Source organism: Paralteromonas sediminis, assembly GCF_003820355.1.
Taxonomy (GTDB): domain Bacteria; phylum Pseudomonadota; class Gammaproteobacteria; order Enterobacterales; family Alteromonadaceae; genus Alteromonas_F; species Alteromonas_F sediminis.
Genome location: NZ_RPOK01000005.1, coordinates 1 through 230,686, shown reverse-complemented (window position 1 = coordinate 230,686; position 230,686 = coordinate 1). Strand labels below are relative to the sequence as shown.

At 45.8% G+C, this 230,686-nt stretch carries 210 protein-coding genes and 2 tRNA genes (1 of these 212 cut by a window edge); 118 read left to right on the top strand and 94 right to left on the bottom strand.

Features of this window, described 5'->3' with window-relative positions:
- The 7 genes in view from fabG to DRW07_RS15985 are tightly spaced (at most 35 nt apart) and all read right to left on the bottom strand, a layout consistent with a single transcriptional unit that may run on beyond the window.
- A protein-coding gene (gene fabG, locus DRW07_RS16015; RefSeq protein WP_124028958.1) for a 3-oxoacyl-ACP reductase FabG crosses the window boundary here: on the bottom strand, nt 1–441 show its 5' portion. Its footprint begins 291 nt before the window's first position; 441 of the gene's 732 nt are visible here — the first part of the coding sequence; its start codon is at nt 439–441; its stop codon lies beyond the left edge, outside the window.
- Nucleotides 442–476: 35 nt separating this feature from the next.
- Nucleotides 477–2,774, bottom strand: coding sequence for an MMPL family transporter (locus DRW07_RS16010; RefSeq protein WP_124028957.1), 2,298 nt, complete (start codon nt 2,772–2,774; stop codon nt 477–479).
- Nucleotides 2,775–2,784: 10 nt separating this feature from the next.
- Nucleotides 2,785–3,456, bottom strand: coding sequence for an outer membrane lipoprotein carrier protein LolA (locus DRW07_RS16005; RefSeq protein WP_124028956.1), 672 nt, complete (start codon nt 3,454–3,456; stop codon nt 2,785–2,787).
- 1 nt (nt 3,457) lies between these two features.
- Nucleotides 3,458–3,880 (bottom strand): acyl-CoA thioesterase, encoded by a 423-nt coding sequence (locus DRW07_RS16000; RefSeq protein WP_124028955.1) that lies wholly within the window; start codon nt 3,878–3,880, stop codon nt 3,458–3,460.
- Nucleotides 3,881–3,887: 7 nt separating this feature from the next.
- Complete coding sequence (locus tag DRW07_RS15995) at nt 3,888–4,145, bottom strand: acyl carrier protein (RefSeq protein WP_124028954.1); 258 nt, start codon at nt 4,143–4,145, stop codon at nt 3,888–3,890.
- A gap of 22 nt (nt 4,146–4,167) precedes the next feature.
- Nucleotides 4,168–4,965, bottom strand: a complete 798-nt coding sequence (locus DRW07_RS15990; protein WP_124028953.1) for a lysophospholipid acyltransferase family protein — start codon at nt 4,963–4,965, stop codon at nt 4,168–4,170.
- Between the two features lie 19 nt (nt 4,966–4,984).
- Nucleotides 4,985–5,923 (bottom strand): chorismate transformation FkbO/Hyg5 family protein, encoded by a 939-nt coding sequence (locus DRW07_RS15985; RefSeq protein ID WP_124028952.1) that lies wholly within the window; start codon nt 5,921–5,923, stop codon nt 4,985–4,987.
- 220 nt (nt 5,924–6,143) lie between these two features.
- Here DRW07_RS15985 and DRW07_RS15980 point away from each other — a divergent pair, with 220 nt between their 5' ends.
- From DRW07_RS15980 to DRW07_RS15970, 3 genes are all read left to right on the top strand, one after another.
- On the top strand, nt 6,144–6,407 hold the full coding sequence (locus DRW07_RS15980; RefSeq protein WP_124028951.1) for a phosphopantetheine-binding protein: 264 nt from the start codon (nt 6,144–6,146) through the stop codon (nt 6,405–6,407).
- Nucleotides 6,408–6,636: 229 nt separating this feature from the next.
- On the top strand, nt 6,637–7,764 hold the full coding sequence (locus DRW07_RS15975) for an AMP-binding protein (RefSeq protein ID WP_165870526.1): 1,128 nt from the start codon (nt 6,637–6,639) through the stop codon (nt 7,762–7,764).
- 113 nt (nt 7,765–7,877) lie between these two features.
- Nucleotides 7,878–8,504 (top strand): TetR/AcrR family transcriptional regulator, encoded by a 627-nt coding sequence (locus tag DRW07_RS15970; RefSeq protein WP_124028949.1) that lies wholly within the window; start codon nt 7,878–7,880, stop codon nt 8,502–8,504.
- On the opposite strand, the gene DRW07_RS15965 is transcribed toward DRW07_RS15970, so the two are convergent.
- A complete protein-coding gene (locus DRW07_RS15965) occupies nt 8,501–9,403 on the bottom strand; it encodes a hypothetical protein (RefSeq protein ID WP_124028948.1) in 903 nt (300 codons plus the stop codon). The two genes, DRW07_RS15970 and DRW07_RS15965, sit on opposite strands and share 4 nt — an antisense overlap.
- Before the next feature lie 157 nt (nt 9,404–9,560).
- Here DRW07_RS15965 and DRW07_RS15960 point away from each other — a divergent pair, with 157 nt between their 5' ends.
- Nucleotides 9,561–10,193, top strand: a complete 633-nt coding sequence (locus tag DRW07_RS15960; RefSeq protein WP_124028947.1) for a DUF3299 domain-containing protein — start codon at nt 9,561–9,563, stop codon at nt 10,191–10,193.
- A gap of 5 nt (nt 10,194–10,198) precedes the next feature.
- On the opposite strand, the gene DRW07_RS15955 is transcribed toward DRW07_RS15960, so the two are convergent.
- The 14 genes from DRW07_RS15955 to DRW07_RS15890 form a co-directional block, all read right to left on the bottom strand.
- On the bottom strand, nt 10,199–11,557 hold the full coding sequence (locus DRW07_RS15955; RefSeq protein WP_124028946.1) for an alkaline phosphatase PhoX: 1,359 nt from the start codon (nt 11,555–11,557) through the stop codon (nt 10,199–10,201).
- A gap of 203 nt (nt 11,558–11,760) precedes the next feature.
- Nucleotides 11,761–12,273 carry a DUF6702 family protein gene (locus DRW07_RS15950; RefSeq protein ID WP_124028945.1) on the bottom strand — a complete coding sequence of 171 codons (513 nt, stop codon included), beginning with the start codon at nt 12,271–12,273 and terminating at the stop codon, nt 11,761–11,763.
- Nucleotides 12,273–14,726, bottom strand: a complete 2,454-nt coding sequence (locus DRW07_RS15945; protein ID WP_124028944.1) for a M1 family metallopeptidase — start codon at nt 14,724–14,726, stop codon at nt 12,273–12,275. Before DRW07_RS15945 ends, DRW07_RS15950 begins: the two co-directional genes overlap by 1 nt.
- Before the next feature lie 195 nt (nt 14,727–14,921).
- Nucleotides 14,922–15,359 (bottom strand): DUF2177 family protein, encoded by a 438-nt coding sequence (locus tag DRW07_RS15940; RefSeq protein ID WP_124028943.1) that lies wholly within the window; start codon nt 15,357–15,359, stop codon nt 14,922–14,924.
- A gap of 76 nt (nt 15,360–15,435) precedes the next feature.
- Nucleotides 15,436–16,059, bottom strand: coding sequence for a 3-isopropylmalate dehydratase small subunit (leuD, locus tag DRW07_RS15935; RefSeq protein ID WP_124028942.1), 624 nt, complete (start codon nt 16,057–16,059; stop codon nt 15,436–15,438).
- A 5-nt stretch (nt 16,060–16,064) separates the two neighbouring features.
- The gene (gene leuC / locus DRW07_RS15930) at nt 16,065–17,462 is read right to left on the bottom strand and encodes a 3-isopropylmalate dehydratase large subunit (RefSeq protein ID WP_124028941.1); all 1,398 of its coding nucleotides are present in this window, start codon (nt 17,460–17,462) and stop codon (nt 16,065–16,067) included.
- Nucleotides 17,455–18,078: an isochorismatase family protein gene (locus DRW07_RS15925; protein ID WP_124028940.1), complete on the bottom strand. Its 624-nt coding sequence runs from the start codon at nt 18,076–18,078 to the stop codon at nt 17,455–17,457. The genes leuC and DRW07_RS15925 overlap by 8 nt, the downstream gene beginning before the upstream one ends.
- A 14-nt stretch (nt 18,079–18,092) precedes the next feature.
- Nucleotides 18,093–19,946, bottom strand: a complete 1,854-nt coding sequence (locus tag DRW07_RS15920; protein WP_124028939.1) for a hydantoinase B/oxoprolinase family protein — start codon at nt 19,944–19,946, stop codon at nt 18,093–18,095.
- 12 nt (nt 19,947–19,958) lie between these two features.
- Nucleotides 19,959–22,016 (bottom strand): hydantoinase/oxoprolinase family protein, encoded by a 2,058-nt coding sequence (locus tag DRW07_RS15915; RefSeq protein ID WP_124028938.1) that lies wholly within the window; start codon nt 22,014–22,016, stop codon nt 19,959–19,961.
- 12 nt (nt 22,017–22,028) lie between these two features.
- Complete coding sequence (locus DRW07_RS15910) at nt 22,029–22,946, bottom strand: hydroxymethylglutaryl-CoA lyase (protein WP_124028937.1); 918 nt, start codon at nt 22,944–22,946, stop codon at nt 22,029–22,031.
- Complete coding sequence (locus DRW07_RS15905) at nt 22,943–24,142, bottom strand: CaiB/BaiF CoA transferase family protein (RefSeq protein WP_124028936.1); 1,200 nt, start codon at nt 24,140–24,142, stop codon at nt 22,943–22,945. The genes DRW07_RS15910 and DRW07_RS15905 overlap by 4 nt, the downstream gene beginning before the upstream one ends.
- 87 nt (nt 24,143–24,229) lie before the next feature.
- Nucleotides 24,230–26,803: a TonB-dependent receptor gene (locus tag DRW07_RS15900; RefSeq protein ID WP_124028935.1), complete on the bottom strand. Its 2,574-nt coding sequence runs from the start codon at nt 26,801–26,803 to the stop codon at nt 24,230–24,232.
- A gap of 14 nt (nt 26,804–26,817) precedes the next feature.
- Nucleotides 26,818–28,722 carry a sigma 54-interacting transcriptional regulator gene (locus DRW07_RS15895; protein WP_124028934.1) on the bottom strand — a complete coding sequence of 635 codons (1,905 nt, stop codon included), beginning with the start codon at nt 28,720–28,722 and terminating at the stop codon, nt 26,818–26,820.
- Between the two features lie 165 nt (nt 28,723–28,887).
- Nucleotides 28,888–29,286, bottom strand: a complete 399-nt coding sequence (locus DRW07_RS15890) for a VOC family protein (protein WP_124028933.1) — start codon at nt 29,284–29,286, stop codon at nt 28,888–28,890.
- A gap of 107 nt (nt 29,287–29,393) precedes the next feature.
- Here DRW07_RS15890 and DRW07_RS15885 point away from each other — a divergent pair, with 107 nt between their 5' ends.
- Both DRW07_RS15885 and DRW07_RS15880 read left to right on the top strand, forming a co-directional pair.
- Nucleotides 29,394–31,028 (top strand): S41 family peptidase, encoded by a 1,635-nt coding sequence (locus tag DRW07_RS15885; protein WP_124028932.1) that lies wholly within the window; start codon nt 29,394–29,396, stop codon nt 31,026–31,028.
- A complete protein-coding gene (locus DRW07_RS15880) occupies nt 31,029–31,493 on the top strand; it encodes a YaiI/YqxD family protein (RefSeq protein WP_276310723.1) in 465 nt (154 codons plus the stop codon).
- Here DRW07_RS15880 and DRW07_RS15875 read toward each other — a convergent pair.
- The 6 genes from DRW07_RS15875 to DRW07_RS15850 are packed head-to-tail and all read right to left on the bottom strand — an operon-like array spanning nt 31,485 to nt 38,071.
- A complete protein-coding gene (locus DRW07_RS15875; RefSeq protein ID WP_124028931.1) occupies nt 31,485–33,449 on the bottom strand; it encodes a class I adenylate cyclase in 1,965 nt (654 codons plus the stop codon). The two genes, DRW07_RS15880 and DRW07_RS15875, sit on opposite strands and share 9 nt — an antisense overlap.
- Before the next feature lie 4 nt (nt 33,450–33,453).
- The gene (locus DRW07_RS15870; protein WP_124028930.1) at nt 33,454–34,629 is read right to left on the bottom strand and encodes a heme biosynthesis HemY N-terminal domain-containing protein; all 1,176 of its coding nucleotides are present in this window, start codon (nt 34,627–34,629) and stop codon (nt 33,454–33,456) included.
- Nucleotides 34,626–35,732, bottom strand: a complete 1,107-nt coding sequence (locus DRW07_RS15865; protein ID WP_124028929.1) for a uroporphyrinogen-III C-methyltransferase — start codon at nt 35,730–35,732, stop codon at nt 34,626–34,628. Before DRW07_RS15865 ends, DRW07_RS15870 begins: the two co-directional genes overlap by 4 nt.
- Nucleotides 35,719–36,447, bottom strand: a complete 729-nt coding sequence (locus DRW07_RS15860; protein WP_124028928.1) for a uroporphyrinogen-III synthase — start codon at nt 36,445–36,447, stop codon at nt 35,719–35,721. The genes DRW07_RS15865 and DRW07_RS15860 overlap by 14 nt, the downstream gene beginning before the upstream one ends.
- A gap of 14 nt (nt 36,448–36,461) precedes the next feature.
- On the bottom strand, nt 36,462–37,382 hold the full coding sequence (gene hemC, locus DRW07_RS15855; protein ID WP_124028927.1) for a hydroxymethylbilane synthase: 921 nt from the start codon (nt 37,380–37,382) through the stop codon (nt 36,462–36,464).
- On the bottom strand, nt 37,382–38,071 hold the full coding sequence (locus DRW07_RS15850) for an alpha/beta hydrolase (protein ID WP_124028926.1): 690 nt from the start codon (nt 38,069–38,071) through the stop codon (nt 37,382–37,384). Before DRW07_RS15850 ends, hemC begins: the two co-directional genes overlap by 1 nt.
- Nucleotides 38,072–38,154: 83 nt before the next feature.
- On the opposite strand from DRW07_RS15850, the gene gmk reads away from it, so the two are divergent.
- The 10 genes from gmk to DRW07_RS15800 all read left to right on the top strand — a co-directional run bounded on the left by gmk (nt 38,155) and on the right by DRW07_RS15800 (nt 47,840).
- A complete protein-coding gene (gene gmk, locus DRW07_RS15845) occupies nt 38,155–38,799 on the top strand; it encodes a guanylate kinase (protein WP_124028925.1) in 645 nt (214 codons plus the stop codon).
- Between the two features lie 74 nt (nt 38,800–38,873).
- Complete coding sequence (rpoZ, locus tag DRW07_RS15840) at nt 38,874–39,143, top strand: DNA-directed RNA polymerase subunit omega (protein WP_124028924.1); 270 nt, start codon at nt 38,874–38,876, stop codon at nt 39,141–39,143.
- Nucleotides 39,144–39,252: 109 nt separating this feature from the next.
- Nucleotides 39,253–41,364, top strand: a complete 2,112-nt coding sequence (gene spoT, locus DRW07_RS15835) for a bifunctional GTP diphosphokinase/guanosine-3',5'-bis pyrophosphate 3'-pyrophosphohydrolase (RefSeq protein WP_124028923.1) — start codon at nt 39,253–39,255, stop codon at nt 41,362–41,364.
- Nucleotides 41,365–41,393: 29 nt separating this feature from the next.
- Nucleotides 41,394–41,780 carry a RidA family protein gene (locus tag DRW07_RS15830; RefSeq protein ID WP_124028922.1) on the top strand — a complete coding sequence of 129 codons (387 nt, stop codon included), beginning with the start codon at nt 41,394–41,396 and terminating at the stop codon, nt 41,778–41,780.
- Between the two features lie 3 nt (nt 41,781–41,783).
- Complete coding sequence (trmH, locus tag DRW07_RS15825; protein WP_124029021.1) at nt 41,784–42,461, top strand: tRNA (guanosine(18)-2'-O)-methyltransferase TrmH; 678 nt, start codon at nt 41,784–41,786, stop codon at nt 42,459–42,461.
- Between the two features lie 61 nt (nt 42,462–42,522).
- Nucleotides 42,523–43,152 (top strand): peroxiredoxin-like family protein, encoded by a 630-nt coding sequence (locus DRW07_RS15820; protein WP_124028921.1) that lies wholly within the window; start codon nt 42,523–42,525, stop codon nt 43,150–43,152.
- A 66-nt stretch (nt 43,153–43,218) separates the two neighbouring features.
- Nucleotides 43,219–45,306, top strand: a complete 2,088-nt coding sequence (gene recG, locus DRW07_RS15815) for an ATP-dependent DNA helicase RecG (protein ID WP_124028920.1) — start codon at nt 43,219–43,221, stop codon at nt 45,304–45,306.
- 3 nt (nt 45,307–45,309) lie between these two features.
- The gene (locus tag DRW07_RS15810) at nt 45,310–46,107 is read left to right on the top strand and encodes a class I SAM-dependent methyltransferase (protein ID WP_124028919.1); all 798 of its coding nucleotides are present in this window, start codon (nt 45,310–45,312) and stop codon (nt 46,105–46,107) included.
- Nucleotides 46,100–46,573 (top strand): peroxiredoxin, encoded by a 474-nt coding sequence (locus tag DRW07_RS15805; protein ID WP_124028918.1) that lies wholly within the window; start codon nt 46,100–46,102, stop codon nt 46,571–46,573. Before DRW07_RS15810 ends, DRW07_RS15805 begins: the two co-directional genes overlap by 8 nt.
- 79 nt (nt 46,574–46,652) lie before the next feature.
- A complete protein-coding gene (locus DRW07_RS15800) occupies nt 46,653–47,840 on the top strand; it encodes a BaiN/RdsA family NAD(P)/FAD-dependent oxidoreductase (protein WP_377923176.1) in 1,188 nt (395 codons plus the stop codon).
- Between the two features lie 6 nt (nt 47,841–47,846).
- On the opposite strand, the gene DRW07_RS15795 is transcribed toward DRW07_RS15800, so the two are convergent.
- Together DRW07_RS15795 and DRW07_RS15790 are read right to left on the bottom strand one after the other, a co-directional pair.
- Nucleotides 47,847–50,210 carry an ATP-binding protein gene (locus DRW07_RS15795; protein WP_124028916.1) on the bottom strand — a complete coding sequence of 788 codons (2,364 nt, stop codon included), beginning with the start codon at nt 50,208–50,210 and terminating at the stop codon, nt 47,847–47,849.
- 80 nt (nt 50,211–50,290) lie between these two features.
- On the bottom strand, nt 50,291–51,322 hold the full coding sequence (locus DRW07_RS15790; protein WP_124028915.1) for an AraC family transcriptional regulator: 1,032 nt from the start codon (nt 51,320–51,322) through the stop codon (nt 50,291–50,293).
- Nucleotides 51,323–51,459: 137 nt separating this feature from the next.
- On the opposite strand from DRW07_RS15790, the gene DRW07_RS15785 reads away from it, so the two are divergent.
- Both DRW07_RS15785 and DRW07_RS15780 read left to right on the top strand, forming a co-directional pair.
- Nucleotides 51,460–53,859, top strand: coding sequence for a TonB-dependent receptor (locus tag DRW07_RS15785; protein ID WP_124028914.1), 2,400 nt, complete (start codon nt 51,460–51,462; stop codon nt 53,857–53,859).
- Nucleotides 53,860–53,873: 14 nt separating this feature from the next.
- The gene (locus DRW07_RS15780) at nt 53,874–55,445 is read left to right on the top strand and encodes an AMP-binding protein (protein ID WP_124028913.1); all 1,572 of its coding nucleotides are present in this window, start codon (nt 53,874–53,876) and stop codon (nt 55,443–55,445) included.
- Between the two features lie 80 nt (nt 55,446–55,525).
- Here the strand turns inward: DRW07_RS15780 and DRW07_RS15775 are convergent, their stop codons facing one another.
- From DRW07_RS15775 to DRW07_RS15765, 3 genes are all read right to left on the bottom strand, one after another.
- Nucleotides 55,526–55,972, bottom strand: coding sequence for a DUF3300 domain-containing protein (locus DRW07_RS15775; RefSeq protein WP_124028912.1), 447 nt, complete (start codon nt 55,970–55,972; stop codon nt 55,526–55,528).
- A gap of 70 nt (nt 55,973–56,042) precedes the next feature.
- A complete protein-coding gene (ribA, locus tag DRW07_RS15770; protein ID WP_124028911.1) occupies nt 56,043–56,654 on the bottom strand; it encodes a GTP cyclohydrolase II in 612 nt (203 codons plus the stop codon).
- A gap of 80 nt (nt 56,655–56,734) precedes the next feature.
- Nucleotides 56,735–59,503 carry an EAL domain-containing protein gene (locus DRW07_RS15765; RefSeq protein WP_165870525.1) on the bottom strand — a complete coding sequence of 923 codons (2,769 nt, stop codon included), beginning with the start codon at nt 59,501–59,503 and terminating at the stop codon, nt 56,735–56,737.
- 260 nt (nt 59,504–59,763) lie between these two features.
- Between DRW07_RS15765 and DRW07_RS15760 the strand changes: the two genes are divergently transcribed.
- Entirely contained in the window at nt 59,764–60,435 is a 672-nt protein-coding gene (locus tag DRW07_RS15760) for a glutathione S-transferase family protein (protein WP_124028909.1), read from the top strand.
- Here the strand turns inward: DRW07_RS15760 and recQ are convergent.
- A complete protein-coding gene (gene recQ, locus DRW07_RS15755; protein WP_124028908.1) occupies nt 60,417–62,228 on the bottom strand; it encodes a DNA helicase RecQ in 1,812 nt (603 codons plus the stop codon). The two genes, DRW07_RS15760 and recQ, sit on opposite strands and share 19 nt — an antisense overlap.
- Nucleotides 62,229–62,361: 133 nt before the next feature.
- Here recQ and rarD point away from each other — a divergent pair, with 133 nt between their 5' ends.
- Nucleotides 62,362–63,261 carry an EamA family transporter RarD gene (gene rarD / locus DRW07_RS15750; protein WP_124028907.1) on the top strand — a complete coding sequence of 300 codons (900 nt, stop codon included), beginning with the start codon at nt 62,362–62,364 and terminating at the stop codon, nt 63,259–63,261.
- On the opposite strand, the gene DRW07_RS15745 is transcribed toward rarD, so the two are convergent.
- Nucleotides 63,243–64,487, bottom strand: coding sequence for a GGDEF domain-containing response regulator (locus DRW07_RS15745; RefSeq protein ID WP_124028906.1), 1,245 nt, complete (start codon nt 64,485–64,487; stop codon nt 63,243–63,245). The two genes, rarD and DRW07_RS15745, sit on opposite strands and share 19 nt — an antisense overlap.
- Before the next feature lie 16 nt (nt 64,488–64,503).
- Nucleotides 64,504–66,675 (bottom strand): DNA helicase II, encoded by a 2,172-nt coding sequence (gene uvrD / locus DRW07_RS15740; protein WP_124028905.1) that lies wholly within the window; start codon nt 66,673–66,675, stop codon nt 64,504–64,506.
- 174 nt (nt 66,676–66,849) lie between these two features.
- Between uvrD and cysE the strand changes: the two genes are divergently transcribed.
- Nucleotides 66,850–67,647, top strand: coding sequence for a serine O-acetyltransferase (gene cysE, locus DRW07_RS15735; RefSeq protein ID WP_205665412.1), 798 nt, complete (start codon nt 66,850–66,852; stop codon nt 67,645–67,647).
- Here cysE and DRW07_RS15730 read toward each other — a convergent pair.
- From DRW07_RS15730 to DRW07_RS15700, 8 genes are read right to left on the bottom strand one after another with little or no spacing between them, the layout of a single operon-like run.
- Entirely contained in the window at nt 67,644–68,363 is a 720-nt protein-coding gene (locus DRW07_RS15730; RefSeq protein WP_124028904.1) for an HAD-IA family hydrolase, read from the bottom strand. The genes cysE and DRW07_RS15730 overlap by 4 nt on opposite strands.
- Entirely contained in the window at nt 68,363–69,244 is an 882-nt protein-coding gene (gene xerC / locus DRW07_RS15725; protein WP_124028903.1) for a tyrosine recombinase XerC, read from the bottom strand. Before xerC ends, DRW07_RS15730 begins: the two co-directional genes overlap by 1 nt.
- On the bottom strand, nt 69,244–69,942 hold the full coding sequence (locus DRW07_RS15720) for a DUF484 family protein (protein ID WP_124028902.1): 699 nt from the start codon (nt 69,940–69,942) through the stop codon (nt 69,244–69,246). The genes xerC and DRW07_RS15720 overlap by 1 nt, the downstream gene beginning before the upstream one ends.
- Nucleotides 69,939–70,769 (bottom strand): diaminopimelate epimerase, encoded by an 831-nt coding sequence (dapF, locus tag DRW07_RS15715; RefSeq protein ID WP_124028901.1) that lies wholly within the window; start codon nt 70,767–70,769, stop codon nt 69,939–69,941. Before dapF ends, DRW07_RS15720 begins: the two co-directional genes overlap by 4 nt.
- Before the next feature lie 17 nt (nt 70,770–70,786).
- Nucleotides 70,787–72,037, bottom strand: a complete 1,251-nt coding sequence (gene lysA / locus DRW07_RS15710) for a diaminopimelate decarboxylase (RefSeq protein WP_124028900.1) — start codon at nt 72,035–72,037, stop codon at nt 70,787–70,789.
- A complete protein-coding gene (gene lptM, locus DRW07_RS18625; protein ID WP_377923175.1) occupies nt 72,038–72,184 on the bottom strand; it encodes an LPS translocon maturation chaperone LptM in 147 nt (48 codons plus the stop codon).
- 52 nt (nt 72,185–72,236) lie between these two features.
- Nucleotides 72,237–73,304: an MJ1255/VC2487 family glycosyltransferase gene (locus tag DRW07_RS15705; protein WP_124028899.1), complete on the bottom strand. Its 1,068-nt coding sequence runs from the start codon at nt 73,302–73,304 to the stop codon at nt 72,237–72,239.
- 1 nt (nt 73,305) lies between these two features.
- Nucleotides 73,306–73,818, bottom strand: a complete 513-nt coding sequence (locus DRW07_RS15700; RefSeq protein WP_124029019.1) for a phosphatase PAP2 family protein — start codon at nt 73,816–73,818, stop codon at nt 73,306–73,308.
- 173 nt (nt 73,819–73,991) lie between these two features.
- Between DRW07_RS15700 and rraA the strand changes: the two genes are divergently transcribed.
- A complete protein-coding gene (rraA, locus tag DRW07_RS15695; protein WP_124028898.1) occupies nt 73,992–74,477 on the top strand; it encodes a ribonuclease E activity regulator RraA in 486 nt (161 codons plus the stop codon).
- A gap of 1 nt (nt 74,478) precedes the next feature.
- Here the strand turns inward: rraA and DRW07_RS15690 are convergent, their stop codons facing one another.
- The gene (locus tag DRW07_RS15690) at nt 74,479–75,108 is read right to left on the bottom strand and encodes a flavin prenyltransferase UbiX (protein WP_124028897.1); all 630 of its coding nucleotides are present in this window, start codon (nt 75,106–75,108) and stop codon (nt 74,479–74,481) included.
- Entirely contained in the window at nt 75,105–76,445 is a 1,341-nt protein-coding gene (mpl, locus tag DRW07_RS15685) for a UDP-N-acetylmuramate:L-alanyl-gamma-D-glutamyl-meso-diaminopimelate ligase (RefSeq protein WP_124028896.1), read from the bottom strand. Before mpl ends, DRW07_RS15690 begins: the two co-directional genes overlap by 4 nt.
- A gap of 142 nt (nt 76,446–76,587) precedes the next feature.
- Between mpl and DRW07_RS15680 the strand changes: the two genes are divergently transcribed.
- The 4 genes from DRW07_RS15680 to DRW07_RS15665 all read left to right on the top strand — a co-directional run bounded on the left by DRW07_RS15680 (nt 76,588) and on the right by DRW07_RS15665 (nt 80,415).
- Nucleotides 76,588–77,553, top strand: a complete 966-nt coding sequence (locus DRW07_RS15680; protein ID WP_124028895.1) for a class 1 fructose-bisphosphatase — start codon at nt 76,588–76,590, stop codon at nt 77,551–77,553.
- Between the two features lie 89 nt (nt 77,554–77,642).
- Nucleotides 77,643–78,179, top strand: a complete 537-nt coding sequence (gene ppa / locus DRW07_RS15675) for an inorganic diphosphatase (protein ID WP_124028894.1) — start codon at nt 77,643–77,645, stop codon at nt 78,177–78,179.
- A 56-nt stretch (nt 78,180–78,235) separates the two neighbouring features.
- Nucleotides 78,236–78,724: a DUF3299 domain-containing protein gene (locus tag DRW07_RS15670; RefSeq protein WP_124028893.1), complete on the top strand. Its 489-nt coding sequence runs from the start codon at nt 78,236–78,238 to the stop codon at nt 78,722–78,724.
- A 71-nt stretch (nt 78,725–78,795) separates the two neighbouring features.
- Nucleotides 78,796–80,415, top strand: coding sequence for a methyl-accepting chemotaxis protein (locus DRW07_RS15665; RefSeq protein ID WP_124028892.1), 1,620 nt, complete (start codon nt 78,796–78,798; stop codon nt 80,413–80,415).
- 1 nt (nt 80,416) lies between these two features.
- Here the strand turns inward: DRW07_RS15665 and DRW07_RS15660 are convergent, their stop codons facing one another.
- The 3 genes from DRW07_RS15660 to uvrA form a co-directional block, all read right to left on the bottom strand.
- Nucleotides 80,417–82,240 (bottom strand): response regulator, encoded by a 1,824-nt coding sequence (locus DRW07_RS15660; protein ID WP_124028891.1) that lies wholly within the window; start codon nt 82,238–82,240, stop codon nt 80,417–80,419.
- A gap of 254 nt (nt 82,241–82,494) precedes the next feature.
- Nucleotides 82,495–82,884, bottom strand: a complete 390-nt coding sequence (locus DRW07_RS15655) for an acyl-CoA thioesterase (protein ID WP_124028890.1) — start codon at nt 82,882–82,884, stop codon at nt 82,495–82,497.
- Nucleotides 82,885–82,900: 16 nt separating this feature from the next.
- Nucleotides 82,901–85,732 (bottom strand): excinuclease ABC subunit UvrA, encoded by a 2,832-nt coding sequence (uvrA, locus tag DRW07_RS15650; RefSeq protein WP_124028889.1) that lies wholly within the window; start codon nt 85,730–85,732, stop codon nt 82,901–82,903.
- Between the two features lie 141 nt (nt 85,733–85,873).
- Here uvrA and DRW07_RS15645 point away from each other — a divergent pair, with 141 nt between their 5' ends.
- From DRW07_RS15645 to tldD, 28 genes are all read left to right on the top strand, one after another.
- The gene (locus DRW07_RS15645) at nt 85,874–87,211 is read left to right on the top strand and encodes an MFS transporter (RefSeq protein ID WP_124028888.1); all 1,338 of its coding nucleotides are present in this window, start codon (nt 85,874–85,876) and stop codon (nt 87,209–87,211) included.
- Nucleotides 87,212–87,310: 99 nt separating this feature from the next.
- Nucleotides 87,311–87,859: a single-stranded DNA-binding protein gene (ssb, locus tag DRW07_RS15640; RefSeq protein ID WP_124028887.1), complete on the top strand. Its 549-nt coding sequence runs from the start codon at nt 87,311–87,313 to the stop codon at nt 87,857–87,859.
- A gap of 142 nt (nt 87,860–88,001) precedes the next feature.
- Nucleotides 88,002–88,853 carry a pirin family protein gene (locus DRW07_RS15635; RefSeq protein ID WP_124028886.1) on the top strand — a complete coding sequence of 284 codons (852 nt, stop codon included), beginning with the start codon at nt 88,002–88,004 and terminating at the stop codon, nt 88,851–88,853.
- 104 nt (nt 88,854–88,957) lie between these two features.
- Nucleotides 88,958–89,893: a type IV pilus biogenesis protein PilM gene (locus tag DRW07_RS15630; protein ID WP_124028885.1), complete on the top strand. Its 936-nt coding sequence runs from the start codon at nt 88,958–88,960 to the stop codon at nt 89,891–89,893.
- On the top strand, nt 89,890–90,498 hold the full coding sequence (locus DRW07_RS15625; protein ID WP_124028884.1) for a PilN domain-containing protein: 609 nt from the start codon (nt 89,890–89,892) through the stop codon (nt 90,496–90,498). The genes DRW07_RS15630 and DRW07_RS15625 overlap by 4 nt, the downstream gene beginning before the upstream one ends.
- A complete protein-coding gene (pilO, locus tag DRW07_RS15620; protein ID WP_124028883.1) occupies nt 90,498–91,145 on the top strand; it encodes a type 4a pilus biogenesis protein PilO in 648 nt (215 codons plus the stop codon). Before DRW07_RS15625 ends, pilO begins: the two co-directional genes overlap by 1 nt.
- Nucleotides 91,138–91,479, top strand: coding sequence for a hypothetical protein (locus DRW07_RS15615; RefSeq protein WP_124028882.1), 342 nt, complete (start codon nt 91,138–91,140; stop codon nt 91,477–91,479). The genes pilO and DRW07_RS15615 overlap by 8 nt, the downstream gene beginning before the upstream one ends.
- A gap of 1 nt (nt 91,480) precedes the next feature.
- The gene (gene mshL / locus DRW07_RS15610) at nt 91,481–93,145 is read left to right on the top strand and encodes a pilus (MSHA type) biogenesis protein MshL (RefSeq protein ID WP_124028881.1); all 1,665 of its coding nucleotides are present in this window, start codon (nt 91,481–91,483) and stop codon (nt 93,143–93,145) included.
- A 4-nt stretch (nt 93,146–93,149) separates the two neighbouring features.
- On the top strand, nt 93,150–94,055 hold the full coding sequence (locus DRW07_RS15605; protein ID WP_124028880.1) for an ExeA family protein: 906 nt from the start codon (nt 93,150–93,152) through the stop codon (nt 94,053–94,055).
- Nucleotides 94,052–95,110: a tetratricopeptide repeat protein gene (locus DRW07_RS15600; protein WP_124028879.1), complete on the top strand. Its 1,059-nt coding sequence runs from the start codon at nt 94,052–94,054 to the stop codon at nt 95,108–95,110. Before DRW07_RS15605 ends, DRW07_RS15600 begins: the two co-directional genes overlap by 4 nt.
- A gap of 3 nt (nt 95,111–95,113) precedes the next feature.
- The gene (locus tag DRW07_RS15595; RefSeq protein WP_124028878.1) at nt 95,114–96,877 is read left to right on the top strand and encodes a GspE/PulE family protein; all 1,764 of its coding nucleotides are present in this window, start codon (nt 95,114–95,116) and stop codon (nt 96,875–96,877) included.
- Nucleotides 96,864–98,084, top strand: a complete 1,221-nt coding sequence (locus tag DRW07_RS15590) for a type II secretion system F family protein (protein WP_124028877.1) — start codon at nt 96,864–96,866, stop codon at nt 98,082–98,084. Before DRW07_RS15595 ends, DRW07_RS15590 begins: the two co-directional genes overlap by 14 nt.
- Before the next feature lie 22 nt (nt 98,085–98,106).
- Complete coding sequence (locus DRW07_RS15585; RefSeq protein ID WP_124028876.1) at nt 98,107–98,616, top strand: hypothetical protein; 510 nt, start codon at nt 98,107–98,109, stop codon at nt 98,614–98,616.
- A 23-nt stretch (nt 98,617–98,639) separates the two neighbouring features.
- Nucleotides 98,640–99,236, top strand: a complete 597-nt coding sequence (locus DRW07_RS15580) for a prepilin-type N-terminal cleavage/methylation domain-containing protein (protein ID WP_124028875.1) — start codon at nt 98,640–98,642, stop codon at nt 99,234–99,236.
- A 72-nt stretch (nt 99,237–99,308) separates the two neighbouring features.
- Nucleotides 99,309–99,845, top strand: a complete 537-nt coding sequence (locus DRW07_RS18550; RefSeq protein WP_124028874.1) for a prepilin-type N-terminal cleavage/methylation domain-containing protein — start codon at nt 99,309–99,311, stop codon at nt 99,843–99,845.
- A 40-nt stretch (nt 99,846–99,885) separates the two neighbouring features.
- A complete protein-coding gene (locus DRW07_RS18545; RefSeq protein ID WP_165870524.1) occupies nt 99,886–100,431 on the top strand; it encodes a prepilin-type N-terminal cleavage/methylation domain-containing protein in 546 nt (181 codons plus the stop codon).
- Nucleotides 100,418–100,987, top strand: coding sequence for a type IV pilus modification PilV family protein (locus DRW07_RS15565; RefSeq protein ID WP_124028872.1), 570 nt, complete (start codon nt 100,418–100,420; stop codon nt 100,985–100,987). The genes DRW07_RS18545 and DRW07_RS15565 overlap by 14 nt, the downstream gene beginning before the upstream one ends.
- Complete coding sequence (locus DRW07_RS15560) at nt 100,987–101,820, top strand: prepilin-type N-terminal cleavage/methylation domain-containing protein (RefSeq protein WP_124028871.1); 834 nt, start codon at nt 100,987–100,989, stop codon at nt 101,818–101,820. The genes DRW07_RS15565 and DRW07_RS15560 overlap by 1 nt, the downstream gene beginning before the upstream one ends.
- A 43-nt stretch (nt 101,821–101,863) precedes the next feature.
- Nucleotides 101,864–102,265 (top strand): hypothetical protein, encoded by a 402-nt coding sequence (locus DRW07_RS15555; protein ID WP_124028870.1) that lies wholly within the window; start codon nt 101,864–101,866, stop codon nt 102,263–102,265.
- A 5-nt stretch (nt 102,266–102,270) separates the two neighbouring features.
- Nucleotides 102,271–105,252 carry a DUF6701 domain-containing protein gene (locus DRW07_RS15550; RefSeq protein ID WP_124028869.1) on the top strand — a complete coding sequence of 994 codons (2,982 nt, stop codon included), beginning with the start codon at nt 102,271–102,273 and terminating at the stop codon, nt 105,250–105,252.
- Between the two features lie 97 nt (nt 105,253–105,349).
- A complete protein-coding gene (locus tag DRW07_RS15545) occupies nt 105,350–106,393 on the top strand; it encodes a rod shape-determining protein (protein WP_124028868.1) in 1,044 nt (347 codons plus the stop codon).
- Nucleotides 106,394–106,405: 12 nt separating this feature from the next.
- Nucleotides 106,406–107,227: a rod shape-determining protein MreC gene (gene mreC, locus DRW07_RS15540; protein ID WP_124028867.1), complete on the top strand. Its 822-nt coding sequence runs from the start codon at nt 106,406–106,408 to the stop codon at nt 107,225–107,227.
- A complete protein-coding gene (mreD, locus tag DRW07_RS15535) occupies nt 107,227–107,703 on the top strand; it encodes a rod shape-determining protein MreD (RefSeq protein WP_124029018.1) in 477 nt (158 codons plus the stop codon). Before mreC ends, mreD begins: the two co-directional genes overlap by 1 nt.
- Nucleotides 107,700–108,287 (top strand): Maf family protein, encoded by a 588-nt coding sequence (locus tag DRW07_RS15530; RefSeq protein ID WP_124028866.1) that lies wholly within the window; start codon nt 107,700–107,702, stop codon nt 108,285–108,287. Before mreD ends, DRW07_RS15530 begins: the two co-directional genes overlap by 4 nt.
- On the top strand, nt 108,284–109,750 hold the full coding sequence (rng, locus tag DRW07_RS15525; RefSeq protein WP_124028865.1) for a ribonuclease G: 1,467 nt from the start codon (nt 108,284–108,286) through the stop codon (nt 109,748–109,750). Before DRW07_RS15530 ends, rng begins: the two co-directional genes overlap by 4 nt.
- 5 nt (nt 109,751–109,755) lie before the next feature.
- The gene (locus DRW07_RS15520) at nt 109,756–113,601 is read left to right on the top strand and encodes a YhdP family protein (RefSeq protein ID WP_240630689.1); all 3,846 of its coding nucleotides are present in this window, start codon (nt 109,756–109,758) and stop codon (nt 113,599–113,601) included.
- Nucleotides 113,594–114,421, top strand: a complete 828-nt coding sequence (locus tag DRW07_RS15515; protein WP_124028863.1) for a carbon-nitrogen hydrolase family protein — start codon at nt 113,594–113,596, stop codon at nt 114,419–114,421. The genes DRW07_RS15520 and DRW07_RS15515 overlap by 8 nt, the downstream gene beginning before the upstream one ends.
- Nucleotides 114,405–115,847, top strand: coding sequence for a metalloprotease TldD (gene tldD, locus DRW07_RS15510; RefSeq protein WP_124028862.1), 1,443 nt, complete (start codon nt 114,405–114,407; stop codon nt 115,845–115,847). The genes DRW07_RS15515 and tldD overlap by 17 nt, the downstream gene beginning before the upstream one ends.
- 7 nt (nt 115,848–115,854) lie before the next feature.
- Here tldD and yjgA read toward each other — a convergent pair whose 3' ends face one another.
- Nucleotides 115,855–116,361: a ribosome biogenesis factor YjgA gene (yjgA, locus tag DRW07_RS15505; RefSeq protein WP_124028861.1), complete on the bottom strand. Its 507-nt coding sequence runs from the start codon at nt 116,359–116,361 to the stop codon at nt 115,855–115,857.
- Nucleotides 116,362–116,457: 96 nt separating this feature from the next.
- Between yjgA and pmbA the strand changes: the two genes are divergently transcribed.
- The gene (gene pmbA / locus DRW07_RS15500; protein ID WP_124028860.1) at nt 116,458–117,789 is read left to right on the top strand and encodes a metalloprotease PmbA; all 1,332 of its coding nucleotides are present in this window, start codon (nt 116,458–116,460) and stop codon (nt 117,787–117,789) included.
- Nucleotides 117,790–117,853: 64 nt separating this feature from the next.
- Here pmbA and arcA read toward each other — a convergent pair whose 3' ends face one another.
- The 5 genes from arcA to trmB all read right to left on the bottom strand — a co-directional run bounded on the left by arcA (nt 117,854) and on the right by trmB (nt 123,652).
- Nucleotides 117,854–118,561: a two-component system response regulator ArcA gene (arcA, locus tag DRW07_RS15495; RefSeq protein WP_124028859.1), complete on the bottom strand. Its 708-nt coding sequence runs from the start codon at nt 118,559–118,561 to the stop codon at nt 117,854–117,856.
- Nucleotides 118,562–118,728: 167 nt separating this feature from the next.
- Nucleotides 118,729–120,351, bottom strand: coding sequence for an ATP-binding protein (locus DRW07_RS15490; protein ID WP_377923174.1), 1,623 nt, complete (start codon nt 120,349–120,351; stop codon nt 118,729–118,731).
- A 59-nt stretch (nt 120,352–120,410) separates the two neighbouring features.
- Nucleotides 120,411–121,844, bottom strand: coding sequence for a glycogen synthase GlgA (gene glgA, locus DRW07_RS15485; RefSeq protein ID WP_124028857.1), 1,434 nt, complete (start codon nt 121,842–121,844; stop codon nt 120,411–120,413).
- Nucleotides 121,845–121,856: 12 nt separating this feature from the next.
- Nucleotides 121,857–122,933, bottom strand: a complete 1,077-nt coding sequence (locus DRW07_RS15480) for a methyltransferase (protein ID WP_165870523.1) — start codon at nt 122,931–122,933, stop codon at nt 121,857–121,859.
- Between the two features lie 2 nt (nt 122,934–122,935).
- Nucleotides 122,936–123,652 carry a tRNA (guanosine(46)-N7)-methyltransferase TrmB gene (gene trmB, locus DRW07_RS15475; RefSeq protein ID WP_124028855.1) on the bottom strand — a complete coding sequence of 239 codons (717 nt, stop codon included), beginning with the start codon at nt 123,650–123,652 and terminating at the stop codon, nt 122,936–122,938.
- A 125-nt stretch (nt 123,653–123,777) separates the two neighbouring features.
- Between trmB and mutY the strand changes: the two genes are divergently transcribed.
- From mutY to DRW07_RS15460, 3 genes are all read left to right on the top strand, one after another.
- Nucleotides 123,778–124,815, top strand: a complete 1,038-nt coding sequence (gene mutY, locus DRW07_RS15470) for an A/G-specific adenine glycosylase (protein WP_124028854.1) — start codon at nt 123,778–123,780, stop codon at nt 124,813–124,815.
- 18 nt (nt 124,816–124,833) lie between these two features.
- Complete coding sequence (locus tag DRW07_RS15465) at nt 124,834–125,106, top strand: oxidative damage protection protein (RefSeq protein WP_124028853.1); 273 nt, start codon at nt 124,834–124,836, stop codon at nt 125,104–125,106.
- Nucleotides 125,107–125,379: 273 nt separating this feature from the next.
- A tRNA-Phe gene (locus DRW07_RS15460) sits at nt 125,380–125,455 on the top strand.
- A gap of 135 nt (nt 125,456–125,590) precedes the next feature.
- Here the strand turns inward: DRW07_RS15460 and DRW07_RS15455 are convergent.
- The 7 genes from DRW07_RS15455 to DRW07_RS15425 all read right to left on the bottom strand — a co-directional run bounded on the left by DRW07_RS15455 (nt 125,591) and on the right by DRW07_RS15425 (nt 135,096).
- Complete coding sequence (locus DRW07_RS15455) at nt 125,591–126,430, bottom strand: abortive infection family protein (RefSeq protein WP_124028852.1); 840 nt, start codon at nt 126,428–126,430, stop codon at nt 125,591–125,593.
- A 55-nt stretch (nt 126,431–126,485) separates the two neighbouring features.
- Nucleotides 126,486–129,794: a type I restriction endonuclease subunit R gene (locus tag DRW07_RS15450; protein WP_165870535.1), complete on the bottom strand. Its 3,309-nt coding sequence runs from the start codon at nt 129,792–129,794 to the stop codon at nt 126,486–126,488.
- 5 nt (nt 129,795–129,799) lie between these two features.
- Nucleotides 129,800–131,137, bottom strand: a complete 1,338-nt coding sequence (locus DRW07_RS15445) for a restriction endonuclease subunit S (RefSeq protein ID WP_124028850.1) — start codon at nt 131,135–131,137, stop codon at nt 129,800–129,802.
- The gene (locus tag DRW07_RS15440) at nt 131,127–132,779 is read right to left on the bottom strand and encodes a class I SAM-dependent DNA methyltransferase (protein WP_124028849.1); all 1,653 of its coding nucleotides are present in this window, start codon (nt 132,777–132,779) and stop codon (nt 131,127–131,129) included. The genes DRW07_RS15445 and DRW07_RS15440 overlap by 11 nt, the downstream gene beginning before the upstream one ends.
- Nucleotides 132,780–132,811: 32 nt before the next feature.
- Complete coding sequence (locus DRW07_RS15435; RefSeq protein ID WP_124028848.1) at nt 132,812–133,384, bottom strand: DUF6933 domain-containing protein; 573 nt, start codon at nt 133,382–133,384, stop codon at nt 132,812–132,814.
- The gene (locus tag DRW07_RS15430; protein WP_124028847.1) at nt 133,381–134,274 is read right to left on the bottom strand and encodes a WYL domain-containing protein; all 894 of its coding nucleotides are present in this window, start codon (nt 134,272–134,274) and stop codon (nt 133,381–133,383) included. The genes DRW07_RS15435 and DRW07_RS15430 overlap by 4 nt, the downstream gene beginning before the upstream one ends.
- Nucleotides 134,275–134,346: 72 nt before the next feature.
- Complete coding sequence (locus DRW07_RS15425; protein ID WP_124028846.1) at nt 134,347–135,096, bottom strand: hypothetical protein; 750 nt, start codon at nt 135,094–135,096, stop codon at nt 134,347–134,349.
- Nucleotides 135,097–135,378: 282 nt separating this feature from the next.
- Between DRW07_RS15425 and DRW07_RS15420 the strand changes: the two genes are divergently transcribed.
- Both DRW07_RS15420 and DRW07_RS15415 read left to right on the top strand, forming a co-directional pair.
- On the top strand, nt 135,379–135,765 hold the full coding sequence (locus tag DRW07_RS15420) for a helix-turn-helix domain-containing protein (protein WP_165870522.1): 387 nt from the start codon (nt 135,379–135,381) through the stop codon (nt 135,763–135,765).
- Nucleotide 135,766: 1 nt separating this feature from the next.
- Entirely contained in the window at nt 135,767–135,973 is a 207-nt protein-coding gene (locus DRW07_RS15415) for a hypothetical protein (protein WP_124028844.1), read from the top strand.
- 30 nt (nt 135,974–136,003) lie between these two features.
- Here the strand turns inward: DRW07_RS15415 and DRW07_RS15410 are convergent, their stop codons facing one another.
- From DRW07_RS15410 to DRW07_RS15385, 6 genes are all read right to left on the bottom strand, one after another.
- Nucleotides 136,004–136,408 carry a DUF2787 family protein gene (locus tag DRW07_RS15410; RefSeq protein WP_124028843.1) on the bottom strand — a complete coding sequence of 135 codons (405 nt, stop codon included), beginning with the start codon at nt 136,406–136,408 and terminating at the stop codon, nt 136,004–136,006.
- 175 nt (nt 136,409–136,583) lie between these two features.
- Nucleotides 136,584–137,021 carry a DUF6641 family protein gene (locus DRW07_RS15405; protein WP_124028842.1) on the bottom strand — a complete coding sequence of 146 codons (438 nt, stop codon included), beginning with the start codon at nt 137,019–137,021 and terminating at the stop codon, nt 136,584–136,586.
- A 22-nt stretch (nt 137,022–137,043) separates the two neighbouring features.
- A complete protein-coding gene (locus DRW07_RS15400; protein WP_124028841.1) occupies nt 137,044–139,056 on the bottom strand; it encodes an AAA family ATPase in 2,013 nt (670 codons plus the stop codon).
- Nucleotides 139,053–140,036 carry a tyrosine-type recombinase/integrase gene (locus tag DRW07_RS15395; protein WP_240630680.1) on the bottom strand — a complete coding sequence of 328 codons (984 nt, stop codon included), beginning with the start codon at nt 140,034–140,036 and terminating at the stop codon, nt 139,053–139,055. Before DRW07_RS15395 ends, DRW07_RS15400 begins: the two co-directional genes overlap by 4 nt.
- A gap of 54 nt (nt 140,037–140,090) precedes the next feature.
- Nucleotides 140,091–141,047 carry a hypothetical protein gene (locus DRW07_RS15390; protein WP_124028840.1) on the bottom strand — a complete coding sequence of 319 codons (957 nt, stop codon included), beginning with the start codon at nt 141,045–141,047 and terminating at the stop codon, nt 140,091–140,093.
- On the bottom strand, nt 141,040–141,765 hold the full coding sequence (locus DRW07_RS15385; RefSeq protein WP_124028839.1) for a hypothetical protein: 726 nt from the start codon (nt 141,763–141,765) through the stop codon (nt 141,040–141,042). The genes DRW07_RS15390 and DRW07_RS15385 overlap by 8 nt, the downstream gene beginning before the upstream one ends.
- A 193-nt stretch (nt 141,766–141,958) precedes the next feature.
- Here DRW07_RS15385 and DRW07_RS15380 point away from each other — a divergent pair, with 193 nt between their 5' ends.
- The 3 genes from DRW07_RS15380 to DRW07_RS15370 all read left to right on the top strand — a co-directional run bounded on the left by DRW07_RS15380 (nt 141,959) and on the right by DRW07_RS15370 (nt 144,654).
- Nucleotides 141,959–142,336 (top strand): hypothetical protein, encoded by a 378-nt coding sequence (locus DRW07_RS15380; RefSeq protein ID WP_124028838.1) that lies wholly within the window; start codon nt 141,959–141,961, stop codon nt 142,334–142,336.
- Between the two features lie 85 nt (nt 142,337–142,421).
- On the top strand, nt 142,422–143,519 hold the full coding sequence (locus tag DRW07_RS15375; protein WP_124028837.1) for a hypothetical protein: 1,098 nt from the start codon (nt 142,422–142,424) through the stop codon (nt 143,517–143,519).
- A gap of 250 nt (nt 143,520–143,769) precedes the next feature.
- Nucleotides 143,770–144,654 carry a type I restriction enzyme HsdR N-terminal domain-containing protein gene (locus DRW07_RS15370; RefSeq protein WP_124028836.1) on the top strand — a complete coding sequence of 295 codons (885 nt, stop codon included), beginning with the start codon at nt 143,770–143,772 and terminating at the stop codon, nt 144,652–144,654.
- Between the two features lie 462 nt (nt 144,655–145,116).
- Here DRW07_RS15370 and DRW07_RS15365 read toward each other — a convergent pair whose 3' ends face one another.
- From DRW07_RS15365 to DRW07_RS15345, 5 genes are all read right to left on the bottom strand, one after another.
- Nucleotides 145,117–146,028 (bottom strand): hypothetical protein, encoded by a 912-nt coding sequence (locus DRW07_RS15365; protein WP_124028835.1) that lies wholly within the window; start codon nt 146,026–146,028, stop codon nt 145,117–145,119.
- A 21-nt stretch (nt 146,029–146,049) separates the two neighbouring features.
- Complete coding sequence (locus tag DRW07_RS15360; protein ID WP_124028834.1) at nt 146,050–146,661, bottom strand: hypothetical protein; 612 nt, start codon at nt 146,659–146,661, stop codon at nt 146,050–146,052.
- Nucleotides 146,662–146,663: 2 nt separating this feature from the next.
- Entirely contained in the window at nt 146,664–147,551 is an 888-nt protein-coding gene (locus DRW07_RS15355) for a TIGR04255 family protein (RefSeq protein ID WP_124028833.1), read from the bottom strand.
- A gap of 144 nt (nt 147,552–147,695) precedes the next feature.
- Nucleotides 147,696–148,985, bottom strand: coding sequence for a tyrosine-type recombinase/integrase (locus DRW07_RS15350; protein ID WP_124028832.1), 1,290 nt, complete (start codon nt 148,983–148,985; stop codon nt 147,696–147,698).
- A 157-nt stretch (nt 148,986–149,142) separates the two neighbouring features.
- A complete protein-coding gene (locus DRW07_RS15345; RefSeq protein WP_124028831.1) occupies nt 149,143–150,177 on the bottom strand; it encodes a serine hydrolase domain-containing protein in 1,035 nt (344 codons plus the stop codon).
- A gap of 116 nt (nt 150,178–150,293) precedes the next feature.
- Between DRW07_RS15345 and DRW07_RS15340 the strand changes: the two genes are divergently transcribed.
- From DRW07_RS15340 to DRW07_RS18540, 3 genes are all read left to right on the top strand, one after another.
- Nucleotides 150,294–150,854, top strand: coding sequence for a phosphoribosyltransferase (locus DRW07_RS15340; protein ID WP_124028830.1), 561 nt, complete (start codon nt 150,294–150,296; stop codon nt 150,852–150,854).
- Between the two features lie 95 nt (nt 150,855–150,949).
- A complete protein-coding gene (locus DRW07_RS15335; RefSeq protein WP_124028829.1) occupies nt 150,950–152,749 on the top strand; it encodes a tetratricopeptide repeat-containing diguanylate cyclase in 1,800 nt (599 codons plus the stop codon).
- An 85-nt stretch (nt 152,750–152,834) separates the two neighbouring features.
- Nucleotides 152,835–153,335, top strand: coding sequence for a prepilin-type N-terminal cleavage/methylation domain-containing protein (locus DRW07_RS18540; RefSeq protein WP_124028828.1), 501 nt, complete (start codon nt 152,835–152,837; stop codon nt 153,333–153,335).
- 6 nt (nt 153,336–153,341) lie between these two features.
- On the opposite strand, the gene DRW07_RS15325 is transcribed toward DRW07_RS18540, so the two are convergent.
- Complete coding sequence (locus DRW07_RS15325; RefSeq protein WP_124028827.1) at nt 153,342–154,568, bottom strand: DUF418 domain-containing protein; 1,227 nt, start codon at nt 154,566–154,568, stop codon at nt 153,342–153,344.
- A 180-nt stretch (nt 154,569–154,748) separates the two neighbouring features.
- Between DRW07_RS15325 and DRW07_RS15320 the strand changes: the two genes are divergently transcribed.
- Nucleotides 154,749–155,657, top strand: a complete 909-nt coding sequence (locus DRW07_RS15320; RefSeq protein WP_124028826.1) for a GGDEF domain-containing response regulator — start codon at nt 154,749–154,751, stop codon at nt 155,655–155,657.
- Nucleotides 155,658–155,745: 88 nt separating this feature from the next.
- Nucleotides 155,746–158,064 (top strand): carbohydrate binding family 9 domain-containing protein, encoded by a 2,319-nt coding sequence (locus tag DRW07_RS15315; protein WP_124028825.1) that lies wholly within the window; start codon nt 155,746–155,748, stop codon nt 158,062–158,064.
- 2 nt (nt 158,065–158,066) lie between these two features.
- Here DRW07_RS15315 and DRW07_RS15310 read toward each other — a convergent pair whose 3' ends face one another.
- Nucleotides 158,067–158,528, bottom strand: coding sequence for a cupin domain-containing protein (locus DRW07_RS15310; protein ID WP_124028824.1), 462 nt, complete (start codon nt 158,526–158,528; stop codon nt 158,067–158,069).
- Nucleotides 158,529–158,639: 111 nt separating this feature from the next.
- Here DRW07_RS15310 and DRW07_RS15305 point away from each other — a divergent pair, with 111 nt between their 5' ends.
- From DRW07_RS15305 to DRW07_RS15285, 5 genes are all read left to right on the top strand, one after another.
- Nucleotides 158,640–159,518, top strand: a complete 879-nt coding sequence (locus DRW07_RS15305; protein WP_338067773.1) for a DMT family transporter — start codon at nt 158,640–158,642, stop codon at nt 159,516–159,518.
- 149 nt (nt 159,519–159,667) lie between these two features.
- On the top strand, nt 159,668–160,060 hold the full coding sequence (gene rpsF, locus DRW07_RS15300; protein ID WP_124028823.1) for a 30S ribosomal protein S6: 393 nt from the start codon (nt 159,668–159,670) through the stop codon (nt 160,058–160,060).
- An 11-nt stretch (nt 160,061–160,071) separates the two neighbouring features.
- On the top strand, nt 160,072–160,299 hold the full coding sequence (gene rpsR, locus DRW07_RS15295) for a 30S ribosomal protein S18 (RefSeq protein WP_100643580.1): 228 nt from the start codon (nt 160,072–160,074) through the stop codon (nt 160,297–160,299).
- A gap of 20 nt (nt 160,300–160,319) precedes the next feature.
- Nucleotides 160,320–160,772, top strand: a complete 453-nt coding sequence (rplI, locus tag DRW07_RS15290) for a 50S ribosomal protein L9 (RefSeq protein ID WP_124028822.1) — start codon at nt 160,320–160,322, stop codon at nt 160,770–160,772.
- A gap of 171 nt (nt 160,773–160,943) precedes the next feature.
- Nucleotides 160,944–162,176, top strand: coding sequence for a methyl-accepting chemotaxis protein (locus tag DRW07_RS15285; RefSeq protein WP_124028821.1), 1,233 nt, complete (start codon nt 160,944–160,946; stop codon nt 162,174–162,176).
- Between the two features lie 2 nt (nt 162,177–162,178).
- Here DRW07_RS15285 and DRW07_RS15280 read toward each other — a convergent pair whose 3' ends face one another.
- From DRW07_RS15280 to DRW07_RS15270, 3 genes are all read right to left on the bottom strand, one after another.
- Nucleotides 162,179–163,075: an HDOD domain-containing protein gene (locus tag DRW07_RS15280; RefSeq protein ID WP_124028820.1), complete on the bottom strand. Its 897-nt coding sequence runs from the start codon at nt 163,073–163,075 to the stop codon at nt 162,179–162,181.
- A 210-nt stretch (nt 163,076–163,285) separates the two neighbouring features.
- On the bottom strand, nt 163,286–163,942 hold the full coding sequence (locus DRW07_RS15275; RefSeq protein ID WP_124028819.1) for a DUF1707 domain-containing protein: 657 nt from the start codon (nt 163,940–163,942) through the stop codon (nt 163,286–163,288).
- An 89-nt stretch (nt 163,943–164,031) separates the two neighbouring features.
- Nucleotides 164,032–164,676 carry an MOSC domain-containing protein gene (locus DRW07_RS15270; RefSeq protein WP_124028818.1) on the bottom strand — a complete coding sequence of 215 codons (645 nt, stop codon included), beginning with the start codon at nt 164,674–164,676 and terminating at the stop codon, nt 164,032–164,034.
- Nucleotides 164,677–164,769: 93 nt separating this feature from the next.
- Here DRW07_RS15270 and DRW07_RS15265 point away from each other — a divergent pair, with 93 nt between their 5' ends.
- The 4 genes from DRW07_RS15265 to dnaB all read left to right on the top strand — a co-directional run bounded on the left by DRW07_RS15265 (nt 164,770) and on the right by dnaB (nt 168,330).
- On the top strand, nt 164,770–165,342 hold the full coding sequence (locus DRW07_RS15265) for an RNA polymerase sigma factor (RefSeq protein ID WP_124028817.1): 573 nt from the start codon (nt 164,770–164,772) through the stop codon (nt 165,340–165,342).
- On the top strand, nt 165,335–165,844 hold the full coding sequence (locus tag DRW07_RS15260) for a hypothetical protein (RefSeq protein ID WP_124028816.1): 510 nt from the start codon (nt 165,335–165,337) through the stop codon (nt 165,842–165,844). Before DRW07_RS15265 ends, DRW07_RS15260 begins: the two co-directional genes overlap by 8 nt.
- A gap of 16 nt (nt 165,845–165,860) precedes the next feature.
- Nucleotides 165,861–166,826: a DUF4097 family beta strand repeat-containing protein gene (locus DRW07_RS15255; protein ID WP_124028815.1), complete on the top strand. Its 966-nt coding sequence runs from the start codon at nt 165,861–165,863 to the stop codon at nt 166,824–166,826.
- Nucleotides 166,827–166,923: 97 nt separating this feature from the next.
- On the top strand, nt 166,924–168,330 hold the full coding sequence (gene dnaB / locus DRW07_RS15250) for a replicative DNA helicase (protein WP_124028814.1): 1,407 nt from the start codon (nt 166,924–166,926) through the stop codon (nt 168,328–168,330).
- A gap of 47 nt (nt 168,331–168,377) precedes the next feature.
- Here the strand turns inward: dnaB and DRW07_RS15245 are convergent, their stop codons facing one another.
- The 3 genes from DRW07_RS15245 to DRW07_RS15235 are packed head-to-tail and all read right to left on the bottom strand — an operon-like array spanning nt 168,378 to nt 170,485.
- Nucleotides 168,378–169,505: an OmpA family protein gene (locus DRW07_RS15245; protein ID WP_124028813.1), complete on the bottom strand. Its 1,128-nt coding sequence runs from the start codon at nt 169,503–169,505 to the stop codon at nt 168,378–168,380.
- A 44-nt stretch (nt 169,506–169,549) separates the two neighbouring features.
- A complete protein-coding gene (locus DRW07_RS15240; protein WP_124028812.1) occupies nt 169,550–170,014 on the bottom strand; it encodes a chemotaxis protein CheX in 465 nt (154 codons plus the stop codon).
- 21 nt (nt 170,015–170,035) lie between these two features.
- On the bottom strand, nt 170,036–170,485 hold the full coding sequence (locus DRW07_RS15235) for a transcriptional repressor (RefSeq protein ID WP_124028811.1): 450 nt from the start codon (nt 170,483–170,485) through the stop codon (nt 170,036–170,038).
- Between the two features lie 138 nt (nt 170,486–170,623).
- Between DRW07_RS15235 and nudC the strand changes: the two genes are divergently transcribed.
- A complete protein-coding gene (gene nudC, locus DRW07_RS15230; RefSeq protein ID WP_124028810.1) occupies nt 170,624–171,445 on the top strand; it encodes an NAD(+) diphosphatase in 822 nt (273 codons plus the stop codon).
- Between the two features lie 148 nt (nt 171,446–171,593).
- Nucleotides 171,594–172,658, top strand: coding sequence for a uroporphyrinogen decarboxylase (gene hemE, locus DRW07_RS15225; protein WP_124028809.1), 1,065 nt, complete (start codon nt 171,594–171,596; stop codon nt 172,656–172,658).
- On the opposite strand, the gene queG is transcribed toward hemE, so the two are convergent.
- Nucleotides 172,655–173,794, bottom strand: coding sequence for a tRNA epoxyqueuosine(34) reductase QueG (queG, locus tag DRW07_RS15220; RefSeq protein WP_124028808.1), 1,140 nt, complete (start codon nt 173,792–173,794; stop codon nt 172,655–172,657). The two genes, hemE and queG, sit on opposite strands and share 4 nt — an antisense overlap.
- Nucleotides 173,795–173,800: 6 nt before the next feature.
- Between queG and DRW07_RS15215 the strand changes: the two genes are divergently transcribed.
- From DRW07_RS15215 to DRW07_RS15150, 14 genes are all read left to right on the top strand, one after another.
- Nucleotides 173,801–175,306, top strand: coding sequence for an NAD(P)H-hydrate dehydratase (locus DRW07_RS15215; protein WP_124028807.1), 1,506 nt, complete (start codon nt 173,801–173,803; stop codon nt 175,304–175,306).
- Between the two features lie 18 nt (nt 175,307–175,324).
- On the top strand, nt 175,325–175,813 hold the full coding sequence (gene tsaE / locus DRW07_RS15210; RefSeq protein ID WP_124028806.1) for a tRNA (adenosine(37)-N6)-threonylcarbamoyltransferase complex ATPase subunit type 1 TsaE: 489 nt from the start codon (nt 175,325–175,327) through the stop codon (nt 175,811–175,813).
- Between the two features lie 16 nt (nt 175,814–175,829).
- Entirely contained in the window at nt 175,830–177,158 is a 1,329-nt protein-coding gene (locus DRW07_RS15205; protein WP_124028805.1) for an N-acetylmuramoyl-L-alanine amidase, read from the top strand.
- Nucleotides 177,159–177,192: 34 nt separating this feature from the next.
- The gene (mutL, locus tag DRW07_RS15200) at nt 177,193–178,881 is read left to right on the top strand and encodes a DNA mismatch repair endonuclease MutL (RefSeq protein ID WP_124028804.1); all 1,689 of its coding nucleotides are present in this window, start codon (nt 177,193–177,195) and stop codon (nt 178,879–178,881) included.
- Nucleotides 178,878–179,801 carry a tRNA (adenosine(37)-N6)-dimethylallyltransferase MiaA gene (gene miaA / locus DRW07_RS15195; protein ID WP_124028803.1) on the top strand — a complete coding sequence of 308 codons (924 nt, stop codon included), beginning with the start codon at nt 178,878–178,880 and terminating at the stop codon, nt 179,799–179,801. The genes mutL and miaA overlap by 4 nt, the downstream gene beginning before the upstream one ends.
- Before the next feature lie 94 nt (nt 179,802–179,895).
- Nucleotides 179,896–180,144, top strand: a complete 249-nt coding sequence (hfq, locus tag DRW07_RS15190) for an RNA chaperone Hfq (RefSeq protein WP_124028802.1) — start codon at nt 179,896–179,898, stop codon at nt 180,142–180,144.
- A 21-nt stretch (nt 180,145–180,165) separates the two neighbouring features.
- The gene (gene hflX, locus DRW07_RS15185; RefSeq protein WP_124028801.1) at nt 180,166–181,455 is read left to right on the top strand and encodes a ribosome rescue GTPase HflX; all 1,290 of its coding nucleotides are present in this window, start codon (nt 180,166–180,168) and stop codon (nt 181,453–181,455) included.
- Nucleotides 181,456–181,556: 101 nt separating this feature from the next.
- Complete coding sequence (gene hflK, locus DRW07_RS15180; RefSeq protein WP_124028800.1) at nt 181,557–182,705, top strand: FtsH protease activity modulator HflK; 1,149 nt, start codon at nt 181,557–181,559, stop codon at nt 182,703–182,705.
- A 3-nt stretch (nt 182,706–182,708) separates the two neighbouring features.
- A complete protein-coding gene (hflC, locus tag DRW07_RS15175) occupies nt 182,709–183,593 on the top strand; it encodes a protease modulator HflC (protein WP_124028799.1) in 885 nt (294 codons plus the stop codon).
- A 163-nt stretch (nt 183,594–183,756) separates the two neighbouring features.
- A complete protein-coding gene (locus DRW07_RS15170) occupies nt 183,757–185,358 on the top strand; it encodes an AbgT family transporter (protein WP_124028798.1) in 1,602 nt (533 codons plus the stop codon).
- A 69-nt stretch (nt 185,359–185,427) separates the two neighbouring features.
- The gene (hemH, locus tag DRW07_RS15165) at nt 185,428–186,501 is read left to right on the top strand and encodes a ferrochelatase (RefSeq protein ID WP_124028797.1); all 1,074 of its coding nucleotides are present in this window, start codon (nt 185,428–185,430) and stop codon (nt 186,499–186,501) included.
- 3 nt (nt 186,502–186,504) lie between these two features.
- Nucleotides 186,505–186,930: a DUF4112 domain-containing protein gene (locus DRW07_RS15160; protein ID WP_124028796.1), complete on the top strand. Its 426-nt coding sequence runs from the start codon at nt 186,505–186,507 to the stop codon at nt 186,928–186,930.
- 55 nt (nt 186,931–186,985) lie between these two features.
- Entirely contained in the window at nt 186,986–188,626 is a 1,641-nt protein-coding gene (locus DRW07_RS15155; RefSeq protein ID WP_124028795.1) for an acetolactate synthase large subunit, read from the top strand.
- A 9-nt stretch (nt 188,627–188,635) separates the two neighbouring features.
- Nucleotides 188,636–190,069 carry an aldehyde dehydrogenase family protein gene (locus DRW07_RS15150; RefSeq protein ID WP_124028794.1) on the top strand — a complete coding sequence of 478 codons (1,434 nt, stop codon included), beginning with the start codon at nt 188,636–188,638 and terminating at the stop codon, nt 190,067–190,069.
- On the opposite strand, the gene DRW07_RS15145 is transcribed toward DRW07_RS15150, so the two are convergent.
- Nucleotides 190,060–190,431, bottom strand: a complete 372-nt coding sequence (locus tag DRW07_RS15145) for a DUF2237 family protein (RefSeq protein ID WP_124028793.1) — start codon at nt 190,429–190,431, stop codon at nt 190,060–190,062. The genes DRW07_RS15150 and DRW07_RS15145 overlap by 10 nt on opposite strands.
- 107 nt (nt 190,432–190,538) lie before the next feature.
- Between DRW07_RS15145 and ubiG the strand changes: the two genes are divergently transcribed.
- Nucleotides 190,539–191,306, top strand: coding sequence for a bifunctional 2-polyprenyl-6-hydroxyphenol methylase/3-demethylubiquinol 3-O-methyltransferase UbiG (ubiG, locus tag DRW07_RS15140; RefSeq protein WP_124028792.1), 768 nt, complete (start codon nt 190,539–190,541; stop codon nt 191,304–191,306).
- A gap of 11 nt (nt 191,307–191,317) precedes the next feature.
- Here the strand turns inward: ubiG and DRW07_RS15135 are convergent, their stop codons facing one another.
- Complete coding sequence (locus DRW07_RS15135; RefSeq protein ID WP_124028791.1) at nt 191,318–191,755, bottom strand: hypothetical protein; 438 nt, start codon at nt 191,753–191,755, stop codon at nt 191,318–191,320.
- A 290-nt stretch (nt 191,756–192,045) separates the two neighbouring features.
- Between DRW07_RS15135 and DRW07_RS15130 the strand changes: the two genes are divergently transcribed.
- Nucleotides 192,046–193,098, top strand: coding sequence for a hypothetical protein (locus DRW07_RS15130; protein ID WP_124028790.1), 1,053 nt, complete (start codon nt 192,046–192,048; stop codon nt 193,096–193,098).
- 133 nt (nt 193,099–193,231) lie between these two features.
- On the opposite strand, the gene DRW07_RS15125 is transcribed toward DRW07_RS15130, so the two are convergent.
- The 4 genes from DRW07_RS15125 to DRW07_RS15110 all read right to left on the bottom strand — a co-directional run bounded on the left by DRW07_RS15125 (nt 193,232) and on the right by DRW07_RS15110 (nt 196,296).
- Nucleotides 193,232–193,543: a TraR/DksA family transcriptional regulator gene (locus tag DRW07_RS15125; protein ID WP_124028789.1), complete on the bottom strand. Its 312-nt coding sequence runs from the start codon at nt 193,541–193,543 to the stop codon at nt 193,232–193,234.
- 103 nt (nt 193,544–193,646) lie between these two features.
- The gene (locus tag DRW07_RS15120; protein ID WP_124028788.1) at nt 193,647–195,095 is read right to left on the bottom strand and encodes a cisplatin damage response ATP-dependent DNA ligase; all 1,449 of its coding nucleotides are present in this window, start codon (nt 195,093–195,095) and stop codon (nt 193,647–193,649) included.
- Complete coding sequence (locus tag DRW07_RS15115) at nt 195,095–196,120, bottom strand: ligase-associated DNA damage response exonuclease (RefSeq protein WP_124028787.1); 1,026 nt, start codon at nt 196,118–196,120, stop codon at nt 195,095–195,097. Before DRW07_RS15115 ends, DRW07_RS15120 begins: the two co-directional genes overlap by 1 nt.
- 2 nt (nt 196,121–196,122) lie before the next feature.
- On the bottom strand, nt 196,123–196,296 hold the full coding sequence (locus tag DRW07_RS15110) for a DUF1328 family protein (protein WP_205665411.1): 174 nt from the start codon (nt 196,294–196,296) through the stop codon (nt 196,123–196,125).
- Between the two features lie 100 nt (nt 196,297–196,396).
- On the opposite strand from DRW07_RS15110, the gene DRW07_RS15105 reads away from it, so the two are divergent.
- Both DRW07_RS15105 and pdeM read left to right on the top strand, forming a co-directional pair.
- Complete coding sequence (locus tag DRW07_RS15105) at nt 196,397–198,886, top strand: ligase-associated DNA damage response DEXH box helicase (RefSeq protein ID WP_124028786.1); 2,490 nt, start codon at nt 196,397–196,399, stop codon at nt 198,884–198,886.
- On the top strand, nt 198,876–199,589 hold the full coding sequence (pdeM, locus tag DRW07_RS15100; protein WP_124028785.1) for a ligase-associated DNA damage response endonuclease PdeM: 714 nt from the start codon (nt 198,876–198,878) through the stop codon (nt 199,587–199,589). Before DRW07_RS15105 ends, pdeM begins: the two co-directional genes overlap by 11 nt.
- On the opposite strand, the gene DRW07_RS15095 is transcribed toward pdeM, so the two are convergent.
- Genes DRW07_RS15095 through folM form a run of 3 tightly spaced genes read right to left on the bottom strand, consistent with a single transcriptional unit; the run spans nt 199,570 to nt 202,206 of the window.
- Complete coding sequence (locus tag DRW07_RS15095; protein ID WP_124028784.1) at nt 199,570–200,463, bottom strand: carbon-nitrogen hydrolase; 894 nt, start codon at nt 200,461–200,463, stop codon at nt 199,570–199,572. The two genes, pdeM and DRW07_RS15095, sit on opposite strands and share 20 nt — an antisense overlap.
- On the bottom strand, nt 200,453–201,502 hold the full coding sequence (locus tag DRW07_RS15090) for an agmatine deiminase family protein (RefSeq protein WP_124028783.1): 1,050 nt from the start codon (nt 201,500–201,502) through the stop codon (nt 200,453–200,455). Before DRW07_RS15090 ends, DRW07_RS15095 begins: the two co-directional genes overlap by 11 nt.
- Nucleotides 201,499–202,206: a dihydromonapterin reductase gene (gene folM / locus DRW07_RS15085; RefSeq protein WP_124028782.1), complete on the bottom strand. Its 708-nt coding sequence runs from the start codon at nt 202,204–202,206 to the stop codon at nt 201,499–201,501. Before folM ends, DRW07_RS15090 begins: the two co-directional genes overlap by 4 nt.
- Nucleotides 202,207–202,323: 117 nt before the next feature.
- On the opposite strand from folM, the gene folE reads away from it, so the two are divergent.
- Nucleotides 202,324–203,010 carry a GTP cyclohydrolase I FolE gene (gene folE / locus DRW07_RS15080; protein ID WP_124028781.1) on the top strand — a complete coding sequence of 229 codons (687 nt, stop codon included), beginning with the start codon at nt 202,324–202,326 and terminating at the stop codon, nt 203,008–203,010.
- 10 nt (nt 203,011–203,020) lie between these two features.
- On the opposite strand, the gene DRW07_RS15075 is transcribed toward folE, so the two are convergent.
- Together DRW07_RS15075 and DRW07_RS15070 are read right to left on the bottom strand one after the other, a co-directional pair.
- On the bottom strand, nt 203,021–203,263 hold the full coding sequence (locus tag DRW07_RS15075) for a hypothetical protein (RefSeq protein ID WP_124028780.1): 243 nt from the start codon (nt 203,261–203,263) through the stop codon (nt 203,021–203,023).
- 65 nt (nt 203,264–203,328) lie between these two features.
- Nucleotides 203,329–204,261 (bottom strand): aldo/keto reductase, encoded by a 933-nt coding sequence (locus DRW07_RS15070; RefSeq protein ID WP_124028779.1) that lies wholly within the window; start codon nt 204,259–204,261, stop codon nt 203,329–203,331.
- A gap of 45 nt (nt 204,262–204,306) precedes the next feature.
- Here DRW07_RS15070 and DRW07_RS15065 point away from each other — a divergent pair, with 45 nt between their 5' ends.
- Nucleotides 204,307–204,837: a lipocalin family protein gene (locus DRW07_RS15065; protein ID WP_124028778.1), complete on the top strand. Its 531-nt coding sequence runs from the start codon at nt 204,307–204,309 to the stop codon at nt 204,835–204,837.
- Nucleotides 204,838–204,975: 138 nt separating this feature from the next.
- On the top strand, nt 204,976–205,476 hold the full coding sequence (locus DRW07_RS15060; RefSeq protein ID WP_124028777.1) for a DinB family protein: 501 nt from the start codon (nt 204,976–204,978) through the stop codon (nt 205,474–205,476).
- Between the two features lie 8 nt (nt 205,477–205,484).
- Here the strand turns inward: DRW07_RS15060 and DRW07_RS15055 are convergent, their stop codons facing one another.
- A complete protein-coding gene (locus DRW07_RS15055) occupies nt 205,485–207,125 on the bottom strand; it encodes a lysophospholipid acyltransferase family protein (RefSeq protein ID WP_240630678.1) in 1,641 nt (546 codons plus the stop codon).
- Nucleotides 207,126–207,379: 254 nt separating this feature from the next.
- Here DRW07_RS15055 and pyrC point away from each other — a divergent pair, with 254 nt between their 5' ends.
- The 18 genes from pyrC to DRW07_RS14965 all read left to right on the top strand — a co-directional run.
- Complete coding sequence (gene pyrC / locus DRW07_RS15050; protein ID WP_124028775.1) at nt 207,380–208,411, top strand: dihydroorotase; 1,032 nt, start codon at nt 207,380–207,382, stop codon at nt 208,409–208,411.
- 19 nt (nt 208,412–208,430) lie between these two features.
- Nucleotides 208,431–209,777: a DEAD/DEAH box helicase gene (locus tag DRW07_RS15045; protein ID WP_124028774.1), complete on the top strand. Its 1,347-nt coding sequence runs from the start codon at nt 208,431–208,433 to the stop codon at nt 209,775–209,777.
- Nucleotides 209,778–209,868: 91 nt separating this feature from the next.
- The gene (locus tag DRW07_RS15040; protein WP_338067772.1) at nt 209,869–210,279 is read left to right on the top strand and encodes an MAPEG family protein; all 411 of its coding nucleotides are present in this window, start codon (nt 209,869–209,871) and stop codon (nt 210,277–210,279) included.
- 18 nt (nt 210,280–210,297) lie between these two features.
- Complete coding sequence (locus DRW07_RS15035) at nt 210,298–212,136, top strand: ABC transporter ATP-binding protein (RefSeq protein ID WP_124028773.1); 1,839 nt, start codon at nt 210,298–210,300, stop codon at nt 212,134–212,136.
- Between the two features lie 161 nt (nt 212,137–212,297).
- Nucleotides 212,298–212,374 (top strand) — tRNA-Trp (locus tag DRW07_RS15030).
- Between the two features lie 33 nt (nt 212,375–212,407).
- Nucleotides 212,408–212,785, top strand: a complete 378-nt coding sequence (secE, locus tag DRW07_RS15025; RefSeq protein ID WP_124028772.1) for a preprotein translocase subunit SecE — start codon at nt 212,408–212,410, stop codon at nt 212,783–212,785.
- A 3-nt stretch (nt 212,786–212,788) separates the two neighbouring features.
- The gene (gene nusG, locus DRW07_RS15020) at nt 212,789–213,322 is read left to right on the top strand and encodes a transcription termination/antitermination protein NusG (RefSeq protein WP_124028771.1); all 534 of its coding nucleotides are present in this window, start codon (nt 212,789–212,791) and stop codon (nt 213,320–213,322) included.
- A gap of 296 nt (nt 213,323–213,618) precedes the next feature.
- The gene (locus DRW07_RS15015; RefSeq protein WP_124028770.1) at nt 213,619–216,171 is read left to right on the top strand and encodes a hybrid sensor histidine kinase/response regulator; all 2,553 of its coding nucleotides are present in this window, start codon (nt 213,619–213,621) and stop codon (nt 216,169–216,171) included.
- A gap of 205 nt (nt 216,172–216,376) precedes the next feature.
- On the top strand, nt 216,377–216,805 hold the full coding sequence (gene rplK / locus DRW07_RS15010) for a 50S ribosomal protein L11 (RefSeq protein WP_124028769.1): 429 nt from the start codon (nt 216,377–216,379) through the stop codon (nt 216,803–216,805).
- 4 nt (nt 216,806–216,809) lie between these two features.
- The gene (gene rplA, locus DRW07_RS15005) at nt 216,810–217,505 is read left to right on the top strand and encodes a 50S ribosomal protein L1 (protein ID WP_124028768.1); all 696 of its coding nucleotides are present in this window, start codon (nt 216,810–216,812) and stop codon (nt 217,503–217,505) included.
- A 268-nt stretch (nt 217,506–217,773) separates the two neighbouring features.
- Nucleotides 217,774–218,292: a 50S ribosomal protein L10 gene (rplJ, locus tag DRW07_RS15000; protein WP_124028767.1), complete on the top strand. Its 519-nt coding sequence runs from the start codon at nt 217,774–217,776 to the stop codon at nt 218,290–218,292.
- Nucleotides 218,293–218,349: 57 nt separating this feature from the next.
- On the top strand, nt 218,350–218,727 hold the full coding sequence (gene rplL, locus DRW07_RS14995) for a 50S ribosomal protein L7/L12 (protein WP_124028766.1): 378 nt from the start codon (nt 218,350–218,352) through the stop codon (nt 218,725–218,727).
- 282 nt (nt 218,728–219,009) lie between these two features.
- Nucleotides 219,010–223,038 carry a DNA-directed RNA polymerase subunit beta gene (gene rpoB / locus DRW07_RS14990; protein ID WP_124028765.1) on the top strand — a complete coding sequence of 1,343 codons (4,029 nt, stop codon included), beginning with the start codon at nt 219,010–219,012 and terminating at the stop codon, nt 223,036–223,038.
- An 85-nt stretch (nt 223,039–223,123) separates the two neighbouring features.
- Nucleotides 223,124–227,299 (top strand): DNA-directed RNA polymerase subunit beta', encoded by a 4,176-nt coding sequence (gene rpoC, locus DRW07_RS14985; protein WP_124028764.1) that lies wholly within the window; start codon nt 223,124–223,126, stop codon nt 227,297–227,299.
- Nucleotides 227,300–227,456: 157 nt separating this feature from the next.
- A complete protein-coding gene (rpsL, locus tag DRW07_RS14980; protein WP_071980814.1) occupies nt 227,457–227,831 on the top strand; it encodes a 30S ribosomal protein S12 in 375 nt (124 codons plus the stop codon).
- A 77-nt stretch (nt 227,832–227,908) separates the two neighbouring features.
- Complete coding sequence (gene rpsG, locus DRW07_RS14975; RefSeq protein WP_124028763.1) at nt 227,909–228,379, top strand: 30S ribosomal protein S7; 471 nt, start codon at nt 227,909–227,911, stop codon at nt 228,377–228,379.
- A gap of 30 nt (nt 228,380–228,409) precedes the next feature.
- The gene (fusA, locus tag DRW07_RS14970) at nt 228,410–230,512 is read left to right on the top strand and encodes an elongation factor G (protein ID WP_124028762.1); all 2,103 of its coding nucleotides are present in this window, start codon (nt 228,410–228,412) and stop codon (nt 230,510–230,512) included.
- Between the two features lie 54 nt (nt 230,513–230,566).
- A partial coding sequence (locus tag DRW07_RS14965) for a GTP-binding protein (RefSeq protein ID WP_229531346.1) occupies nt 230,567–230,686 on the top strand: 120 nt, incomplete at its 3' end.

The following is a 230,686-nucleotide window of genomic DNA, read 5'->3' as shown; positions in this document are numbered from 1 at the left end:
AGTTAAACCTGAAACGGAAGACAATGTGACTATTCTGCCACCCTTTCTCAGACGAATCATTGGCATTATGGTGGGGTGCAATACGTTGTAAAAGCTATCTAAATTGGTATGCACTACGCTTTCCCACTCTTCTGAGCTCATAGCGGGAAATGCATTGTCTTTGGTAATGCCCGCATTGCATACGACTCCCCAATAGGCACCATTGGCCTCGATATCTGCCTCAATGGTGGCTTTGGTTCGTTCTCTGTCTGTAATATCAAACTGGATACCTGTAGCTTTCCCTCCTGCTTCAGAGATAGCCGCTATGATTGCTTCTGCACTTTCCTTACCATTTCTATAATGTACTGCAATATCGTAACCTTGTTCTGCCAACAACAAGGCTACGGCCTTGCCGATGCCTCCGCTGGCTCCGGTAACTAATATGCGTTTTACATCTGACATCTTTCGCTTTCCCTTTATGTGTTCTACAAAAATTTCTATGCGTCTTTTGTATGATTAAACAGGCTGATAGCGGCAACGAAATTAATACTATTGCCTATCAGGATTGTGCTGCCAAAGGCAGAAATGGCTGGCATATCACTAAAAGCTAACAGTCCAAAGGAGAGTAAACTGGTCATCGCTGAGAGCAAAATAGCTTGTTGAGTAACGTCGGCTTTTTCGACCATTTCTCTGGCAAAAATAAGGTAATCCATACCCAGGCCAAGTACTAAGAACAGTGCCATTATATGGAAGATGGTAATCGGTTGTTGCAAAGCAACCAATGCCGCAATAGCCAATGCACTTGCGCAAATGGGGATCAATAACAAAGCTACGGCAGAGGTTTTGCGGTAAGTTACAAGAAGCATGACGGCCAGAAGCACATAGGCAAGCAGGAGCATATGAAGCCCCTTTTCTCGCTGATCCGCCAACGCTTCAATGGCACTGCCTAATGCATTTGAATATTCAATATTATCCAGACCCTCGCTTGCCTGACTCAGCGTGTTTAAGTCACTACCCTTTTTTAGCAGTACAAAGCTATAGATGGTATTGTTATATTCAACCCAAAGGGGCGGTAATGCGGGCAAAGACTGACGTAAGTTGTCAAAGTTGAGCCGTTTTTCACGCGCTGCTAACCATGCATTTCTCGGTGCTTCCGCCATTCTGGGATCCATACCCAGTCGCTCATAAAAACGCGCTAGCACGCCGTCTTCTTGGTAGAGCTTCTCTTGCAATTTGTGGTTTGCTATTTGCTCTTCACTTGAGGGCAGCCAGTCCAACACACTGGTGAGATACTGGCGAGATTCTCCGACACTTTGATAAAATCGTTTTAATGTACTGTATACATCCGCTTCAGCTTTTCCGTGGACGATAAAGTACCTTCCTGGTTCGTAAACTTGTGCCAAGGCAGCCACTTCTTGCTCATTGTTAAGCAATTGTTCCGACACCATAAAGAAACGTCGCGGATCGTCATTAATGTCTACGTCAGTAGTGTAGAGCCAAACCGTGGCGGCAATACTTATGCCCAAGCCGACAGCGACAAACCCGATTTGTTTTGTGGCAAAGAGACGTCTTACGCCAGCCACGACTGACATCAGAAGCGTTTGACGTGCTGTGATAGGACGCTTGGCGATAAATGGCCCTAAAACCATAACGCTCATCCAAGCTAACAAGAGACCCGAACAAGAAAACAGCGCTACCTTTTGCAGTAAGACCAGGTCAGAAAGTGCGAGCGCACCATAGCCGATGAGTGACGTTAGCATGCTTAAAAACATTGCCCTGTGAAGCGTGCTTTTCGACTTGTCACGAGTAGGTTGTGATAGGTGTTGTTTGTCGTTGACTAAAAAGTGATAAAAGTAATGCAAAGAGTAGTCCACCACTATGCCGATAAGACTGGCACCAAACACAATGGTAAAAATGTGAATACCACCAAAAACCATAGTGTTCACAAAAATGCCGAAACTGACACCAATAACAATAGAGGTGATAGAGAGCGTCAAAGGAAGCAGTGAACGGAATACCAGTAGCATGAGCACCAATATGCCCAGTACGGAGCCAATGGCGATGAGCTGAATATCACCTTTGGCCGACTGCGCTGAGTCAACGGCAAAAAAGAACATGCCAGATTGTAAAATAGTAACTGAATAGGCACTTTCTACTGAGCGCTTTACTTCGTTGATACGCTCGTACAGATTTTCCTGCGCTGCTAACCCTTCGACAGGTGTATTAATGAGAACTGTGATGGTATTGAATTTAAGTTGTGCATGTTGACTATCATCATTAATTGAGAAGTCCTGAACGTGTTGCAGAACAAAGTCAGAATACCAACCTAGAGGATCCTCTTCGAAAGGCACTAGTCTGACTCCATTTCCTATCTGATAGAGTTTTTGCTGGGCTTGGCGTGCTAATTCTTCCGCACTTTTATTGAGTAATCGTTCTTTCTGCTGCGAGGTTAGCAATGCATATTTGTATGGAGCGAGTGCCTGCAGGTAATCTTGAGCTTGGGTATCAGCCATGATCAGGCTAAGTTCTGGTATAGCGCTGTAGTCTTTTTTCAGTGCTGAGGTGGCTTGTGCTAGCGTTTTTTCGTCTTCTGCTTTTATGACGACAATGAAACGTTGGCTGATGTCTTTAAGTAAGGTGTCTTTCGCAACTGTTACACCTTGGTCTGCTTCGGACTCTGGATTCAGATCTTGCAGGCTTGTGTCTATCTGTATACGTTCAGGATGAGCTGCAATGATAACAATCATTAGTAGTATCGCCGCCACAAAGAACAGGCGCATCAATGTTGTGACCATATAAGCCGTCCTATCGATTGTAATAGCCAGGAGACCGCATTAATCGACACCACTGCAATGGCCTGGGGTAAAGCTCAAGACATTGTTCTACGGCGGCCTGACGATCTTCAATCTCATATTCGAGGATATCACTTATTACTATATGAGTGACTTGGTTAGTAGCGTCACTGATTTCGATATCAAGCTGGACACTATTTGCCGAATCTGACAAGAGGCGTTTGTTAACTTTGATGTGCTTGAGCCCTCGTTTCATAAAGTCGCTCTTCGGCACCAGTAGCGTGCCTTGGTTCTCCTGTAGCGCTGACACTGAAAACTCATTTTCAAAGTATTCGGCATCGCCTTTTAACAGTCTGAGAAAAAACTGGGACATCACATAGCGAGTGGTGCTAGGCATCTCTTCAATCTTTCCTTGCTCATCAACGCGGTAGTTCATTCTCGCGTTGGCGTAAAGTAGTGCCTCAGGAAACGGGGTTATCGTATTCCATACAAGCCCAAAATTGCAGGAAAAATAAAAATCCCCTTCAGATTGAAGAGGAAAGCTAATACCTTCAATGTGCTTATTTTGAGTAAAAGTTCCGGAAAAGTGGCAGCTAGTAGGGAAAATTTGAGCGAGTTGTGTACTTTCTGCTTGGCTTATAAAAGGCAGGCTCAACATCCATAATAAAACTGCACTTCTTAGCATCTTAGCTTCCTTTTTCTTTAAGCCAGTGAGTAATTTTATCTATTAAAAACGGGGGAGACTCGAACTGGGTTATTTGTTCAGGCATGGCAATAGCAAACTGCGTAGTGGTCGCTTTTGTGTATACCTCGTTAGTGTCTAGATCCCTAATCTCGTACTTTATTTTTAGCCGATTTTCCCACTCAACAAAAGCGGCATTGATCTTTATTTTTTGTTTAAACAGCAGTGGTTTTATGTACTTTATTTGTATGTCAACAACAGGAAAGAAAAAGCCTTTTTCTTCCATAACTTGATAGGGGCAACCAGCCTCTTCTAACAATGCACAGCGTGCAATTTCAATGTATTTAGGATAGTTGCCATGCCATACAACTCGATAAGCGTCTACATCAAAAAAGGGCACTTCATAGACTGTTGTTGCACATTTCATTGGAGAATTATTTAGCCTCAGCAGATAATTCAGCAAATGCAGTAATCACATCCTGAACAGTTCTTACTTCATTAAACTTTTCAGATGAAATATCTACATCTATTGTTTTTTTAAGGTCAATGAGCAAATCCACAGCGTCTATGCTGTCGATGTCTAAATCCTCATAGAGCTTAGCCTCGGGCACGATTGCCTCTTCGTCTAATTCAAATAGTTCAACTAAAATTTCTCTAATTTGACTTAGGATTTTCTCTTCTTGTTCCGTCATAATCTACGTTCGCTGAGTTGTTTTAATGCTTATAGGGTGGGGTATGGGTGTTATTCGCCATCCAATTTTCGTAATAGTGCTCTAAGTAGCGTGTGAGTTCTCTGTATTGCAGTGTTCTTGGTTTAGTGATGTCTACACATTCCTCTAAAACGAGTGGTGGTGCAGAAACCAGCAGAAACTCAGGACCTCCGTCAGGAATGTTATACCATTTATCACCTTTTTTTAAGGCACTCGGCTGACATTTTATCAGAACAGGTATAATGGGCGCCTCTGCTGCAATAGCCACATTCGATGCGCCTCTTTTGAAACGGATCTTTTCGTCATTATCGACCCGTGTACCTTCAGGAAATATCAATACATTTTCACCAGCATTTACTTTCGCCGCCGCTAAAGGTACAGCGTCGAGCGCGTTATTCGGAATGAATCCAGCTAAGCGAACCAATGCGCGGGTAAAGACATTAGAAAACATCCCGGCCTTAACAATGCAGTTGAGGTTCTTGTTTGCAGCAAAAAGCAGAACAACATCAATTAATGAGGGGTGATTAGCAATAATCAGGTGACCCGGATTTGCTTTTAGCAGGCTATCGAGCTTGAAGGTATAACGGATTAAACCAAACCCGCGCATAACATTGATAAACGCTAAACAGCCCTTGTGAATATGCCAACGAATCCACGCTTGTTTAGTTGTAGCACGCACGCCAGGTATCACACTGATAACACGCGCGAATAACCCTAAAAAAATAGCGCCTAAACCAAATAGCGAATAACTAATGGCTGCGGCGACAACCTGCGCTACTTTGGCTGGCTGAATTCGCGTCACAACATTAACTCATTGGTGGCTATTTGCAGAAACATTCAATTTCTACTAACAAGTCGCGCCGGCAAATATCTGCGAGCGTTATCACTATGTCGGCTCGGGGATAGCGCGCTTCTAACCAGCGTTTAGTAAACGCCCAATCTTCAGCATGACGCAAGTACACTTTTAATGTGCGAAGCGAGCATTGATAAGGGTTCGCCGTTTCAAGTAGATGCTCGATATTATCAATAGTTACATCAAGCTGTTTTTCCAATGACCCTTCTGCGACGGTTTCGTGGCCAATAATACTGGCCGTGCCCGATATAAATAGGAAGCGATTATCAATAAGTTCCAACGCGGTCGCCCGTGTGAAAGAGGGGCTGCTAATGCCGTATTGACGAGGGTACTTGAAGGCGTCGACCTGCTTATTATTGCGTTGATGCTCAGGTGATGAAGCACTGGCAAATACATAAATCACAGCGCCTTTAGTGTGATGTCCCAATGCCGACGCCGAAGGGTACTGTTCAGGTTTTACACCCAAGTATTCAAAAGCCTGTAACCTGCCTGTGCAGAAACGTTTATAGGTTTCCTCATCGCCGTCGCCTGTATTGATATTCGGAAGGTAATTCCAACAGCGAAATGGATGAGGAAAACCATGTGTCTTTAGCACCGAAAACAGCGACACATAAGCCTTGAATACCGATTCCTCTATGTTTGTGCACTCTGCCTCTGTTAGCCAGCGTGCGACACAGATCAGGTCGGATGTTTTAGACCACTGGCATTGCTCACTGGTGCCTCGGCTGACCGCTTTATCTACCGTCCAGACCTCACTGATGCTGTTTTCTTCAATACCTTCTATTCCTGAAAGTATTGTGCCTTCTTCACTGGGCATGCAGTCACGCGTTAGCGGCAATACGGCAAGATTGTTTTTCTGTAAGAGTAGGGAGTCTGGCGTTTTGTGTGAAAAGTGTTGGGTAAGCATTTTAATTATATAACTATTGCTGTTTGTCCATGTATAACTGGCATGAGCTCAATGAGAGGGACAGCTATAAGTGCAGGTGTCCATTGACGTAAAAGCCAACGTGAGTACGGTCTCACGCTACCTGCCTAGCACAAAATGTTGGGTTTTAATTTATCGGTATATTATACTAGCTCGCGAAAAAACAAAGCAACTATCATTTAGATTTAGGGTTAAAGAAGTAATGGCGCAACAAACGGAAGCAGAATTAAAGATGGCAAACCTCTTGGTAGAGGCGCTAAATCTTGAAGACATTGAAGCTGAGGAAATTGGTCCGGAAGAGCAACTGTTTGGTGATGGCCTGGGTTTAGACTCTATTGATGCATTGGAGATCGCTGTTGCAATCTCCCAGGAATACGGCGTAAAACTTAAAGCCGAAAGTGAATCTACGCGAGAAGCTTTTGCAACGTTAAGAAGTTTGACCGAGTACGTCGCGAAACAGCAATAATACATCCTCAATGTTACCAACAAGTCCGCTTATTACACGGGACTCAAATGCAAGCATTGCCTGCTTAACAAGACCGCTTGGTAATTTTGGCATAGAGGCAGGAGAGGTTGATACCGTTACATTCCTGTCTCATGTGAGGGCTGTAGCCTCGTGCCTGCCAGCGCAAAGCTATGCAATAAACCTTTGCGGAAATCGCTATTTGTTTCTTGTCAGTTTGTGCGCTGCGATCGTGAAGGGGCAAACGAACCTGCTTCCTCCCAATCGCAATGTGGCTACACAAGCAGCATTAGCTGAAACCTATCCTGAGAGTTACGTCATTCACGATGGCCAAGAGGTCGATCCACGTTTACCAAACATTAATGTTTTAAACTTGTCATTGCAGTTGGATCACGATGATGCACTTGACGTACCGCAAATTAATAACGCTCACTTGGCATGCATTTGTTTTACGTCGGGATCGACAGGGAATGCCAAGCCGGTGCTTAAGTATTGGCAGACATTTACACAAAGTACCAGTATAAACGCGCAATACATGTTGCCAGACACATCAGATACCCTGTATCAGTTGGCAACAATGCCTGCGCAACATATGTGGGGGCTGGAAACATCAATCTTACTCCCTATGTTTCACAATGTTTGTCTCTGTGACGCACAGCCATTATTCCCGCAAGATATCTTAGATGCTTTATCCCAGTTACCTGAACCCAGGATGCTTGTGTCAACGCCTGTACATATGCGTGCGTTGACCAGTGACAGCGCGACCAAACCAAACCTCGACATAGCGCTTTGTGCTACATCGCCACTCACCCAATCTCTGGCTGTACAAATAGAAGCACAGTTCAACTGTCAGCTTCGCGAGGTTTATGGCTGTAGTGAGGTTGGTTCAATGGCTGTTCGACAAACCGCTGAGCAGGAAGCGTGGCGTCGATTTAACGGCTTACACTTCGCAATAACGGATGATGAAACCTTGGTGAGTGCTGAGCACCTTCCGCAGTCAGTCGTGTTACAAGACAAAATTATTGCCAAAGATGAAACGCACTTTATGCTTGCGGGTAGAGCATCTGATCTTGTCAAAGTTGCCGGAAAACGCGGATCTCTATTCGAGATTAATCAACATTTATTGCGTTTTGAGGGGCTAGTAGACGGTATTGTTCTGGACCGTGGTGCCAGCCGTTTGCACGCGATAGTCGCACTTAAAAAAGGTTATGATAAGTCTCAGCTCGTAGCATACTTGAGGCACTATTTGGACAGTGCTTTTGTTCCTCGCCCCATTTATGTTGTTGACGCACTTCCCAGAGAGAGTAACGGCAAGCTTTCAAAGCGCAAAGTCGATGAATTGTTCGCGTCTTTAAAATAATCAGCTTTATGCATGTTTAATCCAAACGGTAACGTTGTGATTTGCCCCACATAAGCATACTATATATTAATATCATACTACCTGGTCTACTATTTGTCGGGAGCAACAGGGCCATGAAGCAAGCAGTACGTGCTGGACGTCCTAAAAGTAGAGAAAAGCGAGAAGCCATCTTACGAGCATCCGTCGAACTTTTTCTCAAACACGGGGTGAAAGAAACCTCCATGGATGAGGTTGCCAGGCTATCTGGCGTGTCAAAACAAACTATTTACTCGCATTACAAAAACAAAGATTCATTGTTTTTGGCAGTGATCGCCTTTAAATGCGAAGAGCACATGATCAGTCTTGATGAGCTTTCCGATCATCAAGGAGGGTTAGAAAGCACACTCTCTCATATCGGTAGAAAGTTTTTGGCTCTCTTTCAAGACGAAGAGGTGATCGCAATGTACTCTATTATTATTGCTGAAGCGCGCAACTCTCCGCGTGTTGCTGAGCTATTTTATGAAGCCGGGCCACTGGCCAGTTTGCATTCTGTGGCTGGTATTATCCACAAACTGTCAGATAAGAGTTTGAGTATGGAATCGGCACGCTTGTTAGCGATGGATTTTTATAGCTTTTTGAAAGGAAGCTGGCACATGCGAAGCCTGATGAACCTCGATTTTAGGCTTAATGAAACCGCGCGACAAAAACACGTAGACGCCGTCGTCGCCAAGACTATGTGCTTGTTGCACCATCACTATTAATCATGCTTTCCCTGAAAGGGAGTAGCGGGGACTAACGCCTTTTCAGACCAGCCTTCTATTGATAAATCATCCTGAGTCAGCCCTCGATTGACATCAAACCCAGTGTACCACCACTCATGGGCATCGATGCTAATGGGGCCGACGACACGTTCAAAAAAGTGGGTGGGAAGGACTAGCCCATCAATATCATGGAAGTGTAAGTAGTGCGTGTCGACGTGCGCTCCCTTGGTTTTTTCGAAACCGTCTAGAGTGATATGTAGTCGGTGAGTTAACTTCGTTTCTTTGTCTACCCAAAGTGTTATGTAATCACTTTTAGACAGCCCTATGCCTGGCACCATTTCGCCATTTATTCGATAGTAGTGCCTTCCTTTGGATGTCTCGTCTGCAAGGCGCTGCCATTCACTTACGCGGTTAGCCAGTGCCAATGGGCCAAGTGAAAAAAGAAAAAACGCATCTGATGTCAGCGCTGCTGCGCCAAGTGTAATGTCACTGGTTTCTCTTGCATCGTTATAAGAAACCTGAATGCTCTCAGTTGTTCTTAATACCTGTTTGGAGCCTGCTGTTCCACTATACCTAACAGCATAGAGACGAGGCGACAAAACCAAGCGTTCCTCTGAGCGTTGTCGATACTCGCTGTCTGTCACTTCGGGTTGAATTTTGGTGATTAAATAGTGCCATTCGCCGTCTATTGCAACATTGAGATCATGCAGATTGGCAACTCGCTCACCACCATGTTGGGCATAAGTAGCAGTAAAAATGTCGTTACCAGAACGACCATCCTGCGCGAGGGAAATGGCCTGCTCAAATCTGGGAGAGGTTTTTGCGCAGCTCAACAGGACCAATGAGGCGCCAAGAACAGCCAAATATCTTGCTTTTTTGATTATGCTACCTACTGCCATCAGTTAAGCTAAGCCCCATATTATTTACACTCTGTGTCTACAGAGCACTTGGTTTTAGTTTTTTATCAGTACGAGATGAAGAATAGAAAGGATTAGCGAAACCAAGTACGTCAATATTGGTCGACCTCCTAGTGCTTTTCCATTTACTATTGAAGCCATGAAAAACACATCGCTTTACTTGTTGGTAATAATAATAGCCCTGCTATTGGGGGCAGCATCTGTCGCGGTATACAAAGAGTTCGCGTCTAGTTCAGTCTATCAAACGCAGAACCTATCTTTGGCTTCTGAATACAATTCATCTAGTGTGACTACTATCGCTTGGTCTGCGTTATTACCAGTTAGCGAAAGAGATCTGCTCAGGAAATACCAAATTGACCAGATGCTACCGCTAAATGAGCAAATATTAACGTCGTTGCAGGCGGCAAATGATACTGATTACAAAGCGGCGCTTACGTCGAATCAAACGGTATCAACGTTTGTAGACAAGGCAGTTCGGATATCAGGTTTTATCGTACCCATTGACGTTAACCAGCAACAAGGGGTGACCCGTTTTTTTCTGGTTCCGTATTACGGTGCTTGCTTACATTATCCGCCTCCACCCCCTAACCAGGTGATTCACGTAACCACGGATACCGGGTTTGCCGAATTCGACCTCAATCAGGCCTACACGCTGTCCGGCTTTTTGCGCCTAGGGCTGTTTGAAGACCCACTGGGTACTGCCGCGTACGCATTTGATTTAGTGCAAATCACACCGTACAGCGGCGAACCCGATGATGTTAGACAACACTAGTTCAATCAGGACCAGTGCCATGGCCCCTTTATAGCTAATGTGGTTGTGGGTGAGTAAAGGTTTACAAACATGATGCTGCCATCGGGTGAAAAGCATGCGCCGGCAGGTTCTGTTTGTATGCGAACTCGGGCAAAATCATAAATTTCACCGGCAGGTGTTACACCTTTGAGGAAATTATTTACGGTATCACTGTATTGATCTTCACATACAATCATGTGTCCGTTGGGTGTCACTACAATATTGTCACCGTAGTTATAAGTCTTCTCGTCTGGGCTCTCTACCAGCAAACTTAGCAAGCCGGGATCTGTGCTTTCTTGGTCAGTGCCTTCAAATTGCGAGGGTCTGTATTGCATGATTTGCCCAAGCTTCTGCTTTCCTCCATTGGTACAGCAGAAATAGAGCGTATCGGTAGCCCAGTGTACGCCTTCTCCGCGGGCAAACAAGGCGGCGCCTTGGTCAAAACCGCGTTTGCGCAAGTCATCTTGCGGGCTCTCTACATTATCCAAGTCTATCCAAGCTGCTGGCATTGGCGACTGAAGTGCCATGTGAGCAGCATTCCAGTTTCGCGTGTCATATTGTGGCTTGTCTAATATAGCCAAAGCCTGAAGTTTGCCGCCTTGGTCCAGTTTACCTGGTACCGATGGAATGAAACGGTAAAAAAGGCTGTCGCCCCTGTCTTCAGTAAGATAAACAATGCCTGTTTTAGGGTCGATACATGCTGCTTCATGGTTGAAACGTCCCATGGCTTTGAGTGGCTTGGCGTCAACCATTGAAGTAGCATTTGATGGGATTTCAAACACATACCCATGTGCCTGATTAGTCTGGGAAGTATCTTTGAGCACCGATTCTTCACAAGTTAGCCAGCTTCCCCAGGGCGTAACACCGCCGGCACAGTTTCTAACAGTACCCACCAAGGACATGAACTCATTCTCTACTTTTCCGGTCTGCATGTTGTAAACCAGATTACTGGTTCCGCCTGGCAGCACATGGCCGTTCGTATCTTGTGCATAAGCCAGAGTCATTTGGGTTTGGGAGAGTTCTGCCAAGTTACCTTGTTTGGGTGACAGCTCATGGTTTCTTATCAGAACCACGCGAGCGTCATCTTTGTAAAAACAGCCCATTCCATCAGCTCTATCGGGAACAGGTAAACCGTCACTCATACTGTCGTTTAAACGGGAAATGACCTGGTATGAAAAACCTTTGGGTAGATCGAGTAAGCCATTTGGGTCGGGTACTAATTCACCATAACCAAACAGTTTATTGGAAGCCGGTGTTTTATGTTTACTGGGGCCTGCCAGTACATTTTTAGCCAAGCCTCCAAATGCTAACCCAACCATGAGTTGATTAAACTGTCGCCGTTCCATATTTATTTACCCTGTTGTTGTTTTCATGATGGCACCACACCGAAAGAACGGCGCTCGTATCATAGTAAACCCAAAAATTATTAACGTTATATGATAATGAACTTAATAAAGCGAGTGTAAACGAACATCAAGCAAAATAAAGAGTAGGAAAAAGAAAGACGTATTAGATAAAAGGCAAGATTTAACCCTTGCCTTTAGTGTTTTTAATCAAGTGATATCGCAATACTGTGCTTGGGTTCTTCAAGGGTAAATACCAGAGTTCTTACCTCAGAACCAATTTCAACATTGACGGTATTGACCTGTGATGGCCAGATTTCCTGTAATGCGGAGTAATGTATTTGCCACTGTGCGTTTACCGGATTGAGCAGCTCCTGGTAAACCCAAAAGTGTCTGCCATCAAGCTCATGACCAACAGAAATAAGGGGGATTTGCTCACCACTGTCCAATGCTATTGAAAAGTGCTTTTGCACGTACTTAGCAAATTCAAGTTGCGTCTCATCCGATGAATAAATATCTGCGTCTTTGTTGAGCACGCGTTTAACCGCGTGCTCTGCATCGTGCAAACTAAACCGGTGAACCACTTCAAACGACTGGGTATTTGTGTTGTAACTGATAGTCGTAATAGCGGCTTTTTGTTGATGCGCCAGCGCACCCGTGCTCAAGCCACAAAAGAGGGCAAGAGCACTGACAAACCTAACAAGATTATGCTTTATCATTATTTTTGATATTTCTTCGGTTCGTATTCCTTCAGCTCAGCTTTGCTGCCTTGCATGATGTCCTTGTATTCGAGACCCGTACGTTTTTTACTCTTATACGATTCCAAACGTGAAGGAATGATTTGACGCGGGTAATGGTTGTTATCCACATTCACATCAGCCGTTTCCCAGCGAGGATCCACCGTGACTTGCTTTAACACTTTGTTTTTGTCTGTCACAATGAGCTTTTGTACATGCTTAGGTGTGCGTCGCCAAATTTCAGCCGGAATACGCATTTCTTCACTGGTGCCATCTTCATAATCAAGCTGCAAGATAATCGGCATTACCAAGCCTCCGCGATTACTGAATTCAAGCACATAGTAGTTTTTATCTTCTTCTAACGCGCGCTCAAGGGCCTTTCTTTCCCAGGGTTTGAGCTCGCTGAGGAATTTGTTGTATGCGTTTCTGTCTTCATTAGTAACGGTAAATCTGTCATTTTCGTCATGAAAATCTGCCAGATCAGGGAAGCGGTCAATCCATAGCGTTTTCCCCTCAGCTTTATTTCTTTCATCCGTCAACGACAAAGGTTTGTCTGCTTCAGCTTGACGTTGGCGGGCCAAGTCGATATCTGGATTATGGGTATCAAGTCTTAGTTGAGAAATGCGATCAATAGAGATGTCTACATGGTCTGTCGAGTAAAACCATCCACGCCAAAACCAGTCAAGGTCTACACCTGAGGCTTCTTCCATGGTTCTAAAAAAGTCAGACGGCGTAGGGCGTTTGTACTTCCAGCGCTGTGAATATTCGCGAAAGGCAAAATCAAACAGCTCGCGACCCAATATGGTCTCACGCAATATGTTAAGCGCGGCTGCCGGTTTTGTGTAAGCATTAGGACCGAGTTTCAGTACGCTGTCAGACTGAGTCATAATTGGTACTTGTACATTGCTCTTCATGTAATCAACTATGTCTCGTGGCTCTACACCCCATGGAATGGAAGGGTCCCACTCGCGGCCTGCTACACCGTCTAGGAAGCTATTCAAACCTTCATCCATCCAAGTCCATTGGCGTTCGTCTGAATTGACGATCATAGGGAAATAAATATGACCTATTTCATGAATGACAACACCAATTAAAAAGCGCTTTTCAGCGAGCGTATAAGTTCGTGAGCCGTCTTCTTGAAGTGTGGTTCTAGGGCCATTGAAGGTAATCATGGGATATTCCATACCGCCAACTGGGCCGTTTACAGACTGGGCCGTGGGGTAGGGGTAATCAAATGAGAAGCGCGAATAAACTTCCATGGTGTGAATAACAGACTCCGTGGAGTACTTTTTCCAAAGGTCGCCACCTTCTTTAGGATAAAATGACATGGCCATCACCAAGGGCTGCTCTTCGCCACCCTGTTGATAACCGCGCGCATCCCACATGAACTTACGCGAGCTTGCCCAAGCAAAATCACGCACGTTTTCAGCTACAAAACGCCACGTTTTTTCTTTGTCCGTACCGTCTTTTTCATTTTCCAGCGCTTCCTCTGCTGTCACGATGAATACAGGTCTTTCTGCCGTTTCGGCTTTTTTAAGACGATCACGCTGTGTTTTGGTTAGCACCTGTTCAGGGTTGTCCAGCTCGCCTGTAGACGACACGACATGGTCGGCCGGTACGGTAATTTCAACCTCGTAATCGCCAAATTCCAGGGTGAATTCGCCACGACCGATAAACTCTTTGTTCGTCCAAGCTTCGTAATCTGTGTAAGCCGCCAAACGGGGAAACCATTGGGCTAGCAAGAAAATATCATTGCCACCTTCATTGGCATCGTCAGGGAAGTGCTCATAGCCTGCGCGCGCTGAAACCGCATCTTCTTCAACAATATTGAAGGCAAAATCAATGTGAAACTCAGTGTGTGCACCGGGCGCGAGAGGTTGTGGCAGATCAATACGCATTAGGGTGCCCACAACGGTGAACTTCAAAGGCGTGCCGTCTACGGCGGATACCGCTAACGTGTCGTAGCCCAATACATTGTCTTCAACAAAGTGTTGACGTCGCAGTGCCGCCAAACTGATTTTTGCTGGCGCATCGCCGCCCGCTGACTGTGTAGACGGCCCTCTGCTGCCAATGCCGCCAAAGGTTGTTGTGAGCGCCGACATAGAGTCTTCGCGAAATTTGTTTTGGTCCAGCTGAACCCACAAATACTTGAGTGTGTCAGGGGAATTATTTTTATAGGTGACTTGCTGAGAGGCTTCTAAGCGACGCTTTTCTTCTACCAAGCGAACCTGAATTTTATAATCGACTTTTTGTTGCCAATACGCGTGGCCAGGCTCTCCGGCAGCGTTTCGATAAACGTTGGGCGTCGGAAGTACTTCGTCGAGTTGTCGGAATTTATCTTCAAAGTCGCCTTTCGTTTGTTGTATGCCAGCATAACTGACTGCGCTGAGCAATAATGCCGTAACGCCAATTAGATGTGAGATTGAACGGTACATTAAAGACCTTCTATTTTTGTTGTTGGGATAAACAGAGTGCTTTCTTATTTTTGTTGTTTTACTGCTTTATGAGGAAAATATTCGTCAGAGGTAAGCTGTGAAAACATCCGTTTTTTTCGAAGCGGTTACTATCCTAAATTTACGCGCATGATGTCAAATAAACACGCACCAAAATACATGTTTTTAGGCAATAAATCATTCCAAAGCCTCTTTTCTGAGCATTTGGAAGCCTACCCAGCCAGCCATGGCACTTACGCTTGAAATCACCACGCCCCAGGTCCAGTCCACTGCCATAATGAAAAAGGAGAAACCTTCAATGATACTGTAGTTAGTTAAGTTGTACGCACCGTAACTGGCCAGGCCGAGTAAGGCGCCATCGATACCTGCATAATAAATGGGTTTGTCACGGTTAGCGACAACAGACAATACAAACAACACAAAGCTGTACATCAGATAAAAAATGACCCAAGGCCAGGTAATAAATTGTGCACGCAGTAGGCCCTGCATCTCATCTTGATACCAGTCGGTGGCAAACCAGCCAAGCCAGAACGCGTCCATAATCCCGAAACACAGTAAAATGGCTAAACAGGACGCAATGATGTTTGATGCATAGCGAATAATATTTGCGAGCATAATCTTTATAACGAAACAGCTGATTGTCTGGCGTCAAATACTGACCTAAAACACGACAAAATACCAATGGCAAACATTAGGTAAGCCAATCTGCCTGGTTGCTCTCAAAATCAGAAATCATGGCTTCTTTGACCAGTGTTTTGCCAATTTTATCCCAGCCATGCAGCAGGTTTTCCTTATGGTGAGGCGCGATGTCGAAGTGCGCAAGCGTATGTCTTTTTGTTGTCGGCACCGACCAGCTAACGGTTTGCTCATCCAGGTCGATGTTCACCTGCAAATTCGGGTCTTGTTTGCAGGCGTCTTTCAAATCGTTAAGCAAGGGTGCGGTTAATGTCACAGGTAAAATTTGATTATTTAGACAATTGGCGTGGAAGATGTCGGCAAAACTATCGGCAATAATCGCTTTAAAGCCATAGTCTGCAATGGCCCATGGGGCATGCTCACGACTAGAACCGCAGCCAAAATTCTGCCCGGTCACCAATATTTTCGCATTGTGACTTGCTGCCTGATTGAGAACAAAATCGTGGTTGGGTGAATGGATATCACCGTTGAGATAACGCCAGTCAAATAACAAATAGTCGCCGTAACCCTTACGAGTGATGCGATTTAAAAACTGTTTGGGAAGCAACTGGTCAGTATCGATATTGTCGTGTTCAAGAAAAACAACAGACGAGGTTAAGTTTACAAAGGGCGTTGTCATGAGATTTACTCCAATGCGGATATATCAACAAAGTGTCCGTGTATAGCTGCGGCAGCAGCCATCTTCGGGCTCACCAAGTGCGTTAGGGCACCGCGCCCTTGTCGGCCAATAAAATTACGATTGCTGGTTGACGCGCACCTATCCCCTTCACTTAATGTGTCGTCATTCATGCCCAAGCACATAGAACACCCTGGCAAGCGCCATTCAAAACCTGCTGCTGTAAACACCTTATCTAACCCGAGAGATTCCGCCTGTTTTTTCACTTGTGAGGAACCGGGGACCACGATGGCAGTGACGTGTTCAGCAACAGACTTCCCTTTAATAAAGTTAGCGGCGTCTTGTAGGTCATTGATTCGACTGTTTGTGCAAGACCCTATAAATACATGAGACACGGGAAGGTTAACCAGTCGTTGCTCAGGTTCAAGTTGCATATAGTCAAACGCGGCCTGTGCTGATGTTTGCATGGTTATGTCAGTAAATGAGGCTGGCGAGGGGAGTTTATCCGCAATACCAACGACTTGAGCAGGATTAGTTCCCCAGGTGACCTGGGGTGAAATGGCGTCTGCATCAATTCGCACTTCGCGATCAAAAAGCGCGTCGGCATCAGACTTGAGCGTTTGCCAGTCTTGCATTGCGCTGACCCAGGATTTGCCTTTTGGTGCGAACGGTTTCCCTTCAAGGTAGGCGAATGTTGTCTCATCAGGGGCGATAAGCCCAGCTTTAGCGCCTGCTTCTATGCTCATATTGCATACTGTCATGCGTTCTTCCATGCTCATGTCGCGAATCACATCACCAGCATATTCAATGACATGTCCGGTGGCACCGGCATGGCCAATCTGGCCAATAATATACAGAATGATATCTTTTGCCGTGACATGTGGGCGACGTGTTCCTGATACCGTAATACGCATATTTTTGGCTTTACTCTGGCGCAGAGTTTGCGTGGCCAGCACGTGCTCAACTTCTGATGTGCCTATGCCAAACGCCAGTGTACCCATGGCGCCATGGGTTGCGGTATGACTGTCGCCACAGACAACCGTCATACCCGGCCAAATCATCCCTTGCTCTGGACCCATGACGTGCACTATCCCTTGTCGCTCGTCACCTACAGGGTAAAGCACGATATCGTTGTCCACGCAGTTTTTAACCAAGGTACGTAACTGAAGTGCATTGGTTTCACCACAAGCATCCAGAGACAGCGAGCGGGTGGAGATACTGTGATCCATGGTCGCGATGGTTTTGTCTGGTCGCCTGACTTTTCTGCCTTTTTCTTTTAGGCCATCAAACGCCTGCGGAGACGTAACTTCGTGAATGAGATGGCGATCGATGTACAGCAGCTGATCGCCATCCACATCCCCAACCAGGTGGCGTTGCCATAATTTATCATAAAGCGTTTTAGACATAATCTGCGTCACTTAATTCTGCACTGGGCGCAAGGTATTCCACCACTTCCTGCGTCGATTTCACGGAGGCATATTTGGCTGCCATATCGTGCAAGTTTGCCTTATGCGCCTCAAGGTTTCTGTCCTCACAAGCATCTTCGACAACCCAAACCGGATAGTTGTGGTGAAGACCATCAACGACGGTTGCGCGGACACAGCCGCTGGTGGTGAGGCCGGTTACTATGATGCTGTCGACCTGTTGTTCGTCCAACCAGGCTTTTAGATGAGTACCAAAAAAACCACTGGGACCAGTTTTATCAAAGACGGGCTCATTAGAGAGTGGCTCTAATCGCGGGTCCACATCAACCCAATGCGTGCCCCGCTGTAAAAGGTTTAGGTCGGGTAAGTGAGCACGAAAGACAGAGGCTTCCGAGTCATTGTCGTACACAACACTGGTAAAGCACACAGGCAGTGGCGCAAGACGGAAAGCATCAAGCAAACGCTGGTTCGTTTCTATGGTTGCCGCCGAAGCCCCACCTAGAGGTGAATCATGTTGGGTAAAACCATTCGTCATGTCGACGATAATCAATGCGGGCCGTTGGCCAAACGCTACACTACCTGTTGCTAAGTCACTCATTTACCGACCTTCTTTTATCTAAACGCAGGTGCCTCGGGTGGTGCTAGATGCGTCTCTTCTAAGCACCGCTGTTTGATCTCTTCGATGCTTCCGCCGAAATCAAACAGGGAGACATCACCGCGTGCTGCCTTCATTGTTGCGCGTAGTTCTGCGGTGGCAGCATCATTCACACTGCCGTTACTGACCACTACACCGTAGCGTTTTGCGCCTTCTTCTGAGACTAATCCGCGTTGTATATCAGCAAGTACTAGCTCAGGTTCCCGTTCTAGTGGATCGCCCCAACCGCCGCCACCCCATGTATCAAAGTAGAGCAAATCGCCCTTTTTCACTTCAATACCATCACATTTAGCAGGCAAGAAGGTTTCAGTGCCATCAGCTCGTACCAGTTTCTTGCTAGAGCGCATGCCCGGAGTACCACCGTTAACTCCCCATGGATAGGTCATCCAGCGCTCATCGTGGATAGCAATAGTACCGTCGCACAAGAAGCGATAAGCCACACTTAAGCCATTGCCGCCGCGATGCAGACCAGCGCCTCCTGAGTCGACTATTGTCTCGTACTGTTCAATACGTAACGGGAAGTAGGCTTCTACAAATTCGTTTGGTACATTGGTAAACCCAGGCCACAGGGAGTGTCCATCAGGTCCGTCACCCGCCGGTCGACCGGGGATGCCACCAAACCCAATCTGAAACAATTGGAACCATTCGCCGTTGTCGTCATAACCGGAGTAAAACAAATGAGGTGAGTCTGAGAACCCGGCTGCATTCATTGCCTCTGGCGCGCTTTGACCTAGTAGTCCGCCCATTACGTCAAAGATACGCCCCAAGGCATGGGTGCGGCCAGACAGTGCGGCGGGGAACTTAGGCTTGAGCAAACATCCTTCGGGTATGCGCACGTCTACCAGATCATAAAAGCCATCGTTGAAAAGAATCTGCGGGTCTATCAGGTTAATAGTGAACGACCCAAAAAACATTTTGAACATGTCCTCGTTCAAGTAAAAGTTGATCGAGCTTTTTGCTTGAGGATCCGTGCCATCAAAATCAAAGATGGCACGACCGTTTTCTCGCCATAACTTACAGCGAATTTTGTAAGGACCCATGCCCACACCGTCGTCGCACAGGTAATCTTCGAATACCCTAGGCTCTTCAGGCACAATCATGTTGATAATAGCTTGCATGGCAACGTGATTGCGCTCAAGCATGATTTCCATCGTAGAGTAAAAGATGTCGTCTCCAAAACGTTCTGCAATCTCCTGACAGCGCTTAGCTGCTGTTTTACAAGCGGCGACCAGCGCATTCAGGTCGAATCGGTTCCATTGAGGAGTTCGCACATTGTGCAAAATGAGTTCTAACACATCGCTTTGCAACTCGCCTTTTTTATACAATTTGGTGGGTGGAATGCGTATGCCTTCTTGAAAAATCGTCTCTGCTTTGATGGGGATAGAACCCGGTACCATGCCACCGTTATCTGACATATGTCCAAACATGGCAGACCAGGCGATATGCCGGCCTTCTTTAAAAATAGGTACCAGTACAATCCAATCTGGCAAGTGCGACACGGCGGCATTTGTCATGTAAGGGTCATTGGTCAGGATTATATCACCCTCTTCCAGCTCTCCTTCATAAGCATCCATAAACCCGTGTATAAAAGAGCCAAACTGACCCACCACCATTTTGCCGTCTTTATTGGCAATCATTGGAAAGCAATCACCTTGCTCTCTAATACCTGGGCTCATTGCTGTTCTGAACAGCACAGCGTCCATTTCTTCGCGAGCATTTTTCAACGCGTTTTCAATGATGTCGACAGTAACGGTATCAACCTCAACCCGATTGAGAGGTGAGGCGTTGGATTGAATTATCTTTTCATTCATGATGCTGTCCTCTTAAGCAGGTTGAATAAGCAAGTTGCCAACGGTATCTACTTCGGCAATATAACCAGGTAGCACAACGCTAGTTGAATCCATTTCGCCAACAATGGCAGGACCGTCTACTTTCATTCCGCTTTGCAATCTGCCGCGGTCATAGATTGGGGTGTCGTGCCAGTTACCCTCGTAGTAAATGCGGCTCTGTGCAATCACACAGTCCTGCGCTGTATTTCCTTTTTCGCCGGGTTTTTGAATGGGAATGGTTCGGCCCACCGCAGTAGCGATGGCACGAATCATCACAATTTCGTGACCCTCTTCTAAAGCGAACGTAAACAGCTGAGTATGCTCTTGGTCGAACTGACGCTTGAGTACATTGAGCCCTTCATTGGCAAGCTCTTGCTCTGTGAACTCAATCGAAAGCTGGAATGCCTGGCCGGTATAACGCACATCTGCCTGGTAGGTAATGGTTTGGTCAGCAATGGAAATACCGTCATTTTCGAGCGTAGATGACGCCCGCTGACGTAACTCTGCCAGTGAATCTGCCAGCTCTTCGGAGCTGGTTTCAGCCAGCAGCTTTACAAACGTACGAGAGGCTTCATCTCTTACTTCTGTTGTGGCGTCACCGTAGGCGCATAAAACCCCTGGGCCCGGTGGAATAATAGCTGGCCAAGCATCGGTGAGTTTGCCAAGTGCGTTAGCATGCAAGGGGCCTGCGCCACCAAATCCAACCAGTGCAAATTCTCTTGGGTCAAAGCCTTGCTCAACAGACACCAATCTGAGTGCCCCAAACATGGCTTCATTGGCAATCTTTATAATACCTTCGGCAGCCTCTTCGACAGTCAGTCCCATTACATCCGCTACCGATTTGACTGCTTTGACTGCTGCGTCGCGGTTAATTGCCATCTTACCACCTAGCTGCACATCAGCAGGTAAATAACCCAGAACGACATTAGCATCGCACACAGTAGGCAGCTCACCGCCTTTCATATATGCTGCTGGGCCTGGCTCAGCACCCGCCGACTCGGGACCTACACGGAGTGCTTTGGTTAGTTCAGGAACAAACGCAATGGAGCCGCCACCGGCGCCAACGGTTCTTACATCAACTGACGGTGCTCTTACGGTTACATCTCCCACCCGCGTTTCACGGCGTACACGTGCTTTTGCACCTTGAATTAAGGCAACGTCGGTGGACGTGCCGCCCATGTCAAAGGTGAGGATATTGTCAAATCCGGCTTGCTGACAAAAATGAATGGCGCCGGCAACGCCCCCTGCAGGACCAGACATAAGAAGGTTCACCGGGCTTTCTGCGGCTGCGCGTGCTGAAGCTAAACCGCCATCAGAACGCAAAATAGACAAGTGAACATTGTCTCCCATTCGCTCTTCCAGCGCGCCGCTTAAGTTGTCGATGTAACGGGCTACTTCAGGTCTAACGTAACTGTTTACTACTGTGGTTTCCGTGCGCTCGTATTCCTGCATTTCCGGTACCACATCGGAAGAGATGGAAATCGGCATGTCTGGAAATACCTGCTTAGCGATATCTCGCGCGGCACGTTCGTGTTCGCCATTTACATACGCGTTGATAAAGCTGATAGTCAGTGCCTCAAAGCCGCCTTTTGCTTTTAGTGCCTCAAGTGTCTCTTTTAGTGCCGTAACATCAAGTGGACTTGAAATCGTACCGTTGGCATCAATTCTCTCATCAGCTTCTACCGTTAACTCTAGTGGCGCGAGTAAGGGCTTTTTCACATAACTCACCCATCCTCCTAAGCCGCCAGGACAAAAAGAACGAGCGACTTGCAGCACTTGTTTATAGCCTTTTGTTGTGACAAGTGCGACTTTTGCACCCTTACCTGTCAATACTGCGTTGGTGGCTACAGTGGTGCCATGCATCACGCGGTGAATCTCAGTGGCATCTATACCAGACTCTTGGCATATGCGGTCGATACCGTTTAATACTCCTATTGAGGAGTCTTGTGGGGTTGAGGGAACCTTTGCGGTGTGTGTTTCACCGGTCTTCTCATTGATTAACAAGAGGTCTGTAAAGGTTCCGCCAACGTCTACACCTAAGCGATAACTCATGTTGTTCTCCGACTAATTTGTGGCGACGCTCGCCAAGTTCTTTTCCAACCAGCGTTTACTACGCCCGCCCTGTGCAGTGCCTGTGAGTGTGATGGCCAGGTCTGCTGCACTGATTAATTTTTCTAAATCGATACCCGTACGAAAGCCCATTTGCTCAACCAATAGGGTCACATCTTCCGTGGCCACATTGCCACTTGCACCGGGTGCAAATGGGCAGCCGCCTAGACCTGCAATGGATGCATCAAACTCTCTGACACCTTGTTCGATGGCGGCATACACATTGGCGAGACCCATGGCCCGAGTGTCGTGAAAGTGGCAAGCGAGTTTTTCACTGCCCCATTCAGTCACCAATTTATTCATAAACACCGCAACCTGATCAGGTGATGCTGCACCTATGGTGTCTGCAATTATCAGTTTGTTGGCACCTGCTTCGAGCAATTGAGCCCCAAGAGAAAGCAAACTGTCTAACGACATCTGTCCCTCGAAGGGACAAGCCCATGCTGTGGCCAGATAGGCCTGAACACACTGGTTTTCGGCTTTTGCCTGAGCGAGTATGTTCATGCTCTGCTGCATGATGTCGTCTGTTGTTCTGCGTATATTCTTCTCGTTCATCGTGTTAGACGTGGCAATGACTAGTGACATCACCGGTGCGCCGGCATCTCGCCCTAGCTCATACCCTTTCTGATTGGGGATCAGCATAGAGTAATGACTGGCATTAGCGGGCAGTGTACTGAGAAGTTCAGTACTGCCTGCCATAGCTGGTACGGCTTTAGGTGAAACAATCGCTCCAACTTCAATGGCAGGTAGCTGTGCATCAATGAGTGCATTTATTAACGATGAGCGCTCTTCAATTGAGAGTACCTTGGGCTGATTTTGTAGCCCGTCTCTCGGACCTACATCGTTGATAACAATGTGCTGAGGCGAAGTCACTTAACCGCCCCCTTGTCACGTAATGCCGCGATCTCCGTCTCTGACATGTTGAGCAGTCGCGCAAGCACGGTATCTGTGTGTTCACCTAATGCGGGTGCGGCTGAAAAGCTGTCTTCATTGGTTCTAGATAACTTAATGGGGTTGCCCGGGCCCTTGGTGGTGCTACCGTCTGGATGTTGTAAATCGACGACCATGTTTCTATACAAGACTTGTTCATCAGACAGCGCTTGGGAAAAAGTATTAACCGGTGCGCAAGGTATGCGTGCGGCTTCGAGTTTTTCTATCCAATAAGCTGATGGCTTGGCGCTGAGCACTTCGTTCAGCGTTGAGTTAATGAAGTCCTGCGCTGCCCAACGACCGGGCTGGGTGTCGTATTTGTCGTCATCAAATGCAGCAACGTTGACAACCTGTTTCAAGTTCTGCCAGAAATTATCGGTGATCACTGCAATGACGATAAAGCCATCACTGGTAGTAAATGTGTTGTAAGGCACGTGAACAAAATGAGAATTTCCAATTGGGAATGGGTCTTTGCCAGAAAGGAAATACATGGTTGCCATGTAGTTGAGCAAAGAAATTTGGCAGTCCAGCATGGAAATGTCGACGTCTTGGCCTACCCCACTGGTAGCACGTTCCACCAATGCTGCCTGAATGCCCATCACAGCAAACATACCGCCGCCCAAATCTCCAATGGGAATACCGGCCCGCACCGGGTGGTCCGGATCAGTTCCGGTTATACTCATGCCGCCACCGGTTGCCTGGGCAACCTGATCAAAAGCCGGTCGCTTGTACTTGGGACCATCGCTGCCAAAGCCTGTGATTGAACAGGTAATAATGCGAGGATTACGGGCCTTAAGCGATTCATAATCTATGCCCAATCGCTTAGGCACACCAGCACCAAAGTTGTTCACTACTACGTCAGCAGTTTCAACAAGCTGATAAAAAACTTCACGACCTTGTTCAGATTTAAGATCGATACACACACTCTGTTTGTTGCGGTTTAAGGTGATGAAATACGCCCCCATTCCGCCCAGTGAATTCTCGGGGTCTGTGGCTAGTAGCTTACGCGTACCTTCACCTTGTAGAGGCTCGACTTTAATGGTCTCTGCACCTAAGTCGGCCAGTATCATACCGCAGTAGGGTCCCGACAACATGTGCGTTAAGTCGAGCACCCGGACCCCTGCTAATGGTTTGTTCATGTCAAACTCCGATTAAACGTTTGAACCGCACTGAGGCGAAGAAGGCTTGCTGCCTCCTCCCCTCAGCGCCACATTGCGTAGTTACAATTAGAACCTGTAAGTCACATCCATGCCGTAAGAGCGCAGGGCCGATGGGTGGATAAAGGAGCCGCCAAACTCTGGCGCTGGTATCACTTCTTGCAGGTATTGCTCATCAGTCAGGTTTTTCGCCCAAATACCCACTTCCCAATTTTCAGAATCCAGTGAAATACGCGTATTGACGGTGCTATAACTGTCTCTTTTTGCGTTACTGAAATCTTGTGAATGGGGACCCGGTGGAATATTGGGCGAAACAGCGCCAAAGAAGTCCCAAATAGTGGGAGTTTGCTCACCTTGTAAGGTATGGAAGTTAGTTTCACCCACATACTGGTAGTCGAGGCGCCAGTTAAGTAGCCAATCGGCGGAAACTTCGTAATCCCACATAAATCCAAGCGTGAATGACCGGTCAGGTGTTTGTGGCGCTTCGTTACCCACGGTCAGTGGTCGGTTGCGGTTTTCCTCTATTTCACTATCAATTAAACCCAGGCCGCCAAAGAGTTTAAGATCGTCAGTCGCCTGATAAGTAAAATCGAGTTCAAAGCCTTGAATGGAAAGCTCGTCAATTGTGGTTACCGCACGCAATAATCCGAAAGGCCCTGCAAAGAATTCGAAGAACTGGTTATCTTCGACTTGCGTGTCGAATAGAGCGGCATTGAGTTTCAGTTTTCCATCCATCCAAGTGGACTTCATACCAAGCTCTAACGCGGTCGTGACCTCTTTATCATATTCATCCGTTACTTGAAGTTGAGCATCAACAAAGTCTCCTGGATTACCTGTTCCGAGTGAATTAAACCAAAAATCCAAGGTTGCTTCTGTACCAATGGAGTTGAAGCCCCCACTTCTAAAGCCGACACCATAACTGGCATACCAATTGACATTGTCACTGGCTTCATAGCTGAGTGTCGCTTTGGGCTGAAGCTGACTAAAGCTTCGGCTGCGGTCAGGTATACCGGCTGGCGTTACACCAAATGCAGGGTTTATTGGACCCTGTGCATTCCCGTTTAGGCCAGAAGCGTTTACATTCGGCACATTGTTGCTGACGTCGCGCTCTTCGCGGTCAAAACGCAGCGCAAAAGCAAATTCCCATGCCTCGTTAATGTCGTATTCAAGTTGACCAAATGCAGAATAGACCGAGGTTTCAAAGGTATCACTGAAGAGCAAGTCTGTAGGATTAGGGCCCGTTGGTGGCACATAGGCTTGCTGCAGGAACCCGGCACCTGTGTCGGCACCATAGGCAACAACGACATCGCGTTCAATCTCTACGAAATAAAGACCGGCAATCCAGCGGAGATCAGCATCAAGGTCGTCTGAAGTGAAGCGTAGCTCACCGCTGAAGTCAGATTGACTGCGTTCCTGAAACTGATAGCCATCACACGCAGTTGGGGTGTAGGGGCCGTACACACCTTGGAATTCAATGCCCGGCGGGAACACCCCGAAAGGCGCAAAAAAGTTGCCAAATAAATCAGTGCGGTCTGCGCCACCTATGGCGGTGGGTGCATTATTGAGCGTTGCCCGATCTGTCTGACACTGAGGCGTTAATTCATAACCATAGAACGACGCGCTGGTGCCGTCTGACAGCAATGTCTCTTCTAAGTCGTTATAGGCTACTACCGCAGTAACGTCATAGCCCTCTAGGTCCCAATCTGCTTTTAGCGAAAGTTCGGTAGTTTCTTGATTGTTTTCACCTGGCACATTAAACGCAAAGATGAAGTCATGGTCGTTGACGTCTTTAAAGAATGCCGGTTCTTGGAAAATGGTTTCAAACGTAGGCAACGCGAACACGGCGTTGAAGTTAATTGCGCCACCTTGAACGTCGCTGTATGCGGCTCTAAAGTCTAACTTCAGGTCGTCTGTGGCTTCCCAAATAACACGGCTTTTCATAGAAAAATCTTCTAAGTAGTCAACCACATCATCTTCGCCAGTAAAGTCATTAGTGTAGTGCCCGTCGAAGTTAGATGTACTAACAACTAGTCTGCCAAATGCATTGTCTGACAGTGCGCCAGTGATCATACCGTTCGCTTTCATGTAACCTTCGTTACCAATACCTACTTCAAAACGCCCTTCGGTAATGTCTGAGGGTTCTTTGGTAGTAACCAATATTGCACCCGCAACCGCATTGCGGCCGTATAAGGCGCCTTGTGGCCCTTTGAGCACTTCGATTTGTGCAACATCTAACAACTCTTCGTTAAAACTGTTGGGGTTGGTCATTAACACACCGTCAACGACGTAAGCAAAGGTAGATTCTGCGTCACGGGTTGAAATAATGCCGCGAATATTGACCTGGGTATCGCCCACATTAGCGGCGTCTACAATACTCACGTTAGGGATAAGACCGATGAAGTCAGAGGGACGTTCTACTCCAGCTGCTGCTAAATCGCGTTCACCCAGTGCCGTTGTGGCGATAGGCACTTCTTGAATACTTTCAGGCCGCTTTCGCGAGATACTGATTATCTCTACGGCGGCTTCATCATTTGCGTCAGGCGACGATGCTGCTTCCTGAGCGTGTAAAGTAAAAGGTATGGCTGTAGCCACAAGCGCCACCGCTACGGCGCAAGCTACTTGGGTTTTACGTGTTAACAACATAGGTTGTCTCCAAGTCAGTCTTTATAGTTCAGTTTTTTAAGTCGCCGCCACAAAGTAGTGGGACTTATCCCTAAGTGAGCCGCTACTTTGCGGCGATCGCCATTTAGTTGCTGCATGGCTTGTATAATGAGTTGCGATTCTTGTGTCTGAATAGTGCCTGTGCTGTCATGCGCTGGCGTTATCTGTGTAAATTCGGGCACGATATGACGTAACACTTCACTCAAACGTTGCGGGTTCGATGTGGTTTTTAACCAGGCGACGACACGCTCAAGGATGTTTTCCAATTCTCTGATATTGCCCGGCCATGGGTAATCGAGCAGAAACGGATGAAGCGTTTCAAATGCATCTTCAGGATTGCTCTGAACATCGTATGACTGGCAAAGCGACGTCAACTTGGTGATAGCGATACTTTCGATATCATCTGGACGGTAGCGAAGTGCTGGCACATTAATTTTAAAAACATTGAGGCGATAGAAGAGGTCGCTGCGAAACTCGCCAGACGCGACTAAGTCTTCCAGCGGTCTGTTTGACGCTGCAACAAGTTTCAGTTCAATATCAATTTCTGCGTTAGCGCCTAGTGGGCGATAGCGACGTTCTTGGATAAAACGCAGTAACTTCGTTTGCTGCAGAGGATGCAGCTCACTGATTTCATCAAGAAATAACACGCCGTCTCTTGCAGATTCAATGAGGCCCTTTCTTCCGCCTCGTTTGGAGCCCGTATAAGCGCCTTCATGATAACCAAACAATTCGCCTTCAAATAAGTCGGCGGGAATGGCGCCGCAGTTTACTGCTACAAATTGTCCTTTGGCATAGGGTCCATGCTGATGGATCCTGCGAGCGACGACTTCTTTTCCCGTGCCGGACTCGCCATATACGAGTACGTTCCCTGGTGAGGCTGAGAAAGCGTCTATTTGCGCGATGACCTCATGCATTGAGGGTGAACTGTAAACCAGGTTCGCTTCTTTTTGTTGATCGGTAATGATTGGCGACGTCTTAGATGCAACCTGTTTAGCATGGAATTGCACTACAAAATGTTTACTACCCAAAAGGTCTACTTGATCGCAGTGAAACCACCACTCTTTTCCACCAAATTGGCATTCGCCGTCACCATCAATGCAGTGCTGAGGCGCTAGTCCGATAATGTCCTGAAGCGACAAAGAAAGCGGAGACTGAATGCCCAATGCTTGTTTAGCGGCTTTATTTAATGTGCAGGAGGCGCCTTGGCTATCGGACAAAATAATGGGGGTTTTGGATTTATTAAGCAGCCAATGGGTCAATGCATTAGCTTCACCCTGCTTGGCGTTTTGCAGTCCCTCCTCGATGGCCTGTTCTAACGTTCTTCTGCAAGAGGCCTCGGAGTAAACTAAAAAAGAAGGGAGATCAAACTGATTGGCAAGACCACAAACCAAACTGGCACCAATAATCGCTTCAGGCTGCTGACGCCTGATGATATGAAATTTTTCTCTGGCCTGATCGGAAGTATGGTAAACATGCTGCTCAACGTCGACCCCTAGTTCCTTTGCCAGCAAAGGCAAAATTCGGCTTTTATGATCAAAGCTAATCGTGTCGACTTTTTGTGCAACTTTGGCGGCGCGCTCCAGTGCATCAGCCCAGTCGTCGTCACTTATCTCTAATGACACTACCGGCAGTGACAACACTGAGCGCAAGTAGGCGGCATTTGCACCAGCACTGACGATGACATGCGGCGCATATTTATCAATTAAGGGTTTTACTTCTGAAGCACTTCCCACGATGGCGTCATGAAGATGAAATTGTGCTTGATTGGTATAATAGCGAATAGCACGGCTCATTAATTGACTGAAATCTTTGTGTCCAAAGATCAACACGCGTATCAAAGGGCGAGTGTGTTCACTCTGAGAAAGTAAATCCATGGACACCTCGCTGCTGTGTACGTTCATCAATAACCTCCCACAGCACAAGGTGTGCCATATTGGTGTAAAAAATAGGCAGTGTAGGTAACGCAAGGCCTAGAAAGGAGAATGCTTGCTAACACTTGTAACAACTTTATTACATGGATTTGTTAACAGTAGTTCAAAATGAAATCACAATATTTCAAAATGAAATTATATTGTTGTTTCACAGAGCTGAATGATGGCACCTAGATCATCGGGACTGGTAAGGTCTTGTACTATCCAGTTTTCAAGGCCTTGGCGGCGAGGTGAAGCCGTATTAATACCGAAGTTTTTTAAGGCAGATAAAGTGGTATCAATATTGGGCGTACTGAAAGAAATTAAAAACAATCCCGGTCCTTTTTCCTTAAGTATTCTGGCCGGTTCGCCCAATTCGCTGGTGGGAGAGACCAAGACCAGATAACACTCTCCTAATTTGTAAGTGGCCGTTTTTACATAGCGTTCAGGAAGACAACTCAACTCGGGTTCGATACCAAGTAATGAAGTCATATAGGTTGTGCAGTTGGTTAAGTCCCGCACTAAAAAATTGACGTGGTGAATACGGTTTATCATGTTACTCACTTGAGTTGAGGGCTTGGATCATATTTAATGCAAGCGTTTCGCCAATTTGTCATGTGCATGCAAAGCACATTTGTGATTTTTACAAAAGGAAAACAACGATGACAGGAAGACAAAAAGGTTTATTAGCTTTAGCTCCGGCACTGCTCGTGCTGGGTTTAGCGGGATGTGGTGGAGGCGGCGGAGGCAGCGCGTCCACGCCGACGCCACCAACACCAACGCCTCCTCCGCCGCCGCCACCTGATCCGGATCCTCAGCCTACCTGGGTCCAAGGTGAGTTTGCTGCGCAAACCGAATTTAAAGATCGCTGTGCTACACCTCGCACGGGGACCAACCCTTTCACAAACCAGCCTTATCCGGATGTCGAAGGCAGTGAGTTAGAGGAAAAAATGTGGCTTCGCTCATTTACTTATGACACATATTTATGGTTTGACGAGGTACCTGACAACGATCCTAATGACTTTGAAGTGCTGCCGTACTTTGATCAGTTGAAAACGACAGAACTGACGGCTTCAGGCAAACCAAAAGATAATTTCCACTTCTATCAGGATACCGCTGAATATCTTGAAAGAACGCAAGGCGGCGTGAGTTCTGGCTATGGTATTGCTTGGGAGTTTATTCGTACTACTCCTCCTCGAGTACTGACGGTTCGCTACACCGAACCGGGTTCTCCAGCAGATGTTGCTGGAATTAGCCGTGGTGAAAGTGTGGTTGAAGTTAATGGCGCTGACTTTGTAAATTCAAACAGCCAAGCGGATATTGACCTTATCAATGCGGCTCTGTTTCCTTCACAAGACGGTGAGACTTATACCTTTGTACTGGAAAATCCTGAGGGTGAGAGAACCACGTATGAAATCACATCTGGTGAAGTGGTTATAAGCCCAGTACAAAACACCCAAGTACTTGATACTGCCCAAGGCAAAGTGGGGTATTTCCAGTTTAATACCTTTATTCCCAAAGCGCAGGAAGGGTTAATCGCAGCATTTAACAGCTTTGTTGATGAAAACATTACCGACCTTGTTATTGATTTGCGCTACAACGGTGGCGGTCGCGTAGCCTTGTCTTCGCAGCTTGCGTATATGGTGGCGGGCCCGGTACAGACCAACGGTCTGTTGTTTGAGCGCAATGTTACCAACGGAAAGCTTCAAGGTAATGAAACGCCTTTCTACAGTCGGGAAATCGACTATGAGCAAGGTTTCCTACTCAATACTGAGCTTCCGAGCCCGTCGCTAACGCGCGTCTATGTACTGACAACAGACAGTACCTGCTCCGCGAGTGAATCTCTGATTAATGGCTTGAGAGGGATTGATGTCGAGGTGGTTCAAATTGGTGGCACTACGTGCGGCAAACCTTTTGGCTTTGTACCTGAGGACAACTGCGGTATCACCTATTTTACTATCCAGGTTCAGGGTCAGAATGACAAAGGCTTTGGTGACTTCCAAGAAGGCTTTTCGGCATTTGAAGACCCAAATCCAAACTTCCAAGACCAGCTTCCGGGTTGTGTTGTTGAGGATGACTTGACCAAGCCGCTAGGCGACCCCTCAGAAGCCATGTTGTCAGCAGCGCTTGGACACATGGTCTCGGGTGAATGTCCTGCCGTCCGTGTGGGCAAATCGTCTTCCGCACAGCAGGCTCAGCTTACTAACGGTGAATCTGGCTTATCGATTAAGCAGCCAAATGTTATGCTTGATGCCATTATCAATGATGTGCACGACAACATTGTGGATCCGCAATAAGTGACAGAGTCGCAAACGAAGACTATTTGGGTAGACGCTGATGCCTGCCCAAATATGATTAAAGAGGTCTTATTTAAGGCCTCTACGCGGACTAAAGTACCGCTCATCCTAGTGGCGAATCATGCCATTAGGGTGCCTCCAATCAGATGGATAACCACATTGCAGGTCAGCAAGGGTTTTGATGTAGCAGACGACGAGATTGTTCAACGCGTGGTCAGTGGTGATTTAGTTATCACCAGCGATATTCCACTTGCCGATGAAGTACTGACGAAAGGGGCGTCGGTTATCTCTCCGCGAGGTGAAGAGTTAACCAAAAATAACATCAGATCTAGGCTCAATATTCGCGATTTCATGGACACGATGCGAAGCTCTGGTGTTCAAACGGGTGGACCACCTGCACTGAATAATAATGACAAACAATTGTTTGCCAATGCGTTAGACCGCTGGCTTCAGCGATCACATTAATTCAAACGGAAGGTCAGTTTTTTCTAAAAAGTGGTCAATGAGACGTTTTTTGTGGGTGTATTCTGGCACCACTAGGTAACGTTGTGGCATCACGTCTTGGTCGACCATTTCTGAGGTAAGCCGTTTTAGGGCTGCCTGCCCGTATTCCACAAAACGTTCTCCCCAACTGGTGGAATAGACAATGGCAATCTCATCAACCTCAGCTTTCAGTCTCGACGATTCATAGTTTGCAACAGCAAGACAGGCTTCAATTTTGCGCTTTTTAAGCAATTGCTCTCTAGGGATGGCATTTACCTTTAGCGGCGGGAATAAGGTAGAGATGCAAAGAGTAAGCTGTTTAAGATCAACCTCTGTTACGGGATCGGCCTCATAATCGAGCAAAATGTTTGTTTCGCGATCGATAATCTTGTTGATAACCGCCCAGGCAATTAGGGGCACGGTAGAATTATCAGAACGAATGAGGTACGCCTTGGCCTCTTGTTTGGGGGTAGTAAGGTGTTCGCCCGAATACAATAACCACTGACGTCCTGCTTTGCTTCGGATGGTTTTTATGGTGACGGTGGAACAATACAACTCATTGCCAAAACTGCTGCGTAAGAAATCTATTTTGTGGGCAGATTTGGCGTAAAACGTACTGAGCCGTCTGCCTAGCACTGTCATGTCTTCTTTACTCACAGACTGTCGATGTCGCTTAAACTTCTCCGACATGCGTCTGTAGCATTTTATTAAAAAGCTATGGATGCGTCTGCTCAGTGCCACCTGTTCGGAAAAGGTCCAAGTATCTATATTGTCAAGCCGCGTGATTTTTTCTTCTGACCAGCCCCATCGCATGACATAGGCTGACATGATCCTGTGTTTAAAATTCGCGCTGCGCAGGTCAACGGGATCACTCAACCGGCTTTGACATTTAATGTAGAAACACTCCTGCAGCAGGTCGACAATACTGTCATTGCCTACTTGCTCATAGTGCTCAATTAAGTGGTCAAACATAAGGGCATATGGGTCGACAGGCTCTATGCGCTTTGCACTCTCATCGGTATGGTGAACGCGTTTTTTTAAAATGTTGCACAGAGGCTGTTGGGTACCGAGGTTTTCCAAAAACACTTCCAACTTCGCCATTTTCAACACAGATTTAAACGGCGAGTCCATGGCTTTGCTTAATTGCCAAATCGCAGCCCCAAAAAGTTCGTTGGGATCCATTTTATGCAGATTACCCAAATCCATCACCCAACTGGGGTCAGGAGACACACCTTGCTTAAGTTGGTGATAGGTTGCTTCGTATTCTTCATCAGAAGCATTGTCTGCCGTTAACCACCAAAATGGCGCTTTACCGGCCACAACAATGTTGGTGGAATAAAACTCGGCTTTTAACACCACCGCTTGCGCTGACCCAGCACTTTCTCCGTCGGCGATGCCAAAATCGTTATTTCTTACACTTTTTATATCTGATATGAAAAAGTGCACTTCTAGGCCAAAACTATTCATGGCCCATTGTTCAATCTTGGTTGCTTTTTGTTGCAGTAAATTCAGTTCTCTTTCACTAAACCAGGCGCTGTCGATGCATAACCAGTAATCAAAATCTGACCCATGTTCTTGTGCAATGGTACCGACACTGCCCATTAACAACACGGACTCGATACACCGTTTTTTGGGCCATATTCGCTTGACGAATTCCGGGATGTCACCATGATGGGGGAACAATTGCCCCAAAGAAGTAACAATGTCAGGCCTAAGTGTAAAGTTGTGTAGGCCGTACGGAACGTCCTTTGATTCAACATAGCCAGGCAGGCTGGACTCATTCACATGCAAAAGAAACGGAATAACGTGAAAAAGCGGCTTATGTTGATCGGGCAACAAGCTGACACAGCGCTCTATACGCGCTTTGTTGTAACGAAGCACGCGCAAAAGGCGTATGGCCAGGTTTTGCTGTGTAGTAGTACTCTCGACCGTTTCCATTATGTCACTGTGTCAGGTTTGCCACCCTACGCATGGCTTGCATCGCTTCATTATAGGCCTGCTTCTGTTCATAGATGTCAGCCAATAACATAAGATCTTCTTTGGTTTCATTAAGTGTAATGGCTTTCGCCAGTGCACGTTCACTGAGCGCCATGTCATTGCAATAATAGGCGACATGCCCCAAGGTTGCATAAAGGCTGGGGTCTTCAGGTGAGCGTTTTATCGCAGACTCCAGCAATCCAACCGTAGGAGCGGGGTTTGGCAGTCGTAGTTTTCGCACAACCTTAAGTAGTGACGAAGGTAAATCACGGCCTTTATACCATGACACTAAATATTGTTGTGCAACTTCGTGCATGCCCTGGCTGATAAGTTGAGCAAAAAACGCTTCCTGGTAAGCGGGGTTTTTCTTTTCATGTCTGGGTAACTGTTCCCAGTGCAACTTAAGCTGATTTGCACCTTGTTTACTGGCTATTTCACTAAACTGCACCGCCGCTATGTCAGTAGTAACCTGCTCAAACTCTGCTCCCAAGGGTTTTTTCCATTTGGGCAATTGTTGACTAAGAGTATCCCACTGCTGAGTTTTGGCCAGTGCCGCCGCACGAATTTTTAGTACATCGGCTTCTTTATCGTCAGTGTACGCATCTATGCATAACAGTGCCTTTTCGGGTTCATTGTTTTGCAAGTGAAATCGGGCCATAAGAACGGCAGTTGTTCTGATACACCGTTTATCACCGCTGTGTTTTGCCTGTTCGAACCAGTAGTTGGCTTTGTCAGGGTCATTAGCCTGCAAGGCCAATTGGCCTAAGGCTACTTGGTGAAAACCGTGATAGCCGGTGTCTTTTACTTTTTTAAATGCTTGTTTGGCCGCGTCTTCATTGCCCAACGTTAAAGCATACAGACCATTAAAAAACGCTGCTTCTTTAGCCCGCCCTGAGCGGCCGCCTAGCCAGTTACGAACTTTCCCCGCTGACCGCGTGCCCACAAAAAGCACTTTAAATGCCAAATAGGCCACCATAAACGCCACTATCAACATAAACACCGAAGCAAACACCGTTGATTCTAGTGTCCAGTTACCCATGGCAATCAATACATAGCCCTTGTCATCTACTATTATGGGCGCTAATAAGACTGCTGCCAGTAGCAGCGCAAGAATAAAAAGAACCCGCCCTAGATATCTCATAAGGCCTGACTTCCCTGACGCGAGTTTGCCATGCGTTTTAATGCACTTTCCAATGCCTGTTGCGAGTTCAATGCTTCTGGCAAGGCTTTTTCCACGTTATTGGATTGCAGATTAGCCAGAGCTGATAAAAACTGCGTGACCTGGTGAGCCTCCATATCAAAATGCTCAACCAAAGCCGCCACTGCCTGTTGCAAAGATTGCTGATACAGGGTGACTTGATGTTTCAATGCCGCTGATTGAGCCTGCATAAGACTGAGCTTAACCCGTTCTTTAGCTAAAAACATTTGTGCAGACGACATGATAGGCTCAACAGGTGCATGTCGCGGCGTCACCTTAATCCAGCCTTCTTTAAAGGCATGCCATACCTTCGCCAAATTTTGTCGCCACTCAGAGATATCTTCAGATACACCTTCGGCGTCGGGTAAGGTCGATTCAGGTAACTGCAGAGTATTAAGTGGCAAATTGTCTACTGTAGAAATTAGCCCTGATAACGACAAGGCAATGGACGTTGTTGAAACCGGGTTAATTTGCTCCAATCGCTGAATATCAGCGGCAATGCTATTGCGCACAGGAAACAATGCCGGATTGGCTGTTTCTGCAATGCGCTTATCAGCTTGCTGAAGCAATAAAATGGCCGTTCGATGATCACCTTCCAACCATAACTTTCTACCTGCCATACGCGTCAGGTACTCCGCCTCAGCCACTAACCATTGCGCAGTACTCGCGTTGTCCAGTGCCGCAATTTGTGCTTGTAACTGAGCAATACTTTGAGCCTGTTGTTGGAGCGTGCTTTGTACATTAGCTACCGCGTTATCTGCTGTCTGTTGTGACTGCAACAGGGTTTGTTGCTCAGCGCTAAGCATGGCCTGGCTATCTTTGAGTGCTTCGACAGTCACATTAGCAACTTGTTGCGTTTCCACTTTTTGCACCAAAGCTTGATAGTGTGATGCCCAGAACCAGTAACCTGCAAAGGCAACTACGCCCACCGCTAATAGGTTTACGGCAAGTATTGTCCACAGTAATGCACGTGAACGTGGCTTAGCGTGAACAGGGTTGTTAGGCGCCGCGTCAGATTGGGCGGGTAATAATTCAGGTTCTGTCATGTCCGACCTCTCCTTTGCTTTGCATCCATCCTAATAGATGCGCGTCTGTTGCGCCATCGCTAGAATAAAAATCTTGTATTCCCATACTGCGTCCGTACTCACAAATACGTTGGCTCACGCCTACCCACATCTTGTTTTTCAAAGTGTGGAGGCCAATTTCATCTATGGTGGCATCGAGTAAAGCTTGGCTGGTGACAAAAATACCTTGTGCCTGATGCCAGTCTATCGGTTGTGAGCATATACCGGGATTGAGCAACTGTCGTTGATAGATGTCAAACTCGTGTACTATGGCACCTCTTTTTTGTAGCGTTTGTTTGATTAAAGCGCGCCCGCCTTGTCCTTTCACAAGTGCAAAGTGCTGTCCTGTCACGTGTTGCAATTCCGGCATTGAAAGCAAACCCTCAGATGTTTGAATCTCAGGCGTTTTGCATGTCAAGCCGGTCTCTTTCATAAGTTTTTCTGTTGCGCTCCCAATACACATACACAGTGACGTTTCACCCAACTTGGTTTGTTGCAGTCGCACAGCGGCTTCTGTGCTGGTTACAATAAGTGTAATCGGCTTTTGGGTATTCGATAGTGTTGTTTCTAGTTCAGCAAGCGCGCCTGTTGCGTCGACGATATCAATGGGGGCGAAGCCAGCTACCTCAATACCGTGAGCCTTAAAAAAGGACACAGAGCCAGCCATTTTCGGCTTGGGCCTGACAATCACCCACATAGCTATCCACCCAATTATTGATGAAGCGAAGAGAGTATATCGCCTGCGCCCAGAGACAGTAACTGTGTCGCAACGTCATCGCCTACTGCAATGGGGTCCTCGCCGCTGGCGTGTGCCTTGAGCAACGTTTTCCCATCTGGCGTGCCTACTCGACCCCTGAGAGTAATCGCGTTGCCGTCAAGCTGGGCAAAGCTGGCGATAGGAACCTGACAACCGCCCTCTAACTTCGCATTCATTGCACGTTCTGTTAACACGCATTTAGCCGTAGGCGCATGGTTTAGCGTAGCCAGCACTGCTTGCAATTCGTGTGCGTCGTCGCGGCACTCTATGCCTACTGCACCTTGCCCCACAGCAGGTAAACTTAAAGTGTCATCGAGCTGCTGGGTAATGCGCTCAGCCATGCCCAACCGAATTAAACCGGCTGCCGCCAGTATAATCGCATCGTAATCGCCATTGTCGAGCTTGGCGAGTCGAGTGTTAACATTGCCGCGCAAATCCCTGATGTCTAAATCGGGGCGCTTGTGTTTTATTTGGCACTGACGGCGCAAACTTGACGTGCCAACAATAGCACCCTCTGGTAGGTCATCCAATGAAGCAAAGCGCGAAGATACAAACGCGTCAAAAGGGTTCTCGCGTTCGCAAATGGCGTATAAACCAAACCCTTCCGGGAATTGCACGGGCACGTCTTTCATTGAATGCACGGCGATATCTGCGCGGTCTTCTTGCATAGCCACCTCCAATTCCTTGATAAAGAGTCCTTTACCGCCAATTTTAGCAAGAGGAGTATCGAGGATTTTGTCGCCCTGAGTGCTCATAGGTATAAGCTCTACGGCAATGTGCGGATGGGCCTGTTCTATTGCCGATTTCACATATTCTGCTTGCCACAATGCTAATGCGCTTTTTCTTGTTGCGATGCGAATTACGTTTATTGTCATTACTCCGCACTCTCTTGTGGCGTTAAAACGTCAATAATAAACTGCCTGATTTGCTGAAGCTCCTCAAAGCACACGTTGTGCTGCATAGGGTAAACGTGCCAGTCGACATTAAAGCCATTTTCTTGCAGTGTCTTGCAAGCGGCATTTCCCAAAAATACGGGCACCACGTCATCGTGCTGGCCATGGGCCATTAAAATGGGCGTTGACTTGTTAGTGTCTGTCGCTTCTTCACGCAGGGAGTCGGGTTCACACATATAGGTCGACAGCGCCATGATACCAGCCAGTTTTTCCTTTATTCTGGCTGCCATGTGAAGGGCGATCACGCCGCCCTGTGAAAAGCCTGCAAGAATGATTTTCTCTGGTGGGATGCCTTTCGCTATTTCTGCAGATAATAACTGATAGACAGCGCCGGCCGACTCTTCTACGCCGGCTCTGTCTGCACGGTGATTGAAGTCCATTGTCACTATGTCATACCAGGCCCGCATGCGCATGCCTGCATTGATAGTTACAGAACGTTCTGGTGCATGAGGAAAGACAAACCTGATAGGCAGAGATTCAGGTAGCTTAAGCTCAGGTACGATAGGGGCAAAGCCATGGCCGGAATCGCCTAGTCCATGCAGCCAGATAACGGTTGCTACAGGGGACTGTTCTGGGTTTATCTCAACAAATTCAAGAGGGTTCGCTGTCATAACGGTATTAATGCTCCTAATTGAAGGCATTATGCTATCATCGAAGTCAGAGATAATCAGCTATACAAAAGAAATCATTCACTATGTCTCATTTACTTGGCAACCTTTTTATATTGTCAGCGCCCTCTGGTGCAGGTAAATCTAGCCTTATCAAAGCGTTACTGGAAAAGTATCAATCTGACAGTTGCCCCATGCAGGTATCAGTGTCTCACACTACTCGCGCGCCTCGCCCAGGCGAAGTTGATGGTCAGCACTATCATTTTGTTGATCGGGAAAAATTCGAGTCGCTTATTGACGCTAAGGCCTTTTTTGAGTGGGCAGAAGTGTTTGGTAACTACTATGGCACATCAAGGGTCACCATTGAAGATACCTTATCGAAAGGCATTGATGTGTTTCTGGATATTGACTGGCAAGGAGCCCGTCAGGTCAAGCAGCAATTGCCCGAAGCCAGGGGCATATTTATATTGCCCCCTTCAACTGCCGTATTGCATGAACGACTAAAAGGTCGTGGGCAAGACTCAGACGAGGTGATTGAGACCCGTATGCAAAAAGCAGTAGATGAAATGTCACACTATGATGAAGCGGATTTTGTGTTGATCAATGATAATTTTGACGACACGTTAGAACAGTTATATGCCATCGTAAATGCTGCGCGATGTGAGCAGCGCAATCAACAGCACAGGCATGCTGGCCTTATCGCAGATTTGTTGGATAAAAAATCGTCATAATGCTGGTGAGCGTGGTCAAGATCCCTTATACTACGCCGCTATTTTGTTGTTAGTAGTTCAAAGCCGGAGAAAATATGGCACGTGTAACCGTTGAAGATGCCGTTGATAAAGTAGGTAACCGTTTCGATCTAGTCCTAGTGGCAGCCCGTCGCGCTCGTCAATTGGCGACCGAAGGAAAAGACCCTAAAGTGGATATGGGCAACGATAAGCCAACTGTGACTGCACTTCGTGAAATTGAGCAGGGTTTGGTAACGGCTGATTCTATTGAACAAGAAGAAATTCGCGATCAACAGCAGCAAGAGCAGGCAAGCTTTGTGTCTGTGGCAAATATATTGTCAGAATAACGCTACACCCTCTATTGCGGCATTATTCAATGCCGCATGCATTATCCGTTGGCTTTGTCTCTCATATCCTCGTATTCTATTGTTATATAAACCATAACGTTAAGACACTGTGTATCTCTTTGAAGGACTAAAACAAAAAATCTCTGCCTATCTACCTGACGCTAAGGTTGCATTGGTGCAGGAAGCTTATGTTTTGGCAAAAGATGCCCACGACGGACAAATGCGTTCCTCTGGCGACCCTTACATTACTCATCCTGTGGCGGTGGCAAGTATTTTGGCCGACATGCATATGGACTATGAAACGCTCATGGCCGCCTTGCTGCACGATGTCATTGAAGATACTCACTATGAGCAGAATGATTTGGCCGAGGCCTTTGGTGACACTGTTGCTGAGTTAGTGGAGGGTGTCAGTAAACTGGACAAAATTGCGTTTTCTTCCAAACAAGAAGCGCAGGCAGAAAACTTCAGAAAAATGATGATGGCCATGGTTCAGGATATTCGCGTTATCCTGATAAAACTGGCCGATCGCACGCACAACATGCGCACATTAGGGGCTTTGAGACCTGATAAACGCAGACGTATCGCCCTAGAAACATTGGAAATCTATGCACCCTTAGCGCATAGGTTGGGTATACATGACATTAAAAATGAACTTGAAGACTTGGGTTTTCAGGCCATGTACCCTATGCGATACCGCGCGCTAAAGTCTGCTGTCAAACAAGCACGGGGTAACCGCAAAGAAATTATTGATAACATCATGGGCGAACTGGTTAGCCGTCTTGAAGAGGTGGGTATAGAAGCAGACGTAACCGGTCGGGAAAAACATCTGTATTCCATTTACCGCAAGATGCGCAATAAAGAGTTGTCATTTGACCAGGTAATGGATATCTACGCGTTTCGAATTATTGTTGAATCTATCGACAGCTGCTATCGCTCATTGGGTGCCATGCACGGCCTATACAAACCCATTGAGAACCGGTTTAAAGACTATATTGCCATTCCCAGAACTAACGGCTACCAATCATTGCATACCTCATTAATTGGTCCTCATGGTATACCTGTAGAGGTGCAAATACGCACCGCTGCTATGGATCAAATGGCAGACAAGGGGGTTGCTGCGCATTGGCTATACAAAGAGCAAACCGAGACAGATACTACCGCTCAGCTTAGAGCCAGAAAGTGGATGCAGTCTCTGCTGGAGTTACAACAAAGCGCCAGCTCGTCTTTTGAATTTATCGAAAGTGTGAAAACCGATTTATTCCCTGATGAAATATATGTTTTCACGCCCGATGGCCGTATTATCGAGCTTCCCATGGGCGCGACGGCTGTCGACTTTGCCTATGCTGTACACAGTGACGTTGGCAACACCTGTGTCGGAGTAAGGGTGGAGCGTAGAAACTTTAGTTTAAGTCAGCCACTGGATAACGGCCAGACTGTAGAAATCATTACTTCGCCCAGAGCTAAGCCCAATGCGAACTGGCTAAACTTTGTGGTCACAGCGCGTGCACGAACAAATATTCGCCAATACCTGAAAAAACAGCAGTCAGAAGAAGCCATAAACCTTGGCAATCGGTTACTGCGGCATGCACTGGGTACAGCAAAGCTTGATGAAATCCCTGAATCTGAAAAGTTGCGAGTGGTTAAAGAAACCAAACACGAAAGTTTCGAAGACCTTCTGACCGATATTGGTTTGGGTAACGAGCTCAGTGCGATTATTGCCCGAAGATTACTCGGAGAGGCCACAGAGCTTACTGAGCGCAAAGGCAATGTTGCAATTCGAGGGACCGAAGGCTTATTGGTCACGTACTCGCGCTGTTGTCATCCGATTCCAGATGATGAAATTGTGTCCGTTCTCAGTCCTGGTCGTGGCATGGCCATACACCAAATTGGTTGCAGTAATATTCGCAAGCTGGCTAAAGAAGAGCCGCACAGGGTGTTGCCAATGCAGTGGGATGCATCACCGCAAGGTGAATTTAAAGCTTCTGTACGCATTGAGCTTATTAATCATCAAGGCACACTGGCCACTCTTACTAATACCATTGCGGGTACAGACTCAAACATAGTGAGTCTGCAAACAGAAGAAAAAGAAAGCAATATCTATTTTATCGACATAGAGCTCACCACGCACAATCGCGTTCATCTGGCCAATATCATGCGGAAGATTCGCACCATGCCAGAAGTGCAACGGGTATCCCGCCACAGCAAATCGCGACAACACTAATTCAAGCCAAGTTCAATTGGAGATCATTCATGGCAAAATCGATTATTCACACTGATCGTGCTCCTGCAGCGATTGGTACTTACAGCCAGGCAGTTAAAGCTGGCACAACTGTTTATCTTTCAGGTCAAATTCCACTTGTTGCCGACACCATGTCGTTAGTTAGTGAGGACTTCGCTAAGCAAACTCACCAGGTATTTGAAAATTTAAAGGCAGTCTGTGAGGCCGCGGGTGGCTCTATGAATGACCTGGTTAAAGTGAATATCTACTTATTAGATTTGTCGCACTTTGCCACTGTGAACGAGATTATGGCAACCTACTTTACTCAGCCCTATCCGGCACGTGCAGCGATTGGTGTAAGTGAACTGCCAAAAGGCTCACAGGTTGAAATAGACGGTGTGATGGAGCTACCTGAGTAAATGATGTCTCCTGAGCGCAACAAGCGCATTGTTTCGATGCTGGACAAACGTCAGGTTGACCTGACGGTGTGCCTTGAAAACGTCCATAAACCCCACAATATGTCTGCAGTAGTGCGTACTTGTGATGCGGTGGGTGTGCATTACATCCACGCTGTTTGGGAAGACAAATACCGCCTGCGCGGCGGCACAGCCATGGGCAGTGACCAATGGGTAAATTGCGCCCAGCACGACACGATTGAAGCGGCAGTTAGCAGCTTTAAGCAGCAAAATATGCAAGTACTGGTTACACATCTATCTGACAACGCGGTTGATTTTAGAGACATTGATTACACCAAGCCTACGGCGATTTTACTTGGTCAGGAAAAATATGGCGCTACGGAAGAAGCCATAGCCTGTGCCGATCAGGACATCGTCATTCCCATGGTTGGCATGGTGCAGTCGCTGAACGTATCAGTGGCGGCCGCACTGGTATTATATGAAGCGCAAAGGCAAAGGCAGTTGGCGGGCATGTACGACACCCCTGTATTGGAAGAGCAGGAAAGACAGCGAATCCTGTTTGAGGGTGGGTATCCTCGCCTGGCGCATTTATGCCGACAAAAACATCTCTATTACCCACGTATTGATGAAGAAGGGCAGATTGATGCAGACGATGCGTGGTGGGAAGCAGTCAGAAAAGCATAAAACATGAAATAAAGTCTCCATTTTCCAGGTCTTATCCGACAATTCGCAAATGGAGCCTTTAATGAAAACTCGCTATCTATCTTACTTTTTACTTTCTTTGAGTTTGTTTACTGCAACCTCATGGGCGCTGGATCGAACCCAGCTCGCCCAATCTGCTGATGCTGTTACGCCTCTGCTCGATGGGCAGTCTATACCAAACGTTACCGTAGCTTTGGCTGACGGTAGCCCAGTGAGTTTGCGCGGGTTGGCTATGCAAAAACCGTCAATTGTGTTGTTTTATCGGGGTGGCTGGTGTCCATACTGCAGCCGTCAACTTGCAGGGTTAAAGAATATAGAGTCTCAATTGGTTGAGTTAGGCTATCAGGTCCTCGCGGTATCGCCAGAGTCACCGGCGAAACTGCAAGAGCAGAAACTCCAGACTGAGTTTGCCGTAACATTAATTTCAGATAGCGCTTTGTCTGCTATTAAAGGTTTTGGCGTCGGATTTAAAGTAGATGACGAGACGGTTCAGAAATACACCGGTTTTGGTATCAGTCTGACTAAAGACGAGAGCGGTGCGTCTGTCTTACCCGCACCCTCCATATTTATCATTGATACTATGGGTGTTGTGCGCTTTAGCTACGTTAATCCCGATTTTAAAGCCCGACCGTCTGAGCAACTGATTCTCGCCGCGGCAACTGCCCTCAAGTAACACTCGCAATTGTGCGCAGGTTTGATATAACTTGCGCATCATGTCTTTTTTCACAGTTACAACGCATTGCAACAAGCCGGATTAACGGTTCTTAAAACCGCTTCTATCACACAACTAAAAGGTGTTGGCAGTAAGGTCGCTGAGCGCTTGGCCAAGTTGAACTTGTTTACTATTCAGGACCTATTGTTTCACCTGCCATTGCGTTATGAAGATCGCACACGGGTTTACCCGTTGCGGGATTGTCGGGCGGGCATGCATGTCACCATTCAAGGCGAAGTGGTTAACGCAAACATACAATACGGTAAAAAGCGTATGTTGGTAGTGAAACTCCAAGACGCGGCGGACCAGATCACAGTGCGCTTCTTTCATTTTGGCAAGTTACAGCGGGAAGCTATGACGCCAGGTAATACCTTACGATGCTTTGGTGAAATAAAGCTGGGTAAAGTCGGATTAGAAATGATGCACCCTGAGTTTACTTTGTTAGAGGATTCCAACAGCCCAGTCGAAGACACGTTAACGCCTGTGTATCCAACAACAGAAGGCATTAGGCAAGGCACGTTGCGTGCATTAACTGAAGAGGCGCTTACTCGTCTTGCTAACTCAACCCTGACTGATTTGCTACCTGATGGCATTTATCAGGGACAAATGGCGCTTCATGAGGCAATAAAAACCGTGCATCGTCCACCGCCTGACAGCGACGTGATACAGTTAGAGCAGGGGCAGCACCCCGCACAACAACGGCTGATCATTGAGGAATTGGCAGCACAACATTTAAGCATGCTCAAGGTACGACAAATGAGTCAACAACAAGCAGGCTTTCCGTTGACCGGTACGGGTAAGTTGACGGCAGACTTTCTTCGCGGGTTACCGTTTTCACCTACTGGCGCTCAACAACGGGTTAATGAAGAAATCCGTCAGGATTTAACCAAACCGTTTCCTATGATGAGGTTGGTACAGGGCGACGTGGGCTCAGGCAAAACACTGGTAGCGGCTATAGCCGCGCTTTCTACCATTGAAGCTGGGTATCAAGTAGCTCTGATGGCACCTACAGAACTGTTGGCCGAGCAGCATGCTAATAACTTTCGGGCTTGGTTTGAACCACTCGGTATTGAGGTGGGTTGGTTGGCTGGCAAACTCAAAGGTAGCGCGCGAAAGCAGGTTTTAGAAAAATTACAGGCGGGTGAAATAACCATGCTGGTGGGCACCCATGCTATTTTTCAGGAACAGGTCAGCTATCAAAATCTAGCACTAGTTATCGTGGATGAACAACATCGATTTGGGGTGCATCAACGACTCGCTTTAAGGGAAAAAGGCGAGCAGCAAGGACGTTTCCCTCACCAACTTATTATGACCGCAACACCGATACCTCGTACCCTGGCCATGACGGCGTATGCTGACCTTGAAACGTCGATAATCGATGAGCTACCTCCAGGCCGGACACCAGTAAAAACCGTTGTGTTGCCTGATTCAAGGCGATCAGAAATTGTCGAACGTGTGCGTCAAGCCTGCAAAGGGCAAGGTAGGCAGGCTTATTGGGTGTGCACACTCATAGAAGAATCAGAATTCTTGCAGTGTCAGGCAGCGGAAGATACCGCCACAGTGCTTAGAACAGCGTTACCAGATTGTCGAATTGGCTTGGTTCACGGGCGTCTGAAACCCGCAGAAAAACAGGCGATCATGGATGAATTTAAGCGTGGAGATTTAGACTTGCTAGTGGCTACTACTGTGATTGAGGTGGGTGTTGATGTGCCCAACGCCAGCTTAATGATCATAGAAAATCCGGAGCGTTTAGGACTTGCCCAGCTCCATCAGTTGCGAGGTCGTGTAGGCCGAGGGGCGATAGAAAGTCACTGTGTGTTGATGTATCAGAGTCCATTATCTAAAACCGCCACGAAGAGATTGGGTGTTTTACGCGACTCAAACGACGGTTTTTTTATCGCGCAGCAGGATCTTGAGATCCGAGGTCCCGGAGAATTAATGGGAACACGGCAAACTGGTCTGGCGGAATTGCGAATCGCTGATTTAAGCCGGGATCAGCACCTTATTCCACTCGCACAATCTGTGGCGCAGACACTGTTCACTGACTATCCGGAAAAGGCCGAAGCGGCTATACAGCGTTGGATTGGTGTTAAGGCACAATATGGGCAGGCTTAATTGATGAATAACTTTACAGGTCTTTTCATCGCGCAGGACTGTTCATCTGAGCAGCAGCAATATGCCAACGATCTCAGTCAGCGGTATTGTTTTGATGTTCTGAAAAACTATCCAAATCAAGGGCTAGTGCTGGTTTGTGATGCAAATGGACTGGGGTTAATGAATGCGGGTGAGAAAAAGCAGTCTCCAGTTAAAGCAGAGTTCACAAGTCCAGAACTTCATTATCGCCTACAAAAAAGCACGGCTAAGTCAGAATCCATCGTAAAGGCTATTGGAAATAAAGGGCAACCATGGACCGTGTTAGATGCTACACCCGGGCTCGGTAGAGACGCCTCTGTGCTCGCCCATTTTGGTTGCGTTGTGGTTATGGTGGAACGGTCTCCTGTGGTGGCAGCACTATTGGAAGATGGCCTGATTCAGCTCAAGTCGCGGCAACCTGAGTTGGCAGAAAAAATGACCCTGATCCATGGTAACAGCGTAACTACCATGCTGACATGGCGTGAACAACAGGGGGCGAATCAAGCGCCAGATGCTGTGTATTTAGACCCTATGTTTCCACATCGAAAAAAGTCAGCGCTGGTTAAAAAAGAAATGCAGCTTTTTCAGCAACTACTGGGGCACGACGAAGATGCAGATTCTCTGCTAATGCCAGCCTTGGCATTGGCTAAGAAGCGGGTGGTAGTAAAGCGGCCCAACAGTGCCGCTGTGCTCAATGCGCATACACCCACTATGAGCGTTACTATGAAAAAACACAGATTTGATGTGTACATAAACCATCAAACAGGAGAAAAGAATGATTAAAGTAGGCAGTGCACTACCTGACGCCACATTTAGCGTGTTGGCCAATGGTGAAATGACCAATCCCACCACTCAGGATTTATTTGCTGGCAAACGTGTTGCTGTGTTTGCAGTTCCAGGTGCGTTTACCCCTACCTGTTCGGCGGCTCACTTGCCGGGATATGTAGCTCTGGCTGATAAGATAAAGGCTAAGGGGATCGACAGTATTATCTGCGTTTCTGTAAATGATGCGTTTGTGATGGATGCATGGGGTAAGGCCTCTAATGCCGAAGCCATTGATATGTTGGCTGACGGTGACGGCAGCTTTTCTAAAGCTATCGGATTGGATATGGATACGGCGGGTTTTGGTGGTGTGCGTTCTCAACGTTATTCCATGGTAGTCGATAATGGCGTTGTAACGCATTTGAATGTTGAAGCGCCCGGCAAATTTGAAGTCAGTGATGCCGAAACCTTGCTAACGAGTCTATAAACCTTTTTTTCGCAGCGCTCGTCCTGAGCGCTGCAATCCCTGTATACTCTGTTTTGAAATTCCAACTCAAAAAAATAAGATGAGCGTGATAGAGCGTGATGTAATTGTTATAGGTGCTGGCGCAGCTGGCCTTTTTTGTGCGGCTGAGGCGGGTAAACGCGGGCGACGTGTCGAAGTACTCGACAATGCAAAAAAAGTTGGCAGAAAAATCCTCATATCTGGCGGTGGTCGTTGCAACTTCACGAATATGTATGCCAGCCCAGCAAATTTCTTGAGTCAAAACCCACATTTTTGTAAATCAGCGCTGAGTCGATATACCCAGTGGGATTTCATTGCACTCGTGGAAAAATACGGCATTCCTTACCACGAAAAAACGCTCGGACAGCTCTTTTGTGATAATTCAGCCAAAGATATCGTCGCTATGCTGTTGGCTGAGTGTGAGCAGTCAAATGTTGTGGTCACAACGCGCACAGAGATTTTACGCGTTGAAAAAAGCGGTACAGGCTACCACGTTGAGACATCAAAAGGCTTGTACCATTGTGAATCTCTGGTTATTGCCAGTGGCGGATTGAGTATGCCTAAGTTGGGTGCGACGCCGTTTGGCTATCAGCTTGCCACTCAGTTTGGCTTGTCTATTGAGCCGACTCGAGCTGCCCTAGTGCCCTTTACACTGCACGACCACGACAAAGCCGTGTTAGCTGAAATTAGCGGTGTGTCGGTAGATGTTTATGCGAGCTGCAATGACACAGGTTTTCGCGAACAAATGCTGTTTACCCACAGAGGTCTTAGCGGTCCATCCATCTTGCAGATATCCTCTTTTTGGGAGCCGGGCAATACTCTTCAAATAAACCTAATCCCTGACAGTGACGCACATTCACTTGTCGCCGAATGGCGAATCAAGAATAGAGAGTCTTTATTATCTACTTGTTTAAGCGAGTTTTTTCCAAAGAGACTGACCAGTGCATTAATGCAAATTAACCAGTGGGAAAATAAGCCTGTTAAACAATACACTTCAAACGAGCTTGCTTGTATTGCAGACTCGTTGAACGAGTGGCAACTCAAACCCAATGGTACTGAGGGCTATAGAACAGCGGAAGTGACGCTTGGTGGGGTAAGTACTGGGCAGCTGTCTTCTAAAACTATGATGGCAAAAGACGTAAACGGACTGTACTTTATTGGCGAGGTGGTAGACGTTACCGGCTGGTTGGGGGGCTACAACTTTCAATGGGCCTGGAGCAGTGGCTGGGCGGCAGGGCAGGTAGTGTAAACCGATTCAGCCTATACAACGCTTTAACACGGAGGCCAGTTTATGCATTTCTATGGGTTTGCCTAAATGATCAGTAAAGCCTGAATTTTTATAATGGGTAATATCCTCCGTCATCACATTTGCCGTCAGTGCAACAATAGGTAGATGAGAGTATTTTTGTAAAATGCGTTGGCAAGCTTCTACGCCGTCCATTTTGGGCATCTGTATGTCCATCAGAATTAAGTCTGGTTTGAATGTGTCACATTTGGTTACGGCTTCTACCCCATTATTAGCGATTAGCAGTTGGGCACCAGTGAGTTCAAGCATGGCACTGATGACCATTTGATTAATGTCATTGTCCTCGGCAATTAGGATACGTTTATCGGCCAAGTCTAAATGCTCTAATGCAGATTTACCGTCATCTTCCTGTGGGTTTATCTCTTCCGAACGCTTAAGCGGTAGGCAAATAGCTATTTGCGTTCCTTGTCCTTCACGACTGGACGCGTTTACGCTTCCTCCCATCAGTGACACCAGCGATTGTGTGATCGCCATGCCTAAACCTGTGCCGCCGTACTCTCTTGTAGTTGTGTTGTCGGCTTGTTCAAAGCGAGAAAAGAGGCGTTCTAGGGCTGATTTATCCATGCCAATGCCAGTATCGGTAACCTCAATAGATAAACCCGCACCATTGTCGAGCTCAGTGATGATGATGCTCACAACGCCCTGTTCGGTAAATTTAATAGCATTGGATGTTAAATTTAACAGGATTTGTCCTATCCTAACGGGGTCGCCAATCCACAGGTCATGCTGTAAATCAACTTTCACATTCAGCGCGATCCCTTTTTGTTTGGCGACTGGAAGCATGTCCGATGATATTGCTTCCACGACTTTAGAGATACTCATTGTAATGTATTCGATTTCTAATTTATTGGCTTCAATCTTTGAGTAATCTAAGATGTCATTGATAATAGTGAGTAAGTTTTTACACGAGTAGCGGGCTTTATCGAGATAGTCTCGCCCTGTTTCACTTAACACTTCAGAGCCGAGTAACTGTAGCGTGCCGTAAATCCCATTCATGGGGGTACGGATTTCATGACTCATATTGGCTAAAAAATCGCTCTTAGCTTCATTGGCCCGTTGCGCTTCGTACATTGCAAGCTTTATTTGCTCTTCTTGTTTTATTCGCATTGTAATGTCGCGAATCAGTCCAACAAAAAACAGCTGCTGATTTTCGCGATAGGTATTAATGGTAAGCTCGATTGGAAAGGTTTCTCCGCTCGCCTTGCAGCCCAATAGCTGCCTTCTTTGGCCAATAATTTTAGCTTTGCCTTTGCCTTTGTCTTTGTATTCTTTTAAGTAGGTGGGATGTTTGCTAGCAATGTCAGATGGCATCAATAACTCGATGGGCTTTCCGATAAGCTCGTTAGCTTTATAATTAAAGAGGGATTCAGCGGCCGGTGTAAACAGAGCGATTAGCCCCTTATCATCAATAACAATGACTGCATCCGTTAGACAAGATAACAAGGCATTGCGCTTCTGCTCTGATATATCGAATTCTTTTTTACTTGACTCTAATTCCCCCTGTTTTTGTTTGACTTGTTTGTCCAAGCTTATTTTCGCATTGTGTGTTCTCAACTGAGCAATCGAATCACTTGATATAGCAAACCACAAAGCCACGGCATAGGCTAAAAATCGCAATATGTGCCAGCCCCACCAAGTGATATCCCACAACCGAGATTGCTCAAACATAATGGCAGCAAAGCCAAACATGGCGCAATGCAGAACAAATAGCAGGTCGTCGGTTTGTCTGTAGCGTAAAAAGGTTAACAAAAGTTTAATAGCAGCAATTAATAAAAAAATACCGCCCGTAACATTCAAAAATACGGCGACATTGGTGAAGCCCTGTTCATTTGCCATGGTGGGGAGTTCAGAGGCAAATACAATGGACAGCACAGAAAAAACGAGCGATGCAAAAAATACTTGAAGCGGCCAATGAGGGCCTATCCAACTGGTCCATCGTTTAGGCATTAAGAGCAAGCAAAACAGTATACCGCCTACAAAGGTAGCTGTTGAATGCAACCACACAAATAAGGCTCCTGGGTGCACTAAAGAATGCATGCCATCTATCACGCCCATGCCCACCATGGCACCTGCAATAGGCAGATTAAATCGGGTGCCTTCTCCTTTTTGTTCAAGGGCAGTTAAAAGGTAGGCAACATAAAAGGCAATAAATGAGCCGGCTATCTCAAGTCCACTGTGTACGGGAACGTTTTCCCAGCGCCAATCGTGAAGATGTTCCTTTCCCAGGTAAAGCGCCAAAAAGTGAATCGCAGCACTCGCTGCGATTACACCAATGATGACGCTTCGTGTTACTGGGTTTTTGACTTGCTCCATAAGAAGACCCTAGGTGGTATCTTCTTTAAATGTAGTAAAGAGTTTTTCAATTGCTATGCGTTATCAATGATTTGTTCGCTTCACTCGCCACTCAACTTGCGAAATTGCGATGGCTGCATGCCTGACCATCGTTTAAATGCCCGTCGAAAGTTCGCTGGATCGGTAAAGCCTATTGCGGCACCAATATCATCGACGGTTAACTGAGTTTCAGTGAGATATTGTTTGGCCAGTTTCTGTTTGATGTTGGTAGAAATCTCACTGAAGGTGACGTTGTATTCGGCGAGTTTACGACGCAGTGTTCTCTCTGTGGTGCAAAGCGTTTTCGCTAGCATCTCTAATGTCGCATCGCGATGAATGTTTTCTGATACCCATTTATACACTGTAAATAAAAAGTCATTTTCTGAGAGGTAATCTCGTATTTGTTGTTCGCAGTCTTTTAACAAAATCGGTACCACAAGGGGATTGTTTTGGGGCAACTTGGTCGCTACTTTTTCATGAGAAAAAAGTAAAAAGTCTTCGGCCTGCTCAAACCTCACCGGGCAACCAAAGTAGGCTTCGTAAAAAGCAGGGTTAGCGGGTTTTGGCACACTCATGTGCACTTCACAAGGTGAAAATTGCCGGTTGTCGACCACATCCCGAATCAGGCTGAGGTTTACCGCCGCATGAAATTCTAGGTTGAAGTGTTGGAGGAGAGGTTGGTCAAAAACGCTGTGACAGCAAAATTTGTAGTAGCCATCTTTAGCGGGAGCAAATGACAATTCGGTGGTGCGAGTGACGATATCGTGATAGCCAATGGCAAACTCCATTGCTGACCTCAAGTCCTCTTTACACAGTAGCACACACCCAAACAAACCGTAGTATTTAACGCGGATCATACTTCCCAGTGTGATCGCAAGGTTCTCAATTGGCAATTGTGCTAATTTTTCAAACACCTCCTTTACCAATGAAAACGGAACCCTTTCTTCCATAGCGACAAGGCGCTGGTTTTCCAGATGAGTCTTTGGAAATACGGTGGATAGATCGATGTTTAGCTCTCGCATCGATTCAGCGATAAAAATGAGTTTTTGTGAACTTACAATGGCCGGCTCACATTTTTTCGCTGCTATGTCCATTTTTACTCCCACTTTACCCCTCCTGCTGCCACATTGTCCGCTAATGACAGGGTAAATGTCCAGCAAGGATATAATAAAAATTTACGAATTTATTACGCTATTAACAAATCATTAGCAAAATAATAAGTGAGACACTCATGAACAACCCTAAACTCACGCTCACCGCTTTGGCGATCTGTTCCGCACTGAGCAATTCTGTTTTGGCACAAGAGAGCCAAGAAGAAACTGCCCAAACCAATCAAGAAAAGCCCTCCATTGCACTGGAGGTGATACAAGTTACTGCGCAAAGACGCGTAGAGAATATTCAGGATGTACCCATTTCTGTTCAGGCAATGTCGAGTGAACAGTTAGAGCGAGTGTCAATAGATAAAATTGACGATTTGCAGCTCTATATTCCAAACCTTTCTATGACCGAAACCGGACTCAGTACGCAAACCTTTATTCGCGGGGTTGGCTCGGGCAATAACCAAGGCTTTGAACAATCCGTTGTTCAGTTTATCGACGGTGTTTCTTATGCCAGGCAACAGCTTACAAGGGCGCCTTTTTTTGATATGGAAAGAGCCGAAGTGTTGCGAGGCCCGCAAAGTATATTGTTCGGTAAAAACGCCATCGGTGGCGCGCTTAATTTCACAACAGCAGCAGTGGAAGAGGACAATACAGGCAAACTCTTCTTGCAAGTGGGAGAGCATGGTATTCAAGAGGTTCAGGGTGTTGCTAACCTCGCGCTGGTTGAAGGCAAGCTGTACGGGCGCTTGTCTATCAGAAATTATCAGGAAGATGGTTACATTGAAAATACAACGTTAGACCGTGATGAACCCAACAGAGATGACCAGACGGTGCGGGCAAAACTGAAGTATTTGGTTAACGAAGATTGGACGATCAATTTCAAGTATGAACGAAATGACTTCGAAACCAATGGTCGTCATATTGAAATTCTTCAGGATGAAGGCAGTCCAGGTAATCCGTTTGGCGCGACACTTGGCGCTGGCTTTGGGCTGACCGAAGCGATCCGAGAAACAAATCTGGATTACTCAAGACAAGCCAACGGCGATTCCAGTACCAATGAAGTGAACAATTTTGTTGTGGAGGTGACGGGCATGGTGGGTGACCTGGAGTTTGAATCCAGAACCGCAACCCTCGATTATGAATTTAATGACATTTGTGACTGTGACTACATCGGCGCAAACATCTTTACTGTGCCTATGGAAGAAAAGTATGACCAATTCAGCCAAGAGTTCAGAGTGGCCTCTGATCCAAACCAAAAGGTAGCCTGGCAGGCGGGACTCTTTTATCAAACCAGTGAACTGGACTTTTATGACGCCATTCGTGTTCCTGTAGGCCAAGTCGGTCAACCTAATCTTTCCGTACTGCCTACCGCAGTAACAGCAGTAACAGGGAGTGCTGCTCAAGGTGCAGCGCTATCTGGTATCTCGGGTGCCCGAGACTTTACTCAAGATACGGACTCATTCAGTGTTTTCGGCCAACTGGTGTATGAAGTAACAGACAAACTTAATATGTCGGTGGGTGCTCGATGGAGCAAAGAGGATAAAGACGGTAGCAGACAGCTAAACGTGTATACCATTGATACCCGCGACGTGGCGCCCAATCCGCTTTCTGCTCTGGTGTTGTTGGGTTTATTTGGTATTGAAACCGAGCAATCAACGGGCCATAACTTATCAGGTTCTCGCTCTGAAACGGCGTTTGATCCAAGCATTAATTTCCAATATAAGGCATCTAAAGATGTCATGTATTACGCCGGCTGGTCGAAGGGTTCAAAATCAGGCGGTTATGATGCCCGAGCCAATGTTGTGTCGTCTTTTGAGTTTGATGCTGAGGAAGCATCGGCATTTGAAGTGGGATACAAGAGTACATTCTGGGATGGGCGGGCGCGCTTTAATGCGGCTATTTATTATACTGATTTTGATGATCTACAAGTGAGCCAATTCGACGGTACACTTGGCTTTGTGGTTGGTAACGCCACATCAAAAATGCAAGGAATAGAAATAGACGGTTCCTTCGCGGTAACAGAAGACTTTACGTTGTCATATTCTGCTGCTTATCTTGACCAGGAGTTCACTGATTACAAAGACGGCAACTGCTTCTATCGTCAGCAATTCGATGCAAATGCAGATTTAGCAGCTCGCTATAACCCTGCTACTGGACTTTGCGACTACACCGGGTTGTCAGGGCAATACACCCCAACCATTACTGCTAACCTGAATGCAGACTACTACATAACCTTGTCTGACAGCATGGACCTGCGCATCAATGTGAACTACAACTACACGGGCGGCCAAAATGTGCATCAAAACCTCGATCCCAATTTTGACGAAGACGCGATAGGTAGACTGGATGCAAACATAGCGCTGCAATTTGACACGTGGAGCGTTGAAATACTTGGCCGCAATATCACTGATGAAGACTATATCATGTACGCGGGCAACTCCCCGCTGTCAGGAACCTTCGGCGCTGATACGATTTATGGCTTCATTGCGCCACCGTCAACCTGGTCTTTACGTGCCAAATTCGAGTTTTAACTGAGGAGATTACCATGCAAAGTGAGACTGTTTGTACTAGCAGCTTGTTAGGCGATTTCTTTGAGCAGACCATGGCAAAGCACAGTGAAAAGCCTGCTTACCGCTGCGGCCAGCATACGGTGACATTCAGTGAGATGGAGATATCTTCCAGGCAGTTTGCTAATTGGTTGCAAACATTGCCTGGGCTAAGTCAAGGCGACAGAGTAGCTGTGCAGCTACCTAATATTATCCAATATCCAATTACTGCTTACGGTGTACTAAGAGCGGGTATGGTATTGGTGAATACGAATCCCTTGTATACGCCACGAGAAATGCAGCACCAGTTCGTTGACTCTCAAACAAAGGTGGTAGTTCTTCTGAGAAGCAAGCTTTCAGATCTTGCTTCCTTTATCGCGGATACGCAGATAGAGCATGTTGTCGTCGTAGACCCCGGTGATCTTCTCTCTGAACCTGAGCGCGTAGAAGAGTCCAACCAAGTACTTCTGCACAGTATTCTGGCTACTCAGCCAAAAGAGAGTGTGTTGGCACCGGTTAACCAGCACAAAGATGACGTAGCAATTATCCAATATACTGGTGGTACAACAGGGGTGTCTAAAGGTGCTAGCTTATCCCATAACAATGTGCTCAGTAATGTTGTGCAAGTGGCTGACAGAATAAAAACAGGGTGTCGTGTAGGCAAGGAGGTCTTCATTTCACCGCTTCCGCTGTACCACATTTATGCGTTTACCGTGAATATGACGTTAATGTTTGGTTTGGGGAATTTAAATGTGCTTATTCCCAACCCTAGAGATATTCCAGGGTTTATCGAGTCAATTAAAGACATCCCCTTTACTGGGATGGCTGGCATTAATACGTTGTTCGTCGGATTGTGCAACCAACAAGCATTCCGTGATTTAGACTTTAGCCATTTGCGTTTAACCACTTCAGGAGGCACTGCGCTAACGCAAGATGCTGCCTCGCTCTGGAAGAAGGTGACCGGGTGCACAATAACCGAAGGGTATGGGTTGTCGGAAACCAGTCCTGTTTTGACTTTTAATGAACCTGGTAATGAGGAAATTGGCACTATTGGCAAGCCTCTGGAAGACACGCTAATTGATATTAGAGATCTTGAAGGGAATTCAGTTGAGGAGGGGCAGGAAGGGGAAATGGTCGCAAAAGGGCCCCAAGTGATGTTGGGATACTGGGGGCGAGAAGAGGCGACGAAAGACGCCTTTACCAAAGACGGTTATTTTAGAACGGGCGATGTGGCAGTCAAACTGCCTGATGGCAAGTATAAAATAGTGGATCGCATCAAAGATATGATCATAGTGTCAGGCTTTAATGTGTACCCTAATGAGGTGGAATCAGTGCTTTGTAGTCATGACGCTGTTTTGGAAGCGGCGGTAGTGGGGAAGCCTTCTGACAAAACCCAGGAAGCAGTGTGGGCTTATGTAACCGTGAAACACGATATCAGCCCTGATGCGCTAAGATCGTTTTGTCGTGAGCAGCTCACTGGCTATAAAGTCCCCGAGCAGGTGGTCATACTTGAACAATTACCTAAGTCTTCTGTGGGCAAAATATTGCGTAGAAGTTTAAGAGATCAGTAACGCTTACTTCATGTATAACACCATCAAAACAAAGGCCTTGTTTTCCACACAGTAAACAAGGCCTTTTATCACTATTCGCGTTAGTATTTTTCCCTTACATAAGCACGTTTCCTCTCTTTGTGTTTATGACGCTTTTTTTTCCACGGTTTATAGTGGTTGTGGTGCTTCTTGTGATGGCCAGAATACCTTTTGTGATGATTTTTGTACCAAGGCCTGTCCCAGTAATGCAGGCTCCAGCGAGGGTTATGGTATAAATCGTCCAAAAATCGCGGGTGATGCAACAAGGCTATCACACTGGGATGCCAACCCTGATGATGAAAATGCCGTAAGTGCAAGCTCACATCTGCATAAGGATGTCGAAGTCGCCATCTAATAGCTGCCTCTAATTGACCAGGGTAGGCATAGGCAATCATTATCTGGTGCTCAAGGCCCTGATGATGGGAATAGCGGTTGGGTTTTGGGTTGTGATGCGGATGGGCAGACGCTGAACCCACTATCAGTAAAAAGGCAAAAGTAATCAGGCGCATAATGCTCCCTCCATGTCATGTTTCAAACACAGTATTGGAGGGTTTTAATTAACCATGCCTGAATAAAGACTTAATCGCCCTTTAACAGATGTGGGTCGAAAGCGTGACCCAATTTATCTCTTTTGGTTGTGATGTAGCGAATGTTGTCGTCGGTAATGCCATGATCTATGGGTTTACGCGCTACTACGTCAATACCCATATTCTTCAGTGCTTTTAACTTTTTAGGGTTATTGGTCATCAGCTCCACATGCTTAACGTTAAGCGTATCAAGCATGGTTTTACAAATTGAGTAATCGCGCAGGTCGGCATCAAAACCAAGGTGTTCATTGGCTTCTACTGTATCCATGCCGGCGTCCTGAAGTTCATAGGCGCGGATTTTGTTTAGCAGGCCAATGCCTCGCCCTTCCTGCCGTAAGTATAAGAGTACGCCTGAGCCTTGCTTAACCATATTTTGCAGCGCGCGCTCTAATTGAAAGCCACAATCACATCGCGTGCTAAAGAGAGCGTCGCCGGTTAAACACTCTGAATGGATACGTATAGATACAGTGTCATCTTCAGACCAGGCGCCATACGTCAGGGCAACATGCTCCTGGCCACTGGCTTCAACGAAACCATGGATTCTGAATTCACCAAATCGCGTAGGGAGTTTGGCTGAGCTGACATATTCGTATGCGTTTTGCATAAGGGTAGTTTATATCTTTACGGCTATTTGGGCCATAACAATGGGGTTATCAACGTAAAATGCAAGCCTCTACACAGTTTTTAATTGTTATTCGCTAGCATATCGAGAGGTTGTGGTGTTGACACAAGGTAACCCTGCGCAAAGTCAATGCCGATTTTGCCAAGCTGAATCAAAGTGGCTTCATCTTCAACAAATTCGGCTACAGTTTCCATATTCATCGCTTTAGCGATGTCGTTTATAGAGGACACCATGGCTTGATTGACAGGATATAGCAGCAACTCGCGAATAAAGCTGCCATCTATTTTCACACAATCTACAGGCAAGTTTTTTAAATAGGCATAGGAAGAAAAGCCACTACCAAAATCATCCAATGCAAATTTACATCCGAGGCCTTTAAACGTTTTTATAAAGTCGAGCGTTTCTTCTAACCGCACAACCGCGGTTGTTTCTGTTATTTCGAAACAAACCTTGTTATAGGGCACGCCATGCTGTTCGAAGGCGTTGAGAATCGCTAATTTCAAATCTTTATCAGCAAGAGATTGTCCACTGAGATTGATATTACACTGTGTCAGTATTGCTAGTACGTCCGGGTTGTTTCCTAGCCATGCTAGGGTATTTTCAATGACCCAGCGATCTATTTTGTTAGCCAGGCTATATCGCTCGGCTGTATTCAGAAACAATGCGGGGGCGATGATATTACCTTCATCGTTAATTCGAATGAGAACTTCTATGTAAATACCGTCTTTTTTGGCCTGCAGAGCCTGATATTGCTGGTAATACAGCACAAAATTATCATGTTCGAGCGCGTCGTTGATTTTGTTTATCCACTTAATTTCACTTTCATAACGCTTTACGCTTTTATCGTCTGGTGAATATTTATGGATTTGATTTCGTCCTTTTTCTTTCGCGATATAACAGGCTGCATCCGCCATGGAAACGAGGTGTTCAGGTAAATAATCAGGTGTATCAATACGCAAGAAACCGATACTGGCACCAAGTGAAAAAATCTTATTTTCATACAAGAATCTATAATCTTGTATCGCATTAAGCAGCTTGTTAGCGCATACATAGGCGTCATCTTCATCAACATCTGACGTGATGACGGCAAACTCATCGCCTCCGAGTCTGGCAACCTTTCCTTTTGCGCCCACAGTTTCATGGATTAACGTTGCTATTTTTTTGATGAGTTCGTCTCCTGCTCTGTGACCGCAGGAATCATTCACTAATTTGAATCTGTCTAAATCGATGTAAAGCAAGCAAGCTGGGATAGACGGATTGTAGTTATCGAGTAGAGTGGTCAGAATGCGCTCAAACTCCCGCCGGTTCAGAACCCCAGTTAATGAATCATGGGTGGCAAGGTATTCTAAACTCAGACTAGACTGTTTTCGCTCTGTGATGTCGAAGATAGAACCATACAGATACTCTTTTTTACCTTCAATATGTCGCTGACAGGATAATGAGAACCAGAATTCGCTGCCATCCCTTTTTTTGCCTTTTATCTCTCTGCCTAACAGGCTTTGATGTTTATTAAGCTCTTCCAGTAACAGCACACGGTCTTCAGGGTGAGCATAGAAGTCTTCCGTCGTTTTTACCTGCTTTAGCATGGTGTCTTCATTGGTATATCCAAAAAGCTGACACATAGCTGGATTAACGCTGAGCAACTGACCATCTTTGGTAGAGGTGTAAAGCCCCTCTGCCGAGTTTCTGAATAAATCATAGAATTGCCGTAAATTCTCTATGCGCTTTTCCTGATGGCTAAATTCACGGATCCTGATGCCGCGCTCACTGGTTTCTATGGCAATACCGGCAATAATCGCTGCGCTGAGTATTGCCATTAATGAGATGCCCACAGTGAGACTGGTATGCGGTGTCTCTGTTAAAAAATAGCCAATGTGCAGCAAGTACGTTATCAGCCCAGTTAACCAGGCAATACCATAAAGTATGGATGGCAGAACAAGTCGTCGATCGTTGTAAATAAAGCTGTAGGCAATTTGCAGCGCCAACCATAGTCCGGCGAAAAGTGTGGAAAGTATTAACGCCACGTAAGAGGAAGTGAATAGCAAAGGCAACACGACCATTGCGGCAACTGCGTAATTCATCCAGTCGAGCCGTTTTGGCAGCCTAAATAAGTGGTAATGGGTAACTTTAGAGGCTGCCAGCAACGCGAGTGCTGCTAAAAGATAAACGAGCGTCGTTTGCGTTAGCAGATTGCCAATTACGGGTAGTGTTAATCCCTGTTTCTGTAATACAAAAAACAGCAGCATAAACACAGTCAGGGCAAACCAGTAACGACATACATTTCGTTGTACAAAGTAGGTAAGGAAAAAATAGAGGATAAGGCAGCCCATTGCGCCAGAGAACAGCATTTTGTACAACGAGGTTTGCGCCGTTATCTTAGACAACGCATCAGCTTGCCATAGGCTTAGCGGGAGAAAAGAAGGGCCCTCGTCTTCGATAGCAATATAGATATCAACGCGCTCACCGGGCATGAGCGTAAAACTAAATTGATGACCTAATGAACCGCGCTTGTTTTGACTGTAGGCTTTTTTAATACTTCCCCGTTCATCAACAACAAAGCCTTCCAGCTTTGTTGCAAAGGTATTGGAGGCAACTGCTGTCAACTGAATGGAGTTGACACCTTTATGGAGAACGGTGGTTTTTGCCCACACTTTGCCATTTTGGGGTATGGGAGATAATGGCACTATGGGCAACCACTGGTCGATATGCTCCTGCACAGATGACAGAGGCAGAGTCTTACTGGCATATACCCTAATAGCGTTGTTGGTAATCGTTTTATTGAAAAATCCATCATCAATGATTACCGGACTATTTTCGGCGTAAGCGGTCATGTGCCAAATCGAAGTAAGGCAAATCAGACAACAAAAATGTACTAAACGGCGTAGCACCATCCTCATTACGGCATCCTTTTTACTGAGGGCTTCATAGTTATACCGCGGGTGAATCATGGTGTCTAATTATTACACGGTGTAAACGACAGCAGACAGCCTTTTAGGGAACAACGGCACTGAATAAAAAAACTTGATGAAGAAAGTAAACTGACCAGGCTTTAAACAGGTATTGAGTGTAATGATGTAGACTAAGGACGTTTATGATAACGCTTCATCACCTTAACAATTCTCGCTCTCAACGCATATTATGGCTTTTGGAAGAATTGAGTGCCGAATATGATATTGAATTCCACGAACGCGACAAAAAAACTAATTTGGCGCCTTCGTCACTTAAAGCTGTGCACCCTTTGGGACGGGCACCTGTGCTTACTGTCGGTGAACACACGCTGGCCGAATCAGCGGCGATCATTGAATACCTAATTAGTCATTATGATCAAGTTGGGGCATTTAGTTATGATGTGGCAAGTGAAGGTCAGGACTACTTATTTTGGATGCATTTTGCCGAAGGCTCCCTCATGCCAGCGCTAGTTGCCAATATGGTTTTGGAAAAAGCAAAAGGCAAAGTGGTCTTTCCCCTGAATGTATTCATTGGAAAGTTTGTTGACGCGGTCAAAGCGGCCTATTTTGGTCCAAATTTAAAAAGCAGTCTCGATTTTGTTGAACAACACCTTTCTGCCAATCACGGTTTTGTTGGTAGTGGCCTAACCGGTGTGGACTTTCAGATGATCTTTCCTCTTGAGGCATTAGTGGCTTCAAATCGGGCAGAGCGTTATCCTGCAATTACTGCATATGTAAAACGAATGCACCAACGTGAAGCGTACCAAAGGGCATTGAAAAAAGGCGGTGAGTATGCCTACGCAACACCCATATGATCGCGATTACTGTAATCTTTGAGTAATGTGAGGAAGGCGTCACCATAGCGCTCCAATTTAGTGTTGCCCACGCCTGAAACCTGTAGAAACTGGCCATCTGTTTGAGGCAATTTCTCAGTGATATCAATCAAGGTTGCGTCACTAAAAACAACAAAGGGAGGCACGCCATTTTCGTCGGCGATGACCTTTCTTAGATGCTTTAAGCGAGCAAACAGTTCTTTGTCATACACTTTGCTTTCCGACTTTTTATTGGATTTTACATCTAATCTAGGTGTGGCAATTTGCAGTTGAGTTTCGCCTTTAAGCACAGGGCGAGCGCCCTCTGTGATTCTGAGTACTGCATGCGCTTCAATATCAACTCGCAACAAACCTTTGTGAATGAGTTGATTGATAATACTGTGCCAGTAGGCATCAGAGTGTGCTTTTCCAATACCATAGGTAGACAGTTCAAAGTGAGCAGGATCAAGCTTTTTATGTTGTCGCCCGCGCAGTATATCGATAACGTACTGTGCCGTTGCACTTTGTTGCAAGCGCAAAATACACGATAAGACTTTTTGCGCCAATACGAGTCCGTCAATCATTTTTGGCGGATCCAAGCAAATATCACAGTTACCACAATGGGTGTGGGTGAGTTCGGAAAAATAATTAAGCAAAACCTGACGACGGCAGGTAAGTGCGTCGCCAAAAGATTCCATAGCCGCAAACTTTTGCAAACACAGGGCGAGACGCTCTTCGTTTTCCCCTTGCTCAATCCATTGGCGAACCCTGGCTGCGTCTTTTTCGTCAAACAACAATAAGGCTTCTGAGGGCAGTCCGTCTCGCCCGGCACGCCCCGTCTCTTGATAGTAACTTTCTATGCTTCTTGGTACGTCATGATGAACGACAAACCTAACGTTAGATTTATTGATACCCATACCAAATGCAACGGTGGCTATAACAACCTGAATACTGTCGGTAAGGAACTGCCGTTGCACCCATGCGCGCTCCTCGCTTTCCATACCCGCGTGGTAGCTGGCACAGCGGAGCCCTCTTTTTTGCAACTTTTGTGTGAGGTCGTCGACTTTTGCTCTGCTATTACAGTAAATAATGCCGCTTCCGTCTTGTTCATCGATATATTGTGCAACCTGTTCAAACGCCTTGTATTTTTGTACAACGCGATAACGAATATTGGGTCGGTCAAAACTGCCTTTGTGTACAAAGGGATCGTTAAGGCCCAATTGAGCGACTATGTCCGCCTGTGTCGTCCTGTCTGCAGTTGCTGTTAATCCAACGACGGGGACATCGGGAAACCGTTGCTTTAGTTGATATAGCTGCCTGTAATCAGCACGAAAATCATGACCCCAATGGGAGACGCAGTGCGCTTCATCGATAGCAAAAAGGCTTACTGTAAGATTGCTCAATAGCTTTAAAAAACTGTGTTGCAATAGCTTTTCTGGAGATACGTATAACAAGTCGAGCTGGCCGTTATTTAGCAAGTCGTAAGTATGCTGTTGCTGTTCTTGAGCCTGTGAAGAGTTGATGAATGCTGCTTTAACCCCAAGTTCATTCACCTGCTCTACCTGATCCTGCATCAATGAAATTAAGGGGGAAACAACAACCGCGGTGCCTGGCATTGCGATAGCCGGAAGCTGATAGCACAATGACTTGCCGCCCCCGGTTGGAAGTAATACCAGAGCATCCTTGCCAGCCACAATATTTTCAATAACGGAAAGCTGGCCGTCGCGGAATTCGTCGAAGCCAAAAATTGTACTGAGAGTGTGGTGGAGGTCGACACAGGATTGAGAATCTTTCATGCTAATAGTTTACGATTTTTCTGGCTGCGGGTCACTGTACCTGTGACCATTTTATTGGCAGCGTGATCTTTGCTTGAATAGTTTAACGGTAGGTGTAAAGTAGCCGCCTTCTACTCTCGTCAGCCAATGACCCATGAACACCCAAACGAAACAAGGTATTTTATTTGCGATAGGGGCCTACCTGATGTGGGGGCTTGCACCCATATACTTCAAACAATTAGCGATGGTCCCCGCTTTTGAAATACTCACACATCGTGTGGTTTGGTCAGTCGTGGTGCTAATGTTGTTAGTGTGGGCAATGAAGCAAAGCACGGCCCTGCTAGAAACGTTAAAAAATCCTAGAAGAATGTTAATTCTTTTAATTGCTGCTGTCTTACTGGCGATAAATTGGCTCATTTATATTTGGGCTGTTAATCAGGGCAGGATTCTGGAGGCCAGCCTTGGTTACTATATCAATCCATTGATCAATGTATTGCTTGGGCGTGTAATACTTGGTGAGGTATTACGCCCATGGCAGCAAGCTGCTGTTGCGCTTGTGGTAATCGGTGTGGGCATTCTAGTAGTCGGTTTCGGTGCATTTCCCTGGATAGCCATAAGTCTTGCTTTCAGTTTTAGTATTTATGGCCTGTTGCGTAAAATGGTGTCCGTTGGGCCTGTGGCAGGGTTAACCATTGAAACCGTTATGATGCTCCCTGTTGCGCTCTTTTATTTGCTGTATTTTGGGTCACCTCACAGCAACATGCTCAATAACAGCGTGTTGATGAATGCTCTGCTGGTGTCTGCTGGTCTGTTAACAACAGTGCCATTACTGTTTTTTAATGGTGCGGCGAAGCGACTGAAATACTCAACACTCGGCTTTTTGCAGTATATTGGCCCGTCTATTATGTTTGCCGTCGCAGTGTTGTTGTACGGTGAGGAATTTACGCTTGAGCGCGCTGTTATTTTTATGTTTGTTTGGGCTGGCGTAGTATTATTTACGCTTGACTCATTCCGGGCTTATCGACAGCAAAAACGTCAACATTCGGCATTGTAGCGCACCTGGTTACGACCGCCATTTTTCGCTTCATACAGCATGGCATCAGCTTTTGATAGCATGGCTTCGATATTGCTATTGTAGGCTACCGTTAATCCAATACTGGTGGTAACACGCAGTACGGTGTTGTTAAAGTCAATGTGCAATGCCGCTACTTTCTGACACAGGCTTTGCATGGTAGCAATAGCATCATCCACGGCAATATCCGGTAGATACACGCAAAACTCTTCTCCGCCGAAACGCGCAATATCAGCGTGCTCAAATTCTGTTGCTAATAGTCTGGCAACGTTCTTTAGTACTGCGTCGCCAGCATCATGGCCATAGGTGTCATTGATGTGCTTGAAGTGGTCAAGGTCAATAATGGCTAAAGCCTGTGTGCTGATATGTGCAGGCTGACGTTTATTAACTGAAAAGAAAAAATGACGGCGATTGGGCAGTCCTGTTAAGTAATCGGTATTCGCTGTTTTTCGAATTAACGCGACATGCTCTATAGATTCAAGCATTTGCATAACCCGGCACAAAAACTCTTCATGATTAAACGGCAAAGTGAAAAAGTCAGTAGCCCCACATTTTATAAAGTGCGCGGCGACAAAATTTGAGGGTTTATGCGACATGCCAACAATCGCAAGATCATCTTTGGTGTAGACCTTGCGAAGGTCTGCAATGAACCTGGAGCAGGTATCTTCATAGTTTGTATCAACCATTACAATTTGGATGTCGTTGTTGGCTAATAGAAGCGCATGCGCTTGGTCGGGCGTGATCGCTTCATACAATCTGAAACTGTGTCGTTGTAGCCAGTTTTTACATTCCTGGCGTGTTCTGCGAATTTCAGATAGCACAAGCACGCCAATGCGCTTGTTTTTATTTAGCCTGAGCAACAACCGATAGAGGTAATCGATTGTTTGTGCATTCTCCAGTCCCACATAGTCGACAATGTCATAATGCATGACGTGTTTATGGATTGCACCGTCCATTTTTTCTGAAATAGCAATCGTTGGGACGGCTACGCCAGTCGTAAAAGCTATTGCTTCTGCACACTCTGCATCTGGATGGGCATAGCCCACTAAGGCACACAACAAGGACTCAGGCAGTGAATCAGAAAAGCGCTTTTTTGCTGCGTACATGGAGTCAGCCATGAGAGGCTCAAGCCCTGCTTGGATCACCTGCTTGTGCAAGAGACGCGCGAGTTGAGTATTGCTCTCAACAATCAGGACCTGATGCTGCATTAATTGATTACCTTCGTTATACCGGCTCTAATTTGGCAAAGCTTAGTACTAACCATTTAGCACCGAAGTCATCAAAGTTTACTTGTACTCTGGCATGTTCGCCACTGCCTTCATAATTTAATACTACACCATCGCCGAACTTGCGGTGTCGAACGCGCTGCCCCAGAGTAAATCCACTACCCTCAAACGCTTCATGCGATGTTGCAGGACTGAATCTGTTGTGTACTGGCCGCGAGAGCGTTGACTTTAATCTGACCTCTTCAACACAGTCATCGGGAATTTCCTTAATGAAGCGGCTGGCGGTATGGTATTTGTCCTGACCGTACAACCGCCTTGATTCGGCGTACGTAATGAAGAGCTTCTTCATAGCCCGGGTCATACCCACATAACACAAACGACGTTCTTCCTCCATGCGGCCAGGCTCATCATGGGTTAACTGACTGGGGAACATGCCTTCCTCTACGCCAGCGAGCACCACAAGCGGAAATTCAAGACCTTTGGCTGTGTGAATAGTCATCATTTGGACACAATCCTGATGGCTATCTGCTTGTGTTTCGCCTGCCTCTAAAGACGCATGCGCCAAAAATGCAGCTAGCGGTGTCAGCTCCTCTTCCTCTTCAACCGGAATTTCGAATTGCTTACAGGCGCTGACTAACTCTTCAAGGTTTTCAATACGCGCCTGGGCTTTTTCTCCTTTCTCTGCCTGATACATAGCATAGAGCCCTGAGCCGTGGATAGCCGTTTTTGCCTGTTCATCTAAAACTTGGTGTTCAGCCTGATCTGACAGCTCTGTTATGAGTGAGCGAAACGCTGTGACAGCATTTGCAGCTCTTCCTTTCAGTAACCCCTGCTCGACACATTGGGAGGCTGCCTGCCACATAGATAAGTCATACTCTCTTGCATGGTTTCGCACTATGCCCAGTGTTTTATCGCCCAGTCCACGGCTTGGAGTATTTACCACACGTTCAAAGGCGGCATCATCGTGAGGAAAATAGATTAACCTGAGATAGCTAAGCGCATCTTTTATTTCCTGACGTTCAAAAAAGCGTAAACCACCGTAGATCCGATAAGGTATGGCTTGTTGCAACAAAGCTTCTTCAAGTACGCGGGACTGGGCATTGTTCCTATATAAGATTGCGCATTCTTGTAAAGGATTGCCCTGTTGTTGCCAGTCCTGTATCTGCGACACAATGAAACGGGCTTCGTCGAGTTCGTTGAAACCCGCGTAAACAGAAATTGGGTCTCCCTTGCTACCGTCTGTCCACAGTTCTTTGCCTAAACGCCCTTGATTGTGGTCGATGACCGCATTGGCGGCTTTCAAAATAGTAGCTGTTGAGCGGTAGTTTTGCTCAAGCCTAATGGTTGATACGTTGTTGTAGTCATGTAAAAAGTGCTGGATGTTTTCTACGTTCGCACCACGCCAACCATAGATTGATTGATCGTCATCCCCCACAATCATAATGTGATTATCTTGGCTGCAGAGCAGTCTGAGCCAAGCGTACTGTATATTATTGGTATCTTGAAACTCGTCCACTAGAATCGCGCGGAAACGTCGCTGATAATTAGCCAGTAAATCTGGGTTGTTCACCAGCAGCTCATGGGCTCGGAGTAGTATTTCAGCAAAATCTACCAGCCCTGAACGGTCACAGGCTGCTTGATAGGCCTGATAAATATCACGCATTTTTTGCTGCGTGTGATCACCATGGGTTTCTATTTGATGGGGACGAAGCCCTTCGTCTTTTTGTCCGTTGATATACCATTGTAACTGCTTTGGTGGCCATTGTTTCTCGTCCATGTTGAGCGACTTGATAATGCGCTTAACCAAACGGTATTGATCGTCTGAATCGAGAATTTGGAAGTTGTCTGGCAGTTTGGCTTCTTGCGCATGACTGCGCAAAAGCCGGTGAGCTAGCCCGTGGAAGGTGCCTATCCACATACTGTTTAACGGGCGTCCCATCAAAGCCTCAATTCTTCCGCGCATTTCGCGCGCCGCTTTGTTTGTAAATGTAACCGCCAAGATACTGAAGGGCGCAATATTTTCTACGTGCATAAGCCAAGCAATACGATGCACCAGCACACGGGTTTTGCCGCTGCCTGCACCCGCTAATACCAACATATTACCTGCAGGCGCGCCTACGGCTTCTCTTTGCTTTTGATTTAAGTCGTCAAGTAGCTCTGAAACGTCCATTAATTTCTTTTAACATCGGGTTTTAGGTCAAGTATGCCATTAAGCTGTGCATTTATACAGGCAAAGCTATGCGTTTACTGGCCTCATCAGGTCGAAGAATTATCGTCTAACGCTTGAAAATGTGCGCACAAGTCCCACAATTAAGCCTTAGCAAGACAAACTCTGAGTATAAGTATGCCGATACGAAAAGATTTTTGGAGCGTTTTAAAAGGTGAAGCTCAAGGTGTAGCTGAAAAAGAACCACTGCTTGCCAGTTATATTCATGCCTGTTTGCTGACCCATTTTAACGTTGAGTCGGCATTGAGCTTTATATTGTCGAACAAGTTGTCAGATGATGTTATGCCAGCCCTAGCAATACGCGAAGTGTTTGATCAGGCTTATCTTCTCGACCCGGCTATTGTGGAATCTGCAATTGCGGATGTCGAAGCCGCTTATGAACGGGATCCCGCGGTCTCTGAATACCTCACCATTGTCATGTATTTCAAGGGGTTTCAGGCAATCCAAGTACACAGATTGGCGCACTATTTATGGAACCATGGTCGACATCAACTGGCTTTGTTTCTACAAAGCCGTAATGCCCAAGTGTTTGGTGTGGACATTCACCCTGCGGCAAAAATTGGCAAAGGCGTTATGTTCGACCATGCAACGGGGATCGTTGTTGGTGAAACCGCAGTGATAGAAGACAACGTGTCAATTTTGCAAAACGTTACGCTGGGTGGTACCGGCAGCCAAAGTGGCGACAGACACCCGAAAATCCGCAAGAATGTGATGGTGGGTGCGGGCGCCAAAATATTGGGCAATATCGAAATCGGTAAAGGCTCTAAAGTGGGAGCAGGTAGCGTTGTATTAAATGACGTGCCGCCGCATGTGACTGTGGTTGGTGTACCTGCCAAAGTGGTTGGGAAACCCTGTTGCCGAAAACCATGTGAGTCCATGCAGCAAAATGTATTGGACGACACTGACGCACTCTAAGTCATCAGGGTTATCAGCTCATTTAAAGTGTCCAGTTGAACATGGGGCAATACTATTGTCGGCTCGTTATTGAGTAGCATTGGGCGGTTAACCGCCAGCCAGGCTGTTTGAAAGCCTGCCTTATAAGCGCCGTAAACATCATTAATAAGACCGTCACCAACATGCAAGATTTCTTCTGGTTGACAATTAAGACGCCTTGCTGCTTCCAGAAACATGTCAGGATAGGGCTTTCGAGGAAACGCTAAACTGGCGTGCAAAGTAAATTCAAAATAGTCATCGAATCCCGTTACTTGGGTGTCAATATTGCCATTTGTGATGGCAACGATTGGTACGATTTCCTTAAGTCTCGATAAGCAAGAATAAACAGTCTTATTTATTTTGACATCACTGCGCAAGCGATAAAACAAGTTAAAACAGCCTGTTACAGCGTCTTCTATCTCTGCATCTGATAAGGTACTAGACGACAGCATGGCGCGAAGTGTTTGCCGCCTCAATTCTCCCATATCAGAGGCCAATCGTTTGTCTTGCTTAATCAAGTGTTGCTTTATGGCACCCTGTGCTTCTTTACCAAGGTTTGCCGCATGCGGATAGTGCTGATTGAGATATGTCTGTAGCCCTTGTTCAGCCCGCATTATTACGGGGTGATTGTCATAGAGCGTGTCGTCTAAATCAAAACTGATGGCCTTAATCTTGGTAATTGGCCGGTAAAATTTCATTAGGTCTCACTCTTCTTCTTTGCGCGTGGGTGGGCACTGTCATATACCTTGGCTAAATGCTGAAAGTCTAAATGTGTATACACTTGTGTGGTGCTTAAGTTGGCATGCCCTAACAACTCTTGTACCGCTCGTAAATCGCCACTTGACTCTAGTACGTGTGTTGCGAAGGAATGTCTCAATTTGTGAGGGCTCAACTTGCGACCGCTAAGTTGTTCTGAGACTAATTTATCCAGTCTTTTTGCGACTTGCCTATTGGTAATGCGCTTATTTTGGCTACTTAAAAACAAAGCCTGTTCATCGCTTTTCAAAAAAGTCGGCCTGTATTTCAACCACTTTACTAGTGCAGTTTTGGCGGCTGACGTTAGAGGGATAATTCGCTGTTTATTGCCTTTACCCGTTACTTTAATGGTGTCGTCTGTTGCAACATCATCTGTGTTTAGGCCTGTGAGCTCAGATAAACGCATGCCGCACCCATACAAGAGTTCAAACATCGCCAAATCACGCACAATGAGGGGATCATCTGATGACACGTCTAATAGTTTTTGCATAGCGTCAACGGAAGCTGTCTTGGGCAAAGGCTTACCTTGCTTTGGAGCCTGAATACCCTCAGTAGGGTCGTGACTGATCAGTTTTTGTTTTAGCAAGTACCGATAAAAACTACGTAAAGAAGAGAGTCGAAGTGCTATAGAGCGCGCGCTGAGATTACGACGTTTCGACAGGGCTAATAAACGCTTTATATCGTTGGGAGTGACGGATCCTGGGTGCGTGACTTCAAGCAGATCTGCGCAGGCGTTTATCTGACGCTGATAATTGTTTAACGTGTGGGTTGAATAGCCTTTGTCGGTATTTAAATGCTGTAAAAAAGCATCTAAATAGTCCATCAGTAACTAAAAAACTCGCTAAGTAGAATGGTAAGCATTTGCTGTAACTGGCGCAACAACAAGGTGTCCATATTCGGTCCGAAATGTCCGGCATCTGCACTTCCTGCTGCCAGCATTCCAAGCAGTGTTTCGTCGCCAATGAGCACCAGTGCTACTGATTCAGCAACCTCGTCTTTAAAGACAAGTTGCCTTTCATGCTGACTTAAGCGGCCGAAGAAAAATGGCGAAGATTTAAACCGCTTTTCGATAAATAGCCGCTGTTGTAGTTCCGGTAATGCCATGGCGCCTTTAAAGGGTAGCAATTTGACAGAGGCAAGATGCAAGTGCTCCAGCATTACCTCTTCAAGTGTCGCTTGCACATCACTCACACTTTTACATTTCATTAGCTTGAGGTTAAGTGAGACATAAACACGATAAATTTTTTCGTTTTGCTTGGCTACAGCGATTAACTGATTAAGTTTTTGAGAAAGATGCCGAATCTTCTTGCGCAACTGCTCTCCCTGCAACTCAACCAGGGATACACTGCCCTTAGTGCTGTGGGGCACTGAAATTTTTTCAAATAAGTCTGCGTTGTCTACAAAAAAGCCGGGGTGCTGCAGCAAATATTCTCTTACCACTTCTGAGTCAAGCGCGTGGTCATCCACTACAACATCTGATAATTCAACTGCGAGCGTACTTTGTCTAGAGACATCTTTCATAATTGTAATTGTCCATCGAAAACATGTTCTGCCGGCCCGGTCATTTTGAGTGCGCTCTCATAACCATTCCAGCGAATGCGCAAAGTACCCCCTGGCAAATGCACATTCACATCCTTGTCTAATTTACCTTGTATTTGTCCTATTGCAACTGCTGCGCAAGCACCACTGCCACAAGCTTGTGTTTCGCCGACTCCTCTTTCATACACTCGAAGACGAATACTGTCTCTCGAAAGTACTTGCATAAAGCCAACGTTGACGCCTTCGGTAAAGCGTTCATGTGTAGATAATATAGGCCCTAGTGTTTCTATCTCTGCGAGTTCGATATTGTCGACATCCAGCACACAGTGCGGGTTACCCATGGATACAGCACCATAAAAGACTGTTTGTTCTTCTACTCTGAGTAGATAAGTTTTCTCTTTCTTGTTTGCTTGCATGGGCACCATTGATGGCTCAAAATCAGGCTCGCCCATATTGACGGTGACTTGACCGTCCTTTTCGATGTAGAGAGTCATTTTGCCAGACTTGGTGCTGACCAGAATTTTGTTTCGGTTTATCAGGCCCTTCATTTTCACGAAACGGGCAAAACATCGAGCACCATTACCACACTGGCTTACTTCGCTACCGTCTGCATTGAAAATGCGGTAATGAAAATCCTGCTCTGGGTCATAAGGGGGTTCAACGAATAACAACTGATCGAAACCAATGCCCCTATGCCTATCGGCAAGTGCACGCACTTTATCAGGTGTAATAAATACATTTTGTGTTACACCATCGATAACAACGAAGTCGTTACCTAGTCCATGCATTTTAGAAAAATGTAAAACCATTTAATTCAAAACCCCAGTTAAGGTAATACCGATTCCCCTAACCATAGGTCCTCTAGTGTTTCTCTTGCTCTTACCTGATGATGATTAGCGCCGTCGACCATAATTTCTGCAGGTTTACAACGACTGTTGTAGTTTGATGCCATAACAAACCCATAGGCACCCGCACTGCGCACAGCAATATAGTCGTTTGGCTGAATGGGAAGCGTTCGTTCCTTACCCAAAAAGTCACCTGTCTCACAGACTGGGCCAACTACATCGTAAAGGTGCGGAGTGGCTTCCGTGTTGCGGTCCACCGGAATGATGTTTTGCCATGCAGAGTAGAGTGCCGGACGAAGTAAGTCGTTCATTCCTGCATCCACAATAGCAAAATGCTGTTCTTCGCCTTGTTTAATAAATTCAACTTTGCTCAATAAAATGCCGGCATTAGCGGCAATGGCTCGGCCAGGTTCAAGTATGAGCTTGAGATGCTGTCTGTCTGCCAGCTTTCGACCAAGCCTGGCTGCATACTCTTCAAGATCTGGTGGCGTTTCATTTTGATACGTCACGCCCAAACCGCCACCCAAGTCGAGATGGGTCAGACTGATCCCTTCTTTTTCTAATGCGTCAACGAGCACAAGTAATTTATCTAATGCGTCTTCAAACGGGGCAAGGTCGGTAAGTTGAGAGCCAATGTGACAATCCATCCCCTGAATATCCAGATTGGATAGACTGTGCGCATATCGGTAAGATGCAAGCGCCTGTTCAGCCGCGATACCAAATTTATTACTTTTTAAACCCGTTGAAATGTAAGGGTGTGTTTTCGCATCAACATCTGGATTTATTCGTAGCGAAATTGGCGCAACAACCCCCATTTCTTCAGCAACTTTGTTTATCCTATCTAACTCGGCATGTGACTCTACATTAAAGCACATGATCTTGTTTTCAAGGGCATAGCGAATTTCATCTTCGCGCTTCGCCACGCCCGAAAATACCACCTTGCTTGGATCACCACCGGCTTTGATAACTCTGGCGAGCTCCCCACCCGATACAATGTCAAAGCCAGAACCTAGTCTCGCTAAGACGTTAAGAACAGCAAGGTTGGAGTTGGCTTTCACAGCATAACAAATCAAATGTGCGTGATGACTAAGTGCATTGTCAAATGCCTGCCAGTGTCGCTCTAAGGTAGCTCTAGAATAAACATAAGTAGGGGTGCCATAGGTTTCTGCAATGGCGTGCAAAGACACGTCCTCAGCGTGCAGAACGTCGCGCTTATAGTCAAAAAAATCCAACTAATTGTCCTCTTCAGATTGTTGAGGTGTTTCTTGATCTTGTGATGGGGTAGTTGGCGGTTTTTCGGGCATGTAAAGTGCACCTCGATATCCGCAGCTGGCCACTAGACCGAGCAAAAAGATGATGGACGTTATTTTTCTTTTCATTTTGCACACTTGAAACCGCACATTCCCTGCGCTGTATCATCGCATTGCAGAGCTAAATTGCAAGTGACAAAAGTCGCTGACGTGTTTTATCTGGAAATTGAACTTGTTGCCAAAGGTAATCACACAGAGGCTTGGTATTGTGCCATTGTCGTTTAATTAACCAATCCAGCATAGGGTGGGGATCATCAGGAAAAGTGATAGGCTCCATAGGCGCAACATTTAACCACTCCTCAACAATGTCTGTGTCCAAACTAAAAAGCGTATGACACAACTCTAATTGATTAAGCGTAATCACATTAGAAAGTTGTTCAAACTGACCCTGAAGTGGTTTTATTAGTAACTTTTTTCCCAGTTGCAATGCTTCACTGGACAGTTCAAACCCTCCATTCGCAATCACACCACTGCAGTGTTGAAGGTGTTGGCTGAAAGTCGTTTTTGAGGGCGGGTTCCACAGAATATGACCGTTCTTCACTACTGACTTAACATCGGGGTGATAACAAATGAACTGTTGGTCCGACAGTGGCTCAAGCAAAGCGTTAATATCGTCCAGAGACTCAAATGGCAAATAAACTAATACGTGTTTGTTAGAAGGTGTTTCACACGGTTTATCGCTGACAAACGGGGGCAGAATAGGTTGGTTAAAATGAAACCAGTGTACACCAAGCTTTAGGTCGGTAGGTGCGAATAGTTTCATGATAACTTTGTCTAAGGGGCTGGCTCCACTTTTAGGCACATCATAAGAAAATGCAGCCTGATGGCTCACTGAAATTGAGGTCACCCCCTGGTTCTTTGCGGCCCAAGCTGTAATCGGCTCAAAATCATTGAGCACGAGGTCATACTTAGATAAGTCGAACTTTCGTATATCGTTGATCAAGGTCGTTGGTTTCGCCTGACAAACGGTTTTCCATTTATCGACTTTTCCGCGGTGAGTAACAAAGGTGAGCCCATCATATGTTTCAAAATCACCAAAACATTCCATGTCAAAATAGGCACCCCGTTCGCGGCCAGAAAAAACGAAATCCACTTCGATGTCGTTCCGTTCCGCTAATGCCCTAGCCATAATTCTAGCGCGTGCAATGTGTCCATTACCCGTCCCTTGGACACCATACAAAACTTTCATATTACCCCAGGATTGCAATACTAATTGAAGAAATAGTGACGCCCAAAGCAACACCTGCAATTACATCTGATGGATAGTGAACACCCAGCAATATACGAGAGACACCAATAAGTGACGCCCAAATGTAGGCAAATAAAGCAAAAGGCGGATAAAAATGTGCCACAATGCTGGCCATAAGCCATGCTGCCGCAGTGTGCCCAGAAGGCAGACTAAATTTATCTGACGGTGTTACATGGGCCGAAAAATTTGTTAATAAATCACAGGGCCTTGGACGCTTAAACAGTTTTTTGAGCACAATGTAAAGTGGCAATTCAAGACTGTATGCCATTAAGGCAGTGAACAAAAATAACTGCCCATAAGCCGGCTCGAAAGCCCACAATGCAAGACCTGTCGCGAGGTATAAGTGCCCATCGCCAGTCCTTGACAGCCAAATAATGGAGCGACAATCTCTATTATCGGTAAAGCTATAAATCCAATAAAACAGGGCAGTATCGTATTTTGTTAAAGATTTTATACTCACTGTTCTGCTCATACAGTTCGAGATGGTCAAACAATAACCAGTGTGTATGAACGCAAGGTGACAGAAATACTAATTCTTTATGACAGTCAGTTTTGATGATTGTGCAAGTCTTTCAATGCTGTGCTAGAGTGCGTAAATCAAGGTTAGACACGACAACGGACCACCTTATGAACTATAACACATCTGAACTTTGCGACCTGTTTGCTGACAGCGTAGATGTAGTGGAACCGATTTTTTCAAGCTATGGTGGTCAGGGCTCTTTTGGTGGCGAGATTACCACCATTAAGTGCTACGAGGACAGAGGGCTTATAGACCGTGTTTTGTCTGAACCTGGAGAAGGTAAAGTCTTGCTTATTGACGGGGGTGGTTCAACGCGCAGAGCCCTCATAGATGCCCAGTCAGCTCAGACAGCTGCAGAGAACGGCTGGGAAGCGATTGTGTGTTATGGCAGTGTGCGTGATGTTGATATGCTAGCCGATATTGATATTGGCATTTTGGCCACAGCTTCTATTCCCGTTAATGCTGACAGCGAAGAAACCGGCGACGTCGATATTCCGGTCAACTTTGCAGGTGTGACTTTTTTACCGGAAGACCATATTTACGTCGACAGTACTGGCGTTATTCTTTCTCCTGAACCGCTTGATCTGGATTGATTTAGTCTCCACCGTAACCCCACCTAGACACTAGGTTATGTGCCTGACCTAAATGGTCGAGAATTCTCGCAACTACAAAATCTACCAGATCGTCTATGCAAGTAGGGTGGTGATAAAACCCTGGTGAGGCTGGCATAATGGTGGCGCCCATTTGCGATAGCTTTAGCATATTTTCTAAATGGATGCTGGAAAGTGGCATTTCCCGGGTCACCAGTATGAGCTGACCACGTTCTTTTAGCACTACATCTGCGCCTCTTTCAATAAGGTTGTCACTCGCACCGGTTGCGATGGCAGATAACGTCCCAGTAGAGCAAGGGCATACTATCATGTGTTTAGGCGCTGCTGATCCAGACGCTACAGGAGAAAACCAATTTTCTTTGCCGAATACTTGTATCTGCCCGTCTTTGGCAGAAAACATCTGCTGTAAAAATTGCTGTGCTTTGTCTGGATGGGATGGTATGGCAATATCTGACTCTGTCTTTAATACGACCTGAGCGGCAGAGGAAATCAGTACAAATATCTGAACATTGTTGGCCACAAGTGCCTTCAGCAATCCTAATGCATAGGGTGCGCCAGAAGCACCCGTTATCGCCAAGGTAATTTGCTTATCGTAGGTCGAAGCAGTGTTCATAGCGCCTCCAATAGTTTCTCGTGAATCCCATCGAAGCCGCCATTACTCATCACAACAATATGATCACCTGACTGCGCTTCTTTAACTACGGCTTTTACAATATCTGACGTATTTTGGACCAAATACACTGATTGTTCGCCTGATTGTTCCACTGCGGCTTGTAGCCAGGTCATATCGGGTGATGTCTTCACCCACACTCGGTCTGCTATTCGCCAAGAATGGTGCAGCGTTTCTTTATGCACCCCTGTTTTCATGGTGTTAGAGCGAGGTTCAATGACAGCGAGGATACGGCCGGTAGGCTGGTGTTTTCTTAAGCCATCCAGCGAGGTTTCAATGGCTGTAGGGTGATGGGCAAAATCGTCGTACACATTAACGTTGCGAATACTGCCTTTAAGCTCCATTCTGCGCTTCACGTTAACATAGTCTTGCACTGCTTCAACAGCTATATCCAGCGTTACGCCGACGTGGTGCGCGGCAATAATGGCCATGGCTGTATTGTGCATATTATGTAAACCAAACAGTGAAGAGGTGACTTGAGCAGATTGTCCGCTCTGATGATGCAAAATAAATGTGGCGTAATCAGTAGAGGTTGGTTCAATACGCCATTCACGCCCAATTTGTTGCTGTTCGCTCCAGCAGCCTTTGTTGATTGCTTCCTGCACTGCATCATGAGACGCGTGACTAAATACGCAACCATGGCTTGGGATGGTTCTTACAGCATGATGAATTTGAGTTTGAATTGCCGATAAGTCGGCATAAATATCAGCGTGATCGAACTCAAGATTGTTTATAACGAACGTGCGCGGAAGATAATGCACACATTTTGCGCGTTTATCGAAAAAAGCGCTGTCGTACTCATCGGCTTCTATAACAAAAAATGGTGCACTACCGAGCCGTGCTGAGAGGTTAAAATTTTGTGCCACACCACCTATTAAAAAGCCAGGATTCAATCCAGCATGTTCCAGTATCCAAGTGAGAATGCTCGTCGTGGTGGTTTTGCCGTGGGTACCCGCAACAGCCAGTACCCAGCGGTCTTTTAATATGTGCTGTTTCAACCATTCAGGGCCGCTGGTATAGGGTATGTTGTTGTCCAGTACAAACTCTACTGCAGGCATGCCTCTAGACAGTGCGTTACCAATTACCACGATGTCAGGGTTATCATTGAACTGTTTAAGGTCATCCAATTCGTGCAGTGTAATGTCCATTTGCGCCAATTGTGTGCTCATTGGGGGGTAAATACCTGAATCTGATCCGGTTACTTTGTGGCCCAGCGCAGAAGCCAACGCTGCAATTCCACCCATAAAGGTGCCGCAGATCCCAAGAATGTGTATGTGCATAGCGTATTTTGGTTATTTTACAACGTGCCAACTGTAACAGAAGTCATTCAGTCGTTCACACTTTGCGCCAAGACCGATACAATTAAAGGTAGGATTCACGTCCGTACCCTACAAATTAAAAAAAACAAGGCAGTCAATAACTATGAAGCGTTTAAACTCACAGCTACAAAAAGATGGCGCGCCTCTTGAGCTGATCTTATTGATCAGAACTCTTTTGGCAGGTTGTAAAGAAATTTCGTTTCGTGTGAGCCAAGGCGCGCTGGCAGGTGTGCTTGGTTCTACATTAAGTGAAAATGTACAGGGCGAAACTCAAAAGAAGCTCGACGTAATATCAAATCAAATACTCAAAGATATTCTAAAGGATTCTGGGTATGTAAAAGCCATCTCTTCAGAAGAGGAAGACGACGTTGTACCCTGCCACCCAGATGGCAAGTATCTGGTTAGCTTCGATCCTCTTGACGGCTCATCAAATACAGAGATCAACAGCCTAATCGGCACCATTTTTTCCATTGCCCATGCGCCGCAGTGGATGGAACCAGACGACCCTTCTGCGTTTTTACAGCCAGGCACACAAATGGTTGCTGCTGGCTATGTTTTGTATGGTCCCTCCACCATGTTGGCGATGACAACAGGGCGCGGTACACACCTATATACGCTGGATAAAACGCACGGTGGATTTCTGGTTACACAAGCTAACATACAAGTGCCAGAAGATACTGCAGAGTTTGCTATTAACGCGTCGAATCAACGCCACTGGGAAGAGCCCATCCAGAACTACATAGGCGACCTGATGGCAGGTGCCGATGGCCCTAGAGGCAAAGACTACAATATGCGTTGGGTCGCGGCTATGGTAGGTGATATTCACCGAGTGCTGTGTAGGGGGGGAATTTTTATGTATCCCTTTGATAAGCGCAATCCAAAAAAGCCGGGCAAATTACGTCTGCTCTATGAAGCAAATCCAATGGCGTTTTTGATGGAGCAAGCCGGAGGATTGGCGTCTACAGGCGAGGGCCGTATCATGGAAGTCATGCCGTCTGAAATCCATCAACGTGTTCCCGTGCTGATCGGCTCGAAAAACGAAGTAGCTAAGTGTCTGGAATACTACTAAAGGCGCGTACTGATGCGCTGTTAATTCTCACAGCGCTTCACTATAATGACGCTCAAATTTATTAATTCATAAGTATTAGAGGAAAACCCATGAGCTTAAACGCAGTTCCTGCGGGAAAAAACCTGCCCGATGAAGTGAACGTCATTATCGAAATTCCTGCACAGGCTGATCCTGTTAAGTACGAAGTAGACAAAGACACAGGTGCCGTGTTTGTTGACCGTTTTATGGCAACATGCATGCACTACCCAGCAAACTATGGTTATGTGCCGCATACTTTGTCTGATGATGGCGACCCTGTAGATGTGTTGGTAGTGACGCCTTATCCTTTGTTAACCGGCTCAGTAATAAAATGCCGTCCAGTTGGCGTATTGAACATGACAGATGAGTCTGGTCAAGATGCCAAAGTTATCGCTGTACCTGTTGATAAACTGAGTACTATTTATCGCGATGTGAAGGAAATCAGTGACCTTCCTCCATTGCTTTTAAAGCAAATTGAGCATTTCTTTGAGCGCTATAAAGATCTTGAACCAAACAAATGGGTTAAGATTGACGGCTGGGCAGACACTGCGGCCGCTAAGAAAGAAATTGTTGAGAGCGTTGAGCGTCACAACAAAACGGAAGCATAATCATTGCTTTATTAATGCTAAGAGGGTGCAATAAACGGGCACCCTTTTTTCGTCAGATGGAATGTACATTGTTAAAAAGACTACTATTTGCGTTTTTACTTGCTATCACGGCAACGGCATTATGGGCTGAGGAAGCGCGTGAGCTTTATTGGGAAGATTTGATGCCTGAGGGTTTTAATGCTCTGGCGGCGCCTCCTGTATCGCATGAAAACAGTATGGCGCAGTTGCAACCCGATGCACCGCTTGTCGAATCTCTTGATGGTGAGATTGTCAGAATCCCTGGCTTTGTTGTGCCTCTTGAAGGCAGTGCGGACAGCACGACAGAGTTTTTACTGGTACCGTATTTTGGCGCATGTATTCATGTACCCCCACCGCCTTCTAACCAAATTGTCTATGTAAAGTTTTCTGAAGGTGTAAAAATCGAAAACCTCTATGATGCGATCTGGGTCACCGGTAAGCTGTCTACAAAAGGCTGGAAAGGTGACATTGCCAGCGTGGGTTACACATTACAAGGACAAGATATATCAGCCTTCGATGAATTCTAAATCATTGCTATCGTTCAAAAACTAATCTACATATAGTAATGTAACCAAAGAGAACAACATGAGGATTGTGTATGAATTTTTTGGCCAGATTGTCAATTGCACAAAAACTGTATTTCATACCTATTGTCAGTACCATCGCCTTCATCATCTATCTGGCCATTACAAGCTCAACAGCGCTCAATAACGTTGGTCTTCTTGAAGACGCCAAAGATGTGCAGTTTCCTGCTGTCCTAGCGTCAAAGGATGCGTTGGTTAGCATGGAAAAAGTACGGGACACGCTAAGCAGTGCCGTGACCACAGGTGATGAAGAATCACTACAACTCGCTCAGCAGCTAGCTGAGGATACCCGCCAGAATTTGAACAAAATTGGCAGTGTTGAGCCCAGCTTGGCAGCAGAAGCTAATGGCATTCAGCGAGATTTTGACAGTTACTTTTCACTCGCATTTGAAGTAAGTAAATCCATGGTAGACGGAACAGCAGACTTCTCTAAGTTGGCTGAACAGTCACAATCTATGAATGCTGCGTTTGAAAAATCTACAGCAGAGCTTGAACGTTTTAGTGCAAAACGACTGGCAAACTTCCAGCAGGCGATAGGCGAAAGTAACGATGCGGCGCACTCGTTGATCACTGTGGGTATCATAATGGGAATAGTGACTACTGTCATTCTGTTTGCAGTCGCTATGCCTATTGTCACAAGCTTAAAAGGCAGCATTGCTGACGTGGTAAAGTCGCTTAAAAACATTGCCCAAGAAGAAGGTGATCTCACTGTTAGGCTGAGCACAAAAAACCAAGACGAAATCGGTGATCTTGTACATTGGTTTAATCAATTTATTGAAAAGCTTCAAGGGGTGGTGAGAGACATAAGCGACACATCTAAGCCTCTAAATGAACTGGCCAATAATCTGAATCTGGTATCAGCGCAGACTCAGGACACCATTAATGCGCAGCAGCGCTCCGCGGCAGACGCAAAACACGCTGTAGACGACTTAACAACCAGTGTTAATGAAGTTGCTGGCAGTGCAGCAGAAGCTGCACAGGCTGCTGGAGATGCGTCAAATGCCGCTAGTCAGGGGCAAGCGGTGGTCAACCAAACGGTTGACAGCATTCAAAACCTGGCCGCCGGTGTGGAAGAAACCGCCGAGGTTATTCGCAAACTGGAGTCTGATTCTAACCAAGTAGGTGTAGTGTTAGATGTCATTAAAGGCATCGCTGAACAGACCAACTTACTGGCATTGAATGCTGCTATAGAGGCTGCGAGGGCCGGTGAGCAGGGCAGAGGCTTTGCTGTAGTAGCAGACGAAGTGAGAACCTTGGCATCTAGAACCCAACAATCAACAGAAGAAATCCAGCAAACCATTGAGCAACTTCAGAATGCAGCTCGTACTGCGGTTAGTGTCATGGGGCGTGGAACCGATCAGGCCGCTGTGAGTGTGGAAGAAGCCAACAAAGCGGGCAGTAGTCTGCAAGCCATAAATGACACCATAGCTCGTATCACGTTAATGAATGACCAAATTGCCAATGCAACAGGTCAGCAGCAGACAGTAGCGGTATCAATCTCGGACAATGTGGATGATATTAACAGCCGAACGAGTGATACATCTAAGAGCTCTCAGGAGCTTAACCGAGTGAGTGAAGCACTGGCTGATTTAGCCCAGGAATTTACGCGTATTATGCAGCAATTTAGGTACTAGACTACACTCGATTTCGTGGCTGCGTATTTTGGATCTGCGAAATGGCCTTGGAAAGCGAGGAAAATGAATACGGCTTGTTTAAGACGTGTTCAATGTTGTGACTTTTGAGGTTTTCTAATTCGGTTGCTTCAGCATATCCTGTGCAAAAAATGGCTTGAATCTCCGGTTTAATTTTTTTTATAGACGTAAAACATTCAACGCCAGTCATGTTTGGCATATTAATGTCTAAAATAAGCAAATCGATGGTGGCACTATGCGCTTTAAAAACAGTTATCGCCTCTTGCCCATCCTCTGCACAAAAGACAGTATGACCACTGGCTTTCAGATACTCCTCTCCTACCTCTCTTATATCTTTTTCATCGTCAACCAGTAATATAGTTAAAGTTGGATCAGTGTTATCGTGCTTTTCATTGGTTGTTTTGGTGGTTGCGTGTACACGACTTTCATTACAGGGTAAAAAGAATGTAATGGTAGTGCCTCGGTTTACTTCGCTTTCTGCTGTGATAAATCCATGATGCTCTTTTACGCAGCCATAAACAGAAGCGAGCCCCATGCCAGTTCCTCTGCCTAGTTCTTTCGTTGTAAAAAAAGGCTCAAAGATTCTCTGTAGGGTAAAGGCGTCCATACCTATGCCGGAATCTTTTACGGATACCTTGATATATCGGCCAGGTTTGATTTTTTCAGTTTGACAGTAATGGTCACTTGCATGGACGTTGATATTGTCAGTCATAAAGACGAGATCCCCACCGTCTGGCATAGCATCTCTGGCGTTTAATCCTAAATTGAGAAGGGCGTTTTGTATTGCCGCCTGGTCGCCCAAACATTCAGCTACTTTCGCGTTTAAACATTTTGATAGATTAATCTTTTTATGCAATGTATGTTCAAGAACACTGACCGTTTCCTCCACTAAGTGCTCAACGTTTACCTGTTTAAAGGTCGTATTCGTTTGTCTGGAGAATGACAACAATTTAGATGTTAAGCTCTTGGAGTGATTCAGTGAGGTAAGGATTTTTTCTGCATAATCACGGATTTTAGGCTCATGCGTGTTTAATTTAATGAGTTCAGCAAAACCTGAAATGCCAGCAAGCTGATTGTTGAAGTCGTGTGCAATTCCGCCAGCTAAGCTACCTAATGAGTCCATTTTTTGCGCCTGCAAAAGGTTTTTTTGCAATACCACGCGCTCAGTAATATCAATGTTTGTGCCTAACATACGGACGGCAGTGCCGTCTTCATGCCTTATCACTGTTCCGGCACCGCTAATGTGCCTTATCTCTCCGGAAGGCTGAATTATACGAAACTCTAATTCGTACTCTTTATTTCCTTTTACGGCGTCATCAATGGCTTTCTGGGCGGTTTCACTATCCTCAGGATGCAGTGAATGCTTCCAAACGGCATAGGAAATATTTTCGCCTTTTTTTATGCCATAAATGTCAAACATCAAGTCATCCCAGATTAAAATGTCGTCCAGAATATTCCAATCCCAAATACCTACTTGCCCAGCCTTTACTGATTCAATGAGCCTGAGGTTGGCATTTTCGAGGCGGCTTTGAAATTGCTTTAATTCAGTGATATCAATCCCAGTACTCACAAACAAGGCACCAATGGGGATACTTTTCATTAGTAAAGTTTGGTCTGTACCCGCAAAGTAACTTTCCCATTGATAAGGTTTGTTCTCGCGAAAGATTCTTTCTACTATGGGTTTAAAGTGCTTAGAAGCGTTTGAACCTGGGAAAATTTCGTCCGTTGTTTTCCCTACAACTTCAGAAAGCGTTTTACCCCATACCTTTAGTGCCGCTGCGTTTGCATTGACTAACTTCCATGTCATTATTTCGCCATTGCTGTTGCGAATGACTTCCCAAACATGCACTTCGTCCAGAAGTTGTTCAAAAATGTCCCTGTACAGCTGTGGATTAGGGATGACAGGCCTCTCAATACATTGGTGATGGACGCAAACACTTTATGTCTAGAGTTTAGGTGGTAATAAAGGAAAAGCCAGAAAACGTGACTGCTTAACTGGCTTTCGTAGTGATGTTAGTGGACAAGCCTGTGAGGGTACTTAAGCAACTATTTTTTTAAGGTTTAAACCTTTAAAGACTCTAGTGCCATCTTTGTATCACCTTCAATAGGTCGAGATTTCTGTTCTCTATAATCAAAGTGCACCATGGTTGTTTTACCTTTGGCACACAGCACATCGTCCTGCCACACTTCCTGATAAACGTCGAAGGAGCTACCACCAATTCGGCTAACGCCAGTCTTAAGAGTAACAGGTTTGCCGTAATAGATTTGTGCTACGAAGTCGATAGTGTAGCTGGCCAGAATAAGCGGCCAGTTTTTCAAATCAAGATCAGGTGTAAACACTTTAAATACTGGCTCTCTGGCCGCCTCAAACCAACCGGCCAATACCGTGTTACTTACATGCTGTAGCGCGTCAGTTTCGTAGAAACGGACTGAAAAAGATTCTGATAGCAAAACCAACTCCTTATTGTTATCTGCTGGTTAACAAGGGTTTGAGAAAATGCCCCGTGTGTGAGATTGCTTGCTCTGACACACTTTCAGGCGTGCCTTCAGCAATTATCTGACCACCGCCGTTGCCGCCTTCTGGGCCTAAATCGACAATCCAATCAGCCGTCTTGATCACATCGAGGTTGTGTTCGATTACGACCACAGTATTGCCGTGATCGCGAAGTCTGTGCAGTACGGCGAGCAATTGCTTAATATCGTGAAAGTGAAGACCGGTTGTGGGCTCATCCAGAATATACAGTGTTTGCCCGGTATCTCGCTTGGACAACTCTTTAGCAAGTTTCACACGTTGCGCTTCACCACCCGAGAGGGTTGTGGCTGCTTGGCCAAGTCGTATGTACGACAAACCTACGTCAATAAGGGTTTGTAGCTTCCTTGCGATTGCTGGAATTGGGTCAAAGAAAGCGCGGGCATCTTCAACCGTCATTTCCAGTACTTCGTGGATATTCTTACCTTTATATTGAATTTCCAATGTTTCGCGGTTGTAACGTTTCCCCTTACACACATCACAGGGTACAAACACGTCTGGCAAGAAATGCATTTCAACTTTTATGACACCGTCACCTTGGCATGCTTCACAGCGTCCACCTTTTACGTTGAAGCTAAACCTGCCTGGTTTGTAACCCCTAGAGCGAGACTCTTGTGTGCCGGAAAAAAGCTCTCTTATCGCAGTGAAGATTCCCGCATAAGTTGCTGGATTTGAGCGAGGAGTTCGTCCGATAGGGCTTTGGTCTATGTCCACAACTTTATCTAACCACTGTAAGCCAGAAATTGAGTCGTGTGGTGCCGGTTCTGTCGATGTGGCCTTGTTGAGTTCACGCTGCGCAATGCGATAAAAGGTATCGTTAATAAGCGTTGATTTCCCTGAACCAGACACCCCGGTTATACAGGTCATGGCACCAAATGGCACCTTTAAATCTACCGACTTCAGGTTATTGCCCGATGCCCCTTTGAGTTCAATCCATTTGTCGTCTTTTGCGGGGTGGCGTTTTTCAGGAATATCTATTCTTTCACGACCAGACAAGTATTTTCCCGTAATCGACTCTTCGCTGGCTTTGATATCTTCGACGGTACCTTGTGCGATGATCTGTCCACCGTGCACGCCTGCACCAGGCCCAATATCAACCACATAGTCTGCCTCTCGAATAGCGTCTTCGTCGTGTTCAACCACTAACACAGTGTTACCTAAGTCACGTAAATGCGTCAGTGTTTTGAGCAGTCTCTCATTGTCTCTTTGGTGAAGACCAATTGAAGGCTCATCCAGCACATACATAACACCAACAAGGCCTGCACCAATTTGACTTGCCAAACGAATGCGCTGGGCTTCTCCCCCGGAAAGGGTGTCGGCACTGCGCGACATTGAAAGATAATTAAGACCTACATTTACCAAAAAGCCAAGGCGGTCGAGGATCTCTTTTAGGATTTTTTCAGCGATCTGGGCTTTTTGCCCTTGCAGAGCTAGCGTCTTAAAAAATGTGTGCGCTTGCGCAATAGACATATCTGCTATTTGCGGTAGTGTGGTGTCTGAAACAAAAACATGGCGCGCTTCAGTGCGCAATCTGGTGCCTTCGCAGGCATTACAAGGTTGATGACTGAGATACTTGGCCAGCTCCTCGCGCACCGTGTTTGATTCTGTCTCCCTGTATCGGCGTTCCATATTGGGAATGATCCCTTCGAAAGGATGGTTTCGCTCCATGACATCGCCGCGCTCGTTGATGTATTTGAAGGCTAACGATTTGCCTCTGGAGCCAAACAACACAACTTCTCTAGCTGCTTTATCGAGGTCCTGGAATGGTGTGGTTAAATCAAACTCGTAGTGATCCGCTACCGCTTGCAACATTTGAAAGTAATAGTAACTGCGCTTGTCCCATCCACGAATAGCGCCGCCAGAAAGCGATAATTCGTCATTCGTCACCACGCGGTGTGGGTCAAAAAATTGCCTGGTCCCCAAGCCATCGCAGGTTGGACACGCACCCGCCGGATTGTTAAATGAAAACAACCTAGGCTCCAGTTCGGTAATACTGTACCCGCAATGTGGACAAGCAAAATTAGCAGAAAAAATAATTTCTTCTTCGTCGGGATTATCCATGTAGGCGACTTTTGCGGCGCCACCTGAGAGCTCAAGTGCTGTCTCGAAACTCTCAGATAACCTGAGCGCCAAGTCATCCCGTACTTTGAATCTGTCTACGACCACTTCAATCGTATGCTTTTTGTGCAAATCGAGCGTAGGTGGGTCTGACAAGTCGCACACTTCGCCGTCTATCCGTGCGCGAATAAACCCCTGGGCAGACAAGTTTTGCAACGTCTTGATGTGCTCACCTTTTCGCTCCTGAACCACAGGAGCCAGCAGCATCAACTTAGTTCCTTCTGGCAAAGACAGGACTTTATCGACCATTTGGCTGATCGTTTGTGCATCAAGGGGCACTTCGTGATCAGGGCATTTGGGCGTGCCTACACGCGCATACAGCAGGCGAAGATAATCGTAGACTTCGGTGATGGTGCCGACTGTTGAGCGAGGGTTATGCGACGTACTTTTTTGTTCGATAGAAATAGCAGGTGACAAACCCTCTATGTGGTCAACATCAGGCTTTTCCATCATAGACAAAAACTGTCTGGCGTATGCTGAGAGTGACTCAACATAGCGGCGCTGTCCTTCCGCATAAAGGGTATCAAAGGCCAAAGACGACTTACCCGAACCAGACAAACCAGTGATAACAACCAGTTTATCGCGTGGAAGTGTTAAATCGATATTTTTAAGATTGTGCGTGCGAGCGCCTCTAACTTCTATTTTATCCATACGGCAAGGTGACAGGGCCAAAAGCGAGATTATGCCATAGCCAGTTTTAAAAAATATGGTTAGTTACGCTTTGTACACCATGCAGATCAGAATTTATGCTACACTTCGCGCCCATTTTATTATTGAGGAATCTGCGACACCGTGAATGCACTGGAACTTCGCGCTGCACTGGCTTTGGCAGCGGTCTACATGTTTCGAATGCTGGGACTATTCATGGTGCTGCCGGTATTGGCAGTTACCGCCACAGATTTTGTCGATTATTCTCCTATTTTAGTGGGCGTTGCCATTGGTGCGTATGGGTTGATGCAGGCCCTGTTGCAAATTCCTATGGGGTCGCTGTCTGACAAGCTGGGCAGAAAGCCGGTAATTTTACTTGGGCTCAGTGTGTTTGCGGTGGGCAGTATAGTGGCCGCACAGGCAGATACTTTATTTGAGCTGGTAATTGGTCGATTTTTACAAGGAGGCGGTGCTGTTGCGTCAGCTATTATGGCTTTAGCGACCGATGTGAGCCGCGAGAAATCGCGGTCATACGTCATGGCTACGATAGGTATTGCGATTGGATTTTCATTCTACCTTGCGGTGCTTATTGGCCCCATCATCACGGCAAAATTTGGCCTTGCTGGCATCTTTTGGCTAACGGCAGCAACGGCACTGGCAAGTATGCCACTGATTGTATTTTTAGTGCCCACACCGGTAAAAACATTGGCTAGTATTGAGCTGGTGCCTAAAAAAGCCAGTGTGAAAAATCTGGTCACAGCATCACAAATCTGGCGACTTAATGTGAATGTTATGTTGCTGCATTTATGCATCACATTGCTCTTTGTTCCTTTGCCAGCGGTGTTAAAAAGTATTGGTTTTGCGTTAGATGCGCACTGGAAAATCTATTTGCCTATTCTATTGACTGCCATAGTGGGGTTAGGTGTGTTGATGACGCTGGCTCGAAAGGGAAGAGAACAGCTTGCGATTAGACTGGCTTGTGTGCTGATGGCTTTAGGACTGTTGGTGTTAATTGCTTTACCCTACGGGGTGGTTCCAGTCGTTTTAGCGGCAGTGTTATTCTTCAGCGGGTTTAATTACCTAGAAGCCAGCTTTCCCACCATTGTTGCCCGTTTGGCACCGGCGGGCGAAAAAGGGTCGGCAATGGGGCTCTATGCCAGCTTTCAATTTATGGGGGCATTTCTGGGAGGTATTATTGCCGGTACCATTCTCACTTACATGTCGACGATATGGGTGTTTCTATGCGGCGTGATATTGAGTATTGCGATGTTTTGGGTAAGCAAAGGGCTGAGGCCGGCAGCCAAAAGTTCTCGGGTCGCCTACCAATTGTCTAGTGAATTAGATACCCAAAAAAGACAGCTGGTTGCCCTTCAGCAACTTGAAGGCGTGTTGGAAGCAACCATGTCGGCGAAGAGCGGGGTTGTGCATCTTAAGATCGACGCACAATTTGATCCCAATGCGGCAGGGAAAGTGCTGGGGTAAGTTTTTGACCAGTTTTATTGTTTTACGTCAAATCGTCTTTTACTTAAACGGGCGTTTGGCGTTAAACTCGTACAATTAAAGAATTTCGGAGAAGTGTCCATGGCCAGTCGAGGCGTTAACAAAGTTATTTTGGTAGGAAATCTGGGGAATGATCCAGAAGTGCGGTATATGCCAAATGGTAATGCCGTCGCAAACCTTAGTCTTGCAACTAGTGAAAGCTGGAAAGACCAGCAAGGACAGATGCAAGAGCGCACAGAATGGCACCGACTCACAATGTACCGCAGACTGGCAGAAGTGGCGGGTGAATATTTGCGCAAAGGGTCGCAGATTTACGTAGAAGGTAAACTCCAAACACGAAAGTGGCAGGATCAACAGGGCCAGGACAGATACACTACAGAAATTATTGTTGACCAGATGCAAATGTTAGGTGGCCGTGGTCAGGACGGCGCTGGACAGGGCGGCGGTTATAACGCGCCTGCTGGCAACTCGCAGGGCGGCTATCAGAATCGCCCACAGCAATCGAACAATGCGCCTCAACAAGGGGGGTATCAACAGCCAGGTGGCCAGCAAGCACCCGCACAACAAAATCAGAATAAACCTCCCATGGCGGAGCCAGATTTCGATTTTGATGATGATATTCCGTTCTGATCGACGTCGTTCACGTTTTCTTGTCAAAGCCGCTGCCTAGCGGCTTTTTATTTTGTTTACAAAAATCTTAAATCAACACGTGTTATCTGTAAGTGCTGTGCTACCGTAAAGAGTAGCGACCGGTAAATCGAGAGAACGCAATATGGCTCAACGTATCAAATCAAAAGCAAAAGATTTAGGCGGGTTTTCTGTTTCGAGGATTATTCCCAGTGTGCAAAAACGCGCGATAGGCCCGTTTGTTTTTATTGATCACATGGGGCCCGCGCATTTCCCTGCAGGTACCGGGATTAATGTTAGGCCTCATCCTCACATCGGTTTAGCGACAATTAGTTATTTGCTAGAAGGCAGTATGTTACATCGAGACAGTCTGGGTACTATTCAAGAAATTTTTCCCGGTGATGTAAACTGGATGACAGCCGGTAAAGGCATCGTTCACTCTGAACGCGAGACAATAGAAACCCGTGGCAAAGATCATGTGCTAAATGGATTGCAATGTTGGGTTGCGTTACCTGAATCAAAAGTTGATATGGAACCCAGTTTTACCCATCTGAACCGAGCGCAGTTACCCTATATTCATCGTGAGAAGGTGTTAATGCGCTTGATTGCTGGCGAAGCGTACAATTATACGTCACCGGTAAAAACGTATTCTCCTATGTTTTATCTCGACGTTATCACTGAGTCAGGAGCTAGTGTGGAAAGACCATGCGGATGCTCAGAAACGGCCTGTTATGTTATATCGGGAAGTGTGCAAATTGGTGAGGAAACGTTTGATGCTGGGCAGTTCGTTCTTTTGGAAGACGAAAGCCATATCACTACATTACAGAACAGCCGCTATTTTTTGCTTGGTGGATTGAAGCTGCAAAAAGCACCGATTTTACGCTGGAATTTTCTCGCTTATACAGAGGATAAAATCGAGGAGGCAGAAGCGCGCTGGCGAGCGGGCCAGTTTCCACGTATTCCCGGTGATGACAATGAGTTTATTCCCTTGCCTTAACAAACGTTTAGCGAATGAGGCTGGGATGCGAGTATGGTACTTTTTATTAAACTCTGCTCTAATGGAAACAGAATAAAAACAACATTAATTTTGGCCCTGTTATCATGCGGATCGGTTGGCGAGCGTTAATACGAAACAAGCTGAAAGCGAAGTCAGATAGCTTCACCATTGGAATCGCTATCGACGAAGACGCGGTGACGTTTTGCGCATTGCAAAAGCGCAAATCCAATGAACTTGCTTTGGTTCATGAATCTGTTGTGAGTCTGCAAAACTGGCCTGTCCAACTCAAAAAGTGGGTGGAGTCTCACGGGTTGTCTGGGGCTAACACGCATATCGCCTTCTCTGTTGCTTGGTATCAGCAAGTGCAGGTTGATCGTCCGGCTGTCGAAGAAGATGAAATGGACGGCGCTTTGAAATGGGCCGTAGAAGAAATTTTGGGAAGTGGTGAAGCACGCGCATACGATTATTTTGACTTACCCGTGCCTTTGGCTGGCAATAACAAAATCAATATAGTGGCGGTCAATGAAACGGCAGTGGTAGAAGCTGCAGAGGCCTGCTATGGCGCCAATTTGCAGTTGCAATCAATTTCGGTGGAAGAGGTTGTCACGTGTAACCTTCCAGTTGGAACAGAATTGCCTGTTCTTACTTTGATTCAAGAAGCCGGCGACGAGGTTTGCCTGAATATTGTTAAAAATGGCGAACTTTATTTTTCAAGGCGATTGAAAGGCTTTGAAAACCTAAGTAGCTTTTCAGCAGAGGAACTGCGCATGGGCATTGCTGATTCACTCTGTGTGCAAATTCAGCGTTCCATGGATTACTTTGAAAGTCAGCTAAGGCAAGCGCCCATAAGCCACATTAGAATAAAAATGGACTCTCAGTATTTGGACACCTTGGTAGAGCAAGTGCAGCAGGCCGTACCCGCGCAAATCGAGATTATGCGCACTGGCGTGACCATTCCAGAACAGCTCAATGAATTGCGCTTGAGTTACACTGCGTTGGGTGCTGCACTTCAGCAGGTTAGTCAGGGTCAGACGGCATGAAGACTCGGGTAAATTTATATCAGCAAAAATATCGCCCAACGCTGACGTTACTGTCTTTGAACAGCTCAGTGTTTGCAAATGTCATGGTTTTGGTGATTGTCGTTTCTCTTTTCATTGGGCTGTCTTGGCGCCAGGCAACATTGAACGATGAAAATCGTCAGGTTGCTGGTTTGCTTTCTGATCTTCAAAGACAAGTAGATGTGTTAAAAGGTCAATTGGATAGTCAGAAACCTAGTCCGGCACTGGTTGCAAGTATTGAACAACAGAAGGTAGCTATTTCTCAGCGCCAAAAACTGTTGCAGGAGTTGTCTAATAGAGAACTAGGCAAGCAGAATCGTTTTTCATTGGTCCTCAGTGATCTTGAACAAGCGGATACCGCTAATGTGTGGTTAACACGTATTCACTTGCAAGACGGTCAGGTTAAACTCGCAGGATATGGCAGCACGCCTGATGCCATGCCTAAATGGCTGGCCAATTTGAGTCGCACGGATTCATTCAAAGGTTTGGCCTTCGACCAAGCGCGCATGAAGAGGGACGAAACGGCGATCTCGTTTGAGTTGAATACCCAACTGTCAGAGCAGGCAAACTTAGGAAGCAAACCATAATGCAGGCGTGGGACACATACAGTGACAAGTTTGATGCCCTTAGTGGACGAGAAAAGTGGCTGGCACTGCTTGTGGGTATTGTTATTACCATCATGGTGGGCTTTACCTACGGCATTGAACCGTTAATGAAAGATAACACCAAACTGAAAACACAAATAAGCGCTAATCAAACGCAAATCAAATCGTTAGAAATGCAACTTAAAATCTATCAGGAAGCGCTGCAAGTCGACCCCAACGCTGAATACAATGCACAGTTAGCACAACTAAAACAACGAATGAGTAGTTTGGAGCAGCAATTTGCTGATGAATTGTCAGAGTTGATTTCTCCACAGGCCATGCCATCGTTGATGAATGAAGTACTATCATTATCAGGTGCCTTGTCTTTGGAATCGATGCAATCTATTCAGCCGGTCAATATTTTTGCCGATAAACCTGATATGAAGGACATCGCTTTGTATCAGCATGGCATTCAATTAACTTTCACAGGGAGCTTTGCTCAAATTCAGTCTTTTCTTGCCGAACTGGAAGCTACACAGTGGCAGGTTTATTGGCGAACTATGCAATATGATGTGGACGCTTACCCAGAGGCTACACTCATGATTGAATTTTATACGCTCAGTGCCGAGAAGGAGCTTCTGCGTGTCTAGAAGGTTAGCCATTTTTTGTTGCCTGCTGTGGGTGTCCCTTGATGTCGGCGCAGACCCGACTAAGCCTGCGGCGAATGCGGTGGTAAAGACGCAAGAACAGAACGCAAAGCAGCCTGAAAAGCCTGTTCTGGAAGCGATCATTAGTAAGCGAGACATCTTAATTGCGGTAATAGACGGTATATTGACCACTGAATCCTTTGCCTCAGACACGTTACGCGTTCATGCTATATCACGCCATCAGGTGGACGTTGAATATGCAATCAATGGCATGTGGAAAAGAGAGACACTGACACTTTCCAGTGCAACCTTTACAAAAAAGCGACAACTAAAATAGAATGAATATGCAAAAAGTAAGCGCTTCACTTATCCTAATGTTAGCCACAGCAATACTGGCGGGTTGTCAAAGTGTGCCCGAAAGTCATGTCGAACGGTCATTGCAAGAGCAGTTTAACGAACAAGTTGCTACGGAAAAAAAGCAGCAACAACGTCAGCCCCAAGCACTGCCTTCGGCAGTAGATGCACTGCTTTCAGCCGATGCGGATAATTCCGAGTCCTCACTGTTTGGTGTAGAGAAATATGATATTGAAGCGCAAAATGTAGACATGCGCGCATTCTTTGCTGGATTGGTTGCCGACACTCCTTACAGTGTGGCTATGCATCCGGATGTTACAGGCGACATCACACTCTCGCTCAAACAAGTACCCTTGCCCGATATCATTAATCTCGTTGCAGAACTCTACAATTTGGATGTGGAGCAACGTGGCACCGTATTTCAAGTTCGGCCTGCTGTTATGCGCACCGAAACCTTCTCTGTTGACTACTTACTAATGAGTCGCGACGGCAGTACACAAACCAGTATTATTTCCGGTGGCGTTTCTCAAGCCGATGGCAATAACAATAATAATGGCAACAGTCCGGTTAGCAGTTTTTCTGGAAACTCTGCCAACAGTAATAATTTAGGCGGTGGCCAAAATAATGCTAACAATGGTGTGGCCATCACTACACGAACAGAGACCAACTTTTGGAAAGATTTGCAGTCTAGCCTGCAAAGTATGATTGGTAACGAAGAGGGGCGTGTAGTTTTTGTCACGCCTCAGGCTGGTCTGGTTACCGTTCGGGCGATGCCTGACGAAATAAGGGCAATTAAACATTTTTTGCAGGTCTCTGAAGAAAGTCTTCAGCGTCAGGTGATTCTTGAGGCAAGAATTTTGGAAGTCACCCTGAGCGACGAATTTCAGCAGGGCATAAACTGGAACCAAGTTATTGCCAACTCAGGCAGTACAGACTTTCGCTTTTCTACCAGCGCAGGGTCAGTAGGCAATGAGCTGTCCGCGGCATTAGGTGGTGTAACCAGCTTGTCTTTCCTTAATCAGGACTTTTCCGGCGTACTATCCCTTCTCTCTACCCAAGGTAATGTCCAGGTGTTGTCTAGTCCCCGAGTTACCGCCACAAATAATCAAAAAGCGGTAATTAAAGTCGGTGATGACGAATATTTTGTCACCGACATTTCCTCGCAAAATACCATTACATCAACCACAACGTCAGTGGTGCCTGATATTGAGCTCACTCCGTTCTTTAGCGGTATCGCTTTGGATGTGACGCCACAAATTGATGAAAATGGTTCGGTATTGCTGCACGTACATCCTTCAGTAATCGAAACACAAGAGCAAGAAAAGGTTGTCACGCTAAACCAAGAGCGCATTGTGTTGCCGTTAGCGCAAAGTACCATTCGTGAGTCTGATACTGTAATTCGGGCGCTTTCCGGTGAGATAGTGGTCATTGGTGGTTTGATGCAAACAACCGTTTCGGACGGTACATCAAAAACACCATTACTGGGCGATATTCCTCTGTTAGGTGAACTATTTACAAGCCGCCGAAAGCAAGAGGTGAAAAAGGAACTGATTATTTTACTCAAGCCAACAGTAGTAGGACCGAATACCTGGTCTTCGCAAATTAAAGCGTCTCAAGCCAAAATGGCTGATTGGCTTTATATAGAATAAGCGTATGTATCTTTATCATTTTGGCATCAGCGAGCTCCCGTTTACGCTCACGCCCAATACGAGCTATTTCTTTGGGTTGCCCAGCCATAATGAAGCGTTGCAAGTACTTACTACAGCCTTAAAAACTGGAGAGGGATTTATTAAGGTGACAGGCGAAGTGGGAACGGGAAAGACCCTGCTTTGTCGTAAGCTGTTAAATGAGTTACCTGCTCATTTTGCCACCGCTTACATTCCTAACCCTTTGTTATCGCCGGCTGAGCTGCGCAGGGCTGTAGCGCACGAACTGGGCGTTGAATTGGCGCTTGACTGCGATCAGCAGCAGTTTACCGAGCAAATTCAGCAACGCCTAATTGAAATTAATCAGCAACATCAAAGTGCTGTGCTTTTAATTGATGAAGCTCAGGCACTCCCCGTAGAGAGCATAGAAGCACTGAGGCTGATGACCAATCTTGAAACTGAGTCTCGCAAGCTTTTGCAGGTTGTGTTGTTTGGTCAGCCTGAACTCGACGAGAAGCTAGATTTGCAGCAGCTTAGACAGCTCCGTCAGAGAATCACCTTTAGTTATGCGCTGACATTGATGGATGCCGATCAGTTGTATCAGTACGTTCATCACAGACTCAAAATAGCCGGCTTTACCGGCACAGAAATGTTCAGCCGTGATTGCTGCTCTCTGTTGTTTAGGTCGAGCGGTGGCACACCGAGAATAGTCAATGTGCTTTGCCATAAAGCGCTTATGCTCGCCTATGGCGAGGGAAAGCAGCGTGTAGAACCTGACCATGTCATTGCAGCAATCAAAGACACTGAAGCGGCCAGGCCCGTGTATCCTTTTGCTTCTCTCAACGTATTTACAGGCATAGCGATTGTGTTTTTGTTGATCTTAGCCGGTTATTGGTGGATGGGCAGACTATGAGTGTTGTCAATCAGATGCTTAATGACTTGGAAAAGCGCGAAGCGACTGCGCAAAGTCATGCCAGCTACCAGCCTCCCGCGAAAAACAAACGTCTGCAGCCATTATTAGGCATTGGCTTATTGCTCCTGACTGTGGCGGCAGTGGCTACCGTTCTCTTTTATCCCGAAGAATCCGAAAGGCCCTTACCTCTTAATAGTCAGCCTCATGATACTCAGACGGCAACAGACGCAGTCGAGACACAGCCAGCTGACGTTTCTGCGTCTTCAGAAGTATCGGCTTCTAATGTTGTACCACTACCAGAGGAGCCGGTAGGCGAGAGCGACGTGAGAGATGAGATACAAAATACGCTGCCTGAGCAGCCTAAGCCATCGGTGACTACTGATGAAGAAGAGGATCGCGGTCAATCGGCGCCTGTTGTTGAAACCGCTCTGGTACCTGTTGCTGAAACGCCCCGCTTTTCTGTTTCTCAATCGCAGCGCACCGTAACCCCGCCAGAGTACCGGGTCTTAGTCGCAGATGCTATGGCAAAGAATGAACACGCTAAAGCGCAGGCTTTGTTAAAAAGCTGGATCGAAGCTGAACCCAATAACGTTGATCCGTTAAAAAAGCTCGCCGCGATAGCGTTTGCTAACGGGCAGTTTATTCAGGCTGAAAACGTTCTTAATTTGGCTCGTGAAAGGGCCCTAGCTGATCCCAGCATTCGCATGATGCAAGCTAGGTTGTACAAGCGTACAGGAAATATCAGTAAAGCACTTACGGCACTTAATTTTGATAGTCAGAGCCCTGAAGTGCTGCACTATCGTGCGGCCTTGGCCAGAGAAACGGCGCAATATGAGATTGCGCAACGCGACTATCAACTGCTGACCAGTCTGAACAAGACCGATCTTAAGGCTTGGTTGGGACTGGCCGTGGTGAGTGAGAGGATGGGCAATATTGCCACGGCGGTGTCTGCTTATCGTCAGGTTGTAGCATTGGCGGGAAACAAAGTAGAAATTCAGGCGTATGCAGAGCAGCAGCTACAAGTGCTATCAACGCAGGTTGGGGAGTTGGAATAGGCCATGGTGAAGCAAAAGGTCAGATTGGGAGACCTACTGGTACAAGAAGGTGCGATAACAGACGAGCAACTGGGTAATGCGCTCGCTGAACAGCGCCAAACTGGCCGCAAGCTCGGGGCGACGCTGGTTGCTATGGAGTTGGTGAGTGAAGTGCAGCTACTCACAATATTGGCGTCGCACTTAAATGTACCACTGATTAATATTGATGATTTCCGCATCGACCCAAACGCAGTGAAGCTCTTGCCTGAAATGCAGGCACGACGGTATCGCGCTTTAGTACTAGAGGACAAAGGCGACAGTTTATTAGTTGGGATGAGTGACCCAGCCGATCTAAATGCGGTGGACAGCCTGACAGATTTATTGCCGAAAAAGTTAGAACTTGCAGTAGTTAGCGAGGAGCAACTATTCGGCGCCTATGACACGCTTTACCGTAAGACAGAAGAAATCGCCTCATTCGCCCAGGAGCTAGCCGATGAGTATCGCGATGAACAAGAATTTGATCTGACACAAAGTCTGCAGGACGAGTCAGACACGGCGGTCGCCAGGCTTCTACAATCTATATTTGAAGATGCGGTGCAGGCAAAGGCATCAGACATTCACATAGAACCGGATGAAGGTAAGTTGCGCATTCGTCAGCGAATAGACGGAGTGCTTCAGGAGACTGTCATTCCTGAGCAGAACATCGCTGCGGCACTGGTGCTTAGGCTAAAGTTGATGGCCGGATTAGATATTTCTGAAAAGCGCTTACCTCAAGACGGGCGCACACAGGTACGTGTGAAAGGCCACCGCATCGACGTGCGCCTTTCCACTATGCCTGTGCAGGCAGGTGAAGCCGTCGTAATGCGTCTTCTGGACCAGTCTGCGGGTGTGCTAACACTCAATCAAACTGGTATGCCCAACGACATGCTGGCGCGGTTCAGAACGCTACTGCAGCGTCCTCATGGCATGCTCTTGGTAACTGGGCCTACGGGGTCGGGTAAAACAACCACCCTTTACGGTGCGCTTAGCGAGCTGAATACGCCAGAACGGAAAATCATCACTGTTGAGGACCCGGTAGAATATCGCCTGCCACGCATTAATCAGGTTCAGGTGAATACAAAAATAGACTTAACTTTCTCCAATATTCTGAGAACCACGCTTCGACAAGATCCTGACATTATTATGGTGGGTGAGATGCGTGATCAGGAAACGGTTGAAATAGGGCTGCGTGGTGCGCTAACTGGTCACTTGGTGTTATCAACGTTACATACCAATGATGCTATTAGCAGCGCAACCCGTCTGCTAGACATGGGGGCACCTGGGTATTTAGTAGCAACCTCATTACGAGGGATCGTCGCCCAGCGACTGGTGCGACGTTTGTGTACCAATTGTGAAGTGGCTTACACGCCCACCTCGCAAGAGTTGTTTTGGCTCAGTAATATTGAAGAGGGTGTTGAACAGGTTAAGTTCAAACGAGGTACGGGTTGTCAAAAATGCAATCAAACCGGCTATCGTGGGCGAATTGGTGTATTTGAGTTGCTTGAAATGACCGACACCATGATGAAAGCGTTAAAAGCCAATGATACTGTCGCTTTTACCGAGGCTGCTGAGGAAAGTCCTAACTATAAGCCTTTATCACATGTGGCTTATACCTATGCGAAAATGGGACTTACTACGGTTGATGAAGTACTCCGTTTGGTAGAAACCGTTGCTGAAACACCGCAGGAAGTATCTGAAACGCCTGCACAGGGACTCACTTTGGAAGAGGTCCCTGATGGCGAGATATAGCTACACAGGCCGTTTTGCTGACGGAAAGTTAACCAGTGGTGTAGTTGAAGCTACAGATGCGTCTAGTGCGGCTAAAATGTTGGGGGCACGCAGTATTACCCCTATTGCTATCGATTTAGATAGCGACACTGTCAGTAAAGAGGAAAAGATCACTTGGTTTACCCCCAGTGTTAGTCTCTCTGATTTAGTAATTTTTTCTCGTCAAATGTATTCGTTAACCCGAGCGGGCATTCCAATATTGCGGGCTGTTGGCGGCTTGGCAGAGTCGAGCTCGTCACTGAGATTGCGCGAAGCACTCACAGAGATCCTTGGTCAGCTTGAACGCGGACGGTCCTTGTCTTCCGCCCTGCACCAGCACCCACGAATTTTTAATGAGCTGTTTGTGAGCGTTGTGCATGTGGGCGAGAATACGGGACAACTTGATGTTGCGTTTGCGCAGCTCGCAGAATATCTAGAGAGGGAGCAGGAAACGCGCAAGCAAATTACAGCCGCGACCCGTTACCCCATCTTTGTTACCATCGCGATAGCAGTGGCACTCGTCATCATGAATGTGTTTGTTATTCCTAAGTTTGCAGACATGTTTGCCAAATTTAATGCTGACCTTCCTGGCATGACACAGTTTCTGATCAACATGTCCGACTTTTTTGTACATCGATGGTACGTACTGGTGCTAGGGATTGGTGGATTGAGTTACGGTGTGCACCGGTATCTGTCGTCTGAGGTTGGGCGTTACAAATGGGATAAGTTAAAACTCAAATTACCTATAGTGGGCAGTATTTTTAATCGTTCTTTGTTAGGTCGGTTTGCCCGCAGTTTTTCTATGATGATTCGAGCAGGCGTTCCCCTCACCACCGCGCTCACGTTGGTGGCAGAGGCGGTCGATAACAAGTATATGGGGCGCAAGATTATTGTGATGCGCCAGAATATTGAGAAAGGTGAAAGCTTGTCTCGCGTAGCGTTAAACAGCGAATTATTTACCTCCATGGTATTGCAGATGATTAATGTCGGCGAAGAAACTGGGCGAGTAGATGAATTGCTGTCTGAGGTTGCTGAATTTTACGAAAGAGAAGTCGACTATGACCTGAAAAGTCTGACGGCTAAAATTGAACCTATTCTTATAGGGGTGGTTGCTGTCATGGTATTGGTGTTAGCACTGGGTATCTTCACCCCTATGTGGGACATGATGGGTGCGATAAAAGGCAGATAAAAGGCAGATAAAAGGAACAAATTTGAGCAGACAAGATGTGGCAGACAACAGCAATAAAGCGCTACTCATTAATATTGTAGTCGTTGTGTTGTTTGTTTCTTTAATGGGCCTATTTATTAAAAGCTACATGGAGTCAGAACCTGATTTAAACGCCGCTGTTCTGGAAGGGTTTGCGAGGCAGTTTGAAACTGCCTCATCGAATGCGCATTGGCGCTGGCAGGCTTCAGGCAGGCCTGAACGCATCATGCTGTTGCACTTTGATGCACAAGGAAATGAAAAAGACAGAAGTGCGGTGAGAATGGCCCACTTTGGAAGGCCTTGGGTAGAACAAAGCAGTGACGGTTGCGCAAAATTGTGGCTGACTTTATTAAACGTGCCAGCAATGGTAAATGGTTTTCGTGTGATTGCGGAATATTATCCAAATCGCGATGACTCGCAACCAGAGGCTTTAGGAGTCTGCCGCTATCGATTGAGCCGCGGCGCCTATTTCGACTATGCTATAGACACCGGCGACGTGACTTTTCACCCGTGAGCACGAGTTAGTCTGGAGGAATAATGACAACAAAAAATCGAGGCTTTACATTAATTGAGTTAGTGATAGTGGTTGTACTGCTAGGCTTGCTGGCTGCAGTGGCTATCCCACGCTTTTTAGATGTAACACAAGAGGCTGAAGACGCAACAGTCGAAGGTGTTGCTGGCGGCTTTGCAACAGGGGTGGGCTTGGTACGGGCACAATGGGAGATCGACGCTAGACCGAATGGTAATGAAGCGGTTAATTTGACCTTTATTGTAATGGACGGTATTCAAGTGGCCGTCGATGGCGACACGGGTTATCCAACGGGGCAACTAAACAACGATTCAAGTTCCCAAGATAACGATATGTCAGACTTGGATTGTGAAAGTATCTTTAATTTAATTATGCAAAGTGCGCCAACAATAACCTCTGATTTTGAACAACGTCCATTTGAAAGTTTCCGGTATTTTACTACCGTAAGTAACGGCACTGGGTCAGGTGGAAACGATCTGTGTTTTTATTACCTAACTCAAACTATTCAAAACGTAACCACAGAGCCAAATGATGACACTGTGGGTAATGGATTTATCTATGACCCGAGGATCGGGCAAGTGATTGTTTTCAGTAATAATACCTAAGTACATAAAAACTAGTAGGTAATCGAATTTTTTTAATGAATAATAGTGACACAAGTAATGGGGAATAACACAATGAAACAACAACGTGGTTTTACACTAATAGAATTAATAATAGTCATTGTCATTTTAGGTATCTTAGCGGTAACTGCCGCGCCCCGCTTTATTGACCTGCAAGGAGATGCGAGAGAAGCAACCTTAGACGGTGTTAAAGCGGCTATTCAGGGCGGAAGCCAGCTTGTTTACGCTAAAGCCGCGATTGATGGTGTTCAGGCAGATAACGACGCAGCAGATAGCACTGTGTCTATTAACGGCCAAAATGTAAACGTAACGTTTGGCTACCCTGATGCATCAGAAGCGGATGTGGCGACCTTAGGTGCATGGTTAGAACTGAATGTGTCTTTGGTATTAAACGACGCCAATGCTGACTTCTTGTTGGTAATTGGTAACGGAGATGCTGACACGCCAGCCGACGGTCAGTTTGCAATCATGCCTATAGACACTGACTTTGTGGCTGCCCCTGCAGCTGATGAGGGGTGTCAGGTTGTTTACACGCAAGCCGCTGATGAAAACAGCTCTCCTGACGTTACTATTAACGCTGGTGGATGCTAATTAATAGTCAGAGATGACGCTTGAAGCCGAGCCGAGCAAAATGCGAAAGCGTACGAGTTTGCCAGGCTCGGTGAAAGGTTTTACCTTACTTGAATTAATCATAGTGATTATTTTAGTGGGTGTTCTCTCCGTTACTGCCGCATCTCGTTTTCAAGGTCGGGGCGGCTTCGACAGCTATGCTTTGCAAAATCAAGTTCTGTCTGTATTGCGGCAAATGCAACTGCGTGCCATGCAGGACACCCGTCCTGGTTTCTGTCATCAAATCAACCTAGTGACCGTTCCTGCTGCGTTAGGCCCGCCAACCAATAACTACTCGCCCGGTAATCAAGCGGCTACCTGTAATATAACAATTGGAAATGATACCCCAGATTATTTGCGTGTTGACACTCAGGCTTTTGAGGCGTTAAACGCAAGTTTGAGTGCCGTTGATGGGGTAACGCCCATATCTTTCATCAACTTTAATGCGCTCGGGCAGCCAAGGACATCTGCAAACAATTGTTCGTCTGAATGCCGGATAACCATTACTACACAAAGTGCCTCCTCTGTTTGTGTGAACCGTGAGGGGTATATCCGTGCATGTCAGTAAACGTAAACTGATTACGGGGTTTTCACTCTTTGAATTGATCGCTGGCATTGTGGTATTCAGTGCCGTTATGGTGATTGTCATCACCTTGGTGGTTAATCAGTCTCAGCAAAGTATTGAGCCGATATGGCAGACCAGAGCATCCGAGCTGGCGCAGTCATTGTCGGCAGAAATCAGTGCCAAAGCGTTTGATGAAAATGCGACCATGTCAGGAGGGTTTAGCCGTTGTGGTGACACCAATGCCTGCACCGTATCGGCAAACCTAGGGCCTGATGCAGGTGAAACGTCACGTGCCCTGTTTGATGATATAGATGACTATAACGGTTTAGGGCCTGCAATCGAAAACGCCGTAGGTAATGCCATCGAGCAGGGTGGAGACAATCTTTACAAAGGCTTCCAGGTTCAGGTAAGCGTCATCTATGACACTGATTTTGATGGTGTAGCTGAAAATTTAGCTGATCCTACTGTAGGTGATTTTAGCGTCAAACGAATCCAAATTACGGTAACAACTCCCGGCGGTGATACGCTTGATTATGCGTTTTATAAGTGGGACTTCTAATGAGGCAAAAAGGAATTACGCTTATTGAACTTGTGGTTGTACTCACCATTTTAGGTGTGATCAGCGCTGGCATAGCGAGTTTTGTGCGCGTTTCAATTGAAAATGTCGTGTTGGTGACCGACAGAGATAAATTGCTGTCGGCATCGCGTTTTTCCGTGGACAGGATGTCACGAGAGTTGGTTAATGCATTGCCTGGTAGCTTACGCGTGTCTGGGAACAGCACTTTTCATTGTTTGCAATTCGTACCGATTGAGCTTGTTGGCGCATACACAAGACTACCTGTACAGGGCGTCAGCAATTTGCAAATCGTTGAGCCAATAGCAGCTACAGGTGAAAGTGTAAGTCTGACTGCCAACCTTGACTATGCCGTTGTCTATCCTCTTACCGAAACCGATGTTTATGCCAACAATTCAGTCAAACGCAAGTTGATAACCGCCGTTAGTGACGACGCAGACAACAATAACCTCATTGAACTTGATGTTACGGGTCTCTACCCGGAATCATCTCCAGCGGCCAGAGCCTACATCGTTAATCGGGCTGTCAGTTTTTGTCTTATTGCCAATGCGAGTGACGGAGGCCGACTAGTGCGTTTTGAAAGTCCGATTGCTCAGTCTGCGCCCAATAGTATTCCTGCTAATGCCGTCACACTGGCTGAAAATATAGATAATGTATTATCTGCAAATCCATCATCCAGCTATTTGGAAGATGATCCTTTTCGGGTTGTTCAGGCTTCCAGACAACGCAATGCCACCGTGCAGATCCGTTTTAGATTCATTCAAAATGGTGAACAAATCACGTTACAACAAGAGGTTCATATACCCAATGCGCCTTAATATTCAATCCCAAAGGGGAAGCCTAATTGTCTTAGCACTGTTCGTGATTATTATTTTAGGGCTGTTAGGACTTTCACTGGCAAACCAGCTCAGAGCTGGGTCGCAAAACGTGGTATATGACGTGTTAGGAGCTAGGGCACTACTTGCTGCACAAACAGGGTTAGAGCATGCCTCCAGTTTGGGCTTTCCACTGTCAGCAATCCCCGCGAATGATGCTCAGCCGGTAAACTGTAACGGTCAGACTGTAACCAGTGCAGCCTCGTTGAGTGATACAGACGGTTTGAGGAATTGCAGTTATACTGCTAGATGCGGCGCACAAGAAATAACCAAAGAGAATAGTGAAACCTATCTTTATTACCAATTTGAGAGTACGGGCGTGTGTCAGAGCGGTGAAATTTGGGCGAGTCGGCGTGTCGCGCAAGATGGGTTTATTAAAGTAGATTAGGGCATATGCGTTTTATCATTTTATTACTACTATTTCCTGTATTGGCTGATGCGGCACAATGCACGGCCGTGTTTGGCGACCCTGCTTCATCGTATAGCCCCGACGGTTCTATTTCATTTAAAAAAGATGCCTTCGTTCGCGGTAGTGATGGCGTTTTAGATATATCCGATATCAATATTCAGAATCAAAATGGCACGCCAACCTGTTCACCTGTTCAGTGTTCATCCAGCGGGCAAACAGCAGAATCTATTGGCTTAAGTGCATTCCAATTTACGTCTTCAGACAACGACATTTCAGTCTCTAATGACAGCTCCCAAATGCTTACACAAGGTGATTATAAAGACGTTGTTGTAGGTAACCGTGCTGACCTTGTTTTCACGTCGAGCACGTCAGGGGTGACCAAGCTGGAGAAACTGGAACTGAAAACTGATGCAAACGTCTTTCTTGCCGGTGGTGTTTATTGGATTAAGCAATTAATCGTCGGAAACCGCGCTTTTATTCGTATTAATAGTAATGAGTCAGTCATAATCTATACCAGTGACACTGTCGATATAAAAAATGATGCTTTTTTGAATCCCACGTTCACCAACCCTGCCAGTACTGCAGATCAACTGCTTTTGATTAGTTATGATTCAGTGGAAATAGGCGTTCGCTCAATTGTTAATGGTTTTATTTATGCCGCTGAAAGCATAGACATGAAAACGGATGCCATTGTCTATGGCGCGATAAACGCTGAAGAGATTGAGCTGGGCACCCGAGCATTTGTAGAGTACCGCGCAGATGCGCTTGATAACTTAGATGGGGGCAGTGCATGTAGTGGCAGTCAACAAGGTCCGAACCGATATCGCATTACATTTAACAGCCCGGCACTCACCTGTGACGCTGCTGAAATAGATATTCTGGTTTGTGCTGACGATAGCTGTAATACGCCTTTCACTGACTATCCTGTTAGCGTATCTGTTACCAATGGAAACGGAGATAGGCAAAATAAAACCTTCACCTCGCAAACCTCTTTTACTATAGCGCGCAAAACTGAAGGGCTGGAGGCGATCGCCTTTGCCACTGACAATGTGCAGTCAGCACCGTTAAATCCAACCTTATGTGAAGGTAATTGCAGTATTGAGTTTGTTAATGCTGGGCTGGTTTTGTTCGATAGCAATAGCGGCTTTTCAAGCCCTTTGCCCGACCAAAAAGCTGAAGTATCATTATCCCGGCTAGGCATAGCGGCATTGCGTGATCCAGGCGATGAGAGCGGCGTCTGTGCAGCCGCGCTAGAGGGAACTAGAACGCTTGATTTGTCGTACAACTGTATTGATGGAGCAACAGGATATTCGTCCGATATATGCCGAGTTCCTTTTGCAGGTATTCCGGTAAATGGTGACGGCTCTGGCGTCTCTACCGGTCAGATTTCAGTCACGTTCAACAACGAAGGTATTGCGCAACTTTCGGACTATAGCTATGCAGATGCAGGAAGGGTGTTTTTGTCGGTTTCTGGGCAGATAACAGGTGCAGATCTTTCACCCACGGTGGCATCCGACAGTGACAACTTTGACAGTATTCCAAACAGGCTCGTGTTGCAGTCATCGTCGACGGGCACATCACCCACTCGGGCAGCCGCTTCCTTTGAGGTCACGGTACAAGCTTTAGGGGCGCAGAACGGTGTTTTACCAGGCTATCAACCCGCGAGTTTGCATTACAAATTCACCCGTATTTCACCTGATTCCAATATTGCCAGTGAAGCAGAACTCACTCTGGAAAATGCGGTGCTTACCAGTTCAACTACAGGGACATTTAGTGGACCAGTGAGCATAGACTTTGACAGCGGCGTTTTTAACACCGATGCCGCAAAGTTGAATGAGAGTGGTGAATATTCACTGGAACTACAAGACCAAAATTACCTAGGTAGTGACGCTATCAATACGTTCGGCTCACGATTAAATACAGAACAACCCACAGATCTTGGGCGTTTTATTCCAGCGTATTTTGAAGCAAGTATAAACAGTCCCAGAACTGCCGATGCGTGTACGTCTTTTACCTATATTGGGCAAGCTTTCGGATTTAACATGGGGGCGGAACCGATTGTTACACTGGTTGCCATGAATGCAGAGGGTGAAATCACTAATAACTACGACAGTGCCCACTGGACACTTAACCCTTCCGCATCCCTCATTAGCAATAATACATCATACAGTGTGACAGATAACACGGGTTACACCGCAGCGCTCTTACTAGAAACTGCATCCACCTTTTTGTCAGCCCAGAATCCTCAGGATTACGATGGTACACAAGAGTTGGTATTCAATAATGTCTTGGCGACATATACCAAGACGGCGGCTTCTGCCGCAGGGTTTTCTCCTTTCAACAGCAATTTTAACCTAACCATAGCCGCAGCAGTCTTTACCGATGCAACGTTTGGCAGTGGTAACGCGATCTGCGTGCAAAGTAACTATCCAGACGGTTGTGAAAGCATTGAGTTTCCCGATATAGGCGATACGCAGCAGCGTTACGGCCGCCTGAATCTGATGGATACTTATGGGCCTGAAACCCGATCATTGCGTGTGCCAATAGTGGCAGAGCATTTGGTGAACGGGTTGTGGGCAACCAACACAGTAGATAGTTGCACGCCGATTGATATTCAGCAGACCGCAGGACAGATGAGTTTGACTAATGCGTCAACGGAATCCTACGAAACTGACATCACGTCGCTGTACTCAACTATACAAAGTAATGGCGTGTTAAGCCTGGGTATTTCTGACACCAGCGACCTGGTTTTCTCGGCACCTGTAGATGTAGCGGGTAACTCGCTAAAAGGCCGTATGAGATTAACACTTGAGCCTGGTGTTAGTGATGAAACATGGTCGGAATTTTTAAACGTTGACTGGAACTTGGACGGTGTTATAAACACTAATGATAAACCCAGTGCAGAAGTGTCATTCGGCCAGTTTAGGGGGAATGATCGCCTTCTAAACTGGCGTGAACTCCGATAATGTTAATCAACGTGGTATGGTGCCGCTGATTGCGGTAAAATGCGCCAATTCACGACAGTAGACCTAGTCAGTCACCTCAACAAGGAAATTGCATTTCATGTTAAAAAAGCTTCGGGGCATGTTTTCCAACGATTTGTCCATCGACCTCGGAACCGCTAACACCTTAATCTATGTGAAAGATCAGGGGATCGTTCTTAATGAGCCATCTGTAGTTGCCATACGTCAAGAACGTGCGGGCGGACCTAAGAGTGTGGCGTCTGTCGGCGCTGAAGCTAAGCAAATGCTTGGCCGTACTCCTGGCAATATTAAAGCAATTCGTCCTATGAAAGATGGGGTGATTGCCGATTTCTACGTGACTGAGAAAATGCTTCAGCATTTTATCAAGCAGGTCCACGACAATAACTTTCTGCGTCCAAGTCCTCGAGTGTTGGTGTGCGTTCCTTGTGGTTCAACGCAGGTGGAGCGCAGAGCGATTCGCGAATCAGCTCTGGGCGCCGGTGCGCGTGAAGTCTTCCTCATTGACGAGCCAATGGCAGCAGCTATTGGTTCTGGTTTGCCAGTATCAGAAGCAACGGGCTCAATGGTAGTAGATATAGGCGGTGGTACAACTGAAGTTGCCATTATTTCACTCAATGGTGTGGTCTATTCTTCATCGGTAAGGATTGGTGGCGACAAGTTTGATGAGGCCATTATCAACTACATACGCCGCAACTTTGGTTCTCTTATTGGTGAGTCTACGGCTGAGCGCATTAAACATGAGATCGGTGCTGCATATCCTGGTGAAGAAGTGCGCGAAATAGAAGTGCGGGGTCGCAACTTAGCCGAAGGTGTGCCCAGAGGTTTTACACTGAACAGCAACGAGATATTAGAAGCGTTACAAGAACCTCTATCTGGGATCGTATCTGCAGTTATGGTGGCGCTAGAGCAATCACCACCTGAGCTCGCCTCAGACATATCAGAGCGGGGTATGGTTCTGACTGGTGGCGGAGCACTGTTAAAAGATTTGGACCGCTTATTAATGGAAGAAACAGGGATCCCTGTTGTCATTGCAGACGACCCACTGACCTGTGTTGCCAGAGGGGGCGGCAAAGCTTTTGATATGATCGACCTGCACGGTGGCGACCTCTTTACATTCGAATAAGTCAATCGCGTTTTGGAAGCTATATTTTCTCGCGGGCCATCGCTAAACAATCGTTTAGCGATAGCCATTGTGCTCTCAATTATACTAATTGTTGTCGATAATAAGTTAGATGGCTTCCAGTCTACTCGTATGTTCCTCAATTCGCTGATGAGCCCGCTACAATACATTGCCAACCTACCCAGTTTGATGTTGAATGCCAGCGCCGATCAGCTTACATCCCAGCAACAATTACTAGAGGAAAACAAGCGGCTTACCCGGCAAATGCTACTGGCCAGCGAGAAGTTGCAGCGATTTGATGTGCTCTCGCGAGAAAATGAAGAGCTTAGAGAGCTATTGGATGCGCCCGTATCAAGAAACATGCGCAAGATCGTGGCGGAACTGATGTCGGTTGATCGCAACCCATATTCACGCCAAATCGTGATCAACAAAGGTACGCTGGATGGTGTATTTTTATCTCAGCCATTAATTGACGATTCTGGCATTATTGGTCAGGTTATGGAGGTTAGCACAACCAACAGCCGTGTCCTTCTGATCACTGATGTTACCCATAGTATTCCAGTTCGCTCCTTGCGCAACAATATCCGTTTTATCGCAACCGGCTCGGGTGGTAAGAATGAAGTATTTTTGGAACACGTGGCACACAGTGTTGATATTGCTGTGGGTGATGTGTTGGTGTCTTCTGGGTTAGGGGGGGTATTTCCTGCCGGATACCCAGTGGCCAAAGTAACCTACGTAGACAAAGACGAAGGTCGCGAGTTTGCGCGCGTCACGGCAGAACCTTTGGCTGAGCTTGACCGGATAAAGTACACCTTGTTGTTGGAGTTGAATCCGTGATCCGCCCGCGTCACTACGTGATAGCACTGTCTATCATGGTCGCATTGGTGTTGCAAATTGTGCCTTTGCCTTCTCAGGCTGATACATACCGCCCAGACTGGGTACTAGTGGTGTTAGCTTACTGGACGATGGCGCTGCCGCACAGAGTTAATGTAGGCGTGGCTTTTATTTCGGGCATTGCCCTGGACATCCTGTTGGGCACTCCGTTGGGGGTGCACAGTCTCGTCCTGTGTTTTTGTGTGTACATTCTTGCCGCGAATTATCAACGTTTACGCAACTACTCTGTATGGCAACAATGCGTGATAATTGGCTTATTGAGTGCCTTCTATCATCTACTTTCCTTTTGGCTGTTGCATTTGCTAAATGACATTTTTTTCCTGTACGAGTATATGTTGCCAGTAGTCACCTCTATGGCTATATGGCCTTGGGTGTTTTGGTTACTTCGCAAACTAAGGCGTCAGTTGAAAATCGTATGAGCTCATCACTCGTCCTGGCATCTGCATCGCCGCGAAGAAGAGAATTACTAAACCAAATTGGTTTGGCACATACTGTTTTGCCAGTTAACATCGATGAGACCCCGCTCGATAATGAACAACCGTTAGCGCTGGTTACCAGGTTGGCACAACAAAAAGCGGAACAAGGCTTTGAAGCAGCTCAAGGTGTAACGAATGTCTCTCAGAGCATCGTACTGGCAGCTGACACCATTGTGGTTTATCAGGGGGTAGCGTTGGGCAAGCCGATTGATGCAGATGACCATAACACTATGCTTTCGAAGCTCAGCAATAAGACGCACCAGGTCATTACCGCTTTCAGCATTAAGTCTTCCCAGGCGGTTTATACTGAGGCGGTATCCAGTGACGTGACCTTTATGGCATTGAATAAGCAACAAATTGCAAATTACTGGTTGTCAGGTGAGCCGCAGGACAAAGCGGGTGGTTATGCCATTCAGGGTTATGGGGCTACCTTTGTTAAACACCTTTCTGGCAGTTACACTGGCGTGGTAGGTTTGCCATTGTTTGAATGTGCAAACGCCCTGAAAAGATTCGGAGTTGAAGTATGAGTGCAGAATTGTTGATCAATGTAACGCCATCGGAATCACGGGTAGCGTTAATTGAAAACGGCATTTTGCAGGAGATCCATGTTGAACGTCATACCAAGCGTGGCCTGGTTGGAAATATCTACAGAGGGCGAGTGAGTCGGGTATTGCCGGGTATGCAAGCGGCATTTGTTGATATTGGCCTGGAAAAGGCTGCCTTTCTGCATGCTTCAGACATAGTGCTACACAGTGAGCTAGAAGGCGAAGTTACTGCCAGCCAAATTGAAAAGCAGGACATTCGCGAACTGGTAAGAGATGGCCAGGATATTGTTGTTCAGGTGGTCAAAGACCCAATTGGTACAAAAGGGGCGCGGTTAACCACAGACATCACTATCCCTTCACGCTACCTGGTTTTCATGCCAAGTGTTGGGCATGTGGGTGTTTCACAACGCATCGAAGATGAACAAGAGCGTGAGCGGCTCAAAGACTTGGTACAACAATACTGTGATGACAATGGCGGCTTTATTTTGCGTACGGCGGCGGAAGGGGTCAATGAACAAGAATTGTCACAGGACGCTGCGTTTTTAAAACGCCTATGGAATAAGATTCAATCCCGTCTTAAAAAGAATAAAAACCATGTTCTTTATGAGGACCTGCCACTTGCAAGGCGCGTTGTGCGGGACTTTGTCGGCACAGAGCTGGACCGGATTCGTATAGATTCAAACCTGACATTTCAGGAACTGCAGCACTTTACTAAAGAATATGTGCCCGAATTGCACAAGAAGCTGGAGTATTACCGCGGTGAGCGGCCCATTTTTGATTTATATGATGTCGAGAATGAAGCGCAGCGGGCATTGGAGCGCAGAGTAGATCTGAAATCTGGGGGTTACCTGATCATCGACCAGACAGAGGCCATGACCACCATAGATATCAACACAGGGGCGTTTGTTGGTCATAGAAACCTGGAAGAGACCATTTTTAACACCAATATCGAAGCTACTCTCGCCATTGCAAGACAGTTACGGTTGCGGAATCTGGGCGGCATGATACTCATCGATTTTATCGATATGACTGAACCCGACCATAAAAGACGTGTCTTACATTCATTGGAGATGGCGACCAATAAGGATCGCGCCAAGATAAACATACATGGGTTTACCGCATTGGGGCTAATTGAAATGACCCGCAAGCGAACCCGCGAGAGTCTCGAACACATTTTGTGTGGTGAGTGTCCGGTGTGTAAAGGCAGAGGCTCTATTAAAACAATAGAGACCATATGCTTTGAGGTCATGCGTGAGATTGTAAGGGTCAATCGCGCATACGATGCAGACAAGTTTGTTGTCTATGCCTCCCCGGCAGTCGCAGAAGCGCTGCTGGGAGAAGAATCACACATGCTGGCAGAATTGGAAGTGTTCGTTTCAAAACAGATTAAAGTGCAGACGGAGCCGCTCTATAACCAAGATAAATACGATGTGGTAATGATGTGAAGTCGATGTCTGGCGTAGTGAGCTACGCCGTTAAAAAGCTGTGGTTAGCTGCAGCAGTTTTGCTGGTTAGCTTGGCGGTTGTGCTGAGCCTATTTCGTTATGCACTGCCCCACCTGGACAGCAAAAAACATTTAGTAGAGCAGTATGCTCTAGAGCACTACGGTGTTCAGTTGCGTATTGGTCAAATCTCCGCAACCTGGCAAGGTAGCGGCCCAAGCTTGGTGCTGTCCCAAGTATCGCTGTCACAAAAAGAACAGTCCCCGGTCAATCTGAACGTAGATAAAGTATGGGTAGATATCAACTTCTGGCAGAGTGTGAGTGAGCGCCTACTAATCTCTGAGCGTTTTGAATTAAATAACCTTTCTTTAGAGATTGACCCAGAAAGTATGCAAGCGGGCAGCCAGCAGGAGTATCCGGTTGTTGATGCATTAAAAAACCTGTTTTTAGTCCAGCTTCATCAATTTACCGTGACCGACGGTCAAATTAGCGTGCGTACTTCTAACCAAACTCAGGTTTTCGATGTTGAGCAGCTGGTATGGCTTAACGATGAAAAGCGTCACCAGGGTAAAGGACGTATACGGGTTCAGGAGCTGGCAAACAATTCTGCCTCATTCATTATCGAACTTAATGGTGATCCGGAACAGTTGTCAGGAACCTTGTTCGCTAAGGCGGAAACACTGGATATCTCACCGTGGGTGAATGAATGGGTAACGACGCAGTATCCGCTTAACGAAAGTCGAGCTAACCTGTCTGCGTGGGTAACCATTGACAACAATAACGTTGATCATTTGCACATAGCGCTTGAGGACACTGAACTTAAATGGGAAGGCTTGCCTGAGTCCCAGGCTATCACATCTATTAGCGGCGGCACTGTTCAGGCATTACCTGATGTAAACGGCTGGACCTTTCGCGTTGACCAACTGGTCATTTCACAAAACAGAAAAACCTTTGTTACTGATTTAGTGGGGCAGGCTGACAGTCAGGGCAATGCAGTGGTCAATACGGTAAAACCAGTGTCGATTCAGCCTGTCCTTGGCGTTCTACCACTCTTTATGGACGCTTCTTTGGCAAACTCTTTACTTACATTGAACCCCGATGGTGAACTGTCAACGCTGCAAGTCAACTGGCAGGCGCAAACACCATCGATAAAAGCTAAGCTTATCGATGTCGGATGGAGCGAGAGTGGAAATATACCAGGCTTTACGGGTATGGATGCTGAGTTCTACTGGCATGGTCAGCAGGGCAAGTTACAGGTTACGGCCGCAGATGCAAGCCTAGATGCAAGTAATCTATTAGGTAGAACACTTGCCGATACAGACTTTGACATAACTGCTTATTTGTATATGGAACCTGATGCACTTGTGCCTGGATGGCAATTATCTGTGCCTGAGAGCAAAATAAATACCGACTTAATTACGTTAAGTCTTGCTGCACATGCCAATTTGGCAACGTCTCATTTGCAACTCAGCGCCAAGGTTGATGGGCTTGACTTGGTTGAGACACCCTCCTTATTTCCTTCTGACTACATGGGTAAACAAACCGTTGCCTATCTTTCCAGAGCATTCTCTGGTGCAGGAAAAGTGGATAGCGCTGAGATTATATGGTCAGGCAGCCCGTCTTATTTTCCCTTTTCTAACAACGAGGGAATATTTCAAGCTAATGTTGGTGTGTCTAACGCTGATTTTGTCTTTTCAAGCGAGTGGCCCGCACTTTCCAAATTGGACATGACCTTATTATTTGAAAATGAAGGTCTGTTTTTGCAAAGTGAATCAGGCTTGCTGGGTGAGGTCACCCTACAGAATCTCCAGGCTAGGATCCCTAGGTTGGCTTCTTCTTCGGGTATTTACATTGCTGCAACGGGCGCAGCAGATGCCAGTAGTGTGACGTCGCTAATGCAAAAAGGCGGGTTGAAAGCCAGTTTGGGTAAGCTATTGAGCAAAGATGTTCTGGTTCAAGGACCACTCGATACAGATTTGTATTTAGGCATTCCATTTAACGGTGATGAAGTGATCGCTAGTGGGCGAGTAGGGTTCAATGAGGCGTCGGCCAAGATTGCCGCTTTGGACATTACTGCTGAAAATCTGCAAGGGGAGTTGACCTTTAACAATGAGGCCATTGCCGCTTCCCAGCTCTCCGCCAAGCTCTTTGGTCAGGCTGTGGCAATAGACATTACTGGACGTCAAACTGATGAGCTATACGATTTATTTGTAGGTGTGGAAGGCCACTGGGATGTAAAAGCATTACTAAACTATGCCCAGATCCCACTTGAGGATTACCTTTATGGCGATGCCAACTGGCGAACAGGAATCAATGTTGAATTAACGCAGAACGGGTTCAGATACCAAGCCGAGCTTGCGTCTGATCTCAAAGGGATAGATTCAAGGCTACCTTTACCTGCATCAAAAGACTCGGGCCAAACTCGGGCACTTTTTGTCGACGCCAAGGGAGACAGTACTAGTTCAGAAATAGACGTAACGATTGAAGACGATATTGCATTTACAGGTATACTTTCCCACCAGTCTCGCCAGTTTGATCAGATTTTACTGACCGCGGGTGATTCACCGAGTGGCATTCCTATTCCTGGTTTTAACATACTGGCGAATGTGCCCAAGATTAACATTGATGAATGGTCTGACGTCATTTCAAAATTTACCTCCCAGACCGAACGGGTGACGACCAACAATTCGCGGCTGTTTCCATTACCCCAACGCGTCGCAATTGAATCAGAGGTAATGGTATTTAAACATCATGAGTTTTCAGATGCCCGCGTAGACGCCAGACAAGCCAATGCGCAATGGCGTATAGACATGGTGTCTAAGCAAGCCATAGCAAAAGCAACCATCGCCGCAGATATCCAACGTGATGGCATTGATATTAGGGCCGAGAAGCTCTATCTGCAAAGCAATGACAGTTTTGCTCAGACGCCCAATGAAAGCCAAGCAGTCCAGCACTATTTTCCGCTGCGATTTAAGTGCACTGATTGTCGCATCAATGAGTACGTACTTGGTGAAGTTGACGTAGAGTTAAATCCGAACGATACAGGGGTGACTATTGACAGACTTAACATCACCCACCCTTATGCCAGCCTCAGAGCAACCGGAGGTTGGAATGAAAGCGATGAAACGCAAATACAAGGCGAGTTTACCAGTGGTGACTTTGGGCGCTGGCTGGACAGCATGGCACTTAATTCGGGCATTAAAGATTCAGAGGCCGATGTGGCGTTTTCTCTTGCCTGGCCCGGTCAACCAACTGCATTTTCATTGGAAGCAGTGAAAGGCCAGGCTGATTGGTCTTTAAGTGATGGTTATTTGACTGAGGTCAGTGATAAGGGATCTCGTATATTTACCTTGTTCAGTCTTAATTCACTAGTCAGAAAACTGAGTTTGGATTTTCGTGATGTCTTCGCACAAGGTTTCTTCTATGACGATATTAATGGGTCTTTAGTGTTGGAAAATGGCAATGCTATGACCGAAGACACTGTGGTTGATGGTGGCGCTGGCGAAATAGAAATACGCGGATATGCTAATTTGGTGAGCGAAAAACTCAATTACGATATCAGTTTTACGCCTAATGTAACGGGTAACTTGCCGTTTTTAGTCTATTTTCTGGCAAACCCGCCCACAGCTATCGCTGCACTTGCTATTGATCAGGTACTGACATCAGCAAAGGTGATTTCAAACGTCAATTATCAGGTCACAGGTACCTTTGAAGCTCCAGTCGTGACAGAAGTGGGCAGAGACAGCAAGGAAGTGACGTTACCTGCTCAAGCGTCTCCCCCAGATGAGTCTAAGGTTCCTCAAGACAGCGAACTCGAAGTGGATCGGGTTAAGGTGGAAGTATTTGATGGTTAATTTAGTGGCGGTGCAAATGACCTCTGCTCCAGATGTCGAGGAAAATCTGGCTTGGCTCGAGCAGACTTTATCGCAGACAAAATTGTTGCCAGAGAGCATTTTGGTTTTGCCGGAATGTTTTAGTTTTTTTGGCGGCAGAGATAAAGCGCAGCTCGCCCTGGCTGAGAGCGAAGTCGGCGAGAAGGTTGCCGACAAGCTCAAGCAGCTCGCACAACAGTATCATTGCCATATTTTTGCCGGCACAGTGCCAGTAAAAACTCAGGATCCTCAGCGCTTTAGCGCTACTTGCCGGTGTATTGATTCAAAAGGGGAACAAGTCGCTCTTTACCAAAAAATTCACTTATTCGATGTTTCTGTAGATGACAATACTGGTTCATACAGGGAATCTGCATCTACTCTCGCAGGTGAAAACGTGGTGGTGGTGACTATAGACGGTGTAAGAGTGGGTGTTGCGGTATGTTATGACGTTCGCTTTCCCGGCCTTTTTGATGCTATGGGTGATATCGATGTACTCGTGCTGCCTTCAGCATTTACGCAAAAAACGGGTGCAGCCCACTGGGAAATGCTGATAAGGGCGCGCGCTATCGAAAAACAGTGTTTTGTGGTGGCAGCCAATCAGGTTGGCGTACACAAAAATGGCCGACAAACCTACGGACATAGTATGATAGTGTCACCGTGGGGTGATATTCTTAGCCACATAACAACCCAGGTTGGTATTATTCAAGTGCCGGTTGATATTGCTAAATGTGAAGAAATTAAGCAGGCAATGCCGGTTAACCAACATAGAAAATTCAGGAGTCATTTTGTCCAATCCAGTTGAAGCTGATTTGCTAGGAAGTAACGGACTTGATCAATCATCTTGTCATAAAGCAATCGATCAGATCATGTCTCATGATGTCGACTTTGCCGATCTCTATTTTCAATCCAGCCAGCACGAGAGCTGGGTATTGGAGGATGGCATTATCAAAGAGGGTAGTTTCAACCTGGAAAAAGGCGTTGGCGTGCGTGCAATTAGTGGCGAAAAAACTGGTTTTGCCTATTCCGATGATATTACTCTAGAGGCTCTTTTGCGCGCTAGTCAGGCTGCTCGAAATATTGCGCCCAGCAACGGTTCGCAGAACTGCAGTACTTTCCATTCAAATGCTATCACGCACAGGTATGGTACGCAGAACCCCCTCAGTAGCCTGAAAGATGAAGAAAAGATTTCCTTGTTGCGGGCAACAGACAAATATATTCGTGAGCAAGAGCCCAGTGCAACACAAGTCGCAGTAAGCCTTTCTGGTGTTTATGAACACGTTTTGGTTGCTGCGTCTGATGGTACTTTTGCTACAGATATTCGCCCATTAGTCAGACTTAACTGTTCAGTGTTATTAGAACAGGATGGTCGTCGCGAAAGAGGCTCAGCGGGTGCTGGCGGCAGGCATGGTTTTGACTTCTTTTTGCTAGAAGAAGACGGTCTCTTGCGCTACCAGCAGCTTGCGGAAGATGCTTTACATATGGCCCGTGTGAATATGCAGGCTATCGATTCGCCAGCAGGGACTATGCCTGTTGTTCTTGGAAGTGGCTGGCCAGGCGTGTTACTTCATGAGGCAGTTGGACATGGTCTTGAAGGAGATTTCAATCGCAAAGGCTCTTCGACCTTCAGCGGTCGCATAGGTGAACGCGTCGCTGCGAAAGGTGTGACCGTTGTAGATGACGGCACTATGGACAACCGACGCGGCTCTCTTAATGTGGACGATGAGGGAACCCCCACCGCTTATAACGTATTGATTGAAGACGGTATACTTAAAGGCTATATGCAGGATAAGCACAACGCGCATTTAATGGGTGTGCAGCCAACCGGTAATGGACGACGGGAATCCTATGCGCATTTACCCATGCCCAGAATGACTAATACCTATATGTTAGGTGGAGAGTATTCACCTGAGGAAATCATAGCCACCGTTGAAAAGGGCATATATGCGCCTAATTTCGCAGGTGGGCAAGTGGATATTACATCCGGAAAATTTGTGTTCTCCAGTGCAGAGGCTTATCTCATTGAAAACGGGAATGTGACTACGCCAGTTAAGGGCGCAACACTTATTGGAAATGGGCCTGATGTGATGCAGCAAATATCAATGATCGGAAATGATATGAAACTCGACCGTGGTGTCGGAGTGTGCGGAAAAGACGGGCAAAGTGTACCAGTAGGCGTGGGCCAACCCACGCTCAAAATTGATGCGTTAACCGTGGGTGGCACTGCGTAGTCAGGGCTTACCCTTCGTCTTGCAACGTTTCTTTTAAATATTGAAACAGCGCCCTGAATGCTTTTGGGGGCGCACCTTTGGCTTTCTCTTTTTGAATTTGACGATAAAACTGCCTTAATGTTTGTCGCTCCAGACTTGGATGCGCGTCTAGTACTGCCTGAATAGCCTTGTCGCCGCCATTAGCTATATTGTCGCGGTATTTTTCTAGTTGATGAAAATGGGCGTTGTTTTCGGCGTGTCTCGACTGAATTTTATCAAGCGCTTGCTCTAGTGGCTCCAGGTCCCTATTGCGTAGCAACTTGCCGATAAACTGTAACTGTCTGCGATAGCCGTCCTTCTTTTTGTTTATCTTTCTTGCCACTAAAATGGCTTCTTCCAATTCTTCATCCATGGGAATTTTAGACAGGTTCGCGTCTGTCAGCCCTACTAGTTTGAGGCCGAGTTTCTGCTTCTCTTCTGAATCTAACTTACGTTGCGTTTTACTAACGTACTGCTCTTCTTCGTAATCGCTCATTTCAAATCGTAAAGTGGTACACTTAATGTAAGTGTAATGATGACTATGCCTTTAGGATAGCAAAAAGATCGCTAAAGAGTACGACAAAGGAACCCTATGCAGGTAGACAAAGTTTTGCCCCAAAGCCAACAAATCGTTGCTGATGTACTGCACCTGGCAACGCAGAAAGGGGCTACACAAGCTGAAGCCAGTTTAACGAAGGTGCAGGGGATAGCTGTATCCACTCGACTTAGGGAAGTCGAAAATGTCGAGTTTACCCAAGATAATACGTTAGGTATTTCTGTGTACGTGGGTAAGCACAAAGGTAGCGCTTCGACGGCAGACTTGAGCCAAGAAGCGTTGAGCCTGGCTGTAGAAAAAGCCATCCATATTGCTAAGTATACCAATGAGGACGAATGCAGTGGTTTAGCGGATGAAGCGCTGATAGCCACTGAATTTCCAGACTTAGAGCTGTATCACCCGATTGCGCTTGATACACAACAGGGTATGGACTTAGCCTTAGAAACGGAAAATGCTGCACTAAGCGCCGACAGCCGTATTACCAACTCTGATGGTGCAACGTTCAATGGTAATATAGGGGCGAGTGTCTATGGTAACACTCACGGCATAAATGCGGGACAAGCCAGTTCTCGATACAGTCTAAGCTGTATGGTTATTGCCTCTGAGGGCAAAGACATGCAAAGGGATTATGCCTATTCAGTAAATCGCTGTTTCAATGATTTGAACAGTCCAAAAAATATTGGAGAAGAAGCTGCTGAATCAGTTGTCAGTAGGCTTGGTGCTAGAAAAATCGGCACACAGGAGTGCCCTGTATTGTTTAGTAAAGAGATAGCATCGAGTTTATTTGGACACCTTGTTAGTGCTATTAGCGGTGGCGCTTTGTACCGTCGTTCAACCTTTTTACTGGATCATTTAAATAAACCGCTGTTCCCAGAGTGGTTAACCATACAAGAGCGCCCGAGAATTAAACGCGCCCTGGCCAGTTCCAATTTTGATCATGAAGGCGTGGCAACGCAGGACATGGATATTGTTCAGGACGGCATATTGAAACACTATTTGTACACCAGCTACTCAGCCAGAAAACTCGGGGTGCAAACAAACGGACATGCGGGTGGCATACATAACTGGCTGATCAGCCATTCTGGCCACAGTGACAAAGACATGCTTGCTGAGCTTGGCACTGGCCTCTTTGTCACGGAATTAATGGGACAGGGAGTGAATACGGTAACGGGTGATTACTCGCGAGGCGCTGCGGGCTTTTGGGTTGAAAACGGCGTTATTCAATATCCCGTGCACGAGGTTACAATTGCCGGCAATTTGAAACAAATGTTCGCAAATATTATCGCCATAGGAAAAGAAAAAGAGCTCAGAGGTGCCGTGCAAACGGGCTCGATTTTGCTCTCGTCAATGCGGGTTGCGGGTGACTAATTGAAAAGGCCAGTGGGAGAACCACTGGCCTTTCGTAAAACGGGTTTAAAGAAAGCGCTGAACCTTATCCGTCTACTTCACCACAAAATCGATAACCTTCACCGTGGATTGTCACAATAAGCTCTTCGTTAGACGGTTCAGATTCAAAGTGTTTGCGGATACGTCTTATCGTTACATCTACTGTTCTGTCATTGGGACGAAGCTCGCGGCCTGTCATCTCCATAATGAGTTGCTCACGGGTTAAAATTTTGCCCGGATTACTCAAAAATAAATGCAGTGCTCTAAACTCACTGCGCGGTAGGCGGAATTCATTGCCAGACGGTGCTATCAGAGAGCGGCTATCGCCGTCCAATGTCCAACCATTAAAGCTAACACGGCTAGGAAGGTCATCATCTTCGTTTGCATTTGTTGTCCGAGCAAGCAAGTTACGCGCTCTAATCGTTAACTCTCTTGGGTTGAACGGCTTGGTAAGGTAGTCGTCTGCCCCAATTTCTAAGCCAAGGATCCTATCTACTTCATTGTCACGCCCAGTAAGAAATATTAACCCCACGTTTTTGCGGTCACGAACCTCTCTGGCTAGGATGAGCCCGTTTTTACCCGGTAGGTTAATATCCATAATAACCAGATTAATATTGTTGTTTTGAAAGAAGTCATGCATTTGCTCGCCATCTTCTGCTTCGAACACATTGTATCCTTCAGCTTCAAATAAGCTTTTCAGGGTTGTTCGTGTAACAACTTCGTCTTCAACAATTAAAATATTGGGCGTCTGCATGTTTTATCTCTGTAATTAGTCGCGAGTAAATAAAGTAAATTATATGTAACATTTAAAGGTAAAGTTTAAACGTACCACTTGTCATTGCAAGTTTAAGTATAGGCAATTGAAACAAAAAGATTATATTCAATAGTTGGGATGAAAAACCCAACTTCAAGCTGAAACACTCAGTGTTTTTTTACCGGAAAGACAATAACAAATTCAACACCTTGCCCCTCTTCACTGTTTAATGTGATGGAACCATTCAAACCCTGTGTCACCAAGTTATAAACCAGATGCATACCGAGACCTGAACCGCCTTGTCCGCGTTTTGTGGTAACGAAGGGATCAAATATGCGTTTTCTTATAGAGTTTGGAATACCGCTTCCTGTGTCAGTATAGATAAGACGCAGGTTATCTTCCGTTAGCATAGAGATCGTAATGGTAATGATACCTTTTTCGTTATCTTCAAATGCGTGGATAATTGAATTAACAATTAAGTTGATGAGAATTTGGTTAATGGGCCCGGCTTTGGTTTCCAGAATTAAATCATCAGGACAGTTAACAACCACTTCGTGTGGTGTCTTTTTAAGTCTAGGACGCAGTGAAAGCAGTATCTCATTAATAAGCTGCTTCACATTAACCTCACGAGAAGCTTCAGAGGTTTGGTCAACCGCAACCTGTTTAAAGCTCGAAATTAGCTCAGCGGCGCGATTGAGGTTGCGATAAATAATATTGAGGTTTTCCTGCCCTTCATCGATGAAGCGCGACATAGTACTGGCTTTTAACGTTTTGGCGTCAAATTGCTCTTTAATCGTGGTAAGCCGATCCAGCATCATGGTTGAGGCTGTCACACCTAGCCCTATCGGTGTGTTAACTTCATGCGCTACACCCGCTACCATATCGCCTAATGAAGCCATTTTTTCGTTTTGGACGATTTGGCGTTGGAACTGATGCAATTTCTCTAGCGTTTGAATGAGTTCTTGGTTGGCTTCTTTCAAGGCAACTGTGCGCTGACTAACCATTTGCTCAAGGCTGGTGTTAAGCTTCTTGTGTTGTGCTTCAGCTTCTTTTTGTTTATCAATAATTTCTTCAATTCTTTGCAAAAGGAGATTGGTTGCATTGTTCAACTTGTCAATTTCTGCAATCTGTGAAGGACCGGCGCGATGCGCGTAGTTGCGCTCCTTCATCGTCTTATGTAGTAAGTTTATAGCTTGCGTCAAAGGCCAGGTAATCGCTCTTTGAAGCCGCAAGGCCAAAAACGTAGCAATTAACAACATAAGTATAAAAAGCAGTGCATGAAAGGCAACAGACTCTGTGATGAATGTGCTCAATTCATCGGTTGATGCACGCATATAAAGGTCGCCTACTTTTTTGCCCATAAACACAATAGGGTGCGCCAGCTCAATCCCTCCAGACACCTCATTGCCACTGTATAGCCCATCAAGTTGCCCGATTTTGTTGGGTATAGTGGACTGTCCGGATTTGTTGTAACTGGTAAAAAAGCTTTGACTTCCGTCCTCGTTATCAAAATAAATGTGCGCATTAGTGATCATAGAAGATGCTTCAAGAGACTTGAGTCGCTCTTCCGCAGCGCCTGAGAGTGGTCTTGCATTGGCAACGTCTTTCGCTACGTTGGCAGCCATGACTTTGGCCAACACGGTAAGCTTCTGACGTACTTTATCTTCATTGTGCTTTATTTGTGAATAAAGCGAATAGCCCGACGAGAGGAGTAATGTGATGCTTGTCGTTGCCAAGACAATCCAGATTGTTAACGTCTTTATGCTAAGCCTAGTGTTATTCACGGACACCGTTTACATGTTTTCCGACCACGTCTTAATAGTGGCGCATTTTTATCCAGATTAACAGTTTACATGAGCGATTTGTATAAAGACTCGTAATGCCGCGTTGAGGCCTCCCAAGTGAACTTGGTCTGCATACCGCGGATTTGCATCTGAGTCATAACATCTGGAAACTCATGGTAGAACAACAACGCTCTGCGAATACATGACATTAAAGCGTCACCAGAAGGTTCGTAAAATACTAAACCGGTTGCGTCACAAGGGGACTCGTGGAGGTCGACGACGGTATCTTTTAGCCCGCCTATTCCCCTGACGATAGGCAAGGTGCCATAAGCTAGACTATACATTTGATTCAAGCCACAGGGTTCAAATTGAGAAGGCATGAGGAAAAAGTCTGCGCCAGCCTCAATTTTATGTGCCATTTCTTCGCTGAAGCCATTAAAAAATGCAAACCGCTGTGGATATTGCTCGACGTGAGTGTTGAGTTCCATACACATAGCAGGATCGCCGGTTCCTGCGATAATCAATTGCACATTGTGCTGTAAAAGCTGATCCAATACGGGCAATAAATAACCGAAACCTTTTTGATTGGTTAATCTACACACCATGCCAATCACTGGCACTCTGGCCTCTTGTGGAAGGTTAAAGCAATGCTGTAAATCGGCTTTACACCTTGCCTTCAGATTTAACGAGTCGGCATCGAAATGCTGATCGAGATAGACGTCTGTCTTGGGATTCCAGGCCGAATAGTCACACCCGTTAAGGATACCGCTCAGATCTTTTTGGCGTTTTGCCAGGCAAGCGTGCAACCCATGGCTTCCAAGATCGGTAAGCAGCTCTTTTGCATAGTTAGGACTGACAGTGGTTATTTTACTGGCAAATTCAATTCCCATTTGCAGCATGTTGATATAACCACCATGAACTTGCTCCAGTACGGCAGGGTGATGACGTAAAAAGGGAATGTTTTCCAGTGCAACAACGCCCTGAAAAGCGGCATTATGAATAGTGATCACAGCGCGTGTATCTGCAAAGAAGGGGTCGGGATTGTGATGAAGCAAAAAGGGTAAAACCCCAGTATGCCAATCGTGGCAATGAATGATGTCTGCTTTGATTTTAAGGTGGAATAAGCTGTGTAAAATTGCCCCGCTGAAGAAGCTAAATCGCTCGCCATTATCTTCATACGCGTGATAAGCATCACCATAAAGGCCATCGCGCTCAAAATACTCGGGGTAGTCAATCAAGTACAAGTCAACACCGTGCCACTTCGCTTTGAGAAGATTGAAGTTGTAAACGCGGCTTTGTGAAAAAAGTGGCTCGTCTATGTCAATAACCTGGGCATTGTCTAAAATACCCAGCGATTTTTCAGCAGAGTAATAGGGCAAAAATACAGAGACATTGTGGCCCTTATTAGCCAGCGCGATGGACAATGCTCTGCCAACGTCAGCAAGGCCGCCCGTTTTTACTAAGCCTTCAACTTCTGAAATAGCAAATACAATGTTCACGCGGGATCTCCTCTATGCGCATTTGTATACAGAAAATTTATTGTTCTGCGCCAATACATCAACTTGCGAATATTTAGTCTTCAATTGATCAGTGTAAGGCAGAAAACGGTTTGCGACCACATAGAGGTTACCACCTTTTTTCAGCCTGTTGACAGAGGTGTTAATAAATTCAGTGACTATTGCGTAATCCGTTTTTGTACCAGTGTGGAAGGGGGGATTGGTAAGAATGCACTGGTATTGCTGTGTAACACCCTGTAAGCCATTCGCCGCGATCAATGTGCCATGCAACTGGTTCTCTTTCAGACTATGAGCTGCGCAATACAACGCAATAGCGCTGACATCGAGAAGATCACAACTGATATGCTGAAGCGCTTTCCCCACAAAGCAACTTATTACACCAGCTCCTGACGCAAAGTCGAGAGTTCTTCCATGTAATGGTAGAGGAAGGGTTTGCAGGAACAAGGCTGTGCCCTCATCAAGCGCTCCTTCGCTAAACACCCCTGGAAAAGACGCACATTCCCATTCCCGTTCCCCGAGTTCATAGGTGGCGTACTTCAAGTAATCATTGGGGTTAAAAGAGGAAACCTGCTTTTCCAGAGTCAGGCATAACAAGGTGCAATGGCGGGCAGAATCGACCTTCTCAACATTGCCAAAGGGTTGCATCAGTTTGGTGATGCTTTTAATTCCTGATTTGTTGTCACCAACAATATACAAACATCCGTCTTTATTCATGTGGCTCAACGCCATATGCATAAGCATAGAAAACTGCGATTTGGACTTCGGCATGAAAAGCAGTGCCTGATCAAAGTTTCCAGACGTTATAAAAGGAGCAAACTCATGTGAATGCAGACCTACTTGAGCACTAACGCGCAGCTTGTTTGGTTGTTCGACGATATCTCTGCTGTCAAATGCGTAGGCCTTATTGGTATTTGTAGCTTTGTTAAACACATCAACCGTCTGGTGTAGAACGTGAATATTTGAGGTTAGACAAAGAGGGAAAAAGTCGGCATCCGGCGGATTGATAAACAGCCACTTGCCCTGATTAAACAGGGCAATATTTCGTTGCAGTATCTGATTAACAGGCAGCATTATCACTTGCACTCATAAATGATATCCCACACTCCATGCCCCAACTTTTGGCCACGCGTTTCAAATTTTGTGATGGGCCGATAATCTGGCCTAGGCATATAATCTCCTTGCGGAGCAGCATTTTGATAGTGAGTGTTCACATTCATTACTTCTATCATATACTCAGCATAAGGTTCCCAATCTGTTGCCATATGAAAGTGACCACCGGGTTGGAGCTTTCGGGCAACCAAATCGGCAAATTCTGTCTGCACTATCCTGCGTTTGTGGTGACGTTTTTTGTGCCATGGGTCGGGGAAGAACAATTGCAGTCGGGCTAGGCTATTGTCGGCAATCATGTGTTTTAACACTTCTACGGCATCGTGTTCGAATACCTTGAGATTTGTCAGCCCTTTTTCACCTGCATCAGCGAGGCAGGCTCCCACCCCGGGCCTGTGTACTTCAACACCAATAAAATTGGTATCAGGTGCAGCGGCGGCCATTTCAACCAGTGACTTACCCATGCCGAAACCAATTTCAAAAACAACCGGGCCTGGTTTGTCAAACAAGGTGTTCAGGTCCAACATCTTGTTTTCATAGTCTATGCCCATGGTAGGCCAGTATGCGTCAAGTGCCCTTTCCTGGGCCTTGGTTAGGCGCCCTTCGCGTTTAACATAGCTTTTAACTTTGCTGATATACACGCCTGCAGCTTCAGCTTCAGCTTGGTTTTTATATTTACCCATGTTGTCCTCTCACCAGTACAGACGCGGATTATCCTACCTCGCCGTTATTTTTCAACACAAGGACGCAAAAAAAGCCTTGCTATGATAGGCTAGCGCCGAATTCAGGCCCGTAAGTTTAGGTATAGATGCATTCCGATCAGTTTTCCGACAAAGTGTTGACCTGGTTTGATAAAAACGGCAGAAAACACCTGCCGTGGCAGCAGGATATTACCCCTTATCGCGTGTGGATATCTGAGATTATGTTGCAGCAAACGCAGGTAACCACTGTTATTCCTTATTATCAGCGCTTTATGCAACGGTTTCCTACTATTCACAGTTTGGCAACCGCCCCGATCGATGACGTGTTACATCATTGGACTGGACTAGGGTATTACGCCAGAGCCCGTAATCTGCACAAAGCAGCTATTCAAATCGTCGAGGATCACACTGGTGTTTTTCCCGAGCAGATAGAAAACGTGATGGCACTACCTGGCATCGGTCGGTCTACAGCTGGCGCGATATTGTCTATTGCTTCTGGGCAGTCCCACCCTATTCTTGACGGTAACGTTAAGCGTGTTCTGGCACGTTATTTTGCTATTGAGGGGTGGCCAGGTAAGAAGCCCGTTGAGAATGCGCTATGGGAAAAGGCCTCTCAGTTGACCCCAACAAAAAGGACAGGCCATTACACCCAGGCTATGATGGATTTAGGGGCGACCCTATGTACACGAAGCCGACCAAAGTGTGACTTGTGCCCACTACAGCAATCTTGTTTAGCTTATGCACAAGGCCGGCAGAGTGAATTTCCGGGTAAAAAACCGAAAAAGGTATTACCCGCTAAGCAGGCCCATTTGATGGTATTGCAATGTGCCAATCGAGTGTGGATGCAACAGCGTCCGCCTGCAGGTTTATGGGGTGGGCTGTGGAGCTTTTATCAGCAAGACACTCAGCATGCAGTATTTGAATGGAGCAAGTACTGGAATTTAATAGACACGCCCACACAATTTGACGCTTTTAGGCATACGTTTAGCCATTTCCATCTCGACATAACGGTATGGCATTGCCACATACGCGATGTGCAAACCCATTTTGTCACTGAAGACAACAGCCGTTGGGTGGCCTTGGACGAGCAAGAATCCATTGGTCTTGCTGCACCAACTAAACGTATACTAGACGCCTTGCGATAATTGCTTTAGGAATCATCAATGACCAGACAAGTATTTTGCCAACATCTTAAAAAAGACGCTGATGGATTAGACTTTCAGCTTTATCCTGGCGAACTAGGTAAAAGAATATTCGACAACATTTCTAAAGAAGCATGGGCGCAATGGCAGCAGAAGCAAACCATGCTGATCAATGAACACAAGCTCAATATGATGGACCCAACAGCCAGAGCCTTTCTGGAAAAACAAATGGAAGACTATTTGTTTGAGGGAATTGAGCCCACTATTGAAGGTTATGTGCCACCAAAAGCGTAAGTTGGTTAAATGCTGAGCGAATAAACAATTTAGTTGTAAAAAGAGTTGACTTGCGGCGACGAAATCCGTTTAATACGCACCCACGGCGCGACAAGCCCGTAAGTTTGCCCAGATAGCTCAGTTGGTAGAGCAGCGGATTGAAAAGTGCAAGCTTATCGAACCAAAGTTTTACCAGGCGCTTGAAAATAGCGGGCTGGAACGTTAGAGTTTACTAACGTAGGCTTTGCAAAGTTTTGCAAAGTTCTAAAACCAAAACACTGCACAATATTATGTGCCCAGATAGCTCAGTTGGTAGAGCAGCGGATTGAAAATCCGCGTGTCGGTGGTTCGATCCCGCCTCTGGGCACCATTCCTCTTGGTGCGAATCAAATCTTCAAATATCCCGATGTAAAACTTTGCAATACTGTATGGAATTCTGGTTCTATTGCGGGCTCTACCCCATTAACGGGGGATATCAGTATTTATTACGGCTATTTTTTTCATTCTAGCGTCCTGACGATCTATTGTGGCGAGCAATACACTCTTCGATGTAACGAAAAACAGTCATTGCTGCATTGATCATCGCTTGAGCTTCTGGCTCAAGAAGTAGCTCATTGTTATGAGCCAGACTGGCGTGGTTCCGTATTGTACCCAAAGCATTTATTGTTGCGGCCATGCTGTTGAGAACTTTAGCTACTTCTTCTGGCCTATTTCCCATCGGTTTAAGAGCTGCGTGATTGTTTTTTAGTTCTTTGAAAGCCTTTTGTGCAGTAGCGCCTGATTCCAACGGGATAGAATATTGGTTACACAATTCAATCAGATATGCATGAAGTGCTGTATGAACACGGTCAATCGCGCTTGCTGGTGATAATGTCTTTGCATCTTGTAATGCACGAACTACTGTCTGTGATGCAGAAGCATTAGATTCGGGTACTTTTACATTTCCAGCCAATATCAGTTCACCGTCGCTAATATGACAAGGCAGCGCATGTTTGGAAAGAATTTGGTTTAGATATAATCCTGAAGGAACACTAATCTCCGAAAGAGAAATTTGCTCACATGCATCAAAAAATGCAGCAATAAACCCAGGGCCATTCTGACTGGCTTTTTCCATGCTGTATTCTAAGTCTCCCCTCGCCCAGCCGGTACTGGAACTCCTCCCGTATTCGATCTCCGCTGGCTTTGCCATTTGCTTTTTAAATGTTTCCAGTATCTGTTTTTCTGTACACCGTTCATTGGGAGTAATTTTACGGATAAGCGCCTGAAATTCTCTGAAAGCATCATCAGGTATGAAAAAAGCATAATCTGTTGCAAATTGAAGTTCTGTTGGCAGTAATAAAGGCATCGTGTTCCTGTTTTAGCGTCAATTCATAATGATGTTTCCAAGCGTTTGGGGACTATTATGTTTTCTCTCTATTCTTCTTAAAGTTCTCTGCCTGCTCGAAGATTTCCTTATACACCTCGTCGCGATCGACTGGTGGGTAGCCATGCTTAGCTAGCAGTATGATTAAGTCAACTTTCAACTCTGCTTTAATATCGTCGCGCTGGCTCCAGTCGGTGTACTTGGCCTTGTCGTCCACAACCGCTTTAACCGCTTTGGCTAGCTCCAACAATTTATCTTCGGGGTAGTTGAAGTCATATTTGGCGGCTAAGGCAAGCAGGATGTCGTAGAACGCTTTTTCCTCGAAGTTGATGCCCATATCTTCAAAAGAACTCATCTCGGTTCTGAGGTCGTTGTACATGTTGATGATTTCGTCTGAAAAATCTTCCAGTACATTGCTCACCAGTACGTCTTCTTCTTTTCGCTCGTTATATTTTTCGACCAGTGATTTAAACCGCTCTGAGAAATCAAACGCTTTAGTTTTATTAACCTTTTTGAACTCGCCCAAGGCTTTTGCCAGCATCTGCTGAAGTAACTGTATTTTGGTATTAGGCAGCTTTATCTTTTCGATCTTGGCAAGGTAATCATCGTCAAAGATATCTATTCCATCTTGGCCTTGTCCAAGCTTAAAGATTTCCTCAACGCCATCAGCCTTTAATGCCTCGGTGATCATTTCGCGTACCTTGGCATTCATCTGCGCGGTATCTGGCGCATTGCCTTTGGTTAGTTTGTACACGATGGAGCGTACAGCAAGGTAGAAGTGGATCAGGTCTCGTTCTTTTTGGTTAAGCTTTTCGCTACCACAGCAAACGTCATAGGCTGCTTTCAATCGTTTCACCAATGCCATGAACCGATGTTCTAGCTTTTTGGTTTGTAGTACGAACTCAGCAGCATTATTCAAACAGTTCAACTGAGCAATAGGTTTGCCAGTGAAATAGTCGCTGGCATCAAAGCCATGGGTCAGCTTAGCAAGAAGGTCTAAATGATCTTTCACCACCACGACAGACTGGGCGATATCTTCAAAATTTGTTTCATCTGTCTTGGCATATTGAGCCAAGGCTTTATTCATCTGGCTTTTTATACCGATGTAATCAACGACTAGGCCCTTATCTTTGCCCTCGTATTTGCGGTTAACACGAGATATCGTCTGGATCAGGTTGTGGCGTTGTATGGGTTTGTCGATGTAAATCGTGTCGAGGAATGGCACATCGAAACCGGTTAACCACATATCCACTACAATGGCGATTTTGAAATTGGACTTTTCATTTTTGAATTGACGATCAAGTTCTTTACGGTCTTCCTTAGTACCGAGTAGATCCCACAATACTTTAGGGTCGTCCTTACCACGGGTCATTACCATTTTCACCCGCTCTATTGGCTTAATCTTTTTCTTTTCTTGTTCGGTCAGTATTGCTCCTGCTTCGCACTCCAATACTTCAAACCATTCAGGCTTTATGTCTTTCAGTGCTTGATAGAACTGCCAAGCGATTTCGCGGCTACTGCACACGAACATGGCTTTGCCTTTGATGGTTGAGCCTTCTAATAGTCGCTGTTCGTAGTGCGCAACAAAATCTTTCGCCAGAGCTTCAATACGGTCAGGGTCGCCCAAAATAGCCGTCATATTTGCTGAGGCTTTCTTACTTTCCTCTATCTGGTGTTCGTTACTGCCATCTTCTGCGCATTGCTGGTAATAGGCTTCAATCTCTTCTAACTTAGCATTGTTCAATACCACTTTGGCGGCACGGCCTTCATACACAATACGAACGGTGATCTCGTCTTTGACAGACTCTGTCATGGTATAGCTGTCGACTACCTGACCGAACACATCCAAGGTGGCGTCTACCGGTGTGCCTGTAAAACCCACATAGGTGGCATTAGGTAGTGAGTCATGCAAATACTTGGCAAAGCCGAAGGTACGCTTTACGCCTGCGTTAGGTCCTTTCTCCACGATGCGAAGTTTTTGGTCCAAATTAGTCTGGCTTCTGTGCGCCTCATCTGAGATGCAAATCACATTGCTTCGCTCGGTTAATAGCTGGGTATCTTCGGTGAATTTGTGGATGGTAGTTAAGAACACACCGCCGCTGTTGCGACCTTGTAATTTAGCACGCAAATCAGAACGACTTTCTACCGACTCTACAGTCTGGTCGCCAATATAACCTTTGGCATTGGTAAACTGTTGGGAGAGCTGGTCGTCCAAGTCTGTTCTGTCTGTAATTAACACAATGGTTGGGCTTTCAAACTCAACACTTTTCATCAACAAGCGGGTCAGAAACTGCATAGTGAAGCTTTTTCCGCACCCCGTTGCCCCAAAGTAAGTACCGCCTTTACCGTCGCCTATTGGCTTACGGTGTTCTTTAATGTTTTGGTATAACTTTCTGGCGGCGTAATACTGCGGATAGCGACAGACAATTTTCACCTCATGTTTTGAAGTGTCTGGAAAGAATACGAAGTTACGTATCACATCACGAAGACGCGCTTTTTCAAATAAGCCTTCCAACAGCGTATGCAAAGAGCTGATACCGTCTTTTTCAATTGACTCGTTACCTGTCACCTTTCGCCACGCATAGAAGAAGTCATAAGGTGCAAACAAGCTACCCATCTTGTTATTAACGCCATCGCTAATGACGCAAAGTGCGTTGTAGATAAACAACTGTGGGATGTCTCTGCGGTATCGTGTTGTGAGTTGCACGTAGGCATCATGAATACTGGCGTCTTCGCCACGAATCGCACTTTTAAACTCAAACACCACGATAGGTAAGCCGTTGATATAAAGAATACCGTCAGGTATGCGCAGTTCGCCTTCTGCACCTTCTATTTCTAGCTGATTAACGATTTTATAAATATTGTTGTCTTTAGTGGCTGAAGCTACCATTTCGAATTCAGGGTGTTGCTCGGCCACCTTTTGTTGATGGTTTTGTTCTATGAGGTTTGTTTCGTGCCTGTCATTTAGTAATGCTGGAAGCAATGACTCAACCACATTATCGTAATCAATAAGCTGAATATACAAGTCTTTCTGTGAGGCTTTGCCTGCTTCGCTACTTGCTTCTCGCTTAAGCAGAAAACCATCACTTAACCACTTACAAAAGGTTTTATTGCTCTCAAAAAGGTCGCTGGCTGGCAAAAGCTCAATCTGGCGTATGATGCTGTCTATTTCACCGCTGGTAATATCATCCTCGGCATACCGCTTTGCTAAAAACGTACGCAGGTCATCTTTGATAATGACCTGCGTAGGCGCACGCGCAACCTGATTACCGGGCACGTAAGGATACCCCTGTCCTTCGAGTAATTCGATAATGGCGGCTTCTAATTGCGCTTCGGTGAAATTCAGCATAGTTACACTCCCTGTAATTCAGCCTCTTGATTGATATTATTCTCTGCGGTTGAATTTAGGTGGATTTCGCCGGAGATAAGTTTTGGTAGCAGTGCGTCTCGAATTGCTTCTAAGTTAAAATTCTGCTGCTCGTTATCCATCATTTTTAGAACATTTGGGCGCAAGAGGTTATCAAACATTTTCAAAAGTTCTTTTGGCGGCAAAATTACTTCTAAATTTGAAACGATAGTCTTATTTAAGTTTTGTTGTGCGGAACCACTAGCTTTTCCCTCGTATATTTGAACTGAATTTTTCGCCTTGAAAAAGACATATAACGCAGAATTTGTGTCTGGTATCAATGCACAGCAAGCTTGGTTCGCACTTGTTTCGCAAGCAAGTAGTGTTACTTGACCAGCTGTTGCTCCGTACATAGCTACAACTGTTGTAAAGGGCTGCCACAACTTAGCACTGCTATTGAGTAATCCATCTTCTGTGATGAAACTGTTGGATTTTGTTACGATCGTTTGTCTCACTTCGCCTGATGTAAGCCACGGTACATTTCCGTTGTCCCAATACCTTTGTTCTTTGCGGCTCGGCGTGCCACCGCTCTCAACCCTTGAACATAAATTACAAATACGACCAAACTCCCAACCCTTTGGAACCCAACCACCGATACCTACGGCTGGCTCACCAGTTTGCTCAAACTCACTAGGAAATAGGTTTCGGATATGTTCTGGCAATGGATGAAAGTCTGGTAATGCATGGGCTTTTTTGCGAACTTCGACACGATGGGCCAATTCGTCGGGTATTGGGTTACCTGCTGCTAATGCGTTATCCACTGCTGGGTCGAAATCGACAAACCAGCTTTTAAACAGCGTCTGCGCCATTTGTTCTAGAGTCTGATTAATTTGTTGATTTAATCTCATGCGCTGTTCAAATTGATACAGTTTTTTCCCTAAATCTCTTTGTACTTCTAATGATTCAGGTACTCGCACCTTCGCTTTATGAACATGATTTCTGTTTATTCCGGGAACTGCTCCTTTATCGGTATAATCTTGAAAAGATATCGTTTGAAGAAGATAGTATATAAATAAAGGATCATTACCTTTGAAGTCCTTAACATACAATGTCGTATTCAAAGGCCAAAAGTTTTCCTCAACATAAAACACTTCTCCGATTGTTCCGTATCGACCAGTCACGACACCGGGACTACTAATCTTAAAATCATTGTGACACCCAGAGCTTCCAGATGAAGAGATAATCGGGACTGTGCCATCTTTCCTTTTAGATTTAGGGAGATCGTAACCACGCTTTAGCTCTATAACGTCGCCCAACTCGCAGTCTTTCCAATTATCTTCCATAACCCAAATCTCCTAGGCTTTCACAAATGGCCTTATCTAGCCTCTCAGCTTCATCCATCTGCCGGTACAAAGTTTCGCTGAGCTCATGCATTTTTGCTTCAAACGGAATTCCATCATCTTCAATCGCAGCGGCCCCCACATAACGACCTGGCGTAAGCACATAATCATTGGCTTTGATTTCGTCTAAGGTTGCCGATTTACAAAAGCCAGCAACGTCTTCGTAAGCATCAAGCTGCTTGTGTTCCTGAAGCAACTCTTGTGTTGGCGCATCGTTTTGATGTTCTGCGATTGCCTGCGCTATGGATTGCTTATCTTGCCGCCATGCGTGGTAAGTGTTAGCGATTTTGGCGATATCTTCGGTAGTTAGTTCCTTGTGCACACGGCTAATCATACTGCCCATTTCTCGGGCATCGATAAACAGTGTTTCGCCTTCTCTGTTGCGATAGCCTAGCTCTTTGTCTTCGCGTTTATTCTTGCTGATAAACCACAAGCACACCGGAATTTGTGTGGTGTAAAACAACTGACCGGGAAGCGCAATCATGCAATCGACTAGGTCGTTCTCGATGATTTTCTGACGAATAGCACCTTCACCACTGGTGTTAGAGCTCATTGAACCATTCGCTAATACAAAGCCTGCCGTACCGTGCTCACTAAGCTTAGAAATCATGTGCATGATCCACGCATAGTTAGCGTTACCTGTTGGCGGTACGTCAAAGCCAGCCCATCTAGGGTCGTCGGTAAGCTCATTGTCGGCACGCCACTGCTTCTGATTAAACGGTGGGTTCGCCATAATATAATCGGCTTTTAGGTCTGGGTGTTGATCTTTAAAGAAAGTGTCTGCGGCAATGTCACCGAGATTGGCAGAGATACCCCGAACCGCGAGGTTCATCTTCGCCAGTTTATAAGTGGTGTTGGTATATTCCTGACCGTAAATGGAAATATCTTTGCGATTGCCTTTGTGACTGTCGATAAACTTTAACGACTGCACGAACATACCGCCGGAGCCACAACACGGATCGTATATCTTGCCTTTGTAGGGCTCTAACATATCGCTGATAAGGGTAACCACAGACTTTGGCGTGTAGAACTCGCCACCGCCTTTTCCTTCGTTAGCGGCAAACTTACCAAGGAAGTATTCATAGACTCGACCTACTAAGTCTTCCTCACTCATGTCGCATTCGTTAGCCACGGTATTGATATTATTAATGGTGTCAATAAGTGCGGCGAGCTTGCTTACGTCCAACGACAAACGCGAAAAGTAGTTATCGGGCAATGCACCTTTTAACGATGGATTGGTTTTCTCTACGGTATGTAATGCAGTGTCAATTTTAACCGCGATATCGTCTTGCTTTGCTTGTTTTTGAATTGTCGACCAGCGGGCTTCTTCAGGTAAGTAGAACACGTTATCTTTAGTGTAAAACTCGACCATATCAACATAGTCACCCATGCCTTCTGCTTTCAGCTTTTCTCGTTGGGCTTCAAACTTATCGCTGATGAACTTGAGGAAGATAAGGCTGAGAACTATGTGCTTATATTCTGCTGATTCAACGCTACCACGGAGCTTATTAGCTGCATCCCATAGGGCTTCTTCGAAAACGATTTCTTTCTTGTTAGCTGATGACTTTTTCGTTGTTTTACTCATTGCTTGTGTCCATATTCTTATTCCATTCGCCACTAGCGCAGGTTCATACTTGCTGCACTATCGGCATTTGTATTTGGTAATTTTTGTAGTAACTGGGCCATTTCTCTATCTGGCCAAATGTAATCTTTCTGACCTTTTACGCCACAAGGCCTATGGCTTAAATCTGCGCTGTATCGGTACGGGTTGATATCCGCTACCGAGGTGTTCTTGTAATACAACCCATAATCAATATCTTGAGATACTTGATTCATCGTACCTTGTACCGAACGATTACAGTTTGTATCGAACGTAAGTGGTTGGTAGTTCGTCGCAGCGACATCAACTAGCGCAGGTGGTATATCACTTTTGAGCACGGTGTTAATAAACACATCGTTAAAATGCCAATCAAGGTTTGCGAAGTCTTTCTTGGTTAAGCATGGAATGAATAAGGTAAAACGTGTGGCATCATGCACTGCGATGACACACTGTCTGCGCTGAATAGTGATCAGGTTTGCATGCCAATTGAGCCACTGCGCCTGTATGCCTATCGCAGTTGCAGTTTGCTGTATGGCTTTCACGTTCTCAGGCAGCTTGGCATAAAGCTTCTTGGTGCAATGGAGGATCACTTACTTCCTCCGCTTCCGTTATCTTTAGCTTCATACCCCGGTGCAATCGCCAAGTTTTGCACATCGTTCAGCGTAAAGCGGTTTTGTAGCCAAAGTTGGTATTCTGGTCCAATTAAGGTTCCGCGTTCGGTACAGTCCACATTCCAACGTCTTAATAGGTAACCAGCCATTGCCGCTCGCACCTCGATAAACAGTTGCTTGTTTTCCATGCCGTAATCCATTTCTATCGCGGTAGGATGTTCAACATTCTTAGGGTGCGGCACGAGCTGTAGTGGTATAAGACGCTGCCATTCGGTATCTGCTTGGACACTTTCTTCTTCAATAGGCGTGTCTTTAATCGTTACCTTGCTAATGCGCGTTAACACGAAGTCCCGAAAGCTTTGACTCTTACGATCAAACGCACGAACGTGCCAGCGTAGTCCATTGTCGACTATGGAGTGAGGAACGAGTTCTCTAGCATTCGAACCACTAGAAAGTGACGTGTAGATAACGCTAACCGCCTTATTATTGAGAATGGCCTGCACAAGGCGCGCTACGATAAAGATGTCTGGTACATTCAGACTGGATGGTGCTTCTACGGGAAAGTGGATATCGCCTATTGCATCAAACCCGTCGGATATGTCGTTTGCGAGTTTGGTTAAGGTACGCCTTGCGTCGTGCTCGAAGACAGGCTTGAACTGGGGTGTCTGGAAGTATCGCTTTTCTCGCGAATCGTAAGACAGGTTATCCGGCGCAAGCTCTTTGTAAATGCCGAAATCGCGTGAGCCTGCCGACAAGCCGACCTGGAAGCGATTAATTAAGTCCTGACGATAAATCGCGCCTTTGAATAATAGGCAAAAATCGATATAGGCAAGGCGTTGTTTTTGAGCAAAGCTGATGGAGTCGAGCATCGTCCCTGTGTACTTTTCTATACTTTGGTCCAGTGTGGTTCATTTTGAGACGGTTGTAAAGAAGGTATGGCTTTACTTATCTTGAATAAATCCAAATTGATTAAGTAAGCGGTCATCATGATTTAATAGCAACAGTGCGCGCTCTTTAAAATTTTTTGTTCGTTTTTTTTCAGTGTATTTATTTTTCCATCGCCTCCAAATTGATTTTTCAAGCATCCATGGACTAATACGAATGTGAATTAAGGATGGGCGGGGTTTCTTTTTTTTGAGATTAGATATCTCATTCGCCTGCTCGGAATTTTCGAATGTCATTTCACTCACAGTAATATAGCCAAAATCATGTAGCGTTATGAGGTCATTTCTTATGTCCTTGGGCTCAAGCTTCATATTCACTGAACTACAAAACTCAACAAGAAGATTACGTACTTCTGATGATAAGTAGTAAGAATCAGAGAATTTGTCAGATGACGGATACTCTACTTCCAACTTCTCCCAACCTAATTTGCCAAATAGATGCGCTATTTTTGAGTCAAAATCAACATTCTCTCTGGCGATAACGAATACCTCTCCCCCAAGGCATTGGAACAAATCGTTATTTAAATAAAGCGCGAGTAAAATCTGAGTATTCGATAAGTAGTGATTAGATAGAACATTCGTTTGAAAGCAGAGAAGGTCATTCGAGTCTCTTGTACTTTTTAACCTTACAGGCAGCGATTGTTTAGGCAACCTTGGGTATGAGACATGTTCCTTGAATAATTTTCTATCGGAAAAGTCTGAGGTCAGCTTCCATTTGTTGTTGGCACTCCCAATTCGCTCTTTCACGAAATCTTTTTCCCCCACTAATTTTACAGTGAAAATCAAGCATACCTCTGAACGCCGCGAAATACATCACCTACATCGTGAGTGCTTTATAAGAACAAATTAAAACGTTTGAAAAACATCCAAAAGCAACGAAAAAAAACAATAAATACAGTGTGTTAAAAAACCTTACGCACAGTCTCTGGAATGCTCAAGCAAACCTTTTCATAGGTGAGTACAACTATGTAAACTTCAGGTGTAGGTGGCCACCTAAAAGAAGCATTTTCGATATAAATGAGGCATGTTATGCGACCAAAATTCAAGCAACAAGAAACTGTAAACAAAAAGCATTCAAAGCAGGTAAGATTTACCTTTGATTCAAGTGGCCGGCTATCTATTGTCGCATTTGATAAGTGTAATTTATCTTACCTAAACAGACGTAAAGAAAAACCATGGAGAACATTACCACACAAAGTTTTAGATGATTTTGACACTTTGTCCACTAGACAAGTATCAAGCTTGTTAGGTGTAGGGGAAAAGGCAATCAGAAAAGCAGTCAAAGAGCAGAAAGTGCCTTGTCTTGACCTTGGAAGCCGATATCGTTTTCTAGTATTAGATATCATCGATTACATCCAATCAAAGCGGACATATATAAGTGACCGAACTGACAGTGCTATTCACGCAGGACATTAGCATGACTACCGAAATCGACATCGATACGTTGCTGACTAATATCGTTAGAAGTGAGCATAAAATTAAATCCATCAAGGGTATAGATCACGGTATTCAAATTATGACTGATAAGGGGAGCATTATTGATTGGTATGCGAAAACTGGCAAAGCAGTTATTAGAGGAAAAGCGAAGACAAAGGCTGACTCAACTCGCTTATTAAATGTCTGAACAGATAGGGCCAAACGGCCCTATCTCCTGCTACTGAATAGTAAGTTCAAAGGCCTCCAACTCAAGCAGGTAATACAAAAAGTTGCCTTCCCAGATCTGATACATGTCTTTTGCCTGCTCGATGGGAAAAACACCGAATAGGTTTTGAAAGACGCCTGACTGAAAATCAAAGTCGAGCTCTTTTGTCAGTTCCGCATAAGGCCCACTACCGATATAGGCAAAATCGGTGATATAGCAAAAGTGCCATTTATTGCCTTGTCGTTCGAGTCTAATCTCGACGGGATGAAAGCCTCCTCGTTTTATCGAATAATTTGGGTCTCGAAAGTTGAACGTAACAGATTCACCACTCGTCTGACTGTTATTTAAGAGAACTTCAAGCTCGTGGGCGAATTTGGTTGAGACAGGCAAAGCCAGTCCATCGTAATGAATACGCATAAAATACCTCGAATACATAGATTGGATGTGATGTGCGCTTTTCGGCACTAGATTCCTTTGAAAAACGCTAATTTATTGATATGCAGATAAGACAAGCACCTATCTTTGCGGCAGTATCCTATTTCTCGATGAGTAGAAGCGGATAACGCTCTTTGTGTTATCCGCAGTCTGTGTTCTATTGCTTAGCCTTCTTCGGCACAGCAGGTTTAAGTAAGAACTCGTCGAGTTCTCCGGACTCTGTCGCTTTAATGATGGTGTCGATGACCTCAGGCAGTTTCGCCTTATCACCGATATCTATCGACGGTTTTCCTTTCTGCAACTCGATAGGCTTGTTGTTCACTTTGACTTCCAGATAGTAGTGGTCGTCGCTGTCGTAATACCAAGGCCTAACGGTGGTAGGTCGACGTTGAACAGTGACTTCGCCTGTTTCGGGATTCTTGACCTTCTTATCCCGAAAGGCTTCGAAACGACGGTTCTCAATCATGCAAACGGCCATCTCTTTTTGCTGCTCAAGCTTTTCAATAAGCTTGAGGCGTTTGCCGAGAACCGGTGGCTTTGGCTCGATTTTAGGACGAGCGATAACCTTGAGCGAACTCAATACGGATGTAGTCATGTTGTATACCTTCTAGGTTGGTTTAGCTGGCTATAAAGCCAATTGGGGTTTTAGGTTGTTTGCGACGGTTTTCCTCAACAAGCAGTGAGAGTGCTTGTTTGCGGTGGTCCGTCTTGGGGTTAAAACGTATGTGTCTAGCAACGATTGCCAAATCACCTGGCGTAATATGCTTAAGCTGACCGAGTGTAGAGGCCTCAGACTGCGTGAGAGCGCGTATGCCAAGCGTTTGCTTGTACAGCTTATGCAGTTGCTTAAGTGACAAGTACGTGCATTCAAGCTTGATATCAAAGCGTCTGAGCACCGCATGATCTAACTTGGCTGCGTAGTTGGTGGCAGCAAACACTGGCTGCGTATTGCACTCCAGTTGCGTCAGCAGCTCATTGACCAGTTGTACGTCGTGTTGAGCGGTAAGATGCTGCCTACTTGTTAACAGACTATCGACTTCATCAAGCAGCAAAATCGCCTGTTCACGATGGGCGCGATAGAACAGTTCAGAAACCTGTTGCTCGCTTTCGCCAACGTATTTGCTAAGCACATCCGATGCCGAGACGCGGATAATGGCTTTATCGTGAGCCTCGGCTAGATGATGAGCCAGTGCGGTTTTACCTGTGCCGGGTGGTCCGGTTAGCAGAACACGAATAGGCGCATCGCATTTAATCGCATTATCGATGTCGCGAATTCGCGACTTAGAGCCTTTGATATTGAGCAGACTTATATCAAACGGCATGTCACCTTTGTATTGCGGCATAGACTCCAACAGGCCAGATGCGATTAAGGTATTTTCAGCCACTTCGGTAACCGTCTTTTCGGCATCATTACCTGAGTGATTTACCAAATGGGCAACATGGCAGGCATTATCTATGACCGCTGGCGTGAGGTTATCTGTCTTTGCCCATTGACGTTTGAACGTCTTGGACAGACGTAAACCTTTACTCGATTTCTGGATAATGGATTCAAGCTGCGACGCAGGCGGCGCGGTGACTTCCATCACCAGCTTGAACCGTCGAATATAGCTAGGCTCTAGCCAGTCGATATAGTTGGTTATCCAAATGCACGGCACTTTGGTTTGTTCAATAAACCGTTGTAGCCGCTCTTTGGTATATCGGGTATCGGCTTGGTCGAACAGACTTTCACACTCATCGATTAACAACATGGCATTACTGTTACGACCCAATAAGGTTTGTAATAGCGTCAGGCTTTGCAGCCGTTCATCGCTGGCAAATGGGTAACAGAATTCGTTCTGCGTAGCTGCCTGTTTGGTGTCTTTAGCTCGCACCTCGATAAGTTGACGATGTGAGGTCTTTGCAAGCGTTCGGGCAAACTCGGTCTTGCCGTTGCCGCTTTCGCCATAAAGCACAAGCGAAACACCCGATACCTGTTTATCAATTGCGGCATTGAGGTACTTGCTAGCAAGTGCATGGTTGATGTGCGCAAAGTCTTCAAGACCGTACTGTGCCTCAGGGCTGCTCGTCATCAATGGCGCTAACAACTGCTCTTTTGTCTTAATCGTTGTCGTCATTAACGCATTGCGCAGAAAGTATGGAAGACCCAAGGTCGATAGATTATCGATGTCCATGCTATCGACAAAACCGAGCTCAAATAGCTTCGCCTGTGCATCGTGTAATGCCTCAATGCGAGACTCAAACATGTGGCATAAGATGCGTTGGTTAGTCAGACGCTGGACGGTAAATTCCATGTCGGAGTAAAGCTTGGCGAAGCCTTCATTGATAGATAAAAGCATCGTGAACAACATAATCTCGCCACATGGTTGCGCTAGGCCAAACAGCTCACAAACCTTATCGATGTTTCTGGATAACCGCAGTTCGTCAGGTGATAAAGCGAGATTTGATAGCAGTACTTTTTTAACGTCCTGTTTCTTCAATGCCTTAGCAAGACGCACATGTTTGTCTATCACCTTTGGCAGCGTCGCAGGCCAATCAAAATCAACGTGTGATGGTGTCACTTCCAATAGACGTAGCGCCAGTTTTGAGCCTAGTGCAGGTAACGCACTCGATACCATATTGCGCGATGTCATAGTGGCAGACCTGCATCACCATAATTAAGTTCATCCGCTGCTTTACGCATCGTTTTATCATCACGCTTGTCGTAAATAACAGTAGTCGAGATGTCCGAATGCCCAGCCATTTGTCTTACCGTATTGAGATCAGCGCCTTGGTCTAACAGTCGTGTAATATAAGTACGACGTAAGTCATGTGGTGTGACGGTAGGTAAACCTAGGTCTTTGAAATACCGTTTAACGAGCGAGTAAACCAATTCACCATTGATAGGATTGCCAGTATGCGCATGACCACCGCGTTTTACCGTACAAAATAGGGAGCCAGGCCCGTCGGTGCGCGCCTCTATCCAGTCTTCGATGGTGACTTGCACCCAATCAGGCAAGTAGACGGTACGCGACTTGTTGCCTTTGCCTTGTGCTACAAACAGTGTGCGCTTTTCCTTATCGTAATGCCCAATGTTTAAGTCAGCCACTTCGCTTCGGCGCAGGCCACAACCAAGCATCACAGCAAAGATGGCATAGTTGCGCAGACCTAACGGTGTGCGATTTTGTGCCAGCAGCCGGAATAGCTTTCTTACCTGATGCACCGTAAGCGGTGTACCGGCATGCTGCCCATGCTTTACTTTGGGTACAGACTGAAGATTGAGATAATGTTGTTGGTCGACTTGGTTGGTGATAACGGCAGCTTTCACCACACCACGAACAGCCATCATAGCTCTATTAATAGTGCGTGGTGCATGACCTTCGCGTAGCAGTGTGTTTTGAATGGAAAGCGCCTGTGCATAATCAACACGGGCAAGTTTGGTGGGTAAATCAACAAGCGCCCAACCCATGACATCAGCAATACCTTCTAACTGAGCCTGAATTGACCGCCTGCTGTTGGTTGATAATCGAGCCAAATAGAGCGCATACGGGCACTGAGCATCCATTGGAACCTCCTGAATGAGCGTTGTTTTTAGTGGGAAAAAGCGGCTGCTGGACCACAGCCATACCCACAATGTAACGCCTATTTCAGGAGATTCCTGCCGCTGTTTTTGACCTAAATAACAAAGTTAAACAGCCGTTTTTTTACCTTCAACCCTGCACTTTTTTAAGGAGTCTTTTAATTGACTCTTAATCTTCTTCCTGCTTTGTTTCTCCTGGTCATTGGGAAGCAATAAAAATAGTGATATACCTTCCTCTAACAGCTCGCTGATCCATTTGCGCACCATAGTTACCTTGTCCCTGTTGGTCAGCTTTCTTTCAAATTCCACAGACTCTTCATCAAGGTAAGCTTCTTGAATACGGGTTGCTTTGTTGGAGGTACTTTTAGTTTTAGTCTGTGTTAAGTTTTGAGGTTTGAGTTCAGGTTTAGGTTTTACTTCCTGTTCCTTTTTAGTTCCTCTAGCTCGTTCTGTAGGATTGGAGTCGTTTAGTGCTGTTTTGTCTCTACTGATAGGGTCTTGATCACCATCATTATTTATCAACTTACTTAGAGTCTCTTCGGACACCTTTGTCTCGATATTGGCATCTTCACAAACGTACTTTTTAATATGAGCCAAAATACAGTTTGCGATAACTGTTTTCGGATCATATTCTGACGACGAAGTGAGTAAACTCCATACACCTTCAAAAAATGCATACCTATCCTCTGGTTGTTTGTAATACTGCTTGCCGTGAGAATCTAAAAGGTCCAAATGACTAGCTCTAACAGTACCAATCTTCTCAAAATTACCTTTGTAGATAACTAACTCGATTAGAGCTCGATTTCTTTCCTTGTAAACTTCCTGCCTAGATAATGGGAAGCTTGCAATAAAGCTACTTTTACTCCTATAGCCGAGTGTTTTATACCATTGGTTTTCTAGTCCAAAATATGATGTAAGACGTCGATTTCCTTCTTGTAAAGCCAGTTCATCAATACGTTGCGTTATTGTTCCTTTTGAGGCTTCATTATATTTATCAAACTGTTCTTTATTTAATGCAATTGAGGCATTTTCTGTTTCTGACGTTTTGCGATCATGCTTACTCACTATCATCAATTTCGTCGAGATCATCAAAAATCGTGCATGTGTTTATATCCTTGAACAAGTAAGACATCGGATCATTGATCTCATGAATACTTTGTTCCATTGTTCTTCTGAATGTTTCTGCATGGCCGTTCGTAATCCTGATAATTTCAATAATGCCTCTTAGCGAGCGGGGAATATCTCCCTCCACGAATTCATGCCATCTTTCAGAGAAAAACTCGAACTGACTCGATAGTGGAAGTTTGTCAAATATGAATCTCACCATATCCTCATTTTTCACTCGTTCATATTCCTCTTTCTCTTTATCTTCAATCTCCCTCCTGTGCAATAAGCCAGGATATCGGTGATTTATTGCATCTCGAATTTTTGCTGGCCTACATTTACAAGCTTTTTTAAGCCCACCTAAACTATCAACAACTTCCATCAAACGATCAAGGCTGAACGCCTCAGACAATGCTACAGCTCTATCTAATCTGATACTTCCAATTCTGTCTTCACCAACTAGGTGGAGCTGAACAAATCCTGCATCATTGAGCTCGTCGGCCTCATTTTTCCTTTTTGGCATTGTTTTCACTCTCCACGCGTTATAGCTTTTATAACCCAAGGCTAACCACCCTTCTTCCTGCTTAAACCTAACCATTGCTCTGCAATTATCAGGGTAGCCGCCGTAGGCAATCAATTTTGAAATCTCCGGCATGCCCAACTTCTTTACAGCATCCATAAAAACCCCTTAATTAATAAATCAATTAATTATTAGATCACTTTTAATATAAAATCAATACCATTTAGAGCCAATAAAATTATGGGGTATAGTTTTTAACAGTTCTCACAATGGGAACCCAATATTAAAATATTGTTCGTATTATGAGAACCTGATAAGGTGTTTTTTTTGCAACAATAAATGGGAAGATGGAATGACTGATACAGTTCAAGACGAAGATAAAGGCAGGGCTTTTGCTTCTGGAGTTAGGGGAAAGTTGATAATGAGGATGCTACGTGCAAGCAACGACGAATCTACAAAGCTTCCAAAATTATCTATAGATATAACGTTATTTTTAATTTCAAGGGGAAGAGCTAAGCCGGTGCGAGCACTTTTCTACAAGGACTTACAGTCATTAGCAAGAAAGGTAGCAAGATTTTCAGGTAGAAAAATAGTACCGAGTAAGGGAGCCATGAGTTCAGCTTTAAAATACATTTCGATGGCTGGACTTTACGAGTACAGCATTGATTTACCAGCTAAAAAAGATAAACATGGGGACAAGCCTGGCGTTCGGCTCAAACTAATCAGGTAGATAATTTGTCGCGAATTCGCGACAAATTATCGCTGATATCTATATGTAAATACTAATTTGATCTTTTAGTACGAGGATCAAATTTATGACCAGTCATTTACTTAATGTAGTATCTCAACAAGTAACTATTCTTAATAATTTATACAGTGACAGTGGGCAATCAAAGGCTGTTAACGAACAAGCATTACTGGATATTCTCAACAATAAGAAACTACTACGTAAATATGGATATAGGCTCCATAAACAGTTATCAGGCAAACAAACTGCAAACTGTCTGCTAGACAAAATTGAGCTGACAGTTGATGTTACTGAGGCGGAGCAGGCATCCATATTTACGACATTGAAGAGGTTTAGTGCAAGTGTTACTGACTCGTATAAACTTCGGAATAGGACAGCCACAAGACAACAAAGATACCTCTCCAAGTATGCCAAAAGGTTATCTGTCGTTTTCAGTTCTGGCGTTAAAGTCGTTTTGCTCTATGAGCCCATCATGATAGCGAGGCGAATAAAGGTATCGTTCAACCCCAGTAAGTTGTCTGAAATACAGTTGCTCCAGTTCTTTAAGTTATTGAAGACAGCACTTGGGAAAGCCCGATACCAAGAAGTCTTATCTAGCTCGTTTTTAAACGTAATTGAGCGTGCAATCGACTTGTACCGAGTACCAAAGCTATTTGTTCACGTCTTATGCGATTCCAGAGCCAGCGTTACCTTCCTCAGACGTGATGACAGCAATGGTCTTTGGTGCGAATTTGAGAGGTGTGGCTCACGTAATTCTAATCCATTCAAAAACTACGACATCCCTGCCAGAGTTTGTAGGATCAAGAACCAAGACTATAGCTATAACCAGTTAAAGGATATCCAAGGCACTGTTCGTCTTGAAAGAGTATTCAATGGTCACAGTCAAAGTAATGAAAAACGCAAGAACCTTTCTTTGCAGAGTATAGGCACTATCTCCGAAGCATTCCGAGGTATCAGAGTAATGAAGCCTACTTTCTTCCCAGAACTCAACGACCAAGAAAAACTAGAGGTGCTTCGTAATAGTCTTCAAGCTGTTTTTAAGACAATCGAGCCGGGGAAGAAAAAAGCGGTATTGAAACATACTTGTATCATCGACAAGGAGAAAATCGAGTCACAGTTTCGCCAACTGCTAACTAATCTTGCTAATACTTTGATCAATGTATAGCAATTGTCATGACCTAAATAGCTATGGAACTAGCAACGGCATCTGTTGAAAATAGATACTGATAATGTATGTTGAAGGTAACTGTGCGCCAATTGCTTTAGCTACTCGTTTTAGATTCTAACTTCCACTTCGTAGAGCAAAAAAATTTAAGCCATCCTACGAAAACACAGAAAATGTTTTCTCAGCAGAAACGAGTGTTACCATAAAGGCTAGTAATTAGCTTTTATGCATTTTAGTTGGAACTTAGCATTTGAAATTTGAAAAATCCTTTAACCCAATAGAAGGCTTCAATTTCGAAGTTTTGGATGATCTGGACTTTAAAGAAGACTCTGTGAGAGAAGAGATAATAGTGCCAATAGTAAAGGCTGTTGGGTATGGTCCTTCTAAGCCCTTCAAGACTATTAGGAGTAAGGCTCTCGAGCATCCGTTCGTTTCTGTTGGTAGTTCCCGAAAGAAGATTACGTGCATCCCAGACTATCTTTTCGAGGTAAATGATAGATATTCTTGGATTCTTGAGGCCAAAGGGCCAAATGAGAATATTCTAGATGGCAAGCATGTCGAACAGGCATACTCATATGCTATCCATAGCGAAATAAGAGTTCCCCTATTTGCGCTATGCAATGGCAGAGAGTTCGTTCTTTTCCACATAAGTAAAAGCGAGCCTGTTTTACATTTTGACATGAGATCGCTGGCACAATATTACGATGTGCTAAAAAAGCATATTTCACCTGAACGTGTTATTAATACCGACTTCACTTTGGCGAAAGATTTTGGCTTGCATTTAAAGCGGATGGGCTTTTATGAATTTAAGAGCCTTATTTTTCCAGACGTACCCATTGGGTTCATTGCACAGTTAGATCCAAATCTATTTACCACGGGCTCTGGCATAAAAACAGAAGAAGGGGACAGCTACGTGTTGTCTTTCGATTTTGACGAGAAAATACTCAAACAGTTCGCAGGAAAAATTCCTAGTCAAGCAATAGATATGCTGATGCAACGTGAAGATGGACACAGAAAGAACGTCCAGTTCGCTGATGGAAATTTCTTGGTCAATATTGATTGTCGAGTAGGTAATGATCTACAAGAAAATTCGGATGAGATATTTTTGCCTTTTATTATCAATAGAGTTCTATGAACCTAACAAAGTAGGTGGGGCAATTGCCCGTAATGTGACGCTAAATGTAACCTGTTCGTATTAAGCCGAATTAGCTACAAAGTATTCTAAAGTTCTGTTGCTGTATCTAACGGGCTCAGAAGGTAAGTAGTAACTGGCTCCAACTAACTAAGTCAAACACCCCAACAAATTCGAAATAGTTACTGTTAATAGCCGCTGATAACGAAAATGGTTGTAAAGATAACAGCCAGAAATAGCTCCACGTTAATGCGGATTAACAGTTGCTACCCTTATGAGTTGCACTAAGCATGCTACTGTTCAGTACTCAACTGAACTGACTTATAATCGGAGCCATTAGGTTTTTGTATTGTGCAGAGTCTCCTGGCGGCAAGAGGCTTGTACTCTCAGTTCATACCTGTAACGAGTTCGATTCTGTTGTGTAAATAACAAAAAAGAACTGGTTAGTACAAATCACCTGTGCAACTAATCTTCTTCGTCAATTCTCTCGCCACTATCATCAGAGTAGCATAAGTATTCGACGTTATACTCTCGGTATTTAAAGAAGTCACTTAGCTGAATATCTGATGGCCTGAACGCAGGTTCTGGATAAATATCAGCCTCCACAACTTCTTCTGGTGCGTCTATCAGGTTATCTGCGACGTTGAGGATCGTGACCCTATCGCTTTTACCGTGAAGGTCTTCTAAAATGCTATAAAATTCACTGGCGATGTCTTCTTTAGCGTCGTCATCTACTTCATACAATAGTAGCGATAGAGCAAGGTAATAGTGTTCGGCGTCTTCATTCTCAGGAAAAACATACGCCACTAGCTTGTCTATTGCCGTGTTGCCAGTCAGAAGGTCATGAAGTCTCGTATCTTCACTATCATTTATAGCAGTTTTAACTAGCTGATTAACTTCATGAGGAAATGGCTCCCTTGCATACGAAAGTAATCGCCACTTAATAATAAGATTCTTGAAGTTATTATTGCTACTTATGATACTGTCCCGAGCGTCAACTATAGTCTGTTGAAATTCAGTTTTCTCCAACTGAACAATTAGGTCTGATTCTAACTCGATATAGCCGATATCATCATGAAGTACATGGATTTTATGAAGGTTTTTAGCAAGGATTAGACGTTCATTTTTCTTCGCAGGCTTCGCTATCGCTAATTCAATTGTCGGTTGGCGCTGTGGAGGTGCATTGAGGTCGCACTCTTGGGTTAAAATTACCGCGAAGTTTGTATCTTTGACAATGCTTATTTTGGCGCGATGTTTCTTTCTAGGTAATGCATCTAAAACCGCTTGCTTTTGAGTAGCATCAAAAATACGTAATGGAATAACACAGCCTTGTGTAATCCCGTTCTCATAAAAACCAGTCGACATCGTTGTGTCCATACTTCCTCAAACGACTTTTGGCTACGCGTAACGCGAATTCATCAATTTTCGCTTATCTTGAGTTTCTCTTGATATAGCTTTTGGTTCGGGGTGAGTTTGACCTTGCACCTTTTCGTGTACGACCTTTGCTAGCTCGACTAGCTCCTCATTGTCTACTTTGTTTGTTGTCATCCAAGACAATAAAGTTTTGCCATTTACAAGGACTCGTTTGATTGATTTTAGTGCGTCCGGATACGATGCACTAATTCTATTCACGGTTTCATATGCTGAATTATATAGGCGAACAATACCTTCGCTTGGTTGAGACTCGTTCCTATGATTGTAATAAGTGGCTCTGGACACGCCTACCATTTTAGCAGCTTGAGTTGAGTTAAAGTTCAGAACGGACTCGATATGTTTTTGAATCTCGCTAATTGATAACGCTTCTTGAGGTTGTGCTGGCTGTTCAAGACCTTCGGTTTGATTTACGACAAACACATATACTCTGTGCTTTGTATGAATATCATCGCCTCTTGAAAAGCTTGACTGCTGCTTTATCGAGAGAAATCTGTCTGCATAGGTGTTACCGCTAGCATATGCTCGCTGCTCTACATATGTTTCAGGATTAGGAGATTCTGCTACATATCCATCCATTCTTAATGCTCCTGCTTGATATCAACCCAGTTCCAGTCAGTTTTACAAACATCTTGGTTGATTAGTGAGTGAAAGCTCTCTTTTGCCAAACCATGTGTCTTGACGCAGAGTTGTTCAACTTCTTGACTGCCAAGTCCTATGTCATCCTGTGGCAGTTTACTTGCTTTTGTCCATACCATAGCATAGAAACCTTCTTCCAATACATTCAATGTCGAAGGTAAATCAATAGGCATCGAAAAGGCTCGATTTCTCTCGACTAACTGATTTGGTAGATATTTTATTTCTGGAGTCGAGGATGACTTTGGAAGCTGCTCAATCTCAATATCTAATCTTGTTCTATTGTCTTTGAGAACCCTTGTGAATCGCGTGCTACCTATTTGTAAAACATCATTGTCAGAGACGTCTTTAATTACAGACAGTGGTAATGCTTTATCCCCATGAGCAAAATAGTCTTGCAACTGCCGATCAGCTTTAGGCGCGATTATATCAACATAATTGAAACTGACTTCAGCAACAGAAAAATCTTGCATGGGTGTAACTGCTTCGGTCATAGCTTTCAAAGCTGCGAATATATTTCCAATGAAATCATTCGATCTTTCGTATCTGCTTGTTCTAAATTCGATTAGATTATTGTCTTTATCTATAACAAGGCAGTTTCTTTGGTCCATGGAGAAGTACGCCTCACGCTCCACCGTTAGGTTTTCTACCCTAGGAGTAGCCCCAGGAGTAATTGATGTGACCGAGTCTTTGGAATTTAACCGCTTTCTGAAAATTGTTTTTTGTAGAGCTTGTCCAACTGCTATTTCTTGCTCAAGGGTTAGATCTAGAAAATTAAACTTAAACTGAGCACAGACATAAACCAAAGGTGCGTCCTGAAATTTTCCATTCATAAACTTTGCAATTCCCAAAAGCTTTTAGTTGATTAGACACTTTTTTAGACACAGTGTAGCAATATAGTTCAATTTTCCCAAGAGGAGTTTTAGTTGGGAAAGCTGTATGTCTTTAAATGCATGTCAAAGCAGTAAGGAGCCGAGTCAGATGCATCCGCGTTTCTTATACTCAGCTTCCCATTCTTTAAACCGTTTCTCATCGCGTTCCATATTTTTGGCATCGACAGCTTGTCTTTTCTTCGATTTAGGCTGAGGTTTTTCTTGATCAAACGTAACTCCTGATAAAGTATCTGCAAACATCTCAGGTTTAACATGGCTATAGTGCTGCTCAATCATTGCTGCACTCGTTCCACATTGGCGTGCAATAACGTCCATGCTGGTTCCAGCTAGTAGCTGCCAAGTGATGTAGGTATGCCTTAGCGAGTAAAGAGTTCTTGGACCTCTGGGAGAATCTTTTAGCGCGGAGCTTTGTAGTGCTTTTTCGAATGCTTTGCCCAGCTGTGGTGTCGACTCACCGTTCGCCAACAACAATAGTTTTTGATTCGGAGTGCGCAATGGAAAACGTTCGCGAAGTCGAATTAATGCACCTATGACATCCCGTTTACAAACCACCTTTCGCGTACCTGTGTACTTTGTGGTTTTGCCTTTTGTTACATGGATAAAGAACTGGGCCTTGGAGCCTTGAGTCTTAATCTCAATGTCTTTCCAAGTCAGGTTCTCCATCTCTGTACCGGGTCTGATACCAGTATTTACCGCAATCTCGCAGTAGTCATAGAGCAACTCTCGAATCTGTCTGGTTTTTTCACTGTGAGCGTTTCGCTCACCTTCGTAGATTTCTTCAAGTACAGCTTCGTACTCTTCCTCTGAGAAAGCAGCACGGCGTGTACCAGCTTCACCTTTTGATGATAGCACTGGAACTTGAGCGGCTATCATCCATTTCTGCTCAATAGCTTCCTTGAATACAAGGTGTAATGCCGAATTATGTGTTTGAAGTGTAGATGAAGCTGGCGGTTTACTCATTTTCCTCTTACGCCATTCATCGAATTTCGTTATGGCTTCTTGGTCTATGGAAGTGACGAACGTGCGAGCAAAGTAGGGGATGTGATAGTTTTCTAGTGCTCGGATATAGTCTTTGTAAGTCCGCTTTCCACCGCCATGTTCAAGCTGATGTTCCAGCTTTTTGATAACACGCTCAGCAACATCCTTAAACCGCTTGCTCTGTACCAAGCTGTTGTTTTCATGTCTTATTTGATGGTCAAGAAAGATACGATGTGCCATTGCGATGGCCTCATCCTTATCTTTCTTCTTGGTCGATTTACACAGCCATTTTTTATGATTTGTCAGTATAAAGCGCGCATACCAACGTTCACTGTTATCCTGCTTAAAGATATACAGTTCGTCATTGATGTTGTGTCGTTCAATTAATATAGCCATGCTGATAGTAGATCATGAAACGCTGGCTTATGCAAAGAATTTGCAAAGAAAATAAAAAATCAACTAAAACAAATAATTAAAACCTTGTATTACATTGAAAATCCGCGTGTCGGTGGTTCGATCCCGCCTCTGGGCACCATTATTCCGGAAGCCCTGCTCAATGAGCGGGGCTTTTTTGTTTTGCCAGCAAGTCCACAATACGCCCATACAAAATATCTCTGTAAAGAATGGTTTCTTCACCCGTTGTATTAATGAAGAGCACGACTGTCGCATCGAGGGCGGGGTGATATTTAACCACACTGATATAACCCAGTACCCAGCCAGTATGTTCGTACTCATAAAGTGATGAGTATATTTTGCTTTCTTGTTCAGAAAACAGTGTGCCATCATTCAGTGCTTGGACAAAAATTCCGACGTCTTCTGCGGTTGCAACATAACCCTGGTCCAAGAATTTAAAATCATCCTCATAACCGACATGATAGCCACTCATAAGTTGGCTCGAGGGTACATTGCTAACTGAGAAATACGTTTGCGTTAAACCCAGTGGCTCGAGCATTACTTTTTCAATATAGCGCTCATAGCTATAGCCCAAGACAGCAGTCATGATTGTCTGAAGTAACAGGTAGTTACTGTTGGAGTAAGCATAATCTTCGCCGGGCTCAAAGTCTGCAGGCATGTCCAATACCAGTGACATAACGTCAAGTGATGACTCCCCCCAATTAAAACTCGGGTGATCGGTAAAATTGGGAATGCCACTTCGGTGCTGAACCAGCATCTCCAGGGTAATGCTATCCGCAAACTGAATCCTCTCGCCCAGTTCTGGCAGGTAGTCAGAAAGCGTGCCTTGTAGTGAAAGCTTATTGTCTGCAACCAACTTAGCGACCGCTGCCGCATCATAGAGCTTGGCAATACTGGCTATTTTAAACAATGCCTGTGGGTAGGCAGGTATACGTGCCTGCCGGTTGTGCCAACCCGCTGCGTACATCTGAGCGGGTTTATCTTTTTGCTTGATATAAACAATTACACCATCAATGTCTTGTTCAATTATCTCTTCAACAACACCTTCCATTGAGCTTGGCAAAGGGTATAAATAATACAGAGCCTGCTTCCACGGAGCGAGAAGATAGATGCTGGCTAAAGTGACGATAGCTGCCGTAACCCGCATGGCTAAAAGTGCTTTTTTGTTCTTCATTACGACATCTCTTTATCATACTAAGGTCACCCGCTAGGGCGATATATTCAACAGACGTACAAATCTTGTATACTGACCATATTCCATATTTATTGTTTCTTCCATAAGGTGTCTGTATGTCATCTAAGTTATTCATTACTTCGCAAGAGTTGTTAAGAGACTCTTTTCGCCTTGCCAATAAAGTCTATGAGGACGGTTTCCGCCCCGATTTTATTGTAGGCATATGGCGTGGTGGCGCACCTATTGGCATAGCGGTACAAGAATACTTTGATTTTAAAGGTGTTGAAACGGACCATATCGCTGTGCGCACTTCATCGTATTACGGCATTGGTCAACAGTCTAAAACCATTAAAGTGCATGGCCTGCATTATCTTATTGAAAATGCCAATTCAGAGGATTCATTGTTGATTGTTGATGATGTGTTTGATTCTGGTCGCTCTGTAGAAGCGCTGATCGAGCATATTAAAAAATTGTCGCGCTTAAATACACCCAGTGATATCCGTATTGCTTGCCCATGGTACAAACCTGCCAACAATAAGACGAATCTAACCCCTCATTACTATGTACAAGAAAGCGAAGAATGGTTGGTTTTCCCACACGAATTATCAGGATTAACACCTGATGAGCTCATAAATGGTAAGAAAGAGTTGTCTGAGATCAAAGACTTGTTAGTGTAGTCAGCCTATTTGAGGTTTAGTGTTTTCCTCATAGTGTATTTATCTTATATTCAACGAGCAATTTAGTCTGTTGTCACTAATTCAGTCGGGTAATAATGTTGAGAAAAGTCCTGTTAACACTCGCGTTGCTGTTTAGCGTATTTGTGGCACAGGCTGACTATGCGCAACAGCTAGCACTTTCCCGGCAGTTGAGTGAAAAAGACCCAGAGCGTGCGATAGCCATAGCCAAAGAATTACTGGACTCTGTACAAAGAGAACAGAATCGCTTGATGGAAGCTGAAGCTAGACACAGCATTGGTATTGCCATGCGAAAGCTGGGACAGTATAACTCTGCGGTAGATCAAATCCTGATAGCCTCGAAGATTTTCGCAAGTCTGAATAAGCCCAAATTACAGGCAGAAACTTTCAATACCCTGGGGTTAATTAGAAGTGCACAAGGACAGTTTGCACTATCTCTTGAGCTTCATATAAAGGCGCTAGAAATTCGGCGCAGAATTGAAGACAAATGGGGAATTGCAATATCTTACAACAACCTTGGTAACAGTTTCAGAAATGCAGGAGAGCTTGATAAGTCCATCGAATATCTCATGCAGTCTATCGAGATAAAAGAAAGTCTAGACCGACCAGCCAGCCTAGCCCACTCCTATAACAATCTCGGTCATACATACCGCCGTATGGAAGACTTTTCGAGTGCAAGAGACTATTACGTAAAGGCCCTCGACATCAGAAAAGACATCAACAATCAAAGTGGTGTCGCGAGTTCTCTTAATAATATTGGTACGCTCCTTCATTTAGAGGGAAACTACGAAGAAGCGCTAACGCATTTTCAACAAAGCCTGGAGATGCGTCGCGCGTTGGGAGACAAAATCTCAGAATTGGGTACGCTTAACAACATAGGCAGTACACTGAATAAAATGGGGCGGCATGAGGATGCACTACAAACCCTATTCTCTGTATTAGACGCTGATCAAATTAGTGGTGCACCTGTTATTCGCACCGAAACACTGCAATTGATTTCACAAACCTATGAAGACATGGCCTCTTATGCTCAAGCGCTGTCTTACCATCAACAATACTTTGATGAATACACTAAGCTCTTTAACGAGGCCAATTCAAAACAGTTAATGAACATTCAAGCTGATTTTGGGGTGAAAGAAAATGAGCTAAAGGTACAGTATTTACAAGAACTGACAGAGGCCGAGAAAAAAGCGAGAAAGACTGAGAATACTTTGTTAGGTGTTGCTCTAGTGCTATTAGTTTTTGTGTTGTTTTTGCTCGTACAACGACACCGCTTTACGGTGAAATCGAAAACAAAATTACAAACGCTTAATGCAGATTTAGAGGCGAAAACAGCCAAGTTAGCTGAGGCTAACGACTCTCTCGCGGAATTATCAAAAACCGATAGCCTAACCAACATATTCAATCGACGGGTTTTTGATGAAACAATAGAAAAGCAACTCCTTGTTGCAACAAGAAAACAGGAGCCACTTTCGCTGTTCATTGTAGATATTGATTACTTTAAACACTTTAACGATGAGTTTGGTCATCAGCAGGGTGATAAGGCATTAATAAAAGTGGCTGAAATTCTTGGCACAATCTGCAAAAGGCCCGAGGATACGGTATGCCGATATGGTGGTGAAGAATTTGCGATCGTATTGGCCAACACGCCACAAGCAGGTGCTCAACAAGTAGCAGAAAGTCTGCGTTCGCACGTTGAACGGGCCAACATTGAATCATCTGCAATATCTCCGTACCCCTTTTTAACTATCAGCATTGGTGTTTTCACGCTAGTGCCAGACGAAAACAGCTCGGTTGAATTTATCATTGGCCGAGCTGACAAAGCGCTGTTTTCTGCTAAGAAGCTTGGCCGGAACCAGGTTGTGTCAGTGGTATAGGCGATTTTTGAGCCAATTACTTGGCTTGAACACGCACAGCCAGTAGTATAGCTGAAAAAATTATTCAACTAATCGTGCTAATATAATGAAAATAAAAGGATTTACATTAATCGAGCTGGTGATTGTCATTGTGCTTATTGGGGTCCTGGCTGTTGTGGCCGCACCAAAATTTATCTCTTTGTCAAAAGATGCAAGGGTTGCGGCGCTTACAGCGCTAAAGGGAGAAATGCAGGGTACAATTGATTTAGTTAAGATTAAAGCGCGTCTTAATGGCCTCAGGCCGGCTGCCGAAAACCCCGGCGGCAGCTCTCAAACTGAGTTTTTGGTAGATTTTGGCTACGGTGCTTCTGAAGTGGATTGGAGAAACTTATGTCCTGAAGCCAGGGCTGAATTGTCAGACTCTCTGGTAATGGCTGATTACCTTAATTTATCGGAAGAATTTTTAACCAGAGAAACCAATCGGTACGCCCTGATTGGCCTAGAATTACCTGCATCGGGCACCCCCACCGATGAGGGGTGCTATATCCTATATGACTCGTTTGGGTTCCCTGATTGCACGCTTACGTTGGTAACCGCGGACTGCTAGCAGGATCTATCGTTGTGCGAGTATTGGTGAAAGTTTCAATTGATTGACACTCCGCCACAGCCATTCGACGGGCCCCTGCGCAAATACACGAAGCCATAGTGTAGAAAGGCCAATCTGAAATAAACCAATAGTTAACGCGATAAGCATTAATTGTAAGCGGTTTAATTCACCCCATAGTCCAAACCCGTAGCCATAAAAAAGCAGGGCGCAAACAATAGACTGAGTGAGATAATTAGTCAGAGCCATCTTTCCAACGGGTGACAGCCATCGCTGCAACGGGGAGTTTAGGGTTCGGATTAAGGACAAATTTATCAGCGCCATATAGCCAATTGAGATTGCTATGGAGCCTATGGTTGTCAAAGCTAGGCTGTACTCAAAGAAATGATTGAAGTGCCAATCGGCAGCATAGTTCGAGTACAAAGTTGCAACCGTAATGACGTAGCCTACACTAAGGCTGCTTATTGCAAGCCGTTTATAGGTCGCAGCCGGCTTTCGTCCTTGTAGTAAACCACTTTTATACAGTGCCATTCCCAGCCACATGAGACCGGCAATTTTTAACAATACAGCACATAAAAAATGCAGCAAAAACATGAAAAACTCAGGGGTTTCTTCACTTTCACTTCCTTCACTGCGCGACGTTGCACCCATCACATCGCTATAGCAACCTAGCATGGCTTGTCTGTAAGTTTCAGTATGCTCCGAAGATGGGTGGTAAAAATTTATGATTTCTTGAGCCGCTTCTGGAGGCATACTGTCGAGATCTACATCACTTTGCCAATGTAACCAGACAGAACCCGCCAACGCTATAGCTGCCAACGTTCCAAGTACAGAAGCAGGCAGGCGATAAAATAGAAATGACACCATGCCCACTATCGCGTAGAACATTAAAATGTCGCCTTCCCAAATAAACCAAAAGTGACAGACCCCGATCATGAGTAGCAACACCATACGACCGTAAAAAGATCCAGCCGCCGCGCCCTTTTTCTGAATAAGTTTTTCAGCCAGTAACGCAATGCTTGCGCCAAAAAGTAGGCAGAACAAATTCATAAACTTCTGATCAGCGAAAACAAATAAAAAACTAAAAACAACGTGGTTTAGTGCCGAATCGCCGGCGTAAGCCATGGGGTTTAGGTAGGCACCAAAGGGCATGGAAAACACGATAATATTCATGAGAGGAAGGCCAAGCAGTGCAAATCCTCTCAAAACGTCCAGATTGGCAATCCTTTCGCTCATAATTCTTCCTTATTTTTCAACGCTTCTGATCAAATAGACCTCCAATATAGCCTCATCCCTATGTAGATGCATTACTTAAGAAAATTTAAATGTAACAAAACTATTTGCGCATTTGGCCTCGATGGCGTAATACTTAATTTCCACACGATTAAAAAATGAACAGTCTTTTTCTGGTTAATTATGGTTCAGTCGCAAACCTCAGAGTTGTTTGACTCTCGAATTCTTATTGTTGATGACAATCCGTCTGAGGCTGCAGCCTTGCGACAGGGCCTTGTTGATTTTGAAAATGTTGCTGTTTTTAATTCAGGCGAAGATGCCCTGACCTATTGCCGAACGCATACACCACACCTCATTATTTTAGATGCCAAGATGCCCCATATTGATGGCTGGACAATGTGCCGAAGGATAAGAGAAATGGGGTTACTCACCCGGTGCCCAATAATTTTCCTGACTTCATGTAACAAGGAAGAAACTGAAATTGCTTGCTGGGAATCGGGTGGTACTGACTTTCTGAGAAAGCCCGTGTCACCAGCGGCGCTAAACATGCGGGTTATGTCTCATCTGACCACATTCTGGCATATCGAAATTAGCCGCCGGCTACTCCATACGGATCCTTTAACCGGGCTGAAGAACCGCTACTTTTACGACAAGCATATTAAAGAGCAGCTTGCCTATGCCAACCGTTATGAAGGTGATTTGGCCCTTCTCGTTATCGATGTCGACCACTTTAAGCGATACAACATTGCCTATGGAAATGAAGAAGGCGATACCTGTCTTCGGAAAATTGCCCATATTTTGCGTAAAGCTATCAATAGAGAACCAGATTGCATATGCCGCTTTGGCGGTGAGGAGTTTGTGATCATATTGCCAGCAACCAACTTAATCGGCGCTATGCATGTGGGCCAAAAAATAGTGAGCGCAGTGTCAGAAGCCAAATTAAAGCATAGTCATGCCCCCAGTGGCGTTCTGAGCGTATCCGTGGGCGCGGCTTCTTTTCGTTCTTTGGAAAATGACGCTTGTTCACTCATTGAGAAGGCAGAAAAACAACTGACGTTGGCTAAAGAGTCTGGTCGTAATAAAGTGGCCTGAACATTACCCTTTTGTTTTACTTGCAATTCATGCCTTATGCCGTATAAATGGCGCGAGAAAAATTACAATAATAAAGAGAGCGCAGAAAATGCTGTTTTTTCGCACCCTAGTCCTATTGTTTTGTTTTGCGACCTTAAGTTCTAATGCCGTCGCGCAATCCCCCTCTAAACCGATTTCTATTCCTTCTATTGATGTGTCTACAGACGCGATTTCCATCGACGGGAAATTAGATGAGAGTGTTTGGCAAAACGCCGCTGTAGTCGAGTTAAATTATGTGACGAGCCCGTTTGAAAATACTGCACCGCCTGTTAAAACCACTGCGTATTTATTTGAAAACGGTACCACTTTGTTCGTTGCATTTGACGCAAAAACCCGACCAGGTGAACGCTTGGCTGCTTTTTACCAAGACAGAGACAAAGCCTGGGATGACGACTTGGTAGGTATCAAATTAGATCCCTTCAATAATGAGCGCCTAGCCTATCAGTTTTTCGTCAATCCGTTCGGCATACAGCTCGATTCGATCGAAAATGAAATTACAGGCAGTGAAAGTGATAGCTGGAATGCGATCTGGTACTCCTCTGGAGAAACCCATGAAGATGGCTTTCGTGTAGAAATGGCGATCCCCCTCAAGGCTATGAGCTTTTCTGGGGCTGAGGGCGAAAAAACCTGGCGCGCCGAGTTGGTTCGCTTTTATCCACGAGAAAATCGTTATCGGATTTCCAACCTGCCCAGAGACAGAAACAACCCCTGTATTTTGTGTCAATTGGGTGAAATTAAAGGGTTTGAAAATGTACAGCGTTCTACGAACTTAGTATGGGTACCTACGGCCGTTGTGGGTGCAACAAGAGCCCGTGACTTTGAGGAAAACAGTTGGAATAGCGAAGACAATCAGGAAGTAGGACTTGATGTAAATTGGAATGTCACGCCTCAAAGCCTACTTCAGGCTACATTTAATCCTGATTTTTCTCAGGTCGAAGCAGATGTCGCACAAGTCAGCATTAATAATACATTTTCGCTATTTTTTGATGAGCTAAGGCCTTTCTTTGTCGAGAATGCTGAGTACTTTTCAACTAACCAAAACTTGGTTTACACGCGAAATATCAATGCGCCCAATGTCGGAGCTAAGTTTACCGGTCAAAAAGATAGTCACACCTTAGGTGTTTTTGTGGCAGACGATGACACTACTCAGTTTATTGTTCCTGGAAATTTAGGCTCACGTGTGGGGTTTATCGATGAATCCAGTATCAACGGTGCGGTACGATATCGATATGATGTAAGTAATGACTGGTCAGTAGGTGGGCTAGGTACTTTCCGCTCTTCTGACAATTATCATAATTTGTTGTCATCTTTTGATAGCAAGTACCAACTAACAGAAAACGATACTTTCTGGTTTCAGTACATGCGCTCTGATACCGAGTACCCAGACGGCTTTTTTCAAAACTTCTGCGCCAATGATTGCTCAGACCCCGATGGCGCTTCTGAGGCCGGGCTGCGTACAAAATTCCAAGAGGCATTTTCAGGGCAGGCATACAGGCTTACCTATGAACATGCCAGGCGAGATTGGTGGTTCAGGGCTGACCACTCTGACTTTTCTGAGGGGTTCAGAGCTGATTTAGGGTTTCAATCGCGGACCGATTTTACCAAAAGTGTACTTGGTGGAGGCTACTACTGGTGGAATGAAGAGGAGGACAGCTGGTGGAACCGCATTCGTGTAAACGGTGACTGGGATATTACTCACAATCAAAACGGAGAACTCATTGAGAGAGAGGTAGAGGTTTACGCGTCGGTTTTAGGTGCAAAGCAGTCCTATGTTGAGTTGCAATACCTTAAACGTGTAAACCGAGGGCAGCGGCAGGACAGCAGTAATTTGTCCGTTGATTTCAGTTCAACTCTGTTTGATGAATACTTTTATTCTTTGTATGCCGAAATACGACCTGTTCCGGAATTCTTTATCAGTGGCTTTGTCAGCACGGGTGAGGTAATTGACTATGCTAATAACCGTTTGGGTGACAGACTCTTTGCTGAATCTGAAATTGAATGGAACATTGGTCAGCACGCGAAAATAAGTTTTTTCCAGTTATTCAGCGAGCTCGAATCGGCGAGTCAGCCGCTGTTTACCGCCAGGCTGACAGACTTGCGATTCACCTATCAGTTTGATGCAAGACACCTGATTCGACTTATTGTGGCGTATGACAATACAGACAGGAACCCTGATAACTACCCGTATGAGGTAAAGGCTAAGTCTAAAGACTTCAACGCGCAGCTGCTATATTCCTATAAGATAGATCCGTTAACGAAACTTTTCATTGGCTTTGGACAAGAGGCACGAAACAGGTTGGAGCAGGGGCCTCTGGTTACCAGGCAGCAATCTGCTTTCATGAAAATAAGTTACGCTTGGCAGCAATAATGTTATAGAAAGCGTTGAAAGTTGGGATAATGATTGAGCAGGCTCACCTGAGTTTTACTGTCTTCAATAAAGGTGAAGTCTGCAAAATCAAACCCGGGAGCAACTGTGCAGCCTACCAGTGAGTATTCGCCAGCCGATTCAGCGGCTTGAAACATACCGCCCGGGATTACTGCGGTATACTCACCGTCTTTTCCGCCAATGGTATGTGTATCGATAGTGTTGCCATCAAACTGGTGAAGCGTCAGGGGGGCGCCAGCATAATGGTGCCAAATTTCATCGTGTAAGACTTTGTGAAAGCGTGACACCTCGCCCATTCTGAGTAAAAAATAAATTTGAGTCACCGCGCTTCTTGGCGCTTTGTTTACCGGAGATAAAACGGTCTGAGACGAGACATAGGTTTGTCTGTAGTGACCGCCCTCCGGGTGTGGCTGCAACTTATATTTCTCTATTAAATATTCAACCATAACAACTTGGATTTATTTCCAACACACTAAAACTATCAACCAAATCTGAATTTTTGCAAATTTTAAATGAGCTGATACCCTGTGCGCCTTTTTATACAGCGGCGACAAAAAATGATTGGTGAGGTAGCAGCACTCAGCACGGCTTTATGTTGGGCAATAGCAGCAAGGCTTTTTAGAGTGCTAGGGCGATCCTTTTCGCCATTGGCGTTAAATTTTTATAAAGGGCTGGTAGCCATTGTACTACTTTGGGTTATCACCACATTCTTCATTCCCGGTATAGCATTACCGAACAGTGCCTATATATGGCTACTTTTGAGTGGGGTAATAGGGATTGGATTGGGCGATACATTTTTCTTTCAGGCACTAAACAAAATAGGTGACAGCCAGAGTATCTTAGTGGCTGAGACGCTAGCTCCAATTTTCACAGCACTCATGGCAATGGCCTGGATCAACGAGTGGTTAACCTGGGAGCAGTGGCTAGGCATTGCTATCGTTATTTTTTCTGTAGACGTAATCGTAAAAATACAAAAAAAAGACGAGACGCAAATTTTTGTTCTGTCTGGCTATGTATTCGCGGGGTTAGCAGCACTTTGTCAGGCTGTTGGCGCCGTTATAAGTCGCGATATTTTAACCACTTACACGGATTTGGATGCTTTCAATGCCAGCCAAATTCGATTGATTGGTGGGATGGCCATTATTGTGATTCTGATGCTGGTCATGCGCCAAAACTGGAAGCCCAAAACTGAAAATGTCGTTAAAACCTGGCAGCTCTTCGCTGCTGCTACTGTACTCGGAACGGTTGCTGCACTTTATCTGCAAATGCTTGCCTTTCAACATACAAAAGCCGCGATTGTGCAAACTCTCTTTGCGACAAGTGTCGTGCTATCACTGGGCGTTGCACTTGTGCTGGGTGAAAAGGTCAGCAAGAAAACGGCACTATGGTCAGTCACGGCGTTAATCGGTGTCAGTGTATTGGTTTTTGCGGAGTAGACTTTTTAAGTACTCTGATAACGCGAATAAATGTTGAACAGGGGCGCTAACATCTATATAATGCGCGCCCTTGCAGCTACCACTATAAGTTCCTTGTCTCTATGCAGATAGCTGCACTGCCCGAGACTACAACCGTAAGGAGCGTTTTGATGCGTCATTACGAAATCGTATTTATGGTTCACCCTGATCAGAGTGAACAAGTACCTGGTATGATCGAGCGTTATACCACTATCCTAAAACAAGACGGTGGACAAGTTCATCGCTTGGAAGACTGGGGCCGTCGCCAGTTGGCATACCCAATCGAGAAGCTTCACAAAGCGCACTACGTGCTTATTAACGCTGAAGCAACTGCAGAAGCTATCGAAGAGTTGGAAACGGCATTCCGTTTTAACGACATCGTACTTCGTAACCTTGTAATGCGCACTAAAGGCGCAGTCACTGAAGCTTCGCCTATGATGAAAGAAGATCGTCGTGAGCGTCGTGAAGAAGCACCAAGAGTGGAAGCAAAGCCAGCTCCTGCTGCAAGTGAAGATCAGGAATAAGGGGAAGTATAATGGCTCGTTTTTTCAGACGTCGTAAGTTCTGCCGTTTCTCAGCAGAAGGTGTAGCAGAAATCGATTATAAAGATATTGCTACATTGAAAAACTACATTACCGAAAGCGGTAAGATTGTTCCTAGCCGTATTACTGGCACTAGTGCGAAGTATCAGCGTCAGCTGTCTACTGCAATTAAACGCGCGCGTTTTCTTGCTTTGCTTCCATACACAGATTCTCACAAGTAATTAGCGAAGGAGTAGATTAGATGGAAATCATCTTATTAGACAAAATCGCTAATCTTGGCGGATTGGGCGACAAAGTAAGCGTTAAATCTGGTTACGCTCGTAACTTCTTGTTTCCGAAGGGAAAAGCAGTGCCAGCAACAAAGGAAAACGTTGAAAAATTTGAAGCACGCCGTGCTGAGCTTGAAGCGAAAATCGCAGACCAGCTAGCAGCAGCGCAAGCTCGTGCAGAAAAAGTAGAAGCATTGGAAAATGTAACTATTGCTGCGCCAGCAGGCGACGAAGGTAAACTTTTTGGTTCAGTCGGTACGCGCGACATCGCAGAAGCTATCACAGCTGCAGGTGTTGAAGTGGCTAAAGCTGAAGTTAAATTGCCTACCGGTACTCTGCGTGAAACAGGCGAGTACGATATTGACTTGCAGCTTCACTCAGACGTAACAACCACAGTAAAATTGGTCGTTATCGCTGAAGCATAAGCGTTTAGAAATATTAGAAAAGGCCGGTCTTTTGACCGGCCTTTTTTATTTAATATTTACAAAACACTGATTCACCTCAATAACTGGCATACTCATGCCTTGTACACTAGCCTTGGAGATGTAGACTGTATAAACATTGATTTCATAATTCACAGAGAGTGACTGGTAAGTATGCAAGCATTTTGGCAGTTGTATGATGTTATCGAAAGAACCTTCTTTTATACACTCACGCGGAAGATCATTGGCAATATTACCTTCTTGTTTTTGTTTCAGGTGGCTAACTTCTATTTGTTTTATCAGGTCGCAGCTACACCCGCAGAAGAGCGAACTTCACTCACATCAGCGATGATCACTCTGTTTGTCTTGGGTACCTTCAGTTTCGCATTTACCATTTTTTATCTTCACTATTTAATAGTAAGGCCTGTTAAGGCACTCTTGAATACGCTCAATGACATCAATCACACTCGTGGTGACCTCTCTACGCGATTACCCGCCTTCACTCGGGATGAATTTCGGGAAGTATCTGAAGCCTATAATTTATTTGCTAGTAATCTGAGTGACCTAGTTCATCAAATTCACAACGATGCGAACAAATCTAGTGATGCGAATCAGGTGATGGCTAACGTGGTGAAAGACGTAAATGAACAAGTGGCCAAGCAAAAGTCTATGAGTCATGAGATTAATGAGTCCACCCAAACCGTAAGCCACAGTATCAGCAATATAGTTAGCGCATCAGAGCAAGTCACAATGACCAACAAGCGCAATTTGGTTAATGCTGAAGACGCAAACCAAAATCTGTCAGAGTCCAAGCAACAAATTGAAAAAATAACGGCGTTATTACAACAATTTTCCAGCACAGTGCAGGGGCTTCAGGCCAATGCAGAGAATGTGCGAAACATATTGCGCATGGTGGAAGAATTTGCTGATCAGACTAACCTGTTAGCACTCAATGCGGCGATCGAAGCCGCACGTGCCGGAGAAGCAGGCCGCGGATTTGCTGTGGTTGCTGATGAAGTTCGAACACTTTCTGCAAAAGTGGCTGATGCTACTCAGCAAATTAGTCACTTCCTGAATGATATGGAAACCCTGGTGGGTGAGACCCAAGAAGAGTCTACACGTTTGGTCAATGTGTCTGATGAGATGCAATCAAGCATAAAAGGCACATCAGATACCTTCGCGACTATGATGCAGGACTTCATTCAGAATATAGAAGCATTTAAGTTAATTATGTCTTCAGTCACCGCACTGCAACATCAGCATGAGCATACCAGTTCCAGCACTGAACTTATCACTCAGTTGAGCGATGATATCCAACATAAAATGCAGGTCGCAAACCAAGAAGCCAATCAGGCTAAGCAATTAGCATTGGCGACGCAAAATGGGCTAAACCAATTTGTTGAGTAGCGTTAGCCCAATCCTAACGCTTTGCTTTTATATTTTGCTATTTCCAACACGCTGTGAAGATTAGCCATTACATTATCGTCTATGGCTGCCCCCGTTTGCTCTAACCACTCTGAAAGTATGATGTTTTCGTTTATTGCGTCAGTCATAGCTTGTGCAGTGAGCATTTCCCTGTCTTGATAATGATAAATAAATTCACTGACGAAGTCGGCAAGCTGAACCACTCTCAATAAATGGATATTAGCGCTATCCTCTTTGGGGGCCTTCGCAAGGGAGTAGTCATGGTGCATTTTTACCACCCAAATAATGTCAGCAGGGACTTGCCACATCTTACATATATAAGCGCCTAACAGAGGGTGCGGTGTACCATATATATGCTTTTCCGCCTCAATATGCTCTTTGGGGGTAGCCCACTCATAACAATTAACTTTTTCCAGTGTTGATTTGTTCAGATCGAACATTAAAAAAAGCCCAATATCATGTAGTAGCCCTGTCAAAAACGCGTGCTCTGGCAAAAGTTGGGTATTTTTAATTAACTCACGTGCAATAAATCGACTTAGCAATGCAACTTCCAAAGAATGAACCCAAATGCGTTTTTCCGCGGTTGTAGCCGGAACAAAGACTTTGGTGACGGCCATTGAAGCCACCAGACTGAAAATATCATTAATTCCTATCCGAATGATTGCTTCCTTTAATCCAGTAATTGGCTGCCGAGACACCCGTGATGCGGTATTAGAGAACTTGATAATACGCAATGCCAAAGAGGGGTCGTCTTCTGAAATGGCCAGGACTTTTTTGAAATAGTTTGGGTCATTAGGGGATAGTGCTAAGAGCCTAGTTACCGCTACGGGCAGCATAGGTAAGGTTTCTATATGCTCTATCAGTGCTTTATTTATGCTCATTCAGCGCACCTTATAAGCAGACAACGCCAGCTAACTCTGCTAAAACTCGAACCGCTCGTCTAGCCAATCATTCTTCCCCCACCTTATTTATCTGATCAATATAGTCAAAATAAGCAGGTGTAGTAAACCAAACAGGGTTGGTAAGGAGAAATTAAGGCCGACAATTAATGAACAGAGCTCCCGAGTAATGCGATCAAGAGCCAGCGAGTGTCAGATACCCGATTTTGTGTTCATCATGGTTTTCATTTGATGTGCGAAATTGATAAACATTTTTTTAAAGTTGGTTTTTACTTTAACGCTAATACCGCCAAAGATGGCCATCCCTTCTATGCGAATAATAGGGCCCTGTGTACCTGAAAGGGTGGACGCCTTGTTGTCCATTCCACCAAAAATACATATAACAGACGACATTACCCTAGCGCCGGGAGGCACGTATAAAGTTTCACCTCCAAATAGACAAAATGACTTAATGCGAACTTCTTTCGACGTAAAAATGGCATCAGTCATATCAATTTTACTGCCGCCGAATACGCTAAGCGTTTTTAGTTGAGAAGGAACCACCCATTGGCCTGTTCTGTCTGAACCGCCGAAAATATTAACAATATGCTCGGAATCTGCGTGGGCGTACGGATCGTAAGATACGTCGAAGTGTCGTTTTTTCTGCTCCTTAATTTCGGAATCATCTGGGGTTTCTAAGTCAGAAATTTGTTGCATTATCTGGCTGGGATCACGGCTGCCCATGGCAACGTCTAACCTGCGTTCAAATGCTTCTTCTGAAATCACTCCGTGGCTGTAATTGTGGATCAGCACATCGACTACTTGATCTCTGACACTGGCTATTGGTCTATCTTCTACTTTAACCGTCATGCAGGTTACTCCGAGCACTTCTTAGCAAATATGATTGCCGATGCTCAAAAAAACCACAAGGAAAAGCTTGTATCAAAGTATGTCATTGACTAGCGTTCGGCTCGCATTGCTTTGTGCTTGCACTTCTCACGCCATTCCTGGTCAAGGGCTTCCAGTGTGCTGTAATAACAAAGGTCTTCATGTTTAGCCTCTTCAGCAAAAACGGCTGTCACTAGGTCATGAATGGATACCGATTCAACTGGCCGCTCTATGAGCGTCACCTCGGCATTCAACGTCAGCACTCCAGTTTCAAGCACGCGGTAGTACCAACCCGTAATGCCATGTTTACCGACATACCTGTCCATGTTTTTTTCCCCAAAGCGATGAGAAATTTTATTACAGGGCGCTCTAGGAGCACTGACCTGTAAGACGACATCGCCCATTTTGTAGATGTCGCCAACCTGAACACGGGTATCGTCCATACCATCAACGGTAATGTTTTCTCCAATACTACCGGGCACAAAAGAACCAGATAGAGATGGATAGGCTTTGGACAATTGGCGATAACCGGGTAATCCGTATTGATGCAGTACCTTTTCCGGGCCACCATGAAGTTTTTTATTGCCTTGTTCGTCTTCTTCTGTACCGTCAGATGTTACAGTAAGAAAGGGCACGGCAGTTTTAATAATGCTACTAGGCGCTTTTCGTGGTCCGAATGGCGCGGGTTTTCCTGCGAAGAGGCCATCAATTTGCATTTTTACTCCGAAATTTTTTTACCCGTTTAAACCTTTCCTGTGTAGTCTACGACTAACAACACAGAAAGCAAAGAAACAAGGACTTGGTCTTCCATGACAAGCAGCGTAATAGACGCTTCAACGACCTTCCAACAGGCTCAAGAAAAAGGCCTGATAGAGGCGGCAAAACAAGGTGACAAGCTGGCTTATCGGCAGCTGTATGAGAGTCATGTTGGGAGAGTTTATGCACTGTGTTTTCGCTTGACCGCAGACAAGGCGTTGGCTGAAGACGCAACACAAGAGGTGTTTATCCAATTGTGGAGAAAGTTAGACAACTACAGTGGTCAAAGTAAATTTTCTACCTGGCTGCACAGTGTTACATCTAACGTCACCGTGTCTTATATCAGGAAGCAAAAAGGCTGGTGGCAAAAGGTATTTAATATTGAAGATGCAGGCCTTCATGAGGACGCAGATGCTGGGTCAGCAGGTGATATTGACTTGGAAGCCTATATTCTTAAGTTGCCAGAACGAGCCAGAATGGTCTTTGTGCTGCATGCTATTGAAGGGTTTAGACACGAAGAAGTAGCCAGTATGTTGGATATGGCAGTGGGGTCAAGCAAAGCGCAATTTCATCGGGCTAAGCAATTGTTAACGGAGTGGATGAGTGATGCAAACGAAAATGAGTGAACAACGCTTACAAGACGCGTTAGCAGCGCTTCCTAGTGAAAAGTCGCCTCAGCGTGATCTGTGGCGAGGTATAGAACTAGCGTTGGAAAACCCAGGACAAGCAAAAAATGATGCGCCCGTGTCTGAGGTGTCAAAAAATAAGGCTCCGGTGTGGTTAGCGAGTGCGGCATCGTTTGCATTAGTTGCGACACTGGGTTGGTTTGGTTTACAGGAAAAAGCAGGGTCTGACTTGTCTATACAAAGTGCGGCACTTGTAGAGTCTTTGAGTCAACAGCAGCAAAATCAGGTCAATGCAATGTTGGTAAGGTTTGAAGGTCAAGACCCTGCCTCTGACAATTGGCAGGAACAAATGAAAGAATTAGATGATGCGGCGACTGCTATAAAAGTCGCATTAGAAGAAGATCCAGCCAATGGCGCACTGTTGCAAATGTTGCAGCATGTTTATCAACAGCAAATCGCGTTAATTGAGCGAGTACATGCGCCCAAATGGCAGCAAATTTAAAATACGAGGTGTGGTTATGAAAAATGTCATTATTTCTTTATCGATGGTCGGTTTAGCGCTTTCTTCCTCTGCTGCCTTTGCTCAACAGGCCGTGAACGAGTCCATGAGCGCCTCCGCAAACGGTTATGTTCATATTGAGCACATGAATGGCAAGGCAAAAATCATCGGATGGGATAAAAACGAAGTTACAGTTACCGGTGAAGTGGGTGAAAAAACCGAAGAATTTATTTTCGAAAAGCGCGGTGATGAGATCCGTATAGAGGTTGAAGTTAAGTCAAAAGGCTGGGGAGGCTGGGGTAACTGGAGTAGTGATGAAGGCGATGACCTGACCATATATGTGCCTAGCGCAAGTAGCATTAACTATGAGAGCATCAATGCTCGCGTATCGCTTGAACAACTAAGTGGCGGAATACAGGTAGAAGTGGTGAACGGGCACGTTGATGCTGACACGATATCTGGCCGTATGCGCTTCGAATCTGTCAATGGCAACATTGATGTAGAAAATGTGGAAGGCGACCTGTCTGTTGAAACGGTTAACGGAGATATTCGCGGCGAACAGAGTGGCAATGGCGACCTTAATCTGGATACGGTGAACGGAAATATTCGCTTTACGTCACAAAGTGAAGACGTAAGGGCTGAATCCGTCAACGGAGGCATTGAACTGAAGTTGGCGACGGTAAGAGATTTGGATATTACAACGGTAAACGGCGGTATCGAAGTAGGTATGATGTTACACAAAGAAGGGGATGTACAGGCGTCGTCGGTAGGCGGCCGTATAGAAATGACCTTCCAAAAGGACGTAAACGCACGATTTGATATTGAAGGCCATGCTGGGGGAAAAATTGTTAATCGCATTACAAGTGATGAAATGCAAAAAGCGAAATATGGCCCAAGACGTTGGTTGAACTTCTCAACAGGTAGTGGTTCAGCCCAGGTAGAGATTTCAACAGTCAATGGAAGGGTGGAATTGTCTACTGACTGATTCAGTCAAAACACTTAAAGGCCGGCATTCATGCCGGCCTTTTTGTTTGCCCACCTAGCATCCGTTATCGATATGACGCATAATAATCGGCCGTGTGATGATAAGCGAAAATCAACAAGCCGTGGCCAACTCAGCAAAAGATCAGGTAATCGAAAAACTTAAAATTCCTCCCCACAGTATTGAGGCGGAACAGTCGGTGCTGGGCAGTATGCTGATTTCCCCTGATAGCTGGGATAGAGTGACTGAACTGGTAGGGGAGAACGACTTTTACAATCGTTCACATCAAATTGTTTTTTCCGCCATCTTACGTTTGCTGAAAAATAATCTGCCCGTAGACCTAATTACCGTTGCCGAAGAGTTAGAAAAACACGATCAATTGTCTGATGCCGGCGATTTTGCTTATCTTGCCGAACTCGCCAAGAATACACCTAGTGCGTCTAATGTAACGGCCTATGCCAACATTATAAAAGAGCGCGCTATTACGCGGGAACTGATTGCCGTTGCCAACGAGATAGCTGAGGCAGGGTATAATCCAGAAGGGCGGGATAGCGCTGACATTTTAGACTTGGCTGAGAGCAAGGTCTTTGAGATCGCAGAACGTCGCACTGGCGACAATGAAGGGCCAAGGGACGTTGAGTCCGTATTGGGTAAAACCATTGACCGGTTGGAGGCCTTGCTGAAAGACAACCGTGAAGTGACAGGGGTGTCTACCGGTTACACTGATCTGAATAAAAAAACCAGTGGTCTGCAACCTTCCGACCTGATTATCGTTGCGGCAAGACCGTCTATGGGAAAAACCACATTCGCGATGAACCTGTGCGAAAATGCCATGATGACGGAAGATAAACCCGTTTTGGTATTTAGCCTAGAGATGCCTGCCGAGCAAATCATGATGCGTATGTTGGCGTCTTTAAGCCGTGTGGACCAAACCAAAATCAGAACCGCGCAACTTGATGATGAAGACTGGGCCCGTATTTCAAATACCATGGCCAGCCTTAAAGACAGAGACAACTTGTTTGTGGATGACTCATCTGGCTTGACGCCTATGGAGCTGCGCTCTCGTGCAAGAAAGCTGGCGCGTGAGAGAGGTGGTATCAGTTTGATCATGGTTGACTACTTGCAACTCATGCGTGTGCCTTCTTTGTCTGATAATCGAACCCTTGAGATTGCCGAGATATCGCGCTCTCTTAAGGCCTTGGCTAAAGAACTGGAAGTTCCTGTTGTGGCATTGTCTCAGCTCAACCGTAGTTTGGAGCAACGTGCAGATAAACGTCCTGTTAACTCCGACTTGCGTGAATCTGGCTCCATAGAACAAGATGCTGATTTAATCATGTTTATATACAGAGACGAGGTTTACCACGAAAACAGTGAAGATAAGGGCATTGCAGAAATCATTATTGGTAAGCAGCGTAATGGTCCAATCGGAACGAGCCGACTGACGTTCCAGGGGCAGTTTTCGCGTTTTGACAATTACGCAGGTCCTGCAAGGCCAGATGACTATTAAAAAAGCCCGCGTTTAACGCGGGCTTTTTGTATATCTGACTATTCAGCCTATTTAGTCAACTTCACCTTAATTACCTCAGAAACATTTACTACGATTCTGCGGTTTAGGCGATGAGCAGCTGCTGTATTACTTGAATCCAGCAAGCGTGTTTCACCATAGCCTTCAGTAGAAAGGCGTGATGCGTCTATACCCTTGTCAACAAGGACATCTTTGAAGGCATTAGCACGGCGCTTTGACAAATCCATATTATAGTCTGCGTCACCTGGCGTAGAAGCATGGCCTTCAATGACTGCTTGAACCTTGCCATAACGCTTCAAGAAGTTAACCAAGTCGATAATTTCACTGTCGTTAGGTTCTTCAACTTTGGCACTGTCGTTCGCAAACAATACACGAACCGTTTTAGATACTTCTTCTTCACCGAAACGGGTACAACCTTCTGCGTCTACAACGTCGCCTCGAGGTGTATTCGGGCACTTGTCTGCGCTATCTGCTACGCCATCGCTGTCGCTGTCTTTTTCCATCGGGCAACCATTGGCATCAACATTGACGCCTGGTGCAGTGCCAGGGCAACGATCATTTCTGTCTAATACGCCATCGTTATCAGAGTCAAGTGGTGCAACTGCAGCTGGCTCACTGGAAGAAAGGTATCCGCCGGTGCCAAAATTAAACGCAATGCCTACTTTGAAGGCTACGTCTTTGGTGCCTTGACCAAAGTCACGGTTAGCAGCTACCTCTGTGATCACTCTAAAGTAATCACTGCTTCCCCAATGCTTACCTACACCGATGTTGAACAGTCCATAGCTTTCATCCAGGGAGAGTTTTTTTACACCTGTGAATGCATAAAAAGTGTCTTCGGGGAAAAAGTACACGGCATCAACGCCATAAAGGCTGCCACTTTGTCTGCGATAACCACCGTCCGTTTTGATATTGTATTTGGTAAACTCAGCGCGCAACCCCCATTTAGGAGTGAATTTCCAGCCCGCTTCAATACCTAGACCTAAGCCGTTGTCGAGGTAGTCGCCAGGTTGGCCGTAAGGCTTGTCTTTATTAATGTCATAAAGTGAGCCATACACACCAACCCATTTATAATTGTCGTCTCCACCGTTAGAGTTAGCTAACGCTGCTGCGCTGCCGAGCGAAAGAGCTAATGTGAGTGCTGTTAATTTTGTTTTCATTTTTTTTCCTTGATTCGTATTTTTTTTAATCTTTCTCAAAAACGTTATTTGTCAAAGCATATTTCCATGTGAGCACTGCCCTCATCACACATGAATGGCAATATAATTTTCGGGCCGTCCACCTGGTGACTGATAGTGTGGTCTTTACCTGAAACAACAACAGGTGTTGCCATACCAAAATCGTAGCCAACGTCAGCTAAATCGCGTTTTGCGCTCCCGGCGATCATATTCGTCACTTCACCCACCATATCACCGACATCAGCGTCTAATTTTGCGGGCCTCTCGCCCACCATTCTTTCCATAATGGTCAACGCTAGGCTTTCATCAAATGTGATAGACAATGAGCCTTTGGTTTCCGGCCCTATCATGCCGATTAGCCCAGATACGTCGCCCTTGGCCACTTCATTACTTTTTCTTTGAGGTCTTCCTGGCTTGAGGGTAGTTTGAGCCATGGTTTCCATTACATTAAGAAGCCCCTTAATAAAGGGGTTAATAAATTCTGCGTTCATCTTCATACGTCCTTAACGCGATTATATTCCGCTATTTTCATCCAATTTACAGTCACTGCAGAGGCCATGTGCCTCAATGGTCTGCTTGGAGATTTTAAATCCTTTTGCCTCTGCCTGAGTTCGTAAGGTGTCTTCCAGCCCTTCAGACTGAATTTCTACTACGTGCCCGCAGCTATCACAGATTAAAAATTGTACCGGATGCTGGCAGCCAAAATGATGACACGCGACAAATGCATTTGTAGATTCCAAGCGATGAATAAAACCAAAATCGAGTAAAAAATCTAATGTTCTGTAAACTGTAGCAGGTTTCGCACTACTTTCCGTTTCTTTCAAAGCATCTAGAAGCTCGTAGGCCCCGATTGGGCCGTGTTTGTCGAGCATCAGAGCATAAATTTTCTCACGCAACGGTGTGAAACGTGCCCCTCGATGCTCACAATAGGCGCGAGCTTTTGTCAGTGTAGCCGTGCTCATCGTATTTGCTTGACTCTAGTGATATTTTAAACCTCCATGATAAGTGGGTTGGTTAAAAACCGCTACCAAATTAATCAATAAAAACGCTGTTATATGTTAGCGTGTAGCGCAGTATTTAGATCTATTCGAGCGATATTCATGTTATCACATGTAGCAAACCCTAGCCTGTGTTCCCAGTCGTCAACCTGGATTATCGTTAGCAAAGGCAACGTATTGGTGAGCCAGGAAACAGGGCAACTGCCCGAACTTGGCTGGGATGCGTTGGTACCACTCCATGCCTACCACGACGAGATTGCTAATCTTAAAGACTTTGATGGAAACGAAACGGGTTTCTATTTGGTTGATGTAGGCGCCGAACCGCTAACCTTACAAGGGTACGAATTTGTTTCTCTGCGCCAGGCAATGATGAACACAAACCACGAGCCATTTGGTGTAATTGGCAGGGCTTGGCAGTTTCTTCATTTTTACAATACTCATAGATTTTGTGGCCGGTGCGGCACTGCAATGACCCGCGTAGATTGGGAAGTTGCAGTGCATTGTCATCAGTGTGGCCATCGTTGTTACCCTCGGGTTTCGCCCTGTGTCATCGTAGCAATTTATCGCAAGGGGCAAATCTTATTAGCGCAGGGCAATCGGCATCAAACATCGGGGTTTTTCTCAACCATAGCCGGATTTGTAGAAAGCGGTGAAAGTCTTGAGCAAGCAGTAGTAAGGGAGGTGTATGAAGAGGTCGGTGTAAGAATCAAAAAGCCTGAGTATTTTGGTAGCCAACCTTGGCCTTTTCCCCATGCTTTAATGGTCGGTTACTTGGCTGAATGGCAAGAGGGCGATATTGTGATTGATGAACACGAGATAGCTCAAGCACATTGGTTTGATGTTGAGAATCTACCCAAAACACCGCCTAAATTTAGTATTGCCGGTCAGTTAATTGAACAGGTTGTTCAGCGTCAGAACCAATAAAAAACCCCGCAAAGCGGGGTCAGAATTTTTACAGCGCTCGGCTTGTATGCAAGCTTCTTTATTTTATTGTTTAAAGTTGTAGCAAACACTTACTCCAAAGGCAAGATTTCCTGATATACTTTTGCCAAATTTTTTCTTCGTAAGAGTCATGGAATTAAAAAACGATAGATACTTGCGCGCATTGCTCAAGCAACCTACAGACGTCACGCCAGTGTGGATGATGAGACAAGCTGGGCGATACCTTCCTGAATATCGTGCAACACGAGGTGTGGCAGGTGACTTTATGTCCTTGTGTAAAAATGCAGAACTAGCCTGTGAAGTCACGCTTCAACCGCTAAGGCGTTATGAACTAGACGCTGCAATTCTGTTTTCAGATATCTTAACTATCCCTGACGCTATGGGATTGGGTTTGTATTTTGAAACCGGTGAAGGGCCTAAATTTGAACGCCCGGTATGTAGTGAGTCTGCTGTCGATGCACTACCTATTCCCGATCCCGAAGATGAATTGGGTTATGTCATGAATGCAGTGCGCACTATACGCAGAGAACTCAAAGGCAGCGTGCCTTTAATTGGGTTCTCTGGTAGCCCATGGACGTTAGCGACCTATATGGTGGAAGGGGGCTCGAGTAAAGCCTTCACTAAGATAAAAAAGCTGGCGTTTGCGCAACCCAAGGTGCTGCATAAGCTGCTAGATAAGCTTGCCGATGCTGTTGTGCTATACCTGAATGCACAAATTAAGGCTGGCGCGCAGTCGGTTATGATCTTCGATACCTGGGGAGGCGTTTTATCCCCACGCGACTACAAGCTATTTTCATTGCAGTACATGGAAAAGATCGTAAATGGATTAATTCGAGAGCATGATGGACGTAAAGTCCCAGTGACGCTTTTTACTAAGAATGGCGGTATGTGGTTAGAATCAATTGCTGCAACCGGCTGTGATGCAGTAGGCCTTGACTGGACTATTGATATTGCCGATGCCAAAGCCAGGGTAGGTGATAAAGTGGCACTTCAAGGTAATATGGACCCTTCAATGTTATACGCACCCGCAGCTCGCATTGAAGAAGAGGTTGCTCATATTCTCGCCGGGTTTGGTGAGGGAAGTGGTCATGTGTTCAATTTAGGGCATGGTATTCATTTGGATGTGCCACCCGAAAACGCCGGCGTGTTTGTAGATGCGGTGCATCGTTTGAGCAAGGCTTACCATAAGCGCTAAGCGTCTCGGGGTAAGCCCTTTTCAACAATGCGAACGAGTCGCTGCGTAAGACGACGTGGCGATGCGTCGTTTTTCTTTTTTTGTTGCTGCTCAAGTGCCCACTGTATGTGCCGTTGCACCATGTCTGAAGACGTAATAAGGGCCGCTTCGAGCGCTGTTACAATGTCGGGCTGATAAGGCGCATTGCCTAGCGCAACAGCAAGATTGCGTTGCCATCTTTCAAAACCAATCCGGCGTATTGCACTGCCTTCTGTATTGCGCAGGAAGGTGGTCTCGTCCCAATTAAAAAGGGCGAGTAGTGTTTGGCCATGAAGCTGTTTCCTGGGTAAAAAGTCTTCTTCTTCCGTGATCTTTGCATAGCGATTCCATGGGCACACTAATTGACAGTCATCACACCCATAAATGCGATTGCCCATTGCCTGTCTAAACTCGACGGGAATGTCGCCGCTGTTTTCTATTGTTAAGTAAGAGATACAACGCCTTGCGTCTACGGTATACGGTGCGACGATTGCCTCCGTAGGGCAAATAGTCATACAGGCGTTACAGGTACCACAGCCTTCCTCAACAGGGAGATCCACAGGCAAGGGTAGATTGATAAAGAGTTCCCCCAAAAAGAACCAAGAACCTGCCTCGCGATTTAATGTTAGTGAGTGCTTGCCAGTCCAGCCAATCCCCGCTTTTTCTGCTATAGCATGTTCCAATACAGGTGCAGAATCCACAAAAGGGCGAAACGTGGTTTGGGCGAGTGACTGCGTGATCTTGTCCCCCAACTGTTTTAATTTATTGCGCATAACTTTGTGATAGTCGCGGCCCAGCGCATAACGACTAATGTACGCTACCTCTTGCTGTGAAAGGTGTTTGGCAAACGAGGCATCAGGGGGCAGGTAGTCCATGCGCACACTAATCACCCTCACTGTACCCGGCACTAACTCGTTGGGACGAGAGCGTTTGGTACCGTGCCTTTCCATAAAGTGCATTTCACCGTGATAGCCACTTGCCAGCCACTTCTCCAAGTAGGCTTCGTGTTGAGACAGATCAACATCTGCGATGCCGACTTGCTGAAAACCTAGCGCACGGCCCCAAGCCTTGATATTGTCTGTAAGCCTGAGTAAATCCACCGACTCTATATTGGACATATAAGCATGCTGAAACTTCAAGAATCCTTAAGCTTAACACACAAAATATACCGCGCCGACCAGGTTCGTGAACATGAACGAGTGGCCGCCGAGGCGAGTGGTTGTGATATGTACAGCTTGATGGCACGAGCCGGTGCCGCTGTGTTCAATCAGTGTCAGTTGCTTATTCCCAATACAGAAAATTTTCTTATTCTGGTTGGCCAGGGGAACAACGCAGGTGATGGTTATGTTGCGGCAATGCATGCAAAAAATGTAGGTAAGAACGTCTATCTGTGTGCTGTTGAACCTGAACGAGTATTGACGGGGGATGCGGGACGGGCCCAGCAAGCATATTTAGATGCAGGTGGAAAGGTTGAACACTTCTCAAAAGCGCTATTAGATAAAGCCGATATTGTGATTGATGCCCTTTTGGGAACAGGTATCACTACAGCAATCAGAAATGAATTTGCCGATATTATTGACGCGGTAAACGAAGCTGAAGTGCCTGTTGTGAGTATTGATGTTCCCTCAGGCCTAGATGCCAATACCGGAGAATCAAAAGGCCGGTGTATTCAGGCCGACGTAACCGTGACGCTAGTGGGAATAAAGCCGGGTTTGACAACGGGGGCGGGTAAACAATCCTGCGGAAAGCTAGTGTATGACGATCTCGGTATTGGGAAAGCGTTTATGGAGCGGGCTAGAAGTCATGCTTCTCTGCTTAGTTTGTCTATGTTTACCGGCATGGGGCCCAGGGATGTCCATAGTCACAAAGGTGATTATGGTCGCTTGCTGTGCATCGGCGGCAACCGTGGCACTCCAGGTGCAATTAGGTTATCCGCAGAAGCAGCCATGCGCACAGGCGCAGGTCTGGTCAAAGTGTTTGCCCATGAACAATCGCGTATCCAGGTCAGTGCAGGCTGCCCTGAGCTAATGGTCACCAATGAAAGCTTGGATGAGGCACTAGCTTGGTGTACAACCGTCGTATTGGGACCTGGTCTTGGTCAGGACGAGTGGGCAAAAGAAATATTTGAACGCACTATGTCGTATTGTGAAGGAGCGCATAAGCCCATGGTACTCGACGCTGACGCGCTAAATCTCTTAAGTCATTCATCAGTTTCATACAATGTCTCTGAATGTCTAATAACACCTCACGCCGGTGAGGCTGCGCGATTGTTAGGTGTCAGTGTTGATGAGATCGAAAGCGACAGGTTTAATTGTGCCAGACAGTTGGCGCAAAAATACCATGCTACCTGTGTATTGAAAGGGGCGGGAAGTGTCGTGGATACAGAAAGGCATGCCTATGTATGTCAACACGGAAACCCGGGTATGGCTACCGCTGGTATGGGTGATGTACTTACAGGTATACTGGGAGCATTACTGGCACAAGGCATCGACCAAGACTTAGCTTGCAAATACGGCGTAAGTTTACATGCAAAAGCGGGTGACTGTGTAGCTGAACAATTTGGCGAACGGGGAATGATGGCGAGCGACCTCTTTCATTATATTCGCATGTTAATTAATGGTAAGCGTTAACCAATATCTAAAACTAAAATGAGTACATCTGTTACCTTTTCAATTGATGACCTAGAGCAAACCGCGCATGTTGGAGCATGTTTAGCTAAGGCGATTGCTCCACATTGGGAAAGTGGGGTTATCCTCTATTTGTCTGGCGATCTTGGCGCTGGGAAGACCACCTTGTCACGCTACATTTTGCGCACGCTTGGGCATCAGGGAAATGTTAAGAGCCCTACTTATACGCTTGTTGAGCCTTACGAGCTGGAAGCAGGCAATGTCTATCACTTTGACCTTTATCGCCTGGCTGATCCGGAAGAGTTGGAATTTATGGGAGTGAGGGATTACTTCGGTGAAAAATGCATATGCCTTATAGAGTGGGCTGAAAAAGGAGCGAATTACTTGGCCTCAGCCGACTTAGCGATTACACTGGAATTAGGCGAAAAAAGAAGCTGTACGATTGGGGCAACTTCTAAACGAGGCGAAACTATTGTTGAAGTTTGCCGTCGTAATAAAGAATTAGCTTAACTCACTATAATAAAAAATGATGTGGCGCTTTCTCACAACGATTCTGGCGATTTTAGCTTGCTGTATAAGTAGTAAATCGCTGGCGACTAACACTATCCATAACGTTCGTATTTCAGAACAGGGCGAGATGGTGCGCGTCGTATTCGAATTTCCTAAACCCGTTAAGCACACCTATTTCCAATTAAAAAATCCTGAACGTCTGGTGATTGACCTCCCTAATACGTCCAGTGCAACGCCTTTAAAGCCATTCAATGCTACTTCGTCACTTATAAAAAAAGTGCGTTATTCCACGCCAAAATCCAAACTGGACGCCCGTGTTGTGATTGAATTACATCGTTCGGCGAAACCAAACCTCTTCGTGTTACCTGCCGATGCTAATAATAAAAACCGGCTGGTTGTTGACTTTGTTGACAGTAATCCACCACAGACTTCAGTGCCTGTAGTGACGGCGCAGGCGCCCTCGAGCAACAGAGACATTATCATCGCTATCGATGCGGGTCATGGTGGTAAAGATCCGGGCTCTATCGGGCCTGCCGGCACCTATGAAAAACATATCGTCCTGAGCGCCTCGAAAATGCTGGCAGACCTTATTAACAACACCGAAGGGATGAAAGCTGAACTTATTCGCACCGGAGACTATTTTGTTCCACTTAACCGTCGACCTGAAATAGCCAGAGAGCGAAAAGCGGACTTGTTTGTGTCGATTCACGCAGATGCTTTTCATGAGCCTCAACCACGAGGTGGGTCTGTTTGGGTGCTTTCCATGGGGCGAGCTGATAACGAACTTGGTCGCTGGATGGAGAGAACAGAGCGTCACTCAGAGCTTTTAGGAGGCGCTGCGGAAGTCATTAACGACAAAGCTAGCGAACGATATCTAGCTGAAACCATTCTGGGTTTGTCTATGGATCACTCAATGGCATCGAGTTACGACTTGGGTGAAATCGTTATTGGTGAGATGAAAGGCGTTACCAGAATGCATAAGAGCCGCCCTCAGTCAGCAAGCCTCGCTGTTTTAACGTCACCTGATATCCCCTCTATTCTGGTGGAGTTGGGCTTTATATCTAACCCGCAGGAAGAAAAAAACCTAAATTGGGCAAAGCATAGAAGAAGGCTGGCCAGCTCTATATACGATGCGATTAAAACCTACTTTGCGCAAACACCGCCGGATGGCACCCTGTGGGCGTCACGGGGGAGACAAATAAGAACCCATAAAGTACGCAGCGGTGAGTCTCTCTCTTTGTTAGCTCAGCGCTATAATGTTTCCGTCAGAAATATTAAAATAGCCAATAACTTATCGTCGGATAATGTCCGAATTGGTCAGGTTTTGCAGATTCCGCGAAGCTAATCGTCAACTTTTTTCTCTGTACTGGAGCAACTTTTTGCCCATTTTAAAACTGCCTATTCAACTCGCCAACCAAATTGCTGCTGGTGAAGTGGTCGAGAGACCGTCTTCTGTTGTTAAAGAATTAGTGGAAAACAGTTTAGACGCAGGTGCTTCGTCGATTGAAATTGATATTGAGCGGGGAGGGCACAAGCGAATTCGCATACGCGATGATGGAACCGGTATTCCAAAAGAAGAGCTAACACTCGCATTGTCGCCCCACGCAACCAGTAAAATAGCGAGCTTGGAAGACCTAGAAGCAATTGGATCGCTTGGATTCCGAGGAGAGGCTTTAGCCAGTATCAGTGCGGTCAGCCGCCTTACTCTGACAACAAAGCCGCAAGCGCAAAGCGAGGCTTGGTCAGCTTATGCTCAGGGGCGGGAAATGGGCGTTGAAATTGAGCCCGCTGCACACCCAGACGGCACCACCATTGATGTCGTGGACTTGTTTTACAACACACCTGCAAGACGAAAGTTCCTGCGTGCCGAAAAGACTGAATTTCAACATATTGAGGATACCGTTAAACGCATCGCGCTCAGTCGGCCGTTTATTACCTTTGTATTGAAGCACAACGGGAAAGTAGTAAAGCGATTTTTAGGCAACAAAAAACAGGCGCTGGAAAACAGAATTTCACAGGTATGCGGCAAAGGGTTTCTTGATCAGGCGGTGTATGCAAGTGTTGAGTATGACGGGGTAACACTCAACGGTTGGATTGGCGCACGCAGTGCAATGCGCTCTTCTACTGATATGCAGTTTTGTTTTGTAAACGGCAGGGCAATGCGTGACAAATTGTTGTTGCATGCAATCAGGCAAGCCTATGAGACTGTATACTGTGACATAGAGCAACCGTCATATGTACTTTTCCTGAATCTGAGCCCGGAAGAGGTCGATGTCAATGTACACCCAGCAAAGCATGAGGTGCGCTTTCATAATGCACGGCAAATTCACGATTTGGTTTGCAAGTGTATTCAGGATGCTTTGGTCGAAGACGAAGGCGCAACGCTGCCGATACAATCGCCCACAGCTTCACATGATTACATTAGACCCCTCGAAAAAACCTCGCCCGAGCCTGTTGGTAGTGTCAGTGACGGGCAGGTGAAGCGTGAACTGGGAAGTGCGCGCTCGTTCAGTGCAGGTGCGCTAAGTCGGCAGGCAGCTATGGGTTACCAACGTTTAATGACTGCAACGCCATCAACCTCATTAACGTATCGAGCCGTCGATCATCATGGTTTGGTTTTTTTGGGCGACGAGGATATTCAATGGATCGGTGCTGATCGCTTAGTCAAGAAATGGCTAAACTCTATTGATTTAGCCGCCAGTGTAAGCCAGCCCTTACTTATGCCAGTTTCTTTGCAGCAAACAGAGGTTAATGTGTGCATTGAAACGCTCGAAAATACGGCATTCGTGGTGGCGAAGCAATCCGGGAAATTGATTTTAAAAGAAGTACCGTCTGTATTTCGGGCCTTACATTGGGTAAAGCTATTTCCTCTGTTATGTGAAAAGTACATTGATTCAGAGCAGACATTGATCGATGAAATGAGCAGCTTGCTGTGCGAAGAAGAGCATGGACAGACGCTGGCTATTACCTGGTTTATGCAGCTAAGTCGTGACGAGCAGGATGAGATAGTCAAAGACCTTAAAGTGTCTAAGCCACTTTCTGCATTGCCAGAGTGGTTTTCATCATGAAGAAAACGCTACCTGTAGTCGCTTTGATGGGCCCCACCGCTTCAGGTAAAACGGGCCTTGCGATTGAATTAGCAAAGCATCTTGACGGAGAGGTGGTCAGTGTGGACTCGGCACTGATCTACCGAGGAATGGATATTGGCACCGCCAAACCTACTGAGGAAGAGAGAGACGGTGTACCTCATTGGTTAATTGATACCCATGACCCCAGTGAATCTTACTCGGTGTCGGCTTTTTTTGATGATGCGATTGCCAAAGTCAGTGAAATACAAGACAGAGGTAAGGTCCCACTTCTTACGGGCGGTACTATGATGTACTTCAATGCCTTGGTTAATGGTATAGCGGCATTACCTGCAGCAAACCAGGCAATTAGGGAGCAGATTGAGGCCGAGGCAGTTGAGCTTGGCTGGCAGGCATTACATACACGTTTATCAGAGATCGACCCTATCTGTGCAGAAAAAATTCACCCAAATGACCCTCAGCGATTAATCCGTGCATTGGAAGTCTATTTAAGTTCCGGCAAACCCCTGAGTTGGTGGCAGGCACAACCTCATAGAAAAGCGCCTTTTGAAATGATTCAGTTTGCTATTGCACCGATTGAGAGAAGTGATTTGCACGCCCGGATAGCGCAACGCTTTGATATTATGCTGGACAATAATTTTGTGGAGGAAGTTGAAAAACTGCATGCTAGGCCACAACTCCACGTTGACTTGCCAGCAATAAGATCGGTAGGCTATCGTCAGGTATGGGAATATCTAGACGGCGTTGTTGATTATTCAACAATGCGAGAAAAAGGGATCATTGCTACGCGTCAACTGGCAAAACGCCAAATTACTTGGCTCAGGGGCTGGAAGTCATTGTTTTGGCTTGATACATTTGCAGATGACAATTTAAAGAAAATGCTGGGAAAAATAACGCCTTGAGCCAAAAGGTGTGATATAACGTATTTAATTGTAACTTTAACGTCGTAGTCATCGATTAGTTGGCACCAATAATAACAACAACGAAGGACATGAAATGGCTAAAGGTCAATCATTACAAGATCCGTTTTTGAATGCACTTAGGAAAGAACGAATTCCGGTATCCATATATCTTGTAAATGGAATCAAGCTACAGGGGCAAGTGGAGTCGTTTGATCAGTTTGTGATCCTGTTAAAAAATACAGTGAGTCAAATGGTCTACAAACACGCAATTTCAACGGTAGTCCCCTCACGAGCGATAACTATGCCTAGTCAAGGCGAAGGCGACGGCGCCAAACCTGAGTAGGCCCAAAATAAGGGTAATTTGTTGTTTGATCGTTATGAAGGCGGTGAACGCGCGGTACTTGTTCACGTCGACTTTGCGGAAGAAACCAATAAAGAAGATCTCTCTGAACTCAGTCTTTTAGTATCCTCAGCTGGAGTCAATGCAGTTGAGGTCATCACTACTGCGCGGAATGCGCCCCTTGCAAAATACTTTGTAGGTTCGGGAAAAGCCGAGGAAATTGCGTTGGCGGTAAAAAATGCTAATGCAGACGTGGTGATCTTCAATCATGCGTTGTCTCCCTCCCAAGAAAGAAACCTTGAAGCGCTGTGTAAGTGTAGAGTACTCGACAGAACCGGACTGATTCTTGACATCTTTGCTCAACGCGCTAGGACTCATGAAGGTAAACTTCAGGTTGAATTGGCGCAACTGAGACACTTATCTACGCGCCTTATTCGTGGCTGGACGCACCTTGAGCGCCAAAAAGGGGGGATAGGTCTGCGTGGTCCCGGCGAAACACAGCTCGAAACAGACCGGCGTTTATTACGTGGGCGCATTAAAACAATTCTGAAACGGCTCGAAAAGGTCGCAAAGCAGCGTGAGCAGGGCAGGCGAGCACGGAAAAGAGCTGAAGTACCAACCTTGTCTCTAGTAGGGTATACCAACGCCGGTAAATCAACCTTGTTTAACCAACTGACACAAGCGCATGTATATGCCGCCGATCAACTCTTTGCTACCTTAGACCCAACATTGCGCAAAATTGAGTTAAAAGATGTTGGACCAGCTATTTTAGCGGATACGGTTGGTTTTATCCGACATCTCCCCCATGATCTAGTGGCAGCATTCAAAGCGACACTGCAGGAGACGCAGGAAGCGGACCTTTTGCTTCACGTTGTCGATTATTCTGCACAAAATTACCTGGAAACCATGGATGAGGTAAATGAAGTGCTCGATGAAATAGACGCAGACGAGATACCCCAACTGATAATTTGTAACAAAATTGATCGATTGGAGGGCATTGAGCCGCGAATTGATTATGATGACGAGGGCATGCCAATCCGTGTGTGGGTGTCGGCGCAGCTCGGGCAGGGAATGGCATTGTTAAGTCAGGCTTTGACAGAGCGATTGAGTCAATCGATAGTTAATTACTCGTTGAAAATACCGCCTGCTTTCAGTCGTTTGCGAGGCGTTTTGTTTGGACTGAACTGCATTGCGTCTGAACATTACAATGACGACGGCGACTGGATGGTTGACGTAAGAATGCCTGCTGCTGATTGGAACCGGCTAGAGAAGCATCTTGAAACAGGGATATCAAGTTTTGTTGTGAAACATTGAACAAACTCGCTAACATTGCGTGGTTTTACGATGAGCTACACAACCAAACGTATCGATTTTTAGTATACATTCACAGAACTATTATTAATTGGAGTAGTGACATGGCCTGGAACGAACCGGGTGGCAACAACAACGACCCGTGGAAAAACCGCGGGGGCAAAGACCAGGGACCACCCGACCTGGACGATGTGTTCAAAAATTTGTTTGCCAAATTCAATAAATCAGGTGGCGGCTCTGATGGGCCAGGTAAAAGCCTAGGCGGAATGGGCATAGGTTTGTTGCTTGGCTTGTTGGTTATTATTTGGTTTGTGACTGGATTTTATACCATCCGCGAAGCAGAGCGGGGTGTGGTGTTGCGCTTTGGCGATTATCATACGCAGGTAGAGCCCGGGTTGCGTTGGAAGCCAACGTTTATCGATACGGTCGTGCCAGTCGATGTGCAGTCAATTCGCGATCAATCATCAGCCGGCTCTATGTTGACTGAAGACGAAAACGTGGTGCGCGTTCAAATGGAAATGCAGTATCGCGTCGTTGACCCATACCGTTGGGTATTTGCCGTTGCGAATCCAGAACAAAGCTTAAGTCAGGCACTGGATAGTGCTATCCGCTATGTCGTTGGTCATTCGGTTATGGACGATGTGCTTACAGACGGGCGTGAAGTGACCCGTCAGCGCGTGTGGGAAGAACTCGAAGGCATTATTGAAAACTACAATATGGGCGTATCAATCATTGATATGAACTTCAAAGACGCCCGTCCGCCTGAAGAAGTTAAAGCGGCTTTTGACGATGCGATAGCTGCGCAGGAAGATGAGCAACGCTTCATCCGCGAGGCGGAAGCGTATGCGCGCGAAATTGAGCCGCGTGCACGTGGTCAGGTTAATCGTATGAACGAAGAAGCTACCGCCTACAAAGAGCGGGTTACTTTGGAAGCGCAAGGTGAAGTGGCTCGTTTCGAAGAGTTGCTTCCTCAGTATGAAGCAGCCCCTGAAGTTACACGTCAACGCATTTATCTTGAGACCATGGAAGAAGTGTTTGGCAGCACCAGTAAAATCATGGTCGACAGCTCTGGTGGTGGTAGCATGATGTACTTGCCGTTAGACAAAATCATGGAGCGCCAGGGAACCGTACCTGTGCCTACACGCAATACGCTTGAGGGGTTAAGAAATACCAGTGACAACAATAACAACATCAATGTTGCGCCTCCAAATAGCGGCCTGCGTTCTGATCGCTTTCGCAGTGGGAGAGACTAAGCCATGAAAAACATCATAATTGCTGTAGTTGCAATAGTGGGCATTCTCGCTTCTGGCGCAATTTTTGTGGTCAAAGAAGGCGAAAAAGCCATTGTTATTCAGTTTGGTAAAATACAACGAGACACAGCCTCGGATGAGACCAAAGTGTTTGAACCTGGTTTGCATTTTAAACTGCCCTTTATTGATACGGTTCGTCATTTAGATGCACGGATTCAAACCTTGGATGATGCACCAGACCGATTTGTGACGTCTGAGAAAAAAGACTTGATTGTAGACTCTTACGTTAAATGGCGAATTGAGGACTTTGCGCGTTACTACCTGTCAACCGGTGGCAACAAGCTTCAAGCTGAAGCGCTTTTGAAGCAAAAGGTCAACAATGGTTTGCGGTCAGAGTTTGGTGCCAGAACGATTTCTCAAATTGTATCGGGTGAGCGTTCAGCACTCATGGATCAGGCGATGGAACAGGCGTCCAGCAGCTCTGACGAGTTGGGTATCGAAATTGTTGATGTCCGTGTTAAGCAAATCAACCTGCCCACAGAGGTGAGTAACTCTATTTTCCAACGTATGCGTGCGGAGCGAGCAGCAGTAGCTAGAGAGCACCGCTCGGAAGGGCAAGAGCAAGCTGAAGTTATTCGTGCGAATATTGATGCAAAAGTCACTGTTATGTTAGCTGACGCTGAGCGTAACGCGCGACAACTTCGCGGTGAAGGCGATGCATTGGCGGCGCAGATATACGCCAATACCTACTCTAAGAATCCAGAGTTTTATAGCTTCTTGCGTAGTATGGACGCCTATCGCAATAGCTTTAATTCTAAAAATGATATTTTAGTTGTGGAGCCTGACAGTGAATTCTTCCGCTATATGAACGCGCAGAGTGGCGATAAATAGTTTAAATACTTGAATAAATGAATGAAAGCCTGCTCGCAAGTGCGCGCAGGCTTTTTTTGTATCCACTGATTCGGTAAACTAACTAAAAATATAAATACAATAATAGATAAAGCCAAATACCACCTGAAATGGTAGATAATTGGCACATGACAGAGGCTTCGTTTTGACATCCAAATCTTCTTCTAGTGCGACGGACGCGTCCGCAAATCCGCCGTCGGGATGGTTTTCCCGATTTTTAGCGACAGTAGAATGGCTCGGTAACCTACTACCACACCCTGTTACCCTGTTTGCGCTGCTTTCAGTTTTTATTGTTATTTTGAGTGGCATATTGGGCTATTTTGAAGTCGCGGTAGCCGATCCTAGACCGCTTGACGCTGCAGGCCGTGACCCAGATGGCATGATTGAAGTAATTTCACTGATGAATGCAGAAGGGTTGCAACGTATTGTGATGGGGTTGGTAACTAACTTCACTGGCTTTGCACCATTGGGCACAGTATTGGTTGCCTTACTAGGGGTGTCTGTAGCTGAACACAGTGGTTTGTTGTCTACTGCCATGCGCGCACTCGTATTGAATGCGTCAAAGCGTGGCGTCACATTTGCAATAGTATTTGCGGGTATTGTTTCTAACACCGCGTCTGAATTAGGCTATGTGGTCTTAATTCCACTAGCGGCCATGATTTTTCATTCCTTAGGCAGGCATCCCCTGGCAGGTCTAGCCGCGGCGTTTGCTGGCGTGTCAGCGGGTTATAGCGCGAACTTGTTACTTGGTACCGTTGATCCTCTTTTGTCAGGTATTACAGAAGCCGCAGCACACATGATTGACCCCGAGTACGTAGTTGGCCCTGAAGTTAACTGGTATTTCATGTTCATCTCCACCTTTGTGGTAGCCCTAATGGGGACATTCGTTACTGAAAAAATTGTAGAGCCCAGACTAGGGCGCTTTGATCCAAAAAATGCATCTGCTGATTTAGAGCCACAGTTAATGGAAGCGCCAACTACACAAGAGAAAAAAGCTCTCAAAATGGCGGGACTAGCATTTTTTGGTATGTGTGCGCTGCTTGCTCTTACTATCGTGCCTGAAAACGGTATTCTGAGGCATCCTGAAACTGGAGCCGTAGCCGGCTCACCGTTTCTAAAAGGCATAGTAGCATTTATTTTTGTGACTTTTGCGGTACCGGGTTTTGTGTATGGTCGGGTAGCTGGCACCATGAAAAACGACCGCGATATCATAGATGCCATGGCAAAGAGCATGAGCACATTGGGTTTGTATATTACGCTTGTCTTCTTTGCCGCGCAGTTTGTCGCTTTTTTTAAGTGGACTAACCTTGGAACCGTTCTTGCGGTCAAAGGTGCGGCCACATTGCAGGCTTTGGGGTTAGACGGACCTGAAGTGTTTATTTTGTTTATTCTTATGTGCGGCGTAGTCAACCTGTCATTGGGTAGTGCGTCAGCTCAGTGGGCTGTAACTGCACCCATATTTGTGCCTATGCTCATGTTGATTGGCTTCGCGCCAGAGGTTATCCAAGCGGCCTACCGTATTGGTGACTCAGTAACCAATGTCATTTCTCCTATGATGAGCTACTTTGGTTTGATTCTGGCTATGGCCTCCCGATATCAGAAAAACTTAGGGATGGGCACCTTAATCGCGACTATGCTGCCTTATAGCCTTGTTTTCATACTCGGTTGGACAGTACTCTTCTATATCTGGGTATTTTTACTTGGGATGCCTGTAGGTCCAGGTTCGGCGACTTACTATCAACCATGATAGTAAGTCCGAAAGGACTATTTCTGCGTACCAGCATACAACGATAAAATATGGATCTGTTACATAGCTATGAAGTACCAGTCTCAAACAGCATTTACGCACAAGCAAGCAGACAAAATCGGCGTGCTAATAACAAACTTGGGCACGCCAGATGCGCCTACACCTAAGGCACTAAAACGCTACCTGAAAGAGTTTCTTTGGGATCCAAGAGTAGTTGAGGTACCCCGACCTATCTGGTGGATGGTGCTAAATTTAATTATCCTCAACATTCGTCCACGTCGCTCAGCAGAAGCCTATTCAACTGTGTGGACCGATGAAGGCTCACCGTTAATGGTGCACACTAAAGCGCAGGCAAAGGCAATCAGAGCGCGCTGTGAGCAGGTATACGGCAATGATGTGGTTGTTGAATTCGCCATGCGGTATGGCAATCCGTCAATATCCAGTGTACTAGATAAGATGCTGAACGCTGGTGTCAGGAAGCTGGTGGTACTGCCGCTCTATCCGCACTATTGTGCATCAACCACAGGCTCTACGTTCGATGCTATTTCTCATGACTTCACACAGCGCCGTTGGATACCTGATATGCGTTTTGTTTCGCATTATCACGACAATAGCGAATACATTGATGTATTGGCTGCAAAGGTGAAAAAGCATTGGGAGGCACATGGTAAAGCAGATAAGTTAATACTTTCTTATCACGGTATTCCCAAACGTTATTTGATCAACGGTGACCCCTATCATTGTGAATGTCACAAAACCAGTCGGCTAGTTGCGGAGAAGCTCGAACTAGGGCGTGATGAGTATATGACAACCTTTCAGTCTCGGTTTGGTCGTGAGGAATGGCTAAAGCCTTATACCGATGAAACCTTAAAAAGCTTGCCGGGTCAGGGCGTAAAGTCAGTACAGATCATGTGTCCAGGTTTTTCAGCAGATTGCCTTGAAACTATCGAGGAAATAGGTGAAGAGAACCGTGACTACTTCATGGAGTCTGGCGGAGAGCGATTCGAGTATATTGAAGCTTTGAACAGCGACCCTGCACATATAGATATGTTATTTAACATTATCGCCACTAACCTGTCCGACTGGACTGTACAATCGGATAATACTCTCAGAGATAAACTCGCATCCGATTTAGGAGCATAACCGGTGACAGACCAGCATGCGCATCCGGCGCCCAAGGAATTGCTTCAGGCACAACGCCTGGCCAACACGTTAGATACGGCGGTTAAACTGCCTGTTGTCGGTATTGAGGTCGGCTTGGATTTTCTGCTGGGACTCGTGCCTGTCGTCGGTGACGCATGCATGCTTTTGTTGTCGCTACGTATTATCCACCTTGGTAAAAAAATGGGTATGCCATCTGCCTTAATTAAAAAAATGGTGCGAAATGCAGGGATAGATATGGTGTTGGGCTTTATTCCTTTTGTCGGGGATATCGCCGATATTTTCTATAAAGCAAACCGTGCTAACGTGCGGCTCATGGAAAAATGGTGGATCAGCAACAATAAGCAAGAAGTAGACAATTACGCCGCCAAGCAACTCGCCAAGTGGGAAAAAAACCAAAATAATATTTGATCAATACTGCCCGCTTTGCCTTACTTAACCCAACAAACTTTAAAAGTGAGGCATCATGAAGGCATCCGATCTGTTTGTGCAAGCTTTGGAATCTGAAGGTGTGGAATATATCTTCGGCATTCCCGGCGAGGAAAACCTCGACCTATTAGAATCTATCAGAAACTCTTCGATTAAACTTATACTGACCCGCCACGAACAAGGTGCAGGTTTTATGGCCGCAACCTATGGTCGACTAACTGGTAAAGTGGGTGTGTGTTTGTCAACGCTGGGTCCCGGAGCCACAAACTTAGTTACGCCTGCCGCCTATGCGCAGTTGGGCGCTATGCCGATGCTTATGATTACTGGGCAAAAGCCCATAAAAACCAGTAAGCAGGGGCGTTTCCAGGTAATAGACGTAGTAGATATGATGCGCCCCATCACCAAGTATACTACGCAAATTGTGAGCCCTGATCGCATCCCCTCTTCGATCAGAGAAGCATTTCGACTTGCTCAGGAAGAGCGCCCGGGTGCGGTACACATAGAGTTGCCAGAAGATATTGCAGCCGAGCATGGCAATACACCCGTGCTTACGCCCACTTCACCACGACGCCCCATTGCCGAATACAAAGCAATCAACCGCGCGGTAGAGATGATTGAAGCGGCCAAATCTCCCTTACTATTAATAGCAGCGGGTTCAAACCGCAAACTGACGTCAAAAATGCTGAGAGAGCTGGTAGATAAAACGGGCATTCCTTTTGTGACTACGCAAATGGGAAAAGGCGTGCTAAACGAAGAAGACCCACTTTTTATTGGTAACACCGCTTTGTCTGATGGTGATTTTGTTCACCGTGCCATCAAGCGCGCCGACCTGATCATCAATGTTGGGCATGACGTTGTTGAAAAGCCCCCCTTTTTTATGGAACCAGGTGGTCAGCAGGTTATCCATGTTAACTTTGCATCGGCAGCCGTCGATCCTGTGTATTTCCCGCAATTGGAAGTTGTGGGCGATATTGCGAATAGTATCTGGCAGATAAAAGAAAAAATTACCCCGCAAGCTCATTGGAAAACTGATTTTTACAAAGATGTGCACAGTGCGTTGGTGCAACACAGGGATGAAGCACAAAGAGATGATAGATTCCCCGTATTGCCTGAAAGGCTGGTTTGCGATATTCGTAAAGCCATGCCAGACGACGGCATAGTCACCTTAGATAATGGTGTGTATAAAATCTGGTTTGCCAGAAACTATCCCGCATTTTCGCCGAATAGCCTATTGCTTGATAATGCGTTGGCAACCATGGGGGCTGGCTTGCCGTCAGCGATGGCTGCAAAAATGGTCTACCCAGATCGGGCGGTGCTCACAGCATGCGGCGACGGTGGTTTCATGATGAATAGTCAGGAGATAGAGACTGCAGTCAGATTAAATCTGCACATAGTCGTACTTATTCTGCGCGATGATGCTTACGGTATGATCAAGTGGAAGCAGGCCAATATGGAATTCGAAAACTATGGTTTAGATTACGGCAACCCAGACTTTGTTAAGTATGCAGAAAGCTATGGGGCCAAAGGCTGGCGAATCAGCTCTGCCGATGAAATTGTAGGGAGAATTCAACAGTGTCTGGATGAGCCTGCGGTTCACCTTATTGATTGCCCGGTTGATTACAGTCTCAATGATGAAACTCTCAACAAAACCATAAAGCAACTCAGTCAAAAACTATAAGGAAGCCCAATGTTGCAATCAGCGTACCCCTACTATCTTGCTAACGAAGCGGTTTTTGCTAATAAAGATCTGGCAGTCACAGACAAGTATACAGGTGAAACTGCTAGCTACGTCGCCAAGGCAGATTCAACAGCTATTGATAAAGCGATAGCGGCCGCTGTCGCGGCGCAACCTGCCATGACAGCATTGCCCCCCTATGAACGTCAGGCAGTATTGGAACATTGTGTTAAACGCTTTAGGGAGCGCTTTGACGAGATGGCAATGGCATTATGTATTGAAGCGGGGAAACCCATTAAAGATGCCGAGGGCGAGGTAACGCGTCTTATTGATACTTTTAAAATCGCTGCTGAAGAAGCGGTGAGAATAGATGGCGAAGTACTCAACCTAGAAATCACGCCCAGAGCCAAAGGCTATCAGGGAATGACCAAAAAAGTCCCGATTGGTCCATGCTCATTTATTTCGCCATTTAACTTTCCGTTAAATCTGGCGGCACATAAAGTCGCACCCGCCATCGCTGCAGGTTGTACCTTTGTGCTTAAGCCAGCCTCGCGCACGCCCATTGGTGCCTTGATCATTGGAGAGATACTTGCGGAAACCCAATTGCCCAAAGGTGCTTTTTCAATACTACCTTGCAGTCGAGATGGGGCAGACCTATTTACCGAAGATGAACGACTTAAATTACTCAGCTTTACCGGCTCACCCGATATAGGTTGGGCGCTAAAAGCACGAGCGGGTAAAAAGCCCGTTATTTTAGAGTTAGGTGGTAATGCTGCTTGTATTGTCGACGAAGATGCAGACCTTGAAGACGCCATAGAGCGTATCGTATTTGGTGCTTACTATCAGTCTGGTCAAAGCTGCATAAGCGTGCAGCGTATCCTTGTGCATCAATCTCGCTACGATGAATTTAAACAGTGCTTTGTAGACAAAGTTAGCGCTCTAAAGTCAGGCGACCCTAAAGACAGAGATACCTTTATTGGGCCCATGATTGCCGAATCTGAAGCTGAAAGACTCAAACAGTGGATTGATGCGGGTGTGGCTGCAGGTGCAACTTTATTGTGTGGCGGGCAGCAAAAAGGTGCAATGCTTGAGGCAACTGTGCTTGAAGGCGGCCCCTTAAATACAGATATCAATACAGAGGAAGCGTTTGGGCCGGTAACTGTATTGCATGCCTTTGACGACTTTGAAGAAGCGCTCGCGCAAACTAATAACAGTAAGTTTGGTTTACAAGCGGGTATTTTTACTCGTGATATTTATAAAGCACACAAAGCATGGGACGAGCTAGATGTCGGTGGCGTAGTGATTGGTGATGTACCCAGCTGGCGTGTAGACAATATGCCATATGGTGGAGTGAAAGACTCAGGTCTTGGCCGAGAAGGGATCCGCTGGGCCATTGAGGACATGACGGAAACGCGGTTGATGGTAATACGAACGCCTCAGACCTGATGGGGTTCAGCGGCGTATTGCTCCAGTATTGCCAAGGGGATAATATCGAGTGCCTTAACATGTGTAGCATTTAAATCGACGAGAGGGGCTACACCGGCCTGATAGGCTTCCCACCATCGGGAGGCACATAAACACCACTTATCCCCTGCTTTTAGCCCAGGAAAACTGTACTCTGGCACGGGTGTAATTAAGTTATTGCCGCGTGAATAAGAGAACTGTAAAAAGTCGTGGGTCATAATGGCACAGACACTGTGATTACCAATATCACTTTCTGGTACATAACAAAACCCTTCTCGGGTAAAGCCTGTGTTACCACAGCACAGCATAAGTGGTTTTCCGAAAACGTTGGTAGCGTTAGGCATAATTTTGATACTGTCCTCTTTCTTTTACATTCTAATCATAAGGCCTAAAGCGATCGAAGCTTAACCTTAACGAGTAAATAACTTATAAAACCTGTAAACTTCCCAAAATGTTAGACAAAAGTACACTGAGTAAACCTCTTTCAGACAATAAGACAATAGATCCGACCGAGGTAGCCAAATTCGATAAGCTGGCCCGAGAGTGGTGGGATCCGCAAGGTAAAATGAGAACGGCGCTTGAGTTTAATCGGGCTAGACTTGGGTATATTAAGCGTTCCATCGAGTCTCATTTCACGTTAGACGACAAGACCGCCATACCTTTACATGGGATCAGTATCTTAGATGTCGGGAGTGGTGGAGGCTTAATAAGTGAACCCTTGGCAGCGCTGGGCGCAGATGTCACAGGCATTGATGCCAGCGCTGTCAGTGTGGAAGTGGCCAAACGTCATGCTGCGCAAAGTGGGATAACCGTTGACTATCAGCACACCCTGTCAAGTGAACTGGTTAAACAAAAACGCAAATTTGACGTAGTGATCAATGCAGAAGTTGTCGAGCATGTAGCCGACCAACAGCAACTGATTAATGAGTGCTGTCAATTGGTGAAGCCCCAAGGCCTTTTGATACTCGCCACGTTAAACAAAACACTAAAGTCATTCATAATTGCCATTGTAGGGGCTGAATACGTTATGCGTTATTTGCCCATCGGCACGCACGACTGGCAGTACTTTGTTAAACCGGAAACATTGCAGAGCTGGACTCAAGCGCACCAATTTTCTTTGCTGAGCCAAACGGGCATGAAGCTGAACCCTTTTTCTGGGAGCTGGTCGGAAAGCAGCGACATGTCGGTTAATTACATACAGAGCTATTCAAAAGTGTAATTTGGCTAAGCTTAACTCTGACCAGAAACAGCAAGTCCGAAAACAATACAAAGCAGTAATGAAAAACCTGTAGCACATGCTAGTCCAGCAGCTCTCGCACGCCCTCCTTTAGCTTGCATCATTGGATCGTCAACTTTCCTGTACCCCGCTTTCAGTATGAATGTTGCGTAAGAAGACATGCTTTTTAATTCATCAAAAGTGTAGATATTTTGGATATTAAGGCCAGATCCGGTGGCGTGTACCCTTACACTTGAGCTTGATGATTTGGGAAAACGCCAAAAAAGGATATGAATAACGGGATGACCCAGATGCTCATACAAAGTGGGATGTTTATCAGATATGTACTGTATGAACTGAGTAACAAAGATTAGCCAAGACATCGCACTGATAAATGAAAGGGCAAAAATAGGAAAAAAGATATAGTAGATAACAAAGTCAAAATCACTCATCTAGCCACCCTTTTAATAAAGTTTGCCATGATTGTGTAACTGTTCTTATGTATTTAGATGCTCACCTAAAGAACGCAAGGTGTAATCATCAATCGCAAATTTAGAAACGTAAGATTATGAAATTATGGCTCAATTAGACAGGTTTTTCCCGAAAAAGGTCTTGTTGCGCTATCTACTTTGTTTACTTCAGGGAATCACAGACCCTAGTTCAGAGCAAAGAGGAAATTGACTTTATTCACATCTTATTTTATCGTTTTCGCGTTAACCTGTTGAATTAATAAAGGATTGTAATGAAACGGTTATTCGTAGTCACATCTGTTCTATTTGTCTCACTATTAGCCCCCGTTTTGTCTCAAGCAAGTGAATTGGTTGAGAAAAAGCTTTTTGTATGTAACACCGTTTCCCCTGTTAATAACGAAAGTTGCTCAACGTACAGCGTTCAAAATTTATCTAACCTTGCTGCGGTATCACTTTATAGCAATGGCTCTAAACGCGTTGAGTCGGCTATCACTGAGGTTACGATATTGGTTGTAAATGCGAGTGCGGCTAGTTCTACATTTTATTCTTTCATCAGAAGCTCTTCAGGCTCGATGGTCTCATATCAAATCTTGCGGAATGGACCAGACGAAACGGAAATTGTGGATTCAGTATTAGAAGCTGAAAATTTTTACGAAAGAGTAGAACAAGAGCTTACCTTCAACGTGTCTGCGAGGGGAAATGCAACTAGTCTCTCAGGTGAAAGCCTAGCCGCATTTTCAAATGCGGGTGCTTATTCGTCATCTTCATCGAATCCAGTGGGTGACGTCTGCCCCAGTGCGATTGCCTATGAGATCAACATGGTTTGTAGTGGGGCTCTGAATACACACTTGGATGATATGAATGAACAAGTCGATTCATATTTGAAAACGTTTACAGAGGCCATGTCTAGACTCAATATTTCCCTGGCAGTCAAAAATGTTAATATCAACCCATTCTTGAACGACAAGTGGAAGACGAAGTTCAATTTTAGCGATGGATCTGTGCTGATTTTAGATATTGAGCTGGGTCAAACTCTCGGTATATCAGTAAATCAATTCGAAAGTTCATTGGCCAATGGAACTCAATTTGATAATTACATAAGAAATAAGAACGACATTTATGCTCTAGATGGAGGTCGATTTTCTGGCGGTGAAGCAAAAGCCATCTTTCGTACATTAGGACTTGAATGCTCCTCGATATTACATAGTTTCGGATACGATAGAGAGTATTTAATAACAAAAACAAAAGATGGAAGAATAATCGCCGTTGAAATGATTGACGAAACCCCTACCACAATTGATGGCCATATTGGCTGCGACTTATAACTTAAATCCGTTATCACGCTATACCTGAAGTAAATTACTGAACAGAACCTGTTTCAAACCTCACGTGACGGTGGCACCTGAAAGAATGTGCCGCTGTCAAATTGAGTCTAAGCTAGTACTAATTATTCTACTTTCACGCAGCGCATTGGCGACAGTGAGTTGCATATGGCACCGCAGTTAAACGTGCTTCGGCGATATCTGCACCGCACTTCTCACACACACCGTATTCTCCTGCGCGCAGTCTAACTAGAGCATGCTCAATCTGTTCAAGTTCGAACTGCGCCTCATTCTTGAGATTGTGTAACACATCATCGTTCTGACCGCCGGTTACCTGTTCTGAAAACTTGCTGCTGGTTTCGCGACTATGAAAATCCTTATCGATTTTATTGACTCGCTCAGTAAGTTCGGCCCTAAGTGCAAGTAGCCTTTCTTCTTGAATACCCATGTGCATGTCCTAAATTTGCAGTTATCTTTCAGTACGATTGTATTCAAGGTAGGCTATTTGTAATTGATTTGTATCAATTATACGGTCAGTTCTACTCACGCTATTATCTGGTTGTTATAAGACGTCTTACGGTGTCCAACGTGTCTGCTTCATTCGCAGGCTTGTCCCAACGGATGCGATGAATACGGGGAAAACGCAGCGCTAGCCCCGATTTGTGGCGTTTTGACTCGTGTACTGAATCAAAGGCTATTTCAAATACCAGCGCCTTTTTTACTTCTTTGACAGGGCCAAAATGACCTACAGTGTTCTTGCGCACCCATGTATCCAGCTTTTTCAGTTCTTCATCAGTAAAGCCCGAGTAGGCTTTGCCAATGGGCAATAGCGTATCACCTTGCCACGTACCAAAGGTGTAATCTGAATAAAAAGACGATCGCTTCCCATGGCCGCGCTGTGCATACATGATAACCGCGTCGACAACATAAGGGTCACGCTTCCATTTATACCATTGCCCGCTGGGCCGACCGTTGACATAAACACTGTCGAGACGCTTTAACATTAGCCCTTCAATGTGCGGATGTGTAATCGCGTGTTCGCGTAACTGGACACAGGCGTCTTTGTTGGTCACAGTAAACTTTTCTGATAAGTGGAGCCTAGGGTGTCGTTTGCCTTCAAACCAAGCGTCGAGTTGCTTTCTCCTTTCTGATAAAGGCAGAGACGTCAGCGTATTCCCGTCGAGTGTTAATGCGTCATAAACAATTAAATGAACGGGTAGCATCTCCATTAAACGCTTGCTGGGCTTCTTTTTGTTGAGTCTTTGCTGCAAATCATTAAAAGGCGCGACCTTACTGTTCAGCATGACGACGAGTTCACCGTCTAGGCGTCCATTGAGTTCAACGGAATCCAAGAGATCACCGAATGAATGGCTAATATCATCGCCCGTGCGGCTATACAGAGCTTTTCCTTTGTCGCTAACGTCCGGTATTGGGGCGTGGCCATCCAACCAGGCCATTAAGTCGGTGTAGGGTGGAGTAAGACCATGCCAAATACGTTCAATATCACTCACATCTACATTGCCGTATTCAGCCAAACACTGTTTCAATGCTCTGGCAGACACACCGACACGTAAGCCCCGCGTACCGAGTTTGAGGAGAGCCCAGCGCTGAGAGGCGTACATTCTACTGAGATAGCGTGTCAAAAGCGTCGGCACTTCAGGCTTTTTACAGTGAGTGAATTGCATCACTATCTCATGCAAGCTCGGCAGTGGTTCATCGCTATTGATGCTATGAGGCCACAGATGCGCCACCGTCTCGCTCATCTCACCCACATAGTCATAGCTCAAAGCGAACAATGTTGGGTCAACGTGGTCGAGGATCAACTTTTTTACGGTGTTACGTTTGAAAAAATCAAAGGTCAACGTGCCTGCAATAGCAGCAATGGCCCAGCCTCGGTCGGGGTCGGGTGTTGCGTGCAGATAAGCCTGAATGAGTGCAGACTTGGTTTTTGTGCTATTGGTGAAATAGAGCTGGTCGAGCAGCTGACTGAAGGCGTCCATCAACCGGTTTCCTCAGTATCTTCATAGCCGAGCAACGATAGCGCCTTCGCACGTATACCCATTTTTTCAATCTGATGGATAAGTGCTTCTTCTCTGCCATGTGTGACCCAGACCTCGGGCGCATCGACCTCTTTAACAGTTCTGAGCAGCTCCGGCCAGTCGCAATGATCAGAAATAATAAGTGGCAGCTCTGCCTGCCGCTGTTTTGAACGCGCTCGGATTTGCATCCACCCTGAAGCCATAGCTGTGCGAACATTTGGTAGTTTTCGAGACCACCGGTCATTCAACGCCGAGGGTGGAGCAAGCACAATTTCGCCCGCCAGTGACTTTTTATTCGCCACCTCACTAACCGGGATGAGCTCACCAAAGTTATGGCCGTATTCGCGATAGAGCGCACACAGATTTAACAGCGCACCATGCAGATAAACGGGTTTGCTATAGCCCAATTGACGAAGCCCATACAGTACACGCTGACATTTTCCCAAGGCATAAACCCCTACCAAGTGACAGCGTTCAGGAAAAGTGTCCAAACTGTGCAGCAGTTTTTGGATTTCGTCTTTCAACGGGGGATGTGTGAACACGGGTAATGCAAATGTTGCTTCTGTGACAAACACATCGCAGGGCGTCACGGCAAAGGGTTCACAGGTAGGATCGTGACGTCGTTTATAGTCACCGGCAAATATTATACTGTTGCCCCGATAGCTGAGTTTTACTTGCGCTGAACCCAATATGTGCCCGGCTGGGTAAAGGGTAAGTTTGACGGGATCGGCGTCCTCACCAAGTTGATAATCCTCTCCATACTTCAATGCGACCGCGTCTTTTGCCATTTCTTCGCCGTATCGCACGCGCATGATATCCAAGGTGGCCTTTGTAGATACTACGCAATGGTGACCGGGGCGTGCGTGGTCAGCATGACCATGAGTGATTATCGCTCTAGATACAGGCTCCAATGGATCTATGTAGGCGTCGGCGGGATGACAATAAATCCCCGCGTCCCGCACTGAAATCCATTCTTTAGGGTGCAAGCTCAACTCCGCTTCAAAAGTTTGATGCGAATGTAATTAGCAATGGTGAAAATTATAAATACACCAACCAGAATCTTTGCTACTAGAACTGCATCACTCGCAAAGTCTTTGAAGCCAAAAATTGCGGCGGTGATGGCAACAATAAAAACGACAATGGCGGCATTTAACACAGGCATGGCGACTCACAATAACAACATCCACTCTTTTCTACGCACAAATTGTTACCAAGTTCACCGTAAGCCGCATTGATAAAGCAATAAAAAAGAACTCAAGCGCATGTTGAGAAGTATACAGGGCATGACAGCAAAAAAATCAAAACTCGCCTCTATCCCCAGAGTATTTAGCCGGTGGTTCAGCCAGCGTGGGTGGTCTATACGCGACTACCAAAAAAGTATGATTGCTGCGGCTGAACAAGACCACGCTACTTTGCTTATTGCCCCCACAGGTGCGGGTAAAACCTTGTCGGGCTTTTTGCCGTCATTAATTGACTTGTACAAGCGCCCTCAAGCAGGCCTGCACACACTTTATATCTCACCACTCAAAGCCCTCACCCAAGACATTCACCGCAACCTGACGGTTCCGGTAGAAGAGATGGGGCTTGATGTCAGCATTGAAACGCGAACAGGAGACACGCCCTCACACAAGCGGCAAAGGCAGCGTCGAAAACCGCCCAACATTCTGTTAACTACGCCAGAATCACTGATGCTCATGTTGTCTTATGCAGATGCAGACAAGCTTTTCGGCAATGTGAAAACCGTCATCATTGATGAAGTACATAGCCTGGTAGGCAATAAAAGGGGAGACTTCACGGCTCTGGCTTTATCGCGTTTAACGGGGTTTCAGAAAACATTGTATAGAGTGGGATTGTCAGCGACCGTGGATGCGCCAGAGCAGGTTGCCAAATGGTTAGGTCCATCAGGCCAACCAGCCAATCTAATTGAAGTGCCAACCCCTTCAGTGCCAGTGGTGAAATTGCTCAGCGTCAATGCGCGTATTCCCTTTGGTGGTTTTATGGCGAAGTATGCGATGGAGGCTATCTATCAAAAAATTGCTGAGGCAAATACTACGCTGGTTTTTGTGAATACCAGAGCTCAGGCCGAACTCATTTTCCAGATGTTGTGGACCGAAAACACACAAGCCTTGCCGATTGCGTTGTATCACGGATCGCTGAGTAAAGAGCAACGTCGCAAGACCGAAAATATGATGGCAAGTGGTCAGCTTAGGGCTATTGTCGCTACGTCTGCACTGGAATTGGGTGTCGACTGGGGCGATGTTGATTTGGTTATTCAGGTGGGGGCCCCGAAGGGGGTGAGTCGGCTGTTACAGAGAATAGGACGTTCTAACCACCGACTAGAAGAAGCGAGCAAAGCCTATTTAGTACCATCAAATCGTTTCGAAGTACTGGAGTGTCAGGCTGCGATAGATGCAATAAACCAAGGCAAACTTGATGGTGACCCTATGCATCCTGGTGCCTTAGACGTTATTCCGCAATTCATAATGAACTGCGCTTGCCACCAGGCTGTGTGTCCTGAACAGTTGTTTCAACAAATTACCCAAGCTTATCCTTATCGCGATTGCCCCAAAGATTACTTTGATAAACTCTGGCAATTCACCGTGGATGGCGGTTATGCACTTCGGGCTTACGACAGGTACAAACGATTAACACAGGACGATCAGGGCTGCTTCGCACCGGTGTCAAAACGGGTAATTCAGCGACATCGTCAGAATGTAGGGACCATAGTCGAAGCAGGCCGGCTAAAAGTTAAGCGCATAAGGCGAGGAAATCAGGGCAAAGTGATTGGTGAGGTTGAGGAATATTTTGCCCAGCAGCTGGTACCGGGTGACACCTTTTATTTTGCTGGTGAGATATTGCAATTTGAAGCCATTAGAGACATGCAGGTGCACGCCAGACCAAGTAAAGCAAAAGACCCCAAAATACCTAGCTATGTTGGGGGACAAATGCCGTTAAGCACCTTTTTAGCTGATGGTGTACGCGCGTTGTTAAATCAGCCTGAACGACTAGCGCGACTGCCCGAGCAAGTGCAAGAGTGGCTGATACTGCAACGGGATTTTTCTCAGCTTCCCACTAACAATCGGGTATTAGTTGAACAATTCCCGTATCGAAAATCCTACTACACGCTGTATTATACGTTTGAAGGACGCAAGGCTAACCAAACACTGGGAATGCTGATCACCCGGAGGATGGAAAAACGCAAATTAAAACCACTGAGCTTTAGTGTAACGGATTATGGTTTGTCCATCTGTGCCCTGAAGCCTCTAAACCAAGAGGATATTCTGGCCCTATTTCAGCCAGATATTTTAGGTGATGAGCTGGAAGACTGGATGCTGGCTTCCCCCATGTTAAAGCGCGCATTCAGGCAAATTGCTGTGGTCAGTGGTTTGACAGAGCAGCGTTATCACAGCGCTCAAAAAACCATGAAACAAGTCACTTTTTCTACCGACCTAATTTACGATACCCTACGGGAATATGACAGGGATCACATTCTATTAACCGTAACGCGAGCAGAAGCTGAAAGGGAATTACTTGACCTGAGCAGACTGGCAGATACGTTAATCCGTTTTGTGGGTAAAATAGATTTTCAGGATTTGCCCAATGTTTCTCCCATGGCTATTCCCATTGTATTGGATGTAAGAAGTGAGCAGGTAAAGGGTGCGACGGCAGAGGCGTTTGTCGAGCAGGCTAACCTCTACGCTGAAGCTGAAGCGATGCTCGATGAAGTAAAGGCGTTATTAAGTGGCAATTAATGCAAGATGGCTGGCAGGAATGGTTGAAAGCCGGCAGGCCCTACCGTTTAAATTCGCAGGTCAGGTGTTTATTAATGATGGGCGTAATGCTGTTTACTGGCCTGGGCAAGACGTGCTGATTGTCTCTGATATGCACCTTGAAAAAGGCAGCTTTTTGGGCAAGTTTGCTAACCCGATTCCTCACTATGATTCGCGCAAAACACTTGAGTTATTAAGCGCGTTAATTGCCGACTATTTACCCGCCACCATTGTGTGTCTGGGCGACACCTTTCACGATAATGCCGCATTTTCGAGAATGCAGCGAGCCGAGTTAAACCAGTTGTTTCTGCTTATAGAAAAAGTGCCTAACTGGATATGGATACTGGGTAATCACGATCCTAAACTTCCTCAGGAGCTGGGTGGCATACAAACGCTTAAATGGTGTCGAGAAGGCATCCTTTTCTTGCATGAGCCAGACGAAACTATTGAGCCACAAATGATCGGTCATTTTCATCCCAAAGCACAGGTGAAAGAAAAGCGAATGACCCTTCGGGGGCGCTGCCTGGTGCATTCACAACAATTACTTATTATGCCGGCTCTTGGGCAATATACAGGGGGATTGACAGTGGAAGATGAAGCCATCGCGACCTTACTCGACAAGACGGCTTCCGGTTACATTAACTATGAAGGTAGGGTGTTTCCGTTTAATCTCTCCAACGTTTGACTAAGTCATCATAAGCGTCAATTCTGCGGTCGCGGAAATAGGGCCAAATCCGTTTTACTTGCTCAGTCCTGTTCATGTCCAGCTCTACCATCAGGGTGGTCTCTTCTTCCTTACCTGCCTGGGCCAGTACTTCACCCTGAGGACCTGCAATAAAGCTCTGCCCCCAAAATTGGATACCCGGGTCGTTCGCCACGGGTGAGGCCTCAAAGCCGGTGCGGTTGGCCACTACTACAGGGACTGAGTTAGCAACCGCATGGGCGCGTTGAATAGTGTGCCACGCATCGTGTTGACGCTGCTGTTCGTCGGGCGTGTCATTTTTATCCCAACCAATAGCGGTCGGATAAAACAATATATCAGCACCGGCCATGGCCATTAAACGCGCCGCCTCCGGATACCACTGATCCCAACATACCAGCACACCCAGTTTACCCACACTGGTTTGTATGGGCTCAAATCCCATATCACCTGGTGTGAAGTAAAATTTTTCATAAAATCCTGGATCATCGGGTATGTGCATTTTGCGGTATTTACCTGCGATGTCTTTACTTCTGTCAAAAACAACCGCGGTGTTGTGGTAAAGACCCGACCCGCGCTTTTCAAACAGTGATGTCACCAATACGATATTGTGCCGCTCCGCAATTTCACCAAAGTAGTCGGTTGCCGGGCCAGGGATGGGTTCAGCTAAGTCAAACGCGTCAGTGTCCTCTTGTTGGCAGAAGTACAAGGTACTGTGCAACTCTTGTAATAAAATGCATTCACAGCCTTGTTTTGCTAATTCTACAATTGCCTGAGCACTTTTTTTCCAGTTAACAGCTTTGTTGTTATCAGCCACCGATTGCTGTACTAGCCCAATTTTCAATTTATCAGGGCGCATAGATACACACTCCATTATTTACTGCGGCTACTACTTCATCGTTAAGTGTACCGCGGGGAACTTGCATGGTGATGCAGTGTAAGCTCCCAAATTGATTTATTAAAGTTGAACAATCGACATCAACAATTCGATAGCCCGGGTAAGCGTTCCTTATACTGCGCAGCGCCTCAGCGTCTTCACGTTGATTGTAGACAGGGACTAAAACTGAGTCGTTGCATATCAGATAGTTAGCATAAGAAGCTGGAAGCCTGTCACCATCTTGGTTAGTTATATTTGGCAATGGTAGGGTGAATGTTTGGTACTCAGGAAAACTTGTTTTACATTCTGCTACCAAATCGCAAAGCCCCTGATAATGGGTATCTTCAGGGTTGTTGTCACAGGCTTGAATCACTATACCTTGTGATGGTGTAAAGCGAACCAAAGTATCGATATGGCCATCAGTATCATCGCCGTCCAAATGCCCGTTCTCAAATGCAGTAAACGAGGAGCAACCCAACATGTCAGCAAAAATATCATGATACTCCGATAGGGACATCGCACCATTGCGTTTAGGATTGAGCAGGCACAGTGAAGTCGAGATTAGGTTTCCGCTATCGTCTATCTCCAATGCACCACCTTCAGCAATGACCTGACTACTCTCCAAGGGTTTTCTACACAATGAGGCTAATACCTTCTTATTGATCATATTGTCTTTTGACGCATCAAACTTTTGTCCCCAACCATTAAAGCTAAATTCCACAGGGGTAGGGCCATCTGGGCTTTGACATGTCAAGAATGCATAGTCTCTAACCCAAGTGTCATTGTAACTTGCTTCTACAATAAGGACCCTCTGGGATGCTGTCAGCATGTCTTTTACGCGCGTCATTGATGCGTCTTTACACAGTAATATCACCATTGCGCCAGCAGCATTGATGACATCGATTAGGTTTAGATAGGTCTGTTGAGCGTCTGCTAACCAGGGAGCCCAATCTGTGTGTTTGTCTGGCCAGGCAAGTATAACTGCCTCACAAGGCGCCCATTCGGGCATGAGCTGTTTCATTTTAGATGTCTTCCGCCGTTAAGGTGTAGCGTTTGGCCTGTTACGTAGTCACTATTCAGCAAATACTCAACGGCTTTTACCGCTTCTATTGCCCCTGGCACTTTCTCGAGCAGTGACTTTTTCTGTGATTTTTCGCGGTATGCGTCATCATCCCACTCGTTAAACATAACCAGAGCAGGCGCAATACTATTCACTTTTACATCAGGCGCCAGCTTTTTCGCAAAGGAGAGTGTCAGGTTGTGCAATGCGGCTTTGCTTGCTGCATAAGCAACATGTTTGGCGCTGCCTGTCTCCTGAACATAGTCTGTCATGTGGATAATATCGGCAAATCCGTTGAACTGCCTTAAGTTGCCCTCCAGCGCCCAGTTAATCAAATACGGCGCATTAACGTGAACTTGCATCATTTTTTGCAGAATCTCAGGGCTTGCCAAATTGTCCTTCTCGGCATCCCAATCTGAAGCATTGTGAATAATACACTTCAGCACAGGAGCTTGATTGCGCACCTGTGCTATTAGGCTTTCAATGTCCTCCTGCCGTTGGAAGTCGCACTGGATCATAGTGGCGCCTTTCTTGGCCAATAAATCTACTGCCGGTTTTGCGGTGCGGTATGTTATGATTAAGGTCTCGCCTTTGTCTAAGAGCATCTCTGCAATGGCGAGTCCAAGGCGTTGTGTACCGCCAGTGAGTAGGATCGGTGAAGTCAAAATTCATTCCTGACATGCTGTATTTGAATAGCTTATAGTACCGTTCGCCGAAATTCGATTAAACCTTATATGGGTTGTGTTACGTATCAGTCTAAAAATACAACACCGGAAGAATACATGTTGTCAAAAGAAGCAGTCGTAATGCGTAGTCGTAGTGAACCGTCTCTTACTAAAGAGGCCGTTATCGTGCGCGATGCGCTTATCAGCCAAGGGCTTGAAACGCCGATGGTAGAAAATCACCTCAGTGACGAGGCGAAGCGTGCTAAGATTGAAAATGCGATGCGAGATGTAATGGAAACTTTAGGTCTGGATTTGACCGATGACAGCCTAATGGACACGCCGAATCGAATCGCAAAGATGTATGTGAATGAAATTTTTTCGGGTCTAGACTACAGCAAGTTCCCTAAAATCACGCAAATTGAAAATAAAATGCGTTTGAATCAGCCAGTGCAAGTGTCAGACATTAGTTTGACAAGCACTTGTGAACACCATTTTGTAACCATCGATGGCACTGCCAGTGTTTCATATATTCCAAAACGGACCGTTTTAGGTTTGTCGAAAATAAATCGGCTCGTTGGCTTTTTTGCACAGCGACCGCAAGTTCAGGAACGGTTAACACAGCAAGTTATGGTGGCAATCCAGGCGCTCACGGGCACTGAAGACGTGGCGGTGAGTATTAATGCCACGCATTATTGTGTAAAAGCTAGAGGGATCCGTGATAGCAATTCATACACTAAAACGTCCGCGCTGGGTGGTGTATTTAACACTGACCCACAGATGAGAAGAGAATTCTTCGAAAGTTAAGAAGGTGCGGCTACCGGGTAGCCGCGTTGGCATCACAATCAGATACAATCAAATTCACTGAATTATCAACGCCTGCTGCCGGGATGACATTGATGGTCTCTCTACAGTGAACACAACACACCAATTCCTCCTTAAGTGCACAATTTTCACCGGTAATATAAGTGTTCAAACCACCACAATGAGGACACAAAAATTCTTGTTTTACGCCTGCTAGCATGTACTTCTCCATGTAATCAGTAAGGGCACTACTCAATCCCCTAGCCACCTTAAAAGTATAGGCCGTAAACAGGAGTTCGCTAGCAATTAACACACAATTTTTTACGGCAGAGGCTTACCCAAAGCGGTAATGAGGAGTTGGTACCAGTGCTCCCTAGTTAGCCAAATATCCGCCGCCTGCATGCATGCAGTTAACCGTGCAGGGTTGGTGGTGCCCAATACAGGTGCAATCTGTGCTGGGTGGCGCAACAACCAAGCGATAACAATGGCTTCTTTTGAACAGCGGTACTCTTCGGCTAACTGCTGAACCAATTCTGCTGTTTTCATCTCTGCTTCTGAAGTGGCTGTACCACCGGTTAGTTTTCCTTGTGCCAGACTCCCCCAGGCTTGAATGCTGACCCTATTAGCCTGACAAAATGCCAACGTATCTGCGCCGTTTTGGCTCTCTCCCGTATTAAAGAATAAGCCTTCTTTAATTAAATCAGCATGTAGTAAGCTGATTTCTAACTGGTTGGCTGTAATTGGAAAGGGTAGTGAAGACTGAAGCAGTGCAATCTGAAACCGGTTCATGTTAGACACACCAACGTGTTTTATTTTACCGCTATCTATGAGTCCGCTGAGTGTCTCAGCGAGTTCATCGACCTCGACGAGAGCATCGGGACGATGTAACAACAAGGTGTCTATTTGCTCAATTTGAAGACGTTTTAGCGAACCATCTACGCTAGCTTCTATCCAGGCCTTAGAAAAATCATAGCGCCCTGGTGCAGTCTCAGACTGAAAGCGTATGCCACACTTTGTCTGAATCTGAATCTTATCTCTGAGTGCAGGCTGGGTGCGTAACACATTGCCAAATACTTCCTCTGCTTTGCCTAGTGTGTAAATATCAGCATGGTCAAACGTGGTTACGCCTTGCTCTATGGCTGTTTCAATCAAGGTGGTTGCTTTTAGTTGGTCGGCCTTACTTATTGGCGCTGTACTCCAATCTCCACCGAAACCCATGCATCCGTATATGATCTCGCTTCTGGCTCTTTGCATATTTATTAACTCACATAACTAGAATAATGAAATAGTACTCTAACTATGAAAAAGATTGCTGGCTCTTTTGGATTAATTTTTCTATTAGTGTTAACCGCGAGTTGCACTTCGGTACCCGAAGGCATAACGCCTGTTGATGATTTTCAGGTAAATAGATACCTGGGGAAATGGTATGAAATAGCGCGTTTTGACCATAGCTTTGAGCGTGGAATGTCAAATGTCACCGCGACCTACACACTTAGGGAGGATGGTGGACTGGATGTCCTCAATGAGGGGTTTATCGACAGCAAGGGGTTGTGGGAGAGTGCCGATGGCAAGGCCTACTTCGTTGGTGATCAAAGCCGAGGGCACTTGAAAGTGTCCTTCTTTGGCCCCTTTTACGCCAGTTATGTAGTGTTTGAACTAGATAAGAACAATTATTCTTACTCTTTAGTCACCGGACCTGACAGGAGCTACCTGTGGATTCTGGCCCGAGATCCAAATGTGAATGAAGCGACCTACAGGGAGCTTGTGAAGAAAGCGGAAGAGGAAGGGTTTGATGTATCTAAACTCATCCGAGTAGCCCATTCGGCATGACATTTATCTTCAGATGTGTCACCTTAATATCTGATCGCTGGCGCGTCGTATGAAAGCAATAACAGAGTTTAGCGGTCTTTACACCTATGAGAAAAAGAGCTGACAAGATAGTTAGCGTAGAATAAGGAACATAGGCACGTGACAACATCTGCCGCTACCCCACCTGTTGATAGCTTTTTGGCACCCGTACATCACGCCAATATTATCCTTAAATCACTGTCTAATGAGCAGTATGACGCGATACCGCCAGGCCCTTTTAATAGCTCTATTGGTGAACATATTCGTCACATTCTTGATCATTACCAAGCGCTTATGCTGGGTTTAGGCGCGGCCTACATTGATTACAACCAACGTGCTCGGCACTCATCAGTGGAATCGGATCTCTCAATGGCATTAACGTATTGGGAGCAGGTGAGTGAATGGTTAGCAAACTTGTCTGAGCAAGAGCATGAGAAAAAATTGAAAGTCGTCACTGAGCACAACACAGTATGGTCTACACTAGGGCGTGAACTCAGTTTTGTGAGCAGCCATGCTATCCATCACTTTGCATTTATCAAACAGCTTGCCGCAGCATTTGCGGTGTCGCTACCATCACATGTGGGTGTAGCACCTGCTACCTTGAAAAGCCAACAAGCATAGCCAATCAATCAGCGTGCTATTTTTTGCCAGTTTGGCCCTAAAAACTGTTTGAGTCGTTTTTCTGGTGCTTGGCTCAAATCTACACTCAAAAGCAGCCCCGGTGTGTCTGCAAAGTTTTTATCAACGCCAAGACAGTGAAATGTGGCACCTAAACTGGCGTATTGGCGAAGCAAAACAGGCAATTTCTTTTGATCTGTTTCTGTGAAGCTAAGCCAGGTGTCTAGGTAGGCAATAACATCAGTTGCCTGAGAAGCGCGTGCCAAAAACAACTGCACCTCAGGTGAAAGTGTATAGTCAAAGCTTGCATGAGGAGCAACCCTGTTAGTTTTAGTAACAGCCAAAGTTTCTATCAGCTTAATACTGCGTTTGTCGTAGAGTTTACTTAGCGAGACAGTACCATATAACACTTTGTATTGGGGGTGCCTGACCACAAACTCACCGATAGCACGCCACAGCATGAACAACCCCAAACGCGATTTTTGATATGCTGGCATTAAAAATGAGCGGCCCATCTCAAGGCAGGGTTGGCGGTGGTTAACAAACGCTTCTTCAAACGCAAACATTTGCGAAAGATAAAGCCCGGCGCTACCCGATGTGGCTAACAATTTATCGGTTTGCCCCATACGATAGGCACCTGCAACCTCACCATTTTCACCGTCAATTACAAAAAGGTGCGTGTACGTGGTGTCAAATTTGTCAGTATCTACAGGCTCACCACTGCCTTCATTGTGCATGCGGAAGACAATTTCTCGTCTTCGGGTTATTTCGTAAAGGATGTCAGGTATTTGATCTGCGGAAGCAAAATAGGCGGTCATTTTGCCTTGTGAAAACAGACATTGTGCTTTGGGAAGCGCGTTGGCTTCCAATAAGATACGCGCTTTGGGCAAGGCACTTGCAATAGGCTTTAAGTGTTGTTGTGCAGTGGTCGGCCATTCCTCAATGTACTCAGGATGATGAATGTAACTTAATGCACGGCAAAATTCACTTCCCTCATCATCGTTCATTTGACTGACAGTCTTACTAATATCGTTGGCATGCGAACAATGCAATGACACGCTTGCATTATGCTTATTGGTTAATTCTCGCGCTAGCATGAGTAATCTGAAGCGATACCAAACTTTACCTAAGCGATAAAACAACGGACTGTTTTGTCCATGAATATAAACAGGGCAATACTTGACATTAGGAAGGCTTACAAATCGGCTGATTATCCTGTTCCATTCGTGATCGGCAATTCTGCCCCGATCTTTGCGAAAGTATCCCACCCGTCCTGCTGGGAATAACAGTAAAGCGCCATCATTGAGAAGATGTTTTTTGCACGCTCTGAGAGACGGTGCGTTTTTAGGGTTGTTTGCTTTTAACGGGTTCGTAAAAATGCTCCACATGGCCATTTGTGGGAAGAGTGATAACCCTGTATTAGCCAATACTTTTATATCAGGTCTGACTTTGGTGATCACGTGCAACATGATGACACCTTCAAGCCCGCCAAAAGGGTGGTTTGCGGCAATAATGACCGGACCAGTTTTTGGGATAGTACTGGCTAGGCTGTCAATGCCTGTCAGGTTAACGTGCAGTTTCGCCAATACCTCTTTAAGAAATGTTTCGCCCTCCGTGTCTTCCAATTGATATTCATCATACAAATCGCTCATTTTCTTAATACCCAACATCCTGTCTAGTGCACTGGCGACTAATTTTTTTAAGAGAGGCGTTCGGGGAGCAGTAAGAAAAGGTTCTATGGATAACGGCATAATGTAATGGTGAATGATTGACTAAGTAATAAAGACACGGACTTTGTGCAAAAACATTCTGAGTACACCCTATTTTCTCTAATTTAAAGCACAAGGGGTGCGCAAAAAGCCCATTTCTGGCATAATTTAAGTACTATTACTCGCTTTGTATTTTTATGCAATCAATTACCCTTATTCGCCCCGATGACTGGCATCTTCACTTTCGAGATGGTGAGATGTTGAAAGAAACTGTGCCTGCTACAGCGCGCTGCTTTAACCGTGCTATTGCCATGCCCAATTTAGTCCCGCCTGTTACCAATGCAGACATGGCAATGGCGTACAAACAACGCATCCTGGATGCTGTACCAGAAGGCCAGACCCTCGAACCTCTGGTAACCTTATACTTGACTAATACAACCACGGCCGAAGATATTCGCGAGGCCAGACAAAAAGGTATAGTGGCCAGCAAACTTTATCCGGCGGGTGCAACAACCAACAGTGATGCCGCTGTAGAGGGTATTAAGTCATTGTATCCAGTCTTCGAAACCATGGCTGAAGTGGGCATGCTCTTGCTTATACATGGCGAAGTTACCGAATCGCATGTCGATATTTTTGACCGTGAGAAGGAATTCATTGATCAGTATTTGGTAGATATCACAGCGACATTCCCTGATTTGAAGGTTGTGTTTGAACATATCACAACCAAAGACGCGGCACAGTTTGTTCTGTCCAGTTCAGACAAGGTTGCCGCAACCATTACTCCACAGCATTTGTTACTGAACAGGAATGACCTGCTGGTAGGCGGCATTAAACCGCATAACTATTGCTTGCCCGTGCTCAAGCGCAATATACATCAGCAGGCGTTGCGTGATGTGGTGGCGTCAGGGGCAAACAAATTCTTTTTGGGGACGGATTCAGCACCTCATGAAAAGCACAAAAAGGAAAATGCCTGTGGATGCGCAGGGTGCTATAGCGCATGGAGTGCCATAGAGCTATACGCTGAGGTATTTGAACAGCTCAATGCCCTAGATAAACTGGAAGGCTTTGCAAGCTTGTATGGTCCTGATTTCTACGGTTTGCCGCGAAATACAGACACGATTACGCTAGTCAAAAATGACTGGACTGTGCCAGACAGTATTGCCCTGCCGACAGGAGATGACATTGTTCCTTTCTATGCAGGTCAGACTCTGACTTGGAAACTCGCTTAGCGACTGGACGGACCGTTTTTTGAACACATTTATTGAAAAGGCGCTTCAGCGCCTTAACGTTACTGCACTGACCCCCATACAGACGGAAGTGCTGGCGCAGTGGAAATCCAGCGGTGATCTGATCGGTTTGGCGCCTACAGGCAGTGGAAAAACACTGGCATTTGCTCTATCCAGCATTGCTCTTTTAGACACAGCACTATTCCGCCCGCAAATTTTAATTTTGTGTCCAACCAGAGAATTGGCGCAACAAGTAGCCAGGGTATGCCAGCATGCTGCGCAATCACTTGACAACATCCATACAGTGACTCTGATTGGTGGCGACTCTGTAGGGGCGCAAATTAAAGCATTGAAAGGCGCCTGTCATATTGTTGTGGGTACACCGGGCCGTGTTCTAGACCATTTGGAAAAGAGAAGACTGCAGTTAGATAAAGTGCATACCCGCATTCTCGACGAGGCAGATCGCATGTTTGAAATGGGCATGCGCGAGGAAGTGGCTGCCATTTTTAGTCACACTCCCAAGGTTTGCCGTACAGGCCTTTTTTCTGCAACTTACTCAGACGCCATTGCTCAGTCGGCAGAGCAGTGGCTTTCTTCCCCTGTAACCGTTGATGTGCGCGAGCAAGGGAATTCGCCAGATATCGAACAGTTCATTTATAAGACTGACGGTGGGCAAAAAGAACAAGCTGTTAGTGCCATTCTTACCGACCGCCAACCGGAAAAATGCATTGTTTTTTGTCAGACCAAAAAAGGGACCCAAGCGCTCTATGACAATTTGAAGGAGCGGGGTTTCAATTTGGTGACTATGCACGGTGATATGCAACAGAACGAACGACAGCGTGCACTGATGAAGCTATCACTGAATGCCACAAATATCCTGGTCGCCACTGACGTGGCCGCAAGAGGGTTAGACTTGCCCAAGGTAGACTTGGTGATTGCTTATGATATGAGTGAATCGCCGGATACACATATTCACAGAATTGGTCGCACAGGTAGGGCTGGCCAAAAAGGTGTGGCTATTACGCTGGCTACAGATAATGAGCTTGAGCGCGCTAAGGCATTTTGTGACAACCCTGAAAGCAGCAGAATAAACGGTGTTCAGCATCTGCGTTTTCATGCGAACCGTGTAATGACTGCAAGCAATGTGGCTATTGAAATTCGAGGTGGCAAAAAAGACAAGCTGCGAAAGGGCGATATTGTGGGCGCGTTGATTAAAGAGGCGAGCGTACCGGGTGAAGATATTGGCGATATTGTGCAAACGTCCAATACGACCTTCCTTGCGGTTGCTGTTCGCAGTGCGAAAAAAACGCTGAAGCAGTTTCGTGAGGGAAAAATCAAGGGCAGACGCTATTCCGCCGTCAAAATTTAGCTCAAACTTTGCACGCTGCCGCTTTTTGTAATTTCTTTGCTGTTATAGTGGTCTTAATTCAGTGGTTATCAAATCTAATTGAGGAATTACCATGATGACAGAAACGGGCATTGCTCTACTTGGTTATATTGCATGGACACTGGTCTTGCTTATTGCATTAGCTGTGTATCGAACGAGTTTGGTGCAAAGCAAGCAAAAAAAAGGGTTAAAGTTTGCTGCCGATGGCAGTGATGTGCCGGATTTTGGTTTCAGACTTACCCGTGCACAGGCCAATTGCTCAGAGAGCTTTGCCATTATTGGAGGGGCCTTGCTGTACTCACTTGCAACCGGTTCAACGGCAATAACCGACGCCTTAGCGCTAGTGCTATTGAGTGCCAGGATAGGCCAGTCTATTGTTCACTTGATTTCGATCAGCAACCTAGCGATCCAAATTCGATTTGTATTGTTTTTAATTCAAATAGGTATTGTGATTTTCTGGCTTTACCAATTCTTTATTCACTAGGGATACTTTTCTTGCCACATGTTTACTTTTTTTGAGCGTCTAACTCAGCCTTTCCCGTCGGCAAATCCAGAGCAACCTCCGACGGGGTTATGGGCATTTTGTCGTCATTATTCAAAGGGCATGTGGCCTATCTTACTGACAGTATCGCTGTTGAGTGCAACCATCGCAGTGATGGAAGTCGCTTTATATGGCTTCTTAGGGCAATTGGTTGATTGGTTTGCAACGCAAAATCGAGAGACCCTGTGGCAGGACGAAAAATGGACACTCATAGGCATGGGTGCCATTGCATTGGTTGCCATTCCCGGAGCCGTGTTTCTCCACTCAATGATAAAACATCAGGCGTTAATGGGTAATTATCCCATGGCCATTCGATGGCAAGCACATCGGTACCTGCTAAAACAGTCGTTGTCTTTTTTTCAAAATGAATTTGCCGGCCGGGTGGCCACTAAAGTAATGCAAACGGCGCTTTCAGTGCGCGAAACTGTGATGAAAATGCTTGATCTGGCTGTTTACATTGGTGTGTATTTTGTCAGTGTTATTACTTTGGTTTTTGCTGCTGACTGGCGCTTATCTATTCCTTTGTTTGTGTGGTTGGTGGTCTACGCCAGCATACTGCGCGTTTTGGTTCCGCGCCTGAAAAAAGTATCACAAAAACAGGCTGATGCCCGGTCTCTAATGACGGGAAGGATCGTCGATAGCTATACCAACATGATGACTGTGAAATTGTTTTCGCACAGTAATCGCGAAGCTGAATATGCCAAAGAGAGTATGGACGGTTTCCTAAAGGCGGTTTACCCACAGATGCGTCTAGTCACTGTACTCGAACTGTGTGTAGAAATCGCCAGTGGGCTGCTTATCTTTTCAGTGGCGGCTTTGTCAGTGTTGTTCTGGATACAGGGATCAATAACGCCTGGTGAAATAGCCGTCGCCGTGAGCCTGTGTCTGCGGCTAAATGGTATTTCACATTGGATAATGTGGGAGGTGTCTTCCCTGTTTGAAAACCTAGGTACAGTTCAGGATGGCATCAATACTCTGTCACGCTCTATTGATGTGGTAGACCCTTCGCCAGCTAAAAAACTGAACGTACACGGAGGGGAGATTCATTTTAACGCGATTGAATTTTCCTACCCGGGTAAACATCAGGATATAAACGTTTTTGAAGCACTTAACCTGACCATAGGTGCTGGTGAAAAAGTAGGTATTGTCGGGCGCTCAGGTGCGGGCAAGTCTACATTAGTCAACCTGTTGTTGCGCTTTTATGATTTGAACAGTGGAAGCATAACCATAGATGGACAAAATGTGGCACAAACACCGCAAGAGCTGTTGCGAGAAAAGATCAGTATGGTGACGCAGGATACCTCGCTGATGCACCGCTCGGTAAGAGACAACATCATGTACGGAAAACAGGATGCCACAGAAGAAGAAATGATATGGGCGGCCAAACAGGCAGAGGCGCACGACTTTATACTAACGCTCTCGGATAAGGAGGGTCGCACTGGGTATGACGCGCATGTTGGAGAGCGTGGCGTTAAACTTTCTGGTGGCCAGCGTCAGCGTATTGCGATTGCACGAGTACTGCTAAAAGATGCGCCTATTCTTATTCTAGACGAAGCCACCTCAGCATTGGACTCAGAAGTTGAAGCGGCTATTCAAGCCTGTTTAAACAAAGTGATGGAAAACAAAACGGTTTTGGCAATCGCCCATAGATTGTCCACTATTGCACAAATGGATCGCTTAATTGTTTTGGACAATGGCAAGGTGGTGGAATCTGGAAGTCATCAGGCTCTATTGGCCCAAAATGGCATTTATGCCAAGTTGTGGGCACACCAAACTGGTGGGTTTTTAGGGTTGGAATGACAAGGGCTTGAAAAAGACCCTTGTCACCCAGATATGCTTAAGTATAATACGCGTCCCTTCCTTGCGAATCTGCGCTGACTTTTCCAAAAAGATTGCTAAAAATTCACAAGGGAAGTGTAACTGTTAAACGGTGTGCGGCTGCGAGGCGGCGTACCATCAGCAGGGGTGTAGTTCGAATTGGTAGAACAGCGGTCTCCAAAACCGATGGTTGGGGGTTCGAGTCCCTCCACCCCTGCCAACTTTATAATATCGGGTAAGGCCGGAATTGAGCATGAGTGAAAAGACAGAAAACGCGTCCAATCCTTTGGACACATTAAAGTGGCTAATTGCCATTGCATTATTAGGCGGTTTGGTCACTGCTAATTACCTGTATCAGGAAGTATCAGTGCTCTATCGCGCATTGGCAGCCGTTGCGGTTGTTGTGATTGCCGGATTTATTGCTGCAACGACCGAAAAGGGCAAGCAGTTCCTAACTTTTTCTAAAGAATCCAGAGTAGAAGTGCGTAAAGTAGTTTGGCCAAGCCGACAAGAAGCTACGCAAACTACCTTGATTGTACTGGCGGCGACAGTGATCGTTGGGCTTCTTCTATGGGGGCTGGACGGTATTATCGTACGTGTAGTTGGCTGGGTAACCGGAATAGGAGTGTAATCCATGGCAATGCGTTGGTACGTTGTACAAGCTTTCTCTCAGTATGAATCTCGCGTTAAAAAAACGCTCGAGGAATACATCAAAATGCACAACATGGAAGAGCATTTCGGTCAAATCCTCGTTCCAACCGAAGAAGTGGTCGAGATGCGTGCGGGTCAAAAACGCAAATCAGAGCGCAAGTTTTACCCTGGTTATGTATTGGTTGAAATGGATATGAACGAAGACTCTTGGCACTTGGTAAAAAGTGTACCACGTGTACTTGGCTTCATTGGAGGCACTTCAGACCGTCCAATGCCTATAACTCAGCGCGAAGCCGACGCTATCCTTAACAGACTGGAAGAGTCTGTAGACAAGCCAAAACCAAAAACCTTGTTCGAACCCGGCGAAGTGGTTCGGGTTATCGATGGACCTTTCGCAGACTTCAATGGCGTAGTCGAAGAAGTCGATTACGAAAAAAGCCGCGTGAAGGTTTCAGTTCTTATATTTGGTCGTTCAACTCCTGTTGACCTCGAGTTTGGTCAGGTTGAGAAAGGCTAAGAGTAAAAGCACTTTTGAGAAAGCGACAATGAAAATTGTCGCTTTTTTTTTGCCAGTGCGAGCCAGATAAGAAATTAGAAGAGTTTTAGCTCCTGTTAATAGAAGTTCAGAAGGGAAATCGTCAGGGATTTTATAGTCTCCATCAGCATTTCGAATTATAGATGAAACGCTATGCTTACTTTGGTGTAATGCTCTGAGCTTGCAGTGGCCCATTAATCAGGCCCAATTTAAAAAATGCCTTATTGAATGCTACCCTTTTAACTATTCACTAATGTATTCGTTGGGCGACCGGCACATTGAAAAACTTAAAAGCGCTGTTGTCATTTTTGATTTTGTTTTCTGTTGCGTTGCCCGTGCTGTTATCGACCGTCATCTCTTCTTTTATTATTGAAGGCATTGCTGAGGAACAAATCCATCAACGTTTTATCTCTGAAGTTGGTCATGTCGAGCGGCACGTCACTGCCATTTTTGATCAGGTTGAGGCCAGGGCTAACTTTTTGGCCAACACAAACCTAGTAAAGAATAGCCTCGGGCAGCTTCCTCAATATCAGCAAAAAACCAACATTTCAGCGGAATCCATCGAACTGACAAGCCCGTTACTGCAACAAATTTATCAGCAGTTTCAAAATATTGGCAACAGCATGCCAGATATTGCTTATGTATATTTAGGTGACAGGCGGGGCGGTTACTTGCAGTGGCCAACGGGTTCTCTTCCTGATAACTACGATCCTACAAAGCGGCCATGGTATGTATCTGGACTACAAGGTAAGGGAAACATTGTTCGCCCTCCCGCCTATTACTGGGCGCAAGACGACACCGTAGTTATTTCCACTGTGAGATCATTGACGCTGGAAAACAGCTGGTCGGGTGTATTAGGCGTCGATGTTTCCCTTGCGCAACTAAACGACATTCTTCGAAATATAGATTTACAGTTTGACGAACGTTTTCTGCTAATTGAGAAAGGCGGGAGAATACTTGCCGATACGGGTAATAAAGACTCCTTATTCGGTAACCTTTCCGAGTTCGCCAGCGAGTCTGTGATTGAAAAATTCCGGCGCATGGGGCACACAGAAGAAGCACAAATAACCCTTGATGGTGAGTTGAACTGGGTCTCAAAATTTGAATTCAGTGAGCTGGGTTGGACCTTTTTTGTGTTGGTACCTTTCGATGCATTAGCGCTACAAAGTAGAAAAGTTAACGCATATTCCATGTACATAGCACTGATCTGTGTTGTTATTTTTTGCCTGATTGGTTATGGCATCGCCGCCAAAATCACCAATCTGATCCGAACCCGAGAGCATCAACTTGTCGATGCGAAAAGTCAGGCTGAGCAGGCCGTGGTGGCCAAGTCACAGTTTCTGGCTAACATGAGTCACGAAATCAGAACTCCACTGAACGGTGTGTTGGGCATGACGCAATTGTTAGCTAAAACGTCTATGACTCATGAGCAAAAACAAAAAGTTGATACTATTTTATTGTCCGGTAACCGTTTGATGCACCTTATCAACGAAGTGCTGGACTTATCCAAAGTGGAGGCGAATGAATTAGTTCTCTCCCCTCGCTCGGTTCAGCTTGCGCGACTTCTCAGCAACCTAGTCTTGTCTTTCAAAGCAAGTGCACAGGAAAAACATTTAGACTTAATTCTTCACGCACAAGATTTGGAACACATAGTGGCCGAGCTGGATGATGCCAAACTCGGACAGGTGATCAGTAATTTGTTATCAAATGCAATTAAGTTTACATCCAAAGGCTATGTTTCAGTGAAAGCAACAATTACCGACAATGCGCGGATGCTTAGGGTTGAGGTAAGTGATTCTGGAATTGGGTTGACTGCCGAGCAATGCGACATTATTTTTGATGCGTTTAAGCAAGCCGACAGCTCCACTTCCCGTAAATATGGCGGTACTGGATTGGGACTTGCGTTATCAGCTGCCATCATCGAAATTATGGGAGGGAAGCTTAAAGTGGCATCTGAGCCAGATATCGGTTCAACCTTTTACTTCAGTGTTCCCGTCGACATTCTAGAAAATGAAACGCAGCACGAGCAAACGTACGAGACGCAATGGGCGGGCCTTAAGGTGCTAATTCTTGACGATATAAAACCGAATCTTGATGTTCTGAGTGAAATTCTGGCCAATGTCAATGCCCATGTGGAGTGCTTTATTGAGCCCTTCAAAGCATTAGAACGGATCTGTGCAGGCGAGCACTTCGACGTTGTGATAGTGGATTATATGATGCCAGGTATTGATGGCATAGACTGGATACAAAAGGCTAACCCTGGTCCGAAGACACGCCGTATTCTATTTACCTCGGTTGAAGATGCAAGCACAACCCAAAGGGCTAAGTCGTATTTCCACAAGGTGATTTATAAACCAGCACTAGAGCGTGACATACTGTCATTAATTAATACCGAAACTAAATCCGCCCCAGTTGAGCACTCTGAGTCGCCCACACTCATGCAAGGTAAAATTCTTGTGGTTGAAGACAATGAGATCAACTTTATGATTTTGGACACACTGCTAAAAGGTATGGGCCTTCAAGTCATCTGGGCTGAGGACGGTGAAAAAGGGGTGGAATATTACGAGCAAGACTCTTTTGACGTTATATTTATGGATTGTATGTTACCGGGTATTGATGGTTACCAGGCGACTCAAGCCATAAGGGCTAGCGCTAAGCCTGGATCTACAAGTATCCCAATTATTGCACTTACAGCTGATACGACGGGAGACAATGAAGCGAAGTGCCTGGACGCCGGAATGACGGACTATCTGACTAAGCCTTTCAATGTAGACAAACTACAATCGGTACTGTGCCGTTATTTAAAACCGGCTGAACGAGATGACGCGTAACCATAGGAAAAGAACTCAGCCCTCACCAGTTTCCGAAACTATTAAACCCGTTTCACGCCCAGTGTTCAAAATAATCTCAAAACATGGTTGCACAATATTTGAACCTCAACTATAATTCGCGACCCTTTTAGACCGAACGGGAAGCCGTTTGAGCAAATATTCTCGTATTTGCAAGGCGTTAGACCCATAAAAGAGAGCGAAGACAATGGCTAAAAAAGTAACGGGCTTAATTAAGCTCCAGGTTGCAGCAGGTGCTGCTAACCCTAGTCCACCAGTTGGTCCTGCACTAGGTCAGCACGGTGTGAACATCATGGAATTCTGTAAAGCGTTTAACGCAAAAACAGAAAGTCTCGAAAAAGGTGCTCCGGTACCTGTAGAAATCACGGTATATGAAGACCGTTCTTTCACGTTCGAAACCAAAACGCCTCCTGCGTCTTTCTTGCTTAAGAAAGCAGCAGGCATCAAGAGCGGTTCTGGTCGTCCAAACACTGAGAAAGTGGGTAAAGTAACTCGCGCTCAGCTAGAAGAAATTGCTAAAGCTAAAGAGCCTGACCTAACGGCAGCTGATTTGGACGCGGCAGTACGCACAATCGCGGGTTCTGCTCGCAGCATGGGCTTGAACGTAGAGGACTAATCGCATGGCTAAGTTAACAAAACGCATGCGCACCATCCGTGAGAAGGTTGACGCAACTAAAGAATACGAAATCAATGAAGCGGTTGCTTTGTTGAAAGAACTTGCTACTGCAAAATTCGCTGAAAGCGTAGACGTAGCAGTTAATCTTGGCATCGATGCTAAGAAATCTGACCAAAATGTTCGTGGCGCAACTGTACTGCCTAACGGTACAGGTAAAGACGTTCGCGTTGCCGTTTTCACTCAAGGTGCAAACGCTGATGCGGCGAAAGAAGCGGGTGCTGACATCGTAGGTATGGAAGATTTAGCCGATCAGGTTAAGAAAGGCGAAATGAACTTTGACGTGGTAGTAGCAAGCCCTGACGCGATGCGCGTTGTTGGTCAGCTAGGTCAAATTCTTGGTCCTCGTGGCCTTATGCCTAACCCTAAAACGGGTACTGTTACACCTAACGTTGCTGAAGCAGTTAAAAATGCTAAGGCTGGTCAGGTTCGTTATCGCAACGACAAAAACGGTATCATTCACGCAAGCATTGGTAAAATTGCTTTTGAAGCAAACCAAATTCAAGAAAACCTTGAAGCTTTGCTTGAAGCCTTGAAGAAAGCCAAGCCTTCTTCAGCTAAGGGTACATATATTCAAAAAGTTAGCTTGAGTACCACTATGGGCGCAGGCGTGACTTTGGACAAGGGGTCAGTTGGTCTATAAGACTGGCCTTTGAAAAATGTGGGTTGGAGCTAAGAGGATTGCCTTTGTGGCATGAAACTAAGCTCCCGTCCAAGACCGCAGGTGCAGTGTCCCCCTACTCTGGGTGAGGTGCCGCTTAATGTAACAGCCTGCGCAGACGGTGATTTCATACTCAGACCTTCTGGGAAAAGAACACCGTAGAGCGGTGTAAAACAGTTGTTTTACATCAATCTGTGAACCCTGACTTCACAGTGAGTTTGTGTATGTCAGATAAAAAGAGGTGAACTCAGTGGCACTAGGCTTAGCAGCAAAAAAAGAGATCGTAGCAGAGGTTAGCGATGTTGCATCTCGAGCTCTATCCGTTGCCGTCGCTGAATACCGTGGGATGGAAGTTGCAGAACTGACTGACCTACGCGTTAAAGCACGTGAGCAAGGCGTATATCTACGCGTTGTTCGTAATACGCTTGCAAAACGCGCGTTGGCAGACAGTAAGTTTGCAGACCTTGATAGCGCCTTAACCGGTCCGCTTATCTATGGTTTCTCTATCGATGCACCAGGCGGTGCAGCACGTCTTTTCAAAGACTTTTCGAAAGAGAATGACAAGCTAAAAGTAACTGCGCTTTCAATTGGTAGCGGTCTATTGGGTCCAGAAAAGTTGGACGCAGTGGCTTCACTACCGACTCGCGACGAAGCACTTGCAAAACTACTTGCAACCTTCAAAGCACCGGTTGGCAAATTCGTTCAAACAATCAACGAAGTGCCTACCAAATTTGTGCGTGTATTGGCGGCGATCAAAGACGAAAAATAATTTTCGTTTTTGGCAAATTGAATTTTTTAACTTATTAAACCCAGGAGTTTAGAGAAAATGGCTCTAACTAAAGAAGATATCTTGAACGCGATTGCTGAAATGCCAGTTATGGAATTGGTTGAGCTAATCGAAGCAGCTGAAGAGAAGTTCGGCGTTGAAGCAACTGCTGCTGTTGCAGTAGCTGCAGGTCCTGCTGCCGGTGGCGAAGCTGCTGCTGCAGAACAAACTGAATTCGACGTTGTTATGACTTCATTCGGTGGAAACAAAGTTGCGGTTATCAAAGCAGTTCGTGGCGCAACTGGCCTAGGCCTTAAAGAAGCTAAAGAAGTAGTTGAGTCTGCTCCTAAAGCAATCAAAGAAGGCGTAAGCAAAGAAGAAGCAGAAGAGCTTAAAGCAGCACTTGAAGAAGCAGGTGCTGAAGTAGAGCTTAAGTAATCTGACGTTGTCAGTTTACTTGCCTTAATTGGCATAGGCTGGTGGTTTTTTGAACCACCAGCCTTTTTGCGCTGTAGCGTTATTGAGTTTTTTATCCCTTCTCATAACGCAACATAAGCGCAAATCGGACAAATTTCCGGCAACTTATGCGTGGTCTTGGCTACCAACTGAAGCATAAAGTGTTGTATGCTGGTGAAATTGCCCGAAAAAGGGTGAAGGAAGTTTGTTACTTGTTCAGTTCAAGTAACAGGTTGGGTCTAAAATCAGCAGGCTGAGGAACCCATGGTTTACTCTTATAGCGAAAAGAAACGTATCCGTAAGGATTTTGGCAAACGCCCACAGGTACTGGAAATACCATACCTCCTTTCAATTCAGCTAGATTCATTTAAAAAGTTTATCGATATCGATGTCGACGGCCAATATGGGCTTGAAGCGGCATTTCGTTCGGTTTTTCCTATCAAAAGTTACTCAGGCAATAGTGAGCTTCAATTTGTAAGCTATCGCTTGGGCGAACCTGTTTTTGACGTAAAAGAATGTCAAATTCGGGGCGTCACCTATTCTGCGCCGTTAAGAGTAAAACTGCGTTTGGTGTTGTTTGATAAAGAAGCAGCACCAGGTACGGTAAAAGATATTAAAGAGCAAGAAGTCTACATGGGTGAAATACCCCTTATGACTGAGAACGGTACCTTTGTAATTAATGGTACTGAACGTGTAATCGTTTCTCAGCTTCACCGTTCACCGGGTGTATTCTTCGACCACGATAAGGGTAAAACACACTCTTCTGGCAAGGTGTTGTACAACGCACGCGTTATTCCATACCGTGGCTCTTGGTTAGATTTTGAATTCGACCCGAAAGACAATTTATTTGTTCGTATAGATCGTCGTCGTAAGCTTCCTGCGTCAATTATTTTACGCGCGCTGGAAATGTCTACCGAAGAGATATTGGACGAGTTTTTTGACTCCGTATCTGTCCGCATAGACGACGACAAATTAAAAATGGAAGTCGTTCCAGACCGTTTACGCGGTGAGACTGCGCAGTTCGACATCATTGATGGCGACGGTAATGTGTTGGTTGAAACCGGCCGCCGTATTTCGGCACGTCACACACGAGCACTTGAAAAAGCGGGTATTACTGAGCTGGAAGTACCGGCTGAATACCTTGTGGGCCGTGTTTATGCCGCGACTTACGCAGACGAAGAGTCTGGTGAGGTGGTCATTAATGCCAATGATGAAGTGACATTAGAGAACCTGCTTAAATTGAGCGATGCAGGGGTAACGTCTTTTGACACGTTATACATCAATGAGCTGGATCACGGTGCTTACATGTCAGATACCCTACGTATCGATGGCACCAGTAACCGCTTGGAAGCGCTGGTAGAAATTTATCGCATGATGCGTCCGGGTGAGCCACCTACTAAAGACGCAGCCGAAACCCTGTTTGACAATCTATTCTTCTCTGAAGACCGCTATGACCTATCTTCTGTTGGTCGTATGAAGTTCAATCGCCGTCTTGGCCGAGAGGAATTGACGGGCGAAGGAACTTTGGATAAGGCCGACATCATTGCGGTGATGAAGCAACTTATCCAAATCCGTGACGGTAAAGATGAAGTAGATGATATTGATCACCTAGGTAACCGTCGTATCCGTTCAGTGGGCGAAATGGCAGAGAATCAGTTCCGTGTAGGTTTGGTTCGTGTTGAGCGTGCAGTAAAAGAGCGTTTGAGCTTGGGCGACCTAGACAACGTGATGCCTCAAGATCTTATCAACGCTAAGCCTATTTCTGCGGCGGTTAAAGAGTTCTTTGGTTCAAGCCAGTTGTCTCAGTTCATGGACCAAAACAACCCGCTTTCAGAAGTGACGCACAAGCGCCGTATTTCCGCTTTGGGGCCGGGTGGTCTGACGCGTGAACGTGCAGGTTTTGAAGTACGTGACGTACATCCAACCCACTACGGTCGTGTGTGTCCAATCGAAACGCCTGAAGGACCAAACATCGGTCTAATCAACTCGCTATCAAGCTTTGCGCGTACCAATGATTTTGGTTTCCTAGAAACGCCTTACCGTCGCGTAGACAATGGCGTGGTTACTGATGAAATTGATTATTTGTCAGCTATCGAAGAAGGGCAGTTTGCAATAGCACAGGCCAACGTTGCGCTAACTGACAACGGTGAATTGGAAGAAGACCTTATCCCTTGCCGTTATCGCGGTGAGACTACTTTGATGCAAAAAGATGACATCAAGTATATGGACGTATCACCGCAGCAGATCGTTTCTATTGCCGCTAGCATTATCCCGTTCCTTGAACACGATGATGCTAACCGTGCATTGATGGGATCAAACATGCAACGTCAGGCTGTTCCTACATTGCGTGCCGACAAGCCGCTGGTAGGTACAGGTATGGAGAAAACCGTTGCGGTTGACTCCGGTGTAACCGTTGTTGCTAAGCGTGGTGGTGTTATCGATTACGTTGACGCCAGCCGTATTGTTGTGAAGGTAAACGAAGAAGAGATGCTAGCTGGTGAAGCGGGTATCGACATCTATAACCTTACCAAATATACGCGTTCCAATCAGAACACCTGTATCAACCAACGTCCTACTTGTAACGTTGGCGATCCAGTTGTCGTGGGCGATGTGTTGGCAGACGGTCCGTCTACTGACTTGGGTGAGTTAGCCCTTGGTCAGAACATGCGTATCGCCTTCATGCCTTGGAACGGTTATAACTTTGAAGATTCAATCCTTATTTCTGAGCGCGTAGCGCAAGAAGATCGCTTTACAACGATCCATATTCAGGAACTAAGCTGTATTGCGCGTGATACTAAACTTGGGCCAGAAGAAATCAGCTCTGATATCCCTAACGTAGGTGAATCTGCGCTAGGTAAGCTCGACGAGTCAGGTGTTGTATATATTGGTGCTGAAGTGAAAGGCGGCGATATCTTAGTGGGTAAAGTGACACCTAAAGGCGAAACTCAGCTCACACCTGAAGAAAAGCTATTAAGAGCCATCTTTGGTGAGAAAGCGTCTGATGTTAAAGACACCTCACTACGTGTTCCAAACAGTGTTCACGGCACAGTAATCGATGTACAAGTCTTTACTCGTGACGGTGTTGAAAAAGACAAGCGTGCGCTAGAGATTGAAGACATGCAGCTTCGTCAGGTCAAGAAAGACTTGGGCGACGAGTTTTCAATTCTTGCAGACGGTATCTTTGCTCGTGCCGAGAATCTATTGATTCAAGGCGGTGTAGACCAGGCCAAACTGGAAAGCATGCCGCGTGAAAAATGGTTCGACATCACGTTGAAAGATCAGGATGCACAAGACGCACTTGATCAAATTGCTGAACAGCATGCTGAAATCAAAGCTGACTTTGATAAGAAGTATGAGATTAAGCGCCGTAAGATCACGCAAGGCGATGACCTGCAGCCTGGTGTACTCAAGATCGTTAAAGTATACCTTGCAGTGAAGCGTCACATTCAGCCTGGTGACAAGATGGCCGGTCGTCATGGTAACAAAGGTGTTATTTCTACCATTGTCCCTGTTGAAGACATGCCACACGACGAGAATGGTACCCCGGTTGATATCGTGCTCAACCCATTGGGTGTACCGTCGCGTATGAACATTGGTCAGATTCTTGAAACTCACTTAGGTATGGCTGCCCATGGTATTGGTGCAAAAATCGATGCCATGATCAAAGAACAGCAAGAGATCGCTAAGATGCGTGACTTCCTCAAAGAAGTATATGCATTGGGCAACGTGCGTCAGGAGGTCGATATTGACAGCTTCACTGATGGCGAAGTCGAGCGTCTTGCACAGCACCTGCGCAAAGGTCTTCCAGTTGCTACGCCAGTATTTGATGGCGCAACTGAACAAGAAATCAAAGCGCTGCTTAAGTTAGGTGACATTCCTGAAAGCGGCCAGATTACCTTGTTTGACGGTCGTACAGGCAATGCGTTTGAACGTCCAGTAACCGTGGGTTACATGTACATGTTGAAACTCAATCACTTGGTTGATGACAAGATGCACGCGCGTTCTACCGGTTCTTACAGCTTGGTTACTCAGCAACCGTTGGGCGGTAAAGCTCAGTTTGGTGGTCAGCGCTTCGGTGAGATGGAAGTGTGGGCACTTGAAGCATACGGTGCTGCTTATACCCTACAAGAAATGTTGACCGTTAAGTCTGATGACGTTAACGGCCGTACTAAGATGTATAAAAACATCGTTGACGGCGACCACAGAATGGAGCCAGGCATGCCTGAATCATTCAACGTATTGTTGAAGGAAATCCGTTCATTGGGTATCAACATCGAGCTAGAAGAAAACTAAGCCGACGCTGAAAATTGTTAGGATGGCCCGGCATTAGTTGGATTAATGCCGGGCTGTGAGAAACTGACTCCGCTGGGAGAAAAATGTGAAAGACTTACTCAAGTTTCTAAAGCAACAAAACAAGACTGAAGAGTTCGACAATATTCGAATCGGTCTTGCATCACCTGATATGATCCGTTCATGGTCATACGGTGAGGTGAAAAAGCCTGAAACGATTAATTACCGTACGTTCAAGCCAGAACGCGACGGGTTGTTCTGTGCCCGTATCTTCGGACCAGTAAAAGACTACGAGTGTTTGTGCGGTAAGTACAAGCGACTTAAGCACCGTGGTGTTATCTGTGAGAAATGTGGTGTAGAAGTTACGTTGACGAAAGTGCGTCGTGAGCGCATGGGTCACATTGAACTGGCTAGCCCAGTTGCACACATCTGGTTCCTCAAATCACTACCGTCTCGTATTGGTTTGATGCTTGATATGACATTGCGCGATATTGAACGCGTGCTGTATTTCGAAAGCTACGTAGTGACTGAGCCTGGCATGACTACGCTTGAGCGCAGCCAACTTCTTTCTGAAGAAGAGTATTTGGATTCTTTAGAAGAGCACGGCGATGAGTTCGACGCTAAAATGGGTGCAGAAGCCGTATTTGAATTGCTCAAGCATCTTGATGTTGACGCTGACGTTGCTGAAATGCGCGAAGAATTGCCAAGCATCAACTCTGAAACTAAACGCAAGAAAATCACTAAGCGCTTGAAGTTATTAGAGTCTTTCCAACAATCTGGCAACAAGCCAGAGTGGATGATCATGACAGTACTGCCTGTATTGCCACCTGATCTTCGTCCGTTGGTACCGCTTGATGGCGGCCGTTTTGCAACGTCTGACCTGAACGACTTATACCGTCGTGTTATTAACCGTAACAACCGCCTTAAGCGTCTTCTAGACCTTGCAGCGCCTGACATCATCGTACGCAACGAAAAGCGTATGTTACAGGAAGCGGTAGATGCGTTATTGGATAACGGTCGTCGCGGTCGTGCCATTACTGGCTCTAACAAGCGTCCTCTTAAATCTTTGGCCGATATGATCAAAGGTAAACAAGGTCGTTTCCGTCAGAACTTGCTTGGTAAGCGTGTAGATTACTCAGGTCGTTCTGTAATCACCGTTGGTCCTACTTTGCGTCTTCACCAGTGTGGTCTTCCTAAGAAGATGGCATTGGAATTGTTCAAGCCTTTCATTTACGGCAAATTAGAAGGCCGTGGATTAGCAACAACAATCAAGGCTGCTAAGAAGTTAGTAGAGCGCGAAGCCCCAGAGGTATGGGACGTCCTGGATGACGTTATCCGCGAACACCCTGTATTGCTTAACCGTGCGCCAACGCTTCACCGCCTTGGTATACAGGCATTTGAGCCAACCCTAATTGAAGGTAAGGCCATTCAGCTACACCCATTGGTATGTGCGGCGTACAACGCTGACTTCGACGGTGACCAAATGGCCGTGCACGTACCTTTGACCATCGAAGCACAGCTAGAAGCTCGTGCCCTGATGATGTCTACCAATAATATTCTTTCACCAGCCAACGGTGAGCCGATTATCGTACCTTCACAAGACGTTGTATTGGGCTTGTACTACCTGACACGCGATAAGGTAAACGGCAAAGGCGAAGGCATGGTGTTTACCAGCCCGCACGAAGCGGAAAAAGCATACCGTACTGGTAATGCTGAATTGCATTCACGCGTGAAGGTTCGTATCACAGAATACGATGTTGCTGAAGACGGTTCAAAGGTAGAAAAGATTACCCTAACTGATACCACAGTAGGTCGAGCAATATTCTCACTGATATTGCCACAAGGTTTGCCATTTGAAATCATCAACCAAGCAATGGGCAAAAAGCAGATTTCAAAACTGTTGAATGCTTGTTACCGTACACTTGGACTGAAAGACACCGTTATTGCTGCTGACCAAATTATGTATACCGGTTTCCACTACGCGATGATCGCGGGTGCGTCTGTTGGTATTGATGATATGGTTATCCCGGAAGCGAAAAAGGACATTATCGACGCTGCTGAAGCCGAAGTTGTTGAGATTCAGGAACAGTTCCAAAACGGTCTTGTTACCGCTGGTGAGCGCTACAACAAAGTTATCGATATCTGGTCAAATGCTAACGAAAAAGTCGCTAAGGCCATGATGGATAACCTGAAGACTGAAACCGTTATTAATCGTGATGGCGAAGAGGAAGAACAGCAGTCGTTCAACTCTGTCTTCATGATGGCTGACTCCGGTGCTCGTGGTAGTGCTGCTCAGATTCGTCAGTTAGCGGGTATGCGTGGCCTAATGGCTAAACCAGATGGCTCAATCATCGAAACGCCTATTACGGCTAACTTCCGTGAAGGTCTAAACGTACTTCAGTACTTTATCTCTACGCACGGTGCGCGTAAAGGTTTGGCCGATACGGCACTGAAGACGGCTAACTCTGGATACCTAACGCGTCGTTTGGTAGACGTTGCACAAGACTTGGTAATTACCCAAGAAGACTGTGGTACTTACGAAGGTGTGACCATGTCACCTCTCATCGAAGGTGGAGACGTTGTTGAACCATTGCGCGAACGCGTACTTGGACGTGTTGTAGCGGAAGACGTTGTTAAGCCTGGTACTGACGAAGTTCTGGTTGAGCGTAACGTAATGCTAGACGAGCAGCTGGTAGACATGCTTGAAGCCAATTCAGTTGATCAGGTTAAAGTACGTTCCGTTATTACCTGTGACAATGACTTTGGTGTATGTGCTAAGTGTTACGGTCGTGACCTTGCACGTGGACATATGGTCGGCCACGGTGAATCTGTAGGTGTTATTGCTGCTCAGTCAATCGGTGAGCCGGGTACACAGCTTACCATGCGTACCTTCCACATTGGTGGTGCGGCATCAAGAGCGTCTGCTGAAAACAGTGTGCAGGTTAAGAGCGACGGTAGCCTTAAGATGCACAACGCTAAGTTTGTCCGTAACTCAGACAACAAAGTGGTGATTGTTTCTCGTTCAACTGAGCTAACTATCATTGACGACCATGGTCGTGAGAAAGAGCGTTATAAGGTGCCTTACGGCGCTATTTTGACCACTGATGACGGTGCAGCCGTAGCAGCGGGCGAGATTGTGGCTAACTGGGATCCGCACAGTCACCCCATCGTACTTGAGCGTGATTCAAAAATCAGTTTTGCTGACATTGATGACAGCAACACGGAAATGCAGCAGGACGAGCTCACGGGCCTAACACGTATTGTGGTTAAAGACCTTACGAAAGTGAATGCTAAAGAGCCTAAACTTATCCTCGACAGTGACGAAGTGGGCTTGCAGGAAATACGCCTACCTAGCTTCACGACTATCGAGGCCAGTGACGGTAAGGTAGCAAATACGGGTGACGTGTTAGCGCGTATTCCTCAGGAAAGCTCAAAAACACGTGATATTACCGGTGGTCTACCAAGGGTTGCGGACTTGTTTGAAGCGCGTAAGCCTAAAGAGCCTGCCATTCTTGCTGAAATCAGCGGTAGTATTGGTTTCGGTAAAGAAACAAAAGGTAAGAAGCGTCTTGTTATAACACCGAAAGACGGCGATCCATATGAGGAGATGATTCCTAAGTGGCGTCAGCTTAACGTGTTTGAAGGTGAGTCTGTAGAAAAAGGCGAAGTTATTGCTGATGGCCCAGAGTCACCGCATGATATCTTGCGCCTACGTGGTATTAGTGCTGTCGCAAACTACATCGTTAACGAAGTACAAGAAGTTTACCGCCTGCAGGGTGTAAAAATTAACGATAAGCATATTGAAGTTGTTATTCGTCAAATGCTTCGTAAGTGCCTTATCACAGCGCCAGGCGACAGCCAGTTCCTTGAAGGAGAGCAGGTTGAAGTGTCAGCTGTGAAGATTGCCAACCGTGAACTTGAGCGTCAGGGCAAATTGCCAGCGCTTTATGAAACACAATTGCTTGGTATCACTAAGGCATCACTGTCTACTGAATCGTTCATTTCAGCGGCGTCGTTCCAGGAAACTACGCGCGTATTGACCGAAGCAGCAGTGCAGGGCAAAGAAGACGATCTGCGTGGTCTTAAAGAAAACGTTATTGTTGGACGCTTGATCCCAGCAGGGACTGGATTTGCTTATCACCAAAAACGTGCTCAACAGCGCGCAGCCGATATCGAAGAGCTAACGGTATCAGCAAGCGAAGCTGAACAGGCATTGACTGAAGCATTAAATGCTGAGGTAGAACAAGGCAGCGACAGCGAATAATTTCTGTACAGTCCGCTGTAAGTCTTGACAGGGCGGTAGTTGATCTTTAATATTCCGCGACCCAATTTTGGGTGCGGTATTGACGAGCATCACTACCGCCTTATGAATATGACCCGACATAGTCGGGTTTTTGTAGTTTTTAATCAGGAGCTAGTTAATGGCAACAGTTAACCAGTTAGTGCGCAAGCCGCGTAGAAAGCCCGTTGAAAAAAGCAACGTTGCTGCTCTACAAGCTTGTCCACAACGTCGTGGTGTTTGTACCCGTGTGTACACCACTACGCCAAAGAAACCAAACTCTGCACTGCGTAAAGTTTGTCGTGTGCGTTTGACCAACGGTTTTGAAGTTTCTTCATACATCGGCGGTGAAGGCCACAACCTACAAGAGCACAGTGTTGTACTAATCCGTGGTGGTCGTGTTAAAGACCTTCCAGGTGTACGTTATCACACTGTTCGCGGCACGCTTGACTGCGCTGGCGTAAACGATCGTAAGCAAGCCCGTTCTAAGTACGGCGCGAAGCGGCCCAAGTCTTAACGGTACTCCGTTAGTAAGGCCAAACTGAAGTAATTATTGTTTTGGGTTATACCTGAAATTCTACGGAGATTAGAGAAATGCCTAGAAGACGAGTCGTAGGTCAACGTAAGATCCTACCAGACCCTAAATTTAAGTCGCAATTGCTGGCTAAATTCATGAATGTCGTTATGTTAGACGGCAAAAAATCAACTGCTGAGAAAATCGTATACGGCGCGCTTGATATTGTTGCTGAAAAAACTGGCAAAGAGCATCTAAACGTATTTGAAGACGCATTGGACAACATCCGCCCAACAGTCGAGGTTAAGTCTCGTCGTGTTGGTGGTTCTACTTATCAGGTTCCTGTTGAAGTACGTCCAGTTCGTCGTAACGCGTTAGGTATGCGCTGGCTAGTAGAAGCCGCTCGTAAACGTGGTGAAAAATCCATGGCTCAGCGTCTTGCTGCAGAAATGCTCGATGCAGCTGACAACAAAGGCTCTGCGGTTAAGAAGCGTGAAGACGTTCACCGTATGGCTGAAGCAAACAAAGCGTTTGCTCATTACCGTTGGTAATCCAAGGTTAATAAGGACTGAGAAATACAAATGCCCCGTCAAACCCCGATTGAACGATATCGTAATATTGGCATTGTGGCGCACGTGGATGCGGGTAAAACCACTACCACCGAGCGCGTTCTGTTTTACACAGGTCTGTCTCACAAGATAGGCGAGGTCCATGATGGCGCTGCTACTATGGACTGGATGGAGCAGGAACAAGAGCGGGGCATTACGATCACCTCTGCTGCAACAACTTGCTTTTGGCAAGGGATGGAGCAGCAGTTTGATCAGCACCGTATTAATATAATTGATACGCCTGGACACGTTGACTTTACCATTGAAGTAGAGCGCTCACTGCGCGTACTTGATGGTGCTGTGGTTGTGTTTTGCGGGTCATCTGGTGTTGAACCTCAGTCTGAAACCGTTTGGCGTCAAGCTGACAAGTATTCTGTACCTCGCATGGTATTCGTTAACAAAATGGATCGTGCGGGTGCAGACTTTGACCGTGTTGTTAATCAAATCCGAGATCGTTTGGGTGCAACATGTGTCCCTATTCAATTAAACATTGGTGCCGAAGAAGAGTTCAGTGGCGTCATTGATTTGATCAAAATGAAAGCCATTAACTGGAATGCTGCCGATCAGGGTATGACATTTACCTATGAAGACATACCGGCTGCGTTAATGGACAAAGCAGAGCAATACCGCAATGAATTAGTTGAAGCCGCCGCTGAAGCTAATGAAGCCTTGATGGACGCTTATCTAGAAGAAGGTGAGCTCAGTGAATCCCAAATCATCGAGGGCCTTCGTACACGTACCCTAAATAACGAAATCGTGCTTGCTACTTGTGGTAGTGCATTTAAAAACAAGGGTGTACAAGCGGTATTGGATGCAGTAATACAATTTTTACCGTCTCCCACGGATATTCCTGCAATTAAGGGCGTGTTAGACGATAAAAATGAAACAGAATCAGAGCGTCATGCAGATGACAATGAACCGTTTTCTGCGTTGGCGTTTAAAATTGCTACCGATCCCTTTGTCGGCACGCTGACTTTTTTCCGTTGTTACTCGGGTGTCGTTAAAACAGGCGATACTGTCTACAATCCTGTTAAAGGCAAGCGTGAACGTTTCGGCCGTATTGTGCAAATGCACTCAAAAGACCGTGAAGAGCTGAAAGAAGTCCGTGCGGGAGATATAGCTGCTGCTATTGGACTTAAGGACGTCACCACCGGTGATACGCTTTGTGACCCAAACAGTGTCATCACATTAGAGCGGATGGAGTTCCCGGAACCCGTGATTTCCATCGCCGTTGAACCAAGGTCGCAAGCTGATCAGGAAAAAATGGGCCTAGCACTAGGTAAGCTGGCAGCAGAAGACCCGTCCTTCCGAGTGAAAACAGACGAAGAGAGCGGCCAGACCATAATTTCAGGCATGGGCGAGTTGCACCTCGACATTATTGTCGACCGCATGAAGCGAGAATTTAAAGTAGAGTGTAACGTGGGCAAGCCTCAGGTTGCCTATCGTGAGACCTTGCGTTCCGCAGTAGAAGTAGAAGGTAAGTTTGTTCGCCAGTCTGGTGGACGTGGCCAGTTTGGTCATGTATGGCTCAAAATTGAGCCACAGGAAGAAGGCAAAGGATATGAATTCGTCAATGAAATTGTTGGCGGAGTAGTGCCAAGAGAGTACATTCCAGCTGTAGACAAAGGCATCCAAGAGCAAATGCAAAATGGTGTCTTGGCGGGCTATCCCGTTCTGGATGTAAAGGTTACTTTGTTTGATGGTTCATATCATGATGTTGACTCTTCTGAAATGGCGTTTAAGATCGCCGGTTCTATGGGGTTCAAAAAGGGAGCTTCTGAAGCTAACCCAGTGTTACTTGAACCTACAATGAAAGTAGAGGTCACTACACCAGAAGATTGGATGGGTGACGTGGTTGGCGACTTGAATCGTCGTCGCGGCATCATCGAAGGAATGGAAGAAGGGGTCGCTGGCATTAAGATAGTACGTGCCAAGGTACCACTGTCTGAAATGTTCGGATATGCGACGGACCTGCGTTCACAGACGCAAGGCAGAGCGTCCTATTCGATGGAGTTTTTCAATTATTCTGAAGCACCAAACAATGTGGCTCGGGCAATAATTGATTCAAGAATGTAAAAGGTTCGGTCCGGTCTATTTTGGGTCGGACTTTTAACTTAGGAAACGAGAGCAATGGCAAAAGAAAAGTTTGAACGTACGAAACCGCACGTCAACGTTGGTACAATCGGTCACGTTGACCACGGTAAAACTACACTAACTGCAGCAATCACTACAGTACTTGCAAAGACTTAC

Coding starts and splice junctions, on each gene's coding strand:
- rpsG (WP_124028763.1), top strand. CDS start 227,909: ATGCCTAGAAGACGAGTCGTAGGTCAACGTAAGATCCTACCAGACCCT.
- ribA (WP_124028911.1), bottom strand. CDS start 56,654: ATGCAAAACGCATACGAATATGTCAGCTCAGCCAAACTCCCTACGCGA.
- DRW07_RS15600 (WP_124028879.1), top strand. CDS start 94,052: ATGAGTGTTGTCAATCAGATGCTTAATGACTTGGAAAAGCGCGAAGCG.
- pyrC (WP_124028775.1), top strand. CDS start 207,380: ATGCAATCAATTACCCTTATTCGCCCCGATGACTGGCATCTTCACTTT.
- leuD (WP_124028942.1), bottom strand. CDS start 16,059: ATGACAACGCCCTTTGTAAACTTAACCTCGTCTGTTGTTTTTCTTGAA.
- DRW07_RS15275 (WP_124028819.1), bottom strand. CDS start 163,942: ATGACGGTTAAAGTAGAAGATAGACCAATAGCCAGTGTCAGAGATCAA.
- DRW07_RS15455 (WP_124028852.1), bottom strand. CDS start 126,430: ATGCCTTTATTACTGCCAACAGAACTTCAATTTGCAACAGATTATGCT.
- DRW07_RS15995 (WP_124028954.1), bottom strand. CDS start 4,145: ATGACGGAACAAGAAGAGAAAATCCTAAGTCAAATTAGAGAAATTTTA.
- yjgA (WP_124028861.1), bottom strand. CDS start 116,361: ATGAGCGATTACGAAGAAGAGCAGTACGTTAGTAAAACGCAACGTAAG.
- queG (WP_124028808.1), bottom strand. CDS start 173,794: ATGTCCAATATAGAGTCGGTGGATTTACTCAGGCTTACAGACAATATC.
- DRW07_RS15040 (WP_338067772.1), top strand. CDS start 209,869: ATGATGACAGAAACGGGCATTGCTCTACTTGGTTATATTGCATGGACA.
- nusG (WP_124028771.1), top strand. CDS start 212,789: ATGGCAATGCGTTGGTACGTTGTACAAGCTTTCTCTCAGTATGAATCT.
- DRW07_RS15630 (WP_124028885.1), top strand. CDS start 88,958: ATGCGGATCGGTTGGCGAGCGTTAATACGAAACAAGCTGAAAGCGAAG.
- hflC (WP_124028799.1), top strand. CDS start 182,709: ATGAAAAACATCATAATTGCTGTAGTTGCAATAGTGGGCATTCTCGCT.
- DRW07_RS15830 (WP_124028922.1), top strand. CDS start 41,394: ATGGCAAAATCGATTATTCACACTGATCGTGCTCCTGCAGCGATTGGT.
- hemE (WP_124028809.1), top strand. CDS start 171,594: ATGGAATTAAAAAACGATAGATACTTGCGCGCATTGCTCAAGCAACCT.
- DRW07_RS15560 (WP_124028871.1), top strand. CDS start 100,987: ATGAGGCAAAAAGGAATTACGCTTATTGAACTTGTGGTTGTACTCACC.
- xerC (WP_124028903.1), bottom strand. CDS start 69,244: ATGGACTATTTAGATGCTTTTTTACAGCATTTAAATACCGACAAAGGC.
- tsaE (WP_124028806.1), top strand. CDS start 175,325: ATGAGTACATCTGTTACCTTTTCAATTGATGACCTAGAGCAAACCGCG.
- DRW07_RS15315 (WP_124028825.1), top strand. CDS start 155,746: ATGCTGTTTTTTCGCACCCTAGTCCTATTGTTTTGTTTTGCGACCTTA.
- DRW07_RS15985 (WP_124028952.1), bottom strand. CDS start 5,923: ATGCTTACCCAACACTTTTCACACAAAACGCCAGACTCCCTACTCTTA.
- DRW07_RS15590 (WP_124028877.1), top strand. CDS start 96,864: ATGGCGAGATATAGCTACACAGGCCGTTTTGCTGACGGAAAGTTAACC.
- DRW07_RS15280 (WP_124028820.1), bottom strand. CDS start 163,075: ATGAGCATAAATAAAGCACTGATAGAGCATATAGAAACCTTACCTATG.
- DRW07_RS15125 (WP_124028789.1), bottom strand. CDS start 193,543: ATGGGTATTCAAGAAGAAAGGCTACTTGCACTTAGGGCCGAACTTACT.
- DRW07_RS15095 (WP_124028784.1), bottom strand. CDS start 200,463: ATGCGCCCTGATAAATTGAAAATTGGGCTAGTACAGCAATCGGTGGCT.
- pmbA (WP_124028860.1), top strand. CDS start 116,458: ATGCAGGTAGACAAAGTTTTGCCCCAAAGCCAACAAATCGTTGCTGAT.
- DRW07_RS15325 (WP_124028827.1), bottom strand. CDS start 154,568: ATGAGCGAAAGGATTGCCAATCTGGACGTTTTGAGAGGATTTGCACTG.
- DRW07_RS15810 (WP_124028919.1), top strand. CDS start 45,310: ATGAATAACTTTACAGGTCTTTTCATCGCGCAGGACTGTTCATCTGAG.
- rarD (WP_124028907.1), top strand. CDS start 62,362: ATGAACACCCAAACGAAACAAGGTATTTTATTTGCGATAGGGGCCTAC.
- cysE (WP_205665412.1), top strand. CDS start 66,850: ATGCCGATACGAAAAGATTTTTGGAGCGTTTTAAAAGGTGAAGCTCAA.
- DRW07_RS15945 (WP_124028944.1), bottom strand. CDS start 14,726: ATGTACCGTTCAATCTCACATCTAATTGGCGTTACGGCATTATTGCTC.
- DRW07_RS15875 (WP_124028931.1), bottom strand. CDS start 33,449: ATGGAAACGGTCGAGAGTACTACTACACAGCAAAACCTGGCCATACGC.
- rng (WP_124028865.1), top strand. CDS start 108,284: ATGAGTGCAGAATTGTTGATCAATGTAACGCCATCGGAATCACGGGTA.
- ppa (WP_124028894.1), top strand. CDS start 77,643: ATGAGCTTAAACGCAGTTCCTGCGGGAAAAAACCTGCCCGATGAAGTG.
- gmk (WP_124028925.1), top strand. CDS start 38,155: ATGTCTCATTTACTTGGCAACCTTTTTATATTGTCAGCGCCCTCTGGT.
- rpoZ (WP_124028924.1), top strand. CDS start 38,874: ATGGCACGTGTAACCGTTGAAGATGCCGTTGATAAAGTAGGTAACCGT.
- DRW07_RS15105 (WP_124028786.1), top strand. CDS start 196,397: ATGTTGAGAAGTATACAGGGCATGACAGCAAAAAAATCAAAACTCGCC.
- DRW07_RS15980 (WP_124028951.1), top strand. CDS start 6,144: ATGGCGCAACAAACGGAAGCAGAATTAAAGATGGCAAACCTCTTGGTA.
- DRW07_RS16010 (WP_124028957.1), bottom strand. CDS start 2,774: ATGGTCACAACATTGATGCGCCTGTTCTTTGTGGCGGCGATACTACTA.
- DRW07_RS18545 (WP_165870524.1), top strand. CDS start 99,886: ATGCGAAAGCGTACGAGTTTGCCAGGCTCGGTGAAAGGTTTTACCTTA.
- DRW07_RS15150 (WP_124028794.1), top strand. CDS start 188,636: ATGTTGCAATCAGCGTACCCCTACTATCTTGCTAACGAAGCGGTTTTT.
- DRW07_RS15410 (WP_124028843.1), bottom strand. CDS start 136,408: ATGCGTATTCATTACGATGGACTGGCTTTGCCTGTCTCAACCAAATTC.
- mshL (WP_124028881.1), top strand. CDS start 91,481: ATGAATATGCAAAAAGTAAGCGCTTCACTTATCCTAATGTTAGCCACA.
- DRW07_RS15320 (WP_124028826.1), top strand. CDS start 154,749: ATGGTTCAGTCGCAAACCTCAGAGTTGTTTGACTCTCGAATTCTTATT.
- DRW07_RS15690 (WP_124028897.1), bottom strand. CDS start 75,108: ATGAACACTGCTTCGACCTACGATAAGCAAATTACCTTGGCGATAACG.
- DRW07_RS15515 (WP_124028863.1), top strand. CDS start 113,594: ATGGTTAATTTAGTGGCGGTGCAAATGACCTCTGCTCCAGATGTCGAG.
- DRW07_RS15055 (WP_240630678.1), bottom strand. CDS start 207,125: ATGAGCGATTTGTATGATGAATATCAATTGGAAGACACGGAGGGCGAA.
- DRW07_RS15445 (WP_124028850.1), bottom strand. CDS start 131,137: ATGGAAGATAATTGGAAAGACTGCGAGTTGGGCGACGTTATAGAGCTA.
- DRW07_RS15780 (WP_124028913.1), top strand. CDS start 53,874: ATGCAAAGTGAGACTGTTTGTACTAGCAGCTTGTTAGGCGATTTCTTT.
- hflK (WP_124028800.1), top strand. CDS start 181,557: ATGGCCTGGAACGAACCGGGTGGCAACAACAACGACCCGTGGAAAAAC.
- DRW07_RS15065 (WP_124028778.1), top strand. CDS start 204,307: ATGAAAAAGATTGCTGGCTCTTTTGGATTAATTTTTCTATTAGTGTTA.
- folE (WP_124028781.1), top strand. CDS start 202,324: ATGTTGTCAAAAGAAGCAGTCGTAATGCGTAGTCGTAGTGAACCGTCT.
- DRW07_RS15950 (WP_124028945.1), bottom strand. CDS start 12,273: ATGATAAAGCATAATCTTGTTAGGTTTGTCAGTGCTCTTGCCCTCTTT.
- DRW07_RS15135 (WP_124028791.1), bottom strand. CDS start 191,755: ATGAGTGATTTTGACTTTGTTATCTACTATATCTTTTTTCCTATTTTT.
- DRW07_RS15885 (WP_124028932.1), top strand. CDS start 29,394: ATGACAGGAAGACAAAAAGGTTTATTAGCTTTAGCTCCGGCACTGCTC.
- hemC (WP_124028927.1), bottom strand. CDS start 37,382: ATGACAATAAACGTAATTCGCATCGCAACAAGAAAAAGCGCATTAGCA.
- DRW07_RS15265 (WP_124028817.1), top strand. CDS start 164,770: ATGACAAGCAGCGTAATAGACGCTTCAACGACCTTCCAACAGGCTCAA.
- DRW07_RS18550 (WP_124028874.1), top strand. CDS start 99,309: ATGAAACAACAACGTGGTTTTACACTAATAGAATTAATAATAGTCATT.
- DRW07_RS15865 (WP_124028929.1), bottom strand. CDS start 35,732: ATGACAGAACCTGAATTATTACCCGCCCAATCTGACGCGGCGCCTAAC.
- DRW07_RS15205 (WP_124028805.1), top strand. CDS start 175,830: ATGATGTGGCGCTTTCTCACAACGATTCTGGCGATTTTAGCTTGCTGT.
- DRW07_RS15730 (WP_124028904.1), bottom strand. CDS start 68,363: ATGAAATTTTACCGGCCAATTACCAAGATTAAGGCCATCAGTTTTGAT.
- DRW07_RS15215 (WP_124028807.1), top strand. CDS start 173,801: ATGCTGAAACTTCAAGAATCCTTAAGCTTAACACACAAAATATACCGC.
- rpsL (WP_071980814.1), top strand. CDS start 227,457: ATGGCAACAGTTAACCAGTTAGTGCGCAAGCCGCGTAGAAAGCCCGTT.
- rpoB (WP_124028765.1), top strand. CDS start 219,010: ATGGTTTACTCTTATAGCGAAAAGAAACGTATCCGTAAGGATTTTGGC.
- uvrA (WP_124028889.1), bottom strand. CDS start 85,732: ATGGATAAAATAGAAGTTAGAGGCGCTCGCACGCACAATCTTAAAAAT.
- miaA (WP_124028803.1), top strand. CDS start 178,878: ATGAAGAAAACGCTACCTGTAGTCGCTTTGATGGGCCCCACCGCTTCA.
- dnaB (WP_124028814.1), top strand. CDS start 166,924: ATGATAAGCGAAAATCAACAAGCCGTGGCCAACTCAGCAAAAGATCAG.
- DRW07_RS15795 (WP_124028916.1), bottom strand. CDS start 50,210: ATGGAGCAAGTCAAAAACCCAGTAACACGAAGCGTCATCATTGGTGTA.
- DRW07_RS15905 (WP_124028936.1), bottom strand. CDS start 24,142: ATGAACAAACCATTAGCAGGGGTCCGGGTGCTCGACTTAACGCACATG.
- DRW07_RS15850 (WP_124028926.1), bottom strand. CDS start 38,071: ATGACAGCGAACCCTCTTGAATTTGTTGAGATAAACCCAGAACAGTCC.
- DRW07_RS15305 (WP_338067773.1), top strand. CDS start 158,640: ATGATTGGTGAGGTAGCAGCACTCAGCACGGCTTTATGTTGGGCAATA.
- DRW07_RS15090 (WP_124028783.1), bottom strand. CDS start 201,502: ATGAAACAGCTCATGCCCGAATGGGCGCCTTGTGAGGCAGTTATACTT.
- DRW07_RS15270 (WP_124028818.1), bottom strand. CDS start 164,676: ATGCAAATTGATGGCCTCTTCGCAGGAAAACCCGCGCCATTCGGACCA.
- DRW07_RS15405 (WP_124028842.1), bottom strand. CDS start 137,021: ATGACTACATCCGTATTGAGTTCGCTCAAGGTTATCGCTCGTCCTAAA.
- lptM (WP_377923175.1), bottom strand. CDS start 72,184: ATGAAAAGAAAAATAACGTCCATCATCTTTTTGCTCGGTCTAGTGGCC.
- DRW07_RS15520 (WP_240630689.1), top strand. CDS start 109,756: ATGTCTGGCGTAGTGAGCTACGCCGTTAAAAAGCTGTGGTTAGCTGCA.
- trmB (WP_124028855.1), bottom strand. CDS start 123,652: ATGGGTAAATATAAAAACCAAGCTGAAGCTGAAGCTGCAGGCGTGTAT.
- DRW07_RS15530 (WP_124028866.1), top strand. CDS start 107,700: ATGAGCTCATCACTCGTCCTGGCATCTGCATCGCCGCGAAGAAGAGAA.
- rpsR (WP_100643580.1), top strand. CDS start 160,072: ATGGCTCGTTTTTTCAGACGTCGTAAGTTCTGCCGTTTCTCAGCAGAA.
- DRW07_RS15240 (WP_124028812.1), bottom strand. CDS start 170,014: ATGAACGCAGAATTTATTAACCCCTTTATTAAGGGGCTTCTTAATGTA.
- DRW07_RS15765 (WP_165870525.1), bottom strand. CDS start 59,503: ATGACCGCTTACGCCGAAAATAGTCCGGTAATCATTGATGATGGATTT.
- DRW07_RS15145 (WP_124028793.1), bottom strand. CDS start 190,431: ATGCCTAACGCTACCAACGTTTTCGGAAAACCACTTATGCTGTGCTGT.
- trmH (WP_124029021.1), top strand. CDS start 41,784: ATGTCTCCTGAGCGCAACAAGCGCATTGTTTCGATGCTGGACAAACGT.
- DRW07_RS15310 (WP_124028824.1), bottom strand. CDS start 158,528: ATGGTTGAATATTTAATAGAGAAATATAAGTTGCAGCCACACCCGGAG.
- ubiG (WP_124028792.1), top strand. CDS start 190,539: ATGTTAGACAAAAGTACACTGAGTAAACCTCTTTCAGACAATAAGACA.
- DRW07_RS15350 (WP_124028832.1), bottom strand. CDS start 148,985: ATGGCTATATTAATTGAACGACACAACATCAATGACGAACTGTATATC.
- secE (WP_124028772.1), top strand. CDS start 212,408: ATGAGTGAAAAGACAGAAAACGCGTCCAATCCTTTGGACACATTAAAG.
- mpl (WP_124028896.1), bottom strand. CDS start 76,445: ATGCACATACACATTCTTGGGATCTGCGGCACCTTTATGGGTGGAATT.
- DRW07_RS15800 (WP_377923176.1), top strand. CDS start 46,653: ATGAGCGTGATAGAGCGTGATGTAATTGTTATAGGTGCTGGCGCAGCT.
- DRW07_RS15465 (WP_124028853.1), top strand. CDS start 124,834: ATGACCAGACAAGTATTTTGCCAACATCTTAAAAAAGACGCTGATGGA.
- DRW07_RS15665 (WP_124028892.1), top strand. CDS start 78,796: ATGAATTTTTTGGCCAGATTGTCAATTGCACAAAAACTGTATTTCATA.
- mutY (WP_124028854.1), top strand. CDS start 123,778: ATGCATTCCGATCAGTTTTCCGACAAAGTGTTGACCTGGTTTGATAAA.
- DRW07_RS15375 (WP_124028837.1), top strand. CDS start 142,422: ATGACCAGTCATTTACTTAATGTAGTATCTCAACAAGTAACTATTCTT.
- DRW07_RS15385 (WP_124028839.1), bottom strand. CDS start 141,765: ATGGATGCTGTAAAGAAGTTGGGCATGCCGGAGATTTCAAAATTGATT.
- DRW07_RS15365 (WP_124028835.1), bottom strand. CDS start 146,028: ATGGACACAACGATGTCGACTGGTTTTTATGAGAACGGGATTACACAA.
- DRW07_RS15235 (WP_124028811.1), bottom strand. CDS start 170,485: ATGAGCACGGCTACACTGACAAAAGCTCGCGCCTATTGTGAGCATCGA.
- DRW07_RS16005 (WP_124028956.1), bottom strand. CDS start 3,456: ATGCTAAGAAGTGCAGTTTTATTATGGATGTTGAGCCTGCCTTTTATA.
- DRW07_RS15970 (WP_124028949.1), top strand. CDS start 7,878: ATGAAGCAAGCAGTACGTGCTGGACGTCCTAAAAGTAGAGAAAAGCGA.
- DRW07_RS15440 (WP_124028849.1), bottom strand. CDS start 132,779: ATGAGTAAAACAACGAAAAAGTCATCAGCTAACAAGAAAGAAATCGTT.
- rplI (WP_124028822.1), top strand. CDS start 160,320: ATGGAAATCATCTTATTAGACAAAATCGCTAATCTTGGCGGATTGGGC.
- DRW07_RS15895 (WP_124028934.1), bottom strand. CDS start 28,722: ATGAACGTACACAGCAGCGAGGTGTCCATGGATTTACTTTCTCAGAGT.
- DRW07_RS15360 (WP_124028834.1), bottom strand. CDS start 146,661: ATGGATGGATATGTAGCAGAATCTCCTAATCCTGAAACATATGTAGAG.
- rplA (WP_124028768.1), top strand. CDS start 216,810: ATGGCTAAGTTAACAAAACGCATGCGCACCATCCGTGAGAAGGTTGAC.
- DRW07_RS15580 (WP_124028875.1), top strand. CDS start 98,640: ATGACAACAAAAAATCGAGGCTTTACATTAATTGAGTTAGTGATAGTG.
- leuC (WP_124028941.1), bottom strand. CDS start 17,462: ATGTCTAAAACGCTTTATGATAAATTATGGCAACGCCACCTGGTTGGG.
- DRW07_RS15380 (WP_124028838.1), top strand. CDS start 141,959: ATGACTGATACAGTTCAAGACGAAGATAAAGGCAGGGCTTTTGCTTCT.
- DRW07_RS15335 (WP_124028829.1), top strand. CDS start 150,950: ATGTTGAGAAAAGTCCTGTTAACACTCGCGTTGCTGTTTAGCGTATTT.
- DRW07_RS15260 (WP_124028816.1), top strand. CDS start 165,335: ATGAGTGAACAACGCTTACAAGACGCGTTAGCAGCGCTTCCTAGTGAA.
- hemH (WP_124028797.1), top strand. CDS start 185,428: ATGAAGTACCAGTCTCAAACAGCATTTACGCACAAGCAAGCAGACAAA.
- DRW07_RS15760 (WP_124028909.1), top strand. CDS start 59,764: ATGATAACGCTTCATCACCTTAACAATTCTCGCTCTCAACGCATATTA.
- DRW07_RS15705 (WP_124028899.1), bottom strand. CDS start 73,304: ATGAAAGTTTTGTATGGTGTCCAAGGGACGGGTAATGGACACATTGCA.
- DRW07_RS15070 (WP_124028779.1), bottom strand. CDS start 204,261: ATGCAAAGAGCCAGAAGCGAGATCATATACGGATGCATGGGTTTCGGT.
- DRW07_RS15480 (WP_165870523.1), bottom strand. CDS start 122,933: ATGCTGCCTGTTAATCAGATACTGCAACGAAATATTGCCCTGTTTAAT.
- DRW07_RS15545 (WP_124028868.1), top strand. CDS start 105,350: ATGTTAAAAAAGCTTCGGGGCATGTTTTCCAACGATTTGTCCATCGAC.
- DRW07_RS15120 (WP_124028788.1), bottom strand. CDS start 195,095: ATGGACGCCTTCAGTCAGCTGCTCGACCAGCTCTATTTCACCAATAGC.
- DRW07_RS15925 (WP_124028940.1), bottom strand. CDS start 18,078: ATGAGTGACTTAGCAACAGGTAGTGTAGCGTTTGGCCAACGGCCCGCA.
- DRW07_RS15255 (WP_124028815.1), top strand. CDS start 165,861: ATGAAAAATGTCATTATTTCTTTATCGATGGTCGGTTTAGCGCTTTCT.
- DRW07_RS15550 (WP_124028869.1), top strand. CDS start 102,271: ATGCGTTTTATCATTTTATTACTACTATTTCCTGTATTGGCTGATGCG.
- DRW07_RS15915 (WP_124028938.1), bottom strand. CDS start 22,016: ATGAGTTATCGCTTAGGTGTAGACGTTGGCGGAACCTTTACAGACCTC.
- DRW07_RS15965 (WP_124028948.1), bottom strand. CDS start 9,403: ATGGCAGTAGGTAGCATAATCAAAAAAGCAAGATATTTGGCTGTTCTT.
- DRW07_RS15680 (WP_124028895.1), top strand. CDS start 76,588: ATGAAGCGTTTAAACTCACAGCTACAAAAAGATGGCGCGCCTCTTGAG.
- DRW07_RS15660 (WP_124028891.1), bottom strand. CDS start 82,240: ATGACATGGAAGTTAGTCAATGCAAACGCAGCGGCACTAAAGGTATGG.
- DRW07_RS18540 (WP_124028828.1), top strand. CDS start 152,835: ATGAAAATAAAAGGATTTACATTAATCGAGCTGGTGATTGTCATTGTG.
- DRW07_RS15940 (WP_124028943.1), bottom strand. CDS start 15,359: ATGCTCGCAAATATTATTCGCTATGCATCAAACATCATTGCGTCCTGT.
- DRW07_RS15870 (WP_124028930.1), bottom strand. CDS start 34,629: ATGAGATATCTAGGGCGGGTTCTTTTTATTCTTGCGCTGCTACTGGCA.
- DRW07_RS15790 (WP_124028915.1), bottom strand. CDS start 51,322: ATGGACATAGCAGCGAAAAAATGTGAGCCGGCCATTGTAAGTTCACAA.
- rraA (WP_124028898.1), top strand. CDS start 73,992: ATGAACTATAACACATCTGAACTTTGCGACCTGTTTGCTGACAGCGTA.
- DRW07_RS15920 (WP_124028939.1), bottom strand. CDS start 19,946: ATGAATGAAAAGATAATTCAATCCAACGCCTCACCTCTCAATCGGGTT.
- DRW07_RS15605 (WP_124028880.1), top strand. CDS start 93,150: ATGTATCTTTATCATTTTGGCATCAGCGAGCTCCCGTTTACGCTCACG.
- DRW07_RS15785 (WP_124028914.1), top strand. CDS start 51,460: ATGAACAACCCTAAACTCACGCTCACCGCTTTGGCGATCTGTTCCGCA.
- DRW07_RS15900 (WP_124028935.1), bottom strand. CDS start 26,803: ATGTTGTTAACACGTAAAACCCAAGTAGCTTGCGCCGTAGCGGTGGCG.
- DRW07_RS15130 (WP_124028790.1), top strand. CDS start 192,046: ATGAAACGGTTATTCGTAGTCACATCTGTTCTATTTGTCTCACTATTA.
- DRW07_RS15670 (WP_124028893.1), top strand. CDS start 78,236: ATGGAATGTACATTGTTAAAAAGACTACTATTTGCGTTTTTACTTGCT.
- pilO (WP_124028883.1), top strand. CDS start 90,498: ATGCAGGCGTGGGACACATACAGTGACAAGTTTGATGCCCTTAGTGGA.
- DRW07_RS15720 (WP_124028902.1), bottom strand. CDS start 69,942: ATGAAAGATGTCTCTAGACAAAGTACGCTCGCAGTTGAATTATCAGAT.
- DRW07_RS15400 (WP_124028841.1), bottom strand. CDS start 139,056: ATGACATCGCGCAATATGGTATCGAGTGCGTTACCTGCACTAGGCTCA.
- DRW07_RS15340 (WP_124028830.1), top strand. CDS start 150,294: ATGTCATCTAAGTTATTCATTACTTCGCAAGAGTTGTTAAGAGACTCT.
- DRW07_RS15960 (WP_124028947.1), top strand. CDS start 9,561: ATGAAAAACACATCGCTTTACTTGTTGGTAATAATAATAGCCCTGCTA.
- DRW07_RS16000 (WP_124028955.1), bottom strand. CDS start 3,880: ATGAAATGTGCAACAACAGTCTATGAAGTGCCCTTTTTTGATGTAGAC.
- DRW07_RS15345 (WP_124028831.1), bottom strand. CDS start 150,177: ATGAAGAACAAAAAAGCACTTTTAGCCATGCGGGTTACGGCAGCTATC.
- DRW07_RS15110 (WP_205665411.1), bottom strand. CDS start 196,296: ATGCCTGTGTTAAATGCCGCCATTGTCGTTTTTATTGTTGCCATCACC.
- DRW07_RS15635 (WP_124028886.1), top strand. CDS start 88,002: ATGGCTCAACGTATCAAATCAAAAGCAAAAGATTTAGGCGGGTTTTCT.
- DRW07_RS15430 (WP_124028847.1), bottom strand. CDS start 134,274: ATGCTCGACTCCATCAGCTTTGCTCAAAAACAACGCCTTGCCTATATC.
- DRW07_RS15820 (WP_124028921.1), top strand. CDS start 42,523: ATGAAAACTCGCTATCTATCTTACTTTTTACTTTCTTTGAGTTTGTTT.
- DRW07_RS15805 (WP_124028918.1), top strand. CDS start 46,100: ATGATTAAAGTAGGCAGTGCACTACCTGACGCCACATTTAGCGTGTTG.
- rplK (WP_124028769.1), top strand. CDS start 216,377: ATGGCTAAAAAAGTAACGGGCTTAATTAAGCTCCAGGTTGCAGCAGGT.
- rpsF (WP_124028823.1), top strand. CDS start 159,668: ATGCGTCATTACGAAATCGTATTTATGGTTCACCCTGATCAGAGTGAA.
- DRW07_RS15035 (WP_124028773.1), top strand. CDS start 210,298: ATGTTTACTTTTTTTGAGCGTCTAACTCAGCCTTTCCCGTCGGCAAAT.
- hfq (WP_124028802.1), top strand. CDS start 179,896: ATGGCTAAAGGTCAATCATTACAAGATCCGTTTTTGAATGCACTTAGG.
- DRW07_RS15745 (WP_124028906.1), bottom strand. CDS start 64,487: ATGCAGCATCAGGTCCTGATTGTTGAGAGCAATACTCAACTCGCGCGT.
- ssb (WP_124028887.1), top strand. CDS start 87,311: ATGGCCAGTCGAGGCGTTAACAAAGTTATTTTGGTAGGAAATCTGGGG.
- arcA (WP_124028859.1), bottom strand. CDS start 118,561: ATGCAGACGCCCAATATTTTAATTGTTGAAGACGAAGTTGTTACACGA.
- DRW07_RS15595 (WP_124028878.1), top strand. CDS start 95,114: ATGGTGAAGCAAAAGGTCAGATTGGGAGACCTACTGGTACAAGAAGGT.
- DRW07_RS15775 (WP_124028912.1), bottom strand. CDS start 55,972: ATGCGCCTGATTACTTTTGCCTTTTTACTGATAGTGGGTTCAGCGTCT.
- DRW07_RS15890 (WP_124028933.1), bottom strand. CDS start 29,286: ATGATAAACCGTATTCACCACGTCAATTTTTTAGTGCGGGACTTAACC.
- DRW07_RS15245 (WP_124028813.1), bottom strand. CDS start 169,505: ATGAAAACAAAATTAACAGCACTCACATTAGCTCTTTCGCTCGGCAGC.
- DRW07_RS15415 (WP_124028844.1), top strand. CDS start 135,767: ATGACTACCGAAATCGACATCGATACGTTGCTGACTAATATCGTTAGA.
- DRW07_RS15420 (WP_165870522.1), top strand. CDS start 135,379: ATGCGACCAAAATTCAAGCAACAAGAAACTGTAAACAAAAAGCATTCA.
- uvrD (WP_124028905.1), bottom strand. CDS start 66,675: ATGGACGTTTCAGAGCTACTTGACGACTTAAATCAAAAGCAAAGAGAA.
- DRW07_RS15355 (WP_124028833.1), bottom strand. CDS start 147,551: ATGAATGGAAAATTTCAGGACGCACCTTTGGTTTATGTCTGTGCTCAG.
- recQ (WP_124028908.1), bottom strand. CDS start 62,228: ATGAAAGATTCTCAATCCTGTGTCGACCTCCACCACACTCTCAGTACA.
- DRW07_RS15285 (WP_124028821.1), top strand. CDS start 160,944: ATGCAAGCATTTTGGCAGTTGTATGATGTTATCGAAAGAACCTTCTTT.
- DRW07_RS15155 (WP_124028795.1), top strand. CDS start 186,986: ATGAAGGCATCCGATCTGTTTGTGCAAGCTTTGGAATCTGAAGGTGTG.
- nudC (WP_124028810.1), top strand. CDS start 170,624: ATGTTATCACATGTAGCAAACCCTAGCCTGTGTTCCCAGTCGTCAACC.
- DRW07_RS15625 (WP_124028884.1), top strand. CDS start 89,890: ATGAAGACTCGGGTAAATTTATATCAGCAAAAATATCGCCCAACGCTG.
- DRW07_RS15955 (WP_124028946.1), bottom strand. CDS start 11,557: ATGGAACGGCGACAGTTTAATCAACTCATGGTTGGGTTAGCATTTGGA.
- dapF (WP_124028901.1), bottom strand. CDS start 70,769: ATGGTTTTACATTTTTCTAAAATGCATGGACTAGGTAACGACTTCGTT.
- fusA (WP_124028762.1), top strand. CDS start 228,410: ATGCCCCGTCAAACCCCGATTGAACGATATCGTAATATTGGCATTGTG.
- rplL (WP_124028766.1), top strand. CDS start 218,350: ATGGCTCTAACTAAAGAAGATATCTTGAACGCGATTGCTGAAATGCCA.
- DRW07_RS15860 (WP_124028928.1), bottom strand. CDS start 36,447: ATGTGGGTGATTGTCAGGCCCAAGCCGAAAATGGCTGGCTCTGTGTCC.